The sequence below is a fragment of the Variovorax sp. dw_308 genome, from assembly GCF_019207085.1.
Lineage (GTDB): Bacteria > Pseudomonadota > Gammaproteobacteria > Burkholderiales > Burkholderiaceae_C > Variovorax.
Map to the genome: position 1 here is coordinate 1 of NZ_JAATOM010000005.1, position 227,635 is coordinate 227,635.

The 227,635-nt window shown below is 66.5% G+C and carries 197 protein-coding genes and 1 pseudogene (1 of these 198 cut by a window edge); 76 read left to right on the top strand and 122 right to left on the bottom strand.

Annotated elements, in window-relative coordinates; translation table 11 throughout:
- Positions 1 to 390: 390 nt before the first annotated feature.
- Both katE and HCU76_RS12055 read right to left on the bottom strand, forming a co-directional pair.
- Complete coding sequence (gene katE, locus HCU76_RS12050) at positions 391 to 2,583, bottom strand: catalase HPII (RefSeq protein ID WP_218509404.1); 2,193 nt, start codon at positions 2,581 to 2,583, stop codon at positions 391 to 393.
- A 58-nt stretch (positions 2,584 to 2,641) separates the two neighbouring features.
- Positions 2,642 to 2,794 (bottom strand): hypothetical protein, encoded by a 153-nt coding sequence (locus HCU76_RS12055; protein WP_213955994.1) that lies wholly within the window; start codon positions 2,792 to 2,794, stop codon positions 2,642 to 2,644.
- A gap of 313 nt (positions 2,795 to 3,107) precedes the next feature.
- On the opposite strand from HCU76_RS12055, the gene HCU76_RS12060 reads away from it, so the two are divergent.
- Entirely contained in the window at positions 3,108 to 3,938 is an 831-nt protein-coding gene (locus HCU76_RS12060) for a transglutaminase family protein (RefSeq protein WP_213955995.1), read from the top strand.
- Between the two features lie 59 nt (positions 3,939 to 3,997).
- Here HCU76_RS12060 and HCU76_RS12065 read toward each other — a convergent pair whose 3' ends face one another.
- Positions 3,998 to 4,564 carry a hypothetical protein gene (locus tag HCU76_RS12065; protein ID WP_213955996.1) on the bottom strand — a complete coding sequence of 189 codons (567 nt, stop codon included), beginning with the start codon at positions 4,562 to 4,564 and terminating at the stop codon, positions 3,998 to 4,000.
- 293 nt (positions 4,565 to 4,857) lie between these two features.
- Positions 4,858 to 5,838, bottom strand: coding sequence for a succinylglutamate desuccinylase/aspartoacylase family protein (locus tag HCU76_RS12070; RefSeq protein ID WP_213955997.1), 981 nt, complete (start codon positions 5,836 to 5,838; stop codon positions 4,858 to 4,860).
- Between the two features lie 89 nt (positions 5,839 to 5,927).
- Here HCU76_RS12070 and HCU76_RS12075 point away from each other — a divergent pair, with 89 nt between their 5' ends.
- Entirely contained in the window at positions 5,928 to 6,164 is a 237-nt protein-coding gene (locus HCU76_RS12075; RefSeq protein WP_256354149.1) for a hypothetical protein, read from the top strand.
- A gap of 25 nt (positions 6,165 to 6,189) precedes the next feature.
- On the opposite strand, the gene rpe is transcribed toward HCU76_RS12075, so the two are convergent.
- Positions 6,190 to 6,876: a ribulose-phosphate 3-epimerase gene (gene rpe, locus HCU76_RS12080; RefSeq protein ID WP_213955998.1), complete on the bottom strand. Its 687-nt coding sequence runs from the start codon at positions 6,874 to 6,876 to the stop codon at positions 6,190 to 6,192.
- Positions 6,877 to 7,001: 125 nt separating this feature from the next.
- On the opposite strand from rpe, the gene apaG reads away from it, so the two are divergent.
- The 4 genes from apaG to thiL all read left to right on the top strand — a co-directional run bounded on the left by apaG (position 7,002) and on the right by thiL (position 10,873).
- Positions 7,002 to 7,397, top strand: coding sequence for a Co2+/Mg2+ efflux protein ApaG (gene apaG, locus HCU76_RS12085; RefSeq protein WP_213955999.1), 396 nt, complete (start codon positions 7,002 to 7,004; stop codon positions 7,395 to 7,397).
- A 66-nt stretch (positions 7,398 to 7,463) separates the two neighbouring features.
- On the top strand, positions 7,464 to 8,729 hold the full coding sequence (locus HCU76_RS12090) for a cation:proton antiporter (RefSeq protein WP_218628241.1): 1,266 nt from the start codon (positions 7,464 to 7,466) through the stop codon (positions 8,727 to 8,729).
- Between the two features lie 44 nt (positions 8,730 to 8,773).
- Positions 8,774 to 9,895: a YbdK family carboxylate-amine ligase gene (locus HCU76_RS12095; protein WP_218509686.1), complete on the top strand. Its 1,122-nt coding sequence runs from the start codon at positions 8,774 to 8,776 to the stop codon at positions 9,893 to 9,895.
- 3 nt (positions 9,896 to 9,898) lie between these two features.
- Positions 9,899 to 10,873, top strand: a complete 975-nt coding sequence (gene thiL, locus HCU76_RS12100; protein ID WP_218509405.1) for a thiamine-phosphate kinase — start codon at positions 9,899 to 9,901, stop codon at positions 10,871 to 10,873.
- Between the two features lie 66 nt (positions 10,874 to 10,939).
- Here thiL and HCU76_RS12105 read toward each other — a convergent pair whose 3' ends face one another.
- The 3 genes from HCU76_RS12105 to HCU76_RS12115 all read right to left on the bottom strand — a co-directional run bounded on the left by HCU76_RS12105 (position 10,940) and on the right by HCU76_RS12115 (position 12,172).
- A complete protein-coding gene (locus tag HCU76_RS12105) occupies positions 10,940 to 11,377 on the bottom strand; it encodes a putative toxin-antitoxin system toxin component, PIN family (protein ID WP_213956001.1) in 438 nt (145 codons plus the stop codon).
- Positions 11,374 to 11,610 (bottom strand): DUF2281 domain-containing protein, encoded by a 237-nt coding sequence (locus HCU76_RS12110; RefSeq protein ID WP_213956002.1) that lies wholly within the window; start codon positions 11,608 to 11,610, stop codon positions 11,374 to 11,376. The genes HCU76_RS12105 and HCU76_RS12110 overlap by 4 nt, the downstream gene beginning before the upstream one ends.
- 133 nt (positions 11,611 to 11,743) lie before the next feature.
- The gene (locus HCU76_RS12115) at positions 11,744 to 12,172 is read right to left on the bottom strand and encodes a hypothetical protein (RefSeq protein WP_218509406.1); all 429 of its coding nucleotides are present in this window, start codon (positions 12,170 to 12,172) and stop codon (positions 11,744 to 11,746) included.
- A gap of 212 nt (positions 12,173 to 12,384) precedes the next feature.
- Here HCU76_RS12115 and HCU76_RS12120 point away from each other — a divergent pair, with 212 nt between their 5' ends.
- Genes HCU76_RS12120 through HCU76_RS12135 form a run of 4 tightly spaced genes read left to right on the top strand, consistent with a single transcriptional unit; the run spans position 12,385 to position 14,227 of the window.
- Complete coding sequence (locus HCU76_RS12120) at positions 12,385 to 12,897, top strand: phosphatidylglycerophosphatase A (RefSeq protein ID WP_218509687.1); 513 nt, start codon at positions 12,385 to 12,387, stop codon at positions 12,895 to 12,897.
- Entirely contained in the window at positions 12,891 to 13,382 is a 492-nt protein-coding gene (locus tag HCU76_RS12125) for a CinA family protein (RefSeq protein WP_218509407.1), read from the top strand. Before HCU76_RS12120 ends, HCU76_RS12125 begins: the two co-directional genes overlap by 7 nt.
- Before the next feature lie 22 nt (positions 13,383 to 13,404).
- A complete protein-coding gene (locus tag HCU76_RS12130; protein WP_218509408.1) occupies positions 13,405 to 13,893 on the top strand; it encodes a nuclear transport factor 2 family protein in 489 nt (162 codons plus the stop codon).
- Between the two features lie 25 nt (positions 13,894 to 13,918).
- Positions 13,919 to 14,227: a GNAT family N-acetyltransferase gene (locus tag HCU76_RS12135; RefSeq protein ID WP_371319803.1), complete on the top strand. Its 309-nt coding sequence runs from the start codon at positions 13,919 to 13,921 to the stop codon at positions 14,225 to 14,227.
- 175 nt (positions 14,228 to 14,402) lie between these two features.
- Here the strand turns inward: HCU76_RS12135 and HCU76_RS12140 are convergent, their stop codons facing one another.
- A complete protein-coding gene (locus HCU76_RS12140) occupies positions 14,403 to 14,813 on the bottom strand; it encodes a gamma-glutamylcyclotransferase family protein (protein ID WP_218509409.1) in 411 nt (136 codons plus the stop codon).
- Positions 14,814 to 14,831: 18 nt separating this feature from the next.
- Positions 14,832 to 15,614, bottom strand: a complete 783-nt coding sequence (locus HCU76_RS12145; RefSeq protein ID WP_218509410.1) for a YecA family protein — start codon at positions 15,612 to 15,614, stop codon at positions 14,832 to 14,834.
- A 69-nt stretch (positions 15,615 to 15,683) separates the two neighbouring features.
- Between HCU76_RS12145 and HCU76_RS12150 the strand changes: the two genes are divergently transcribed.
- Positions 15,684 to 17,360, top strand: a complete 1,677-nt coding sequence (locus HCU76_RS12150) for an FMN-binding glutamate synthase family protein (protein ID WP_218509411.1) — start codon at positions 15,684 to 15,686, stop codon at positions 17,358 to 17,360.
- 22 nt (positions 17,361 to 17,382) lie between these two features.
- Complete coding sequence (locus tag HCU76_RS12155; RefSeq protein WP_256354150.1) at positions 17,383 to 18,321, top strand: hypothetical protein; 939 nt, start codon at positions 17,383 to 17,385, stop codon at positions 18,319 to 18,321.
- 9 nt (positions 18,322 to 18,330) lie between these two features.
- Here the strand turns inward: HCU76_RS12155 and HCU76_RS12160 are convergent, their stop codons facing one another.
- Both HCU76_RS12160 and HCU76_RS12165 read right to left on the bottom strand, forming a co-directional pair.
- Complete coding sequence (locus tag HCU76_RS12160; protein ID WP_218509412.1) at positions 18,331 to 18,723, bottom strand: putative toxin-antitoxin system toxin component, PIN family; 393 nt, start codon at positions 18,721 to 18,723, stop codon at positions 18,331 to 18,333.
- Between the two features lie 25 nt (positions 18,724 to 18,748).
- Positions 18,749 to 19,975, bottom strand: a complete 1,227-nt coding sequence (locus tag HCU76_RS12165; protein WP_218509413.1) for a class I SAM-dependent RNA methyltransferase — start codon at positions 19,973 to 19,975, stop codon at positions 18,749 to 18,751.
- A gap of 99 nt (positions 19,976 to 20,074) precedes the next feature.
- On the opposite strand from HCU76_RS12165, the gene HCU76_RS12170 reads away from it, so the two are divergent.
- Positions 20,075 to 21,832, top strand: coding sequence for a hybrid sensor histidine kinase/response regulator (locus HCU76_RS12170; RefSeq protein WP_218509414.1), 1,758 nt, complete (start codon positions 20,075 to 20,077; stop codon positions 21,830 to 21,832).
- 4 nt (positions 21,833 to 21,836) lie between these two features.
- On the opposite strand, the gene HCU76_RS12175 is transcribed toward HCU76_RS12170, so the two are convergent.
- On the bottom strand, positions 21,837 to 23,057 hold the full coding sequence (locus HCU76_RS12175) for a type II toxin-antitoxin system HipA family toxin (protein ID WP_218509415.1): 1,221 nt from the start codon (positions 23,055 to 23,057) through the stop codon (positions 21,837 to 21,839).
- The gene (locus HCU76_RS12180) at positions 23,047 to 23,433 is read right to left on the bottom strand and encodes a helix-turn-helix transcriptional regulator (protein WP_256354151.1); all 387 of its coding nucleotides are present in this window, start codon (positions 23,431 to 23,433) and stop codon (positions 23,047 to 23,049) included. The genes HCU76_RS12175 and HCU76_RS12180 overlap by 11 nt, the downstream gene beginning before the upstream one ends.
- A 29-nt stretch (positions 23,434 to 23,462) precedes the next feature.
- Between HCU76_RS12180 and HCU76_RS12185 the strand changes: the two genes are divergently transcribed.
- Together HCU76_RS12185 and HCU76_RS12190 are read left to right on the top strand one after the other, a co-directional pair.
- Positions 23,463 to 23,702 (top strand): Arc family DNA-binding protein, encoded by a 240-nt coding sequence (locus HCU76_RS12185; protein WP_218509416.1) that lies wholly within the window; start codon positions 23,463 to 23,465, stop codon positions 23,700 to 23,702.
- Positions 23,699 to 24,115, top strand: coding sequence for a type II toxin-antitoxin system VapC family toxin (locus HCU76_RS12190; RefSeq protein ID WP_218509417.1), 417 nt, complete (start codon positions 23,699 to 23,701; stop codon positions 24,113 to 24,115). Before HCU76_RS12185 ends, HCU76_RS12190 begins: the two co-directional genes overlap by 4 nt.
- A 153-nt stretch (positions 24,116 to 24,268) precedes the next feature.
- On the opposite strand, the gene HCU76_RS12195 is transcribed toward HCU76_RS12190, so the two are convergent.
- From HCU76_RS12195 to argS, 26 genes are all read right to left on the bottom strand, one after another.
- Positions 24,269 to 26,560: a VanZ family protein gene (locus tag HCU76_RS12195; protein WP_218509418.1), complete on the bottom strand. Its 2,292-nt coding sequence runs from the start codon at positions 26,558 to 26,560 to the stop codon at positions 24,269 to 24,271.
- 169 nt (positions 26,561 to 26,729) lie between these two features.
- The gene (locus tag HCU76_RS12200; RefSeq protein ID WP_218509419.1) at positions 26,730 to 27,923 is read right to left on the bottom strand and encodes a DegT/DnrJ/EryC1/StrS aminotransferase family protein; all 1,194 of its coding nucleotides are present in this window, start codon (positions 27,921 to 27,923) and stop codon (positions 26,730 to 26,732) included.
- 3 nt (positions 27,924 to 27,926) lie between these two features.
- A complete protein-coding gene (locus HCU76_RS12205; protein WP_218509420.1) occupies positions 27,927 to 28,586 on the bottom strand; it encodes an acetyltransferase in 660 nt (219 codons plus the stop codon).
- A complete protein-coding gene (locus HCU76_RS12210) occupies positions 28,583 to 29,191 on the bottom strand; it encodes a sugar transferase (protein WP_218509421.1) in 609 nt (202 codons plus the stop codon). The genes HCU76_RS12205 and HCU76_RS12210 overlap by 4 nt, the downstream gene beginning before the upstream one ends.
- Positions 29,188 to 30,480, bottom strand: coding sequence for a glycosyltransferase family 4 protein (locus tag HCU76_RS12215; RefSeq protein WP_256354152.1), 1,293 nt, complete (start codon positions 30,478 to 30,480; stop codon positions 29,188 to 29,190). The genes HCU76_RS12210 and HCU76_RS12215 overlap by 4 nt, the downstream gene beginning before the upstream one ends.
- The gene (locus HCU76_RS12220; protein WP_218509422.1) at positions 30,468 to 32,303 is read right to left on the bottom strand and encodes a heparinase II/III-family protein; all 1,836 of its coding nucleotides are present in this window, start codon (positions 32,301 to 32,303) and stop codon (positions 30,468 to 30,470) included. The genes HCU76_RS12215 and HCU76_RS12220 overlap by 13 nt, the downstream gene beginning before the upstream one ends.
- Positions 32,300 to 34,459, bottom strand: coding sequence for a bi-domain-containing oxidoreductase (locus HCU76_RS12225; protein ID WP_218509423.1), 2,160 nt, complete (start codon positions 34,457 to 34,459; stop codon positions 32,300 to 32,302). The genes HCU76_RS12220 and HCU76_RS12225 overlap by 4 nt, the downstream gene beginning before the upstream one ends.
- Before the next feature lie 35 nt (positions 34,460 to 34,494).
- Positions 34,495 to 35,667, bottom strand: coding sequence for a hypothetical protein (locus tag HCU76_RS12230; RefSeq protein ID WP_218509424.1), 1,173 nt, complete (start codon positions 35,665 to 35,667; stop codon positions 34,495 to 34,497).
- Positions 35,668 to 35,780: 113 nt separating this feature from the next.
- Positions 35,781 to 36,866: a glycosyltransferase gene (locus HCU76_RS12235; protein WP_218509425.1), complete on the bottom strand. Its 1,086-nt coding sequence runs from the start codon at positions 36,864 to 36,866 to the stop codon at positions 35,781 to 35,783.
- Positions 36,853 to 37,986 (bottom strand): hypothetical protein, encoded by a 1,134-nt coding sequence (locus HCU76_RS12240; protein WP_218509426.1) that lies wholly within the window; start codon positions 37,984 to 37,986, stop codon positions 36,853 to 36,855. Before HCU76_RS12240 ends, HCU76_RS12235 begins: the two co-directional genes overlap by 14 nt.
- Positions 37,983 to 38,957 carry an AAC(3) family N-acetyltransferase gene (locus tag HCU76_RS12245; protein ID WP_218509427.1) on the bottom strand — a complete coding sequence of 325 codons (975 nt, stop codon included), beginning with the start codon at positions 38,955 to 38,957 and terminating at the stop codon, positions 37,983 to 37,985. The genes HCU76_RS12240 and HCU76_RS12245 overlap by 4 nt, the downstream gene beginning before the upstream one ends.
- Positions 38,954 to 40,201 (bottom strand): lipopolysaccharide biosynthesis protein, encoded by a 1,248-nt coding sequence (locus HCU76_RS12250; protein ID WP_371319804.1) that lies wholly within the window; start codon positions 40,199 to 40,201, stop codon positions 38,954 to 38,956. Before HCU76_RS12250 ends, HCU76_RS12245 begins: the two co-directional genes overlap by 4 nt.
- On the bottom strand, positions 40,201 to 40,749 hold the full coding sequence (locus HCU76_RS12255; protein ID WP_218509429.1) for a DapH/DapD/GlmU-related protein: 549 nt from the start codon (positions 40,747 to 40,749) through the stop codon (positions 40,201 to 40,203). The genes HCU76_RS12250 and HCU76_RS12255 overlap by 1 nt, the downstream gene beginning before the upstream one ends.
- A 205-nt stretch (positions 40,750 to 40,954) precedes the next feature.
- Entirely contained in the window at positions 40,955 to 42,214 is a 1,260-nt protein-coding gene (gene wecC, locus HCU76_RS12260; RefSeq protein WP_218509430.1) for a UDP-N-acetyl-D-mannosamine dehydrogenase, read from the bottom strand.
- Positions 42,215 to 42,221: 7 nt separating this feature from the next.
- Positions 42,222 to 43,364 carry a non-hydrolyzing UDP-N-acetylglucosamine 2-epimerase gene (gene wecB / locus HCU76_RS12265; RefSeq protein WP_218509431.1) on the bottom strand — a complete coding sequence of 381 codons (1,143 nt, stop codon included), beginning with the start codon at positions 43,362 to 43,364 and terminating at the stop codon, positions 42,222 to 42,224.
- A gap of 107 nt (positions 43,365 to 43,471) precedes the next feature.
- Positions 43,472 to 45,703 carry a polysaccharide biosynthesis tyrosine autokinase gene (locus HCU76_RS12270; protein WP_256354153.1) on the bottom strand — a complete coding sequence of 744 codons (2,232 nt, stop codon included), beginning with the start codon at positions 45,701 to 45,703 and terminating at the stop codon, positions 43,472 to 43,474.
- Positions 45,704 to 45,748: 45 nt separating this feature from the next.
- On the bottom strand, positions 45,749 to 46,186 hold the full coding sequence (locus tag HCU76_RS12275) for a low molecular weight protein-tyrosine-phosphatase (protein ID WP_371319823.1): 438 nt from the start codon (positions 46,184 to 46,186) through the stop codon (positions 45,749 to 45,751).
- Positions 46,183 to 47,358, bottom strand: a complete 1,176-nt coding sequence (locus HCU76_RS12280; protein ID WP_218509433.1) for a polysaccharide biosynthesis/export family protein — start codon at positions 47,356 to 47,358, stop codon at positions 46,183 to 46,185. Before HCU76_RS12280 ends, HCU76_RS12275 begins: the two co-directional genes overlap by 4 nt.
- 125 nt (positions 47,359 to 47,483) lie before the next feature.
- Positions 47,484 to 49,709, bottom strand: a complete 2,226-nt coding sequence (locus HCU76_RS12285) for a YjbH domain-containing protein (RefSeq protein WP_218509434.1) — start codon at positions 49,707 to 49,709, stop codon at positions 47,484 to 47,486.
- A gap of 131 nt (positions 49,710 to 49,840) precedes the next feature.
- Entirely contained in the window at positions 49,841 to 50,644 is an 804-nt protein-coding gene (locus HCU76_RS12290) for a hypothetical protein (RefSeq protein ID WP_218509435.1), read from the bottom strand.
- Between the two features lie 353 nt (positions 50,645 to 50,997).
- A complete protein-coding gene (rpoN, locus tag HCU76_RS12295; RefSeq protein ID WP_218509436.1) occupies positions 50,998 to 52,584 on the bottom strand; it encodes an RNA polymerase factor sigma-54 in 1,587 nt (528 codons plus the stop codon).
- Positions 52,585 to 52,596: 12 nt separating this feature from the next.
- Positions 52,597 to 53,418: an LPS export ABC transporter ATP-binding protein gene (gene lptB, locus HCU76_RS12300; RefSeq protein WP_218509692.1), complete on the bottom strand. Its 822-nt coding sequence runs from the start codon at positions 53,416 to 53,418 to the stop codon at positions 52,597 to 52,599.
- A 17-nt stretch (positions 53,419 to 53,435) separates the two neighbouring features.
- Complete coding sequence (gene lptA, locus HCU76_RS12305) at positions 53,436 to 54,143, bottom strand: lipopolysaccharide transport periplasmic protein LptA (RefSeq protein WP_218509437.1); 708 nt, start codon at positions 54,141 to 54,143, stop codon at positions 53,436 to 53,438.
- A gap of 105 nt (positions 54,144 to 54,248) precedes the next feature.
- Positions 54,249 to 54,896 (bottom strand): thiol:disulfide interchange protein DsbA/DsbL, encoded by a 648-nt coding sequence (locus HCU76_RS12310; RefSeq protein ID WP_218509438.1) that lies wholly within the window; start codon positions 54,894 to 54,896, stop codon positions 54,249 to 54,251.
- Positions 54,897 to 55,023: 127 nt separating this feature from the next.
- Positions 55,024 to 55,743 carry an SPOR domain-containing protein gene (locus HCU76_RS12315; RefSeq protein ID WP_218509439.1) on the bottom strand — a complete coding sequence of 240 codons (720 nt, stop codon included), beginning with the start codon at positions 55,741 to 55,743 and terminating at the stop codon, positions 55,024 to 55,026.
- Between the two features lie 5 nt (positions 55,744 to 55,748).
- Positions 55,749 to 57,446, bottom strand: coding sequence for an arginine--tRNA ligase (argS, locus tag HCU76_RS12320; RefSeq protein WP_218509440.1), 1,698 nt, complete (start codon positions 57,444 to 57,446; stop codon positions 55,749 to 55,751).
- 130 nt (positions 57,447 to 57,576) lie between these two features.
- Between argS and HCU76_RS12325 the strand changes: the two genes are divergently transcribed.
- On the top strand, positions 57,577 to 57,909 hold the full coding sequence (locus tag HCU76_RS12325; RefSeq protein ID WP_218509441.1) for a hypothetical protein: 333 nt from the start codon (positions 57,577 to 57,579) through the stop codon (positions 57,907 to 57,909).
- A gap of 70 nt (positions 57,910 to 57,979) precedes the next feature.
- Here HCU76_RS12325 and HCU76_RS12330 read toward each other — a convergent pair whose 3' ends face one another.
- From HCU76_RS12330 to HCU76_RS12355, 6 genes are all read right to left on the bottom strand, one after another.
- Positions 57,980 to 60,037 carry a spermidine synthase gene (locus tag HCU76_RS12330; RefSeq protein ID WP_371319805.1) on the bottom strand — a complete coding sequence of 686 codons (2,058 nt, stop codon included), beginning with the start codon at positions 60,035 to 60,037 and terminating at the stop codon, positions 57,980 to 57,982.
- 56 nt (positions 60,038 to 60,093) lie between these two features.
- Positions 60,094 to 60,546: a DUF2214 family protein gene (locus HCU76_RS12335; protein WP_218509443.1), complete on the bottom strand. Its 453-nt coding sequence runs from the start codon at positions 60,544 to 60,546 to the stop codon at positions 60,094 to 60,096.
- A 32-nt stretch (positions 60,547 to 60,578) separates the two neighbouring features.
- On the bottom strand, positions 60,579 to 61,514 hold the full coding sequence (locus HCU76_RS12340; RefSeq protein WP_218509444.1) for a LysR family transcriptional regulator: 936 nt from the start codon (positions 61,512 to 61,514) through the stop codon (positions 60,579 to 60,581).
- A gap of 104 nt (positions 61,515 to 61,618) precedes the next feature.
- The gene (locus tag HCU76_RS12345) at positions 61,619 to 61,900 is read right to left on the bottom strand and encodes a DUF1778 domain-containing protein (RefSeq protein WP_218509445.1); all 282 of its coding nucleotides are present in this window, start codon (positions 61,898 to 61,900) and stop codon (positions 61,619 to 61,621) included.
- Positions 61,901 to 61,994: 94 nt separating this feature from the next.
- On the bottom strand, positions 61,995 to 63,188 hold the full coding sequence (locus HCU76_RS12350) for a CaiB/BaiF CoA-transferase family protein (protein ID WP_218509446.1): 1,194 nt from the start codon (positions 63,186 to 63,188) through the stop codon (positions 61,995 to 61,997).
- Positions 63,181 to 64,119 (bottom strand): hydroxymethylglutaryl-CoA lyase, encoded by a 939-nt coding sequence (locus HCU76_RS12355; RefSeq protein WP_218509447.1) that lies wholly within the window; start codon positions 64,117 to 64,119, stop codon positions 63,181 to 63,183. The genes HCU76_RS12350 and HCU76_RS12355 overlap by 8 nt, the downstream gene beginning before the upstream one ends.
- A gap of 99 nt (positions 64,120 to 64,218) precedes the next feature.
- Here HCU76_RS12355 and HCU76_RS12360 point away from each other — a divergent pair, with 99 nt between their 5' ends.
- Together HCU76_RS12360 and HCU76_RS12365 are read left to right on the top strand one after the other, a co-directional pair.
- On the top strand, positions 64,219 to 64,956 hold the full coding sequence (locus tag HCU76_RS12360; protein WP_218509448.1) for an IclR family transcriptional regulator: 738 nt from the start codon (positions 64,219 to 64,221) through the stop codon (positions 64,954 to 64,956).
- Between the two features lie 132 nt (positions 64,957 to 65,088).
- Positions 65,089 to 67,263, top strand: coding sequence for a malate synthase G (locus HCU76_RS12365; RefSeq protein WP_218509449.1), 2,175 nt, complete (start codon positions 65,089 to 65,091; stop codon positions 67,261 to 67,263).
- Positions 67,264 to 67,608: 345 nt separating this feature from the next.
- Here HCU76_RS12365 and HCU76_RS12370 read toward each other — a convergent pair whose 3' ends face one another.
- A complete protein-coding gene (locus HCU76_RS12370; protein WP_218509450.1) occupies positions 67,609 to 68,295 on the bottom strand; it encodes a Fe2+-dependent dioxygenase in 687 nt (228 codons plus the stop codon).
- A 31-nt stretch (positions 68,296 to 68,326) separates the two neighbouring features.
- Positions 68,327 to 70,621: a TonB-dependent siderophore receptor gene (locus HCU76_RS12375; RefSeq protein ID WP_218509451.1), complete on the bottom strand. Its 2,295-nt coding sequence runs from the start codon at positions 70,619 to 70,621 to the stop codon at positions 68,327 to 68,329.
- Positions 70,622 to 70,971: 350 nt separating this feature from the next.
- Between HCU76_RS12375 and HCU76_RS12380 the strand changes: the two genes are divergently transcribed.
- Complete coding sequence (locus tag HCU76_RS12380; RefSeq protein WP_218509452.1) at positions 70,972 to 71,556, top strand: fasciclin domain-containing protein; 585 nt, start codon at positions 70,972 to 70,974, stop codon at positions 71,554 to 71,556.
- A gap of 25 nt (positions 71,557 to 71,581) precedes the next feature.
- Here HCU76_RS12380 and HCU76_RS12385 read toward each other — a convergent pair whose 3' ends face one another.
- A complete protein-coding gene (locus HCU76_RS12385; protein WP_256354154.1) occupies positions 71,582 to 72,949 on the bottom strand; it encodes an MATE family efflux transporter in 1,368 nt (455 codons plus the stop codon).
- Between the two features lie 117 nt (positions 72,950 to 73,066).
- On the opposite strand from HCU76_RS12385, the gene HCU76_RS12390 reads away from it, so the two are divergent.
- Together HCU76_RS12390 and HCU76_RS36585 are read left to right on the top strand one after the other, a co-directional pair.
- Positions 73,067 to 74,182: a histidine kinase gene (locus HCU76_RS12390; RefSeq protein ID WP_218509454.1), complete on the top strand. Its 1,116-nt coding sequence runs from the start codon at positions 73,067 to 73,069 to the stop codon at positions 74,180 to 74,182.
- Between the two features lie 190 nt (positions 74,183 to 74,372).
- Complete coding sequence (locus HCU76_RS36585; protein ID WP_256354155.1) at positions 74,373 to 75,293, top strand: hypothetical protein; 921 nt, start codon at positions 74,373 to 74,375, stop codon at positions 75,291 to 75,293.
- 6 nt (positions 75,294 to 75,299) lie between these two features.
- Here the strand turns inward: HCU76_RS36585 and HCU76_RS12400 are convergent, their stop codons facing one another.
- Entirely contained in the window at positions 75,300 to 75,437 is a 138-nt protein-coding gene (locus tag HCU76_RS12400; protein WP_218509455.1) for a hypothetical protein, read from the bottom strand.
- A gap of 181 nt (positions 75,438 to 75,618) precedes the next feature.
- Here HCU76_RS12400 and HCU76_RS12405 point away from each other — a divergent pair, with 181 nt between their 5' ends.
- Complete coding sequence (locus HCU76_RS12405; protein WP_218509456.1) at positions 75,619 to 79,212, top strand: patatin-like phospholipase family protein; 3,594 nt, start codon at positions 75,619 to 75,621, stop codon at positions 79,210 to 79,212.
- 45 nt (positions 79,213 to 79,257) lie between these two features.
- On the opposite strand, the gene HCU76_RS12410 is transcribed toward HCU76_RS12405, so the two are convergent.
- Positions 79,258 to 80,187 carry a LysR substrate-binding domain-containing protein gene (locus HCU76_RS12410; RefSeq protein WP_218509457.1) on the bottom strand — a complete coding sequence of 310 codons (930 nt, stop codon included), beginning with the start codon at positions 80,185 to 80,187 and terminating at the stop codon, positions 79,258 to 79,260.
- Between the two features lie 81 nt (positions 80,188 to 80,268).
- On the opposite strand from HCU76_RS12410, the gene HCU76_RS12415 reads away from it, so the two are divergent.
- Positions 80,269 to 80,619 (top strand): DUF2917 domain-containing protein, encoded by a 351-nt coding sequence (locus tag HCU76_RS12415; protein WP_218509458.1) that lies wholly within the window; start codon positions 80,269 to 80,271, stop codon positions 80,617 to 80,619.
- On the opposite strand, the gene HCU76_RS12420 is transcribed toward HCU76_RS12415, so the two are convergent.
- Positions 80,620 to 81,174: an ankyrin repeat domain-containing protein gene (locus HCU76_RS12420; protein ID WP_218509459.1), complete on the bottom strand. Its 555-nt coding sequence runs from the start codon at positions 81,172 to 81,174 to the stop codon at positions 80,620 to 80,622.
- Here HCU76_RS12420 and HCU76_RS37185 point away from each other — a divergent pair.
- Together HCU76_RS37185 and HCU76_RS12430 are read left to right on the top strand one after the other, a co-directional pair.
- Entirely contained in the window at positions 81,169 to 81,606 is a 438-nt protein-coding gene (locus HCU76_RS37185; RefSeq protein ID WP_218509460.1) for a hypothetical protein, read from the top strand. The genes HCU76_RS12420 and HCU76_RS37185 overlap by 6 nt on opposite strands.
- A gap of 3 nt (positions 81,607 to 81,609) precedes the next feature.
- Positions 81,610 to 82,404, top strand: a complete 795-nt coding sequence (locus tag HCU76_RS12430) for an enoyl-CoA hydratase-related protein (protein WP_218509461.1) — start codon at positions 81,610 to 81,612, stop codon at positions 82,402 to 82,404.
- 164 nt (positions 82,405 to 82,568) lie between these two features.
- On the opposite strand, the gene HCU76_RS12435 is transcribed toward HCU76_RS12430, so the two are convergent.
- The 3 genes from HCU76_RS12435 to HCU76_RS12445 form a co-directional block, all read right to left on the bottom strand.
- Positions 82,569 to 82,766: a hypothetical protein gene (locus tag HCU76_RS12435; RefSeq protein WP_218509714.1), complete on the bottom strand. Its 198-nt coding sequence runs from the start codon at positions 82,764 to 82,766 to the stop codon at positions 82,569 to 82,571.
- Complete coding sequence (gene rhuM, locus HCU76_RS36595) at positions 82,729 to 82,914, bottom strand: RhuM family protein (protein WP_371319806.1); 186 nt, start codon at positions 82,912 to 82,914, stop codon at positions 82,729 to 82,731. The genes HCU76_RS12435 and rhuM overlap by 38 nt, the downstream gene beginning before the upstream one ends.
- Positions 82,915 to 83,051: 137 nt before the next feature.
- Positions 83,052 to 83,420: a hypothetical protein gene (locus HCU76_RS12445; RefSeq protein WP_218509462.1), complete on the bottom strand. Its 369-nt coding sequence runs from the start codon at positions 83,418 to 83,420 to the stop codon at positions 83,052 to 83,054.
- A 56-nt stretch (positions 83,421 to 83,476) separates the two neighbouring features.
- Between HCU76_RS12445 and HCU76_RS12450 the strand changes: the two genes are divergently transcribed.
- Together HCU76_RS12450 and HCU76_RS12455 are read left to right on the top strand one after the other, a co-directional pair.
- Positions 83,477 to 83,956 (top strand): VOC family protein, encoded by a 480-nt coding sequence (locus tag HCU76_RS12450; RefSeq protein ID WP_218509463.1) that lies wholly within the window; start codon positions 83,477 to 83,479, stop codon positions 83,954 to 83,956.
- A gap of 265 nt (positions 83,957 to 84,221) precedes the next feature.
- Positions 84,222 to 85,025: a DUF899 domain-containing protein gene (locus HCU76_RS12455; RefSeq protein ID WP_371319807.1), complete on the top strand. Its 804-nt coding sequence runs from the start codon at positions 84,222 to 84,224 to the stop codon at positions 85,023 to 85,025.
- Between the two features lie 37 nt (positions 85,026 to 85,062).
- Here the strand turns inward: HCU76_RS12455 and HCU76_RS12460 are convergent, their stop codons facing one another.
- Positions 85,063 to 85,926 carry an aldo/keto reductase family oxidoreductase gene (locus tag HCU76_RS12460; RefSeq protein ID WP_218509464.1) on the bottom strand — a complete coding sequence of 288 codons (864 nt, stop codon included), beginning with the start codon at positions 85,924 to 85,926 and terminating at the stop codon, positions 85,063 to 85,065.
- 110 nt (positions 85,927 to 86,036) lie between these two features.
- Here HCU76_RS12460 and HCU76_RS12465 point away from each other — a divergent pair, with 110 nt between their 5' ends.
- From HCU76_RS12465 to HCU76_RS12475, 3 genes are all read left to right on the top strand, one after another.
- The gene (locus HCU76_RS12465; RefSeq protein ID WP_218509465.1) at positions 86,037 to 86,957 is read left to right on the top strand and encodes a LysR family transcriptional regulator; all 921 of its coding nucleotides are present in this window, start codon (positions 86,037 to 86,039) and stop codon (positions 86,955 to 86,957) included.
- A 140-nt stretch (positions 86,958 to 87,097) separates the two neighbouring features.
- Positions 87,098 to 87,349, top strand: coding sequence for a cysteine-rich CWC family protein (locus HCU76_RS12470; RefSeq protein ID WP_218509466.1), 252 nt, complete (start codon positions 87,098 to 87,100; stop codon positions 87,347 to 87,349).
- Positions 87,346 to 88,608 carry a 6-phosphofructokinase gene (locus HCU76_RS12475; protein ID WP_218509467.1) on the top strand — a complete coding sequence of 421 codons (1,263 nt, stop codon included), beginning with the start codon at positions 87,346 to 87,348 and terminating at the stop codon, positions 88,606 to 88,608. Before HCU76_RS12470 ends, HCU76_RS12475 begins: the two co-directional genes overlap by 4 nt.
- Here the strand turns inward: HCU76_RS12475 and HCU76_RS12480 are convergent.
- A complete protein-coding gene (locus HCU76_RS12480; protein WP_256354156.1) occupies positions 88,553 to 90,061 on the bottom strand; it encodes a putative zinc-binding metallopeptidase in 1,509 nt (502 codons plus the stop codon). The two genes, HCU76_RS12475 and HCU76_RS12480, sit on opposite strands and share 56 nt — an antisense overlap.
- Before the next feature lie 138 nt (positions 90,062 to 90,199).
- On the opposite strand from HCU76_RS12480, the gene HCU76_RS12485 reads away from it, so the two are divergent.
- From HCU76_RS12485 to HCU76_RS12510, 6 genes are all read left to right on the top strand, one after another.
- Complete coding sequence (locus tag HCU76_RS12485; protein WP_218509468.1) at positions 90,200 to 91,678, top strand: DHA2 family efflux MFS transporter permease subunit; 1,479 nt, start codon at positions 90,200 to 90,202, stop codon at positions 91,676 to 91,678.
- A gap of 52 nt (positions 91,679 to 91,730) precedes the next feature.
- Entirely contained in the window at positions 91,731 to 92,510 is a 780-nt protein-coding gene (locus tag HCU76_RS12490) for a class II glutamine amidotransferase (RefSeq protein WP_218509469.1), read from the top strand.
- 95 nt (positions 92,511 to 92,605) lie between these two features.
- On the top strand, positions 92,606 to 94,879 hold the full coding sequence (locus HCU76_RS12495) for a xanthine dehydrogenase family protein molybdopterin-binding subunit (protein WP_218509470.1): 2,274 nt from the start codon (positions 92,606 to 92,608) through the stop codon (positions 94,877 to 94,879).
- Positions 94,880 to 94,891: 12 nt separating this feature from the next.
- A complete protein-coding gene (locus HCU76_RS12500; protein WP_218509471.1) occupies positions 94,892 to 95,344 on the top strand; it encodes a (2Fe-2S)-binding protein in 453 nt (150 codons plus the stop codon).
- An 80-nt stretch (positions 95,345 to 95,424) separates the two neighbouring features.
- Positions 95,425 to 97,584 carry a TonB-dependent siderophore receptor gene (locus HCU76_RS12505; protein WP_218509472.1) on the top strand — a complete coding sequence of 720 codons (2,160 nt, stop codon included), beginning with the start codon at positions 95,425 to 95,427 and terminating at the stop codon, positions 97,582 to 97,584.
- A 16-nt stretch (positions 97,585 to 97,600) separates the two neighbouring features.
- Positions 97,601 to 98,905, top strand: a complete 1,305-nt coding sequence (locus HCU76_RS12510; protein WP_218509473.1) for a PepSY domain-containing protein — start codon at positions 97,601 to 97,603, stop codon at positions 98,903 to 98,905.
- Here HCU76_RS12510 and HCU76_RS12515 read toward each other — a convergent pair.
- From HCU76_RS12515 to HCU76_RS12545, 7 genes are all read right to left on the bottom strand, one after another.
- Entirely contained in the window at positions 98,851 to 100,224 is a 1,374-nt protein-coding gene (locus HCU76_RS12515; protein ID WP_213956074.1) for a TolC family protein, read from the bottom strand. The two genes, HCU76_RS12510 and HCU76_RS12515, sit on opposite strands and share 55 nt — an antisense overlap.
- Position 100,225: 1 nt before the next feature.
- Positions 100,226 to 101,515, bottom strand: coding sequence for an HlyD family type I secretion periplasmic adaptor subunit (locus HCU76_RS12520; RefSeq protein ID WP_256354157.1), 1,290 nt, complete (start codon positions 101,513 to 101,515; stop codon positions 100,226 to 100,228).
- Between the two features lie 23 nt (positions 101,516 to 101,538).
- Positions 101,539 to 103,749, bottom strand: coding sequence for a type I secretion system permease/ATPase (locus tag HCU76_RS12525; protein WP_218509475.1), 2,211 nt, complete (start codon positions 103,747 to 103,749; stop codon positions 101,539 to 101,541).
- A gap of 269 nt (positions 103,750 to 104,018) precedes the next feature.
- Entirely contained in the window at positions 104,019 to 105,119 is a 1,101-nt protein-coding gene (locus HCU76_RS12530) for a hypothetical protein (RefSeq protein ID WP_218509476.1), read from the bottom strand.
- Positions 105,116 to 107,491 carry an SdrD B-like domain-containing protein gene (locus tag HCU76_RS12535; protein WP_218509477.1) on the bottom strand — a complete coding sequence of 792 codons (2,376 nt, stop codon included), beginning with the start codon at positions 107,489 to 107,491 and terminating at the stop codon, positions 105,116 to 105,118. Before HCU76_RS12535 ends, HCU76_RS12530 begins: the two co-directional genes overlap by 4 nt.
- 412 nt (positions 107,492 to 107,903) lie before the next feature.
- Positions 107,904 to 108,860, bottom strand: a complete 957-nt coding sequence (gene gshB / locus HCU76_RS12540) for a glutathione synthase (RefSeq protein ID WP_218509478.1) — start codon at positions 108,858 to 108,860, stop codon at positions 107,904 to 107,906.
- The gene (locus tag HCU76_RS12545; protein ID WP_218509479.1) at positions 108,860 to 110,071 is read right to left on the bottom strand and encodes a benzoate/H(+) symporter BenE family transporter; all 1,212 of its coding nucleotides are present in this window, start codon (positions 110,069 to 110,071) and stop codon (positions 108,860 to 108,862) included. The genes gshB and HCU76_RS12545 overlap by 1 nt, the downstream gene beginning before the upstream one ends.
- A 304-nt stretch (positions 110,072 to 110,375) precedes the next feature.
- Between HCU76_RS12545 and HCU76_RS12550 the strand changes: the two genes are divergently transcribed.
- The gene (locus tag HCU76_RS12550; protein ID WP_218509480.1) at positions 110,376 to 111,314 is read left to right on the top strand and encodes a polysaccharide deacetylase family protein; all 939 of its coding nucleotides are present in this window, start codon (positions 110,376 to 110,378) and stop codon (positions 111,312 to 111,314) included.
- A 91-nt stretch (positions 111,315 to 111,405) separates the two neighbouring features.
- Here HCU76_RS12550 and HCU76_RS12555 read toward each other — a convergent pair whose 3' ends face one another.
- The 15 genes from HCU76_RS12555 to HCU76_RS12625 form a co-directional block, all read right to left on the bottom strand.
- A complete protein-coding gene (locus HCU76_RS12555; RefSeq protein ID WP_218509481.1) occupies positions 111,406 to 112,134 on the bottom strand; it encodes an SDR family oxidoreductase in 729 nt (242 codons plus the stop codon).
- A gap of 203 nt (positions 112,135 to 112,337) precedes the next feature.
- The gene (locus HCU76_RS12560) at positions 112,338 to 114,206 is read right to left on the bottom strand and encodes a potassium transporter Kup (protein ID WP_218509482.1); all 1,869 of its coding nucleotides are present in this window, start codon (positions 114,204 to 114,206) and stop codon (positions 112,338 to 112,340) included.
- A 189-nt stretch (positions 114,207 to 114,395) separates the two neighbouring features.
- Positions 114,396 to 115,682, bottom strand: coding sequence for a glutamate--cysteine ligase (gene gshA / locus HCU76_RS12565; protein WP_213956083.1), 1,287 nt, complete (start codon positions 115,680 to 115,682; stop codon positions 114,396 to 114,398).
- 97 nt (positions 115,683 to 115,779) lie between these two features.
- Positions 115,780 to 117,246, bottom strand: coding sequence for a TrkH family potassium uptake protein (locus HCU76_RS12570; RefSeq protein WP_213956084.1), 1,467 nt, complete (start codon positions 117,244 to 117,246; stop codon positions 115,780 to 115,782).
- Between the two features lie 4 nt (positions 117,247 to 117,250).
- A complete protein-coding gene (trkA, locus tag HCU76_RS12575; protein ID WP_213956085.1) occupies positions 117,251 to 118,711 on the bottom strand; it encodes a Trk system potassium transporter TrkA in 1,461 nt (486 codons plus the stop codon).
- Positions 118,712 to 118,755: 44 nt separating this feature from the next.
- Positions 118,756 to 120,033 (bottom strand): glutamate-5-semialdehyde dehydrogenase, encoded by a 1,278-nt coding sequence (locus HCU76_RS12580; protein WP_218509483.1) that lies wholly within the window; start codon positions 120,031 to 120,033, stop codon positions 118,756 to 118,758.
- Positions 120,030 to 121,103 carry a DNA polymerase III subunit delta gene (holA, locus tag HCU76_RS12585; protein WP_213956087.1) on the bottom strand — a complete coding sequence of 358 codons (1,074 nt, stop codon included), beginning with the start codon at positions 121,101 to 121,103 and terminating at the stop codon, positions 120,030 to 120,032. The genes HCU76_RS12580 and holA overlap by 4 nt, the downstream gene beginning before the upstream one ends.
- A 76-nt stretch (positions 121,104 to 121,179) precedes the next feature.
- Complete coding sequence (locus HCU76_RS12590; RefSeq protein ID WP_218509484.1) at positions 121,180 to 122,094, bottom strand: arginase; 915 nt, start codon at positions 122,092 to 122,094, stop codon at positions 121,180 to 121,182.
- A gap of 1 nt (position 122,095) precedes the next feature.
- Entirely contained in the window at positions 122,096 to 123,148 is a 1,053-nt protein-coding gene (locus tag HCU76_RS12595; RefSeq protein ID WP_213956089.1) for an ornithine cyclodeaminase, read from the bottom strand.
- Between the two features lie 192 nt (positions 123,149 to 123,340).
- Positions 123,341 to 124,213: a universal stress protein gene (locus HCU76_RS12600; RefSeq protein WP_218509485.1), complete on the bottom strand. Its 873-nt coding sequence runs from the start codon at positions 124,211 to 124,213 to the stop codon at positions 123,341 to 123,343.
- Positions 124,210 to 125,676, bottom strand: coding sequence for an APC family permease (locus tag HCU76_RS12605; RefSeq protein WP_218509486.1), 1,467 nt, complete (start codon positions 125,674 to 125,676; stop codon positions 124,210 to 124,212). The genes HCU76_RS12600 and HCU76_RS12605 overlap by 4 nt, the downstream gene beginning before the upstream one ends.
- Positions 125,677 to 125,800: 124 nt before the next feature.
- Positions 125,801 to 126,271: an Lrp/AsnC family transcriptional regulator gene (locus HCU76_RS12610; RefSeq protein ID WP_213956092.1), complete on the bottom strand. Its 471-nt coding sequence runs from the start codon at positions 126,269 to 126,271 to the stop codon at positions 125,801 to 125,803.
- Positions 126,271 to 126,756, bottom strand: a complete 486-nt coding sequence (gene lptE, locus HCU76_RS12615) for an LPS assembly lipoprotein LptE (protein WP_213956093.1) — start codon at positions 126,754 to 126,756, stop codon at positions 126,271 to 126,273. The genes HCU76_RS12610 and lptE overlap by 1 nt, the downstream gene beginning before the upstream one ends.
- 95 nt (positions 126,757 to 126,851) lie before the next feature.
- Positions 126,852 to 129,494, bottom strand: coding sequence for a leucine--tRNA ligase (gene leuS / locus HCU76_RS12620; RefSeq protein ID WP_218509487.1), 2,643 nt, complete (start codon positions 129,492 to 129,494; stop codon positions 126,852 to 126,854).
- Positions 129,495 to 129,661: 167 nt separating this feature from the next.
- Complete coding sequence (locus tag HCU76_RS12625) at positions 129,662 to 130,978, bottom strand: hypothetical protein (RefSeq protein ID WP_218509488.1); 1,317 nt, start codon at positions 130,976 to 130,978, stop codon at positions 129,662 to 129,664.
- 171 nt (positions 130,979 to 131,149) lie between these two features.
- On the opposite strand from HCU76_RS12625, the gene glgB reads away from it, so the two are divergent.
- The 5 genes from glgB (at position 131,150) to HCU76_RS12650 (ending at position 141,296) form a co-directional block, all read left to right on the top strand.
- Complete coding sequence (gene glgB / locus HCU76_RS12630) at positions 131,150 to 133,321, top strand: 1,4-alpha-glucan branching protein GlgB (protein ID WP_218509489.1); 2,172 nt, start codon at positions 131,150 to 131,152, stop codon at positions 133,319 to 133,321.
- A 561-nt stretch (positions 133,322 to 133,882) separates the two neighbouring features.
- Positions 133,883 to 135,922: a glycogen debranching protein GlgX gene (glgX, locus tag HCU76_RS12635; RefSeq protein WP_218509490.1), complete on the top strand. Its 2,040-nt coding sequence runs from the start codon at positions 133,883 to 133,885 to the stop codon at positions 135,920 to 135,922.
- A 72-nt stretch (positions 135,923 to 135,994) separates the two neighbouring features.
- A complete protein-coding gene (glgC, locus tag HCU76_RS12640) occupies positions 135,995 to 137,290 on the top strand; it encodes a glucose-1-phosphate adenylyltransferase (RefSeq protein ID WP_218509491.1) in 1,296 nt (431 codons plus the stop codon).
- 11 nt (positions 137,291 to 137,301) lie between these two features.
- The gene (glgA, locus tag HCU76_RS12645; RefSeq protein ID WP_218509492.1) at positions 137,302 to 138,762 is read left to right on the top strand and encodes a glycogen synthase GlgA; all 1,461 of its coding nucleotides are present in this window, start codon (positions 137,302 to 137,304) and stop codon (positions 138,760 to 138,762) included.
- Positions 138,763 to 138,821: 59 nt separating this feature from the next.
- Complete coding sequence (locus HCU76_RS12650; RefSeq protein ID WP_218509493.1) at positions 138,822 to 141,296, top strand: glycogen/starch/alpha-glucan phosphorylase; 2,475 nt, start codon at positions 138,822 to 138,824, stop codon at positions 141,294 to 141,296.
- A 208-nt stretch (positions 141,297 to 141,504) separates the two neighbouring features.
- Here HCU76_RS12650 and HCU76_RS12655 read toward each other — a convergent pair whose 3' ends face one another.
- The 4 genes from HCU76_RS12655 to HCU76_RS12670 all read right to left on the bottom strand — a co-directional run bounded on the left by HCU76_RS12655 (position 141,505) and on the right by HCU76_RS12670 (position 144,303).
- Positions 141,505 to 141,960, bottom strand: coding sequence for a biopolymer transporter ExbD (locus HCU76_RS12655; protein WP_213956101.1), 456 nt, complete (start codon positions 141,958 to 141,960; stop codon positions 141,505 to 141,507).
- A gap of 270 nt (positions 141,961 to 142,230) precedes the next feature.
- The gene (locus tag HCU76_RS12660) at positions 142,231 to 142,923 is read right to left on the bottom strand and encodes a MotA/TolQ/ExbB proton channel family protein (protein WP_218509494.1); all 693 of its coding nucleotides are present in this window, start codon (positions 142,921 to 142,923) and stop codon (positions 142,231 to 142,233) included.
- Positions 142,924 to 142,948: 25 nt separating this feature from the next.
- Positions 142,949 to 143,749 (bottom strand): 4-hydroxy-tetrahydrodipicolinate reductase, encoded by an 801-nt coding sequence (gene dapB, locus HCU76_RS12665; protein WP_218509495.1) that lies wholly within the window; start codon positions 143,747 to 143,749, stop codon positions 142,949 to 142,951.
- Positions 143,749 to 144,303 carry an outer membrane protein assembly factor BamE gene (locus HCU76_RS12670; protein WP_218509496.1) on the bottom strand — a complete coding sequence of 185 codons (555 nt, stop codon included), beginning with the start codon at positions 144,301 to 144,303 and terminating at the stop codon, positions 143,749 to 143,751. The genes dapB and HCU76_RS12670 overlap by 1 nt, the downstream gene beginning before the upstream one ends.
- 85 nt (positions 144,304 to 144,388) lie before the next feature.
- On the opposite strand from HCU76_RS12670, the gene fur reads away from it, so the two are divergent.
- Positions 144,389 to 144,808: a ferric iron uptake transcriptional regulator gene (gene fur / locus HCU76_RS12675; RefSeq protein WP_213956105.1), complete on the top strand. Its 420-nt coding sequence runs from the start codon at positions 144,389 to 144,391 to the stop codon at positions 144,806 to 144,808.
- Between the two features lie 20 nt (positions 144,809 to 144,828).
- Here the strand turns inward: fur and hprK are convergent, their stop codons facing one another.
- The 4 genes from hprK to HCU76_RS12695 form a co-directional block, all read right to left on the bottom strand.
- Positions 144,829 to 145,785 (bottom strand): HPr(Ser) kinase/phosphatase, encoded by a 957-nt coding sequence (hprK, locus tag HCU76_RS12680; RefSeq protein ID WP_213956106.1) that lies wholly within the window; start codon positions 145,783 to 145,785, stop codon positions 144,829 to 144,831.
- A 225-nt stretch (positions 145,786 to 146,010) separates the two neighbouring features.
- Positions 146,011 to 146,478: a PTS sugar transporter subunit IIA gene (locus HCU76_RS12685; RefSeq protein WP_213956107.1), complete on the bottom strand. Its 468-nt coding sequence runs from the start codon at positions 146,476 to 146,478 to the stop codon at positions 146,011 to 146,013.
- A 117-nt stretch (positions 146,479 to 146,595) separates the two neighbouring features.
- A complete protein-coding gene (gene hpf, locus HCU76_RS12690) occupies positions 146,596 to 146,925 on the bottom strand; it encodes a ribosome hibernation-promoting factor, HPF/YfiA family (protein ID WP_213956108.1) in 330 nt (109 codons plus the stop codon).
- A gap of 328 nt (positions 146,926 to 147,253) precedes the next feature.
- Positions 147,254 to 149,344 carry an ATP-dependent helicase gene (locus HCU76_RS12695; RefSeq protein ID WP_218509497.1) on the bottom strand — a complete coding sequence of 697 codons (2,091 nt, stop codon included), beginning with the start codon at positions 149,342 to 149,344 and terminating at the stop codon, positions 147,254 to 147,256.
- A gap of 148 nt (positions 149,345 to 149,492) precedes the next feature.
- On the opposite strand from HCU76_RS12695, the gene corA reads away from it, so the two are divergent.
- Together corA and HCU76_RS12705 are read left to right on the top strand one after the other, a co-directional pair.
- Positions 149,493 to 150,482: a magnesium/cobalt transporter CorA gene (gene corA / locus HCU76_RS12700; RefSeq protein ID WP_213956110.1), complete on the top strand. Its 990-nt coding sequence runs from the start codon at positions 149,493 to 149,495 to the stop codon at positions 150,480 to 150,482.
- A 139-nt stretch (positions 150,483 to 150,621) separates the two neighbouring features.
- Positions 150,622 to 151,281, top strand: coding sequence for a dihydrofolate reductase family protein (locus HCU76_RS12705; RefSeq protein ID WP_218509498.1), 660 nt, complete (start codon positions 150,622 to 150,624; stop codon positions 151,279 to 151,281).
- A gap of 123 nt (positions 151,282 to 151,404) precedes the next feature.
- On the opposite strand, the gene HCU76_RS12710 is transcribed toward HCU76_RS12705, so the two are convergent.
- The 13 genes from HCU76_RS12710 to HCU76_RS12770 all read right to left on the bottom strand — a co-directional run bounded on the left by HCU76_RS12710 (position 151,405) and on the right by HCU76_RS12770 (position 166,695).
- Positions 151,405 to 153,750, bottom strand: coding sequence for a xanthine dehydrogenase family protein molybdopterin-binding subunit (locus HCU76_RS12710; protein WP_218509499.1), 2,346 nt, complete (start codon positions 153,748 to 153,750; stop codon positions 151,405 to 151,407).
- Between the two features lie 114 nt (positions 153,751 to 153,864).
- Positions 153,865 to 154,392, bottom strand: coding sequence for a hypothetical protein (locus tag HCU76_RS12715; protein ID WP_218509500.1), 528 nt, complete (start codon positions 154,390 to 154,392; stop codon positions 153,865 to 153,867).
- The gene (locus HCU76_RS12720) at positions 154,376 to 154,921 is read right to left on the bottom strand and encodes an MOSC domain-containing protein (RefSeq protein ID WP_218509501.1); all 546 of its coding nucleotides are present in this window, start codon (positions 154,919 to 154,921) and stop codon (positions 154,376 to 154,378) included. Before HCU76_RS12720 ends, HCU76_RS12715 begins: the two co-directional genes overlap by 17 nt.
- Positions 154,918 to 155,673, bottom strand: coding sequence for a 5'-methylthioadenosine/adenosylhomocysteine nucleosidase (locus HCU76_RS12725; protein ID WP_218509502.1), 756 nt, complete (start codon positions 155,671 to 155,673; stop codon positions 154,918 to 154,920). The genes HCU76_RS12720 and HCU76_RS12725 overlap by 4 nt, the downstream gene beginning before the upstream one ends.
- A gap of 79 nt (positions 155,674 to 155,752) precedes the next feature.
- Positions 155,753 to 157,375: an ABC transporter substrate-binding protein gene (locus tag HCU76_RS12730; RefSeq protein ID WP_218509503.1), complete on the bottom strand. Its 1,623-nt coding sequence runs from the start codon at positions 157,373 to 157,375 to the stop codon at positions 155,753 to 155,755.
- A 211-nt stretch (positions 157,376 to 157,586) separates the two neighbouring features.
- A complete protein-coding gene (locus tag HCU76_RS12735; RefSeq protein WP_218509504.1) occupies positions 157,587 to 158,609 on the bottom strand; it encodes a peptide ABC transporter ATP-binding protein in 1,023 nt (340 codons plus the stop codon).
- 172 nt (positions 158,610 to 158,781) lie between these two features.
- A complete protein-coding gene (locus HCU76_RS12740) occupies positions 158,782 to 159,810 on the bottom strand; it encodes an ABC transporter ATP-binding protein (RefSeq protein WP_218509505.1) in 1,029 nt (342 codons plus the stop codon).
- 2 nt (positions 159,811 to 159,812) lie between these two features.
- On the bottom strand, positions 159,813 to 160,700 hold the full coding sequence (locus tag HCU76_RS12745; RefSeq protein ID WP_213956199.1) for an ABC transporter permease subunit: 888 nt from the start codon (positions 160,698 to 160,700) through the stop codon (positions 159,813 to 159,815).
- A gap of 14 nt (positions 160,701 to 160,714) precedes the next feature.
- Complete coding sequence (locus tag HCU76_RS12750; protein WP_218509506.1) at positions 160,715 to 161,719, bottom strand: ABC transporter permease subunit; 1,005 nt, start codon at positions 161,717 to 161,719, stop codon at positions 160,715 to 160,717.
- Positions 161,720 to 161,937: 218 nt separating this feature from the next.
- On the bottom strand, positions 161,938 to 163,605 hold the full coding sequence (locus tag HCU76_RS12755) for a long-chain-fatty-acid--CoA ligase (protein WP_218509507.1): 1,668 nt from the start codon (positions 163,603 to 163,605) through the stop codon (positions 161,938 to 161,940).
- A 138-nt stretch (positions 163,606 to 163,743) separates the two neighbouring features.
- Positions 163,744 to 165,231: an NAD(P)(+) transhydrogenase (Re/Si-specific) subunit beta gene (locus HCU76_RS12760; RefSeq protein WP_218509508.1), complete on the bottom strand. Its 1,488-nt coding sequence runs from the start codon at positions 165,229 to 165,231 to the stop codon at positions 163,744 to 163,746.
- Positions 165,228 to 165,548, bottom strand: coding sequence for an NAD(P) transhydrogenase subunit alpha (locus tag HCU76_RS12765; protein WP_213956121.1), 321 nt, complete (start codon positions 165,546 to 165,548; stop codon positions 165,228 to 165,230). Before HCU76_RS12765 ends, HCU76_RS12760 begins: the two co-directional genes overlap by 4 nt.
- Before the next feature lie 16 nt (positions 165,549 to 165,564).
- Positions 165,565 to 166,695 carry a Re/Si-specific NAD(P)(+) transhydrogenase subunit alpha gene (locus HCU76_RS12770; RefSeq protein ID WP_218509509.1) on the bottom strand — a complete coding sequence of 377 codons (1,131 nt, stop codon included), beginning with the start codon at positions 166,693 to 166,695 and terminating at the stop codon, positions 165,565 to 165,567.
- 308 nt (positions 166,696 to 167,003) lie between these two features.
- Here HCU76_RS12770 and HCU76_RS12775 point away from each other — a divergent pair, with 308 nt between their 5' ends.
- From HCU76_RS12775 to HCU76_RS12815, 9 genes are all read left to right on the top strand, one after another.
- Positions 167,004 to 167,744 (top strand): response regulator transcription factor, encoded by a 741-nt coding sequence (locus HCU76_RS12775; RefSeq protein ID WP_213956123.1) that lies wholly within the window; start codon positions 167,004 to 167,006, stop codon positions 167,742 to 167,744.
- 7 nt (positions 167,745 to 167,751) lie between these two features.
- Positions 167,752 to 169,455 carry a FecR domain-containing protein gene (locus tag HCU76_RS12780; RefSeq protein ID WP_218509510.1) on the top strand — a complete coding sequence of 568 codons (1,704 nt, stop codon included), beginning with the start codon at positions 167,752 to 167,754 and terminating at the stop codon, positions 169,453 to 169,455.
- A gap of 124 nt (positions 169,456 to 169,579) precedes the next feature.
- Positions 169,580 to 171,982 carry a CHASE2 domain-containing protein gene (locus tag HCU76_RS12785; protein ID WP_218509511.1) on the top strand — a complete coding sequence of 801 codons (2,403 nt, stop codon included), beginning with the start codon at positions 169,580 to 169,582 and terminating at the stop codon, positions 171,980 to 171,982.
- Positions 171,979 to 172,425 (top strand): DUF4019 domain-containing protein, encoded by a 447-nt coding sequence (locus HCU76_RS12790; RefSeq protein ID WP_213956126.1) that lies wholly within the window; start codon positions 171,979 to 171,981, stop codon positions 172,423 to 172,425. The genes HCU76_RS12785 and HCU76_RS12790 overlap by 4 nt, the downstream gene beginning before the upstream one ends.
- Before the next feature lie 2 nt (positions 172,426 to 172,427).
- Positions 172,428 to 172,943, top strand: a complete 516-nt coding sequence (locus tag HCU76_RS12795) for an NUDIX hydrolase (protein WP_213956127.1) — start codon at positions 172,428 to 172,430, stop codon at positions 172,941 to 172,943.
- Positions 172,944 to 173,023: 80 nt separating this feature from the next.
- On the top strand, positions 173,024 to 174,133 hold the full coding sequence (gene mnmA / locus HCU76_RS12800; protein WP_213956128.1) for a tRNA 2-thiouridine(34) synthase MnmA: 1,110 nt from the start codon (positions 173,024 to 173,026) through the stop codon (positions 174,131 to 174,133).
- Between the two features lie 224 nt (positions 174,134 to 174,357).
- Entirely contained in the window at positions 174,358 to 174,882 is a 525-nt protein-coding gene (locus tag HCU76_RS12805) for a hypothetical protein (RefSeq protein WP_213956129.1), read from the top strand.
- Between the two features lie 5 nt (positions 174,883 to 174,887).
- On the top strand, positions 174,888 to 175,979 hold the full coding sequence (locus tag HCU76_RS12810; RefSeq protein ID WP_213956130.1) for an alpha/beta hydrolase: 1,092 nt from the start codon (positions 174,888 to 174,890) through the stop codon (positions 175,977 to 175,979).
- On the top strand, positions 175,976 to 176,587 hold the full coding sequence (locus tag HCU76_RS12815) for a GNAT family N-acetyltransferase (protein ID WP_213956131.1): 612 nt from the start codon (positions 175,976 to 175,978) through the stop codon (positions 176,585 to 176,587). The genes HCU76_RS12810 and HCU76_RS12815 overlap by 4 nt, the downstream gene beginning before the upstream one ends.
- Before the next feature lie 297 nt (positions 176,588 to 176,884).
- Here the strand turns inward: HCU76_RS12815 and HCU76_RS12820 are convergent, their stop codons facing one another.
- The 7 genes from HCU76_RS12820 to HCU76_RS12850 form a co-directional block, all read right to left on the bottom strand.
- Positions 176,885 to 178,318 (bottom strand): heavy metal sensor histidine kinase, encoded by a 1,434-nt coding sequence (locus HCU76_RS12820; RefSeq protein ID WP_213956132.1) that lies wholly within the window; start codon positions 178,316 to 178,318, stop codon positions 176,885 to 176,887.
- Positions 178,319 to 178,336: 18 nt separating this feature from the next.
- Positions 178,337 to 179,026, bottom strand: a complete 690-nt coding sequence (locus HCU76_RS12825; protein ID WP_218509512.1) for a heavy metal response regulator transcription factor — start codon at positions 179,024 to 179,026, stop codon at positions 178,337 to 178,339.
- A gap of 19 nt (positions 179,027 to 179,045) precedes the next feature.
- Complete coding sequence (locus tag HCU76_RS12830) at positions 179,046 to 182,216, bottom strand: efflux RND transporter permease subunit (protein ID WP_218509513.1); 3,171 nt, start codon at positions 182,214 to 182,216, stop codon at positions 179,046 to 179,048.
- Positions 182,213 to 183,466: an efflux RND transporter periplasmic adaptor subunit gene (locus HCU76_RS12835; RefSeq protein ID WP_213956135.1), complete on the bottom strand. Its 1,254-nt coding sequence runs from the start codon at positions 183,464 to 183,466 to the stop codon at positions 182,213 to 182,215. Before HCU76_RS12835 ends, HCU76_RS12830 begins: the two co-directional genes overlap by 4 nt.
- Before the next feature lie 23 nt (positions 183,467 to 183,489).
- A complete protein-coding gene (locus HCU76_RS12840) occupies positions 183,490 to 184,971 on the bottom strand; it encodes an efflux transporter outer membrane subunit (protein ID WP_213956136.1) in 1,482 nt (493 codons plus the stop codon).
- Positions 184,972 to 185,085: 114 nt separating this feature from the next.
- Positions 185,086 to 186,084, bottom strand: a complete 999-nt coding sequence (locus HCU76_RS12845) for an LLM class flavin-dependent oxidoreductase (RefSeq protein WP_213956137.1) — start codon at positions 186,082 to 186,084, stop codon at positions 185,086 to 185,088.
- An 86-nt stretch (positions 186,085 to 186,170) separates the two neighbouring features.
- Positions 186,171 to 186,884 (bottom strand): TetR/AcrR family transcriptional regulator, encoded by a 714-nt coding sequence (locus HCU76_RS12850; RefSeq protein ID WP_213956138.1) that lies wholly within the window; start codon positions 186,882 to 186,884, stop codon positions 186,171 to 186,173.
- A 149-nt stretch (positions 186,885 to 187,033) separates the two neighbouring features.
- Here HCU76_RS12850 and HCU76_RS12855 point away from each other — a divergent pair, with 149 nt between their 5' ends.
- From HCU76_RS12855 to HCU76_RS12905, 11 genes and pseudogenes are all read left to right on the top strand, one after another.
- Positions 187,034 to 188,254, top strand: coding sequence for an acyl-CoA dehydrogenase family protein (locus tag HCU76_RS12855; protein ID WP_213956139.1), 1,221 nt, complete (start codon positions 187,034 to 187,036; stop codon positions 188,252 to 188,254).
- A 22-nt stretch (positions 188,255 to 188,276) separates the two neighbouring features.
- Complete coding sequence (locus tag HCU76_RS12860; RefSeq protein ID WP_213956140.1) at positions 188,277 to 188,792, top strand: flavin reductase family protein; 516 nt, start codon at positions 188,277 to 188,279, stop codon at positions 188,790 to 188,792.
- Positions 188,793 to 188,862: 70 nt separating this feature from the next.
- Positions 188,863 to 189,969, top strand: a complete 1,107-nt coding sequence (locus HCU76_RS12865; RefSeq protein ID WP_213956141.1) for an amidohydrolase family protein — start codon at positions 188,863 to 188,865, stop codon at positions 189,967 to 189,969.
- Between the two features lie 30 nt (positions 189,970 to 189,999).
- Positions 190,000 to 191,109 carry a porin gene (locus tag HCU76_RS12870; protein ID WP_213956142.1) on the top strand — a complete coding sequence of 370 codons (1,110 nt, stop codon included), beginning with the start codon at positions 190,000 to 190,002 and terminating at the stop codon, positions 191,107 to 191,109.
- A gap of 18 nt (positions 191,110 to 191,127) precedes the next feature.
- Complete coding sequence (locus HCU76_RS12875; RefSeq protein ID WP_213956143.1) at positions 191,128 to 192,312, top strand: MBL fold metallo-hydrolase; 1,185 nt, start codon at positions 191,128 to 191,130, stop codon at positions 192,310 to 192,312.
- Positions 192,313 to 192,350: 38 nt separating this feature from the next.
- Positions 192,351 to 193,163, top strand: coding sequence for an alpha/beta fold hydrolase (locus HCU76_RS12880; RefSeq protein WP_213956144.1), 813 nt, complete (start codon positions 192,351 to 192,353; stop codon positions 193,161 to 193,163).
- The gene (locus HCU76_RS12885) at positions 193,160 to 194,104 is read left to right on the top strand and encodes a VOC family protein (protein WP_213956145.1); all 945 of its coding nucleotides are present in this window, start codon (positions 193,160 to 193,162) and stop codon (positions 194,102 to 194,104) included. The genes HCU76_RS12880 and HCU76_RS12885 overlap by 4 nt, the downstream gene beginning before the upstream one ends.
- A 40-nt stretch (positions 194,105 to 194,144) precedes the next feature.
- The gene (locus HCU76_RS12890) at positions 194,145 to 195,020 is read left to right on the top strand and encodes a fumarylacetoacetate hydrolase family protein (RefSeq protein WP_213956146.1); all 876 of its coding nucleotides are present in this window, start codon (positions 194,145 to 194,147) and stop codon (positions 195,018 to 195,020) included.
- A gap of 3 nt (positions 195,021 to 195,023) precedes the next feature.
- Positions 195,024 to 195,956 carry a 3-keto-5-aminohexanoate cleavage protein gene (locus HCU76_RS12895; RefSeq protein WP_213956147.1) on the top strand — a complete coding sequence of 311 codons (933 nt, stop codon included), beginning with the start codon at positions 195,024 to 195,026 and terminating at the stop codon, positions 195,954 to 195,956.
- A gap of 186 nt (positions 195,957 to 196,142) precedes the next feature.
- A pseudogene (locus HCU76_RS36600) lies at positions 196,143 to 196,445 on the top strand (MBL fold metallo-hydrolase); the annotation flags it as partial.
- A 65-nt stretch (positions 196,446 to 196,510) separates the two neighbouring features.
- Positions 196,511 to 197,104: an MBL fold metallo-hydrolase gene (locus HCU76_RS12905; RefSeq protein WP_371319809.1), complete on the top strand. Its 594-nt coding sequence runs from the start codon at positions 196,511 to 196,513 to the stop codon at positions 197,102 to 197,104.
- A 76-nt stretch (positions 197,105 to 197,180) separates the two neighbouring features.
- Here the strand turns inward: HCU76_RS12905 and HCU76_RS12910 are convergent, their stop codons facing one another.
- The 3 genes from HCU76_RS12910 to HCU76_RS12920 are packed head-to-tail and all read right to left on the bottom strand — an operon-like array spanning position 197,181 to position 199,270.
- Positions 197,181 to 198,014, bottom strand: coding sequence for an IclR family transcriptional regulator (locus tag HCU76_RS12910; protein WP_213956149.1), 834 nt, complete (start codon positions 198,012 to 198,014; stop codon positions 197,181 to 197,183).
- 3 nt (positions 198,015 to 198,017) lie between these two features.
- Positions 198,018 to 198,737: an SDR family NAD(P)-dependent oxidoreductase gene (locus HCU76_RS12915; protein WP_218509514.1), complete on the bottom strand. Its 720-nt coding sequence runs from the start codon at positions 198,735 to 198,737 to the stop codon at positions 198,018 to 198,020.
- A gap of 5 nt (positions 198,738 to 198,742) precedes the next feature.
- Positions 198,743 to 199,270 (bottom strand): 2,4'-dihydroxyacetophenone dioxygenase family protein, encoded by a 528-nt coding sequence (locus tag HCU76_RS12920; RefSeq protein WP_213956151.1) that lies wholly within the window; start codon positions 199,268 to 199,270, stop codon positions 198,743 to 198,745.
- 211 nt (positions 199,271 to 199,481) lie between these two features.
- On the opposite strand from HCU76_RS12920, the gene HCU76_RS12925 reads away from it, so the two are divergent.
- Together HCU76_RS12925 and HCU76_RS12930 are read left to right on the top strand one after the other, a co-directional pair.
- Entirely contained in the window at positions 199,482 to 199,940 is a 459-nt protein-coding gene (locus HCU76_RS12925; RefSeq protein ID WP_213956152.1) for a GNAT family N-acetyltransferase, read from the top strand.
- A 104-nt stretch (positions 199,941 to 200,044) separates the two neighbouring features.
- The gene (locus HCU76_RS12930; RefSeq protein WP_213956153.1) at positions 200,045 to 200,566 is read left to right on the top strand and encodes a GNAT family N-acetyltransferase; all 522 of its coding nucleotides are present in this window, start codon (positions 200,045 to 200,047) and stop codon (positions 200,564 to 200,566) included.
- Between the two features lie 110 nt (positions 200,567 to 200,676).
- Here the strand turns inward: HCU76_RS12930 and HCU76_RS12935 are convergent, their stop codons facing one another.
- The 3 genes from HCU76_RS12935 to ssb form a co-directional block, all read right to left on the bottom strand.
- On the bottom strand, positions 200,677 to 201,570 hold the full coding sequence (locus HCU76_RS12935; RefSeq protein WP_213956154.1) for a dienelactone hydrolase family protein: 894 nt from the start codon (positions 201,568 to 201,570) through the stop codon (positions 200,677 to 200,679).
- A gap of 196 nt (positions 201,571 to 201,766) precedes the next feature.
- Positions 201,767 to 202,249 (bottom strand): ion channel, encoded by a 483-nt coding sequence (locus tag HCU76_RS12940; RefSeq protein ID WP_213956155.1) that lies wholly within the window; start codon positions 202,247 to 202,249, stop codon positions 201,767 to 201,769.
- A gap of 116 nt (positions 202,250 to 202,365) precedes the next feature.
- Positions 202,366 to 202,908: a single-stranded DNA-binding protein gene (gene ssb, locus HCU76_RS12945; RefSeq protein WP_213956156.1), complete on the bottom strand. Its 543-nt coding sequence runs from the start codon at positions 202,906 to 202,908 to the stop codon at positions 202,366 to 202,368.
- Between the two features lie 138 nt (positions 202,909 to 203,046).
- Here ssb and HCU76_RS12950 point away from each other — a divergent pair, with 138 nt between their 5' ends.
- The 3 genes from HCU76_RS12950 to HCU76_RS12960 are packed head-to-tail and all read left to right on the top strand — an operon-like array spanning position 203,047 to position 208,540.
- Positions 203,047 to 204,474, top strand: coding sequence for a chloride channel protein (locus HCU76_RS12950; RefSeq protein WP_213956157.1), 1,428 nt, complete (start codon positions 203,047 to 203,049; stop codon positions 204,472 to 204,474).
- A 48-nt stretch (positions 204,475 to 204,522) separates the two neighbouring features.
- A complete protein-coding gene (uvrA, locus tag HCU76_RS12955; RefSeq protein ID WP_371319810.1) occupies positions 204,523 to 207,567 on the top strand; it encodes an excinuclease ABC subunit UvrA in 3,045 nt (1,014 codons plus the stop codon).
- A gap of 49 nt (positions 207,568 to 207,616) precedes the next feature.
- Entirely contained in the window at positions 207,617 to 208,540 is a 924-nt protein-coding gene (locus HCU76_RS12960) for a LysR family transcriptional regulator (RefSeq protein WP_218509515.1), read from the top strand.
- A 199-nt stretch (positions 208,541 to 208,739) separates the two neighbouring features.
- Here HCU76_RS12960 and HCU76_RS12965 read toward each other — a convergent pair whose 3' ends face one another.
- The 6 genes from HCU76_RS12965 to HCU76_RS12990 all read right to left on the bottom strand — a co-directional run bounded on the left by HCU76_RS12965 (position 208,740) and on the right by HCU76_RS12990 (position 215,227).
- On the bottom strand, positions 208,740 to 209,174 hold the full coding sequence (locus tag HCU76_RS12965; RefSeq protein WP_218509516.1) for a MaoC family dehydratase: 435 nt from the start codon (positions 209,172 to 209,174) through the stop codon (positions 208,740 to 208,742).
- A 2-nt stretch (positions 209,175 to 209,176) separates the two neighbouring features.
- Positions 209,177 to 210,415: a CaiB/BaiF CoA-transferase family protein gene (locus HCU76_RS12970; RefSeq protein WP_218509517.1), complete on the bottom strand. Its 1,239-nt coding sequence runs from the start codon at positions 210,413 to 210,415 to the stop codon at positions 209,177 to 209,179.
- An 18-nt stretch (positions 210,416 to 210,433) separates the two neighbouring features.
- The gene (locus HCU76_RS12975) at positions 210,434 to 211,366 is read right to left on the bottom strand and encodes a tripartite tricarboxylate transporter substrate binding protein (protein WP_218509518.1); all 933 of its coding nucleotides are present in this window, start codon (positions 211,364 to 211,366) and stop codon (positions 210,434 to 210,436) included.
- Between the two features lie 35 nt (positions 211,367 to 211,401).
- Positions 211,402 to 212,286, bottom strand: a complete 885-nt coding sequence (locus tag HCU76_RS12980) for an alpha/beta fold hydrolase (RefSeq protein ID WP_213956162.1) — start codon at positions 212,284 to 212,286, stop codon at positions 211,402 to 211,404.
- A 125-nt stretch (positions 212,287 to 212,411) separates the two neighbouring features.
- On the bottom strand, positions 212,412 to 213,533 hold the full coding sequence (locus HCU76_RS12985) for an NADH:flavin oxidoreductase/NADH oxidase (RefSeq protein WP_213956163.1): 1,122 nt from the start codon (positions 213,531 to 213,533) through the stop codon (positions 212,412 to 212,414).
- A 158-nt stretch (positions 213,534 to 213,691) separates the two neighbouring features.
- Positions 213,692 to 215,227 carry a PLP-dependent aminotransferase family protein gene (locus HCU76_RS12990; protein WP_218509519.1) on the bottom strand — a complete coding sequence of 512 codons (1,536 nt, stop codon included), beginning with the start codon at positions 215,225 to 215,227 and terminating at the stop codon, positions 213,692 to 213,694.
- A gap of 125 nt (positions 215,228 to 215,352) precedes the next feature.
- Between HCU76_RS12990 and HCU76_RS12995 the strand changes: the two genes are divergently transcribed.
- From HCU76_RS12995 to HCU76_RS13010, 4 genes are all read left to right on the top strand, one after another.
- A complete protein-coding gene (locus tag HCU76_RS12995; protein WP_218509520.1) occupies positions 215,353 to 215,751 on the top strand; it encodes a nuclear transport factor 2 family protein in 399 nt (132 codons plus the stop codon).
- Positions 215,752 to 216,261: 510 nt separating this feature from the next.
- Positions 216,262 to 217,662: an FAD-binding oxidoreductase gene (locus tag HCU76_RS13000; RefSeq protein WP_218509521.1), complete on the top strand. Its 1,401-nt coding sequence runs from the start codon at positions 216,262 to 216,264 to the stop codon at positions 217,660 to 217,662.
- Positions 217,663 to 217,848: 186 nt separating this feature from the next.
- Positions 217,849 to 219,501 (top strand): amidohydrolase, encoded by a 1,653-nt coding sequence (locus HCU76_RS13005; protein ID WP_218509522.1) that lies wholly within the window; start codon positions 217,849 to 217,851, stop codon positions 219,499 to 219,501.
- A 412-nt stretch (positions 219,502 to 219,913) separates the two neighbouring features.
- Entirely contained in the window at positions 219,914 to 220,909 is a 996-nt protein-coding gene (locus HCU76_RS13010) for a GTP-binding protein (RefSeq protein ID WP_218509523.1), read from the top strand.
- 3 nt (positions 220,910 to 220,912) lie between these two features.
- Here HCU76_RS13010 and HCU76_RS13015 read toward each other — a convergent pair whose 3' ends face one another.
- From HCU76_RS13015 to HCU76_RS13025, 3 genes are all read right to left on the bottom strand, one after another.
- The gene (locus HCU76_RS13015; RefSeq protein ID WP_218509524.1) at positions 220,913 to 224,731 is read right to left on the bottom strand and encodes a WD40 repeat domain-containing protein; all 3,819 of its coding nucleotides are present in this window, start codon (positions 224,729 to 224,731) and stop codon (positions 220,913 to 220,915) included.
- On the bottom strand, positions 224,728 to 226,104 hold the full coding sequence (locus HCU76_RS13020) for a toll/interleukin-1 receptor domain-containing protein (RefSeq protein WP_371319811.1): 1,377 nt from the start codon (positions 226,102 to 226,104) through the stop codon (positions 224,728 to 224,730). Before HCU76_RS13020 ends, HCU76_RS13015 begins: the two co-directional genes overlap by 4 nt.
- A gap of 112 nt (positions 226,105 to 226,216) precedes the next feature.
- Positions 226,217 to 227,104, bottom strand: coding sequence for a hypothetical protein (locus HCU76_RS13025; RefSeq protein ID WP_218509525.1), 888 nt, complete (start codon positions 227,102 to 227,104; stop codon positions 226,217 to 226,219).
- A gap of 65 nt (positions 227,105 to 227,169) precedes the next feature.
- Here HCU76_RS13025 and atpE point away from each other — a divergent pair, with 65 nt between their 5' ends.
- Together atpE and HCU76_RS13035 are read left to right on the top strand one after the other, a co-directional pair.
- Positions 227,170 to 227,412: a F0F1 ATP synthase subunit C gene (gene atpE, locus HCU76_RS13030; protein ID WP_218509526.1), complete on the top strand. Its 243-nt coding sequence runs from the start codon at positions 227,170 to 227,172 to the stop codon at positions 227,410 to 227,412.
- 51 nt (positions 227,413 to 227,463) lie between these two features.
- On the top strand, positions 227,464 to 227,635 hold the beginning of the coding sequence (locus HCU76_RS13035) for a GNAT family N-acetyltransferase (RefSeq protein ID WP_218509527.1). It continues 674 nt past the right edge of the window; the window shows 172 of its 846 coding nt (coding positions 1-172); its start codon is at positions 227,464 to 227,466; the stop codon falls past the right edge of the window.

The following is a 227,635-nucleotide window of genomic DNA, read 5'->3' on the forward strand; positions in this document are numbered from 1 at the left end:
GAGGATGGTGTCGGTGTCGGCGAGGCGGGCCTTCTCCTGCTGGGCGGCGATGGCCTCGGCATCGCGCGTGGCCGGACGCGGGGTTTGCGCCGTGGCCCAGGGCATGCCGAGCAGTGCCGTGGCCACCATCGGTGCGGCCCACCAGGACCGGCGTTGTTCATGTTGTGTGCGATGCCGCGAATGTCTCGAGAACCAATTCATTGGACCCCCAGGCGCGATCTGCAGCCGCGCGCTCGCTACGCGCGCAGACGACGCCGCAGAAGTGCGCGCCTCTCAGACCTCGTCGGCAAAGTCTAGGAGGGGGTCGATGACACCGCTATTCGCAATAAGCCATACCGCATAAGGCTTAATCAATCGGGAGGAAATCACGGGTAACGCAGCCGGGAAGGGCTACGCCGGCACCGCATCCACGTTGGCCCGGTCCCAGTGCCGGTGCCTGGCAATCGCGGCGATGAAGGCCTGCCCCACTTCCTGCGCCGCCGTGTTGTCGCCGAGGTTGTTGACCGGCGTCGCGGCCACCACGACACCCGCAGGCGGCGCTTCCGTGTCGGGCCCGATGCCCAGCGAAGCCAGCAGCGCGACGCCTTCGCCCACCGTGCAGATCGCCTTGCAATGCTTGTAGGCCTCCAGCACGAAGTGCACCGCGTCGCCGTTGCGCGCCAGCGCGTCGGCGCCTTCCTTGCCGGCAGGTACCAGCACCGCGTCGAACATCACCGAGGGCATGTTGATGAAGGTCGCGTCGATGTCGATCTGCCGCTTCGATGCGCTCGTCACGCTGCCCAGCCGCGGGCCCACCACCTTGCATTGCGCGCCGGCATGCTCGATGGCTTCGCGGATCGGCTTCAGCGACGCGGAATCGACACCGTCGGCCACCAGGATCGCCACCTTGCGCGTGCGCACCGAGCCGTCGCCGGTGCCGGCCATGCTGAGTGCCGGCGATTCCTCGACGGCCATGTTGATCTTGAAGTCGCGATAGCCTGCGCGACCCGCCGCGGCCTTGGCGTCCGGGGCGCCGATGCCCAGCGGCTCGGCCACGCGACGTGCGAGCTTCTCGTCGACGTGCGCAAGGTTGTCCACCATGCGCTGGCGAATGGCCGGCACTTCCAGCTTGGAGAGCTCGAAGCGGAAGGCCGCGATGATGTGTTCCTTCTCGGGGGCGCTCTGGCTGTTGAAGAACAGGCGCGCCTGTGTGAAGTGGTCGTCGAATGACGGGCTGCGCCGGCGCACCTTGGGCGGGTCGATCTCTTCGGGGAAGGACTGGAAGCCCTTGCTGCCGCCATCGACACGGAACTCCTGGCCGTTGCCGAGCGAGTTGGGTTCGTACGCGACCTGCCCGCGCGCGATGGTCTGGCGGTGCATGCCGTCGCGCTGGAAGTTGTGGAAGGGGCACACGCCCTTGTTGATCGGCAGCTCGTGGAAGTTGGCGCCCCCCAGGCGCGAGATCTGCGTGTCGGTGTACGAGAACAGGCGGCCCTGCAGCAGCGGGTCGTTGGTGAAGTCGATGCCCGGCACCACGTGGCCCGGATGGAACGCGACCTGCTCGGTCTCCGCGAAGAAGTTGTCCGGGTTGCGGTTGAGCACCAGCTTGCCGATCTTCTGCACCGGCACCAGTTCCTCGGGGATGAGCTTGGTCGGGTCGAGCAGGTCGAAGCCGAGCGAATGTTCCTTGTCCTGCGGAATCATCTGCACGCCCAGTTCCCATTCGGGGAAGTCGCCGTTGTCGATGGCTTCCCACAGGTCGCGCCGATGGAAGTCCGCATCCTTGCCGGCGATCTTCTGCGCCTCGTCCCAGGCCAGGCCGTGGATGCCGAGCTTCGGCTTCCAGTGGAACTTGACGAAGTGCGACTCGCCGCTCGCATTGACGAAGCGGAAGGTGTGCACGCCAAAGCCTTCCATCATGCGCAGGCTGCGCGGGATGGCGCGGTCGCTCATGGCCCACATCAGCATGTGGGTGCTCTCCGGCATCAGTGAGGCGAAGTCCCAGAAGGTGTCGTGCGCGCTGGCGGCCTGCGGCATGGCATGGTGCGGCTCCGGCTTGACCGCATGGATCAGGTCGGGGAACTTCATCGCGTCCTGGATGAAGAACACCGGGATGTTGTTGCCCACCAGGTCGTAGTTGCCTTCGCGCGTGTAGAACTTGACCGAGAAGCCGCGCACGTCGCGCACCGTGTCGGCCGAACCTGCACCGCCGGCGACGGTCGAGAAACGCACGAAAACGGGCGTCTTCTGCTGCGGGTCCTGCAGGAAGTCGGCGCAGGTGAACTGCGACATCGACTTGTAGACCTGGAAGTAGCCATGCGCCGCCGAGCCGCGCGCATGCACCACGCGCTCCGGGATGCGCTCATGGTCGAAGTGCGTGATCTTCTCGCGCAGGATGAAGTCTTCCAGCAGCGTGGGGCCGCGCACGCCCGCTTTCAGCGAGTTGTGGTTGTCGGGGATCTGCAGGCCCTGGTTGGTGGTGAGCTGCGCCACGGGCTCTGCCGTATAGGCCGCGAGTTGCTCCTGCTTGCCATTGGCCGGATCGCTGGCGGAAGCGGAGGCCTTGGGGCGACGACCGCTGGCGGCCTTGTTTTGTGGCGTCATGAAGAACCTTCAGATTGGGAGAACGACGTGCCCCGCGGCACGAAGAAAAAAAAACGGATCAGCCGGCTTCGGCGTCGGAATCCAGGAACAGGTCGACGACGTTGACAAAGGCCACCGCGCCCACGAGTGCGGCCAGGAAGGCCACGACCCACACCAGCGCATCGTCCACCCACCCGCCACCCAGGCCATCCAGCAATGCAGAAAGCTCCATGAAATGCTCCCGTGGAGGTTGAACAATCGATCGGAAAGGATTCGCAAACCGCAGCAGCCCGGCGCGGTCTGCGAGCGAACAGCAATGTTCAAGGCAAGTGAGTCCATGCACCGTAGTGGGCCGGCGTCGCACCTTGTCAGCACGCCGAGGCGAAGCGGGTAGGAGAGGGCCGACGCGCACGCGCGGGCCGCCTACGCGAACTCGGGCGCAGTTGCCCCCGCACCGCGCCGCGCACCCGACTACGATGGGACGCATCCGGGGCCGGCATCAATCGTGCATGCGCCCTCCTGCACCACCTACACAGGGAAGCGTCATGCACATCCAGATCGGCTACGACATCGAGATCGGCGTCAGCGCGCCCACGGCATTGATCTACATGCTGCAGGTCCACCCCTCGCGCGAGGGCGACGTCATCGGCCACGAGAACATCACGCTCAGCCCGCCCCTGCGCACCGACCACTACCTCGACGCCTTCGACAACCACTGCGCGCGCGTGCAGGTGCCGCATGGCATCAACAGCGTGCGCCTGCGCAACCAGGCCGTGGTGTACGACACGGGCTGGGCCGATCCGGTCAACTATGGTGCGCAGCAGTGCGCTGAAGCGGATCTTCCGGTGCCCACGCTGATGTACGTGCTGCCCAGCCGTTATTGCGAGGTCGACAGCGAGTTGCTGCCTTTCGCCTGGAGCCAGTTCGGCAACACGATGCCCGGTTGGCACCGCGTGCAGGCCATCTGCGACTGGGTGCACAACCACCTGCAGTTCGACTACCAGCGCGCCCGCGCCACGCGCACGGCGCTGGACGGCTACCGCGAGGGCTACGGCGTGTGCCGCGACTTCACGCACCTCGCCATCACCCTGTGCCGCTGCATGAACATCCCGGCGCGCTACGTGACGGGCTACCTCGGCGACATCGGCGTGCCGCCGGTGCCCTATCCGATGGACTTCAGCGCCTGGTTCGAGGTGTGGCTCGGCGACCGCTGGTACACCTTCGACGCGCGCCACAACACGCCGCGCATCGGCCGCGTGGTGATCGCCCGCGGACGCGACGCGGCCGACGTGCCGATCACGATGGTGTTTGGGGCCAACACGCTGCAGCGCTTCGAGGTGACGACTGAGGAAGTGTTCCTGGAAATGGCTGCGTGACTCGGGCAGCAGCGTCGGCTTCTGCCGCACAAGCGACCAAGACCAGGAACATGCCGCATTCAGACGCTCGCGCTTGCATGAACGCGCGCGGGCAGTCCCGCGGCAAAGAGCTTTACGACGGACCTGGGCGTCAGGACATTGACTGACGCGCTGCCCGGAAGCGCCTGTGCCAGTGAATAACCCGTGAACGACCACTTGAACAGCCTTCCCCGGTTTTGCAGGAAGGCAACTCCGTCAACCTCGAAGATCGCTCCTTCGGGCAGATCACGCAGCGACGCTGTGTAGGTGACTTTTGCGCCACCTCGCGCAACGCGGTCCTCATGGAGACTTGCATCCACGTCCTTGATCGAAAAGGTCGTTGCCGCGTTCCCCGCGGCATGCGCCACGGACCATGCAGACTTGAAGGCATTGAATCGCTCGCGCTGACAGTAGGCGCATGGTCGGTGCCCCGCAGCGTAGGCGGTCGCTTCATCCAGGAAGAAAAGTTCCGAATACCGTCGGGGCTGGAACAGCGGCTTCCGGTCGATTGCCTTGAATGACGGATCACATGCAACCCAGGCTTTGCCTGTCCAGTGCTTGACGACCTTTCGTTCCGCGTCATGCAGGATGCCGCGGTTTCCCATCACGGTAGACACCCTCGCGGGGTGAACGTGCAACTGGCCCCAGGGATCAACACGGTTCTGAAGCGGCATATCCTGAACCCCAACAAGCAAGGCATGCGAACGCCGGACAGCGATCTGCTTGACCGCACGATCAGGCGCATTGCAATTTGCGCTCGCCAAGCCTGACCAGCACGGAACGGTTACGACAACAGTACACCGCGGGCATGCAAGACCGCAACCGTTTTCATCAACCAGCTACGCCAGCTCATTTCGCACGCCCCCCAATCCACAAGGCCCCGCCCCGTGGATTTCGTCCTCTACAGCCTGCGGTCGCTCGTCACTGCGAAGTAGAACCACTCGGTGCCGGCCGTGGCTTCCGGGTTCGGGAACACGATGAAGCCATCGCGGTCGGCCTTCAGCACGGCGCCGTCGGCGCGCATGCCGATGACTTCGCCGGCCGCCACCGGATCGAAAGTGGCCCATTCGCGGGCAAACTGGTCTTCATCGTCGAGGCGGTCGGTGACGCTGACCAGGCGCAGCAGCACCGGCGGCTCGCGCTCCGGCGCGGGCTCGGACACCATGCCAAGCAAGCGCAAGGCCGCGTGGATGGCCTGGTAGGCGACTTCGGGCGCGGCCGGGTCTTCATGCTGGCCGCATTCGAGCGTGACGCCGTAGCCGCCGCGGCTGCGCATGTATTCGTTGGTGCCCCAGCCGTAGGCCAGCGCCGCGACGTCGAGCGGCTCACCTGGGTTGCGCTGCTGCAGTCCGGCCGCGTAGATGTCGAGCCAGCCCTCGACCACGCGCGTCGTGCCCAGTTGCAATGCGAGCCGGCCTTCTTCCTCCGCGCGCGCGAAGGGCTCCAGCGTGCCGTCGTTGTTGCGCGGGCCGATCATCGCGAAGGCATCGCCCGCGCTCTGGAACGAATGCAGGTCGAGCAGCACGTCGTGCTGGTCCAGCAGGGGGCACAGCACGTCGGTGAGGCGGGCTTCGTAGTCGGCTGGCTCTTCGCCCTCGGGCGTGGGCTGGAAGAGGCGGTTGAGGTTGCGCTCGCCTTCGCGCCGCAGCAGCCGGCGCGCCAGCGGATTGGCCACCGGCACCATCGTCAGCGTGCCGCGCAGCAGTTGCACGCTGCCTTCATCCAGTTCCGCGCGCATGCGCTCGATGCCCACGGTGCCGCAGGTCTCGTCGCCATGCACGCCGCCCACCACGATGAGCCGCGGCCCCGGCTCGAGCGCGGCGAAGGCGTGGATGCGGATGGCGTCGGATTCGATAGTGGGTTCGGGCATGGGCGTGGACATCGCGAGGCATCCTACAACCGAGCGCCCGCGGCTCCTACCCCCCATTGCGGCGCGCCGTGGCACAAGCTCAATGCAACGAAGGAGCACACATGGCCACCCAGAGCAAGACAACCCGCGAACGCGGCAAGACGAAGATCGCGCAGGATGGCGAATCCGCCCCCAAGCTGCCGCATGAGCGCGACCAGTCGTCGGAGAGCCAGCAGAACGTCGACGGCGGCGCACCCGAGGTCGGGCGCCAGGCGCTGGAAGACATCGAGACCGGCAAGGTCGACACCGACCGCGGGCCGGTGACGGACCGGGTCTACAACGAGAAGGTCAAGCGGTAGGCAGGCGGCGCAACGACGGTCTGCATCAGCCTTTGGCCAACTCGCCCCGCATCGCCGCAATCACCCCTGCATAGTCCTTCGCCCCAAAGATCGCGCTGCCCGCCACGAAGGTGTCCGCACCCGCGCTGGCCACCCGCGCGATGTTGTCGGCCTTGATGCCGCCGTCGACTTCCAGCCGGATGTCGCGCCCCGCCTGGTCGATCAGCTTGCGCGCCTGCTCGATCTTGCGCAGCGCCGAATCGATGAAGCTCTGGCCGCCGAAGCCCGGGTTGACGCTCATGATCAGCACCAGGTCGATGTCGTCGATCGCGTATTCGAGGGCTTCCAGGCCCAGGCCCGGGTTGAACACCAGCCCGGCCTTGCAGCCGGCCGCCTTGATGGCCTGGATGCTGCGGTGCATGTGCGGCGACGCGTCGGGGTGGAAGCTGATGAAGTCAGCGCCCGCTTGCGCGAAGGCCGCGGCCAGCGCATCGACGGGCTGGATCATCAGGTGCACGTCGATGGGCACGGGCGTGCCGTCGGGCGTCATGGCGTGCGGCTTGAGCGCTTGGCAGACCATCGGGCCGAAGGTCAGGTTCGGCACGTAGTGGTTGTCCATCACGTCGAAATGGATCCAGTCGGCGCCGGCGGCCACGACGTTGCGGACTTCCTCGCCGAGCCGCGCGAAGTCGGCGGAGAGGATCGAGGGCGCGATGCGGTAGGTTTGGCTCATGGCCGCGATTGTCGCAAAGCCTTTTGCCTCCAGTCGATGGGGCTTTCGACTCGTCCCCACAAGGCACGGGTCGGGCGCAGCCCGGCGCCCTGGGCCCGGCAGCCTCGTCCGTTACCATGCGCCCCATGTCAACCCACCCGATCACCGTCGAGATCGAACCTCGCTACCTGTCCGAGCAGTCTTCGCCGGAAGAGAACATCTACACCTTCTCGTATGCCGTGACGGTCACCAACAACGGCCAGGTCGCCACGCAGCTGATCTCGCGGCACTGGTACTTCAGCGATTCCGCCGGCAACGTGCAGGAGGTGAAGGGCCTGGGGGTGATCGGCCAGCAACCGCTGATCGCGCCCGGCACCTCGTTCCGGTATTCCAGCGGTTGCCGGCTCAAGACGCCGAGTGGCACCATGCACGGCAGTTTTTTCATGGTGTCGGAACACGGCGACCGCTTCGATGCCCCGATCGCGATGGTCATGCTGGAAGCCGACTTCGGCGGCAGGCCTGTGTCGCGCGTGCTGCACTAGCAGGCCCGGTCTCTTTCCGCACCCGTCGCCTCGCGCGACTACATGGTTCCCGTTGTTGATTCACGCATGTCCTCCTTCATCAACGAATTGACGAATTTCTGGGCCGACTGGGTCCGACCTTCCGCCGGTTTGCCGACGGTGCTGTGGTCGCTGCTGATCGCGGTGACCGCGGCGGCGGGCCATCTGGTGCAGCGCTACATCGGCATGCCGAAGGTGGTGGGCTACTCGATGGTCGGCACGCTGGTCGGGCTGGCCGGCTTCGAGGGCGCGGTATGGCCGCTGCAGGGCGTGGGGCTGTTCATGGTCGAGCTGGGCGTGGCCATCGTGCTGTTCGAGGCCGGCGGCCGCCTGCCGCTGCGCTGGTTCCGCCACAACCCGATGGTGCTGGTGCAGAGCGTGATCGAGTCCACGTTGACCTATTTCGCCGTCTACTGGGTGCTGGTCTGGCTCGACGTGCCGGGCCCGGTGGCCAATGCGCTGGCGCTGATGGCCATCGTGGCCTCGCCCGCCGTGCTCTCGCGCGTTGTCATGGACACGCGCGCCTCCGGCCCGGTGACCGACCGCGCGCTGACGCTCTCCACGCTCAACACCTTCTATGCCGTCACGCTGGGCTATGCGCAGGCCGGGCTGATCGAGCGCGCCCCCAGCGCCATCACCGAGCGCATCTATCCGGTGCTGGTGGTGCTGGGCATGTCCTTCGCCATGGGCGCGGCCGTGGCGCTGGCCATGCGCACGGCCTTGCGCGTGATGAGCCCGACCAGCGAGAACACCTCGATCCTGATGCTGGCGCTGATCGCCGCCGGCACGGCCGTGTCGGCGCACATGGGCGGCTCCGCGCCGCTGGCCGCGCTCATCGGCGGCATCATGCTCAAGCAGCTCAATCCGCGCCCGTGGTCGTGGCCGAGCCAGCTGGGGACCGCAGCCTCGCTGCTGACGATGCTGATGTTCGTGCTGGTGTCGATCGTGGCGGCGCAAGCCGACTGGAACCTGCCGGTGGCCGGCCTGGTGCTGGCGCTGATCGCGGCGCGCGGCGTGGCCAAGGTGGTCGGCGTCTCGCTGGGCAATCCGGGCAGCGGCACGAACTGGAAGCAGGCCCTCTGGGTGGGCGGTGCGATGGCGCCGCTGTCGTCCATCGCGCTGCTGATTGCATCGAACTTCGTCACCGCATCGCCGCTGCTCGGCGTGCTGATCACGCAGACCGCGCTGCCGACGATTCTGCTCATGGAAGTCTCCGGCGCGGTGATCGTCACCATCGCCATCCACCTGGCCGGCGAAAGCTCCGTGCCCTGGACGCCCGAGGCCTTCAGCACCACGGAGGACAACCAGTCGTGAGCATCAAGCAGAACATGTCCACCGTGATGCCGATGTCGCGCGTCGTGCCGCTGGAACCGTTCAACAAGTCGGAGGCCTTGTCGCTGGGCGTCGAGCTCGAGTTGCAACTGGTCAACACCCACGACTACGACCTCGCGCCCTATGCCGAGGACATGCTGCGCCTGATGGCGCACACGCCGCTGCCCGGCAGCGTGGTGCCGGAGATGACCTCGAGCATGATCGAGATCTCGACCGACATCTGCCACTCGGCCAAGGACGTGATCGCGCAGCTCACGCCGATCCGCGATGCGCTGGTCAAGAGCGCCGACAAGCTCAACATTGCCGTGGTTGGCGGCGGTACGCATGCGTTCCAGCAGTGGCACGAGCGCCGCATCTACGACAAGCCGCGGTTTCGGGAGCTGTCCGAGCTGTACGGCTACCTGAGCAAGCAGTTCACCATCTTCGGCCAGCACGTCCACATCGGCTGCCCCGATGCCGATTCGGCGCTGCTGATGCTGCACCGCATGTCGCGCTACATACCGCATTTCATCGCGCTGTCGGCTTCCTCGCCCTTCGTGCAGGGGCAGGACACGCAGTTCGACTCGGCGCGGCTCAACTCGGTGTTCGCCTTTCCGCTGTCGGGCCGGGCTCCCTTCGCGCTGACCTGGAAGGAATTCGAGGCCTACTTCGAGCGCATGACGCGGACCGGCGTGGTGCGCAGCATGAAGGACTTCTACTGGGACATCCGGCCCAAGCCGGAATTCGGCACCATCGAGATCCGCGTGTTCGACACCCCGCTCACGGTGGAGCGCGCGGCCGACCTGGCGGGCTACGTGCAGTCGCTCGCGGCATGGTTCCTGCAGGAGCAACCCTTCACGCCGACCGAGGACGACTACCTCGTCTACACCTACAACCGCTTCCAGGCCTGCCGCTTCGGACTCGACGCGGTGTACGTGGACCCGGCCAGCGGCGAGCACATGCCGCTGCGCGAACATATCCTCATGACCATGACGCAGCTCGAATGGCACAGCGAGGCCCTGAACGCGACCGAATCGCTGGCGCGCCTGCGCCGCGACGTCGATGCCGGCCAGAACGATGCGCGCTGGTTGCGCGAGCGGCAGGGCAAGGAACGCCTGCTGGCCGAGGTGGTCCGGCAGGGCGCGTTGCGCTTCCGTGGCGCCGTGTGATACATGGGCGAATTCGACCTCATCGCCAAGTACTTCACCCGGCCGGTGAAGCGCGCGGCGCTGGGCGTCGGCGACGACTGCGCGCTGCTGGCGACCGCGCCCGGCATGCAACTGGCCGTGTCGTCCGACATGCTGGTGGAGGGCCGTCACTTCCTCTCGACCGTCGAGCCCGCGCGCCTGGGCCACAAGGCGCTGGCGGTGAACCTCAGCGACCTGGCCGCCTGCGGCGCGATGCCGCTGGCTTTCACGCTGGCGCTGTCGATGCCGACGGCGGACGAAGCCTGGCTGGCGGGCTTCTCGCGCGGGCTGCTGGCGCTGGCCGATGAACACGGTTGCGAACTCATCGGCGGCGATACCACGCGCGGGCCGCTCAACATCTGCATCACCGTGTTCGGCGAGGTGCCGGCCGGCGCGGCCTTGCTGCGCTCTGGCGCGCGGGCCGGCGACGACATCTGGGTCAGCGGCACGCTGGGCGATGCGCGGCTGGCGCTGGAGGCATTCCGCGGCACGCTGTCGCTGCCAGCGCCGATGCTCAAGCATGCGCGCCTGCGCATGGAACAGCCGACCCCGCGCGTGGCGCTGGGCCTGGCGCTGCGGGGCGTGGCCACGGCGGCGATCGACGTCAGCGACGGGCTGCTCGGCGACCTGGTTCATATCCTGCTGGCCAGCCGCGTCGGCGCCCGCATCGACGCCGATGCCGCCACGGACCTGGTCGCGGCCCGGCGCATGCCGTCCCACGCGGAATCCGGCCTCGCGCTGGAGACCCTGCGCACCTGCGCGCTCTCCGGCGGCGACGACTACGAACTGGCCTTCACCGCGCGGCCCGACGCACGCGACGCCGTCGAGCAGGCAGGCCGCGCGAGCCACACTGCCGTCACCCGCATCGGCACGGTGGAGCCCACGCCGGGCATCCGCGTGGTGGATGCCCATGGCGCGCCGTTGGCGCAGCGCTTCGCGGGCTTCGATCACTTCGGGTGAGTGGGCTGCGGGCTTCGCGATTCGCGCAGAGCTGCGCCAGGCGGGGAAGCGGCGACGCGCCCCGAATCAGGTCTGCAGTGCCAAGCGTTCCCACGCCTGACGGGCTGTGACGATCGGAATGCCTTCGTAGCTGACGAGCGGCAGCAGGTCGCGCTGATCGCCCGAGGCGATGAGGTCTGCGGCGCCGGCCAGCGCCGCGGCCAGCACCTGGTCGTCGTCCGGGTCGGTGGGCACCACGCGCGGTACGCTGATGGGGGCGACCACGTGGGCCAGCAGTCGCAGGTCGGCGATGATGCTCTCGGGCGTTTGGCCGGCCAGCCGATTGAAGAACTTTGCGCGCCCGAGCACGCGTTGCAGCTCGGCCAGCAGGGCTTCGCTGGTACATAGCTCGAACTCTCCCGCTCGCGCGGCATCCAGCAGTTGACGCGGCAGGCCGGAGGAGATGACGCCCGAGACAATCAGGTTGGTGTCGATGACAAAACGCATCGATGCGGCGCCGTTCAAGCGCCTTCGCGGCGGGTCTGGCGATCGGCCTGGACCTCGGCCTCGATCTCATCCTCGGACAGCGGCGGCAAGCCCAGGGCGTCTATCTTGGCGAAAGTGTCGCCCAGGCGTGCAGCAGCGGCAGTGCGTTCTTCGCGGGCGGCGAGGAACTCGACAAAGTCCACCACCTCGGCCACGCGGCCGGGCGGCAACTTCTTCAGGCGTTCGATCAAGCGGGATTCAAGGGCGGTCATGGTTCGTTCCTATATACGCACCAGCGCTGCTGGGTTGCTGCCGAGGTTGTACCGCAGGTTTGGTCAAACCCGCACAACCCTGTGACGCAGTCACCTTGGCGAAGCCCCGCAACGGGCTTGGCGCCGAGCCCTGTCACCCCTGCCGCGCAAACACCCCCCGCAGCGGCGACACGAGCCATATCGTGAGTTGCAACCCGAGCGCGAGGCTCGCCATGAAAGCCAGGATGCCGCCCATCGTATGGATCGGCTCCATCGGCGCCAGCGGCAGCACCCACATGCCGACCAGGCAGGACACCATCCAGGACATCAGTACCAACAGGCTGACGACGACGGAGAACGGCACCCCATCGAGGCCCAGCGCCACGAGGCCGTTGGCGAGCGAGCCGCTGTCGGGGTCCGCATCGCCGTCGCCATGCAGTTGCGTGGGAACACCCAGCCGTGCATCCCCGAACCCGACGATGCCGAGCATGCCCAATAGCCAGTAGATCAGCACGACACCGAGCAGCGCGGTGAAAATCGCGGTCGGATAGCTCCCCACGGCCGCCACGAAGCTGCCTTCCATACCCACTCCCTGTATTTGTTGTTCCGGACCCGGACTGACCCGTGACCCGCGCCGCGGATTGTGCAGGACGCATTGCCGCCTACATGGTCAAAATGCGCAACCCGAGTCTCATTGGACGCCCGCCGGACCGATCACCCTCCTTTCCAGAAATGACCGACCCCCATCCACCGGAAATCTCCCACGGCATGCGCGCACCGCCGCTTCGCATGGCGATGCGACGGCCGACCTTGCGCTTCATGGCGTCGCACCCGGCGCACTGGATCGCGCTCGGCTTCGGCTCCGGCCTGCCGCGCATCGCGCCCGGCACCTTCGGCACCTTGTGGGCCTGGGCCGTCTACCTGCTGATGCAGCGCTGGCTGGGCGAGGCCGCCATCGGCTGGGTCATCCTGGCCTCGCTGCCCATCGGCTGGTGGGCCTGCACCGTGACGGCCCGGCACATGAACATCGCCGACCCCGGCAGCATCGTGTGGGACGAGGTGGTCGCGTTCTGGATCATCCTGTGGGTGGTGATGCCCACCGGCTTCATCGGACAGCTCGTCGCCTTCGTGCTGTTCCGCGTCTTCGATGCAGCCAAGCCCGGCCCAGTGGCCTGGGCGGACGGTCTGTTCAAGCAGGGCGGCGCGGCCGAGCCCAACTGGTGGCGCGCCGGCTTCGGCATCATCCTGGACGACCTGGTGGCGGCCTTCTGCACCTTGCTGGTGATCGCGGCGGTGCGCGCATGGTGAGCCGCACCGAAGAACTGCTGCCGCGGCTGGCCGAGCTCATGGTGGCCCGGGGCCTGATGCTGGCCACTGCGGAAAGCTGCACCGGCGGCCTGATCGCCGGCGCCTGCACCGACCTCTCGGGCTCCTCCGCCTGGTTCGAGCGCGGCCTCGTCTGCTATTCCAACGACGCCAAGATCGAGTTGCTCGGCGTCGACCTGGCGCTCATCGTCGCGCATGGCGCGGTCAGCGAGCCGGTGGCCGGCGCGATGGCCGCCGGCGCGGTGGCGCGCTCCCATGCACAGGTGTCGGTCGCGGTCACCGGCGTCGCCGGGCCGACCGGTGGCACCGAGGCCAAGCCGGTGGGCACCGTCTGGTTCGGCTGGTCGGTGGACGGCATCGTGCGGACCGAACGGCGCCTGTTCGACGGCGGCCGCGCGGCGATCCGCGCAGCCACGGTGCAGCACGCCATCGAGACCCTGGTGGCGCTGCTGCAATCCCCACGTTGACCCTGTAAAGGAGCCCTGCCCCATGTCACGCAACGAGGAAACCATCCGCCGCTTCTACGACGCTTTCGCAAAGCTCGATGCCGACACCATGGCCGCCTGCTATGCGCCCGACGCCGTGTTCAACGACGAGGTGTTCTCGCTGAACGGCGCGCGCGAGATCGGCGGCATGTGGAAGATGCTGTGCAGCGCCACCCGGGCCAAGGGCGCGCAGGTGTGGCGCCTCACGTACCGCGACGTGGCCGCCGATGGCAACACCGGCCGCGCGCACTGGGACGCGCATTACCTGTTCAGCGCCACCGGCCGCACGGTGGACAACAGCATCGACGCCCGCATGAGCTTCACGCCCGACGGCAGGATCGCCACGCACACCGACAGCTTCGCGTTCTGGACCTGGGCGCGCCAGGCGCTCGGCTTGCCCGGCCTGCTGATGGGCTGGTCGCCGATGCTGCGCAACAAGGTGCGCGCGACCGCCGCGGCCAACCTCGCCCTGTTCCAGGCGCGCGGCGGCTGACCGATTCCACTCCAAAGGCATGACCATGACCGACATCGCGATCAAGAACGACACCGCCCAGCACCGCTACGAGGCCACGATCGAGGGCGCGCTGGCGGGCTACTGCGAATACAACCTGCTGCGCGAAGCCATCATGTTCACCCACACCGAGGTGCTGGAGGCTTTCGAGGGCAAGGGCGTGGGCTCGGCCATCGCGCGCCACGTGCTCGACGATGCGCGGGCGCAGGGCCTGCATGTGATCCCGGTGTGCCAGTTCATCGCCGGCTACATCCGCAAGCATCCCGACTATGCCGACCTGGTGCGCGCGGACATGCGCAGGGCTTTCAAGATCTGAATGCGAGATCGGGATCGGACTTGACCGTACGCGAAGGGCGCGAAGGTACGCGAAGGACGCGAAAAATTCAAAAAAAATCTCTTCGGGGTTTCTTTCGCGTCCTTCGCGAAACCTTCGCGTCCTTCGCGTACGGCCAAGTCCGAATTCGACGGCCGTTGATCCAATACCGCCCTGCTCAAGCCGCCGGGCGGCTGCGATAGAGGCTCGCATGCGCCAGCGAGTAGTCCTCCAGCGGCCCAAGCCGAATGTCCTCCGCCCGAGGCATCGTCGGCTGCAGGTACACGAACGCCTCGACAGATTCGCCGTCCTCGTCACCGCGCTTCACGACCCCGATGCGCAGCCGCCGATAGCCATCCGGCTCGGTGATGCGCTCAAGCGCATCCATGCGCGCCAGCGCGCCTTCATCCACCTCGAACAACTGCCCCGCCACCCGATGCCCCTGGCCCGGCAGATCGATCATCCAGGGCGAATGCCGCTCGCCCACCAGGTACAGCGGATAACTCTCCACCGTGACGAACTCGCCGGCAATGCGCCGACCCTCGTTGGTCGCGAAATTCGGGAATCCCTGCTTCAGCGTGCCGAACACGAAGACACGCGCCACGCCTCAACCCGCCCCGTGGCACTTCTTGTACTTCTTCCCACTCCCGCAGGGACACGGATCGTTGCGCCCCGGCGTCGGCTCCTTGCGGATGGTCTCCACGCGCGGGCCCATGCTTTTCCAGAGCTGGCGCAGGTCGTACACCGCCCAGATCGCGGCACCGAAATCGTCCAGGCGCTGCTGGCTCAGGCTGGGCGGGGCGGTCTCGCTGAACATCGAGATGGTGGGCGCGGCCTTGTCGTCCTCGGTGAGTTCGACGATGCAGTCCAGCGCGTCGTCGAGCATGCCGGCGGCTTCCTTGTCGCGCGGCGCGGCCCAGTCCTTGGGCCAGTTCTCGACCGCGTACATGAAGCCGAGCGCCCACACCTGCGCAAAGGAAGGGATCGCCTCGCCGGCCGATTCGGCGCGTTCCTCCTCGGGCAGCGAGGCCAGGGCGCCGCGCACATCCAGCACCTCGGGCTGGTAGGTGCGCTCGTCATCGAGCGATTCGACCGGCGCGTCCAGGCCTTGCTCGATCTCCTGCCAGCGCCGCTTCCAGTGCCAGACGAATTCCATGTACTTGGCCGGTTTGAATTCGTCGCCGAGCAGCACGGGCCAGTACTCATCGGGCGGAATCGGGCGGCGCGAGCAGATCAGCGCCGCCATGAAGCCCTCGCAGAATTCCCACTGCGGAACCTCGTCGTCGGCCTCGCGCATGAGGTCGAGTTCGCGGTCCAGCACGTCGAAATCGTCGGGGGTGAGCGGCGCCGCCGTGGCGCCGGTGGAGGGGGTGTCGTTGCTGGTAGTCATGGTGGCGCAAAAAAGAGCCCTCTATGATGCAACACGCGTCGACCGGCCGAGGCCATCATTGCAATTCCCATGACATCTCCGATACCGACCCGATACACCGCCTTCGCGCTGTGTGTCCTCGGCCTGCTGGCCAGCCTGGCATGCCTGCTGCTGTGGCCGTGGCTCTGGCGCGGCTGGATCGGAACGGCGGCCTTCGCCGCCCTCACCGCCACCGGCGTGCACGACGTGCGGCAGACGCGCCACGCCATCCTGCGCAATTACCCCGTCATCGGTCATTTGCGCTTCCTGTTCGAATACGTCCGGCCCGAGGTGCGGCAGTACTTCATCGAGAGCGACGCCGAGGCCATGCCTTTTTCGCGCGCGCAGCGCTCGCTGGTGTACCAGCGCGCCAAGGGCGACCCGGACAACAGGCCCTTCGGCACGCAGCTCAACGTGACCATCGCGGGCTACGAGTGGATCAACCATTCGATGCGGCCGACCAAACTCGCGAACCACGACTTCCGCATCACCATCGGCGCCGACTGCGCGCAGCCCTACAGCGCCAGCGTGTTCAACATCTCGGCGATGAGCTTCGGCGCGCTGTCGGCAAACGCGATCATGGCGCTGAACCAGGGCGCGAAGATGGGCGGCTTCGCCCACGACACCGGCGAAGGCTCCATCTCGCGGCACCATCGCGTGCACGGCGGCGACCTGATCTGGGAGATCGGCTCCGGCTACTTCGGCTGCCGCAACGAGGACGGCAGCTTCAGCGAGGAGCGCTTCATCAAGGCCGCCGCCGACCCGCAGGTGCGCATGATCGAGATCAAGCTCAGCCAGGGCGCCAAGCCGGGCCACGGCGGCGTGCTGCCCGGCCCCAAGGTCACGGCCGAGATCGCGGCGGCGCGCGGCGTGCCGATCGGCGTGGACTGCATCTCGCCTTCGTCGCACAGCGCCTTCACCACGCCGCTGGAAATGATGCGGTTCATCGCGCGGCTGCGCGAACTGTCGGGCGGCAAGCCGACCGGCTTCAAGTTCTGCCTGGGCCATCCGTGGGAATGGTTCGGCATCGTCAAGGCGATGCAGCAGAGCGGCATCACGCCGGACTTCATCGTGGTCGACGGGGCCGAGGGCGGCACCGGCGCCGCACCCGTGGAGTTCACCGACCACGTCGGCGCGCCGCTGCAGGAGGGCCTGCTGCTGGTGCACAACACGCTGGTGGGCGTGAACCTGCGCGAGCGCATCAAGCTCGGCTGCGCCGGCAAGGTGATCTCGGCCTTCGACGTGGCCCGCATGATGGCGCTCGGCGCCGACTGGTGCAACGCGGCGCGCGGCTTCATGATGTCGCTGGGCTGCATCCAGGCGCAGACCTGCCATACCGGCCATTGCCCGACCGGCGTCACCACGCAGGACCCGCAGCGGCAGAAGGCGCTGGTGGTGGACACCAAGGCCGACCGCGTGCGCAACTTCCATCGCAGCACGCTGCATGCGCTGCAGGAACTGGTGCAGGCCGCCGGGCTCGACCATCCGCAGCAGATCACCGCGCACCACATCGTGCGGCGCATCTCCGACACCGAGGTGCGACTGCTGTCGAACCTCATCATGCAGGTGCAGCCGGGCGCCCTGCTCGGCCCGCTGGACAACCAGCACAACGTCTTCCGCACCTATTGGCCGCTGGCCAGCGCCGACAGCTTCCAGCCGCGGATGAACACGGCCCGCCTGCCGGTCGTCGACAGCGCGCAGGAGATGGCGCCCGCCGCCGCGGCCTGAAAGTTGCCTGCGTCCTGATCCAATGATGAATCCGCTGCGAAGCCGCGCCAACCGAATCCAGGCCCGCAAGGGCAACGCCTCCGCGCCCGCGCCGCTCGACGCATTGGCGCCGCCGCCGGCCGGCGACTACGCCGCCTTCCTGGCGGCCACGCTGCCGCGGCAGGCCAGCGGCGTATCCCGGCACCGCTTCGGCACGCAGCGCGTGTGGCTGAAGAAGGCCGGCCCGCGCCATGCCATGTGGCGCTATCACCTGCTCGCCGCCGTCGCGAAGGCGTTCCGGCTCGACGTGCTCACGCCGGTGCCCAACCCGGGCGGCGAGGCGGCCATCGAGATCGAGGCGCGCCGACTGGGTGCGCTCGGTGAATTGGGCCTGCGCGTGCCCACCGTGCTGGCGCGCCAGGCCGGCGGCGTGCTGATCTCCGACCTGGGCGAGGGCAACCTGGCGCCCATCGTGCTGAACGAGCGGCTCGACCAGGCCGCCGCGGTGGGCCCCGTCGCGTTGCTGAAGGTGTGGCGCGAAGGGCTCGATGCCATCGCGCTGGTGCATGCGCGCGGCGCCTACCTGAGCCAAGCCTTTGCACGCAACCTGATGTACTGCCCCGACGGCACCATCGGCTACATCGACTTCGAGGACGACCCCGGCGAATCGCTGGCGCTGGCCGAATGCCAGGTGCGTGACTGGCTCAGCTACCTGCACTCCACGGCGGCGCTGCTGCATGCGGCCTCCCCGCACGGCGCCGGGGGCCAGTGGCATGCCGTACTGGCCGACGCCAGCGACGAAGTGCGCGAACGCCTCGCCATTGCCGCGCGACGCATGCGCTGGCTGCGCCACCTGCCCGCCAACCGGCGCTGGGGCCGCGACACCCAGCGCGTGCGCGCCGTGGCCCGTCTCATGTCGCGCTGGTATTCCCCCAACTTCGATCCGACCACCACGATGTCGGCGCCGCTGTCCAAGCGATAGCGGCAGCGGCTACGACACCTCCACGCCCAGCGCCGCCAGACGCTTGCGCAGCGCCAGCACCAGCCTGTCCTTGCTGCGCAGCGGCGCGCGGTGCGCCACGGCCAGGTCGATGAACATCTGGTCGTCCGGATCCTTGCAGACCACACTGGCACGCGGCGCGGGCTCCACGCGTTGCGCGAGGCGGTCGAAGTCGGCCAGGACGGCATCTGGCGTGCGCCGGTAGTACGCGAGCCGAGGCACGATCTGCGGATAGCCCAGCACCCGCGCCAGTTCGTCGCGCATCGCGGGCGTCGCGAGCCAGCGCAGTTCGCCGGCATCGAGCGCGGCCTGCAGCGGCTCGCTGGCCGGGTCGCCGAAGACCAGCAGATCGAGCGCGATGTTGGTGTCGATGACGATGGTCATTCGATGGGCTTGGCGCGAAGGACCTTCAGGCGGCCGGCTTGGCGCGCGCCGACCCGGCCACCATGCTGAACTTGAACAGCCGGCACTCGATCGGCCCATTCCACATCGGCACGCGGCGCGATTCCTTCAGCCGCATGCGCTGCGGCAGCTTGAGGTCGGGCGTCAGCACCCAGGCGGTCCAGCCGGCGTAGTTCTTCTTCCAGTGCGTGGCCAGTTGCGAGAAGAACTCGCCGCCATCCTCGGTCGCCGCCTGCTCGCGTGCGCCGATGCGCGCCACGCCACCGACTTCGATGCGCTCGCCATACGGCGGGTTGAGCACGATCACGCCACCCTCGGCCGGCGGCATGCGCTGCAATGCATCGCCGCCACGGAACTCGATCGCATCCGCCACCCCGGCGCGCTCCGCATTCCTCTCGGCGAAGTCGACCATCCGGTGCGACACGTCGCTGCCGAACACCGTCACGGCGCCCGCCCCATCCGGCGCGGCCACTTCGCTCCTGACAGAACTCCAGACGTGCGCCTGGAACGGCAGCAGCTTCTCGAAGCCGAAGCGCCGCAGCGACCCGGCCGGAATGCCGCGCGCGATCTGCGCCGCCTCGATGGCGATGGTTCCGCTGCCGCAGCACGGGTCGTACAGCGCTGCACCGGACACCGCCCCCGTCTCCGGGTTCCACCACCCGCTCGCGGCCAGCATGGCGGCGGCCAGCGTTTCCTTCAGCGGCGCGTCGCCCTTGTCCTGGCGCCAGCCGCGCTTGAACAGGGGCTCGCCGCTGGTGTCGATGTAGAGCGTGCAGGCATCGGTGGTGAGGTGGGCGAACACGCGCACGTCGGGCCACTGGGTCTCGATGCTCGGGCGCACGCCGTTGGCCTTGGCGCGGAAGCGGTCGGCGATCGCGTCCTTGATGCGCAGCGTCGCGAAGTTCAGGCTCTGGAGCGGACTGTGCTGCGCCGTGGTCTCGATCTTGAAGGTCTGCTTCGGCGTGAACCAGATCTCCCAGGCCACGCCGCTGGCGATGCCGTAGAGGTCGTTCTCGTTGCGGTACGGCGCATGGGCCAGTTCGACCAGCACGCGCTGCGCCAGGCGGCTGTGCAGGTTGAGCAGCATCGCGTCGCGCCAGCCGGCACGCACGCGCACGCCGCCGCGCAGGGTGAGCAGGTCTTCGCCGACGCGGCCGGTCAGCGCATGGACCTCCTGCGCCAGGAAGTCTTCCACGCCGGCGGCGCAGGGCAGGAATAGGGATAGATCGTTCACGCTGCCATTGTCGCCCCCGGCGCAAGTCAGACAGAAGGTGTAGCGCGCATGGGGGCCCGGGCCGGGGTGCGGGGCCCTCTATAGTCCCTGCTTTCTCCCATGAGTTCCACGTCCGCGCCCGACAACGCCGCGCCGCCGGCTTCACGCTTCGCCGTGCAGTGCGAGGTGCTGCGCCTGAGCGCGCAACCCACCGGTCCGGCGCTGGTCGTGCAGTTCCTGCTGGACTGCGGCGTGGCCATGCTGTTCGCCTGGCAATACGCATTCACGCCCGCGATGATGTGGCTGGCGCTGGTCGGCTTCACGACGGCGGTGCGTGGCTTCTTCCCGCAGCATCCGCCGACCCCGCTCACGCCGGAGAACCTGCCGGGCGCGCTGCGGGTCCACACCTGGCGCATCGCGATGCACGAGGCCGCGCACGGCGCCGCCGGCGTGCTGCTGTTCAACCCCAGGGAGCCGGTGGAGCAACTGTTGCTTGCCACCGTCATCATGGCCATGACGCTGTCGTCGGCGTTCTCGGTGTCGTACTACACGCCGGCGATGCGGCTGGCCATCACGCTGCTGCTGGCGCCCCTCATCGCGATGGGGCTGATCTTCGGCTCCCCGGTGATGCGCACGGCGTCATTGCTCGGCGTGGGCCTGATGGTGATGGTGTGGAAGCTGGTCACCGACCGCTCGCGCCACCTGGAAGAAAACATCATGCGGCGCCATGAGGAGAGCACGCTGCGCGAGCAGGCCCAGACCGGGCTGCGCGAATCGGAGCATGCGCAGGCCGAGCGGCTGCGCTTCTTCTCCGCCGCCAACCATGACCTGCGCCAGCCGGTCATGGCGATCGGCCTGCAGGCCGAGGTGCTGCGCCAGCAACTCGAGACCGACACGCCCAAGCACGTCGTGGCGCAGACCGTGATCGCCCTGTCCCAGGCGCAGCAGGCGCTGGAGGGACTGACCAACCAGCTCCTCGAGATCGGCCGCATCGAGGCCGCGGCCGACCCGCTCAAGCCCGGCCCGATCGCACTCGGCCCGATGCTGCGCGAACTGGCCCGCCACTCCACGCGCGTGCGGGTGCGCTGCCCCGCCAGCGCGCTGGCCTGGACCGACGCCGTGGCGCTGCGCCGCGTGCTCGGCAACCTGACCGACAACGCCCTCAAGTTCGCGCCGCAGGGCCGCGTGCTGCTGGCGGTGCGGCGCGGCCGCACTGCTGCGACGTGGCGCGTGGAAGTGCGCGACAACGGCATCGGCATCGCGCCGGACATGCAGCAGCGCGTGTTCGGCGACTTCGAGCAGATCGGCAACGTGGAGCGCAACCTGCAGCGCGGGCACGGGCTGGGCCTGGCCATCGTGCGCCGGCTGGCCGATCGGCTGGGCTTCGTGGTCACGCTGCGCTCGGCGCCGGGGCGTGGATCGGTTTTCGGCTTCGATCTGGAAGCGGCGCCGGCCGACCTGGTGCTGCCAGAGGCCATCGGCACCGAAACCAACGCCGCCCACATGCTGCCGCTGCGCCCCGGCATGGCGGTGCTGGTGGTGGAAGACAACACCGTGGTGGCCGACAGCATCGCGGCGCTGCTGCGCCACTGGAAAGCCGAGCCGCGCGTGTATGCCAATGCGTCCGAGGCGCTGGCGCTGGCCGACCTGGACGCGATCGACGTGGCGCTGTGCGACATCCGGCTGCCGGGGGACCTGGATGGGGTGGCCCTGGCGGACCTCCTGCAGACCCAGCGGCCGGATCTGACGATTGCGCTGGTGTCGGCGGATATCGAGCCGGTGACGCAGCGGTTGGCGCGGCAGCGGGGGTGGCATGCGTTGCGCAAGCCGGTGCAGGCGGGGGAGTTGCGGGCGGTGTTGGCGGCGGCGCAGGCGTGAGGGGCTACGGCGACTTGGCGTAGGTCATGCCGTCGGCCCATATGTCCCGGATCTTTTCTAGCAAGTCCTTCGGGATTCGCTGGTCGCTGGTCGCCTGATCCAGCGTCTTCTGCATCCCCTGGGCGACGCGCGCGAGAACGAGTTCGGGCTTCGCGACGCCGCAGACCTTGCTGCCGAAGCGCAGCAACTCCTCCGTCGTCGGGTAAGCCTTCGTGTGGCCCTTGCCGGCGAAGAGCTTGAGCGCCAGGGTACGGTCCTCGAGCTCGGGCCCGCCTGCATAGCGCGTGTAGCGGTAGATCGCGGTGGTCACCACGTCGAACATCGGCGCCAGGCGGCAATCCGACGTCGAGGTGTAGAGCAGGCCGTAGTTCTTGAGGTGGCCATCCCCGTTGCGCACCATGATGCTGAGCGCCACCTGCTCGAAGAAGCGCGCCAGGTTTTCACTGGGCAGCTGGAGGTACTGCATCAGCTCGGCGATGCGCTGGTAGCTCCCGTGGTACTTCCGGTCGGACTGGATGTCGCGCACCCGAAGATTCATCAGCGCGGCGATGTCCTCGAAACCGATCCGGGAGCCGTCCGCCGCGATGTCGAACCGGTCCACGAGCAGCAGTTGCCCGTCGTCCGAGAGGTCGAAGGTAGGCGTCTCGATCCCGGCGTGGCCCGCGGCCGACAGGCACATGAACTCGTTCGCCGCAAGGCCCGGATAGGACGGTGCGGCGGCCTTCACGATGATCGTGGGCACTGGAACGGTCACCCGATCCGGCACCATGACCTTCGGCTGCATGCCGGCAATGCCGGCGCCCGTGCGCAGGTAGGCCCGCACCAGTTCGTCGAACACCTCGGGCGTGTAGCGGGTGGCGAGCAGCGTCTTGCGGTCGATGACATGTGGCGCCGCTGGCGGCTCCATCCCCGCCAGCCGAAAGCCCAGCCGCCCGATGCCGTTGGACCCGATCACTGCGAGCAGGTGCATCGGCGTGAGTTGCTGCTTGGGAAACATCGCCCGCAGACGCAGGTACAGGTCACCCTCCGGAAGGTTCTGATCCATGACCGCGAAGAAGTCGCGGTCATGGTACGTCGGACGGGTCGGCGGCATGAGCAGCGCGACTGCGGGCTGCTCCGCCCGGATGTCGAGATAGCGGAACTCGTAGACCGAGTGCTTGAGCAACTGTCCGGCTGGAACGTCGGCGATCTCGACTTCGAGCTGCCTGATCTTTTCAGGAAGCATCGTCGTCATCCTCATGACCGAAGCGTTCGGTGACTTCCTCCAGCGTCGGCATGCCCAGGCGCTCCAGGCGGATCGTCAGGTCCATGGCGCGGAGGATGTCGAAGAGGGAGGCGAGGGTGATGTCTTCCCCTCGCTCCAGGCGGTAGATTACGTTGCGCGCGCGGCCGGAGCGCGATGCAATGTCGGTTGCTTTGAGGCGGCCCTCCTTGCGCGCACGGTGGATTGCCTGGCCTAGCTCGATCGGGAGTCGGATTTTGTCCTTCATGCGGCACATTTTCAAGACAAAGTGCCGGGCAAGTCCATCAAGAAGGACACCAAGGGCTACGATAACCGTCGCTGTTGCAAAATTGAATGCATTCCACAAAAATGACTTCATCGATTGCACCAATGAAAGGGTGAATGCAAATGCCTGTCATCACCGTACGAAACCTGCCCGACGAAGTGCACCGCGCGCTCCGCGTGCGCGCCGCCACGCACGGTCGTAGCACCGAAGCCGAAATCCGCGACATCCTCGAAGCGGCCGTCAAACCCGAAGGGCGAGTCAAGCTGGGCTCCTTGCTGGCCGATATTGGCCGCGAGCTTGGCGGAATCGATCTCGAGATCCAACGGGACAAGACGCCTGCGCAACCCCTGGCATTTGAATGATCCTGCTCGATACGAATGTCATTTCCGAGCCCATGCGCGTGCCTGACGGCAACGTCGTGGCCTGGATCGACGCGCAGCCAATCGAAACGCTCTACCTGGCTGCGATCACTGTCGCTGAGCTGCGCTTCGGCGTCGCAGCGATGCCTGCAGGGAAGAGGCGGGATGCCTTGCACGATCGCCTCGAAACGCGCGTGCTGCCTCTGTTCACGGGGCGCGTCCTCCCATTCGACTTGGCCGCGTCGCAGGCCTATGCCGAACTAATGGCGCGAGCGCGGGCCGCTGGCTTGGCAATTGGCGCGTCGGACGGTTACATCGCAGGGATTGCAAGCGCCAACGGATTTGCGGTAGCCACGCGCGACACCAGCCCCTTCGAGGCAGCGGGGTTGACGGTCATCAACCCCTGGGAAGGGTAGTCAGGGCGAACGCCGGGGCGCGCGAACTCTTGTCGGATTTCCTAGACGCCAGGTTCCAACTCCAAGCCTGTTTGTCGCAAAATTTCGAGCAACAGGGCCCTCTTGTCGTGAATTTCAGCATCGATGTGACGAGCGCCCAGTCCAGCTACCCCCTCAAGCCACCTTCGTCGCGTCCCGCTGTGCCACGTGCACCCAGTCCACCACGTCGCCATCGGGCCGGTAGCCGTCCACCATCTGCTTGAGCAGGACGCGGATCTGCGGCACGTCGTTCACGTTCATGGCCACTTCCAGCGCCTTCAGCCGCTCCTCCAACTCGTCCCAGGCCAGGAAGTCCTCGTGGGCTTTCATGATGCGGGAGTGATTGGTTGGCAAGGGGTTGTCGCCGATCAGCAGCTCCTCGTAGAGCTTCTCTCCGGGGCGCAGGCCGGTGATGCGGATGGCGATGTCGCCATCGGGGTTGGCCGTGTCGGCCACCGTCCGGCCCGACAGCTCGACCATGCGGCGGGCCAGGTCGACGATCTTCACCGGATCGCCCATGTCCAGTACGAACACGTCGCCGCCATGCGCCATGGCGCCGGCCTGGATCACCAGTTGGGCCGCTTCCGGAATCGTCATGAAGAACCGGGTGATCCCCGGATGCGTCAGCGTGATCGGGCCGCCTTCCGCGATCTGGCGGCGGAACAACGGCACCACCGAGCCCGACGAGCCCAGCACGTTGCCGAATCGCACCATGCAGAAGCGCGTGCTGCCCGCCGCACGTGACGTGCGCTGCGCCAGCGCCTGCAGCACCATCTCCGCCACGCGCTTGCTGGTGCCCATGACGTTGGTCGGGCGGACCGCCTTGTCGGTGCTCACCAGCACGAAGTCGTTGACGCCGGCGTCGATGGCCGCGCGCGCCGTCACCAGCGTGCCATACACGTTGTTCTTCACCCCCTCGGCGGCGTTATGCTCCACCAGCGGTACGTGCTTGTAGGCCGCGGCGTGGTAGACCGTATTCGGACGCCAGGTCTCCATGATCTCCCGCATGCGCGAGGCTTCGCCCACGGAGGCCAGCAGCGGCATGACGCGCACGGCGGTGGCTGGTTGCCTGGCCAGCAATTCGCGCAACTCGCCATCGATGGAATACAGCGCAAATTCGCTGCGCTCCACCAGCAGCAACACGTCGGGCGCGAGCTTGACGATCTGGCGGCACAGCTCGCTGCCGATCGACCCCCCGGCGCCGGTCACCAACACCACCTTGCCGCGGATGTTCTTGCCCAGCAGGATGTGGTTGGGCGGCACCGGGTCGCGGCCCAGCAAGTCGTCGATGTCGAGCTCGCGCAGGTCGCTGGTCTGCACGCGGCCGTGCGCCATGTCCGCCAGGCCAGGCAGCGTGCGCACTGCAACTTGCGCGTCGAGCGCAGTCGCCAGGATCTGGTTGCGGCGCTTGCGCGGCGCCGAGGGCATGGCCAGCAGCACGGTGCTGACCTTCAGGGTGCGAACGCGCTCGGCCAGGAAGCGCGGGCTGTGAACCGTCAAGCCCTGCACCATGCCACCTTGCAGGCGGCGGTCGTCATCCAGAAAGCCGACGACGTGCATGTCGGGGCTCTGCCGCATGGCTTCGGCAAGCTGTTGGCCCGCGGAGCCAGCGCCGTAGATCAACGCGGCCGGAAGCGTGTTGCGGGCGATCTGGCCTTGGTAAGCGCCTCCAAGCCAATAGCGCGCCACAGCGCGCGACGCGGTGATGGCCACCAGCAGCAGCGGCGGCTGCAGAAGGCCGATCGTGCGCGGCACGCCATCGATGCCGATTACTGTGAATGCCACTGCATACAGCAAGGCGTAGATCAGGCAGGCCTGCCACATCGCCGCTACGGCGGCATTGCCGCCGTAGCGAAAGATCGCCCGGTACAGCCCAAAGGTCACAAACAAGGGCAAGGCCAGCACCAGCGAGCCCAGCACCGCCACCCAGTGCATGGCAGAAAGGTGCACCCAGGTGTCAAGGCGGAGCGACAACGCCATCCACACCGTGAGCACGCATAGCGACGCGTCGGCAGCCAAGGCAACGACGCGCTTGGCGGCGCGCGGCAAACCCAACACGAAACCGGACGATCTTCGCAGCGGGCGCCAGTCCAGAACAGGCCCCACCAGGCCCACCAGCGAGATGCCCAGGCTGTCGGCAAACAGATCGGCCCACTCAGCCTCACGCGTGGGAGTGAACGACTGAAGAACCTCGATCAACCCGCCAAATGCAACCAGGCCGACCAGGACCCCGCGCCAGTTCCGGCGATACGCCAGGCGGCCGAGCAGCGCCAGCACCACGAAGGCGAGCATGTGATTGGACTTGTCCCACCCGGTCGTCGGAATCTCCGCCGGCACCACGGGCAGCAACGACAGCACCAGGACGACCAGGCCAGTCGCCCAGAACGCATAGCGCTTGAACTTGTCCGGAACCGCTCCCGCGCTCATGCGGCAGCCTCAGACTTGTCGGCGTCGGAGAGGGAGCAAGTGGGGGTTATGAGCGCGTGGGCCGAAGGCTCAGCCACGCTCGGGTGTTGGAAAAACATGACGAGCCGAAAGACAATAGTTCGCGATTGTAACGCAGAACATTGTTTGTAGGCCAAAAGTTCACTAACCGTTAACTGATAGCACTCGCCGCTTCAAAAACCGTTTGAATAGCGCGACAGGTCTGATCGATCTCGGCCTGCGTCAGCGTCGGGTGGACGAGGAACATCAAGCTTTCATCTCCAAGGCGGCGCGCCACCTCTAGGCGCTTCTCCGGCCGCCAGCCGGTGCCGTCGAACGCTTTTTCAAGATAAACCTCGGAGCACGAGCCTTGGTAGCACGGCACGCCCAACCCGTTGATGGCCTCGACGATGCGGTCGCGGCTCCAGCCCTCAGCGAGCTGGCCGGGGCGCACATAGACATAGCACTTGTAGTGAGCGTGTACGCTTTCCGCGCCCGCCAAGCCCGCGAAGTCCGGCACGCGAAGGGCCGCGAATGGCCGGCAGGCCGCCCAGATCGCCTCGGCGTTGCGGGTGCGCAGGGCTGTCCAATCCGACATGCGCTGCAATTGGATGCGGCCAATCACCGCTTGCATCTCCAGCATCCGCCAATTGGTGCCGAAGCTTTCGTGCAGCCAGCGGAAGCCCCGCGGGTGCTCGCGCTCGTACACCGCCTCCCAGCTCTTGCCGTGGTCCTTGTAAGACCACATGGCCGACCATAACGCCCGGTCGTTGGTGGTGACCATGCCACCCTCGCCGCCCGTGGTCATGATCTTGTCCTGGCAGAAGCTCCAAGCGCCGACATGGCCGATGGATCCGACCTTCCGGCCTTTGTACATCGCGCCGTGCGCTTGCGCGCAGTCCTCGATGACCTTGAAATCGTGCGCCTGTGCCAGCGCCATGATCCCGGCCATGTCGCAGGGCCAGCCCGCGAGGTGGACGCAGATGACGGCCTTGGTGCGGGGTGTGAGAACGCGTGCGATGGTGGCGGGCGAGATGTTGCCGCTGTGTTCATCGACGTCGGCGAACACAGGCATTGCGCCGGCGTTCACGACGCAGGAGATGCTGGCGATGAACGTCCGCGGCGTGACGATCACCTCGTCGCCCGGTCCGATGTTCAGGGCCTTGAGCGCGATGTCGAGCGCGAGAGTGCCGTTGGAAAGCGCAACCGCATAGTCGACACCGGCCCACGTGGCAAATTCTCTCTCGAAGGCGCGGCACTCGGGACCCGTCCAGTAGTTGACCTTGTTGGAGAGCAGGACCTGCTGGACGGCGGTGGCTTCTTCGGGCGTGAAGTTGGGCCAGGGGGAGAACGAAGTGTTTAGCACGAATCAGACTTTTTGGAATGGCTTGGCAGGATTGCCGACAACGGTGGTGCCGGCGGGAACATCGCGGGTGACTACAGCGCCCATTCCGACCACCGCGCCTCGACCGATGACCAGCGGCAGGCCAGGCTTGCCTTGCTTGATGACTGCGCCGGTTCCGATGTAGGCGTGGTCTTCGATGACCACGTTGCCGTTGCACTTGACGCCGGGGGCGAAGGTCACGAAGTCGCCGATGACGCAATCATGTTCGACATAGCTGTACAGGTTGGCATGGAAGTGCTTGCCGATGCGGATGTTGGACGTGAGCGTCACGAAGGGGCTCAAGGCAGCGCCCCCGCCGATGTCAACGTCGTCCATGATGACGATGTTCGCGTCGGCCACTGTCCAGGGCGCGACGCCATCCTCTAGGCAACGTTTGGCCAGCCTTTCGCGTATTTCACTGTTGGCGATTGCCAGAACAGCATGACGCAAGGGGGCCTCGGTTTGCAGGAACTCTGCATATCGCAGCACCTTGTGCCCATTCACGACCGACGCCGACGGGTTGTCGTCTATGAAAACGAGTTGAGAGGCTGCAATACCTTGACTCTGCAACTGCGCGCGCGCCAGAGGCATCAAACTGCGGCCACAACCACTTGCGCCGTACACGGCAAAGAGTGAAGTGCTCATTGATTCTTGCCCGCTTGTTGCGAGCCTGCGAATCGCGGCATCGTCGCCTCGCCCACAGCAGTGACGCCTTCGCGCAAGAGAACCTTCTTGACCGTGAGCCAAAGGATCTTGATGTCGAGCCACATGGAACGGTTGTCGACGTACCAGACGTCGAGCTTGAATTTTTCTTCCCAGCTCAGGGCATTGCGCCCATTGACTTGAGCCCAACCCGTGATGCCAGGACGAACTTCATGGCGACGAGCTTGTTCCGGCGAATACAACGGCAGGTAGTCGATCAAGAGGGGTCTGGGACCGACGAGGCTCATGTCTCCTTTGAGGACGTTCCAAAGCTCGGGTAGTTCATCCAGGCTCGTGGAACGCAAGAGCCGACCGAATGCTGTAAGGCGCGTGGCATCGGCCAGCAGTTGTCCATCGCGACCCCGCTCGTCAGTCATCGTGCGCAGCTTGATCATTTCGAATGGGTGACCGCCCAAGCCTGGACGGGTCTGATGAAACAGGACAGGCGAGCCAACTTTTCGCCTGACCTGCCAGGCGAGGAACGCCAGCGGGATGGACAGCACCAGCAATGCCGACGCGGCAATACCAAAGTCGAATAAACGCTTCATCTTTTTTTAAGTTCAGATCTCGAGCCTCGCCGCGTCGCAATTGCATCGGCATCGTGTGCTGCGGCGGGTTGGAGCCGTTCCAACCAATCCACCCACTTGTCGGCAAGCTGCGCACGATCGAAACTCTTTTCAGCAAGCGCGCGGGCGCGCGCGCCCATTGCCTTAAGCGCAAGCCGATCGCTGGCGGCTCGCTCCAATGCATCCGCCAGCGCGGCGGGGCTGTCTGGCGGAACGGCAAAGCCGCAGTTGTGCTCTTTAATCAGCTCTGCGAGCCAGCCCGGGTAGTTGTTCAACACCGGCAACCCGGCGGCGATGTAATCGAAGAACTTGTTAGGCGACGTGCCGTAATAAAAAGCTGGGACATTGTCCAGAATCTGCAATCCCACGTCTGTGGAAGCCATCAAGCCCGCGAGTCGCGCCTTGTTGACAGGGTCATGGAACAGAACGTTGTCCAGACCCTCGCGAGTGGCCCGGGCCTGAAGCGCGGACTTCAACTTACCTTGGCCAATAAGCAGCAGCTTGATGTCCTCGCGTCTGCGGCGCTTGAGCTCCGCAGCCCCATCCAATAGCGCGTCCAGCCCGTTCGCCATGCCGTGCGTTCCGGCGAACACGGCCAGCAAGTCGTCCGCGCGCACGTGCTCGGGGCGCCAAGGGGTTGCTTCACCCGCAAAGATGCCCAGGTCACAGCCATTGGGAATCAAATCCACACGCTCGCGCGAAACACCCCGACGAACAATGCCTTCGACAATGCCAGGCGACAGGCCAATCAAACGATGAGCCGATCTGTAACTGGCCCACTCCAACACACTCATTAAACCGAGCAAGAGCCGGTTTCGAATCACGCCCATGGCGCGCGGCAACTCTGGCCACAAGTCACGCACTTCAAACACAAAAGGCTTGCCCCGCAACCAGCGCGCGACGATACCGGGAATGCCAGCCGTCAAGGGCGTTGTGGTTGCGAAGACCACGTCATAGCGTTCCGTCATCACAAGCCCTACGCTGCGCATGGCGAACTTGAGAAAGGCTCCGGTGCGCTTGATCAAACCATCGCTGTTGGAATATGCAAGATTGAACTCTACGATCTCGATGCCATTGGCCATGCCCCGACGAGACCCGTCGACAAAAGGCGTGTCCAGGCCAGTTTCGCCGCCGCCATAGCTGCCGCACACCATCGTGACTTGATGGCCCCGCGCAACGAGGCGGCGCGCCATTTCATAGGAGCGAATGCCCACCGAGCCTTTTGGAGTCGAGAAATGTTGGTGGAAATAAAGAATCTTCATGCTGTCCATCGGTATTCCGTCGTCAGAGTTCCCGGTTTTTCGACTTCGATTTCAAGCACGGGAAGGGATGTTTTTTCGAGATAGTGGCGAGACTCCCAGCCCTCTACCAACTCACAGCGCACGATCGGCATGCTCGCGCTCACCTCCAAGACGTGGTGGCCGTTCGTCAATCGTTGGCCATCCAACCGCCAACTTCCTGGCGCCACGCGCCATCGCAAGACGGCCCGGCGCGAGAACCCTTTGACCTCGTCCACAACTCGAAGCCGGGTGTCGTAGAGGCTGGTGCGTCGTCGATGAATGGCTCGGTGGCCGTCGCGATAGCCGGCGGCAAACCGCGTCACCTGTGCATTCTCTGTCAGCGGCTCAATGAAAGACGTCTTGAGCCAGTCGCCGAATAGGAAGCGGCTGAGACGAGGCATCTGGTCGCGATCGTCAAATTGCACGGTGTTGTGGCTAGCCGTACCGCCGAAATAGTTCAGCCAACCCGGGTCGGTGTTGTAGCTGAATGAGCCAGCGTCGCGCAGGAGGTTGTCCCCACCTAGCCACAGATCGAGATGCAGTGCATCGGCCTGGCTGGGTCGGAAGCGAAATCGAGGGAAGCGCAGCATGGCCATCGCGGATCCCCGCCGCAACACGGCAAAGCCGCCGTCATTGGCTGCCAGGTTCGACGGTTGCGGTGCATTCGACTGCGGCAGGGTCACGCCGAGCCAAGGAAGAGCGTGGTTCCATGGGCCGTCTTCGGCGTAGGCACGCCCCCCCGCAAATAGCACCGTGGCCAACTGCACAGTCGGTCGATGGTCCCGATACGTTGTGTCCGCCAACTGCAGCAGCCGCGCTCCGTCATTGGCGCCGAGGTTGGGACCATCGCCATTGATCGGGTTGATCATGTGACGCAGCCAGAGCGAGGCCGCCTTGGCGCGCTGCTGCCAGCGCACGGAGAACTCGGGCAGTTCCATGTGCCGGCGCCACACTTCCACCATGCACACGGTGTCCACAACCATCCGGTGGTAGTTCAATGAATATTGGCTGAAACTGCCGTCCAATCCGATCAGCCGGGCCATTCGATTTTCCAACCACTTCCGTCCCTGCCGCTGCCAACGCACACCATCCCGTACACCCTGCGCCGCCAGCCAACTGCCGCCGATGAACAACGCCGCCGCTTCCGACGTCCCGTGGTTGTTGTCTTGTGCCACCGCATACTGAATCGTCGGCGCAATTCGTTGCAGATGAAGTTGAATCAGGTCGCGCAGTGACGGTACTGGATCTTTGACCTGCTGCAGCATCAGCGCCGCAATGGCCAGGTGCATGACACGAATGGATGCCTCCTGGCCGCACTTCCAGTTCGGGCCACGGTATGGCGGGTTCAGCTTGCACCAATCGGCCAACCAGTTGTTCAGTCGGCTTAACGCAGCCGCATCACCGCCACGCGCGTGCTGGGCCAAGGCCAGCACCCAATCCATGCGCGAGAGTTCCCAAATGAGCTTGATGTCGCCCACAGTTGGGTCGAAGTCAGGTATTTCCCACCATTCACGATCCACCCCATCTACGCGCCGGCCAGTCAGAGAATTGGCAAGCCAATCTGGCGCATCGTTCGCCACTGCGTATGGCCAACGGCTGAAGAGTTGTGCCGAAGTCCGCCACGAGGAGACCGAATGATGCGGCGGTGCCTCTCCAGAAACTGCCGCAAAGAATGGCCCGCATGGCCCCACAGCCCGCAGGCGGCGAACAGGATTCAGTCCCAACTTGACGCCAATGCGATAAGAGGCGGCGCGTGCAATGTTTCCTCCGCCGAGCGCGAGCGCGGTGGCTGCCTTGGTCGTGAAGGCGTTCATTGCTTTCGCAACTGCTCCGCGACATCGATCGTCGCCCGCGCCACCTCAAAGATCTCGTCCACTGGAATTGCCGACGTACCCTTTTCGATGGCTTGGAGGAATGCGGCGGCGCATGCGTTTTGCCCCTTGTCCTGCTTCCACAGATTGAGCTTGCTGAAGCCCGGCCAACCGTAACCCTTGAGCTTGCGGAAGTTGTCCAACTGCAGCACGCGCCCGCCGGCAAAGACCTCCACCCGCTCCTTCGGGAAACTAGCCGCTCCATTGGCGAGGTACAGGATGGTGCCAAACGATCCGTCTTGGAATCCGAGGGTGATCGAAGCCTTGTCTTCTGCGACGAGCAGCCCCGGCGAATCGCCCATGCGACGTGCCTGAATCGACACGATGGGGCTACCCGCCAGGAATCGCATCAAGTCGATGAAATGGCATGCCTCGCCAATGATACGGCCGCCCCCAATAGCGCTGTCCTGCGTCCAGTGGTTGGCGGGAATCGCACCGGCGTTCATGGTCATGATGAACGACTTCGGCTCCTTGACCGCCTGCAGCAACGCCTTCATCTTTTGCACCTGTGGCGAAAAGCGGCGATTGAAGCCCACCATTATTTGAGGACCACGTCTCGTCTGGCGGTCGTTGCCGACGCCAACTGCATGGGCCAAGGCATAGGCGGCCTCCACGTCTGCCAGTTCGACGTGTTGGATGGCAAGCGGCTTCTCCACAAATACATTCTTGCCCGCCTTAAGTGCTTCAGCCACAAAGCGGGCATGCGTGTCATGACGGGTGACGATGGCCACGGTATTGATCGCCTTGTTCGCCAACATCACTGCCATATCGGTAGAGGCCTCGGCGAAGCCAGCCTTCTCCCCATGAATCACGCCATTGATGCCACCCGTGGTCACGATGGTGTGAAATTGGGCGCCTGCCGCTTTGAAGGCTGGAATCAACATCCGGGAGGCATAGTTGCCTGCGCCGATAAAGCCCATTACTGGGCGCTGAGCATCAAAGTGCCTACGAGTCGCCAGTGACACGCTGCGCACAGTGCGCTCGCCCACTGGAGAGGTGTACTGCAGCAAGATGCCAAGGCCACTCTTGCCTTGTGTGAGTGCCTCGTAGGCCTTGGGAGCGTCTTCAAAAGCGAACCGATGCGTGATCAGCGGCTCCACGTCCAACTGACCGCTGGCCAACATATCTAGCACTGCCTCGAAGTTGCGCTGTTCCGTCCAGCGCACGAAGCCGAACGGATAGTCCTGCCCGAGGTCTTCATACGCAGAGTCGTATCGTCCCGGTCCATAAGAACAGGACACCTGAAAACTCAGTTCCTTCTCGTAGAAGTCGGCGCGGTTCAACTCAAGCCCGGCCACGCCCACCAACACGATGCGTCCGCGCTTGCGGCTCATGCGCGCCGCCTGAGTCACCGGGTCGGTGGACTTGGTGGACGCGGTGATGATTACCCCATCCACGCCATGCCCTCGGCTCAACGCCATGCCCGCAGCCACCGGGTCTTCCCCCGCGCCGGGGTTGCAGGTTTGTGCGCCAAACTGCCGCGCCAGCGCCAGCTTGGATTCGTCGAAGTCAATCGCCAAAACCCGGCAACCCTGCCCGCGCAGCAGTTGCACCGTCAGCAGACCGATCAGACCCGCGCCGGTGACCACAAATGCCTCGCCCAACGTGGGCTGCGCCAAACGAATGCCCTGCAGGCCAATGCTCGCCACCACCACAAAGGATGCGGCCTCGTTGCTAACACAATCCGGAACGCGTGCACACAGATTCTTCGACACCTTCACCACATCGGCATGCGGGCCGTTGGACACCACCCGGTCACCCTCCTGGAACCCGTCCACACCAGAACCCAGCTCAGCGACCACACCCACGTTGCAGTAGCCCAAGGGAAGCGGCTGCGCCAACTTGGACTGCACGGCCTCGATGGTCGTCATCAAGCCATCAGTGGCCACCTTCTCCAACACCATCTTGACCTTGTCCGGTTGCTGGCGAGCCTTCTCGAGATACGAGGCCTTGCCGAAATCGACAAGCATGCGCTCCGTACCGGCAGAGATCAAAGTGGTGGATGTATGGATGAGCAGGTGGGCCCTGCTGACTTGGGGGGCAGGAGCCTCTATGACGATCGTCCGGCCCCTGGCCATGTCTTGTAGTACTTGCTTCATTGATTAAAGTTGAATTCTATATTCTGCCGGCTGCTTCATTTTATATTCGACACATATTTAGCAAAGCCGAAATAAATAAATGCAAAAAAAGTCATCACAACTGGGGCATAAAGGGAGCCTCGCGCCATCATGATTCCTGACAATCCAAGCACAGTCCAAATGAGCACATAAAAAAGATGGGACTTTTGTCTATTAAGATATCGGGCGCTGAGAAAATGAAATAAATGAGTGAGCGGAATCCACGCGGGAAAAAAATAACCGGCATCAGCAAAAATTGAACCAAAATACGTTGGATGCATAGTCCCCTCATGCATAGGCACGTAGTGCTGAAACATTGCATATTCAAAGTCATCCGGCTTTATATTAAAAATATCCACCGGAGAAGGAAGCCAGAACAAGAGGGTTCTCAGCAAATATGAGAAGTCCCCGAATTCCGCTGCTTTGCTGAAAGTCTCAATGTAATAGTAAAACGCAAATCTAATCGCCGTATCGCTAGGGCGATCGTTGATTGCATTAAAAAATTCTATTGGATTGAAAAATAAATCAAGTCTGGCATCGATCGACGATTGATTTCTCAAGACAAGCAAGGCTGCAAGAAGAGTTAGCACAATTTGCACACTCAAAATCAGCACCCCAAGTTTCAGAAACTTGCGACGAGTCGTGAAGATATAATTTGCAAGAAATGGCAAGAAAACCGCAACAATTGGCTGTCTTGATCCACCCAAAAAAGCGAAAACAATCAAATAATATCCAATTGATAGATAAGCGATCGATTTCCTATTTTGAGAATATGCCCAATAAGCAAATCCGGTTGCGCACACTACGTTGTAGCTTAGAAGAAATTGGCCGAGATAAGTAAGCCCCTCCCTTCTATCGGTAAATCCAAAATTCAAAAAAAATAATGGTCCAAAGCTTTGTATTAGCTGAATTATTGGAACCAGAGTGAGCGCGATCAGAATGATCGGGAATATCAATTCAACTCTTTTCGTCTCTTGGAATTTAATTTCCACATGGGACGCAATTGGGAAAGCCTCGTGCAAGAGATAGAAAAACAATAGAGAAATAAATGTTATTATCTGTGCCCAGACCAACGTTTCAATATTTTCTTGAAACCAAATGGAAAATTCAGATCCTTTAAAAATTGAGATAAAAGGATCTGCCACTGAAGGCAGAATGAATAACAATAAAATCCCAATCCAAAAGAACATGTGCGGACTCTGCAGACGAACTGCCGCTCTTAGCAATACCCAGCAGATCACTAGGTTGCATATCCATATTGCGTAATAAATTGGAATCATGGCGATCGAGATCGTTCGCTTACTTATCGATCGCGATGAACATTAAATATCTCGCTCTTATGTGGGCGAATCCTCTTAGTGTACGCAAGGAAAAATTTTTCACTCTCTGAGTTTGATGATGATTGATGTGTTGCCTCCGATCTCAAGAGCGATGATCTTACTGCCGAGTCGAATTCGGCGTAGCAAAGAGGATTGACTATCTTTGCTCCCGTCGCTCGCTCACACACATTTGAAGCAATAGCAGGTACGCCAAGCGAAATCGCATCCGCTACAGCAATTCCCCAACTGTCAATATGGGTTGGCCGGAGATAGGCATCCGCCGTGGCCAGCGCTGCGAGAAAAACCGCTTCGGTCTGGTGAAAATAGATCGCAAACCGTTCAGGGTCAGTCATTTGCTGTTGGAGTTTGCTTAGGTAGGCTTGGTCCATGTGCTCGCCGTAAAAAAACAGCAGACCGGCACAGTCGGGGTTTTCGTTGACGAATCGGACAATGAATTCGAAGTTGTAGCTTCGGCTAACATGTCCGGAAGAAACAACGACGTATCGATGGCGCACTCTTATTCGGGCATGCCTGTCGTCCACGAAGCCAGGTGCAACGTTGGGCGCGGCAATTTGCGATTTCGTATGCACGATCCTGGCCTCCCCGATACCTAGCTCGCGGTAAAGCGAGACATGGTCGTCGCAGAGTGAGAAGACGCAGTCGATTTTCGATGCGGCCTTGCTGAGCAGTCGTCGTGCGAAAGTGCCCAGTGCTCGATGGATGGACAATTGGGAGCCGTTGTGAAGGGTCAGAAAAAACTGTCTTCCCAGCTTCGGAAGGACGGCGAGTGCAACCAAGGCGTGGCATCCTGAGTAGTTGAAATGCACGATGTCCCCCCGGAAGACGCATATGTGCCAGACTAGCCACAGTTGCTTAAAAAGGCGGTGGCGGGGAGCTACCTTGAGCGACTTAGCGAGTGTTGGTTCTTTCTCACCGGCATGAATGTCGAGGACATGAAAGTTCACCTCGTTTCCGATCTGATTGACCAGGCGCCCAAGAAATACAGTAACGCCACCACTGGGCCGGGGAAGGCCACCGATCAACAAGACGCTGGGCTTATGATTGTTCACGTGGGCTTTCTGTATCGAATTGACTGGACAGCAACACTGTGCAGCCGTCGATGTTTTTCAGCGCTGTGCCATAGGCGTGTAGCAAATCTGCCCTGGGACAGATGCCAGCCGGAAATTGCAGGCTACCGAACTGAAACAAGCGAAACGGCAGCGCATCCTTGGTCGCCTGAAAAATCGAGTGCACTTCGCCGTCGAGATGGCCAGCGTAGATGTGGGCATCGTCGGTGAGAATCCCCGCTCCACGGCGAGTTGAGAACAGTTCCAGATACTTGTTGCCGCGAACCCGGTCCGGCTCAACAGCTGTTGAAAAGACTAGCCGGGCGTGAGCGGTATCGGCCCGATAAATGGAACTGCCCGCAACGGGCTGCAGCGTTTGTATGGGCTCGAATCCGTGCGGGCCCAGCGGAACGCAGTTCAGGTGGTTGAGCTCCAGTTGGGTGTCTGTGGCATATATCAGGCGATCGGTGGTGACTTGCAGCCAGCAGGCGCGGCTGTTTTGGCCGGGAGAGCCGATGCGGGTGACGCGAGTGAATTGTTCGCGAGCCTCCCAGATAGCGGCTGCGTCGCCGAAATCGCCCGTGAGCACATACAAGCAATGACGATCCGGATCCTGCACGATGTTGTGCACATGATTAATTTCACCGTGCGGGAATGTGAAGGTCGTAGTCCATCGCCCGTTTTCATCGCGGTGGAATATGCGCGCCTCCCCCTTGCCAGGATTGCCAAAGTATTCGCCCAGGTAGATACCGGGGTGAAATCCGGCCACGTTCACCCTGGTGAATCGCAACGGTCGGCCGCCGTGAGGGAGCACGAACTCTTGAACGAGCGAGCCTTCTTCCACGTTGAGCCTGTAAATGGTGCCTTGGTGGCACAGCAAGCAGTGAATACCGTCACCAAGGTCGCACGCAGGGCCGACTTCCAGGCGCAGAAGTCTGCTGGTCGATCTCAGATGGCTGAGAAATCGCTTGAACTTGCGGGCGGGCAATCGCGCTACGTGTATGAACTGCGTCAGCGCCAAATCTGCCAACACGAGATCAAAACCACGTGAGAGCAGTAGTCGGTCCTTCCAGTACAGCAGCGGCTTGTAGCCCTGCAATGTCTTGAGCAGGGTACTTTTCATTGCGACATGGACCATAAGAAGTACGGATACCCCCTAGATCTTCTGTCGCCCAGAAAGCGTAGAAGCGCCCGCGACTCCAGCGAAATAATAGGGAGCGATTCCAACCGTGTTTCGCGCGCTACGCCCGAGTGCAGCAAGTCCGCGTTCAGCTTGCGTTCGCCGTAGTACATGGCCCACTTAGGATGTCGCTCGCGCACATTGACCAGCATTTCTGAGCCTTGGTATTTCACTAAGAACTGCCGTGATCGATACCAGCCTGCGATCGGCCAGTTGTCTTCCTGACAGTCCTCGGCCACGTGAATCATGGTCAGACTGTGAGCGAGATCAACCCCAAGCATGAGTATCTTTGCGTTGTGCTTGGCGCAGTAGGCCCAGGCCGAATTGGGGCCACAGGGCGTCGAGTCGGGAGTGCCAAGTTCGTGGGCCATCATGGCGCGGGCATGCTGACCGAATGCGACCACAGTGTTGAGTGGAAAGCGGCTGCGAACGGCTCCAGGCCTTTTCATCAGCTTGTGCGGCAGCGCGCCTGTCCATGGGGGCGTTCGCTGTACGTCATAGGTCCAGACGCTTTGAGACAGATCTTGGCTGATGCGTTCAGTGCCGATAGGCGCTTCGCGGTACTTGGGAATGGCCGGCATGACCAAGGTTCCATCGTCACCCACTACGTCCAGCAACAGATCGATGATCTCGCCAGGCGTAGCCCCAGTCGGAGCGAGACTTTGCATGCTGGAGTGGACGATCAGAATATCTCCCCGTGCGACGCCGTGTTCGCGAATCGCCTCTGATAGTGCCGGGAGTGTGATTGGTTTTTCTCTATCGACCAAGCACGCCGCCGTGACGGCGCCTTTTGCCGATTTTCGAGTGACACGCTTAATCAGGCTATTGACAGCTGGGTACTTCCAATAGAGCACACGAACCCCCACTTCCAGTTGGGGTACTTGCGAAAAAATCCACTTAACCGTCCTGATCATTGGCTATTCTGGGTTTGTTCCGGATTCACAGCAATCGTGGCGACGAGGACCAATAGGGCCACTGCGCAATAGGCGAACAGGAAACTGAGAGAAACGTCCTCGCTGTCTGAGGCAAAGAGATAGGTGCCAGTCAACGCCACAAGCGACCAACACACACTGATCGATAGCAAAACGCCAAAACGACGCCGCGCCATGAATTGCTGCAATGCGGGGGTAAGCGCAAAGGCAAGCGCCCCTGCGAGGATCAGGTTGCGTACGGTAGCAATGCCTTGTGGCGAGCTGGTCATGCCATACACCTGGAGCAGCCGCGGAGCGCTCAGGTAGATGCACAGCGTCAATGGAAGCGAAACGGCGGCGAACAGCAATGTCAATTGGAGACTTTGCTTTCGCACCGTGGCGGGTCCGCTCGCTGAAACAAAGTACGGAATCAGTACGCCTCCGAGTGTGGCTGGCACCAACAGCATCAGCGAGTACCACTGGAATCCGACGTTGTAGTACGCGAGATCGTTGATGGAGAATTTCGATGCATTTCGCAGGTTACAGAGATAAATAGCCAGCATCCAGATCCCCGTGTAGCCGGCGAAAGGCAGTTGGGAAAGGATCATGGGACGGAGTTCCGAAAGTGCGCGGGACACGCTGTTCTTCAACGAGCCTTTCATGTTGCTCAGCAGATTGGTGGCGGAACCCGCGCCGACCAGCAAGAACGCAGCAGAATAGGCGCCGCCAAGCAGTGCTGAGTTCGTGCGGATTGCCGACGCCAGCAAGAATGCGACCGCCACCACCATTGCCAGCGCACAACTCTGCAAAAAGAAGGCGCGATGCCGGTTCGTGCCCTGATAGGTTGACTGAGTCGTCTGGAGGAGGATCAAGGCGGGAGCAAGGATGGCGACCACTGCGAAGTCCCTGGAGTCGCTGATCGCCCTCAGACTCAGACGGGCACTGAGCATCCCCAGAGCCGCCGCGAATACGCAGATCATCGCGCTGATCAGAAATATGGCAGTGGTCTTGTCTTCAATATCAGCATCGTTGCGGTGGCCTCCCAGTGCGGTCAGGATGGCTGGCGCCAGCCCGAGTGCACTAAGTGCCGTGATGGTGTTGGCCGTATTGATCGAGAACGCAAAAGTTGCGAAGTTCTCTTGTCCAACGGTTCGAGCCACGTACAGCGAGGCCACGAACGGAATGGCCTTCTGGAGAATGCCTCCGGCCATACTGTAAAGCGCAGGGGAGCGTAGTCTCGCGAACATTAGGTACGAGCGCTTCGGATGCGCACAAGGTGTTCCGCCAGCTCACTTTCATCAAAGCGCGAACCGACCTTCTTGGCCGGCACACCCGCCGAAATTGAGTACGCCTGCGTGGACTTCGCTACAACAGCACCAGCACCGACGACCGACCCTTGGGCGATCGTAACACCTTCCAGAATTACTGCATTTGCGCCAATCCAAACGTCGTCCTCAATGGACACACCTTTATCGTCCCCACCAGACTTCTGATTGTCCTGCCACATGAGAATACCCGTATTCCGAATTCGATGATTACCTCCAAGGATCATTACCCCTGGCCCAAACATAACGTTAGAACCAATTCGGATTTTCCCGTGTGCGCAACTGAACCACGCACGGCCACCGATGAATACGTTGTCACCAAGTTCGATAGTCGCGTATGAGAAGTTCGAATTCAGCGGATCAAAGACAACATTTTTTCCGCTCCGGGCAAAAGATGGCCGGCAGATACGTTGACCGATCGCTCGGCTGGTCCGGTGGAGGAGTCGGAGTGTGCGGTGTATGTAATTCATAACTTACCGTTAAGTAGGAGGACAGTATTCTCGTGATAGAGCGCATCGGCGGGAGATCCTCGATAACACATCAATCTTTGCGAACGATATAGATTCGACAAAGCAGTTCACATCTGAATGACACGCATACGCCGTCCTGCGCAGGGTTAGTGATCCATAATTACTGAATGCTCGCGCTGATGGGTTGACTGTCGCATGCCCCAATTCAGCGCCAAAGCCCCCGCGTGTCAACCACCGCTCGTGTGCCGAAGTCGAACTGCTTAAGTGCCTTGAACTGTCTGTGGTCGACAAGCAGGAGGAGGATATCCGCGCCTTCAAATCCGGTGACAGTGTCAACTAGGGTAAAGGGCTCTTCATCGTCCAGTGAATCGATGTTCGGTTCTACCGCCCAGACGGGTCCGGGGTGGGTCTTACCTAGGTGGCGGGCAATTTCCAGCGAGGGGCTTTCGCGTAGGTCATCAATGTCCGGTTTAAAAGTTAACCCGAAGCATGAAATCTTAATTTCAGTGGCAGTTTTCTCCGGATGCTTCATCAGGCAATCTGCCACCGCAAGCTTAACCTTGTCAATCACCCATCCGGGTTTTCCGTCATTGACTTCCCGTGCAGTTCGAATTAGCCGTGATTCCTCCGGGGCAGCGGTCACAATGAACCACGGATCCACCGCTATGCAATGACCACCAACGCCGGGTCCCGGTTGTAGGATATTTACACGGGGGTGGCGGTTCGCCAGTTTTATGAGTTCCCAAACATTAATATCGAGCTTGTCGCAAATGAGAGAGAGTTCATTGGCAAAGGCTATACTCACGTCGCGAGCGCTGTTTTCCGTGAGTTTGCACATTTCCGCCGTGCGGACGTCCGTAATGACGCACTCGCCTCTTACAAAGATTTTGTAGAGCGTGGTCGCCGCTTCAGCACATTTAGGCGTCATGCCGCCGATAACACGGTCGTTTTGCACCAACTCACGCAGCACATGGCCGGGCAATACGCGCTCCGGACAGTGAGCCACCCGAATGTCCGAAGCCTCTCGATGGGTTTGGGGAAAACTCAGGTCCGGTCTCGCCTCCGCAAGCCAAGCGGCCATTTGCTCCGTTGCACCTACCGGCGATGTGGACTCCAGAATCACCAAGTCGCCCTTCTTCAGAACAGGCGCAATCGACATGCTTGCCGACTTGATATAGCTCATGTCAGGCTGATGGCCGTCCTTGAAAGGGGTCGGCACAGCAATCAGGAATGCATCAGCCGGCTCGGGCTTGGTGACAGCGCGCAAGTACCCCTCCGTGACTGCGGCATGCACAACCATGTCCAGATCGGGTTCTACGATGTGGATCTTTCCTTGATTGACTGTGTTCACCGCCTTCTGATTAACATCTACACCCACCACATTGAGCTTGCGTGAGGCCAATACCGCAGCGGTGGGCAGTCCTATGTAGCCAAGACCAATTACGGAAACGGTTTTAAAGTTCATGCGATCGTCAGGAAGAGGAAAAATCATTAGCAACCAAAGCTTGCGCGATGCGTCGGCACGCTTGCCCGTCGCCATAGGGGTTGTGCGCAAAGGACATGGCTTCGTAGGCCGTTGCGTCGGTTAAAAGGATGCGGACCTGCTCAACGATGCGATCTGCATCCGTGCCAACGAGCTTGACGGTGCCGGCATCAACGGCCTCGGGCCGTTCGGTGGTGTCGCGCATCACGAGCACGGGTTTACCAAGAGACGGCGCCTCCTCCTGGATTCCACCTGAATCCGTGAGGATCAGAGTGGCGCGATCCATCAAGTACACGAAGGGGAGATAGTCCAGAGGCTCGATCAAGTGAACGTTGCTGATATTCCCGAGCAGGCGTTTCACAGGCTCTTGCACTTGCGGGTTCAGGTGGACGGGGTACACCACCTGCACATCCGCGTGGCTCTGGGCGATGCGTGCCAGCGCTTGGCAAATGCGCTCAAAGCCATCACCAAAGTTCTCTCGGCGATGGCCGGTAACGAGCACGATTTGTTCTGCCGGGTCGATGAAGTGGAAGGTCTTGGCGAAGCTCCTCTGCAAGGCCGCATCTCCGTTGATCTTCTCGCGCACCTGCAGCAACGCATCAATGACCGTGTTGCCGGTCACATGAACGTTGTTGGCTGCAACACCTTCGGCCAAGAGGTTGTCACGTGACGTCGTGGTGGGCGAGAAGTGCCAACGTGTGAGCACGCTGGTCAGCTTGCGGTTGGCCTCCTCAGGCCAGGGCGAATAGAGATTGCGAGTGCGCAGTCCCGCTTCCACATGGCCAACATCAATACGCTGATAGAAGCCGGCCAGCGATGCCGCAAAAGTGGTCGAGGTGTCACCATGCACCAACATCACGTCCGGTCGCCAAACGTGCAGTACATCCCTTAGGCCTTGGAGCACGCCGCCCGTGATGTCCGTTAGGTCCTGACCCGGCTTCATGAGGTTGAGATCAAACTCCGGCACGATCTCGAACAGCGCGAGGACCTGGTCCAGCATCTGCCGGTGTTGGGCTGTGACGCAAACCTTGGCATCAAACTCCGGATGTGCCTGAAGGCACCTCACCAGCGGCGCCATCTTGATGGCTTCAGGGCGAGTTCCGAAAACTAGAAGAACTTTCTTGGCAGGCATGATGCGTAAGAATCCGAGGGGTTCAAGAAGGGGAGCGGGGGGCAATGAATTTCTACAGATGAGCAGGACCACGCTCGGCTTGAACACAGAACGATCACTGCCTTAACCTAGTACTTGTAGGTCGCATATCGATAGCCGCTGTACTTGTAGCCAACGCCATAGCCATAGCGCCGCTTGCTCGTGTTCAAGTCGTTGAAGATCACGCCCTTGGTCTTGACGCCGATGTCGATCAACCGTTTGTTCGACTCGTTGAGTTCGCCCAAGGTCGTGATCTCCGCGCGGGCGACAAGGAACACCGCACCGGCAAGCGATGCGAGGATGGCCGTGTCCGACGCTGCAAGTACGGGCGGCGTATCGATGATGACCATGTCGTATTGCTGCTCGGCTCGTCGGACCAGTTCCGCCGTTGCAGGGGACATCAGCAACTCGGCCGGGTTCGGCGGCAAGATGCCGGTGCTCAAGAAATCCACTCCCGGCGCCACTGCGCGATGCAGCGCGTCCTCCAACTTCACGCCTCCGCTCACGACCTCACTCAGCCCATTTTCCCGGCCCAGGCCAAAGTACTGACTCAGGTGGCCCTTGCGAAGGTCCGCGTCGATCAGCAGGACCTTCTTGCTCACGGCGCCCAGCACCGCAGCCAGGTTCACGCTGGTAAACGACTTACCGAGGCCGGGTGTAGGCCCGGTAATCAGAATGACGTTGTTGGCCGCATCCAGCATTGCAAACTGCAACGCCGTTCGCAAACTGCGGAGGCTTTCAACAGCAGGCTCTTGCGGCGCGACGACCGCCAAGACGTGGCTGCCCGGCACCTTGTTCCTCGCATCCTCCGCTAGCCTTACCTGCGCCTCGGAGTGCGGCACGCTGGCAAACACGTGCAGGCCGGAGTGCTGCTCTATGTCCGCAGGGTCCTTGATGCCCGGACGCAAGCTGTTGCGAAGGAATGCCAAGGCCAGTCCGCCGAGCAGGCCCAGCACTGCGGCCAGTGCAACCACCAGCGAGCGTTGCGGCTTCACAGGCTTTTTGGTCACTGCGGCCACGTCCACGATGCGCACGTTGCCCACCTTGCCCTCTTTCACCAGGCGCAATTGCTGCGCGCTGTTGAGCAGGTTCACGTACAGGTCGCCGTTGACCTTCACGTCCCGCGTCAGGCTCAGAAGCTCCTGCTCGATGTTGGGCAGTGTCTTCACCGTGCGATTGGCCTCGTCCAGCTTCGCATTGATGGCGCTAATCTGCGCATCGACGGTGCGGATGCTGAAGTGCTCCGGCGTGTACAGCGCAAGCAGTTCCTTGCGCTTTTGCTGCAGCGTCAGCAGGTTCACGCGCAACTGCACCGTCGCCTCCAACAAGGCCTTGCCTTCGGCATCGAGGTCGAAGGTGCTGTTGCGGTTGCGAAACTGGTTGAACTTGGTCTCCGACTCTTCCATCTGGTGCCGCAGTTGGGGCAGGAAGGTATCGAGAAAGCTCAAGGATTTTTCGGCTTCTGCTGCCTTTCGCTCCGTGTTCTGCCGCACGTAGAGCGTGCCGATCTCATTCAGAACGCGTGCGACTCCGCGGGGGTCCTTGCCTTCCAGTGTGGCGCGGATCACACCCGACTGCTTGCCCTGCTCCGCGATCTTGAGGTCCTTCTGCAGGTCCTCCGTGACGTTCAGCGGAAAGTAGCGCGTGATGTAGAACTCGGCGCCGGGTTTCCCACGGGCACCTGCCAGCACCAGCTTGCCTTTGCCGCCCTCGATCTCGTAGTTCAACGGCTGGCCCACAACGCCGGCGCCCACGACGTCGCTGTCTGGCGAAACGAGTTCGTAGCCCTGCACAGTCAAGCGCACTTTGAACCGCTGGCCTTCCAGTTCGTCAGGCACTTCGAACTGCTCCACCGTCAGCGATTCGTTGCCACTGACGTAGCCGCCCATGCCAAGGATGCCGGGGTTGGAAGGCGCTTTCGCACGGCGCGCAAGCCAGCGGCCAACCAGCGGCACATACTTGGGCGTCACCTCCACGTAGAGGCGCAGGTTCTCCACGGCCTGCTCCACAACCAAGCGCGATCGCAGGATCTCGATCTCGCCCGTTGCCGGCGAACGAATGTCGAATATCCCGGAGGCCGAGCCGAGCATGCTGCTCATCGGGTCGCCCTTGCTGTCCTCCACCTGGATCATGGTGTTGGCTTCGTAGATGGGCGTGCCTAGAAACGCATACGCAACGCCAAGCACGATCGCGAATGCCGTCACGGAGGCAATGAGCCAACGGTTATCGAGCACAACGTCCAGCAGTTCAAGAAGGTTGATGTCGTCTCTGTTGCTGGCCGGCCTCGGCATGCCGGGCGCGTTGATCTGAGGGGGATTCATTAGCTAAAAATCGGTAAAACGGTTGTTCTTTGTCGGAAGCGCTGCTCAACCCAACTGGCGGATGCGCGGCACCCAGCTGGCGACGCCTCGGGCTATGTCTGCAAAGGCGGCTTCGAACGCGGCCTTCGGCTGCCGATGCGGGTCGGCGATGTCGAGCCTTTGCGGCTCCCCCATCCTGAACACCCTGCCGCGGACAAGCGGATAGCGTTGTTCGATCTCGGTCCTGTGCGCTTGCTCCATCACAAAAATGACGTCGGCGCTCTCGCACATCCAACTCGCAACCTGCTGCGCGCGATGCTTCGACAAGTCCAGCCCATTCGCCGCCGCCACTTCAACCGAAAACGGGTCGGCCGGATCACCCACGAGCGCCCCCAGGCCTGCGGACCAGACCTTCTTCTCCGGGAACTCTCGGGCCAGCATGGCCTCGGCGATGGGGCTGCGGCAGATGTTGCCGACGCAGACCACAAGGATGTTCTGCATCAGCGGGTCACCGACAGCGCGTTGCCGACGCCAATCACTTGTGCGCTCGGCAGGATCATGCTGATCACGCGGTTCCAGCGCACCAGCGGCACAGGGTCCACATAGACCACGTCGCGCGGCTGCAACTCAAAGCCTTCGGCCATCGCGTAGGCCACAGGCGTGCTGGCATCCAGGTGGTAGATCTCCGGATTGCCGTCGGGCTTGGCGCGCACGACATAGATCTGGCGTGGATTGCCGCTGCTCACACTCACGCCGCCGGCCTCGCCGATCGCCTGGTTGAGCGTCAGGCGGCCATTGCGCAGAGGCTGAGCCACGGGGCGCGTCACTTCGCCCATCACGTACACCTTGGCATCGTCCTGGCTGAACACGCGCACCATGTCGCCGTTGCTGAGCAGGATGCTGGTCGGGTTGATGCCCAGCGACGGCAGTTGCTGCATGTTGATGAGCGTGGTGATGCCGCCGCGCTGAATGGTCACCATCGAGCGGTCGGCATCCGTCGCAAAGCCGCCGGCACGGTTGATGGCCTCGGGCAAGGTCATCGGGATGTCGTTCACGGCCTGCAGGCCGGGCAGCCGCACCGATCCGTCGACATACACCCGGCCATTGCGGAACGACTGGATACGCACCGTCACCTTCGGCTCGTTGAAATACCGGGCCAGGCGCTTGGTCAATTGGTCGCGCACTTCGTATTCCGTCAGGCCGCCTGCCTTGAAATCGCCGATGTACGGAAACTGGATCAGGCCTTCCGCGCTCACGTTGTAGCCGTTGCTCACCGGCGAGCCACTCGTTGCGTCGGTGGTGAGGGAGCCGGCCGGTGCGAGCACCAGGTCAGGGTGATCCCAAACCACGATGTTGAGGATGTCGCCATAGCCGATGCGGTAAGCCGATGGCTTGCCAAACAGCCGCTTCACCTCTTCGCCTACATCGGTAGCGCGCGCCGCGCGTTGCCGGCGGAGCAGGTCCGGCGTGATGTCCGTTATGGCACCGGGGGGCGGCACGTCGCCTGCGGCATCCATGACGTTGGCAGACGAGCGCGCGTCGTTGGGCGTCGTGTCGTCAAACGCAATGCCGGGCGCAAGTGCGCAACCCGCCAGCAGCGAGACGGTGGACGCCAGCGCCGGCCATCGGACAGACGGAATGAGCGATGCGACTCGCTCCAGGGAAGGTTTCAACATGGGAGAAATGACGAAAGGTGGCAGCCACCAAGGCCGCGAAACCGGGTCGACTGCACCGTCTCTGCAGACGGTTTGCACAGAGCGATGAACGTGATAGAACGTTTCCATGATTTTACACGGAGCGTCTATTTACCGGCCGCGCTGCGGAGGCGCGGCAGGTTTTCTTCGAGATAGACCAGCCCGGAACGGTCGGAGTTGAACGTTCCGTTCAGCACCGCGCCCACGGGCATGACGCCCATGTTCGTGGTGATGAGGTTGGAGTCTTCGCGAATAAGCGTTTCCACCGCATAGGTCCAGCGGGGGTTGCCCACCACTTGGATGTGATGGATCGGGCTCATGTCCTTGCGAGGCGTGAGCGGGATCTGGATCTCGATGCCGGCAAACATGTGCGACGTCGGCTGGTAGTCGAACTTGCTGCGGCGCACATATACGCTCACTGCGACGTCATGGAACCACTGCTTGATGCCGAGCTTGACGCCACGGTCGTTGTTCATGAACTGCCCGGCTGTCGCCTCCAGCCAGGTGTGTGTCGGCGTGTAGGCATAGCGGTAGCTGGCCAGCAAGGGGCGCGCGCGCTCGATCAGATAGCGGTCGTATTCGGTGGTGCGGTCAAACTGGCCGCCCTCGACGCCGAAGCGGTGATGACCATCGCCCGGTTCCCAGCGGAGTTCGCCGTATACACCGCGGTAGTTGGTGTCGAAGCGGCCCGCTGCGATGTGCGCGGTCAGGGCGTTGGCGCCCAAGCGCGTGGCCAGTTCCTGGTTGCCCTGGCCGAACAGCAGTTCGACGGGCAAGCGCACCACCTGATGCGCCAGCAATCGGTCAGTGGTGTCGACGATACGGCTGTTGCCGAACACGCCGCCCGCGCGAAAGTCGCTTGAATCGGTCACAGGAGACACGTGGCTGGCCTCGACATACGCGCCCTTCCACAAGGGCTGCTGCAGCGTGCCACGCACGCCCAGCGAATAGTCGAACACGCCGTATTCACTGCCGAGCGAGCTGCGCAGCACCGGCTGCAGCATCAGGCGCGCGGTCGACCAGCTCGGGGCATTGCCCCGCACCACCCAGGCTGCGCCGTCGAGCGATGCGTCCACGGCGGCGGTGCCCGGTGCGGAAAGGCGCACGGCCGGGCAACCTGGCTTTTCCAACGCGATCCACTGGGCAAGGCAATCGGTCTGGCCGCTCGCACCGACGATGGCAACCTGGCGCTGCGTCATCACCAAGCGGTAGGGCACGCGAGCGCGGCCCAACTCGCGCGCGACGACGCCCAGCGCCACGCCAAGGCCATCGACGGAGTTGACGTTGTAGGTGGCGTTGTTGAACTTGACGGCGATGGCGCCGTCCGACAGGCGGCCGACAGAGATGTCTTCGAAGCCCTTGCCGCCGAGTGCCTTGGCGAGTTGCGCCAGTTGGTCGTCCGTCACGCGAACCGGGCTGCCCATCGCCCCGGCTTGCGCGGCTTGCGGCAGGGGCGCCGGGTAGGCATCGATGGGCGGCGAGGCAGGCAGGCCGACGGACGAGAATTCGAGCGTGGCCGGTCGCGGCGCTGCGGATGGGGCCAGCGCCCCGGGGGCGACCGGCGGCGTATAGGCGGGGCGCTCGGTCGAGACCTTGTAGAGCGGCACGGTGAGGCCAACGCTGAACCAGTTGCGCGAGGTGTGCGCGTCACCCGACATGCGGGTGTTCGCGCCGATGTGCGCGGCCCAGCCGGCGGGCAGCCATTCGGCCGGCGCATACAGGCGCGCACCGGCAAATGAACTGCCGTCGGTGTATTCAAGTTGGCCTTGCAGCCAGGGAACCGGGCGCCAGGCCACGCTGGCAAACGGACCATTCAGCGGCGATGCGGCGCGAGCGGCCACGGCGGTGCGGTTGCTGCGGTACGCATAGCCGAGGCTGAAATCGAGGTTGCGTGCCTCCAGCGCCGTGTATGACGCCACGCCGTAGTAGGTGCGGAAGTTGGTGGCGGCGCCGCCCAGGTCGGTCGCGCCGACAGCAGCGTGCCAGCGGCGGCCGTTGTCGAGGTACGAGCCGGCCTTGAAGTTGAACGAGAGGTCGCGGATGCCGCAGTCCACGTTGAAGCAATTGGCGTTGAGCGTGTTCGCGGCCATGCGGCCGGATATCTCGAGGTTGGGCAGCAGGCCGAACCCGACCACGAGGTTGTGCCCGCTTGTTCCGTTCCCGCCGGTAAGCCGGGCGCCGACGACTTCGTTCTCGTAGGCAACACCCATCGCGCCCCAACGCAGGAGCGGCGCAGTCGGCGTCACCGACAGACCCGTGAACCCCGCACCACTGAGCATGAGCGTGTCCTGTTGCGCGAGTGCCGGCTGCGTGGCAAGTGCCAGCAACGCCATGCCTGCGCCTACGTCGAATACCCGTCCCATTGCTTTTCTGAATCTCTGAGTTGAAGCGGGGCCCTCACAAGGCAAAGGGCAGTCTTTCGACTGCCCTTTGATGAGAGTCCCGCTTGTAAGCGGCCTCGGGTTTAGTTGCCCGAAGCGCCGGTACCGGCGGTCGCGCCGGTCGGTCCGCTGACAGGCAACGGGAGCTTGTCGCCCGCAGCCTTGGCGGCCGCCAGCGCGGACGCCTTGACAGAGCCGTCCGCGTTCTGGGTCACGCTAGCGATGTTTTCAAGACACTTGTCGAGGTCTGAACCCAACACAAAGCTCACTACATCGAAGCCCAGGGTTCGCGCAGCTTGCAGGAACAGATTGGACTCGGCCTCCGTGTGGCCGTCCGCAATCAGCAGCGCCTTGACGACGTCCAGGACGGTCGCGCGATACGACGACGCCGCTGCGACGAGGCTGTCGGCGAAGGTACCATCCTTGGTGACCTTGTTGATGAGTTCAGCCATCGACAGCGACGTGGGGCCGACGCCAGCAGCGGCTTCCGTGACCTCGACGAGCAAATCAGTCAGCGGCGTGAAGTTGGCCACGGTGCCCGAAAACAAGATGCCGCGATACGTCAAATTGCCGAGCTTGGCAGACCCGATGCACGGGTAGGTGATTGCCGCTTTGCCCGTCGTATAGAACCCGAGCGCATTGGCCGTACCGGCAAGGGTTGCGCCATTGGCGCAGGTCATGTTGACGGTCGCACCGGCGAGCAACACGCCGCGGGCCACAGTGCCGGACACTTCCGTGCCGGTGCCGGTGCCGCTGCCACCACCGGTCACCGGTAGGAAGAGGTTACCTCCGCCACCGCCACCGCCGCCACCACAAGCGGCAACGGACACCAGCGCCACGGCGCATGCGAAGAGTTTGACCCAGTGGGTTTTCGCGATAGATTTCATCAAAGGTTTTCGGTTAGGGCTCTGGAGAATTGCGGATGGCGGTTGTCTCAGCGCATGGAAACACCTGCCCGGGAGCTTTCTGCACCCTGACTGCGATGGGACGCAGTCGTATACATTCTTGACCAACTGTAGTTTAGCAGGAACATATTGCGGCGCCGCAATTTAACGGAACGGCGCGATCGCAGACGTTTGGCCAACTACCAGCCTGTTAGCTTCCAAATTCGCCAAGATGACCACAATTGTCGGCGCTCATCTGCCGTTCATGGACAGCGGCACAAACACAACACATTTGCACAAATAGTTGAAGATGCCGTCTTGATGGCGACAAAAGCGCCTGAGCTTGCGGATTGCGGTCAGAGCGCCTTGCGCAGATTTGCAGGCGCGATCCGCAGCGCCTCGCGGTACTTCGCCACCGTGCGCCGCGCGCACTCGATCCCCTGCTCCTTCAGCATGTCCGAGATCTGGCTGTCCGACAGCGGCTTCTTGATGTTCTCGCTGGTCACGAACTGCTTGATCAGCGCCCGCACCGCCGTGCTTGACGCATTCCCGCCAGTTTCCGTACCCAGCGCCGACCCGAAGAAGTACTTGAGTTCCACCGTTCCGTAGGGCGTCGCCATGTACTTGGCGGTCGTCACACGGCTGATCGTCGACTCGTGCAGGCCGAGTTCGTCGGCAATCTCGCGCAGCACCAGCGGGCGCATCGCCAGTTCGCCGTGCACGAAGAAGTTCTTCTGCCGCTCGACGATGGCGTTACTTACGCGCAGGATCGTGTCGAATCGCTGCTGTATGTTCTTGATGAACCAGCGCGCCTCCTGCAGCCGCTGCGACAGCGCCTGACTGCCCTCGCCCCTGTGCGCCTTCAGCGCGCCGGCGTAGATGTCGTGCACGCGCAGGCGCGGCATCACGTCGGGGTTGAGCATGACGCGGAACTTGAGCGTGGCGCCGCGGCCGGTGCGCGTGACGATCACGTCGGGCACGACCACGTTGCGCTCCACGTCCACGAAGCGCCGGCCCGGCTTGGGCTCCAGCCGCGCGATGAGCTGCATCGCCGCGCGAACCAGTTCCTCGTTGCTCTTGGTGAGCGTGGCCAGGCGCTTGAAGTCGCGGCGGGCCAGCAGGTCCATCGGCAATTTGCAGATGGCGATGGCGACCTTGCGCACCTGCTCCTCGTCCTCGGATTCATCGGCATGCGCCAGCGCGCGCAGCTGGATCGCCAGGCATTCGCCCAGGTCGCGCGCGCCCACACCGACCGGCTCCAGGCTCTGCAGCAGGCCCAGCGCCATCTGGAAGCGATGCACCAGCTCGTCGAATTCGTCGTTGTCGTTGCCGGCCAGGCCCGAGGCCAGCGCGGGCAGCGAGTCCTCCAGGTAGCCGTCGTCGTTGAGCGACTCGATCAGGAAACTCAGCGCGGCGCGGTCGGTCTCGTCGAGGCGCAGGCCCAGCCCCTGGCGGTGCAGGAAGGCCTGCAAAGACTCCTGGCTGCGCGCCAGCTCGGTGGCGTCGGCGCGCTCGTCGCCGCCCAGGTTGTTGGCGCGCGCGGGGGCGTCGCCGCCCCATTCGCTGTCGTCGGGCACCATGTCGACGGTGCCGTCGCCGCCCCAGTCGGGCTCGCTGTCGGAGACGCCGTCCGCGGTCGCATCGGCGCTGGCGGCATCCGCTTCGCTCGACGCGGTGGCAGAGGCAGGGCCGTCTGCGCCGTTGGCGATGGGCGGAGTGGCGAACTCGTCGTCACGCGGCGGCGGCGCGTCGGCGGCTTCGAGGCCGAACTCCTCGCGCGCGGCCTCCTCGGCGGTGCGTTCGAGGAACGGGTTGTCGTCGAGCATCTGCTCGACTTCCTGGCTCAATTCCAGCGTCGACAGTTGCAGCAGCCGGATCGACTGCTGCAATTGGGGCGTCAGTGCCAGGTGCTGCGATACGCGCAGCGACAGGCCTTGCTTCATGCCGAAGGCCCCCTACATTCTGAAATGCTCGCCAAGGTACACCCTGCGTACCTCCGCGTTGTCGACGATCTCCGAAGGCGTGCCTTGTGCCAGCACTTGCCCGTCGCTGATGATGAAAGCGTGATCGCAGATGCCCAGCGTTTCCCGCACGTTGTGGTCCGTAATGAGCACGCCGATGCCGCGCCCCTTCAGGAAACTGATGATCCGCTGGATCTCGATCACGGCGATCGGGTCGATCCCCGCGAAGGGCTCGTCCAGCAGGATGAAGCGCGGCTGCGTGGCCAGGGCCCGCGCAATTTCCACGCGACGGCGCTCGCCGCCCGACAGTGACAGTGCCGGGGAATCACGCAGATGTTCGACGCGCAGGTCGGTCAGCAGCTCGGTCAGGCGCTCCTCGATGCGCTCCTTGCCGAGCGGCACCCGCTTGCCGTTGGCATGGGTCTCGAACTGCAACTCCAGCACGGCGCGCACGTTCTGCTCGACCGTGAGCTTGCGGAAGATCGAGGCCTCCTGCGGCAGGTAGCTCAAGCCCATGCGCGCGCGGCGGTGGATCGGCATGTGCGCGATCGGTTCGCCATCGATGGTGATGTCGCCGGCATCGGCCCGGACCAGCCCGACGATCATGTAGAAGGACGTGGTCTTGCCGGCGCCGTTGGGGCCGAGCAATCCGACCACTTCGCCCTTCTGCACGCCGAGCGACACGTCCTTGACGACCATCCGGCTGCCATAGGACTTCTGCAGGCCGCGCGCTTCGAGGCGGCTGCCGTTGACCGCGACTGCCGCGACGGCGCCGCCGCCTGCCCCGAGCGAAGTCTCGCCGCCGCTGTCGATCATGGCGTTGTCGTTGCGCATCACGGGGGCGCTTCCCCACCGAGCGTGGTGGTGGAGCGCAGGCCGGCGCCAGGCGCCGGCGCGGGGGCCGGAGGCACGGAACCAGCCCGGGGACTGCCCGGCAATGCATTGGCAGGCGGGCGCGGCGTGAGCACGGCGCGCACGCGCGCGCCTTGCGTGCCGGACGACACGGCGGCGTCTGGCGGCACGGTGGAGCCGTTGACGGTGAAAGTGTCGTTGCTCTGGTCGTACACGATCAGCGGGCCGCTGCTTTCGTCGTTGACCTTGCTGCCGATGAGGCGCCGCATCACGGCGTGGCCGATGAATTTGACGTTGTCGGCGCGGCTGTCGTATTCGATGCGGTCGGATTCGCCCTCGATCCACTCGTCGCCGCCGGGTGCGTCGCGCTTCTGCTTGTAGTAGGCCAGCTTGCCGGGCGCGGCGGTGACCACGCCGTACTGGTAGCCCTCCGGGTCCTGCCGCACGTCGATGCGCGCGCCGCGGATGATGATCGTGCCCTTGGTCACGACCACCGCGCCGGTGAACACGCTGGTCTGCTTCAGGTCGTCGTAGCGCATGGCGTCCGACTCGATGTTCATCGGCTTGGCGCGGTCGGCCTTTTCAGCATGCGCGAGCGGCGCGCCCGCCACGGCAGCCAGCGCGAGCAGCCCGAGGGTTGCCTTGCATGCGGATTGAAGCGGGGTGAGGAGGTTGGGGCGCGTATTCATAAAGGCACGAAACTTGCTGCGCCCATTGTATGCGGCAGTCTGGCACGACCTTGACGAAAGGCCCAGTGCCAGAGGTCGATATTTCTACGGGTTGACTTTGTTCGCTCAACCCTTGCGGGCTTCGACAACCAGGTAGTCGGTGATCTGCAGCGCACGTTCCATGCTGCGGGCCAGTTCGCCGTCCACATACCAGCGACCGGCCACGCCGAACGCGGGAACGCCGGTGACCTGGTACTCGTTCTGCAATTGCGTGGCGCGCTTGGCCTTGCCGGCGACCGAGAAGGACTTGAACATCTCGCCGAACTTCTTGGCATCGAGTTCCGGCTGCTTGGCCACCCAGGCCAGGATCGCATCGTCGCCCATGACGGGCTGGCGCTGGCGGTGGATGGCGTCGAAGATCTTCAGCTGCATTTCATCGACCTTGCCCATCGCCTCCAGCGCGTAGTACATGCGCTGCTTGCTTTCGACGTCGTTGCCGACGAAGGCCACCGGCACGCGCCGGAAAGCAACCTGCGGCGGCAGTTTCTTGATCCAGGTCTCGAGGTCCGGCTCGAAGGCGGCGCAGTGCGGGCAGTTGTACGAGAAGAACTCGACCACCTCGACCTTGCCGGCCGGCGAATCCACCGGCGCGGGCTTGCCGAGCTTGATGTAGTCCTTGCCGGCCGAGAACATGGGCGCCTGCGCATGCGAAGGGCTGGCCAGGGGAAGCAGCCCGAGCGAAGTGGCGGCGAGCGAAAAATCACGACGATTCATTGAACAATTTCTCCAGTGCGGCTGACAGAGCCTGCCATGCAGCGCGAAGTTCCTCGCGCGCAAGCCCGGCCCATTCTCCCTGCAAGTTTCATTTGGTGGCGCGGCGTGCGGAGGCCCGCGATGGCGCCTACTTCTGCACCCGGACCAGGGCGGTATCCAGGCCGCCGCTGTCGAGCCGCTCCTTCAAGCGGTCGGCGTCGTCCTTTTTGCCGTACGGACCTGCGCGCACGCGGTAGACCGTGCGTCCGGCCTGCTCGCGTTCGGTGACCTTGGTCTCCACACCCATCAGCGACAACTTGGCGCGTTGCGCCTCGGCATCCTCGGTCGAGCGAAACGCGCCGGCCTGCACGAAGTACATGAAGGGGTCCGCGCCGGAAGAAGGCGCCGCGGCGGCCACCTGCGTGTTGCCGCCAGCGGTCTTCGAGCGGGCCAGGTCGCCGATCGGGTCGCTGGAGGAAGGCGGCAGGGCGTTGGCTTCGGCCGGCGTCACCGGCTTGGTGGCCGGCTTGGTGGTGGGGGCGACCACCACAGGTACCGGCGGCGTGGCCGGCGGATTGAGCGGGCCCACCGTGGCGGGCTGGGTCGCTGTCGCAGGCGCCGCGGCGACCGGCACCGGTGCCGCGGGAGGCTTGGCGCCGGCCTTGCCGGCCAGCGGCGCGTTCGGGTCCCAGTCGCGGTTCTTGCGGGCCTCGGCCTCGTCCTGCTCGGCGCCGCCGCGCTGCGTCTTGGTCATGAAGGGGATCGGCACCTTGGTCACATAGACCGCGATGCCCAGGGCCACTCCCAGGCCGATGACGAGCCCGATGATCAGGCCGATGACTACATTGCCGCTTTGTCGTTTTTTCATGGATGTCACATTCTCTCCGGCGCGCTGACGCCGAGCACCGCCAGGCCATTGTGCAGCACCTGCGCGCATGCGGCGACCAGCGCCAGGCGGGCGTTCTTCAGCGTTTCGTCGTCGACGAGCACACGCTCGGCATCGTAGTAGCTGTGCAAATTGGCAGCCAGTTCACGGAGGTAAAAAGTGACATCGTGCGGGGCGAAATCGCGGGCCGCGGCCGTGAGCATTTCCGGGTACTTGGCAAGTTGCAGCATCAGCGTCTGTGCCTGCGGCGCCTGCAGCGGCGACAGGTCGACGTCTTGCAGCGAAGCGACGTCGCCGCCCCAGTCGCGCAGCATCTTGCAGATGCGGGCATGGGCGTACTGCACGTAGTAGACCGGGTTGTCGTTGTTCTGCGCGAGCGCCAGGTCGATGTCGAAGGTGTACTCGGTGTCGGGCTTGCGGCTGAGCAGGAAGAAGCGCACGGCGTCGGTGCTGGTCCACTCGATCAGGTCGCGCAGGGTGACGTAGCTGCCGGCGCGCTTGCTGATCTTGACTTCCTCGCCGCCGCGCACCACGCGCACCATGGTGTGGAGCACGTAGTCCGGGTAGCCCGTGGGGATGCCCTCGCCCGCCGCCTGCAGGCCGGCGCGCACGCGTGCGATGGTGCCGTGGTGGTCGGTGCCCTGGATGTTCACGACCTTGTGGAAGCCGCGCTCCCACTTGGCGATGTGGTACGCCACGTCGGGCACGAAGTAGGTGAAGGTGCCGTCTTGCTTCCGCATGACGCGGTCCTTGTCGTCGCCGTAGTCGGTGGACTTGAGCCACAGGGCGCCGTCCTGCTCGTAGGTCTTGCCGTTGGCGACCAGGCGCTTCACCGTCGCCTCGACCCGGCCGCTGGTGTACAGGCTCGATTCCAGGTAGTAGTGGTCGAACTGCACCTGGAAGGCCTTCAAGTCCAGGTCCTGCTCGCGGCGCAGGTAGGCCACGGCGAAGCCGCGGATCGAGTCGATGTCGTCCACGTCGCCGCTGGCGGTGAACTCCCGGTCGTCGGACTTGACGGTCTTCTTCGCGAGGAAGTCGGCGGCGATGTCCGCGATGTAGTCCCCGTTGTAGAAGGCCTTGCTGGCGGGGTTGTCGGGGTCGGTCGGCCAGCACGCGTCGCCGGGCTTGAAGCCCTTGGCCCGCAGTTGCGTGCTGTTGGCCAGCGTCTGGATCTGCACGCCGGCGTCGTTGTAATAGAACTCGCGCCAGACCTTGTCGCCCTGCGTGGCGAGCAGGTTGCAGATGGCGTCGCCGAGCGCAGCCTGGCGGCCGTGGCCGACGTGCAGCGGACCGGTCGGGTTGGCCGAGACGAACTCGACCAGCACGCGTTCTTCGTTGGCGGGTTGCTGGCCGAACGCGGCGCCGTCGTGCAGCACCTCGCGCACGACCTGCTGCTTGGCAGCCGTCTTCAGGCGGATGTTGAGGAAGCCGGGGCCGGCGATCTCGACCGCGTCGACCCACCGGGCGAAGGCCGGCGTGGCCATGAGGGCGGCGCTCAGTTGCTCGGCGAGTTCGCGCGGCTTGCGCTGCAGCGGCTTGGCGAGCTGCATGGCGGCAGTGCTGGCGAAGTCGCCATGCGCTGCCACCTTGGGCGATTCGAAGATGGCCTTGGCGCTGGCGCCGGGCAGGAGGGATTCGAGCGTGCTCGCGAGTGCTGCAAGCAGCTCTTGTTTGACCAATAGCATTTGTGAATTTTACCGGGGCGAATTCAGACGGCCGCGCCGGTCATCCCGCGGACAGGGTCGCCCGTTAGGATGGTCGGCCCCGGAGCGGGGCACCTGTCACAACCCCTACCTTGCAAGGACATACACCATCATGAAGAAGCTCCTTTCCCTGGTCGCCACCACTGTCGCACTGGGCGCATGCCTCTCCTTCGGCGCGGCGCAAGCCCAAGACAAGGCCGCGGCACCTGCGGCAGCCGCCCCTGCAGCCGCAGCGGCTGGTGCAAGCTGCGACATGCAGGCCGCCGACAAGAAGCTCGCCGGCGCCGCCAAGAACAGCTTCGTCAAGAAGTGCGAGAAGGACACCAAGGCCGCCGTCGCGCCCGCTTGCGAAGCCAAGGCTGTCGACAAGAACGGCAAGGCCCTGGCCGGCGCCGCCAAGAACAGCTTCATGAAGAAGTGCGAAGCGGACGCGGCGAAGGGCTGATGCCCCGCCGCTGCCAGCGTTGAACCAAGGCCCGCCGCGTGCGGGCCTTGTTGCTTGTGCGTATGGCGCCTTACTTCAGCACGCCGAACAGGTTGTTGAAGTCATCGGTCCAGGCTTGCAGGCCCTCGATGGGCGTCACCGGCACGCTGGCGTTGCGGATCGATTCGCGGTCGAGGCTGGCGGCATTGCGCGCGACCAGCACCCAGTCGGTCCGGCGCAGCGCATCGTTGTGCTCGGCTTCGTCGTGCACGAGCACCGCGTGCAGCCCCTGCGCCTTGGCAATCTCCACGACCACTGGCGCCAGTGCGAGGAACCTGTTGGTCACGTGGAAGGCAATCACCCCGTCGGGCTTGACGTGGCGCAGGTAGACCTCCATCGCCTCCTCGGTGATGAGATGGATCGGCACCGAGTCACCCGAGAAAGCATCGACGGCCAGCACGTCGAACTGCTGCGGCTCCTCGCGCTCCAGCGCCAGCCGGGCATCGCCGAGCACGCGCTCGATCCTGGCGAGGCTGTCGTGCAGGAAGGTGAACTCGGTGTCGGCCAGCTCGAACACCTGCGGATTGATCTCGTAGACGCGGTACACGTCACCGGCGCGGCCATAGACCGCGAGCGTGCCGGCGCCCAGCCCGATCAGGCCGACGCGGCGCGGACCCTGCGGCGCCTCCGAGATGGCCAACCCGACGCCTGAGCTGGCACCGTAGTAGGTGGTCGGCTCGCGGCGCCTTGCCGGTGCGAGAAACTGCTCGCCGTGCTTGATGGAGCCATGGAACAACTTGCGCACGTTGTCCTCGGGATCGTCGCGGTGCGTGTCGCTGGTGGCCAGCGAGCCGTAGAAATTGCGTGTCATCTCGCGTGCGCCGGTGCTGTCGCTGCGCACCTGCAGTGCCAGGAATCCGGCGCAGCACGCGGCCACCGCCATGCCACCGGCCCAGCCAAGACGCCGGCCTCGCAGCACTGCAGCGCCAGCCAGCGCGCTGAGGATCAGGCCGAGACCCAGTTCGTAGTAAGCCGGCAGCACGTGCGGTGCGACGAGCCCGACCGCGATGCCGCCGATCGCGCCACCCAGCGACAGCATCAGGTAGAAGCGCGTGAGGTAATGCGGCGCCGGCCGCATGCGCGCCATCTCGCCGTGGAAGAACATGCACAGCACGAAGAGGCCGATCACGTAGAGCGGCAATGCGGTCTTGACGTCGGAGCCCAGGCTGTCCTGCAGGCCGAAGGCGCACAGCACCAGCATCACCGCCGTGGCCGGCAGGAAGAAGCCCCTGCGGTACCAGCGGTCGCTTTCGAAGCACAGGACGAAGGTCAGCAGGTAGACCGACAACGGCAGCACCCAGAGGAAGGGGATGGCCGCGACGTTCTGCGTGATGTGGTTGGTGATGGCCAGCAACAGCCAGGATCCGAGCGCGGGCAGGCCGAGCCACAGCAGGTAGTCGGCGATGCCGGGCGCTTGAAGAGGTGTGGCCGACGCGGGCGTGGCCTCGGTGGCCTGGCCGGCCTCTGCGTTGGCCCCAGTCGACGCCGTGCCCTGCCGCGCCGCGTACAGCGTGGTGCCGATGCACAGCAGCACGAACGCCGCATAGGCCCACGACCAACCTTGCGCCTGCCGCAGTAGCGAGCTGTGGGGCTCGATCAGCACCGGGTAGCTCAGCAGCGAGGCCAGCGACGCGAGGTTCGACAGCGAGAAGTAGCGGTACACCTGCGCGCCCCAAGGCGTGCGCGAGAGCCAGGACTGCACCAGCGGCCCGGTGGTCGACAGCAGGAAATACGGCAGCCCGATGGTGCCCAGCAGCAGCCCGAGGATCCAGAGCGTCGGGTCTTCGGAGCCCGCGGGCTTCCAGCGGGCGCTGGTCACGATCGGCAGGAAGGCCAGGCTCACCAGCAGCAGCGCCACGTGCAGCCGCGCCTGCGCCTTCGCGCTGAGTCGCCGCGTCACCGCGTCGGAGTACGCATAGCCCGCCAGCAGCACGACCTGGAAGAACACCATGCAGATCGACCACACCGCGGCCGATCCGCCGAACCACGGCAGGATCTGCTTGGCGATCAGCGGCTGGACCAGGAACAGCAGGAAGGCACTCGTGAAGATCGTGCCGGCGAACAGAAGCTTGATGTACCCAGGACTCACGCGCCCTCCTCCCATGTGTTGTGTTTGTTGCGCGAGCCTGCGCCGGCCGCCACGGCCTACTTGCCGTAGCCCCGCGCCAGGAACACCGCGAACAGCGGGATGAGCGCGATCAGGTGGGCCTGGATCATCACGAGCTTGCGGGTCTTCTTCACTTCCGCCTCGGCGGGCAGCGCGCCGGTCGCCCGCAGCGTCTTGCGCCAGCGCATGTACGTGATCGTCGGGAAGGCGGAGACGATGCCCACGATGATGAACAGCGTGAGCTTGATGTGCAGCAAGGGGTTGGTCCAGTACCAGCCCGTGCCCTTGACGCCGAGCCAGGTGCGCAGCAAGCCGGTCAGCAGCACCAGCACGGCCGCGATGCCGTAGACCATGTCGACCCGCGCCAGCCGTTCCACGACTGCGGCGTTGAGCCACTCGATGCGGCACAACGCCGCTTCGCTCGCGATGAAGACCACCATCGTGAGGATGGCCAGCAGATGCAGGTAGGCAAGGATGGCTTCGAGGGTCATCGCCTCATTGTGCAAGCATCGTGCCCGGCCGGCTATGCGCGGCGGCCCCAGTACTCGGGCATGCCGTATTGCAGCTTGAGGAAGTCCAGCCACAGCCGCACGCGCAGGGGCAGGTGTTTGCGCTGCGGGAACACCGCATAGACGCCGTTCGGCGGCGCGGCGAAATCGTCGAGCAGGGGCACGAGCAGGCCGGCGTCGATCTCCGCCTCGACCTCCCAGTTGCTGCGCCATGCGATGCCGTGGCCGGCCAGGCACCAGTCGTGCAGGACCTGGCCGTCGGTGCAGTCGAGCGGGCCGCTGGGGCGCAGGTGGATCACCTCCTCGCCGCCTTCCGCGCCCGGCGCGGGTGGCAGCCGAAAGGCCCAGCCGCGGGTTTGCGAAGCGTCACTCGACAGCGTGAGGCAGGCAAAGCGCACGAGGTCCGCCGGATGTCGTGGCGCGCCATGTCGGCGGATGAACTCCGGCGTCGCGACACAGCGGCGGCGGTTGTCCGCGAGGCGCAGGCTCACGAGCGAGGAATCCGGCAGGTCGCCCACGCGCACGGCGCAGTCATAGCCTTCGCCGGCCACGTCGATCACGCGGTCGCTGAGGTTCAAGGAGATGCGCACTTCCGGATGCAGCGCATGGAAGCGCGGCACCAGCGGCGCGACATGGCGGCGGCCGAAGCCTGCCGGCGCCGTGACGCGCAAGTGGCCGCTGGCCTTGACGCCGCCGGCGCTCACGCTGGCCTCGGCATTGGCGAACTCGACCAGCAGGCGCTGGCAGTCTTCGAGGAAGGCGCTGCCCTCGTGCGTGAGCGTGATGCGCCGCGTGGTGCGCACGAGCAGCTTGACGCCGAGGCGCTCTTCGAGCGCATCGATGCGCCGGCCCATGATCGCGGGCGCCACGTTCTCCGCCTTGGCCGCGGCCGTCAGGCTGCCGCGGGTGGCGACGGAGACGAAGGATTCGAGTTGCTTGAGGCGGTCCATCGCGAGGGCTTCTGGTTCATTTCAACAACGCGCGCACCGTCGCCAACGGCAGGAACAGCGTCAACGGTCCGGATCCAGCGAAGCAACGCGAAACGATACCGACCTCACTTCGCGTTCAGCAGCTTGCGCCGTCGAGAAAAGGCGCGACGCAATGCCGCAGTGGGCTTGGGTGGGGCAAGCAGCGCTTGCGCCAGGGTCTCCTGATCTGCCATCGACAGGCGCTGGACTTCCCCCTCCTCTATTGCACGCTGCGCCGCGCACTGAACCGCTGACGCGATGAAATCGGTCATCAGGCGACCTTCGACTTCCGCAGCTCGTTTGAGCTTTGCGTGCAAGTCGGCGCTGATACGGGCTTCGAGGCGAGCGGTCTCGGCAGTCGATTGCATTTCAAATCTCCTTGCAGAAATTGTGCGGCAGTTTGCCGAATCCGCGATTCACTCGAGACGAAGCAGGGTCGTGCGGTCAAGCAAATGCTTGGGTTCAGTCTCCAGTCGTGATGTGTTGTGACTTCAGGGTTTCGATGTCCGCGTCGCTGTAGCCGACTTCCTTGAGCAACACATTCGTGTGCTCGCCGAGCAACGGCGGCTGCAGGCGGATGCCGGGGCGCTCGCCGCCGATCGTGAAAGGCATGAGCGGCACCTTCGACGTACTGCCGTCGTTCATGCGGATGGGCGCGAGGCCGCCGGTGGCGTTGAGGTGCGGGTCTTCGAACAGGTCTTGCGGCTTGGTGATCGGCGCGAAAGGCAGTTCGTTCTGCTCGAACACTTCGCTCAGTTCGGCGGCGCTGCGGCCGGCCAGGTGCGAGCGCAGGATCGGCATCATCCATTCGCGCGCGAGAACGCGGTCGTTGTTGGTCTTCAGGCGCGGGTCGGCCAGCATCTCCTCCAACCTGAAGGCCTTGCAGAAGATGGTCCACTGCTTGTCACTGACAGCCGCAAGGAAGATCTGCTCGCCGTCCTTCACGGTGAACACGTCGTACACGGCCCAGGCCGAGATGCGGCTGGGCATCGGGTCGGCCGCCTTGCCCGTGGCAGCGAACTGCATCATGTGCTGCGCGACAAGGAAGATGTTGTTCTCGAACAGCGCGGACTGCACCTCGCAGCCTTCGCCGGTCTGGTCGCGCTGGCGCAACGCGGCCATTGCGCCGATGGCGCCGAACATGCCGCCCATGATGTCGTTGACGCTGGTGCCCGCGCGCAGCGGGTCGCCGGAGCGGCCGGTCATGTAGGCCAAGCCTCCCATCATCTGGACGACTTCGTCCAGCGCGGTGCGGTGGTCGTACGGGCCGGGCAGGAAGCCCTTGTGGCTCACGTAGATGAGGCGCGGGTTGAGCTTCCTGAGACTCGCGTAATCGAGACCCAGCTTCTTCATCGTGCCGGGTTTGAAGTTCTCGCTGACGATGTCGGCGGTGGCGATCAGGCGCAGCGCGGCCTCGACGCCTTCGGGACGCTTGAGATCAAGCGCAATGCTCTTCTTGTTGCGGTTGAAGGTCGGGAAGAAGCCCGCGCCGGAGCCGAGCAGCCGGCGCGTGTTGTCGCCTTCGATCGGCTCGACCTTGACGACTTCGGCGCCGAGGTCGCCCAGCAGAAGTCCGCAGGTCGGGCCCATGACCATGTGGGTGAATTCGACGACGCGGATGCCGGCGTAGGGCAATGGCTTGGGGGCTTCAGACATTTGATGTGGTTCCTTGTTGCCTGAAGCCCTTCGGCAGGCCGGCTTCGGGGGTCATGCCGTAGACCGGCTCGCCGGGCAGGCCGGCGATCAGTGGTGCGCGTGCGGCCATCAGCTTGTCGAGGTCGATGCCGGTGCGCACACCCATCGCCTCGAACATGAAGACCAGGTCTTCGGTGACGACATTGCCCGATGCGCCCGGCGCATAGGGGCAGCCGCCAAGGCCGCCGAGCGACGAATCGAAGGTGCGAACGCCCTCTTCATACGCGGCAAGGCAGTTGGCCAGCCCGAGGCCGCGCGTGTTGTGCATGTGGGCCGCGCCGGCGTGCGCCCCCAGTTCGGCGCGCAGGCGCTTGAAGAGGCGGCGCACCTGCGCGGGGTTGGCATAGCCGACCGTGTCGGAGAGTCCCGATTCATCGGCGCCGGCGGCAATGCACTGCACGGCCAGCGCGATGACTTCGTCCTCCGGCACATCACCCTGCAGCGTGCAGCCGAAGGCGGTCGAGATGCCGGCCTCCAGCCGCACGTGCGGGGCCATGTCGCGGCGCAGCTCCGAAATGGCGCGCACCTCCTCGACCATTTGCTCGCGCGTCTTGCGCACGTTGGCCAGCGAATGCGCTGCGCTGGCCGACACCGGCATGGTGAGCTTGTGGACACCGGCCGCCAATGCGGCCTCGGCGCCGCGCCGATTGGGCACCAGCGCCATCACGGTCAGGCCGGGCAAGGTGATCGCATGGCGCACCACCTCGGCGGCGTCGGCCATCTGCGGCAGCAGCTTCGCGGGCACGAAGGACGCGACCTCGATCTCTCGCACGCCCGCCGCATGAAGCGCATCGATCCAGCGCAGCTTGTGAATCGTGGGCATCGTGGCCTTGACCGACTGCAGGCCGTCGCGCGGGCCGACCTCGCTGATCAGCACATCGGGGGATGTCATCTCTTTTCGTCTCCTTTGGCTTGACTGTTCCGTCTGATAGAACTATATTCCGTTAAACAGAATTAAATCGACGAATCACCCGCCTGTCAAGGAGACGCCATGCCACGCAAGCCCCAGACCGAATCCGTCTCCGACCTGAACGCCGCCCCCGGCGGCGCCGCCGCGGTCGACCGGGCACTGAGCCTGCTGGCAGCGTTCCAGCCGGGCGACGACGCCTTGTCGCTGGGCGATTTCGCGGCGCGTACGCAGCTCTACAAGAGCACTGTCCTGCGCCTGCTGGCCTCGCTGGAACATGCCGCGTTGATCCGGAGGCTGGACGACGGCCGCTATGCACTCGGCGCGGAGATTGCCCGCTTGCACGGCCTCTACGCCGCGGCCTTCTCCCTTGACCAGATCGTGCTGCCGGTGCTGCGCGACCTGGTCGCAGCCACCGGCGAGAGCGCGGCCTACCACGTCAGGCAAGGCCACGGCGCCGATGCCGTGCGCGTGTGCCTCTATCGCGTCGATTCGCCGCATCCCATTCGCGACCACATCAAGGCCGGCGACGTGCTCCCGCTGAACCAGGGCACCGGCGGCCGCGTACTCGGCGCCTTCGACACGGAAGCGCCCGCCCCCGCCGGCAAGGAAAAGACGCTCTACGCGAAGATCCGCAAGGACGGCTACTTCAGCAGTGTGGGCGACCGCCTTGCAGATGTCGCCGGCATCTCCGCGCCGGTGCTCGACGCACGGGGCGCCCTGGCCGCGGCCGTGACCCTCACGATGCCCGCGCATCGCTACGACCCCGCCTACATCGCGCCAGTTCTGGCTGCTGCAAAGCAACTCAATGGCCGCGTGTGAGCGGCGATTACCTGCGTTTACATCACAAATAACGGGATTCTTCGGCGATTAATCTTTGCCTCGGTATCCAATACAGTATCGACACGGGTTTTGCACCCACCCCTTTCATATACATCCCCCGAGGTTTTCCATATGACCGAACGCACCAACGTTCACGGCCTCCAGGTCGCGACCGAACTCCATCAATTCATCGAGCAGAAGGTCCTGCCCGCCACCGGCGTGGACAGCGCGAGCTTCTGGAAGGGTTTCGACGCGATCGTGGCCGACCTGGCGCCGAAGAACGCCGCCCTGCTGGCCGAGCGTGACCGCCTGCAGGCCGAGATGGATGCGTGGCACAAGGCCAACCCGGGCCAGATCAAGGACATGCCTGCGTATCGCGCCTTCCTCGAGAAGATCGGCTACCTTGTGCCGTCGCCGAAGGACGTGCAGACCACGACCTCGAACGTCGACGCCGAACTCGCGCAGCAAGCCGGCCCGCAACTGGTGGTGCCCATCCTCAATGCCCGCTACGCGCTGAACGCCGCCAACGCCCGTTGGGGCTCGCTGTACGACGCGCTCTACGGCACCGACGCCATCCCCGAGACCGACGGCGCCGAGAAAGGCAAGGGCTACAACCCGGTACGCGGCGCCAAGGTCATCGCTTTTGCGCGCAACGTGCTCGACCAAGCCGCGCCGCTGGCCAACGGCTCGCACAAGGACGCCACCGGCTACAGCGTCAAGGACGGCCAGCTGGTCATCGCGCTGCACAGCAGCAGCACGGCGCTCGCCGAACCGTCGCAGTTCATCGGCTACACGGGTGACGCGTCGGCGCCGAAGTCGGTACTGCTCAAGCACAACGGCATCCACCTCGACATCCAGATCGACCGCAGCACCGCCATCGGCAAGACCGACGCGGCCGGCATCAGCGACGTGGTGATGGAAGCCGCGCTCTCCACCATCCTCGACCTGGAAGACTCCGTGGCCGTGGTCGATGCGCAAGACAAGGTGGTCGCCTATGGCAACTGGCTCGGCATCCAGCTCGGCACGCTGACGGAAGAAGTGGCCAAGGGTGGCAAGACCTTCACGCGCGGCCTCAACCCCGATCGCGAATACACCGGTGCCGACGGCAAGCCCCTGAAGCTGCACGGCCGTTCGCTGATGTTCGTGCGCAATGTCGGCCACCTGATGACCAACCCGGCCATCCTGTACACCGGCGGCAAGGAAATCCCGGAAGGCATCCTGGACGCCGTCGTCACCACGACCATCGCCACCATCGACCTGAAGCGCAAGGGCAACTCGCGCACCGGCAGCATCTACATCGTGAAGCCGAAGATGCACGGCCCGGCCGAAGTCGCCTTCGCCAACGAGCTGTTCGGCCGCGTCGAGCAACTGCTGGGACTGCCGGCCAACACCGTGAAGCTCGGCATCATGGACGAGGAGCGCCGCACCAGCGTCAATCTCAAGGCCTGCATCGCCGCCGCTTCGGCGCGCGTGGCTTTCATCAACACCGGTTTCCTGGACCGCACCGGCGACGAGATGCACACCGGCATGCAGGCCGGCGCGATGCTGCGCAAGGGCGACATGAAGACCACGCCGTGGATCACCGCCTACGAGAAGAGCAACGTGCTGGTCGGCCTGGGCTGCGGCCTGCGCGGCAAGGCGCAGATCGGCAAGGGCATGTGGGCCATGCCCGACCTGATGGCCGACATGCTGAAGATCAAGATCGGCCACCCCAAGGCCGGCGCCAACACGGCCTGGGTGCCCTCGCCGACCGCCGCCACCCTGCATGCGCTGCACTACCACCAGGTCAACGTGGCCGAGGTGCAGAAGGAACTCGAGAAGATTGACGCCGACGCGCAACGCGATGCGATCCTCAACGACCTGCTGCAAGTGCCGGTATCGCCGACGACCAACTGGACTGCCGAAGAGAAGCAGCAGGAACTCGACAACAACGTGCAGGGCATCCTCGGCTACGTGGTGCGCTGGATCGACCAGGGCGTGGGCTGCTCGAAGGTGCCCGACATCCACAACGTCGGCCTGATGGAAGACCGCGCGACGCTGCGCATCAGCAGCCAGCACATCGCCAACTGGCTGCTGCATGGCATCGTGACGAAGGAGCAGGTGGATGCGACCTTCGAACGCATGGCCGCGGTGGTCGACAAGCAGAACGCGGGCGATCCGCTCTACAAGAACATGGCCGGCAACTTCAAGACCTCGGCCGCCTACATGGCTGCGCAAGACCTGGTGTTCAAGGGCATCGAGCAGCCGAGCGGCTACACCGAGCCGCTGCTGCATGCATGGCGGTTGAAGGTGAAGGGCGAGGCTTGATGGGCTGAGCGCCTCGCTGCGGCCGCACACGACGGCGCCTTCGGGCGCCGTTTTTGTGTTCACAGTGAGCACTCAAAAACTCGGTGCACAATCGATCTGTACATCTCTTGTCAACGAGGTACAGGATGCAAGAAACCCCCATTCCTCAAGCGCAAAACAACGATCAGGTGATATCTGCGCAGACCTTCGCAGCCAAGCTGGAAGAATGGCGCCGGGACTACTTCGGTGCGCCTGGCTGCCCTGACACAACGGATTGGGCAGACCCTTGGACTGAGGTTCGTGATGCCGCAGCAGGAAGGACGTCGCGGATCATGTGATCCGCTTCATCGCAGGGCGAGGGCGCCCTTAGGTATCACTCCACTTGCGCAACAGGTTGTGATACGCGCCGGTCAGCGTGCGCCGCGCCGACTCATCCGCGCCCGTCTGGTTCAGCCGCTGGATCGCGTTGTCCATGTCGAACAGCAAGGCGCGGTCGCCCACGTCGCGCACCAAGCTTTGGACCCAGAAGAAACAAGCGACTCGCACGCCGCGCGTGATCGGCGTCACGCGGTGCACGCTGGTGGCCGGATACAGCACCAGGTCGCCCGCCGCGAGCTTCACGGTCTGCATGCCATGCGTGTCCTCCATCTGCAGCTCGCCACCGTCATAGCTCGCAGGGTCCGACAGGAACAGCGTTGCCGAAAGATCGGTGCGCACCTTGCGGCCGTTGTACGGATGGATGCGCACGCCGCCGTCCACGTGCAGGCCGAAGGTCATGCCTTCGCTGTAGCGGTTGAACATCGGCGGGTAGAGGAAGTTCGGCAGCGCCGCGCTGATGAACGTCGGGTTGCGCTCCAGCGCGCTGGCGATGATGTCCTGGCAGGCCTGCGCCACCTCGGTGCGCTCGTCGATCTGCTGGTTGAACTTGACCGGCGCGCCCTGATGGCCGGCCGTGACGCGGCCATCGACCCAGGCGTCGCCGGCCGCATCGAGCCGCGCCCTCACCTGTGCGACGGCGTCGGCGTCGAGGACTTTCGGAATGCAGACCAGCATGGATGGAAGGACGGCGGCCAGCCGTCGCGGATCAGTAGAAGCGGTAGTTGAGCGACAGCGTGGCGGAGGTGCCGGAGCCCGGCACCGCGCGACCGCCGTCGGACGGGATCAGCGCGTCGTAATAGTACTTGTTGGTCAGGTTGTAGACGTTCAGCCGCACGTCGTACTTGGGCTGGTGGTAGGCGACCATCGCATCGAAGCGCGTGTAGCCCGGCACTTGGACCAGGTCGGTGTTGTTGGCATAGCGCTTCGAGCTGGCGGTAGCGCCGAGGCCGGCTTCCCATTCGGGGGTGAAGGCATAGGTGGTCCACAGGCTGGCCGCATTCTTCGGCGTGTTGGCCGGCGTCTTGCCCTGCGTGCCCGGCGCGATGCCGTCGATGATGGTGCCGTCGAGGTAGGTCCAGGCGCCGAACAGCTGGAGCTTGTCGGTGACGCGTCCGGCCACGCCGGCACGCGCGCCGTTCACGCGCACGGTGCCAGTGGCGGTGTAGGTGCCGTCGTTGTTCTGCGAGCGCGCATTGGTCTGCGTGATCTGGAACGCCGCTGCGCTCAGCGACACCTTGCCGTCGTTCAGGTCCCACTTGCCGCCGGCTTCGTACGACTTGTTTTCCTGCGGCGGCAGGGGTTGCGTGCCGCCCGTGGTCGCGACCAGCTGTTCGAGCGACGGGTTGAAGGAGGTGCTGTACGACACGTAGTACGACTGGGCGGGCGTAGGCTGCCAGATGGCGCCGGCGCGCACGCTGGTGAAGTCCACGGTCTGCTTTTCGTAGCCGAGCGTGGTGGCGGATGTGACCGTGTTCGCCACATCGGCCTTGAAGTGGTCCTGGCGCACGCCCGCGACCAGCTTCCATTGCGGGCTGAGTTCGATGGTGTCGTTGATGTAGGCGGCGACGGTATCGCCTGTCGCCGTCGCCAGGTTGCCGGGCAGGCTGGGCGCGTTGGCGGGCGAATCGATCTCGATCGGGTTGGCGAGCGGCGTGCAGGACGCATAGCCGCTGGTGCCGCCGGCCGGATTCAGGGCCGAGCGGCCGCAGGTGCCGTTGCGGTAGTAGGCCTGGTTGCGGTAGCTGTCGTGGCCCAGCTCGAGGCCAGCCAGCAGGCTGTGCTTGATCGAGCCGGTGTCGAACTTCGTGCTGAGCTCGGTCAGATTGAACAGCGACCTGTCGTTGATCACGCGGTCGTGACTCTGCTGGCGCACCCACAGCTGCTCGATCGGCAGCGCGCTGATCAATGGCAAGGGCACGGCAGTGGTGCCGGTGGTTCCGGCGACATACGCACCGTTGACGATGCGGCCGATGTTCTGCGGTGCGGTTTCGCGCGCATCGGTGGTGACGTCGTTGAACTGCGTCTGGTTGCGGATGCGTGTGTCCGCGGTGATCTTGTGATCGATCAGCGCCCCGAAGGCGCCGATGTCGGAGATGGTGCGGTCGTCGCCGAAGCCGTAGGCGTTGTTGCGATCGACCTTGGCAGGCCGGCCGTTGAGCGGCGGCACGCCGTAGTCGGGCATGTCGCGGTTGTGCTGCACCAGGGCAGACAGCGTGACCTGCGTCGGCGTGTTGATGCCGAATTTGAGGACGGGCGCGATGCCCCCGTCCTGCAGCTTGGTCTGGTCGCGGGTGGTGGCATCGCCGTACTGCGCCATGCCGGAGACGCGGAACGCCGAGGTCTCCGACAGCGGCTGGTTGACGTCGACGGTGGTGCGGACCAGTCCCGTGGTGCTGGCGGACACCGAAGCTTCTGCCGCCGCGGTGAGCGAAGGCCGCTTGGTGACCTGGTTGATCACGCCGCCCGTCGAGCCGCGCCCGAACAGCATCGACGACGGCCCCATCAGCACTTCGACGGCGTCCAGCGCGAACACGTCGCGGTAGTACTGGGCGCGGTCGCGCGCGCCGTCGAGATAGATGTCGGTGCGCGCCGAGAAGCCGTTGAGATTGATGTTGGTGCCGATCTGTCCGCCTTCGGCGCCGCCGATGGTGAGGCCCGGCACGTTGCGCAGGGCGCTGGCCAGCGAAGTGGAGCCCTGCGATTGCATCAGCGCCTGGTTGATCACGGTGATCGATTGCGGGATGTCGTGCGGATCGCCGCCAGCCCGGTCGATGGACAACGCGCTCGGTGGGCTGAAGCTGCCCTTGTCGTCGGTGACGGGCACCTGGATCTCGCGCAAGGTCGCCGGCTGGCTGGTGCCGGGGGCTGCGGTAGCGGGCGCCGCGGGCGGGGTCGGTGCTTGCTGGGCGGCGGCGCCGGAACAGGCGGCCACGGCGAACAGGCCGGTCAGGCCGAGAGCCAACGGCGTCCGTCGGGCGGCCGGGCGTTGCTTGCGATTCATGGGGTCTTCTCCTGGGGAAAGGCAGCGCCTGCAATGGCTCCTGCAGGCGCTGCGGACGCGCGAGCACGGCGCGCTGTCGCTGCAAATGGTAGCTGCGAATCACTCGTATTTGCGTTTGATTTGGCAAGCGTGCGATGGGCACGACAGATCTGAAAATCTTCGTCTCAAGTCAGCTTCCGCACAGGTTCATCCCTGCGTCCTCGCGAGCGATAGCGTTGAGCAGTGAAGCCCGCACGCCCTTGAATCCGGCGTGGATTCGCCCGCGTACTGGAAGCAAGCGCAATGCGCCCCCGCGCTGTTGGCGGTTTCCACAGATGCCTTGTCTCATCCAACCTTCCAGGAGCTTCCCAATGAAAAAACTCATGATTGCCGTCGGCGTTTCAGTCCTGCTCAGCGCTTGCGCGGGCGGCATGGGCGCGGGCAACACCGGCATGGCCGGCGCCACCGCCATGGCGAACCCGATGGTCGGCGGCGCAGCGATGTATCCGACCAAGGACATCGTCGACAACGCCGTCAACTCGAAGGACCACACGACGCTGGTCGCCGCCGTCAAGGCCGCCGGCCTCGTCGACACGCTCAAGAGCCCGGGCCCCTTCACCGTGTTTGCGCCCACCAACGAAGCCTTCGCCGCGTTGCCGCCGGGCACCGTCGACACGCTGCTCAAGCCCGAGAACAAGTCAACGCTGACCAAGGTGCTGACCTATCACGTGGTGCCCGGCAAGATGGACGGCCCCGCCCTGATGAGCGCCATCGCGGCAGGCGGTGGCAAGGCCATGCTGAAGACCGCCAGCGGCGGCACGCTCACCGCGACGATGAGCGGCAGCAAGGTGATGGTGACCGACGCCAAGGGCGGCACCGCCACGGTGAGCATTGCCAACGTCTACCAGTCGAACGGCGTGATCCACGTCGTCGACAAGGTGCTGCTGCCGGGTTGAGCGGAGCGGGGGTTGCGCAGCTTCGCTATGCGTCGTCCGCGTTGGGCGGCATCAGCGCCGCCAGCGCGGACGCACTGCCAGCCTCCGGCACCGGCGCCGCGTCCAGTGACGCACCCGCGTCCTGCGCCGGCCCGAGACGCGCCGCCAGTCGGAACGCGACCACCATCGCGAGCGTGCCGAAGATGGCCGCACCCGCCGCCTGCCCCACCAGCACGCCGGCCGGCCCGTAGTGCGAACCGATCCATGCGAAGGGAATGGTGCCGAGCGTGGCGCGTGCCCAGTTGAACCCGGTCGACAGCAGCGGCCGGCCGAGATTGTTGAACGCCGCGTTGGCCACGAACAGCGCGCCCACGAAGAAGAAGCCCGCGGCAATCCACGAGCAATACGCATGGATCAGCGCCGCCGCCGGGCCTTCGGCGGAGAAGGCCCACACGATCAGCGACTGCCCCAGCGCGAGCAACAGCCAGGCCGCGCCCACTGCAAAGACCATGAACAGCAAGCTGGCGCGCAACGCCACGCGCACGCGCCGGAATTGCCCCGCGCCAAGGTTCTGCGCAAGGATCGGCCCGACCGCGCCACTCAGCGAATACACCAGCCCGAAAGCGACCGGCGTCATGCGGTCGATGATGGCCTGCCCCGCGACCGCCGACGCGCCGAACTGCGCGATCGAGTGCGTCACGAAGGCCGCGCCGACGGGCGTTGCAAGGTTGGTCAGCACACCGGGGCCGGCCACGCCCATCAGCAACCGCGCATCGGCACGCAGCCGCCCGGGATCGAAGCGCGCCAGCAGATGGTGCCGCACGACCACACCGCGCATGCCGACCGCCGCCAGCATGCAGCGCGACACCACCGACGCGGTTGCCGCGCCCTCCACCCCCATGCCCAGGCCGAAGATCAGGATCGGATCGAGCACCGCGGTGGCGACTGCGGCACCGAGCGTCACCATCATCGCGCGCCGCGCATCGCCCACGGAGCGCAGCAGGGCTGCGCAGGCCATGCCGACGCCGAGCAGGGGCATCGACATCACGGTGATCGCAAGGTAGCGGGCCGCATACCGCTCGGTATCACCTGTGGCGCCGAGCGCACGCAGCAGCGGGTGCAGGAACATCAGCGTGACGATGCCTACGCAAGCCGTGACCGCGACCATCAGCACGAGGCTGGATGTCGCGATGCAGCGCGCATCGGCGCGACGGCCCGCACCGATCGCGCGCGCCACCACCGCCGTGATGCCGATGGTCACGCCGATGCACACCGATGTATGAAAGAAACCGACGACGCCTGCAAAGCCGACGGCAGCGGCTATTTCCTTTTCGCCGAGACGCGAGATGTAGAACAGGTTGATCAGGTCGACGACGAAGACCGCGATGAGCCCGACTGCCGCGGTGGTCGACATGACGCAAACATGCTTTATCAACGACCCTGTAACGAAACGTGGTTTGTCGGTGTCGTGTGTGGTCATGGGGCGAGCCATTTTGCGTGCGGGCGAGGTGCTCACTATCATCGCGCGCACATGTTCTTTCCCCTACTTTTGAAGCGGCTGCGCATCGTTCACCTCGAGCCATCGGAGACAGACCACCAGCAGATGTGCGACGCCCTCGGACTCAACCAATCGAGTCCGCTGATCGAGCGCGTGGAGACGCTGGAACGCTTCAGGCAACGGCTGATCGACGCGCCATGCGACGTGGTCGTGTCCGCCTATCGCCTCGATGGCTTCAGCGCGATGGATGCCTGGGAAGTCCTGCTGGGCACGCCCGGACGGCAGCCCGTGTTCATCGTGTTGTCGCGTTCGGCGAGCGAGGCCGAGGCCATCGACGCGGTGCGGCGCGGCGCCTGCGATTTCGTGCGCAAGAACGCGCTGCCGCAACTGGCCCGCGTGATGGTGCGCGCGCTGGACGCGAGCCGCATCCGCACCACGAAGGAAGATTCGCAAGCCGAGCTGGCGGGCTCCGTCGAGCGATCGACAGAACTCAACGACGACCTTCGCAGGTGCATCGAGGAGGAGCGCCAGGCGATCGCGCGCGAGGTGCAGGACGACATCGGCGGTTCGCTCGCGGCGCTGAAGTCCGACCTCGGCTGGATCGGCCGGCAAGCGAAAGAGCCGGGCGTGCTCGACCATGTCAATGCCGCCACCGAGATGCTGCAACACGCCATCGGCGCCAGCCAGCGCATCGTGCAGGACCTGCGTCCGCCGGTGCTGGAGCGCGGCATCGTGGCGGCAGTCGATTGGCTGGCGGATTCATTCGAGCGCCGCACCGGCGTCAAGACCGCGTTCACGAGCACGCATGAAGTCATCCATGCACCGGAGGATGTGCAGCTCGTGGCCTATCGCACCGCGCAGGCGGCGCTGACCACCATTGCCAGGCATGCCGCGTGCAGCGAGGTGCGCATCGAGCTGTCGGATGGCGAGAACATGCTGACCCTGGAGATCACCGACAACGGCCGCGGGCTGACGCGGGCTGAACTCGAGAAGCCGCGGGCCTTCCACGGGCTGGGCGCACGCGCCCGCACCGTCGACGGCCGGCTGGACATCAGCAACGACGGCGGCGGCGCGGGGACGTCCATCATCCTCTCGGTGCCGCTGGCGCCGGTGGAAGGCAGCCTGAAGACCGCACGGCTGCAGACCTGAGGGAGTCGTCCGGCAAATAGCCGCACACAGCCATTTGCCGGCCCCCACCCGGCCGAACGATCGACCCCGCGCATCGCCCCATCCCTCCCATCCGCGAGGGAGCAAAGCGGCGTGCACGGCCTGTCGCGGATGGACCGCGGCACTTCATTTGGCCGAGAATTCAATTTCTTACAAATGGAGTGCCGACAACATGAACCCGAGGACGATCCCTTTTCCCGCGCTGGCCTTGACGGCCGCCGTTGCGCTGCTTGCCGCGGGCTGCTCATCCACCGCCAACAAATCTGCGGATTCGGGCGCGCCAGCGCAAGCCACTGCAGCGCCGCCCGCGCCGCCTCCCAAGCCCATGATCGAGGGGATGGGCTACGACGAGTTGGCCGGCGTGCTGGGCGATGGCGCAGGCAAGGGCCTCAAGCAGGATCTCGTCGGCAAGACCGTCACGCTGTCGCTGTCGAAGCCCAGCGGGCGCGGCGCACCGGCGGGCACCTACGTGGTGAGCGATGGTGACTCGACCTACTTCCGCTGCCGCGCCGTCGGCGGAGGCTTCAGCGGCGGCGAGGTGGTGACAAAGATTCGCGACTACCGCTACGTCGCCAAGCCGCTGCAACGCATCGTCGACCTCGACCGATGCGCCGTGGCCGCCTCGGCCGAACCGGCGCGGCCGGCTGCGGCCGCGACAACTGCGGCTGCTGCACCCGCGGCATCCAGCGGCGGCGCAGGCACCGTCGGCGCCGGCAAGCCCGGCATGGATGCGCGCGGCAATGTCGTCGACTCCTCCAAGGTCGAGGCCGGCAGCGGCCGCACCGTGAAGGGCCTCAACGACTACGAGGGCGAGATCACCGGCAACCCCGGACCTGGCAGCAAGTTCACACGCTTGCAGATCGGCATGCCGACGCGGCAAGTGACTGACCTGATCGGCCCGCCCACGGACCAAGGCGTCTACGTGACCGGCAAGGCCTTCATCCCGTTCTACTTCGGCAGCGACCGCCACCGCTACGAGATGACCTACAAGGGCCAAGGTCGCCTGGTGTTCGCCGGCGGCGGCATGGGCGATTACTCGAGCGGCAACCTGATCTGGATCATCCATAACCCGAACGAAGCCGGGTACCGCTGAACAGGGTCAGTACGCGTTCTGGTAGCGCTCCACCTGGCAGTCGAAGGAGCCGGGGTTGGTCTGGCAGACCCCATAGCCGCCGGGCGGTGGGGTGCCGCAGCCGGCGAGCACGCACAGGAGCATTGCGCTTATCCACTTGACCATGAATCCTCCGCCGGCAAAGTTGCCTTGCGACTGTACCGGCAGTGCGATGCAAGTGCGGATGATTTCTTCTGGATGGCAAAGCCACATCGACCTGAGACGCCGGACCTCCACTGATTTGGGGATGGGCTCTTCCGCGCGGCGCCGATAGAGTCGATCGAGTCGTCGCAAAGGAATCTGGCCCATGACCACCGAAGCCGAATCCGCGCCCACCAAGGCAAGAGTCGCCGCAGCGGCAGCGCCACGCGAGACCGCCGATGCAGCACGGGCGGACCGGGAGGGCCGCGCGTTGCGGATGGCCGAGGCGCTGGACATCGAGAGACGCGTGCTCGATCGCGAGCATCCGGTGCACGCCACGGTGGCCTTCGAGCAAATGCGCAACGCGCTGCCGACGGGCGACGATGCACCGCCTCGGGCAAGGGGTACGGTCGGGCTCGCCTTGTCGGGTGGCGGCATTCGCAGCGCGACCTTCGGACTGGGCGTGCTGCAGGCGCTGGCCGCCCGCGGAAAGCTCGGTGCCTTCGACTACCTCTCCACCGTCTCCGGCGGCGGCTACATCGGCAGTTGGCTCAGCGCCTGGATCCATCGCGCCGGCCTGGCCGAGGTGCAGGCGCAACTCGGCGAATTCGGCAGCGTCAACAGCAAGGGATCGCCGACGTCGGCCGAGCCCGGCGAGGTGAGCTGGCTGCGCCGCTACAGCAACTACCTCGCGCCGCGCACGGGCCTCCTGTCGTACGACACGCTGACCTTGATCACGACCTGGTTGCGCAACGTCACACTGAACGCGGTGGTGCTGGTCGGCTTTCTCTGCGCGGTGCTGGCCCTGCCCTTCCTGCTGCTGGCGCTGATGCGCTTCGGCGAGGCCAACTACGTCAACTTCGGCTTCGCGGCGGCATGGTGGGGCATCGTCTTCTTCAGCATGATCGGCTACAACCTCTGGCAGCAGAGCATGCGGTCCAAGCGCAAGCGCAACTGGGTGATCTCCACGCCGGGCGTGGTGTCGACGGTGGTGCTGCCCGGCGTGATGACCTGTTGTTGCGCCGCGATCTGGCTGGGCGATCCGGCGCAACAGACGATGCCGATCAACCTCAATGCCGGCGCGATCGTCGCCAGCCTGCTGGCGCTCATGTTCCTGGGCTGGGCGCTGGCGGAAATCCTGCTCAAGCCGAAGACTGTCCAGCTGAGCCGGTCTGAATTCTGGGTGATGTCGGGCGCCGGCGTGGTGGGTTTCGCGGCCGGGGCGCTGGCGCTCGCGGGGCTCTATCTCGGCTGGCGCGCGCTGCTTGCCAACAACACGGTGAACCAGGCCGAGATCCTCTTGCTGCTGCTGGGCCCGCCCAGCCTGGTGTTCGCCTTCGCCGTGGCCACGACGGTCTTCACCGGCATGGTCGGCCGTGCGTACTTCGAGCGCAGCCGGGAATGGTGGAGCCGGCTCAATGCGTGGCTGCTGTCCTTCGGCACCGCCTGGGCCATATGGATCGGCCTGGCATTCTTCTCATTGCCGCTGCTCGTGTGGATGCATTCGCAGATCGGCAACTGGGTGGCGCTGCTGGGCACCGGCTGGATCGGCAGCCTGCTCGCGTCCGTCCTGTTCAAGAAGCCAGAGACCAAGTCGAAGCAGTTCGCACTGAAAGTCGACAGCATCCTCAACATCGCGGCCGGGATCTTCATCGTGGGATTGCTGGTGGTGCTTTCGGCGCTGGTGGCGCAAGGATTCCTGCTGCTGTCGGACCAGCAGCCCGACGTGTCCCGGCTGCCGTTCGAGGCCGCGAAGGCCGCCTATGAAGTCACGGATGCAGGGCAGCAACTGGCCTACACCGTGGTCGCGAAGCCCGAACCGAGTCACTCGCTCGCGGTGACGACGCAGGCCTACCTGGCGGCCTTCTACGACATCCGGAGGACCCCGCTGCGGCTGCCATTCATGGTCGATGGAGTGGATGTCGAACTGACCGTGCCGGCAGCCACGTTGCTGTGCCTGGTCTTGCTCGTCCTGCTGTTCGGATGGCGCGTGGACGTCAACAAGTTCTCGCTGCACAACATGTACAAGAACCGGCTCATCCGCTGCTACCTGGGCGCGAGCAACCAGAGCGTGCGCAACGAGCAGCCCTTCACCGGACTGGACGATGCGGACGACCTGCCGCTGTCGACGCTGGGCGGCGCGGTGGACAAGTTCGAGCCGATGACGACCACCGTGCCCGCCCAGCGCCCGATGCAGATCATCAATGCCACGCTGAACCTCACGCAGGGCAACAACCTCGCGTGGCAGGAGCGCAAGGCCGCGTCGTTCAGCTTCACGCCCGTCCTGTGCGGCTTCTCGCTGGAACGCACGCAAGGCGATTCCACGGCCATGGACAACCGGGCCAGCGGGGAGATCCCCGGCTACCGGCTCACGGTGGACTACGGCGTGCGCAAGCACGAGGATCCGGACGACGAGGAAAAGGGCTTCACCCTCGGCATGGCGCTGGCCACCTCCGGTGCGGCGCTGAGCCCGAACATGGGCCATGCCAGCCGGCCAGTCCGGGCCTTCGTGCTGACGCTGTTCAACGTGCGCCTGGGCCGCTGGAGCGCCAACCCGGCCGGCGACAAATGGCACAAGCCGAGCCCCGCCTTCGGCCTGGTGCCGCTGCTGCAGGAGCTGTTCGGCTACAGCAACGAGCGCAGCAACTTCGTCTACCTCTCGGACGGCGGGCACTTCGACAACCTCGGCATCTACGAGCTGGTGCGCCGCCGCTGCGGGACCATCTTCGCGGTGGACGCGGGCGCGGATCCGGAACGCAAGATGGACGACCTGGCGGAGACCATTCGCAAGTGCCGCATCGACCTCGGCGTCGAGATCGAGATGCCCGAACTGCCATGGCTGCAAGCCAACGAGAACGGGCTGGCGCAACAGGGCTACGCACGGGGCGTCATCCGCTATGACCTCGACGATCGAGACCAGGACGGCATGCTGATTCTTCTCAAGCCGACCCTGACGCGCGCACGCACCGAGCCCGTGGACGTCCTCAACTACGCGCGCCTGAATCCGCCCTTCCCGCAACAGACCACCGCGGACCAGTTCTTCGACGAGAGCCAGTTCGAGAGCTACCGGCGCCTGGGCCTCGGCATCGCCGAGGAATGCCTGACGCAGTACGGCGGACGGCTCCTGAATCTGACCGATGGCCTGCCCGCCGCCCCGCCGGAGCAGCTCGGCGAGGGGCCGGCCTGGTCAACCCGCTTCGTCGGGTTCCTGGCCACGCTCCTCGGGCGCCCGCGCAAGCCGTTCCCGCCACGGGATGGCGTGCTGGCGGACATGCATGTCGGCTTCCTGTTCATGATGTCCGCGGGGTTCATCCTGTTCTACGTGTTCGACGCGTACGTCCTGGGCATGTCCAGCCACGGGTGCCACACGCTCGCGGGATGCCAGGCCTCCCTGCAAGAGCTCGTTGCCGCCAGCCGGGCATCGCCAAAATGGTTCCTCGCCCGCGCCTTTGCCGACGATGTGTTCGTGCTGATCTACTCCGCCACGCTGATCAGCGGCTACCTGGTGGCGCTGGCGCATGCGCGCCGCACACGACTGTGGCTGGGCTTGCTGTTCCTGCTGGTGCTGCTGGGTGCCGGCGCCGACCTGACGGAGAACGCCGTGCAGATGAGCTGGACCCAGGAGACGACGCCCTCGGCTTTGTCACCCGACCTTGCGCCGGTGACCCTGGCCAAGTTCGTGCTGGTGTCGGTGGCATTGGTGATCCTGTTCGTCATGGAGCTCTGGATCGTGCCGGTGCTTCGGCGCAGATGGAGATAGCGCCCGCCGTTGCCATGCGCGTGGCGCGCGGATGGCGCAACAGGATCAGGCCGGCCCGGCCTCCGCCTCCGCCCGCAGCCACTGCACGAAGTCCTGCGCATCGCGATTGCCCGCGGCGCGCACCGACGTGTCGATGAAGTAGCCGCGCCGCGAGGCCGCACCCTCGCCGAAGGGCGCGACCAGGCGGCCGTCCTGCAGCAGTTCGCGCAGCAAGGGCATGCGGCCGATCACCACGCCCTGGCCCGCCACCGCGGCCGCCACCGCATCGGTGTAGTGCGAGAAGCGCAGCACGCTCTTCATGCGCAAGCCGGCCAGGCCCATCACCTGAAGCCAGGGCTCCCAGTCGACCGTGGGCGCCTCGTGGTGGTTGGGCGCATCGATGGTCAGCAGGGTCTGGTTGTCGAGGTCGGCTGGCGTGCGCAGCACGGCCGCCAGGGATGGCGCGCACACCGGCATCACCGACTCCTCGAACAGCGCCGCGCCGTTGCCGCGCGAAATCGGCACGAAGCGCACGGCCAGGTCGAGGCGGCTGCGATCCAGGTCCAGCACGTCCAGCGTGGCCGACACGCGCACGTCGACCTGCGGATGCGCCGCCGTGAAATGCGCCAGCCGCGGGATCAGCCAGAGCGAGGCGAAGCCCGGCGTGCAGGTGATCGCCACCTCGCGCGCCACGGGCGCGGAACGCACGCGCGCGGTGGCGTCGCGCAGCCGCTCCAGGCTGTCGACCACCGCGCGCTGCAGCACGACGCCGGCCTCGGTCAGCGCCAGCGCGCGATGCCTGCGCTCGAACAGCAGCACGCCGAGGCTGCCTTCGAGCTGCTGCACCTGCCGGCTGACGGCCGATTGCGTCAGCGAGACCTCTGCTGCGGCCTCGGTGAAGCTCAACCGGCGCGCGGCGGCCTCGAAGCTTCGCAGCAGTTCCAGCGGCGGCAGGTCGTCTTGGCGATTGGCGGGTTTCACATTCTCTGGATGCATGCAACGAGTTCCTATTCATCGTGTGCAATTGACAGGCACGCCCACTATATTCATTCTCACCACGAATGTGAAAGGGCCACCATGAACAAGCACTCCGCCAACCTCAGCGCCACGGTATCGTCCGCCTTCCAGATGGGGCTGCCGGCCCACGCGGTCTACAGCGTGGGCGACGCATCGGACGTGCGCATCAGCTGCCGCAGCGGCTCGGTGTGGATCACGCTCGACGACGATCCGGTGGACACCGTGCTGACGCCCGGCGAGCAGTTCACGACGACGCTGCACCGGCGTGCGCTGGTGTCTGCGCTGGAAGCCTCCTGCATCGCGGTCGCGCCCGCAACGGAGCGCAAGCTTGCGACACAGGCCGCGCCACATCGCACCCCGGCCTTGCACCTGCGCGACTTCCTGCCTGCGCGGTCCTGGCAAGGGGCTTGATCAGCGGCGCTTGAGCAGTGCGGCGATGTCGGCCCGGCCCGCGGCCTTGGCCAGGTCGTAGGGTGTCTCGCCGCGCGTGTCCGCAATGGCGGGATCGGCGCCGCTGGCCAACAGCACCTTCACGACCGCGGCATTGGACTTGCCCTGCACCGCGACATGCAGCGGCGTCCAGCCGAGGTAGTCGCCGCGTGCGTTGGGATTGGCGCCCTGCCGCGCCAGCAGTTCCACGATGACCGGCGAACCGGCCTGCACGGCCGTGTGGATCGGGTACCAGCCTTCGCCGCTCTTCAATCGCGGGTCCGCGCCGCAGCGGATCATGGCCTGCACTTGCGAGAAGTCCCTGGCTGCCACGGCGCGCGACAGCGGCGTGTCGCCGGTGGCTTCGCTGGCCTCGTTGGCTTGGCTGGCGATGCCCGCGCACGCTGGCATGGCGGGGGCGGCGGAGGCGGTGGATGCGGTGGCCGAGGCAACGGGCTCTGCCGCGCCGGCGGCTCCGGCTGCGCCGATGAGCAAGCCCGCGGCCAGCACGACGGCAGTCGCCTTGCATGAATGCATGTGCGTGTGGTGGTCTCCCTGACTGTTTCTTTTTCTGCAGTGGCCGCCTGCCCGGCATGCCCGCCTGCATCGCAGGTGGCGCCAGCAGGCGCCGCAAGCAGGTTACCAGCGCCGCCTCAGTCGCCGGACACGGGCGGCATCGGCATCGGCTTGCGCCGCACGGAATCCACAGATATCGCACGCCTCTGCCGATGGGCTTGCCCCGCGCCATGTCACCCGTGCGACGCGGGTTCATACCGAGTTGACCTCGCGCCTGCGCCGCCCAAGATCAAAGGCGGCGCCATCGCGCCCGGCCATCCGCCAGGCGCCTCCGGCATGAAGCGCATGACGACTCTCGTCAACGCCCTCGGCCGGCGCGCCAGGCCCCAAGCCCTGCAGACCATGCGCCAAGGTGGCAGCATGGCCAACGTGACCCTTTTGGAAAGACCCTGAACCATGTCATTCGTTTTGTATGAAGTCGAGAACAGCGTTGCGACGATCACGCTGAACCTGCCCTCCAAGCTCAATCCGATCGCGCGCGACTTGCAGCATGAATTGCGCGATGCGTTGGCCCACGTGAACGCGGACAAGGGCGTGCGAGCCGTGGTGCTGACCGGCGCCGGCAAGGCCTTCTGCGTCGGCGCCGACCTGAGCGCGATGAACCCGCCGGAGGAAGGCAAGACGCTCGGCGACCAGACCGCGGAGTGGATGCAGTCGCTGAGCAACAAGATCATCGCCGGGCTGCGCCAATTGGAGGTGCCGGTGGTCTGCGCGGTGAACGGCCCGGCGGCCGGCGCGGGTGTCGGCCTGGCATTGGCAGGCGACGTGGTGCTGGCGGCACGCAGCGCGTATTTCTATCTTTCGTTCCTGCCCAAGCTCGGCATCGTGCCGGACCTCGGCTGCACCTGGTTCCTGCCTCGCCTCGTCGGCCCGGCCCGCGCACTTGGCATGGCGCTGCTCGACGAGCGCCTGAGCGCCGAGAAGGCCGCGCAATGGGGGCTGATCTGGGCCTGCGTCGATGACGACCTGCTGCTGCTCGAAGCGCAGAAGACGGCGCGGCGCCTTGCGCAATTGCCCGCACACGCGATCCTCGAAGCGCGCAAGGCCTTTGCGGCGAGCGAACGGCACACGCTGGAGGAGCAACTGCACTACGAGAGCGAGCGGCAGCGGGAGTTGCTGATGAAGCCGAGCTTCCGCGAAGGGGTCAATGCGTTCTTGCAGAAGCGGGCGGCGGTGTTCGAGGGACGGTGAGACCGGGGCGCGCGTGCAGCACATCTACAGAGGCACTTAACGATCGCGGTCCATATGACAGCGATTCGGGGGCTACAAAGCGCAGTCTTCGAGAGGACGAATGAGACGGTATTGAACCAAGCCAGTCTGGAGCGCACGCACTACTTGTTGGATACGGCAGGTAGTCACTTTTCACCCTCGGTGCGCGAGACCTTTTTTTGGATCGCATCCAGTGTCGCAAGGTCCACGTCATCCGAAGCCACGGCTTCCGCTCGTCGACGTCGTGCGTCGAACTCGTCATACCGCTCCTGCGCAATGCCCTTCATCTGCTCCGCGCTGACGCGATCATTGAATTCTGGCCCACCGGCGGAACTGGGTGCCACGCGCGCCTTTCACGCGGTAGCCTACGGCCAGGATCATCTCGAGCCGGTAGAGCTTGATTCGGTAGCTCTTGCCGTCGGCGGCAGTTGTCAAGGATTCCTTGACAACTGAACCCGCTGACAGTTCGTCCTCCTGGAGGATGTTGCGCACGTGCAGGCTCACGTTCTGCTTGCTGGTGGCAAAAAGCTCGGCAATTTCGAGCTGAGCCAGTCAGACGCTGCCGCCCTCCGCGCGCAATTGCACGCGGGCCTGGCCGTCGTCGCTTTGATAGAGGATCAGGTCTCCACTCACGCCGTGACCTCCTTCAGCATCGCCGTGGTTTGCTGTTCCAGCGCAGTAATGTCGGCCTCGATGGCTTCCAGCGGGTGTGGCGGCTCGTATTCGTAGAAATGGCGGACGAACGGAATCTCGTACGGACCACGCAAAAGGTTGGCGATGTTCCAGTTGACATCGCCTTGCTGCCTGATGGATTCGGAAGATTTCATTGGGCTTCGATGAACGACGCGGCGGACGGAGGTGTAGCGAGTCATTTTGCTGCAGGCCCGATCGGACGCAGTGGCGGCCATCCCGGGAAACTCGGCGATGCGTGCTTGAGCATGCCTGTACAGGCGCCTGATGCGCCGCCAATGCAGATCGCACAGAGAGAACAGCAGCATTGGAGTTGCGGTGGCCTGCCAGATGCCGGATGCTCGCCCCTTTTCAGGAGACACCGATGATCCCCAAGAACACCGTCTGCGTCTGGTACGACAGCGAAGCCGTCGACGCCGCGAACTTCTACGCCAGGACATTCCCCGACAGCTCCGTCGGCCCCATCATGCGCGCGCCGGGGGACTATCCCAGCGGCAAGGAGGGCGATGTCCTCACGGTCGAATTCACCGTTGCCGGCATCCCCTGCATCGGGCTGAATGGCGGACCGCATTTCAAGCAGACCCAGGCCTTCTCGTTCCAGATCGCGACCGACGACCAGGCCGAGACCGACCGCTTGTGGAACGCGATCGTCGGCAATGGCGGCCAGGAGAGCGAATGCGGCTGGTGCCAGGACCGGTGGGGCGTGTCATGGCAGATCACCCCGCGCGTCCTCACCGAGGCGGTGGCAGGCCCTGATCGCGCAGCGGCCAAGCGTGCGTTCGAGGCAATGATGACCATGCGAAAGATCGACGTCGATGCGATCGAGGCTGCGCGGCGAGGTTGAGGCCGAGGTTGAGGCATCCCCGCGGTGCGAGCAAGGTGCGCAGCAGCGTGCCGACCAGGCACGCGGAATCCCGCCAGACTTGTTACTCCCGCTCCTCGCCCTCGCGGTGCCAGACTGCCTCGCAAGTCGATGTGGCTTTGCCGTTTCGATGGGATCCCCACGGGGGCGGGCGCGGCCCGGCCTGTGGGGCTCACGAGTCAACCGCGAACGATGCGCAGCGCACAGGCTCGCGTCGCGCCGTTCGCCCAACCAGGAGAGTCCAGCCATGACGACATCCACCCAGCCCGAATCGACGACCACCGCAAACCTCGCCATGCACATCCCCTTGGTCGTGTCCCCGCAGGCATGGGAGGCGGCCCGCCAACAGTTGCTCGTGAAGGAAAAAGCCAACACTCGCGCCCGCGATGCCTTGGCCGCCGAACGCAGGCGCATGCCGTGGATGGCCGTGGAGAAGGCCTACACATTCGAAGGGCCGGCCGGCACAGCCAGCCTGCCCGACCTGTTCGACGGCCGGCGCCAGTTGATCGTCTACCGCGCCTTCTTCGAGCCGGGCGTGTTCGGCTGGCCCGACCACGCTTGCCGGGGCTGCTCGATGGTGGCCGACCAGGTCGCCCACGTCGCGCACCTGAACGCGCGCGACACCACCCTGGTCTTCATCTCGCGTGCCCCGCAGGCGGACATCGCTCGGTTGAAGGCGCGCATGGGCTGGGAGGCGATCCCGTGGTTCACCGTCACCGACAGCTTCGATGCCGACTTCGGCGTGGACGAGTGGCACGGCACCAACGTGTTCTTCCGCGATGGCGATCGCATCTACCGCACCTACTTCCTCAACAACCGCGGCGACGAGCAGATGGGCGGCACCTGGAACTACCTCGACATCACGCCGCTCGGCCGGCAGGAGCTGTGGGAGGACTCGCCCGAAGGCTATCCGCAGACGCCGACCTACAAGTGGTGGAACTGGCACGACAACTACGAGGCGGAGAAAGCCGCGCCCGACAGGAAGTGGGTCGAAGTCACGGATGCGGGCGAGGCGGCGTTCCGGGCGCTGGAGACCGCGAGGAAGACCTGAAAACTGCAGGCGGCGTTGGGCGGCGAATCAGGCGCGCTCAGATATTGTCCAGCGCCGCCAGGTCTTCCGCGCCCAAGCCGATGCCCGAGCCGGCGATGTTCTCCCGCAAATGCGCCAAGGATGACGTCCCCGGAATGAGCAGCACGTTCGGCGAACGGTGCAGCAGCCAGGCCAGCGCAACCTGCATCGGCGTCGCGCCCCGTCGTGCCGCCACGCCATTCAACACGCCGGACTGCAGCGGCGTGAAGCCGCCCAGCGGGAAGAAGGGCACGTAGGCGATGCCGTCGGCGGCCAGCGCGTCGATCAGCGCATCGTCGGCGCGGTGCGCGAGGTTGTACTGGTTCTGCACACAGGCGATGGGCACGATCGCGCGGCCCTGGGCGATCTGTGCGGGGGTGACATTGCTCAAGCCGATGTGCTGGACCAGGCCACGCTCCCGCAGTTCCGCCAGCGCGCTCAGCGGCGCCTCGATGGACCCTTCGGCCGGGCCGTGCACATCGAACATCGCGCGCAGGTTCACGACCTCCAGCACGTCCAGGCCGAGGTTGCGCAGGTTGTCATGCACCGCGCGCTCCAGTTCGGCGGCGGAGAACGCCGGATTCCACGACCCATCGCTGCCGCGTACGGCGCCGATCTTGGTGACGATGACCAGGTCGTCGCGATACGGGCGCAGCGCCTCGCGGATGAGCTGGTTGGTCACGTGCGGGCCGTAGAAGTCGCTGGTATCCAGGTGGTTGACGCCGAGTTCGACCGCTTCGCGCAGGACGGCGAGCGCGGCCCCGCGATCCCTGGGTGGCCCGAAGACGCCAGGGCCCGCAAGCTGCATCGCGCCATAGCCGATGCGGCCCACGGTGCGATGGCCAAGGCGATAGGTGTCCGAGAGGAGGGTGCTGTCTGTCATGGGGCTTTCTTCTTCGAGATGATTGCGATGCCTCCAATCTATGCGCCAGGTCACTGCGCGACAATCCGTCGCAATCTGCACAGGCCGTGCGGAAATCCGGACAGCAGCGCATGGACGAATTCGCAGACCTCACCGCCTTCCTCTCGGTCACGCGCGAAGGCGGCTTTCGCGGCGCCGCGCGTGCGGGGAACACGAGCGCATCGCGCCTGAGCGATGCAGTGCGGCGGCTCGAGGCCCGCCTCGGCGTTCGCCTGCTCCACCGCACCACGCGCAGTGTGACGCCGACCGATGCCGGGGCGCGTCTGATCGAGCGGCTCGAACCGGCGCTCGGTGAAGTGCGTGCAGCGCTGGATGTGGTCAACGGCTTTCGCGACCGGCCGGCGGGCCGCCTGCGGCTCAACGTGCCGGTCAGTGCCGCGCGACTCGTGTTGCCGCGCGTGGTGTCGCCCTTCCTGGCCATGTACCCGGACATCGTGCTGGAGGTGGATGCGGAGGACCGCTTTGTCGATGTGCTGGCCGGTGGCTTCGACGCCGGCATCCGCTACGAGGAACGGCTGGAGCAGGACATGGTCGCGGTGCCGATCGGCCCGCGCGTGCAGCGCTTTGCGGCCGCGGCCTCGCCGGCCTACCTCGCGCGCTACGGACGGCCAGCGCATCCGCGCGAGCTGCTCACGCACGCCTGCCTGCGCGGACGCTTCGCAAGCGGCGCGATGCCCGCCTGGGATTTCGAGCGCGGCGGCAAGAAGGTCAAGGTCGAGCCGAAGGGGCCGTTGATCGTCGGCATCGGCGCCACGACCGAACTGGCGGTGGACGCGGCCATCGCCGGCAGCGGCGTGGTGTATCTCTTCGAGGACTGGCTGCGTCCCCACATCGAGCGCGGCGAACTGGAGCCGGTGCTCGAACCCTGGTGGCCCCGCTTCTCCGGGCCCTTCCTTTACTACGCCGGCCGCCAGCAGCTGCCGGCGCCGCTGCGCGCCTTCGTCGACTTCGTGAAGTCCATGCAGCCCTGGGATCGAGGCGAGCCTGGCTAACCCTTTTCCATGAGCCTGCGAGCCGCGCTGTCGTCCGTATCCTGGGGCGCGGCGCGGGCGCATCAAGGGCGACATCGCGGACAGTGCCGGCTTGCGCGCCCCCGATTGGCTGCAACCAGCGACTGCCGCAGAATGCAGCCATGACCGCCCCCGCTCCCGTCGACCCATCGCACTGCCCCCTTTGCGGGGCGGCCAACGCCTGCGCGATGGAAGTGGCGCGCGAGACGGGCGTTGCGCAGCCGCCGTGCTGGTGCATGTCGGCGACCTTCACAGCCGCGCTGATCCAGAGCGTGCCGCCCCAGGCGCGCGGCACCGCCTGCATCTGTGCCGCTTGCGCCGCCAAGGCCGCGGCCGCCTCATCACCCACCGAGACCACGACAGGGACCCCATGAGCCAACCCCGCACCAACGCCTTCTACGCCCAGTCCGGCGGCGTCACCGCCGTCATCAACGCCTCGGCCTGCGGCGTCATCGAGACCGCGCGCCGGCACGCCGATCGCATCGGCACCGTCTATGCCGGGCGCAACGGCATCCTCGGCGCGCTGGCCGAGGACCTGATCGACACCTCGCTCGAATCGGCCGAGGCCATCGCCGCGTTGCGCTCGACGCCCTCGGGCGCGTTCGGTTCCTGCCGCTACAAGCTCAAGTCGCTCGAGAAGAACCGGCGTGAATACGAGCGCCTCATCGAAGTCTTCAAGGCGCACGGCATCGGCTACTTCTTCTACAACGGCGGCGGCGATTCGGCCGACACCTGCTTCAAGGTCAGCCAGCTCTCGCAATCGATGGGCTATCCGCTGCAGGCGATCCATGTGCCGAAGACCATCGACAACGACCTGCCCATCACCGACTGCTGCCCCGGCTTCGGCTCGGTCGCGAAGTACGTGGCGCTCTCCACGCTCGAAGCCTCGCTCGACGTACGTTCGATGGCCGCCACCTCGACCAAGGTGTTTGTGATCGAGGTGATGGGCCGCCATGCGGGCTGGATCGCGGCGGCCGGCGGACTGGTGGAAGACCATGGCATCCCGGTCGTGATCCTGTTCCCCGAGATCGAGTTCGACCAGGCCAGGTTCCTCGCGCGCGTCGATGCGATGGTGCAGCAGCACGGCTATTGCAGCGTGGTGGTGTCGGAGGGCTGCCACCACCCCGATGGCACCTTCCTCGCCGAGCAGGGCACGCGCGACGCCTTCGGCCATGCGCAGCTCGGCGGCGCTGCGCCTGTTGTGGCCAACATGATCAAGACCGCGCTGGGCCACAAGTTCCATTGGGCCGTGGCTGACTACCTGCAGCGCGCCGCGCGCCACGTGGCCTCGGCCACCGACGTGAAGCAGGCCTATGAACTCGGCGCACGCGCCGTGGAACTCGCGCTCGAAGGCCGCAACTCGGTGATGCCGACGATCGAGCGCATCAGCGACGTGCCCTACGAATACCGCATCGGCGTCGCCACGCTCGACACCGTGGCCAACGTCGAGAAAATGATGCCGCGCGACTTCATCTCGGAAGACGGCTTCGGCATCACCGACAAGTGCCGCCGCTATCTCGCGCCGCTGATCGAGGGCGAGGACTACCCGGCCTACCGCAACGGCCTGCCGGTGTACGTCACGTTGAAAAACCAAACGGTGGCAAGGAAGCTGCCGGCTTTCGCGTCGGCCTGAAGCGGTTGGCCACGCTGCGCGTCACGCGCTGCACCTGGAACGCCGCCTCCATCGGAGACAGTTCGCGCGCCCGCGCGGGCGTTGCCGGTTGCTGCTGCTCCTGCTGCTGCATCGAGGCCTGCGCCGGTTGGGTCGCCTCGGTGGCCATCGCGGGTTCGGACTCCGGCGACGCCTCGTGACGCTGCCGATGCTGCGTGACCACCTGGTGCACGAACTGCAGCTTGCCGACCGCGGCACGCGGCAGCACGAAGGGGTAGTAGTCCGGCTGGCCCATGCTGCGCGACAACTCGTTCAGAACGTTGGTCAGGCGCACCCAGCCGTTGAGGAAGTCGAGGAACTTCATCGCATCCGGATGGTCCGGCTGCCACAGGTCGGCGGGCTCGAACAGGTCGCTGGCCAGCTCGGCGCGCGTGGCGTCGACGCCGAAGCTCAAGGCCGTGTCGGCGGTGTCCGCCATGTGCAGGTAGTGGGCCCAGGTCTCGGCCCAGTCTTCCCACGGATGCGAGCTGGCATAGCTGGTGACGTAGCGCACTGCCCAGTCGGAGGGCGGGCCCATCTCGTAATGGGTGCGCAGTGCGCTCGCATAGTCCAGGCGCTCGTCGCCGAAGAGCGCGCGGAAGTCGTCGATCCAGGGCGTCGGGAACACCAGCAGGTCCCAGTAGTAGTGACCGATCTCGTGGCGGAAGTGGCCAACCAGCGTGCGATAGGGCTCGCGCATCTCGGCACGGATGCGTTCGCGCACGGCGTCCTCGGCCTCTTCGGCGTTGAGCGTGATCACGCCGGTGTCGTGGCCGGTGAGCACATGCGGGCCGCCGGGCACGTTGCCGAGGAAGTCGAAGGCCAGGCCGTGCACTGCATCCGCATGCCGCGTGACCACAGGCAAGCCGAGTGCCAACAGTTGCGACATCAGGCGGCGCTTGCCCTGCTCCAGCTTGCGCCACAGCTCGCCATTGGCCGGCACCGAGAGGTCCGGAATGGTGCGCGTGGCGCTGCAGCACAGGCAGTAGCCGGGCGCCAGGCCCAGGGTGTCGGGCTCGTCCCCTTCGCGCAGCAGGGGCACCATCCAGTTGCAGCCCGCGGCAGTCGTGAAGTTGGCGCAGCGGTGGTATTGCCTGCCGTTGCCGTCGCCGAAGACGGTGTAGGTGTCGAGCGCGGGATCTGTGAGGTCGGTGGGCTCTGCAAGCTCGGCGCCGTTGGCATCGTTGCCATTGTCATTGCCGTTGCCGACACCCTGAGACGCCGGCGCCTGCACGGGCGCAAGGGGCACCACACCCAGGCTTTCGATGACGAAGCCCAGCGGCGTGTGGCAAGCCAGGCATTCGCTGTTGCCCAGGAAGATGGGGCGGCCGCACTGGCATTGGTACGCGCGCGTGACGGTGGGCGCGCTCAACTCCGACGCCAGCGAATGGGCGGCCGGGTCGACCTGGGTGGCGGGTTGCGCTTGGGTGTCCATGATGTTGTGTTGTTCTCTGGAACGGATGCTGCTCGGCGACAGCGTGTCGATTCTGCGAGCAACCCGCCGCACCCCAAACGCTGCAAACACCGATATCCTTGTAGGACGGCTTGCCCCTAACTGCCGCTCCTGCGCTCAATGACCGAAACTTCCCCACCCGCAGCCGCCGCTTCACCACCCTCGATAAACAAGCTGCGCGAGCGCTACGGGGACCGCTACCGCTGGCTGCTGCTGCTGTCGGTGATGGTCGGCACGATGGCCTCGATCATGTCCTCGACCATCGTCAACGTGGCGATTCCCGACATGAGCCGCCACTTCGCGCTGGGCCAGGAACGCGCGCAATGGGTGAGTTCCGGCTTCATGGTCGCGATGACCGTGTCGATGCTCACCACGCCCTGGCTGCTGGCGCGCTACGGCTACCGGCGCACCTATGTCGGCACCATGCTGCTGCTGCTGGCGGGTGGCGTCGCCGGGGGGCTGTCCAATGTGTTCTCGCTGGTGCTGGTGGCGCGCGTGGCCGAAGGGCTCGCGGCCGGGGTGGTGCAGCCGATCCCGGCCATCATCATCCTGCGCGTCTTCGAGCCGCACGAGCAGGGCCGCGCCAGCGGCGTCTTCGGCATGGGCGTGGTGCTGGCGCCCGCCATCGGGCCGAGCATCGGCGGCGTGCTGGTCGACCTGTTCGGCTGGCGCTCGATCTTCTTCATGGTCGTGCCGTTTTGCCTGGCATCGCTGTGGCTGGCCTACAAGTTCGTGCCGACCACCGCGCCCGGCGGCGTGGCGGCTTCACGGCAAGGCGGGCTCGACTGGCGCGGGCTGCTGCTCGGCACCGTCGGCACCCTGTGCCTGCTGAATGGCCTGGTCGAGTTGCGCGGCGACGCGCCGTTGCAAGCCGCGCTGCTGCTCGCGGGCGCGGTCGCGTCGCTCATCGTGTTCGTGTGGTGGCAAAAGCGCATGGAAGCCACGGGCCGCGCTCCCCTCATGAACATGGCGCTGTTCGGCTACCGGCAGTTCGCGATGGGCAGCGTGGTCGCCTTCATCTACGGCACCGCGCTGTTCGGCTCGACCTACCTGCTGCCGGTGTACATGCAGGTGGCGCTGCACCTGTCGGCCTCGCACGTGGGCACCATCATGCTGCCGGCGGGGATCGTGCTGGCCTTCACCATCGCGGGGGTCGGCCGTCTTGCCGACCGGCAGCCCACGTGGGTGCTGGTCAGCATCGGGCTGGTGCTGCTGGCGGTGTCGTTCTCGCTGATGCTGTTGCTGCACCTGCGCAGCCCTATCTGGCCGCTGGTGCTGTTCGTCGTCATCGGCCGCATCGGACTCGGCTTCATCCTGCCGTCGCTCAACCTGGGGTCGATGCGGCCGCTGGCCAGGCCGCTGATTCCGCAGGGCGCCAGCGCGATCAGCTTCGTGCGCATGCTGGGCGGGGCGACCGGGGTCAGCGTCTGCGCGATCGTGCTCGAATGGCGGCTGGCCGCGCATGGCGATTCGCTGGCCAGCAGCCTGACGAGCGACGCCCGCCTCGCGGCCTTCAACGAAGCATTCATGATGCTCGCCGGGCTCTGTGTGGTCGCCGTTTGCGCCGCCTCGCAATTGCGCGAGAAAAAGGCGCTCTAATCCTGAAATGAACCCACCCCCGAAGCGCCTGCGGCGCTGTTGAGCAACTGTCATGTGCCAATTACTAGGGATGAACTGCAACACGCCCACGGACGTGACCTTCAGCTTTGCCGGCTTCGCCCAGCGCGGCGGCCGCACCGACCACCATGCCGACGGCTGGGGCATCGCCTTCTTCGAGGACCGCGGCCTGCGCCACTTCGTGGACCATCAGCCGGCCTGCGACTCGCCGGTGGCCGAGTTGATCCGGCGCTACCCGATCAAGAGTCAGCACGTCGTCTCCCACATCCGCAAGGCGACGCAGGGCCAGGTCAATCTGCAGAACTGCCATCCCTTCGTGCGTGAGCTGTGGGGCCGCTACTGGGTGTTCGCGCACAACGGCGACCTGAAGGACTTCCGGCCGCGCCTGCACGGCAGCTTCCACCCGGTCGGCACGACCGACAGCGAGCATGCCTTCTGCTGGATCATGCAGGAGCTGGCCAAGTCGCATGCGGGCGTTCCGAGCATCGAGGAGCTGACGCTCACGCTGCGCGAACTGGCCCCGCAGATCGCCAGGCACGGCACCTTCAATTTCATGCTGTCCAACGGCCAGGCGCTGTGGGCGCACGCCTCGACCAACCTCTGCTACATCGAGCGCAAGCATCCCTTCAACCAGGCGCACCTGGCCGACGAGGACATGTCGATCGACTTCGCGCGGCACACCACGCCCACCGACCGGGTCGCCATGGTGGTGACCACGCCCCTGACCACCAACGAGACCTGGACGCCCTTCGCCAGCGGCGAACTCAAGGTATTTGTCGACGGTCGCGCGCTGGATTCCGCTCGCGGCCACTGAGTCGGCCTCGCCGTTCGAGCAGAATCGCGGTCGGCGCCGACGCCAACGGCATGGTCGGCTTCATGTTACGGTCGGCGCCTTCAGGGAGAGCGAACATGAGGAGACGGTATTTCCTGCTGGGCGGCGCTGCCGCGGCCGGCGCACTCGCGGTGGGCTGGGCGGTCCTCCCGCCCGACCAGCGATTGATGCCCGCCACCCCGCTGCCGGTGGCCGAGGGCCAGGTTGCCCTCAATGGCTGGGTTCGCATCGGTGCCGACAACACGGTCACCGTGACGATGACGCAGGCCGAGATGGGCCAGGGCATCCACACCGGCCTGGCCATGCTGCTGGCCGAGGAGATCGATGCCGACTGGTCGCAGATCCGCCTCGGCGCAGCGACAACCGACAAGATCTACAACAACACGACGAGCGTGGTCGACGGGTTGCCCTTTCATCCGGACGACGACAGCCGCACCCGACATGCCGCCGAGCGGATCGTCGGGAAGCTGATGCGCAAGTTGCCCGGCGGGGCCATCACCGGCGGCTCGTCCAGCATGAAGGACCAGTGGCTGCCGATGCGCGAGGCCGGCGCGTCGGCGCGAGCGCTGCTGATCGCCGCCGCGGCCGACACCTGGAAACTGCCCGCCGCCGAATGCCGTGCCGAGGCCGGCCGCATTCTCCACGCGTCCGGCAAGAGCGCCTCCTTCGGCGAACTGGCCGCGCAGGCCGCGAAGATGCCGCTGCCCGACCAGGTCGCGCTGAAGGATCCGGCGCACTTCAAGCTGGTCGGGCAACCGCTGCATCGCTTCGAGAGCGCGGCCAAGCGCGACGGCAGCGCGGTTTTCGGCCTCGATGTGAAGCTGCCCGGCATGCTCCACGCGACCGTGGCGTTGTGCCCGGTCATCGGCGGTACGCTGGCGCGTTTCGATGCGGCGGCTGCGAATGCATTGCCCGGCGTGCGCAAGGTGGTGTCGGTGGGCGGCGGCGTCATGGGCGCGCCGGCCGCGGTGGCGGTGATCGCGGACACCCCCTGGCACGCCATCAAGGCGCTGCGCGCGCTGCAGATCGAATGGGACGAAGGCAACCTTGCGGGGCTTTCCAGCAGCGTCGACATCGACCGCCTGGCCCAGACTCTGGACAGTGAACAAGGCAGCGCCTACGAAGAGCGTGGCGATGCCGTGGCGGCGCTCGCAGCGGCCAGCAAGCGCATCAGCGCCGAGTACCGCGCGCCCTACCTCGCCCACGCAACGATGGAACCCATGAACTGCACGGTGCAGTTCAAGGACGGCGCGGCCACGGTCTGGGCGCCGACGCAGGCGCCCGGCCTGGCGCGCATGGCCGCGGCGCGCGCGCTCGGCATCGACACCGACAAGGTGCAGGTCCACGAGACCTACCTGGGCGGCGGCTTCGGGCGCCGCACCGAATCGGACTTCGTCGCGCTGGCCGCGGCCATTGCACGAGAAGGCGACGGCGCGCCGGTGCAGACCTTCTGGCTGCGCGAGGAAGACATGCGCCATGACTTCTACCGCCCGGCCTGCGTGGCCCGCTTCGAGGCCGGGTTCGACGCGCAGGACCGGCTGCAGGCATGGCATGCGCGCTCGGCCGGCCAATCGGTCATGCACCAGGTCACGGAGCGGGTGTTCGGCATGCCCGGCATGGGGCCGGACAAGACCCTGGCCGAGGGCAGCTTCGACACCGCCTACGGCTTTCCGAACGTGCGTGTCGCGCATCAACTCGTGCGAAGCCCGGTGCCCGTGGGCTTCTGGCGTTCGGTAGGGCATTCGCACCAGGCCTTCTTCAAGGAGAGCTTCATCGACGAAGCCGCTGCTGCTGCAGGCAAGGACCCGCTCGCCTTCCGCCTCGACCTGCTCGCGCAACAGCCGGGCCACAAGCGGGTCTTGCAGCGTGCGGCCGACCAGGCCGGCTGGGGCCAGCCGCTCGCCCCCGCAGCCGACGGCGCGCGGAAGGCGCGCGGCCTGGCCCTGCATCGAAGCTTCGGCAGCATCGTGGCGCAGGTCGCCGAGGTCTCGGTCGGGCCCGACAAGGCGATCCGGGTGCACCGCGTGGTGTGCGTGATCGACTGCGGCTTTCCCGTCAATCCGAACCTGATCCGGCAGCAGATGGAGAGCAGCATCGTGTTCGGCCTCTCGGCGGCGCTGCAGGGCGAGATCACGTTCGAGAAGGGCCGCGTTGTCCAGAGCAATTTCCACGACTACCCGGTCATGCGGATGCAGGACGCACCCGTGATCGAAACCGACATCCTGCCGAGCACCCGGCATCCCGAGGGCATCGGCGAGCCAGGCACGCCGCCGATCGCGCCGGCCGTGGCCAATGCGCTTTTCACACTCACCGGGCAGCGCATCCGTACGCTGCCGCTCAAACTCGCCTGAAGAACCCGCACCATGCCCACCTCACTGAACATCAATGGAAAAGACATCGACGTGAAGGCCGAAGCCGACACCCCGCTGCTGTGGCTGCTGCGCGGCGAACTTGGCATGACCGGCACCAAGTTCGGCTGCGGCATGTCGCTGTGCGGCGCCTGCACGGTGCACCTGGACGGCGAAGCCGTGCGCAGTTGCGTTACGCCGCTCTCGGCGGCTGTCGGAAAGCATGTCACGACCATCGAGGGTCTGGCCGGCAAGGAGGCCGACGCCTTGCGCGCCGCGTGGACCGCGGTCGACGTGGTGCAGTGCGGCTACTGCCAGAGCGGCCAGCTCATGAGCGCCTGTGCCCTGTTGCGCAAGACGCCCCGGCCGACCGATGCGGAAATCGACCAGGCCATGAATGGAAACATTTGCCGCTGCGGCACTTATTCACGGATTCGAGCCGCAATTCACCAAGCGGCTGTTGCATAACGCAGGAAAACCATTATTTCGGAGCGTACGGAACGGCAATAATAACGGTTCTCATTAGTATTCGCATTGGAACCGCTTACATGCCCGCCCACGCCTTCCGCCCGCTCCCGCACGTCACCGCCACGCTGCTCGCCGTTTCGGCCTTCGCCGCGCATGCCCAGAACGCGGCGGCACCCGCGCAGGCGGGCGTGCTGCCGACGATCACCGTGGACGCCGCGGCCGACGCATCGGCCGAAGGCCTGACCAAGCCCTACGCAGGCGGCCAGGTGGCGCGCGGCGGCCGCATCGGCATCCTGGGCAACCAGGACAACATGAGTACGCCGTTCAGCATCAACAGCTTCACGCAGGAGTTGATCGCCAACCAGCAGGCGCAGAGCATCGGCGACGTGCTGTTGAACGACCCGGGCGTGCGCGTGGCACGCGGCTTCGGCAACTTCCAGCAGACCTACTTCGTGCGCGGCTTCCCGGTCGCCTCGGATGACGTGGCCTACAACGGGCTCTACGGCCTGGTGCCCCGGCAGTACATGGCGGCGGAACTGGTCGAGCGCGTGGAGGTGTTCCGCGGCGCGAGTGCCTTCCTGAACGGCGCCGGCTCGGGCGCGACTTCGGGCGGCGGTCTCGGCGGCCTGATCAACGTGGTGCCCAAGCGCGCCGCCAGCGAGTCGCTGACCGAGGTCACGGCCGGTGTCGAAAGCAGCCAGACCGGCTATGTGGCCGCCGACATCTCGCGCCGCTTCGGCCCCGACCAGGCGACGGGCATCCGGCTGAACGCGGCCGGCCGCGACGGCGGGACCGGCGCCGGCGACGAGCGGGCCCGGCTCGGCCTGGTCTCGGTCGGCCTCGACTGGCACAGCAGCAACGTGCGCCTGTCGGCCGACTTCGGCTACCAGAACTACGAACTCAAGCGTTCGCAACCCAGCCTGACGCTGGCCGCCGGCATTCCCGTGCCGAAGGCCCCGGACGCCTCCCAGGGCTTCTCGCAGCCGTGGACCTTCTCGAACGAACGCGACACCTTCGCCACCGTGCGCGGCGAAGTCGACATCACGCAAAACGTGACGGCGTGGGCCGCCGTCGGTGGCCGCCAGGGCCGCGAGTTCGCCGCCTTCGCACCGCCGACGCTGACCTCGATCGACGGCACCACCACGAGCTATCGCTTCGACAACCAGCGCGACGACAACATCGCCACCGGTGAGGTCGGCATCCGCGGCAAGTTCAGGACCGGGAGCGTCGGCCACGTGCTCACGGCGTCCGGCTCGATCTTCAGTTCGGACTCCAACGTGAACTACGGGCTGTCGAACAACTTCGCCAACAACCTGTACTTCCCCTACCCGGTTCCGCCCCAGACCACGCCGTTCACCGGCAGCTTCGGCGAATCGATCAAGAACAGCAGCTTCGCCTTGGGCGACACGATGTCGTTCTGGGATGACCGCGTGCTGCTCACGCTGGGCGCGCGCGACCAGAAGATCGACGACCAGACCTTCGGCCCGTTCGGCGCTGCCTACTCCGCGTCGAGGACGAGCCCGATGGGCGGCCTGCTCGTCAAGGCGACCAAGCAGATCTCGGTCTACGGCAACTACATCGAAGGCCTGGTCAAGGGCGACACCGCCCAGGGCGTCAACATCATCAACCAGGGCCAGGTGTTCGCACCGTACGTGGCCAAACAGAAGGAAGTCGGCGTCAAGTACGACGGCGGCAATTTCGGCGGCGCGCTCTCGTACTTCACCACCAACAAGCCCAGCGCCTATGTGCGGAACGGCGTCTACGGGGTGTTTGGCGAACAGCGCAACAAGGGCGTCGAGCTGACGGTGTACGGCGAGCCCGCCAAGGGCCTGCGCCTGCTCGGCGGCGCAACCTTCCTCGACGCGAAGCAGGTCAGCACGCCCGGCGGCCTGCTGGACGGCAACCGCGTGATCGGCGTGCCGAAGCAGCAAGCCAATTTCGGCGTGGACTGGGACGTGCCGGGCGTGCGCAACCTGTCGCTCAACGGCCGAGTCCTCTACACCTCCTCCGTGTACGCCGACGGCGCCAACCTGCAGCAGGTGCCGTCGTGGACCCGCTTCGACATCGGCGCGCGCTACCTGGTCGACATCGGCAACAACCGCCTGCTCACGCTGCGTGCCCGCATCGACAACCTGACCAACAAGAACTATTGGGCCTCGGCCGGCGGCTATCCCGGCGCCGGCTACCTGACGCTGGGCACGCCGCGCACCTTCTCGCTGACCGGGACCATCAACTTCTGAATCTGATCGGGCGCCGATGCGTTCCTTCTGGACGCTCATCCATCGCTGGGCCGGGCTCGCCGTCGCGCTGTTCCTGATCGTCGCCGGGCTGACCGGCGCGGTGACGTCGTGGGACCACGAGATCGACGAGTGGCTCAACAGCGCGCTCTACGACACCGACAGCCGCGGCGAGTTTCGCGATCCGATCGCGCTCGCCACGTCGGTCGAGGCCGCGGACCCACGCGCAAAGGTGAGCTACATCCCGCTGAACTTCGAGATCGGGCATACGGCGGGTTTTTTCGTCGAGCCGCGCACCAATCCGGCGACGCAGCAACCGTTTGTGCTGGGCTACAACCAGGTCTTCGTCGACCCGGTCACGGCGAGGATGATCGGCCGGCGCGATTCCACCGCCGTGTCGCTCTCGCGCGAGAGCCTGATGCCCTTCCTGCGTACGGTGCACTACAGCCTGCACATTCCCGCGATGTGGGGCACCGACCGCATCGGCTACTGGATCATGGGCAGCGTGGCGCTGGTCTGGCTGCTCGACAGCTTCGTGGCGCTCTACCTGACGACGCCGCGGCGCCTGCGGCCTTCCGTGCATCCTGACCATCGCACGCCCAAGGGCTGGCTGTCGCGCTGGATGCCGGCGTGGGCCGTGCGCTGGCGCGCCGGCGGCTACAAGCTCAACTTCGACCTGCATCGCGCGGGCGGGCTGTGGGTGTGGGTCTTCATCATCGTCATCGCCTTCACCTCGTTCTCGCTGAACCTGTACCGCGAGGTGTTCTATCCGGTGCTGTCGCTGGTCTCGAAGACCACGCCCGGGCCGTATGAGACGCGCCCGATGGCGCCGCTGGGCACGACCATCGCGCCGACGCTGGGGTTTGCCGAGGTCGTCGAGCGCGCCAAGGCCGAGGCGCTACGGCGCGGCTTCGACCTGCCGCCGGGCGGCATCTACTACGAGGCGCGCTACGGCTTCTACAACGTGTCCTTCTTCCACCCCGGCGCCGAAAGCGGCCAGGGCGGCATGGGCCTGGCCAACCTCTACATCGACGCGCATGACGGCCGCGTGCTGAGCCAGAACGTACCCTGGAAGGGCACTGCCGCCGACGTGTTCGTGCAGCTCCAGTTCCCGCTCCACTCCGGCCGCATCCTCGGCATGCCGGGCCGCATCATGATGTCGCTGATGGGCTTGATGGTGGCGATGCTGTCGGTCACGGGCATCGTGATCTGGGAGCGCAAGCGGCGGTCGCGCCGCCTGCAGGCCCTGCGCGAGGCCGAGGCCGAGGCTCAGCGCGGCGCCAGGTCCATCGCCGCGAGGAAGTCGCCTCTCAACGCCAGGTAGCGGAAGCGCGAGGTCAGCAACTTGAGCCGCTCTTCGGCGCGGCGTTGCTGCGCCACGAAACGGCTGTCGAGCAGTTGCACCAGTTGCGTCAGGCTGCGGCGGCCGGCCTGGAACTGAATGTCGCCCGCGCGCACCAGCTCGTCGTATTGGGCGATCTGGAGGTCGAGCTGGGCGATGGCCTCTTCACTGTGCGCAATGCGCGGCGGCAGGGTCGCAAGCTCGGCCTGCACGGTGCGCAGCACGCGATCCGCCTCGGCCTTGGCCGCCGTGGCGCGCAGCACGCCTTCTGCACGCCGCGCCTGGTTCTCGCCGCCCAGCGGCAAGTCCCATCGCGCAGTTACTTGCCAGCCGCGCAATTGCGTCGGGTCGGAAGCGGGCACGGTGTTGTTGCTCAGCAGCTTGTTGTATTCCACGTCCACGCGCGGCGAAAAGCTCGACAGCCATGGCAGCACGCGCTGCTGGGCCGCGTCGGCGCGCAGCTCGGCCGCGGCCACGACGCCGGCGGATCCGGTCGGCGCATCGTTGGCCAGCAATTGGGCAGGCAGCTTCACCGGCTTGGTCGGATTCAACTCGCTGCCCGTGATGATGATCATGCGGTCGCGGGCCGAACGCAGGTCGGCCAGCAATTGGCCTTGCGCCACTTCGGCGTCGAGATAGGCCGCCTGGGCCTGGCGCGCATCGACATCGGCCAGCTTGCCCAACTCGTTGGACCGCTGCACCTGGGCCAGCAGGCGCCTGGCTTCCTTCATGCGCTCGTGCGAAAACGGCAGGAGCTCCTCGTGCCGCAGGATCTCGGCGTAGGCATCCGCGATGCGTTCGCCGATTTCCTCGCGCGCACGACGCACGTCCTGCTGCGCCGCCGCAACGTCTTGCGTGGAGCCCTTGAACTCGACCAGGTCGTTGCCACTATTGAAGACGTTCCACCGCAGCGCAACGTTGGACTGGTCGGTCGTTCCCTGCACCACGCGCCCGAAATTGCGATCGTCCGATCGGCCGCGCGAACCCTGCACGCTGAGCACCGGGCCAAGGCGCGAGCGAGCCTGCGCGCGGCGCTCCTCGGTGACGCCCAGCAATGCGCTGGACACCTGCAGTTGCGGGTCTTGCTCCAGCGCGCGGGCCAACAGTTCCTGCAAGGATTCGGCGGGCCCGCTCGGAGCCGGCAGGCCCTGCGACGCACGGACGCCGCCCGGCAGGACGTCACCGGCCGCCACGGTGCGTTGCTGCGCGATCACGGTCGAGGATGCGGCCAGCATGCAGCATGCAAGGAGGACCGCGGCGGACAGGCGCGAGGGCCTGGTGGAATCAAATGGGTTGTACATATCAACGTTCCTGCAATGCGCCCTGCACACCGCGCAACACAGGCTTGAGCAGGTACTGCATGACGCTGCGCTGACCCGTCAGGATGCTCACGTCGAGGGGCATGCCGGGGCTGATCGCCAGGGGCTTGCCGTGCTCCTTGAGTTGGTCGCGCGCGGCCGTCAGCTGCACTTCGAAATAGGACTCGCCCTTTTCGTCGGTGATCGCATCGGCGCCGACGCGCTCAACCGTTGCATCCATCTGTCCGTAGGTCGAGGAGTCGTAGGCCAGCACGCGGGCGTGTGCGGCCTGGCCGGGATGCAGGAAGCCGATGTCGCTCGGCAGCACGCGCGCCGTCATCTGCAGCAAGGCCTCGTCGGGCACGATGTCGACGATCGGCTTGCCGGGCAGCGCCACGCCGCCCTTGGTCGGCACCAGCACGCGGTTGACGACACCATCCACCGGCGATGACAGCTCGCGCCGCGCCACGCGGTCTTCATGGCCTTCGAGCGTCGATGCCAGGCTGGTGACCTTGGTTTCGAACTCGGAGCGTTCCGCGCCCCACTGCGCCCGCAGTCGCGACGAGCTCTGCGTGGCCGCGGCGTCGGCTTCGGCCAGGCCAGCCTTGAGCCGCGGGATCGATTGGCGCAGCGCATCGAGCTCGGCCTTTTGGGCCAGCAGCTTCTGTTGCGCGCCCAAGTAGTCGGCACGCGCGCCCGCGCCTTCCTTGAACAGGCGCTCCTCGATGGCGAAGCTCTCTTCGGCCACCTTCACGGAGGGCGCGAGCGATTGCATGCGGGCTTGCGCTTCGCGCAGTTCGCCGCTGTGACGCGCAGTGCCTTCACGTGCGGCATCGATGCCCGCGTTGTATTCGCGCAGGGCGTCGCGCCACAGCTGCGTTTCCTTTTCGATCAGCTCGGGCGCTTCCGTGCGCCAGGCCGGATCGAACTTCGGCGAGCCGCCGTTGAGCAACGCGTCGGTGCGCGCACGACCGGCCAATGCAGCGAGGTAGCGCTGGCGGTTCTCACCGAGACCCGCGGTGTACTGGGCGGTGTCCAGCCGAACCAGCAACTGGCCCTTCCTGACCTTCTGGCCGGCGGACACCAGCATTTCCTGCACGATGCCGCCTTCCAGGCTCTGCACTTCCTGCAGCTTGCTCGGGGCGGTGACAACGGCCTTGGCCTGCACCGCGACGTCGAGGCTGGCGAAGGTGGCCCAGACCAGGGACACCACGATGAACACGGCGACCACCGCCACCATGGCGAGGATGGTTCGGCGCGGCCCGTGGTCGGGATCGGGATGGGATGCCGGCATCGGCCGGGCTTTCAGTTCTTCACTCACGATGCAACTCGCATTTCGTTGGATGGGGCCTGGGGTGCGGCAGGCCTGGCGTCGTTGCCCTGCGGGCGTTGCGCCAAGGCCTTCAGCACTTCGTCGCGCGGACCGTCGGCCACGACGCGGCCCCGGTCCATGACGACGAGACGGTCGATCAGCGCCAGCATTGCCATGCGGTGCGTCACGAGGACCACGGTAGTGCGCGGCAGCGCGCGCAGCCGGGCGATCAACTTCTGTTCGGTGGCCGGGTCGACCATGCTGCTGGGCTCGTCGAGCAGGAGCAGTGGCGGTCGCATCAGCAGTGCGCGTGCGATGGCGACCAGTTGGCGTTGCCCGCCGGAGAGGCGTTCGCCGCGCTCACCCACGGCCGTGGCCACGCCTTGCGGCAACTGGGTGACGATCTCGTCGAGGCATGAATTGCGCATCGCCGCGAGCAAGGTCTCGTCGTCGGCCTGCACGCGGCCCATCTCGATGTTCTCGCGCATGGTGCCGTGGAAGAGCGTGACGTCCTGCGGCACGTAGCCGATCTGGCGCCGCAGAGAGAGCGGCTCCAGTTGCGTGCTCATGATGTCGTCGACCAGCACCGCGCCGGTGGCGGGTGCGTACTGGTTGAGGATGAGCTTGAGCAGGGTGCTCTTGCCCGAGCCCAGCTTGCCAATGATGCCGACGCGCTCGCCAGGACGAATGCGCAGGTTCAGGCGCTCGATCGTCGGCGGCTGCTTCGGATAGCCGAAGCTCATGTCGCGGAACTCGAGCATGCCGCTCAGCGGCGGCGCCTGCAGGCTGGCGGCGGCCTCGTCGGTCGGCGCGGCCATGATCTTGTTGAGCGCGGTGTAGCTCAGCTTGGTCTGCTCCCAGCGCAGCACGAGCCCGGCGATCTGGCTCACCGGCGACAGTGCGCGCGAGGTGAGCATGCTCACGGCGATGATCTGGCCCAGGCTCAACGCATGCTCGCTCATCAGGAGCGCGCCGAAGGCCACCACCGCGACGCTCGACAGGCCAAGCACCGCGGTGTTGGCGTAGTTCATGCGCGACGTGATTTCGCGCGTCTCGAGGCTGTTGTGGGCAATGGCCTGCGTCAGCGATTCCCACTTGCGGCGGCTCCAGGCTTCGGCGCCCAGGGCCTTCACCGTGTCGAGCCCGTTCATGGTCTCGAACAGGTGCGCGGTGCGCTGCGAGCTTTCCTGCATCGAGTCGTTGACCTTGCGCGCCAGCGGCTTGCGCGAGGCGAACGAGATGCCGAGCAGGATAGGGATGCAGATGAGCGGGACGAGCACCAGCTTGCCGCCCACCAGCCCGATCACGCCAAGGTACAGCAGCATGAATGGCAAGTCGCCCAGCACGGTCAGCGTGCCGGTGGCGAAGAACTCGCGCACCGATTCGAAGTCGCGCACGGTGTTGGCCAGCACGCCGCCCGAGGCCGGCCGGTCGGCCGCGCGCATGCGCAGGCACTGGGCGAACACCTTGGAAGACAGCGACACGTCCATGCGGCGCGCTGCCGTTTCCAGCAGGTTGCTGCGCAGCAGGCGCATCACGAATTCAAAGCCGGTCAGCAACACCACCGCCGTCGTCAGCACGCCCAGGCTGCCGAGCGCGTTGTGCGGGATCACGCGGTCGTACACCGCCATGCTGTAGAACGGGATCAGCGCGCCGAAGATGTTCAGCGCGACGGTGCCCAGCAGGGCCCAGGCGAACATCCAGCGGTTTCGCTCGAAGGTGTCCCAGAACCAGCGGCCGACCTGCGGCAAGGTGTAGAGCAGGCTGCGCTGGTCGAAGTGGAGTTGCGGCCTCGCGGCGAGCCACCGGGCGTTCGGCGCCTCGCGCTCGATCGCCTCAGGGTCCAGCCAGCTCACGCCTTCGATGCCTGGCACGTGGCATTCCATCTGCCCGTCCTTGAGCGAGAGCACAACCACGCAGCGGCCGTTGTCGCCCAGCACGAGCGCGGGCAGTTCGGTATGCCGGCGGCGCTTGCCGGCGCCCAGCGGCGTGCCGGTCAGGCCGCCGTGCCCCAGCAACTGAGCGAGGGCTTCCGTGCCGGGAACCTGGCGATGGTCCTGTTCATGCGCGGCAAGGCTGTCGCGCAGGCGCTCGACCTGGATCGGTGTGCCGAAGAAACGGGCCAGGAAAACAATGCTTTCCTGCAACGGGGATTGGGGCAGCAGCGTTGCGGTGCTCGGGTCTGGCGGGGAGTGAGAAGAGATTTGTTCGGTCATTGGGAGCCCGGTCAGAAGGGGACATGACGAAAGCCATGCAGTGCCCGAGGGAGCTCCGGCGTTGATGTCCACAGCGATCGGTCCCGGCAAAAACGGGCCACCGCCAGACAAGGCTTCACTCCCTTTCAGACTGCCCAAATCATCGCGACTGGGCCGTCGGGCGGCTACGCGAAACGTCTGCGGCCGATGCGGAATCGGCCTGCAAGCACGTAAGAAAAAAAACGGTGACCGGGCCACCCGGGCCCGGTCACCGTCCATTCAGCGTTCGATCAGGCCGCGGTGGCGTGCGACTGTTCGCTGTTCATGGCTGCCACCAGCTTGCGCAGCACATCGGCCGCGTCGCTGACGTCCATCGTCGCATCCGCATCGTTGGAAGCCACTGCGGTGGTCGGCGCAACCGTGCCCAGCACGCCGTCGAGCGAGTCGCTGCCGAGCAACTGGGACAGCGTCGGGGCCGCCTCGGTCGTGCCTGCGAAAAACACGTCTTCGGTCATCAGCGTGCTGCCGTCGGTACGCGTTGCCGTGGACTCGATGTGCAGTTTGCCCTGAGCGTCGTAGGTCAACGACGCTTCAATGCCGATGGCGTCGATGCCATGCTGCGCCAGCGTCTGGATTTCACCCGACTGCACCACCGCGTCGCCGTTGTCGACCCACAGCTCGATGCCCTTGAGTTCGCCACCCGAGAGCTTGCCGTCGTGGTTGATGTCCAACGCTGCAAGCTTGTAGTAGCCGTTGCCGTAGGCACCGCCCTGGTCGCCGAACAAGCGTGCGCCGTTCATGTCGTGCGCGGCGTTGCCATCGCGGTTGTCGATCAGAATGCCGTCGCCGGAACCGTCGAACCACTCGGTGGTTTCCTTGGTGCCGTTGCCGTCCATGTCGAACTGCACCGTATGGCCCAGCGCGGCATGCGCGTCCTTGTCGTAGGAAGACGTGGCGCCGGTGACGCCGATCTTGCCGTCGCCGTTGAGGTCCAGCGCGATGGGCGTGCTGATGACGGTCATGCCCGTGTTCGACAGGATGGAGCCGTCGTAGCAGTACGGGTTGGCGACGGTGCCGGTGTCCTGCATCTGCCACGCCAGGTTGTAGACCTGGTATGCAACATGGAAGTCGAGGTCCAGCTTTCCGGCATTGATGTCAGCCACGGAGATCGTGTAGGTCTGCCCCTGGCTGAAGTCCAGCACCTGTCCGTTGTAAACGATATCGGCATAGGCCGCCGTCGCACCCTTCAACCCGGAGACCACCACCGCCGCGAGCGTGTCTGCGTCGTTGGCAACACCGGTGTTGTACGTCCCGAACTGCTGCAACTGGTCGGCCGTGTCGCTGTAAGTTCCGAAATCCGCCAACGTATAGCCGTGGACCCAGTGGGTCACGCCTCCTGCCACATAGGTGTTTTCCCAGCCGCCGGGATGGTATCGACCCACACCTTGTCGCCGATGCTGTCCAGCCACACGGTGTCGCCGATGCTGCCGCCCTTGGTGAAGCCGGCGTCGACGCTGTTGTTGGTCTGGCCTTCGGTGAGCGTGTAGCAGCCCGTGAAGCCGTTGCTGCCGGCGTCCGAATCGAGCGTGTCGTTGCCCACGTTGGCGGTGCTCAGGATCGTGCCATCGGTGGAGATGAACTTGACCATGTAGTCGCCGGGCTTCAGGCCGCTGAAGCTGTAGTTGCCGTTGGCGTCGGTGGTCTTGGTGCCCACCAGCGTGCCGGGCTGGTCATTGACGCCGCAGGTGTACAGCTCGACCTTCACGCCGGCCTTGCCGGTCTCGCCCGCGTCCTGCACGCCGTTGCCGTTGGTGTCGTTCCAGACGCGGTCACCGAGGGTGGCGGGCTTGTAGAAGCCGGCGTCGACGGTGGTGTTGGTCTGGCCCGAGGTGAGCGTGTAGCAGCCGGTGAAGCCGTTGCTGCCCGCGTCGGAGTCGAGCGCATCGTTGCCGACGTTGGCGGTGCTGAGCACCGAGCCGTCCGCGGCGATGAACTTGACCATGTAGTCGCCGGGCTTCAGGCCGCTGAAGCTGTAGTTGCCGTTGGCGTCCGTGGTCTGCGTAGACACCAGCACGCCGGGCTGGTCGTTGACGCCGCAGGTGTAGAGCTCGACCTTGACGCCGGCCTTGCCGGTTTCGCCAGCGTCCTGCACGCCGTTGCCGTTGCTGTCGTTCCAGACCTTGTCGCCGAGGGTGGCGGTCTTGTAGAAGCCGGCATCGACGGTGTTGTTGGTCTCGCCGACGCCCAGCGTGTAGCAGCCGGTGAAGCCGCCTGCGCCTGCATCGGAATCCGCTGCATCGTTCACGCCGACGTTGGACGTGCTCAGGACCGAGCCATCGAAGCTCGTGAACTGGACGATGTACATGCCCGCGGGCAGGTTGTTGAAGTGGTAGTTGCCGTTGGCGTCGGTGACGGTGCTGCCGATCAGGGCCGAGGGCACGCCGTCCTGGCAGACGAACAGGTTGACGATGACGCCCGCCTTGCCGGTCTCGCCGGCGTCCTGTACGCCGTTGGCGTTGGTGTCGTTCCAGACGCGGTCGCCGATGCTGGCCGTGCTGGGTTGCTTGAAGCCGGCGTCGACGGTGGTGTTGGTCTCGCCGGAGCTGAGCGTGTAGCAGCCGGTGAAGCCGTTGCCGCCTGCATCGGAGTCGAGCGCATCGTTGCCGACATTGGCCGTGCTCAGCACGGTGCCGTCGGTGGCGATGAACTTGACCATATAGTCGCCGGGCTTCAGGCCGCTGAAGCTGTAGTTGCCGTTGGCATCGGTGGTTTGCGTGGACACCAGGGTGCCGGGCTGGTCGTTGACGCCGCAGGTGTAGAGCTCCACCCTGACGCCGGACTTGCCGGTCTCACCCGTGTCCTGGATGCCGTTGCCGTTGGTGTCGTTCCAGACCTTGTCGCCGATGGTGGCGTACTTGTAGAAGCCGGAGTCGACGGTGGCGTTGTACTCGCCGGGGGCAAGGAAGATGACGTTCGACAGCTTGCCGTCGCTGTTGGTGCCGGACGTGGCGCTGCCGTCGGACTGGCGCGGGCTGGCCGCGTCGTAGCCTGCCGGGTCGGTGAACCGGACCTGGTAGCTCAGGCCCGGCGTGAGGCCCTTGAAGCTGTAGTTGCCGTTGGCGTCGGTGGAGGTGGTCGCGAGGATTTCGCTGGCGCCGCTGATGATGCCGTCGCCGTTGGCGTCGCGCACCAGCTGGACGGTGGCGTCAGCGATGCCGGCCTCGCCTGCGTCCTGGACGCCGTCCGCATCGGCGTCATGCCAGACGCGGTCGCCGAGCTTGGCGGCCTTGGTCTCGACGATGAGATTCTGGTCGTGGCGTTGCTCCGCAGTCACGGGATCGATCACCACGGCCATCACGTCCCCGACATCAGGGACGAAGTCGTTGTGGCTCAACGCGAGCTGCGTCAGCCCGCTGGTGTCGCCGAAGTCTTCAGCCACGAGGTGCCAGATGCTGTTCTGGACATCCATGGCCGTATAGCCGGAGGTGCCGCTGCGGTAATAGTTGAGCAGCCAGTTGATGGCGCCGCTCGCAGTGAAGTTGTTGTCGGCTGCCACCTCGAAGGCCGGATAGCCATAACCGGAGTAGCTGTACCCGTTGTTGTAGTCGAGGCTGACGAACGGCTGGATGCACCAACCGTCGAGGACCGTGCCGGTCGGGCCCAGCGGCGAGACGGCGTTGAAGAGCACGTCGTAGTAGCTGTCGTTGCCGGGCTCCGCCGGCTTGACGACCACGATCGGAGTGGAGAAATAGGGGGTGGCCATATGAGCGGTCCTTGGCTAAAAATAATTACCCCGCTCACCCGGCGGTCGACACGAAGGCGCGACTGCACAGGAAACCGGGAACAGCAAAAGGAAGAGAGAGGCCTGCGACCGCCGGACCGAATTCAGCGGCACGTCGAACTGGAATTCCCAGGCCACGCGCGCATCTCAGCCAACTTGGTTGCGTCCGCCGGTCGCACGCTTAGGTGCTCCGCCGGTGTTGTTCATGCATCCCCCTACCAATCGAGCCCATCTACCGAAACAAATGGACCCGGCTCGGATACTAAACACAAAGTGCTATTTAGCCGACCGCCGATTGCACTAGTACGCTCGGAGACGGGAACCTTTACACGAATCGAACGGCTGCAATGTCGACGCTTTGTCACCGACAACGAGCGTCGGCTTGGCAGGTCTTTTAGCGAGGTGCACTGTCCACGCTTGCTTCCAACGCGTCGACGAAACGCCTGGGCACGTCGAAGCCGGTCTGGTCCGTGATTTCCTGGAAGCAGGTCGGACTGGTCACGTTGATCTCGGTCACGTAGTCGCCGATCACGTCGAGCCCGATCAGCAGCAGGCCACGGGGTGCGAGCGCACTGCCGACCGCTTCGGCGATCTTGCGGTTGCTGTCGCTGAGCGGTTGTGCCACGCCCTTGCCGCCGGCCGCGAGGTTGCCGCGTACCTCGGTGCCTTGCGGGATGCGCGCCAGCACGAAGGGCACCGGCTCGCCGGCGATGATGAGGATGCGCTTGTCGCCCAATGAGATCTCCGGCACGAAGCGCTGGACCATGATGGTCTCGGCGCCGTTCTTGTTCAGCGTCTCGGTGATCGAGCCGAGGTTCAGCGCGTCCTCGCGCACGCGGAAGATGCCCATGCCGCCCATGCCGTCGAGCGGCTTCAGGATGATGTCCTTGTGCTCGGCATGGAAGGCGCGCACGGCGGCCGGGTCGCGCGTGACGAGCGTGGGGCTGGTGAACTGCTGGAATTCCATCACCGCGAGCTTCTCGGGATGGTCGCGCAAGGCTGCCGGCTTGTTGAACACCTTGGCGCCTTCGCGTTCGGCCTGGCCGAGCAGGTGCGTGGCGTAGATGTACTCGGCGTCGAAGGGCGGGTCCTTGCGCATGAGGATGGCGTCGAAGGTGTGCAGCGGCGTGACGCGCGCCGGCGTCTCCGTGAACCACTGGTCGGCATGGCCGGTGAGGGTGATGTCGCGCACCCTGGCCGTCACGGGCTGGCCGGTCTGCCAGCCGAGATCGGTCGGCTCGCAGGCCGAGATGCCGTGCCCGCGCCGCTGCGCCTCGCGCATCATCGAGAAGGTGGTGTCCTTGTAGATCTTGAAATGTTCGAGCGGATCGGCAACGAAGAGGATGTTCATCAGGAGGCCTTTTCGGCGTTCGAGGGAGAGGATTCGGGTGCGGCGCGGCGGCGGCCCAATTGCTGGATGCCCAGCGCGATGGCGCCGGCCACCACGCCCCAGAAGGCGGAGCCGATGCCGGCGAGCGTGACGCCCGAGAGCGTGACCAGGAAGGTGATGAGCGCTGCCTCGCGATGCGATTCGTCGCGCACCGCCGCGGCCAGTCCGCCGCCGATCGTGCCGAGCAACGCGAAGCCGGCAATGGCCGCGACCAGTTCTTTCGGGAACGCGGTGAGCAAACCCGTGACGGCGGCGCCGAACAGGCCGATGACGACATAGATCGCGCCGCAACTGACGGCCGCCGTGTAGCGCCGCGCCGGATCGTCGTGCGCCTCGCGGCCCATGCAGATGGCAGCGGTGATGGCGCTGAGGTTGAGCGCGAAGCCGCCGAAGGGCGCGAGCACGAGCGTGGCCAGGCCGCTGATGGTGATGAGCTTGCTGATCGGCATGTCGTAGCCGGCCGCCCGGATCGCAGCAACGCCGGGCAGGTTCTGCGAGGCCATCGTCACCACGAACAGCGGCAACGCCAGGCTCACGGCCGCCTGGAGCGTGAACACGGGCATCGTGAAGACCGGCATGGCGAGCTTGAAGTGCACGCCGCTCCAGGCCAACTGGCCGCGCGACGCGACGAAGACGATCGCCACCAGCAGCGTCAGCGGCACGGCATAGCGCGGCATGAAGCGCTTGGCCAGCAGGTAGGCGGCCAGCATCAGCAGCACCAATGGCAGGGCGGTCTGCGCGGCGATGAAGGCCTGCAGGCCGAACCGGGCGAGCACGCCTGCCAGCAATGCCGAGGCAATGGCCATCGGGATCCTGTTCATCACTCGCTCGAACCAGCCGGTGGCGCCCGCGATGGTGATGAGCACCGCGCAGACGATGAAGGCGCCGACCGCCTCGTTCATCGAATAGCCCGCGCCGGCCACGGCCAGCACTGCCGCGCCCGGCGTGCTCCACGCGATCATCACGGGCATGCGCCACCACAGCGAAGGCAATGCCGAGGCCAGGCCCATGCCAATGCCCAATGCCCACATCCACGAACTGATGACTTCAGGCGTGGCGCCGAAGGCCAGCGCGGCCTGGAACACGATGGCCACCGAGCTCGTGAAACCCACGAGCACGGCGACGAAGCCCGCGGTGAATGCCGAAAGGCTGAGGTCCTTGAAAAAACGCATCGGGCGATTGTGCCGGCTGGGCGGCGACGTCGCCCGACGAGGGGCTCAATGCCAGTCGGCAGCGGCGACCGGGTCCAGGCTGAAGCAGTTGGCCAGCAACAATGGTCATTGCAGGCTACGCGGCCGTCGGGCTCTTCGTCGTTGGCGGAAAGCCGCAGTCGGCGGACACGCAGTCGCTCGCCATTGCTGTGCCAGCATCGACACGATTCACGCATCCTGTCGACAATCCGTCGCAGATCGTGTGAGCAACCGGTACAGGACTTGCTCGCGATCCCGCCATGGAAATGCACTCCCGGAGACCTTGATGGACAGCCCTTCCGCCACTCTGCGCTGGCCCGACCTGCTCCCCGCGCACGATCGCTTCGACTACCGGCCGATCACGCGTCGACCCGACTACGCGTGGCCGAACGGTGCGCGGCTGGCCGTGTACATCGGCTTCAACATCGAGCACTTCGCGTTCGGCGACGGCCTCGGCGCCAGCATCGGACCAGTCTCGCCGCACCCCGACGTGCTGAACCACGGCTGGCGCGAGTACGGCAACCGGGTCGGTGCGTGGCGCTGCCTCGATCTGTTCGATTCGCTGTCACTGCCGACCGGCACGCTGATCAACACCGCGCTCTACGACCATTGCCCGGAACTGGTGCAGGCCTTCGCGGCGCGCGGCGACGAGTTGATCGGCCACGGCCACAGCAATGCCGAGCGGCAAGGGACGCTCTGCGAAGAAGCCGAGCGCGCCTTGCTGCTGCGCTGCCGCGAAAGCATCGCGCGCGAGAGCGGGCAGCACGCGGCGGGCTGGCTGTCTCCATGGATCTCGGAGAGCGCGATCACGCCCGACCTGCTGGCCGAAACCGGCTATCGCTACACGCTCAACTGGTGCCATGACGACCAGCCGATGCGCATGCGCACGCGCGGAGGCGGCTCGATCTGGTCGGTGCCCTATCCGCAGGAACTCAACGACATCCCGATGATCGTGGCGCGCCAGATGGACATGAGGGACTTCGGCGCGATGGTGGTGGACAACTTCGAGGAGATGCGGCAGCAGTCGCGCCGGCAACCGCTCGTGATGGGCCTCGCGCTGCATCCGTACATCGTCGGCCAGCCGTACCGCCTGCGCCACCTGCGTCCGGTACTGGAACACCTGGCAGCTGCGCGGGACCGCGGCGAGATCTGGTTCACCACGCCGGGCGCCATTGCCAGCCACATGGACACGCTCGCGGCCGAACGGCCTGGCGACTTCGCATGAGCACGTCCTGGCGCTGCGGCTGAACCGCGGTCATTGCGGCCATCGCGGCCAGGCCTTCGCCCGGGCGCACACGCGCGATCTTCGCGACTCCCTACAAGTCGAAGTTGGTCGGCATCATGACCACGTCGCGGATCGTCATGCCGCGCGGCCGCGTCAGCATGAACTTCACCACCTCCGCCACTTCGCTAGCCTCCAGCAGGCTGCCGGACTCCCTCGCCTCCTGCAGCTTCTCCGGCGGCCAGTCGGCCAGCAGCGCACTGATGACCGGGCCCGGTGAAATCGAGCCGACCCGGATGCCGTGCCTGAACACCTGGCGACGCACCGTCTGCACGAAGCAGTTGATCGCCCACTTCGACGACGCATAGACGGGCTCCCACGGCGTCGGGAAGTGCGCCGCCAGCGAGCTCGTGACGATGATGTCGCCGGTCTTGCGCGCGATCATGTGCGGCAGCACGTCGTGCACGTTCTTCATCACGACGTTGACGTTGAGATTCAGCATCCGGTCGATCGCGTCGGTATCGGCGTCGACCAGGTCGCCGCCGACGTAGCTGCCGGCATTGGCATGCAGGATGTCGAGCTGGCCGGCTTTCTCCAGCACCCGCGGCAGGAGGGTCGCGCAGTCCCTGGCGTCGAGCAGGTTGATGACCAGCGGGATCACCGCATCGCCGTGTGTCTTGCAATGGGCCTGCAACGCTGCCTCGTCGCGGTCCACCATCACCACGCGTGCGCCTGCGGCCACCATCGCCTCGGTGCTCGCCAGGCCGATACCCGACGCCGCGCCGGTGACGGCCGCGACCTTGCCTTCCAGTTCTCTTGCCATGCCGTGTCTCCAGTGCTGTCGTCCCGACAGCAACGATAGACGCCGTCGACGCTCGCAGGGATATCGCAAGGGTTTCGCGCCGATACTTTCTCGCGCCTGCGCCCGAGGGACTTCCCTGAGACACGAGCGCCTTCACCCGGCAGATTCACCGGCGCGCTCGCATGACACGTTCGACGTGGCGCGCGGCGCCGCGCCGGCTGCCGCTAGATCTCGATCTTCGACCCCAGCTCTACCACCGCGTTGTTCGGCAGCCCCAGGAAGTCCGCCGCCCCGCTCGCGTTGTGGTGCATCTGCGCGAACAGCTTCTCGCGCCACGGCGCCATGCCGCTGCCGATCGTCGGGATGACGACGTCGCGCGAGAGGAAGTAGCTGGTCGTCATCGGCTCCAGCTGGCAGCCGCGCATGCGCGCGTTCTCCAATGCGCGCGGCAGGTCGATGTCGTTCTTGAAGCCGTAGTGCACCGTGATCTGCCAGCAGTGATGGCCGAGCGCCTCGATCTCGATGCGCTTGTCCATCGGCACCCAGGGCACCTCGTGGTTGCGCACGGTGACGAACATGTTCTGGTCGTGCAGCACCTTGTTGTGCTTGAGGTTGTGCAGCAGCGCGTTCGGCACCACGCCGGGCTCCGCGGTCAGGAACACGGCCGTGCCTTCGACGCGCGTGGGCGGACTCACGAACACCGAATCCAGGAAGCTCTGCAGGTCGATGGAATCGGCACGCTGCACCTCGCCCATGAGCCGGCGGCCTTCCTTCCAGGTGATCATCAGGGTGAACACCGCGCCGCCGATCATCAGCGGGAACCAGCCGCCCTTGTGCAGCTTGAGCAGGTTCGACGCGAAGAACATGAAGTCGACGACGAAGAACCAGGCGGTCGACGCGATGCACAGCGCCAGCGGCAGCTTCCACGCGTAGCGGATCACGAAGAAGGTCAGCACCGTGGTGATCAGCATGTCGGTGGTCACGGCTATGCCGTAGGCCGCGGCCAGGTTGTCCGACGAGCGGAACATGACCACCGCCAGCACGATGGCCACGAACAGTCCCCAGTTGACGACCGGGATGTAGATCTGCCCGGCGGTCCGCACGCTGGTGTGCTCGATGTTCAGCCGCGGCAGGTAGCCGAGCTGGATCACCTGTCGCGTGACGCTGAAGGCGCCTGTGATCAGAGCCTGCGACGCGATCACCGTGGCGGCCGTCGCCAGCACCACCAGCGGAATCAGGGCCCAGTCCGGTGCCATGTTGAAGAAGGGGTTCTTCACCGCCTCGGGGTTCTCCAGCAGCAGCGCGCCCTGGCCGAAGTAGTTGAGCGTGAGCGCCGGCATGACCACCGAGAACCACGCGATGCGGATCGGGCCCTTGCCGAAGTGGCCCAGGTCGGCATAGAGCGCCTCGGCGCCCGTCACGCACAGCACCGTGGCGCCGAGGATGATGAAGCTGGTGACCGGGTTCTCCCACATGAACTTGAGCGCGTAGTACGGGCTCAGCGCCTTGAGGATCTCCGGGTGGGTGAGGATCTGATTCACGCCCAGCACCGCGATGACCGCGAACCAGGTCAGGGTGACCGGCCCGAAGAACTTGCCGATGCCGGCCGTGCCGCTCTTCTGCACGAAGAACAGGCAGAACAGCACTACCAGCGTGACCGGGATCACGAATTCGGTGAAGTGCGGCGACACCACTTCCAGGCCCTCGACGGCCGACAGCACCGAGATGGCCGGCGTGATGACGCCGTCGCCGTAGAAAAGCGAGGTGCCGAAGATGCCCACCAACAGCAGCACCTGGCGCAGCTTGGGCTTGTCGTGCACCGCGCGCGAGGCCAGCGCCAGCATGGCGACCAGGCCGCCCTCGCCCTCGTTGTCGGCGCGCAGCACCAGCACGACGTACTTGAGGGAAACGATGACCGTCAGGGTCCAGAAGAACATCGACAGGATGCCGTAGACGTTGTCGATGGTGAATTCGACGTGGCCATGCGCGAACACTTCCTTCATCGCATAGAGCACGCTCGTGCCGATGTCGCCGTAGACGACGCCGATGGCCGCGATGATCAGCGCGGCGGATGAGGATTTGGGGGCTGACACGAGGGTCGCTGAAGAGCGGGTCGGCGAAGGATGCCGGGCACCGCGGGCCGCCTGCGCTGCCTCGCTCACCCTCCCGCCCTCTTTTTGTCCGATTGCTGTGGGGCTGCTATTTTGACGCTGCGGCCGAGGGCCGCAAGGGGCGTTGTGGCCGGTTGGCGTCAATCGGCGGGGGCGCCGGGCGGCCGCCCCTCATTCGTAGACCTCGGCGTCCGGATTGGTCGCCTCGAGTTCGTAGCTGGCCGCCACCATGGCCAGCCGGGCCACCACGCCGTACATGTAGAAGCGGTTCGGCGCGCTGGCGCCGGGTTTGGCGCCGGGCTGAGGTAAGTGCGCACTCTCCGAAAAAGCCAATGGCACGAAGCTCGCGCCCGGGGAGACCAGGCTTTCATCGGGGCTGCGGCCGGCATGCACGCGGTAGAAGCCGCCGACCACGTAGCGGTCCATCATGTAGACCACCGGCTCGGCCACGCCATCGTGCACGCGCTCGTTGGTCAGCACGCCTTCCTGCACGATCAACGGCTCGAACTCGGCGGTCGGGCTCATCATGCTGCGCGTCTTGGGGTCGAGCGAATCCAGGTCCTTCACGTCGCGCACCGTCAGCACGCCGACGCCGGCGGCGCCGTTGTCGGGCTTGATGATGGCGAAGGGCTTCTCGTTGATGCCGTATTCCTTGTACTTGCGGCGCACCTTGGTCAGCACCGTATCGACATGGCTGGCCAGCACGTCCATGCCGGTCTTCGAGCCGAAGTTGACGCCTTCGGCGCGCGCATACATCGGGTTGATGAGCCACGGGTCGATGCCCAGCAGCTTACCGAAGCGCTTGGACAACTCCTCGTAGCTGTGGAAATGGTTGCTCATCCGCCGCGACGGCCAGGCCGCATGCAGCGGCGGCAGCAGGTACTGCTCGTGCAGGTCTTCCAGGATGCCCGGGATGCCGGCCGACAGGTCGTTGTTCAGCAGGATGGTGCAGGGGTCGAAGTTCTTCAGGCCCAGGCGGCGCTTGGTGCGCACCACGGGCTCCAGGCAGACCGTCTCGCCGTTCGGCAGCGCGATCTTCTTGGGCGACTTGATGGCCGGGTCGATGGAGCCGACCCGCACATTGAGCCCGGCCATCTGGAAGATGTGCACCAGCTGGGCGACGTTGGCCAGGTAGAAGGTGTTGCGCGAGTGGTTTTCGGGGATGACCAGCAGGTTGCGCGCTTCCGGGCAGATCTTCTCGATCGCGGCCTGGGCGGCCTGCACCGCCAGCGGAAGCATTTCCCGGGTCAGGTTGTTCCAGCCGCGCGGGAACATGTTGGTGTCCACGGGCGCGAGCTTGAAGCCGGCGTTGCGCACGTCGACCGAGGTGTAGAACGGCGGCGTGTGCTCCATCCATTCCAGCCGGAACCAGCGCTCGATGGCCGGCATGGAGTCGAGCACGCGCTGCTCGAGCTCGTTGATGGGGCCGGTCAGGGCGGTGACGAGGTGGGGGACCATGGACGGGGGACCTTCGGAAAACCGGAGTGCGATTGTAGGGAATTGGGGCTGACCCCCGGCTTTTGCAACCGCGCGATGGCGGCGACTTGGCGGCTTGCTACTTGCGCCAGAAGGAAGGCGTCAGCAGCGCCAGGAAACTCAGCAGCTCCAGCCGTCCCAGCACCATCGCGAAGGTGCAGATCCACACCTGGAAGTTCGTCAGCACGCCGAAATGCGACGACGGCCCGATGTCCCCGAGCCCCGGCCCTGTGCAGTTGACGCTGGCGAGCACGGCGCTGAAGGCGGTGATGGGGTCGAGGTCGGTCAGCACCATCAGCATGCTCAGCGAAATGATGGTCACGCCATAGACGAGCATGAAGGCCAGCACCGAGAAGATCACCCGGTTGTCGATCACCGTGTTCCCCAGCGTCACCGGCTGCACGGCGCGCGGATGCACCAGCCGCGTCATCTCGCGCAGTGCCTGCTTCACCAGGATCAGCACGCGCACCATCTTGATGCCGCAGCCGGCCGAACCGGCGCTGGTGGCCAGCCCCGAGAGCAGCAGCATGAGCATGGGCGCGAAGGCCGGCCATTTCAGGTAGTCGACGGTGGCGTAGCCGGTCGTGCTGCCCACCGAGATAGTGTGGAAGATGCCGTAGCGCAACGCGTCGAGCGGGCCGTAGACGCCCTTGATCCACAGCACGGCCGAAACCACCAGGCCGCCGCCAACCAACGCGATGAGCGTCGCGCGCATCTCGGGATCGCGCCAGAAGCCGCGCAGGCTGCGCTTGCGCACGGCGATGAAATACAGCGCGAAGTTGCAACTCGCGGCCAGCATGAACAGGACGGCGATCGCTTCCAGCCAAGGCGAATTGAAGTGCGCAAAGCTCGCGTCATGCGAGGACAACCCGCCCAGGCTCACCGTGCTGAACATGTGCATGAGCGCGTCCATCGGCGTCATGCCGGCGGCCCAGTAGGCCAGTCCGCAGACCACGGAGAAGGTCGAGTAGATGCCCCACAGCCCCTTGGCGGTTTCCTTCACGCGCGGCGTGAGCTTGCTGTCCTTGATCGGCCCGGCGATCTCGGCCTTGAAGAGCTGGCTGCCGCCCACGCCCAGCAGCGGCAGGACCGCCACCGCCAGCACCAGGATGCCCATGCCGCCGAGCCACTGCAGGAAGGTGCGCCAGAAGTTGATCGACAGCGGCAGATCGTCGAGCTTGGTCAGCACCGTGGCGCCGGTCGTGGTCAGCCCCGACACGGCCTCGAAGTAGGCGTGCGTGAAATTGACAGGCCGGCCGATCTGCTGGAGCGCCCACATCAGCGGCACGCTGGCGAAGACGGGCAGCAGCACCCAGGTCAGCGACACCAGGAAGATGCCGTGGCGCGGCTGCAGCTCGCGCTTGAACTTGCGCAAGCCGCCCCACAGGAGGAAGCCGACGACGAACGTCACCCCGGCCGAAGTGCACCAGACGTGCAGCAGGCCGTCCTTCTGCACCCAGGACACCACGCCGGGCAGCAGCATGCCCAGCGAGAAGAAGCCCAGCAGCGCACCCAGCACGCGCAGGACAGGAAAGAAGTCGCTCATGACTTCAGAAGAAAGTCGCGCCCACGCGGAACAGCTTCTCCACGTCCCGGATCTGCCGCTTGCGCGGGATGAAGATGACGATGTGGTCGTTGCTCTCGATGACGGTGTTGCCGTGCGGGATGATCACCTGTGGCGGCAGCGGCGGCTCCTTGGCGGGCGGCGCGCCCTCGCCGATCTCGGGCAGGCCGCGCATGATGAGCCCGACCTGCGCGCCCTTGGGCAGCTTGAGGTCGTCGATGCTGCGCCCGACCACGCGCGAGGTCCTGCGGTCGCCGCGCGCCACGATCTCCATCGCCTCGGCCACGCCCCGCCGCAGGCTGTGCACCGCCTGCACGTCGCCCTGCCGCACATAGGCCAGCAACTCGCCCAGCATGGTCTGCGAGGGCGACAAGGCGATGTCGATCTGCGTGCCGTGCATCAGTTCGGCATAGGTGCGGCGGTTGACCAGCGCCAGCACGCGCGTCGCGCCCATGCGCTTGGCCAGCAGGCTGGCCATGATGTTGTCCTCGTCGTCGCTGGTGAGCGACATGAAGAGGTCGATCGTCTCGATGCCTTCTTCCTCCAGCATGTCCTCGTCGGTGCCGTCGCCGTGCAGGACCAGCACGCCGGGCAGTTCGGAGGCCAGCTGCACGCAGCGGTCGTGGTCGCGCTCGAGCACCTTGAGCTGGTAGTCGCGTCCCGTGGCCAGCAGCTGCTTGGCCAGCCGCAGCCCGACCCGGCCACCGCCGGCGATCATGATGCGCTCCACCTCCCGCTTGGCCGACTGGTCGTAGCGGTGCAGTGCCCCGAGCACGGCCGGCAGGTGCTCGCGCGCCGACAGCACGAACACCTCGTCGCCCGGCTCGATGCGCGTGATGCCCTCGCACGTGATGAACACGTCGGGCTTGTCTTCCAGGCGGCGGTAGATCGCGACGATGCGCATGTCGGCATTCGGCACGCACTCGCTCAGTTCCGCGATGCTGTGCATCACCAGCGGCGCGCCGGCCACGGCCCGCACCGACACCAGGCAAGCCAGCCCGCCGGCAAACTCGCGCACCTGCAAGGCCTCCGGATACTCCACCAGCTTGCCGATGTAGCGGGTGAGCGATTCCTCGGGGCAGATGATGCGGTCGACCGCGAAGCCTTCCTTGCCGGTGAGCGGGCTGTCGTCCGTGTAGGCGCTGGAGCGCACGCGCGCGATGCGCGTGGGAATGCCGAAGACCTGGTAGGCCACCTTGCAGGCCACGAGGTTGGTTTCGTCGAGCGCGGCGCAGGCAATCAGCATGTCGGCGTCGCGCGCGCCGGCCTCGGCCAGCACCTCGGGCTCGATGCCGCTGCCGACCACGCCGCGCAGTTCGAAGCGGTCTTCCAGCTCGCGCAGGCGCCGGGCGTCCGTGTCGATGACGGTGATGTCATTGCGCTCGGACACGAGCGTGCCCGCGACGCTCTCGCCGATCCGGCCTGCGCCGAGGATGATGATTTTCAAGTGGTGCTCCCCCGGGGCGCTTTATACGCCTGAAGGAGCCCGCATCAACCGCGAACTTCGCCTTGCCCGAGGACCACGTACTTGAGCGAGGTCAGCCCCTCGATGCCGACCGGGCCGCGCGCATGGAACTTGTCGGTGCTGATGCCGATTTCCGCGCCGAGGCCGAATTCGAAGCCGTCTGCGAAGCGGGTGCTCGTATTGACCATCACGCTGGCCGAATCCACCTCGCGCAGGAAGCGTTGGGCATGGACGTGGTCGCGCGTGACGATGGCGTCGGTGTGGTGGCTCGAATAGCGGTTGATGTGGGCGATGGCCTCGTCCACGTCCTTCACCACCTTGATGCTGATCACGGCGGCGAGGTATTCCTCCGACCAGTCGGATTCGACTGCATCCACCGCCGCCAGCCCTGCGCCGCGCACGATGGCGCCGGCGGCCGCGTCGCAGCGCATCTCCACGCCCTTGGCAGCGAACACCTCACCGATCAGCGGCAGGAACTTCGGCGCCGCGCCCTCCGTGACCAGCAGGCCCTCGGCGGCATTGCAGGGGCTGTACTTCTGCGTCTTGGCGTTGTCGACGATCTTCAGCGCCATGTCGATCTCGGCCGTGTCATCGACGAAGACGTGGCAGTTGCCGTCCAGGTGCTTGATGACCGGCACCTTGGCCTCGCGGCTGATGCGCTCGATCAGGCCCTTGCCGCCGCGCGGGATGATCACGTCGACGTATTCGGGCATGGCGATGAGGCGGCCGACGGCTTCGCGGTCGGTGGTCTGCACCAGTTGCACCGCATCGACCGGCAGGCCGACCTCGGCCAGCGATTCGGAGACCAGCAGCGCCAGCGCCTTGTTCGATTCGATCGCCTCCGAGCCGCCGCGCAGGATGGCCGCGTTGCCGCTCTTGATCGCCAGGCTGGCGGCCTCGATGGTCACGTTGGGGCGGCTCTCGAAGATCATGCCGAACACGCCGAGCGGTACGCGCATCTGGCCGACGCGGATGCCGCTGGGCATCTGCTTCATGCCGATGATCTCGCCGATCACGTCGGGCATGGCGGCGAGCTGTTCGCAGCCCTCGGCCACGGTGGCGAGCACCTTGGGGGTGAGCTTGAGGCGGTCGACCATCGGTGCCGACAGGCCGGCCGCGACGGCGCGGTCGATGTCGCGGGCGTTGGCTTCGGCCAGTTCCGGCCCGGCTTCGCGCAGGCGGCGTGCGAGCGCCCTGAGCGCCTTGTTCTTGATGGCGGCATCCGCACGCGCCATCTGTGCGGCGGCGGCCTTGGCTTGCAGGCCGAGCGCCTGCATGTGTTCGTTGACGTTGAACGCGTTCATGCCGGGATTTTCCCACCGCTTGCGCCCGCGCAGGCGCGGCAGGTCATTTGCGCCAGCCGGTGCAGCGCCTGCCAGCCATTGGCGGGCCAGTCGGGCTGCTTGAGGCCCTTGACGATGCCGTCGACCACGTGGGCAGAACGCAAGAGCTGGTTCAGCCGGCGCTCGTCGATACGCGGCAGCACGCGCTCGAAAGCGCGCTCCTTGTTGCCCCAGATGCGGTTCTCGCGCAAGGCCATCGGCAGCGGGCGGCCCGCGGCCATCGCGTCCTTCACTCGCTTGAGCGCGCGGATGTCCTCGGCCAGCGTGTAGTGCACCAGCACCTCGGCCTCGCCCTCGGCCTGCAGGCCGTCGAGCATGCGGGCCACGCGCTGCGAATTGCCCGCCAGCACCGCCTCGCCGAGCTTGAACACGTCATAGCGCGCCACGTTGTGCACGGCGCTCTCGACCTGTTCCCAGCCCAGTTCGCCGGGCGGATGCAGCAGCGCGAGCTTCTGGATTTCCTGGTGGGCGGCCAGCAGGTTGCCTTCGACGCGGTCGGCGAAGAACTGCAGGGTGCGCTGGCCCTCCTCGCCGGCCTTCACCCGCTGGCCCTGCAGCCCCAGCCGCTGGGCGATCCACTGCGGCAGGGCGGCACGCTCGATCGGGTCGATCTGCAGCGTCACGCCGTTCGATTCGAGCGCGCCGAACCAGGCGCCGGTGCGCGTGGCCTTGTCGAGCCGGGGCAGCACCACCAGCGTGAGCGTGCTGTCGTTGCCGATGGCCGACTGGCCGAGCTGTTGCAGCGCCACGCTGCCGTCCTTGCCGGGCTTGCCGGAGGGAATGCGGATCTCGACGATCTGCTTGTCGGCGAACAGGCTCAGCGAGCCGCCGGCCGCGAGCACGGCGCTCCAGTCGAAATGGGCGCCGGCCACGGTGTACGAACTGCGCTCGGTGTAGCCCTGGGTGCGCGCGGCCGTGCGGATCGCGTCGGCCGCTTCCTGCGCGAGCAGGGGCTCGTCGCCATGCAGGGTGTAGAGGGGGCGCAGCCCATCCTTGAGGTGCGCCGCGAGCCGGCCCAGGGGGAGTTCCATGGGGCCGGAGTTTAGGAGACTCTGGTCCGGACCGCGGAGGACCGGGCCGCAGCCTCCGTTGGCAGGCTGTTGATGCTCAGGCGGCCAGCGCTTGCTCCTGCAACTCGGCCCGCGCGAAAGCCGACAGCAGCGCGAACGCGGACGCCGCCGTGCGCCCGCCGATGTCGCGCCAAGGGTTGTACTCGGTCAGCTCTATGGCCACGCAGGCCGGGTCGGCGGCATGGCCGTGGAGGGCCTGCAGTGCGTCGACCAGCGCGATGCCCGCCTCGACCGGCGTGCCGGTGCCGGGTGCATCGGCGGGGTCGAGCGCGTCGAGGTCGAAGCTCAGGCCCCAGGCCGCGGTGTGCCGGCGCACCAGCGCGAGCCCCTCCGCAAGGCAGGCGCCGAAGCCGCGGCGATCGACTTCCGGCATGTACATCACGCGCACGCCCAGCGATTCCAGCAAGGCGCGCTCGCCCACCTCGTAGCTGCGCGCCCCGATGATGACCAGGTTGCCCGGCTTGACCTTGCCCTTCCAGCCGTAGAGCGAGGTGAGTCCCGGCGTGCCATGGCCAAGCAGCGCGGCCACCGGCATGCCGTGCGGCGCCAGGCTGTCGGAAGATTCAGGCGTGTGCGCATCGAGGTGCGCGTCGATCCAGATGAGGCCGATGTCGCCCTTCTCGCGCCACGCGTCGGCGACGGCGCTCCAGGTGCCGACCGCGCAGGAATGGTCGCCGCCGACGACCACCGGCATCGCGCCCTGCTGCAACTGCCGGCGCACGGCAGCGGCCAGCCTGACGCTGAACTCCTCGACCGAGTCCAGCCGCGCCTGGGGTTGATCTTCCGGACGCGCTTGCACCATGTCGACCCATCGGGCGTCGCGATGCGGCCCGGCCAGGTGCTGCGCGAGACCGCGCTCGCGCAGCGCCCGCGCGCCCAGCTTGCAGCCGCTGTCGCTGGCGCCCTCGCCGACCTCGGCGCCGATCAGGGCCAGGGGTTTGTACTTCAGCATTTCAAGCCGCCTTTCGCACGGTGTCGGCGCCTTGCAGGGAGTAGCCGAACAGGTCCTTTGGATCGTCCATGGTCGGCACCAGGTCAATCTCGCGGCCCACGTCGTGCGCGAGGGCCAGTCGATGCACGTAGCGCAGGGCGGACAGGTCTTCGAGCGCGAAGCCGACCGAATCGAACAGCGTGACCTGCTCTGCGTTGTCCCGCCCGGCGACCCGGCCGGCCAGCACTTCCCACAGCGCGGTGACGGCGAAATCGGCCGGCATCTGCTGCAGCTCGCCCTCGACGCGGGTCTGCGGCTCGTACTCGACGAACACCTTGGCGCGATTGAGGATCTCCGCCTCCAGCTCGGTCTTGCCCGGGCAGTCGCCGCCGACCGCGTTCAGGTGCATGCCGGGCTCCAGCAGGTCGGCCGTGAGGATGGTCGCGTAGGCCTTGTCGGCTGTCACGGTCGTCACGATGTCCGCGCCCTGCACCGCATCGCGCACGCTGGTGGCGCGGCGCACCTGCAGCGCACCGCTGCGAATCTGCGGCGCGAGGTTGGCGAGCAGCTTGCTGGTGGCCCGCGGATCGACGTCGTACACGCGCAGTTCGCGGATGCCGAGCCGGTCCATGAAGGCCAGCGCCTGGAACTCCGATTGCGCGCCGTTGCCGATCAGCGCCATCGAGCGCGAACCGGGCCGGGCCAGCGCGGCGGCGGCCATGACGGACGTGGCCGCGGTGCGCAGCGCGGTGGTCATGGTCAGCTCGCTCAGCAGCATCGGGTAGCCGGTGGCCACGTCGGCCAGCACGCCGAAGGCCATCACGGTGGACATCTGCACGCGCGGGTTGCCGGGATGGCCGTTGACGTACTTGAAGGCGTAGAGCTGCTGGTCCGACACCGGCATCAGCTCGATGACGCCGCCCTTCGAATGGTTGGCGGTGCGGGCGCTCTTCTGGAAGTCTTCCCAGCGCAGGAAGTCCTCGCGGATGCAGGCTTCCATCTCCCGGCTCATGCGCTGCGCACCGAGTTGCCGGATCAGGTGCCGCATGTCGTGGATGTCGACGTAGCGTGTCATTTGTCTTCCTTGAAGGCCACCGCGGCCGATAAGGAAGTCTAGGTTCGCAGCCCTCTCTGCAAAGGACGTTGTACGTCGTGCCGAGGCCTTTTCAGGCAGTCTTGAGGCTCAATCACTTCCGATTCGGAAGTCCCGCCTTCCACGCAGGTCCCGCCATGAGACAGCTTCGGCGAACCCCACGGGGAGCAAGTGTCAGGTCCTTGGCACGATGATCACCGGCACGCGCGACGCGCGAACCATCTTGGCGGCGTTCGAACCCAGGAACACGCGCTGCAGCGCGCCGAGCCGGCTGGAGCCGAGCAGCATCAGCTCGCCCTCCAGCCAATCGACGGCCGCGAGCGCTTCTTCCCAGTTCGCACCAACGCCGATCGCCGTTTCCACCGGATAGCCCGTCACCGCGATCTGCGCCCGCACCGCATCGAGCGCGGCTTGCGCCTGCGCCGTCCACCGTTCGAGGATGGCGAACTCGAGTTCCGGCCCGAAGCGCGACGGAAAGGCCAGCCGGTCGCGCACCGCGAAGCTGGCGATGCGCAGCGGGACCGTCAGTGCGCCGGCCAGGCCCAGCGCATGCAGCACCGTGCTGCTGGCGCCTTCGGTGCCGGAGAAGCCGATCGTCACGCGGGTCGGCGGCGCGGTCGACGCAAAGCCTTGCGGCGCCACGGCCACCGGTCGCGACGACATGTGCAGCAATTCATCTGTCACGTCGCCCAGCAGCAGGCGCCCGACCGCGTTGCCGCTCGCCGAGCCGAGCACGATGAGGTCGGCGGCCTCGCGCTCGGCCGCCTGCGTGAGGCCGACCGTCGCGGACTTGGCGGCGATGCGCTCGTAGCGCACGTTCGGCGCATCGCGCAGGATGGCGCGGGCGCTGTCGAGCAACGCGGTCGCATGCTCGTCGACGAAGCGGTTGTAGTCCTGGTCGACGCCAAGGGACGAAGGGCCCCAGCTCTCGGGCGCCACCACGCACACCACGAGCGTGGTGCCGCCGTGCGCGGCGATCGACCGGGCCAGGGCCAGGGCGTCCTGGCCGCCCGTGTCCTGGGTGTAGCCGACGATGACGGTCTTCACGCCTGCTCCCTTCGTGTCGCCGCGCGCGCCAGGTTCGAATGCCGCATGCCGTAGCCGAAGTACGCCACCAGCGCCACCGTGATCCAGCTGAAGAACACCACGTAGGTCGCGTGCGACAGGTCCTTCAGGATGTAGCAGCAGGCCGCGATGCTCAACCCGGGGATCAGGTAGGGCCCCAACGGCAGGCGGAAGCCCTGCACCGTCGATGCGGCCTTGAGCCGCGCGCGCACCACCGGCACGCTCGCCGACACCGCCATGAACGCGACCAGCGTGCCCATGCTGACCATGTCCCAGAGGTAGCTGGAGTCCACCGTCCCGGCCACGATCGCCACGCCGATGCAGACGTAGACGATGTTGTTGACCGGGGCGAGGGTGCGCGGGTTGACCTGCTGGAAGGTCCTGGGGATCAGCCCGTCGCGGGCGATCGCGAACAGGATCCGGGTCTGGCCGTAGATGGCGACCAGCGTCACGCTGAACACCGAGATGACGGCGCCGGCGGACAGCACGACAGAAGGCCAGCCGTGGCCGGTGACCTTCTGCAGGATCACCGCGAGGCCGGCTTCCTGGTGGGCGAACTCCGATGCCGGTTGCGCACCCAGCGCCGCCATCGCCACGATCACGTAGCCGGTCATCACGATGATCAGCGCCAGCACGATGCCCAGCGGCACGTTGCGCTTGGGATTGCGCACCTCGGCGCCGGCGGTCGAGATCGCGTCCAGGCCGATGAACGAGAAGAACACCGTGCCCGCCGCGGCGGTCACGCCCTTCATGCCCGCCTCGTTGAAGAAGGGCGTGAAGTTGTCGGCCTTGAAGGCGGTCAGGGCGACTACCGAGAAGAAGATCAGCACGGCCAGCTTGAGCATCACCATGATCGCGTTGGCGGTGGCCGATTCCCTGGCGCCGCGCAGCAGCAGCAGGCCGCAGAGCCCGACCAGGATCACCGGCGGCAGGTTGAACTGGTCGGTATGGATCTCGAGCCCCTGCTCACCCAGCACCAGCATCGGGCTGCGCAGGGCCTCCGGGATCGGCACGCCGACCAGGTTGACGAGGAAATTGTTGAGGTACCCCGACCAGCCGATGGCCGTGGCGCTGGCCGACAACGCGTACTCGAGCATCAGGCAGGCGGCGACGATGAAGGCGGCGAACTCGCCCAGCCCCACGTAGGCATAGGAATACGAGGAGCCCGAGGCGGGAATGGACGCGGCCAGTTCGGCATAGCAGAGCGCCGTCAGCCCCGCCGTGAAGCCGGCCAGCAGGAAGGCCAGCAGCACGGCCGGCCCCGCCTTGGGCACGGCCTCGGCCATGACGAAGAAGATACCGGTGCCGATGGTGGCGCCGACGCCCAGCATCGTGAGCGAGAACAGCCCGAAGGAGGGCGCGAGGCCGGCGCCGCCGTGCGCGCCCTGCTCACCCGCATCGCCATCGATCCCCTTGGTCCGGAGCAAATTCTGGATCAAACCCATGATGTGTCTCCCAATCGTTTTTCTGGTGTCGTCTGCAATGTGAAAGGCCCCGAATGCAGGGGCCGATGGTACGAAAGCGCGGGGCGCATGCCGACCCGCACGCGCGATGCGTTCCAGCCGGGGATCACTGCACGACCGGGAAGCCGGTGAATTCCTTGACCGTCTGCAGTTCGGTGCTGGTCACGATCCGGTCGATGCCCAGGCCGACTTCATCCAGCCACGCATTGGTGAGGTTGCGGTAGTGCGTGAGGTCGCGGCAGCCCAGGCGCAGCAGGTAGTCGTAGCGGCCGCTGACCAGCCAGCAGCCCACCACCTCCCGGCAGGCGCCGATGTGCCGTTCGAAACGCTGCACCGTGGCCTGGCGCTGGTCCTTCAGCGTGACTTCGGCGAACACGGCGACGTGCTCCCCGAGCGCCGCCCGGTTGATCTGCGCGCGGTAGCCTTCGATGATGCCTTCCGCCTCCAGCCGGCGCACCCGGTTCAGCGTGGCGCGGGCCGACAGGTGTACCGCCTCCGAGAGCGCCTGCATGCTCTGCCGGCCGTCGGCCTGGAGCAATTCGATCAGGAGCCGGTCGACGCGGTCGAAAGACGCCATCAGAGTGTCTTCACGGCTCCGAGTTGCCGCACGATCTGCTGCGCGATGTCGTTCTGCATGTCGCGGTAGAGCAGGTTCTGCTCGGTTTCTTTCGCGAGCGCATTGGTTTCGTTGTACGTGATGTCGCGCGATTGCCGGATCTCGCCGGCGCTGATCAGTTCCTTGCCGGCCGGCGTGCGCAGGCGGAAACGCACTGTCAGACGCAGCGTCAGTTCGCGCACCTGGCCGGCCGAGGTGGTGGACAGCACCAGCGACTCGCGCGGTTCGGCCAGGATGTCGAAGATCACGTCGGCCGTCTTCGCGTCGGCCTCGGGCACGACGACGACATTGCCGGCGGCCTGCAGGTTGCGCCGCAAGCGGATCGCCACCCACGAGGTGCCCATGACCGCGATGGTCTTGAACGCGAAGTTGGGCGCCTTGCGCAATTCGAAACCGCAGCCCGCCAGCGCGAAGGTGGCGCCCAGCAAGAGGCTGCGGCGGTTCATGCCGGCAACACCACCAGAGCGGCCTAGCCCTGTCGTCGGCGTTGCCCCATCGAAGCAGGTTGGCGTAGCGGCACGAAGCTTGGGGGCGCTCGCCATCACACGACCACGTTGACGAGCCGGCCCGGCACAACGATCACGCGCTTGACCGCCGCGCCCGGCGCGAACTTGACGAAGTCGTCGCTGGTCACGGCCAGCTTCTCGATGTCCTGCTTCGAGGCCGCCGAGGGAACGCGCACCGCGCCGCGCAGCTTGCCGTTGACCTGCAGCATCAGCTCGATCTCGTCCTGCTCCAGCGCGCCGGCATCGACCTTGGGCCAGGCCGTGTCGAGCAGGTCGCCGTGGCCGTCGCGGTAGCCCAGTTCCTTCCAGAGTTGCTGTGCGATGTGCGGCGTCGCCGGGTAGAGGCAGCGCAGCAGGATGCCGAAGCCCTCGCGTACGGCTGCTGTGTCGCCCACGTTGCCGGGTTGCGGCTTGAAGCCTTCCAGCGCGTTGAGCAGCTTCATCGCGCCCGACACCACCGTGTTGTATTGCATGCGCTGGTAGTCGTAGTCGATCTGGCGCAGCACGGTGTGCACCTCGCGGCGCAGCTTCTTCGCCTCGGCGCTGTAGCCCGTCGCGGCCTTCGCGCCCATGACGTCGGCGGCCATGTCATGCAGGCCCACGCCGAAGTTCCACACCCGGCGCAGGAAGCGGTAGCTGCCTTCGACGGCGGCATCGTTCCATTCGAGCGTGGCCTCGGGCGGCGCGGTGAACATGGTGTAGAGGCGCGCGGTGTCGGCGCCGTACTTCTCGATCAGGTCCTGCGGGTCGACGCCGTTGCGCTCGGTCTTGCCCATCTTGCCGACGCCGCCGTATTCGACAACCGTGCCGTCGGCCAGCGTGCCGCCGGTGATGCGGCCCTGCGCGTCGACCACCGGCGTCACATCGGCCGGCGGGTAGTAGTCCTTGCCGCCCTTCTCGCCGCGGGTGTAGTAGATGTGGTTGAGCACCATGCCCTGCGTGAGCAACTTGCTGAAGGGCTCGTCGACCGTGACCAGCTTCAGGTCGCGCATCACCTTGGTCCAGAAGCGCGCATAGAGCAAATGCAGGATCGCGTGCTCGATGCCGCCGATGTACTGGTCCATCGCCATCCAGTACTTGGCGCCGCCGTCGACCATGGCGTTGTCGCTGTGCGGGTCGCAATAGCGCATGAAGTACCAGGACGAGTCGACGAAGGTATCCATCGTGTCGGTCTCGCGCCGCGCGGGCTTGCCGCAGACGGGGCAGGTCACGCCGGCATGGAAGCCCTCGTGCTTGTTCAGCGGGTTGCCGCTGCCGTCGGGCACGCAGTCGGTGGGCAGCACCACCGGCAGGTCCTTCTCGGGCACGGGCACCGCGCCGTGCTCTTCGCAATGGATGATCGGGATCGGCGTGCCCCAGTAGCGCTGGCGGCTCACGCCCCAGTCCCGCAGGCGCCAGGTGGTCTGCTTGTCGCCCAGGCGCTTGAGTTGCAGCGCGTGCGCCACGGCGTTGACCGCCTCTTCGTGGCGCATGCCGCTGAAGACGTCGGAGTTGATGGTCACGCCGTTGGTCTTGTCGGCGTACCAGTCCTGCCACTTCCTGTAGTTGAAGTGGGGTGCGTCGTCGTCGATGATCACCTGCAGGATCTCGAGGCCGTACTTGTTGGCGAAGGCGAAGTCGCGCTCGTCGTGCGCAGGCACGCCCATCACGGCGCCGTCGCCGTAGCTCATGAGCACGTAGTTGCCCACCCACACCGGGATCGGTTCCTCGGTGATCGGGTGGTGCACGAAGAGGCCGGTGGCCACGCCCTTCTTCTCCTGCGTGGCGAGCTCGGCCTCGGTCGTGCCGCCACTCTTGCATTCCTCGATGAAGGCAGCGACCTTGGGGTTGGTCTTTGCAGCATGCAAGGCCAGCGGATGCTCCGGCGCGACGGCGCAGAAGGTCACGCCCATGATCGTGTCGGCACGCGTGGTGAACACGTACATGCGGCCGTCCTGGATCAGCTTGCCGCCGGCATCCTTGATGTCGTGCGGGAAGGCGAAGCGCACGCCGCTGGACTTGCCGATCCAGTTCTCCTGCATCAGCTTGACGCGCTCGGGCCAGCCGGGCAGCTTGTTCTGCGTGTGCTCGAGCAACTCCTCGGCGTAGTCGCTGATCTTCAGGTAGTAGCCGGGGATCTCGCGGCGCTCGACCGTGGCGCCGGTGCGCCAGCCCTTGCCGTCGATGACCTGCTCGTTGGCCAGCACGGTCTGGTCCACCGGGTCCCAGTTGACGACCTGCGTCTTGCGGTAGGCGATGCCCTTCTCCAGCATCTTCAGGAACAGCCACTGGTTCCACTTGTAGTAGGCCGGGTCACAGGTGGCGATCTCGCGGCTCCAGTCGATGGCCAGGCCCATCGCCTGCAGCTGCTCCTTCATGGACGCGATGTTCTCGTAGGTCCATTGGGCCGGCGGCACGCCGTTCTTCAGCGCCGCGTTCTCGGCGGGCAGGCCGAAGGCGTCCCAGCCCATCGGCATCAGCACGTTGTAGCCGCTCATGCGCAGGTAGCGCGTGAGCATGTCGTTGATGGTGTAGTTGCGCACGTGGCCCATGTGCAGCCGCCCGCTGGGGTACGGCAGCATCGAGCAGGCGTAGTACTTCTTCTTTTTGGTGTCTTCGGTGACGCGGTAGGCGTCTGCGGCACGCCAGTCGGCCTGGGCGGCAGACTCGACGTCGCTGGGGGTGTAGCTGGGGTTCATGGCATTCGCTGGAACCCGGCGCCAGGCGGCCGGGGAAGGCGATTATCGCGGCTGGAGGGGTGCCAGGGCCGAGGCTCGGGCCTTTTGAGGGAAAGCGCGACCTTCAGGGAGGGGTTGACACGCCTTTTGCGCCTTCGCGACAAGGGCCGGCGCAAGGATAAGTGCCGCTACCGTTCCACTTCGAAGCGCACGATCCGCACGCTGCCGGGACCTGACGATTCGTTGCGGCTGCCCAGGCTGATGACCAGGCCCAGGCCTTCCAGGAACGCGCGTTCCTCGGTGTCGGCGCCAGCGTCGCCTGACCGGCAAGTCAGCCCGATGGCCCGGCCCGGGATCGAGGAAAGGATCGCGCTCGCCTCGTACGCCGCCTTCACCTTGCAGGTGGTGGTCGTCTTCTGGCGCGCATCGGCAAAGGATCGCGCTGGAACGTCGCGCTGTTCGGTGGAGAGCAGGATGTCCTCGCCCGGCGGCAGGCTGGCCGGCAGGGAGGCCGCAAGCCCGCCGACGAGCAGCACGCGGCCGTCGGAAAGGCCGTTCATCCGCGTCTTGAGCGGCACAAGGCCCGCCAGGCCGAGCCGCTGCACGTTGAACGAAGGGTCGTAGGTTTCCCGCGTGCGCAGCAGGCCGTCCGGCTGCGCTTCCACCTCGACGGTGTACGTGGTCTCCGAGTCATGCTTCGACGGCTTGGCCGCCACGGTGTAGCGCAGCTTCCTGAACTTCGGCGTCCAGAGGTCCTTGCCGGCGCGCGCGGCATCGAGGCTCGCGCGCACCCCGGGCGGCACCTCCACTTCATCGAACAGCGCGGGCCTCAGTTGCACGGGGTAGTCAGCCGGGTCGATGTCGGGGCGAACCTCCTGCAGCAGTTCCGCATTGACGCCGCCCTGCAAGCGGCAACTCACGCGCGTCAGGTTCCTGCGCCTGCCATCAGGTTCGATCAGCAATGCGCGCTCGGTCCTGGCGTAGCCGGGCGGGGTGCGGGCCGGCACGTCCACCGGCAGCCAGCGAAAGCCCAGCACCTTGATCTCGGTGCGCGCATAGCCGCCCGCATCGCTGGGGCGCAAGCGACCGCCCTGGTAGGCCAGCGGGCCGAGCCTGTTGTAGACCGCATCGACGTCACCCTCGACCAGGAAGCCCCAGCGGTAGGACAGGCCCGCGCTGCCGAGGTCCGCGGCTTCGTCGAAGTACGAGACCGCCTTCATCCCGCCGATGTCCGCAGGCGTGCGGAACGCCACCTCGTTGAGCCCGGCCGGCTTGCGGTCGGGCGCCCTCGGCCAGCTTCGGTCGCCGCGGGCTTCGAGCGGAACGATGTGGCTCCAGGCCGCGGCGTCGCGGTTCAGCGTGCGAAAGAAGCCCGCATCGCACACGCTGAAGTCGGTGAAGCCGTCCTCGATCGCATCGGCTTGCGCAAGCGGGGCCCACGCAAGGCAAACGAATGCGGCGCCCCACGCAACACCCGCACGCGTCACCGCCCTGATGGCATTCACGATCACTTCCACTCCCTGGCCAGCCGGCTCGTTGCTCGAAAGGACGCCATTCTGCGGGATCGCGCAATGCGGCCATGGAATGAATTCACGACTGCGGGGACGGAAGCGAGGTCCCGTGCCATCATGCTGTGCCTTCGCCCGACTGCGGATTTTTCTGCCGAGAGCCTGCCCATGCCCACGCTGCCCGAATCCGAGATCCGCGCGCTGATGCGCGCCGAACATGGCGACCCCTTCGCCGTCCTGGGGCCGCACGAGACGGGCGAGGGCCTCGCGGTGCGGGTGCTGCTGCCCGGCGCACAAGCCGTGGCGGTGATGCATGCGAGTTCCGGCTGGCCGCTGGCCACGCTGGAACGGGCGGCGGACAGCGACCTCTTCCAGGGCCTCGTTCCGGCCGACCCGGGCCGCAGCGGCTACAGCCTGCGGGTGACCTGGGCCGATCACACCTCCGACATCGAGGACCCTTACCGCTTCGGCCAGGTGCTCGGCGATATGGATGTGTGGCTGCTGGCCGAGGGCACCCACCTGCGGCCCTACGAGAAGATGGGCGCGCACATCCGCGAGATGGACGGCGTCAAGGGCGTGGCCTTCACCGTGTGGGCGCCGAATGCGCGGCGCGTGTCGGTGGTCGGCAACTTCAACAACTGGGACGGCCGCCGCCACATGATGCGGCTGCGCAGCGAATGCGGCGTGTGGGAGATCTTCGCGCCGGGCCTGGCGCCGGGCGATGTCTACGAGTACGAGATCCTGTCCTCCAGGGGCGAGGTGTTGCGCAAGGCCGATCCCTTCGGCTTCTCCGCCCAGCTGCGGCCCGACACGGCCAGCGTCGTGCAGCCCTTGCCCGGCGTGGCCGAGGTGCCGGCCGAACGCGCCGCCGCCAACGAGCGACACGCGCCCATCAGCATCTACGAGGTGCACCTGGGCTCCTGGCGCCGCAAGAACAACGGCATCGACTGGCTGGACTACCGCGAACTGGCCGACTCGCTGGTGCCCTATGCGCGCGACATGGGCTTCACGCACATCGAGCTGCTGCCGGTCAGCGAGCATCCCTTCGACGGCTCCTGGGGCTACCAGCCGATCGGCCTCTATGCGCCCACATCGCGCTTCGGCACACCGGGCGACTTTCGCTACTTCGTGGAGACGGCGCATGCGGCCGGCCTGGGCGTCATCCTCGACTGGGTACCCGCGCACTTCCCCACCGACGCGCACGGCCTCGGCCAGTTCGACGGCACCGCGCTCTACGAATACGCCGATCCGCGCGAGGGCTTCCACAACGACTGGCAGACGCTGATCTTCAACTACTCGCGCATCGAGGTGCGCAACTACCTGGTCGGCAATGCGTTGTACTGGCTGGAGCGCTATGGCGTGGACGGCCTGCGCGTCGATGCTGTCGCGTCGATGCTGTACCGCGACTACAGCCGCGAGCAGGGCCAGTGGGTGCCGAACGCCTATGGCGGCCGCGAGAACCTGGAAGCCATCGCCTTCCTGCGCCGCATGAACCATGTGGTGGGCGTCGAGCGGCCCGGCACGATGACGCTTGCGGAAGAGTCCACCAGCTTCCCCGGGGTGACGCGCCCGCCCGAGGACGGCGGCCTGGGCTTTCACTACAAGTGGAACATGGGCTGGATGAACGACACGCTGTCGTATGCCGGGATCGACCCGGTGCATCGCAAGCACCATCACCGCAAGGTGACCTTCGGCCTGATGTACGCACACAGCGAGAACTTCGTGCTGCCTTTCTCGCACGACGAGGTGGTGCACGGCAAGGGCTCGATGATCGGTCGCATGCCAGGCGACGAATGGCAGAAGTTCGCGGGCTTGCGCAATCTCTACGGCTACCTGTGGGCCTACCCCGGCAAGAAGCTGCTGTTCATGGGCTGCGAGTTCGCCCAGCAAGCCGAGTGGAATGCGGACAAGAGCCTCGACTGGCACCTGCTGCAGCACAACGCGCCGAACCAGGGCGTGCATCGCCTGGTGCGCGACCTCAACAACGTCTACCGCCACTTCCCGGCGCTGCATGAGCTGGACTGCGATGGCGCCGGCTTCGACTGGATCGTGCACGACGACGTCGACCAGTCGATCTTCGCGTTCATCCGCAAGGCCAGCGACGGGGCCTTCGTGATCGCGGTGTGCAACTTCACGCCGGTGGTGCGGCATGGCTATCGGCTCGGCGTGCCTGAAGCGGGGTCGTATCGGGAACTTGTCAATACCGACAACGGCGTTTATGGGGGCAGCGGCGTCGGCAATGGGGTGCTGGCTTCCGAAGCTGTTTCGCACCATGGGCGTTCGCAGTCGTTGGTGATGAGCGTGCCGCCGCTGGCCACGGTGATGTGGGTGCTGGAGTGAAGGGGGCAGCTGCATTGAGATTGCCGGTGCGATTGCAGAGCCGGTTGTCTGCGGGGGTGCGGCGGCGGGCGGCATGCGCCGGGCCGGCCGACGTCACCGGCCCCTGCGGGGCTTCCCTGCGCTGCTCGCGGCAGGCGGGGTCCGCGCAAACTCGCCTTCGGCTCAAACAGCGCGCGGCCCTGATCCGCCTGCCGCTGTGCTGCTCGGCGGTGCCTCAACGGCCGGCCCGGCGCATGCCGCCCACCGCCGTGGACGCGATCGTTGAGCATTGCAAGTCTCCGCATCCGCATTTCCGCAAAGAGGGCGCGCGCTTCGATCGCCCCAAGCCCGGTGCGTGGTGTGGGTCGGGCGATCCCTTCTGCGCCGCCGAGCAGCGCAGTGTTTTGCGGATCAGGGCCACGTGCTGTTTGAGCGAAGCGAGTTCACGTGGACCCCGCGAAACGCGAGCAGCGCAGGGCAGCCCCGAAGGGGCCGGTGCAGTAGGGTCGCCCGGCCCGCACCACGCACCGGGCGCTCCGTCCAAAGGGCACTTCCAATAACCGTCAGAGAAGGCACAAAGACATGACGCTACGCATCGGCTGGCCCACCCCGCTGGGCTCGATCCCGTACACCGACGGCGTCAACTTCGCACTCGTCGCGCCCAACGCCACCGCCGTCGAACTCTGCCTCTTCGACAGCACCGGCACGCACGAACAGCAGCGCCTGCAACTCCCCGCCTGCACCGACGGCGTCTGGCATGGACGGCTGCCGCAGGGGCAGGCCGGCCTCGTCTATGGCTACCGCGTCCACGGCCCGTGGGCGCCGCACGACGGCCATCGCTACAACCCCGCCAAGCTCGTGCTCGACCCCTACGCCCGGGAGATCGTCGGCAGCTACGACGGCAGCGACATCTTCTGGGGCCACGACCCCGCGAACCCCCAACAGCCCGATCCACGCGACAACGGTGCGGTCGCCCTCAAGGCTCGCGTGGCATTGCCGCTCGCACCGGCGGCGCCTTCGCGCCCGCGCGTCGAAGCCGGCCAGCGCGTCATCTACGAACTGCACGTGCGCGGCCAGACCCGGCTGCATCCGGAGGTGCCTACCGAATTGCAAGGAACCTACGCCGGCCTCGCCGAACCCGCCGTGCTCGACCACCTGCAGCGCCTGGGCGTCACCACGCTGAGCCTGTTGCCCGTCCAGCATCGCGCCGACGAACAGCGCCTGCTCGGCATGGGCCTCAGCAACTACTGGGGCTATAGCACCATCGGCTGGTTCGCGCCGGAAGCGCGCTACTGGAGCGGCCGCGCCGGCACCACGCCCGCCAGCGAGTTCCGCGCCATGGCCGACGCGATCCACGCGCGCGGCATGGAACTGGTCATCGACGTCGTCTACAACCACAGCGCCGAGACCGACGAACTCGGCCCGACCCTGCAGATGCGCGGCATCGACAACGCCCTCTACTACCACCTGCGCCGCGACGACCGCGCGCTCTACGAGAACTGGACCGGCTGCGGCAACTGCCTCGACTTCAGCCAGCCGCGCGTGGTCCAGCTCTGCATGGACAGCCTGCGCCACTGGGTCATCCAGCTCGGCGTCGACGGCTTCCGTTTCGACCTGGCCACCGTGCTCGCGCGCGGCGCCGACGGCGAATTCGATCCACGCGCCCCCTTCCTCGCCGCCGCCCGGCAAGACCCCGTGCTGGCCGACGCGCTGTGGATCGCCGAACCCTGGGACATCGGCATGGGCGGCTACCGCGTCGGCGAATTCCCGCCCGGCTGGCTCGAATGGAACGACCGCTTCCGCGACACGCAGCGCGCGTTCTGGCTGCAAGGCGGGGTCTCCCGCGGTGAGTTCGCCCAGCGCTTCACCGCCTCCAGCGACCGCTTCCACCACGACGGCCGAGCACCCGGCGCGAGCATCAACTTCGTGGTCGCGCATGACGGCTTCACGCTGCGCGACCTGGTCAGCTACAACGAGCGCCACAACGAAGCCAATGGCGAGCAAGGCCGCGACGGCAGCAGCCAGAACCACAGCAACAACTGCGGTGTCGAAGGCGAGACCGACGATGCCGCCGTGCTGGCCCAGCGCGCCAGGCTGCAACGCGCACTGCTCGCCTCGCTGCTGCTTTCGCAAGGCACGCCCATGATGCTGGCCGGCAGCGAACTCGGCCAGACACAGCAGGGCAACAACAACGCCTATTGCCAGGACGGCCCGCTGACCTGGCTCGACTGGCAGCAGGACGATGGCGGCCTCACCGACTTCGTGGCGCGCGTGCTGGCGCTGCGCCGCGAGGCCGAGCCGCTTCGGCACGCCGGCTGGTGGCCCGGCACGCCGTTCGATGGCGAGCCGGCCTTGCGCTGGCGCACTCCCGAGGGCAGCGACCTGACCCCTGGCGACTGGCAACGCCCCGACACGCCCGCGCTGGCCATCCTGTTCGAAACGCCTGCACCCGCGCCGCAGTGGCTGGTGCTGGTCAACGCCGGAACACAAGCCATCGACTTCGCCCTGCCCCCCGGCAACTGGACCCTGCAACTCGCCAGCGACAACCCGCAAGACACGCCACGCCTACTGGCGGCAGGCGCCAACCTGCCGCCATCGAGCCTTTGGGTCGCAAGAACGTAGCAGCCATTTGGCACGGCCGGTGCTACGCTGACCGCACCTCCAACGCGCATCACAACAACCGGGAGACAACCCATGGACTCGAACATTGCCCAACCGACCCAGCAAGCCCATCAACTGGTCCGCCGCACCATCGCACTGGTGCTGGCTGGCGGACGCGGCTCCCGCCTCAAGCAACTGACCGACCGACGCGCCAAGCCGGCCGTGTACTTCGGCGGCAAGTTCCGCATCATCGACTTCGCGCTGTCCAACTGCCTCAACTCCGGCATCCGGCGCATGGCGGTGGTCACGCAGTACAAGTCGCATTCGCTGATGCGGCACCTGCAGCGCGGCTGGAGCTTCCTGCGGGCGGAGCTCAACGAGATGGTCGACGTGCTGCCCGCGCAGCAGCGCGTCGGCGACGAGCACTGGTACCGCGGCACGGCCGATGCGGTGTTCCAGAACCTCGACATCATCCAGACCCGCTCCACGCCGCATGACTACGTGGTGGTGCTGGCCGGCGACCACATCTACAAGATGGACTACTCGATCATGCTGGCCGACCACGTGCAGAGCGGCCTGGGCTGCACGGTCGGCTGCATCGAGGTGCCGCGCATGGAAGCCGTCGCCTTCGGCGTGATGCACATCACCGACGACCGCAAGGTCACGGCCTTCCTGGAGAAGCCGGCCGACCCGCCCGCCATGCCCGGCAAGCCCGACATCGCGCTGGCCAGCATGGGCATCTACATCTTCGACTCCGAGTACCTCTACAAGCTGCTCGAGGACGACAGCAACAACCCAAATTCCGACCACGACTTCGGCAAGGACATCATCCCCCGCGCAGTCGCCGAGGGCCGGGCACTGGCCCACCCGTTCGGCATGTCCTGCGTGACCCGCGCCACGCGCGGCGGCGACAGCCCGGCCTACTGGCGCGATGTCGGCACCATCGACGCGTTCTGGGCCGCCAACCTCGACCTCGCCTCGATCACGCCCGAACTGGACATCTACGACACCAACTGGCCGATCTGGACCTACCAGCGCCAGCTGCCGCCGGCCAAGTTCGTGTTCGGCGCCGATGGCAAGCCGGGCATCACCTACAACACCATCGTCTCGGGCGGCTGCATCGTCTCGGGCTCGTCGGTGAGCGACTCGGTGCTGTTCTCCGGCGTGCGCGTGCATTCGTTCTGCACCATCACGCAGGCCGTGCTGCTGCCGGACGTGGAAGTCGGCCGCAACTGCCGCCTCAGCAAGGTAGTCATCGACCGCGGCTGCGTGCTGCCGGACGACACCGTGATCGGCGAGGACGCCGCCGCCGATGCCGCCCGCTTCGAACGCACCGAGGCCGGCGTGACTCTCGTCACGCGCGAGATGCTCGCCCGCTTGGCAACGTAAGCCCGTTGCCGATGCGAATCCTCCAGGTCAGCGCCGAGATATTTCCCCTCCTCAAGACCGGCGGACTGGCCGACATCGCCGGTGCGCTGCCGCTGGCGCTGGCGGCAGCCGGCCAGGAGGTACGCGCCTTGCTGCCGGGCTTCCCGGCCATCCTTTCGGGCGTGAAGGGCCTCGCGCCCGTCGCCGACTTCCAGGCGCCCTGGGGCGAGGCGGTCCGCCTGCTCAAGGGCCACATCGGCACCGCCGGCGCACCCGACCTGCCCACCTACGTCATCGAGGCGCCCAGCCTCTACGACCGCCCCGGCAACCCCTACGAAGACGGCAACCGGCAGCCCTATGCCGACAACCACCGGCGCTTCGCCCTGCTCGGCTGGGCCGCCGCACGCATCGCGCAAGGGCTCGACCCAAGCTGGCAACCCGAACTGGTGCACGCACACGATTGGCACGCCGCGCTGGCGCCCGCCTACCTCGCCTTCGCCGACTGGACCGGCCGACCGCGCGTGCGCAGCCTCTACACGATCCATAACCTGGCCTACCAGGGCGTGTTCCCGCCGTGGACCTTCACCGAACTCGGCCTGCCGCACCAGGCCTTCCATCTCAACGGCCTTGAATACCACGGCCAGGTCTCGTTCATGAAAGCCGGCCTCTTCTACGCCGATCGCCTCAGCACGGTAAGCCCGACCTACGCCGGCGAGATCCAGACGCCCGAGCAGGGTTTCGGCCTCGACGGCCTGCTGCGCAGCCGCAGCTACACCCTGCACGGCATCCTCAACGCGGTCGACGACGCCATCTGGAACCCCGCCAGCGACCCGCTGCTCGCCGCGCCCTTCGACGTGCGCCGCCCCGGCGGCAAGGCCGCCTGCAAGGCCGCCCTGCAACAGAAGCTCGGCCTGGCCGCAGCGTCCGACGCCCCCCTCTTCGTCATCGTGAGCCGCCTGACGGAACAGAAGGGCCTGCCGCTGGTGCTCGACGGCCTGGACGCCCTGCTCGCCCAGGGCGGCCAGCTGGCCCTGCTCGGCAGCGGCGACGGGTGGCTCGAAGACGCTTTCCGCCAGCGCGCAGCCGCCGCGCCTGACTCGGTGAGCGTCACCATAGGCTACGACGAGCCGCTTGCGCACCAGTTGTTCGGCGGCAGCGACGTGACGCTGGTGCCCTCGCTGTTCGAGCCCTGCGGCCTGACCCAGATGTACGGCCTGCGCTACGGCAGCCTCCCCTTGGTGCATCGCGTGGGCGGGCTGGCCGACACCGTGGTCGACACCACGCTGGAAGACATGGCCGCCGGCACCGCGACCGGCTTCACCTTCGACGAGTTCAGCGGCGAGGGCTACCAGCGTGCCATGCGCCGCGCCTTCGCCCTGTATGCCCGCCCGTCAGACTGGCGCCGCGTGCGTGCCACCGCCATGCGCCGCCCCGCCGACTGGGGCACGGCCGCCGCGCGCTACATCGAGGTCTACAAATGGGCGTTGAGTTGAAAAAAAGCCAACCCGGCCCCGCTCTTGCTTACAAGAAAGACGACTCTAGGGATACGCGCATGACGATCGAAGAATTTGCCTACGACCACCCCGACCGCGACGTCGCGGCCTTCAAGCGGGCCGTCGCCAACAAGCTGATCTACACGGTCGGCAAGGATCCCGTCGCCGCCAGCCAGGACGACTGGCTGCACGCCACGGCGGCGGCGGTGCGAGACCAACTCGTCGAGCGCTGGATGGCGACCACCCGCGCCAACTACAAGCAGGACCTGAAGCGCGTCTACTACCTCTCGATGGAGTTCCTCATCGGGCGCACCTTCACCAACGCGCTGCTCGCGCTGGAGCTGTACGGCACGGTGAAGCAGGCACTGACCGACTTCGGGGTCGACATCGAGGCGCTGACCGAGCGCGAGCCCGACGCGGCGCTGGGCAACGGCGGCCTCGGTCGGCTGGCGGCCTGCTTCCTGGATTCCATGGCCACGCTCGGCGTGCCCGGCATGGGTTACGGCATCCGCTACGAATACGGCATGTTCCGCCAGCGCATCGTCGACGGCCAGCAGGTCGAGACGCCCGACTACTGGCTCACGCGCGGCAACCCCTGGGAATTCCAGCGCCCCGAGGTCAACTACCGCGTGCGCTTCGGCGGCCACGTGCAGAAGCGCGTCGGCCATGACGAGCCCTACGGCGCCGCCCACTGGGTCGACACGCACGACGTGCTGGCCGTGGCCTACGACACCATCATTCCCGGCTACGGCACGCCGGCCACCAACACCCTGCGGCTCTGGTCGGCGCGCGCTACGGAGGAGATCGACCTCTCGGCCTTCAACCGCGGCAACTACATGGCAGCGGTGGAGAGCAAGAACCACTCCGAGAACGTCTCGCGCGTGCTCTATCCCGACGACTCCACGCCGTCCGGCCGCGAGCTTCGCCTGCACCAGGAATATTTCTTCTGCAGCGCCAGCGTGCAGGACCTGCTGCGCCGCTACCTGCGCACCCACACCAACTTCGACAAGCTCGCCGAAAAGGTCAGCATCCACCTGAACGACACGCACCCCGTGCTGGCCGTGCCCGAGCTGATGCGCTTGCTGCTGGACGAGCACAACCTGCCGTGGGACGCCGCCTGGGAGCAGGTCCAGAAGGTGTTCAGCTACACCAACCACACGCTGATGCACGAGGCGCTGGAGACCTGGCCGGTCGAGATGATGGGCCGCATCCTGCCGCGCCACCTGCAAATCATCTATGACCTGAACGCGCGATTCCTCGGCTCGGTGGCGCTGAAGTTCGGTGGCGACCACGAACTGATGCGGCGCCTGTCGCTGGTCGACGAATCGGGCGAGCGCCGCGTGCGCATGGCCTACGTGGCGGTGCTCGCGAGCCACTCGATCAACGGGGTCTCGGGCCTGCATTCGGAGCTGATGAAGCAGTCGATCTTTGCCGACTTCAACAAGATCTTCCCCGAGCGCTTCAACAACAAGACCAACGGCGTCACGCCGCGCCGCTGGCTGGCACAAGCCAACCCGCCGCTGGCCAGCCTGCTGGACGCCCGGATCGGCCGCGGCTGGCGGCGCGACCTCAACCAGCTGCAGGCGTTGCGGCCGATGGCCGCGCAGGCGCCCTTCGTTCGTGCCTTCCGCCATGCCAAGCGCGAGAACAAGCTGCGCCTGGCCAACTGGATCGAGCAGCACATGGGCATCGTCGTCGACACCGACGCCATGTTCGACGTGCAGGTCAAGCGCATGCACGAATACAAGCGCCAGCTGCTCAACGTGCTGCACGTCATCACGCGCTACCACCGCATCCTCGACGAGCCCGATGCGCCCCATGTGCCGCGCGTGGTGGTGTTCGCCGGCAAGGCCGCGTCGGCCTATGCCATGGCCAAGATGGTGATCCGCCTCATCAACGACGTCGGCACGGTCATCAACAACGACGAGCGCGTGGGCAAGCTGCTGAAGGTGGTGTTCCTGCCCAACTACAGCGTGAGCCTGGCCGAATGCATCATCCCGGCCGCCGACCTCAGCGAGCAGATCTCCACCGCCGGCACCGAGGCCTCCGGCACCGGCAACATGAAGTTCGCGCTCAACGGCGCGCTTACCATCGGCACGCTGGACGGCGCCAATGTCGAGATGCAGCAGAACGTCGGCGCCGAGAACATCTTCATCTTCGGCCACACCACGCCGGAGGTTGCCGACATCCGCGCCAAGGGCTACCAGCCGCGCGACTACTACGACAACGACCTCGAACTCAAGCGGGTGCTCGACGCGATCCGCGACGGCATGTTCTCGCACGGCGAGCCTTCGCGCTACCAGCAGGTCTTCGACACGCTGGTGAACTGGGGCGACAACTACCTGCTGCTGGCCGACTACGCGAGCTACGTCGAAATGCAGGAGAAGGTCGACGCGCTCTACCGCGACAGCGACGCATGGACCCGCATGGCGATCCTCAACGTCGCCGGCATGGGCGCGTTCTCGTCAGACCGCACGATCGCCGAGTATTCGTACGATATCTGGAAGACCAAGCCGGTGCACTTGGAGAGCTGAGGTCGGGCCCTGGGGCCGAGGCTGCGGAAAGCGGACTTGGCCGTACGCGAAGGACGCGAAGGAACGCGAAGGAACGCGAAGGACGCAAAAAAAGACAGAAAGAAGGTAAGAAGGCCGTTTGTCTTCCTTTCGCGTCCTTCGCGTAACCTTCGCGTCCTCTGCGTCCGGCTACCCGCGTTCGGCAGCCTCGCATCGCAAGACCAGCAATTCAGCGCGCAGGCGCTTCCGTCACGAAGCCGATCCGGCTCAACCCCGCCGTGTTCGCGATCCCCATGATCTGGACCACCTTGCCGTAGGGCACGGTGATGTCCGCGCGCAGTTGCACCTCGGTATCGCGATTTTCGAGCGCTGCCTGCTTCAGGCGCGCGGCGAGTTGCGCATCGTCCATGGGCACGTCGTTGAGATAGACGATCCCCTTGGCATCCACCACCAGGCTCACGAAGCGCGGCTCGTCGTTCGGCTTGCCCGCATCGGTCTGCGGCAGGTCGAGCCGGATCGAACTGGCCAGCAACGGCGCCGTGATGATGAAGATCACCAGCAGCACCAGCATCACGTCCACCAGCGGCGTCACGTTGATGTCCGACAGCGGCCGCTGCCCGCCCGCGCCCGTGGCCCGACCGCCGCTGCCGCTGCTGCTTCCCAGGGCTGAGCGACCGAAGGGCATGATCAGGCCGGCGCCGGGCCGCTCCCAAGGCGGCCTGCCGCCCCCTTGGGGGGCAGCGAGCACACGAAGTGAGCGAGCGTGGGGGTCATGTCCAGGCCGGCGCCGGGCCGCTCCCAAGGCGGGCTGCAACCCCCTCGGGGGCAGAGAGCACACGAAGTGAACGAGGGTGGGGGTCGTCATGTCCAGGCCGACGCCGGGCCGCTCCCAAGGCGGCCTGCAGCCCTCTCGGGGGCAGCGAGCACACGAAGTGAGCAAGCGTGGGGGTCATGTTCAGATCAACATCGTCCCGGCCGTCGGCAAGCCCGCTTCGGGCCGCTCGCCGAACACCGCCAGCAGGTCGTGCGCAAAGCCTTCCAGTTCCGCCTCGATCCGCCCGATCACGCGGCCGAACCAGTTGTAGGCCAGCACGGCAGGAATGGCGACCGCCAGCCCGGCGGCCGTCATGATCAGCGCCTCGCCGACGGGACCGGCCACCTTGTCGATGGTGAAGGCGCCGGACTGCGCGATGCCCGTCAGCGCGTGGTAGATGCCCCAGACCGTGCCCAGCAAGCCGACGAAGGGTGCGGTCGCGCCCACGGTGGCCAGCAGGATCTGCCCGGCCGACACGCGCCGCATGGTCCCGTGCAATGCCACGCGGAGCACCCGCGTCAGGTGCGCGTCGCGCCCGCCCGTGGCGCCGAGGCTGCCCTTCGTCGCCGGTGAACTTGCCAAGCCCTGCAATGCCAGCACCGAGGGCAGCACCAGCATGCCGCGGTCGAAGGACTTGACGTGGTGCAGCGCCTCGGTGAGCGTGTGCGCCTGCCAGAAGGCCGCGACGCTGCGCAGCAGGTCGCGCGTGCCGCCGCGCAGGAACCAGGTCTTCCAGAGAATGACGACCCAACTCCCGATCGACATCGCCAGCAACAGCGCCGCCACGCCGCGGCTGACACCGTCGCCCTGGGTCAGCTGCTCGAGGACGGTCATCCGGTGACAGCGGGCCCGAAGTCCGTCACTTCAGGCCGAGCACGTCGAACATGTCGAACAGGCCGGCCTTCTTGTCGGCCAGGAAACGCACCGCCCGCAGGCTGCCCTGGACGTAGTGCGCCCGGTTGCCCGACTTGTGCGTGATCTCGATGCGCTCGCCGGTGCCGGCGAACAGCACGGTGTGTTCGCCCACGATGTCGCCGCCGCGTATCGCGGAAAAGCCGATGGTGGACGGGTCGCGCTCGCCAGTGATGCCGTCGCGGGCGTACACGGCGCAATCCTTCAGGTCGCGGCCCAGCGCGTCCGCGATGACCTCGCCCATCTTGAGCGCGGTGCCCGAAGGCGCATCGACCTTGTGCCGGTGATGCGCCTCGATGATCTCGATGTCGTAGCCCGTCGAGAGCGCCTTGGCGGCCATTTCGAGCAGCTTGAAGGTGACGTTCACGCCGACGCTGAAGTTCGGCGCCAGCACGATCGCGATGTCCTTGGCGAACGCGGCGATCTCCACCTTCTGCGCATCGCTGAAGCCGGTGGTGCCGATGACCGCCTGCACACCAAGCTCGCGGCATGCCGCGAGATGCGCCAGCGTGCCTTCAGGTCGCGTGAAGTCGATCAGCACCTGTGCGTTCTGGAGGCCCTGGCGCAGGTCGGCGACGATCGGGACGCCCGAGTTGAATCCGAGAAAGGCGCCGGCATCGCTACCGATGGCGGGGCTTGCGGCGATATCGAGCGCACCGGCGAGCTGGCAGTCGTCTGCGTCGCGAACACCCTCGATCAGCATGCGCCCCATGCGGCCGGACGCGCCGGCAATGGCAATGCGATGCATCAGCGACCCGTCGATTCGAGGGGGGGATAGCTCGCCGGCAGCGGCGCGCGCGCGGCGGTCTCTTCAACGGGCTTTTCCGGCTCGGCCGGCGCGATCTTCTTGAGCTTGTCTTCCGGAACCTCGAGCTCGGGCACCTTGCCGCTCTTGCGACGCGTGTCGAGCGTGGCAACGAATTCTTCCTCGCTCGGCATCTCGTCGCCTTCGAAGCGCTGCAGCAATTCGCCGTCGAAGTACAGCGTCAGGCGACGCTGCTGCGGCTCCACGCCCTGGCGCCGAATCGTGAACACGTAGTCCCAGCGACTGGCATGGAACACATCGCTCAGCAAGGAGGTGCCGAGGATGTCACGTACCTGCTGGCGGGACATGCCGGTGCGAAGCGCGCCGACCTGTTCCTTGGAAACGAAATTGCCCTGCACCACTTCGATCTTGTAGGGCGTGACCGCCGTGAGCGCGCCGCGCGTGCTGTCCGCAACGCTGCTGCAAGCCGCCAGGCTCAAGCACGTCAGCAGTGCGGCGGCCAGCGCGCCCGATCGGCAATGGGGGATGACGGGCATGGGGAGAAAGGGTAGCGATATGATCGAACCATTGTAGCGGCTGGCCCCCGGCGGACCCGGTCCGCGGGCCATCACTGAAACCACCATGGCCAACATCGAAGAACTCAAGAACACCGGCCTGAAGGCCACGCTCCCGCGCCTGAAGATCCTCGAGATCTTCCAGACCGGCGGGCAGCGGCACATGACGGCGGAAGACGTTTTCCGCGTACTGCTCAACGAGCATTCCGACATCGGCCTGGCCACCGTCTACCGGGTGCTGACGCAGTTCGAGCAGGCCGGCATCCTGGAGCGCAGCCACTTCGAGAGCGGCAAGGCGGTCTACGAACTCAACGAAGGCAAGCACCACGATCACCTGATCTGCACCGGATGCGGCAAGGTCGAGGAGTTCTACGACCCCGAGATCGAGCGCCGACAGCAGATGATCGCCCAGGACAAGGGCTGGATCCTGCAGGATCACGCGATGTCCCTCTACGGCCTCTGCGCCAGCTGCACCAGTCGAAGGTAAAGCCGGGTAAAGACGGCCGGTCACTCCGCCAGGCCGCTCTCCATCGCCTTGTGGTGGCGCGCGACGAAATCGGCGTACGTGTCGATGCCGCGCAACTGCAGGATCGAATTGCGCACCGCCGCCTCCACCAGCACGGCGATGTTGCGGCCGGCCACCACCTGGATGATGACCTTGCGCACCGGCACCCCCAGCACATCCTGCGTCAGCGGCGCCGAAGGCATGCGCTCGTAGTCACGCTCGAAGCTGTCGCGCCGCACCAGGTGCACGATCAGCTTGAGCCGCATGCGGCGGCGCACCGCCGTCTCGCCGAAGATCGCGCGGATGTCGAGCAGGCCGATGCCGCGCACCTCCAGCAGGTTCTGCAGCAGTTCGGGGCAACGGCCTTCGATGGTGTTCTGGTTGATGCGGAACACGTCCACCGCGTCGTCGGCCACCAGCCCGTTGCCGCGGGAGATGAGCTCCAGCCCCAGTTCGCTCTTGCCCAGCCCCGATTCCCCGGTGATCAGCACGCCCATGCCCAGGATGTCCATGAACACGCCGTGCATCGAGGTGCGCTCGGCGAAGTGCTTGGACAGGTAGGCGCGCAGCAGGTCGATCACGAAGGCCGAGGACTCGCGCGTGGCGAACAGCGGCAATTGCGCGCGTTCGCAGATTGACAGCAGTTCGTCCGGCGCGGTCTGCGCGTCGGCCAGCACCAGCATCGGCGGCTCCAGCGTGACGATGCGCGCAATGCGCCGGGCGCAGTCTTCCTTGGTGCCGCGCGTGAGGTAGGCCACCTCGCGTGCGCCAAGGATCTGCACGCGATAAGGATGGATGTAGTTGAGGTAGCCGACCAGGTCCGCCGCCGACTGGGCGCGGCTGATGACGTCCGATTCGAACTGCCGCTCCGATGCGCCCAGCCCGGCCAGCCACTCCCAGCGAAGCGATCCGCGAAATTCCTCGAACATCGCGTCCGCGCTGATGACTGTGTGCTTCATGGGTGATGGGAAAGGACGAATGCTCTGGGGTATTCAGTCCAAGAATAACGTGGAACCGGCATTGCGGGGCCACTGGCATGGCCTCGCTGGCAGGGCACGCGATGGCGCGGCGCCTGAGGGCGAGCGGCGATTGCGCCGGGGAACCGGCGTCTGCGATGCATGGGAAGAGGCCGCAGCAGCGGCTGGGAAAGCGCACGAAATGCGCCATTCAAAGGCGAGCGGAAGTTACGCGACTTGCGCGGACTGCCAGCCCGCGATCAGCGCATGGAGGGCGCGCGCATCGGTGCTGGACTTGATCTTTTCGCGCAGGCCGGAATCGCTGAGCAATTCGGCAATCTCGGAGAGGATTTCGAGGTGCTTCTGCGTGGCCGCCTCCGGCACCAGCAGGAAGATCAGCAGCACGACCGGTTGCTCGTCGGGCGCGTCGAAGCCGATCGGATCGGCCAACTGGAACACGGCCGCCATCGGCGCCTTGAGGCCCTTGATGCGACCGTGTGGTATCGCCACGCCGTGACCAAGCCCGGTCGATCCGAGCCGTTCGCGCGCGAACAGGCTGTCGGTGATCAAGGCGCGACCGAGGCCGTGGAGGTTTTCAAACAGCAAGCCGGCCTCTTCGAAGGCACGTTTCTTGCTTGTAGCGTCGACGCTCACAAGGACTTGAGCGGGCGGCAGGATGGACGCGAGGCGATTCATGTTTGGGGCAGGGCGATGGCGATTATGCACCGACCTCGCGAAAAGCAAAGGGCCGCCAAAAGGCGGCCCGCAAGAGTGTTTGCCCTGAGCCACGTCAGCGGCTCGAAACAGTCCGTATTACATGATGCGCTTGGGCGCGGCGTGATGATGGTCCTGCAGACGGTCCTTGTGGCGCACCACCTGGCGGTCCAGCTTGTCGACCAGCTCGTCGACAGCGGCGTAAAGATCAGCATGGCTCGACTCGGCGAACATGTCATTGCCCTTCACGTGGATGTTGCACTCGGCCCGTTGCCTGCGCTCCTTTTCCTTCTGCTTTTCAACCGTTAGCAGCACCTTGACATCGACCACCTGGTCGAAGTGGCGGGTGATCCGATCAAGCTTGCTAGTGACATAGCTGCGCAATGCTGGAGTGACGTCGAGGTGATGACCGCTGATCGTCAGATTCATGAATGACCTCCTGGGATAGACCGTTGATAGACCGTTGGTGAAAAGGACCTCCCCTCGACTGAGGGAGGGGCCACGGGGACAACATGGATAGGGAGTGGAAGGGACGGGAAGGGAGCGGAAAAAGAGGTGTGGAAGGGAAGGGAAAGAGAGGTGGTTGCAGAAAACCCGCTGGGGGTCCGGTTCACTATGCCCCCCGTGTCATCGAATTGCAATCCCCGAATGGCAGGGAAAACCGTGATGCATTGCACACGTTGCAGGTAGTTACCGTCGGTTTCAAAAACGCTGTAGTGAGTTTTTATTCACTTCGTCCAGCGAGCGCGCGACGGCGCTATTTCCAGGCGTTGCGCAGGCGATTTCGAAGGTCGATGGCGGCCGCCGGCGGCGGCACGAAGACAGGGCGCTCGGGTGGCGGCGGCCAGGTGACGTGCTCGAAGCGCGCGGCGTCGGCCGCATCGATGAAGCGAGTGCGGCCGGCGTACACATGGCGGTCGCCCCGCGCGGCCTGCTGCGTTACATAGAAGCGCTGCGGCACGACCAGGTGCAAATGGTCGCGCGCACGCGTCATTGCGACGTACAGCAGCCGGCGCTCCTCCTCCAGTTCGGCCGCGCCCTGGGCCACGTCGGCCGGCATGCAGCCGTCCACCACGTTGAGCACATGCACCGAGCGCCACTGCTGCCCCTTGGCCGAATGGATGGTCGACAGGATCAGGTAATCCTCATCGAGCAGCGGCGGGCCGGCGCGGTCGCTGGTGGCCGACGGCGGGTCGAGCGTAAGTTCCGTAAGAAAACTTTCACGCGATGAATATCCCGACGCAAGCCGGGCCAATTGTTCGAGGTCGCCGCGGCGCACGCCGGCATCGTCATGCAGTCGTTCGAGATGCGGCAGGTACCAGCGCAGCGCCGCTTCCATGTCGGCAGGCCAGGGCGAAGCCGCTGCTCGCAACTCCCCGTAGATATCGGCAAAACGTTGCCATTCTTCGCGAGCCCCCGGCGGCGGCTGGAAGTCCCGCACCACGGCGCCCGGATCGGCCGCCTCGCCCATGGCGTCGAGCAACCGCGACGAGGTGGCCGGGCCGACGCCCGGAATGAGCTGCGTCACCCGAAAGCCGGCCATGCGCCCGCGCGGGTTCTGCACGAATCGCAGCACCGCCAGCAGGTCCTTGACGTGGGCCGCCTCCAGGAACTTGAGGCCGCCGTACTTGACGAAGGGAATGTTGCGGCGCGCCAGTTCGAGTTCCAGTGCGGCGCTGTGGCTGGAGGTGCGGAACAGCACGGCTTGCGACTTCAACGCGAGGCCGCCCTCGCGGTGCGCCAGGATGCGGTCGCACACCCAGGTGGCCTGCTGCGCCTCGTCGGGCACCAGCACCAGTTGGGGAAGGCCGGCGGACGGCTTGTCGGTCCAGAGGGTCTTGGCATGGCGCTCGGCGGCATGCGCAATGACGGCGTTGGACACATCGAGGATCGGCTGCGTGGAGCGGTAGTTGCGCTCCAGCGTAACGATGCGTGCCGCCTGCGAGAACTGGCCGGGGAAGTCGAGGATGTTGCGCACGGTGGCGCCACGGAACGAGTAGATCGATTGCGCGTCGTCCCCCACCACGGTCAGGCCGCGGCCATCGGGCTTGAGCGCAATCAGGATCGCGGCCTGCAGGCGGTTGGTGTCCTGGTATTCGTCGACCAGCACATGGTCGAAGCGCGAGCCGACGAGTTCGGCCAGGGACGGCTCGCTCATCATCTCGGCCCAGCAAAGCAGCAGGTCGTCGTAGTCGAGCAGGTTCTGCTGCTGCTTGGCCTCGACGTAGCCGCCGAACAGCCGCTTGAGTTCGGCAGCCCATTCCGCGCACCAGGGGAAGGTGTGCTTGAGCACGCTTTCGAGCGGCTCGCGAGTGTTGACGCAGCGCGAATAGATCGCGAGGCAGGTGCCCTTGCGCGGGAAGCGCCGCGTGGTGGCGGACAGCCCGATCTCATGCCGCACCAGGCCCATGAGGTCCTCGGCATCACCGCGGTCGTGGATAGTGAAGTTCTCGTCGAGGCCGATCTGCGTGGCGTGCTCGCGCAAGATGCGTGCACCGACGCCGTGAAAGGTGCCGGCCCAGGGCAGGGCCGGCGGCGCTTCGGAGCGCAGGCCCAGCACGCGCGCCACCACCTGTCCGGCGCGCCTCTCCATTTCCTGCGCTGCCCGGCGCGAGAAGGTCAGCAACAGGATGCGCTGGGGATCTGCGCCCTGGGCGATCAGGTGCGCGACACGATGCGCCAGCGTGCTGGTCTTGCCCGAGCCGGCGCCGGCAATCACGAGCAGCGGCTCGGGCCCTGGATGCATGACGGCCGCACGCTGCTCGTCGTTGAGCGCGGCGAGGACCGACGCCAGACGTTGCGCGGGTGTTTCGGCGGCTTGGGAGGGAGCTTCGGCTGTCAGCGACATGGGAAAGTGAACTGTACATTCATCCAGCGCGTAGAGCTCGCCGAGACGCGGGTGCCGCCCTCACCCCGGCCCTCTCCCCGAGTGGAGAGGGAGGCACCCCGGCACGATGCAACGCGCACGTCACAGGCGGCAACAGATAATCCGCGCCATGCTGAATATCTTCACGCTCGCCAACGGCCGACTCGTCCAGGAAGAAATCGAGTCGCTGGAAGAGCTGTCCAAGTTCCAGCCGATCTGGGTCGACCTGGAGTCGCCGTCGGTCGAGGAAAAGCGTTGGGTCAAGCAGTACTACGGGCTGTCGATTCCTGAAGACGCGATGGACGAGGACATCGAGGAATCGGCCCGGTTCTACGAGGAAGACAACGGCGAGCTGCACATTCGCAGCGACTTCCTGATCGATGACAGCGAGGACCCGCGCTCGGTGCGGGTCGCCTTCATCCTGAACCAGCACAACGCCGAGTTGCGCAGCCGCGGCGTGCTGTTCTCGATCCACGACGAGGACGTGCCGGTGTTCCGTCTGGTGCGCATGCGCGCGCGCCGGGCGCCGGGGCTGATCGAGGACGCCAAGGAAGTGCTCCTGAAGCTGTTCGACGCCGACGCCGAATATTCCGCCGACACGCTGGAGAACATCTACGACGACCTGAAGAAGGTCAGCGAGAAGGTGCTGCGCGGCAACATGACCGACGCGCTGGCCAGCGAGGTGCTCGGCGAGATCGCGCGCCACGAAGACCTGAACAGCCGCATCCGCCGCAACGTGATGGACACGCGCCGCGCGGTGAGCTTCATGATGCGCAGCAAGATGCTCAGCGCCGAGCAGTTCGAGGAGGCGCGGCAGATCCTGCGCGACATCGAGTCGCTGGACAACCACACGGCCTTCCTGTTCGACAAGATCAACTTCCTGATGGATGCGACCGTCGGTTTCATCAACATCAACCAGAACAAGATCATCAAGATCTTCTCGGTGGCCAGCGTGGCGCTGCTTCCGCCGACGCTGGTGGCGAGCATCTACGGCATGAACATGCAGTTTCCGGAACTGCAGGCCTTGGGGAGCCTGTCGTATCCGTACGTGGTGATCATGATGGCGGCGAGTGCGCTGGTGCCGATGTGGTACTTCGGGCGGAAGGGCTGGTTGAGCTAGGCTCGCCCCCAGGTCGCCGCGTCGCGGCTCTCACCCCCTACCGGGGGCAACACCGGCGGCCCGGCAAAGCCGGTTCCGCGGTGTTTCGCGAACAGCGATATCCTTTCGGCGCCGTTTGGCGGATTCCAGGAAACACGACATGTCGAAACTCAGGGTCGCAAGCTTTTCAATCTCGCTGGACGGCTACGGGGCGGGGCCGGATCAGTCCATCGACAACCCGCTGGGACGCAACGGCGGCGAACTGCACGGCTGGGTTTTCCCCACGCGCACCTTCCAGCGAACGCTTTTCGGACGCGATGAGGGAAGCACCGGCGTCGATGACGACTTCGCCGCCAGGGGCTTCGCGAACCTCGGCGCCTGGATCCTTGGCAGGAACATGTTCGGCCCGGTTCGGGGACCGTGGCCCGATCTCGAATGGAAAGGGTGGTGGGGCGCCAACCCGCCGTATCACGTGCCGGTCTTCGTGCTGACGCACCATCCGCGCCCCCCGCTGGAGATGGAGGGCGGGACGACCTTTCACTTCATCACGGGCGGAATTCATGAAGCGTTGACGAGGGCTCGGGAAGCTGCCGGTGGCAAGGACATCCGGGTGGGCGGCGGGGTGAGCGTCATCCGCGCCTATCTAGAGGCAGGGCTCATCGACGAGATGCACCTGGCGGTGGCGCCAGTGCTGCTCGGCCAGGGGGAACACCTCTTCCACGGCCTCGACCTGCGCGACCTGGGCTACAGCTGCAGCGAGCGCGCCGCTTCGGAGAAAGCAATGCATCTGGTCCTGACGCGGAACGCGAAAGGCGCCTGACGAGGCCTGCGCGTTCCGGCGCAGACCAGGGGCGCAAGGCCGCCATGGCACGGCACGGCGCACCCATGCATTGGAAGGCGAACCGTATGAACCGTATCGGGCGCGCCGCAGGGCGGCCTCATATCAGCCGTGCATCTGGTCCCAGAGCCGCGTCGGGCTCAAGGGCATCTGCAACTGCGTCGTCCTGGCCCCGAAGCCGTTGCGCGCCAGCGCATCCGCCACCGCGTTGACCACCGACGGCGTGGCCCCGATGGTGCCCAGTTCGCCCACGCCCTTCACGCCCAACGGGTTGTTCTTGCAGGGCGTGGACTGGTCCATCTCGGTCTTGAAGTCGGGCGAGGTGCGGGCCACCGGCATGGCGTAGTCCATGAAGCTGCCGGTCAGGGGCTGGCCGGTCTCGGCGTCATAGACGATCTGCTCGAGCAGCGCCTGGCCGATGCCCTGCACCGCGCCGCCGTCGAGCTGGCCGCGCACGATCATCGGGTTCACCACGTTGCCCACGTCGTTGACCGAGGCATAGGCCACCACTTCGACATCCGCCGTCAACGGGTCGACCTCGACTTCGCTGATGTGGCAGCCGTTGGGCCAGGTCGGGCCGGCCACGGTGCTGGTGGAGTCCATGAAGATGCGGTGGTCGGGCTGCTTGCCGGCCAGCTCGAACAGGCCGATCTTCAGGTCGGTGCCGGCCACCGTGAAGCTGCCTTCGGCGTACTTCACGTCTTCCGGCGCGGCTTCGAGCTCTTTCGCGGCCAGGCCGCGGGCGTGGTCGATGGTGCGCTCCGATCCCACGCGCACGGCCGAGCCGCCGGTGAAGATCGAGCGCGAACCGGCGCTGCCGAAGCCGTCGCCGCGGTCGGTGTCGCCGAGCACCACGCGCACCTGCTCGGGCAGCACGCCGAAGGCATCGACCACGAGTTGCATCAGCGAGGTGGCGATCCCCTGGCCCATCGCGTTGACGGCAGAGAACACCTCGATGATGCCGTCCGCCAGCACCGACACGGTCACGCGTTCCTCGAACACGTTGCCGCCGGTCCATTCGAGGAAGGTCGCGATACCGAGGCCGCGCAGCTTGCCGCGCTGCTTCGACTCGGCGGCGCGCGCTTCGAAGCCGCTCCAGTCGGCCAGCGCCAGGCCCTGGTTCATCACGTGCTCGAAGCGGCCGGTGTCGTAGACCTGGCCCATCGGGTTGGTGTAGGGCATCTGCTCCGGCTGGATGAAGTTGCGGCGGCGCAGCGCGATGCGGTCCATGCCGGTCTGGCGGGCCGCCTCGTCCATCAGGCGCTCCATGTTGTGGATCGCCTCGGGCCGGCCGGCGCCGCGGTAGGCGCCGGTGGGCGCGGTGTTCGTCATCACCGCCTTGAAATGGAAATCGATGGTCTGGATGTCGTAGATGCTGGTCTGCACCCACGGTCCGATCAGCAGCTGGATCGCCACGCCCACGCCGGTGCCATAGGCGCCCACGTTGGCCAGCGAATGCACGCGCAGCGCGAGGATCTTGCCGTCGACGGCCAGCGCCAGTTCGGCGTCCACGTGCACGTCGCGGCCGTGCGTGGTGGAGGTGAATTCCTCGCTGCGGTCGGCGATCCACTTGACCGGCGTCTTGAGCGCGCGGGCGGCGAACACGACCACCGCATCCTCCGGGTACATGCCGGTCTTCATGCCGAAGCCACCGCCGACGTCGGGCACGCGCACGCGGATCTGGTCGCGCGGGATCTTGAGCACCGCATCGCACAGCGTGTCGCGCACGCCGGAGGGCATCTGCGTGCTCATGTGGACCGTGGTGCGGCCGCTGGCCTTGTCGAAGTCGGCGACGATCGAGCGCGGCTCCAGCGTGACGGCGGCTAGGCGCTGGTTGACGATGTGCAGCTTGACCACGTGCGCGGCCTTGGCAAAGGCGGCGTCCGCGGCCTCGGCGCTGCCGTGGCGCATTTCGCAGGAGATGTTGTCGGGCGCGTCATCGCACAGCACCGGCGCGCCGGGCGCGATGGCCAGCTCGGGGTCGATCACCATGGGCAGCGCTTCATAGTCGATGGACACCGCCTCGGCCGCGTCGCGCGCCTGCTGCAGGGTCCGGGCCACCACCGCGACCACGGGTTCGCCGACAAAGCGCACGCGCTCATGCGCCAGCGGGCGGCGCGGCGCGGTCGCGGCGGCAGTGCCGTCGGCGCGCACGAAGCCGGCCACGCCCGGCAGGGGCTCCACGCCGGCGGCGACCAGGTCCGCACCCGTGATGACCCGGAGTACGCCAGGCATCGCGGCCGCGGCGGAGGTGTCGATGGAGACGATGCGCGCATGCGGATAGGGCGATCGCGAGAAGCTGAGCTGGGCCTGCTCGGCAAAGGAAATGTCGTCGGTGTAGCGGCCGAGGCCCGCCACCAGCGTGTCGTCTTCGACGCGGCGGACTTCCTTGCCGCTGCCGAAGCGGCCGGCTGCAGGGACGGGGGTGGGGGTGGAGACGGAAGCGTTCAAGTGTCGACCTCATCAATCAATGGCCCCAGCGGCCAGCGCATGGACTTTGCCATGAAACGCAATGTCGCGGCGGCGCTCGCTGCAACGGCGGGGCGAATGCGCGACGCGCGTTTTTCAGGATTGCTCCGCGGGCGCCGGGCGCACCCATTTCCACGTGACTTCCACCGCCTGCACGCCCGCGACAAGCGCCTGCGGATCCGGGAAAGCCTGCCCTTCCACGACGTAGGCCGTGCGATTCCAGACATTGAAGGTGCGCGCCTGCGGATGACGGGCGTCAACGCTGCCGATCCACTCGCCGGTGCCGGGGCACACGTCGGTGCCGTTGCAGACGCGCAGGTGCCGCTTTTCGGTCTCGGGCGTCTGTGCCTGGATGCCTGCGATGGCCAGGCTGGCGAGCAGCCCGATGCCGGCGCCCGCCAGTGTGAAGACGAGCGTGGCCAGCGCGCCGATGACGGCGCTGAGACCCACGCCGCCGCGTTCGCTCAGGTAGTAGCCGAGCATCGCCCCGGCCAGCGGAAACAGCAGCAGCTTCATTCCGCCGCCCTCTTCGCGGCCCAGGCGCCTCTTCAGGGCGCTGCATGCCGCCCGCGCTTTCTCAAGCCAGGTCGAGTGCAGAGGATGCGCGTCAGGAAGGGGTTTCATCGGGTCTCAGGGAATGCGTGACCGTCACCGCGTCGCCGCAGCGAAGCGTGCCGCCCGCCAGTATGCGTGCCGTGATGCCACCGTGCCCGCGCATGGCGTTGTAGCCGCCTGGACCCAGGGCTTCTTCCATGCGCGAGCAAGGTTCGCAGGGACCGCTGACTTCCAGCACGACCTCCGCGCCGATGCGCAGTTGCAAGGGCTGGTCGCGGAACAGCGCACGCGCGGCCAGCAGGTTCAGGCCAGAGACGACCAGGTTGCGACGCAGCCATTCGACGCTCACCACCTCGCGGCGCGACAACGCAGCGATGACCGGCAGATGCTCGGCCTGGATCAGCGTGACCTGTCGCCTGCCCCCGCCGGCTGCGGAGGGCATCCGTGCCGCGATGCGATCACCGGCCAGGCCGCGCCCGGCCAGCGCCATGACCTGCGCGACGGGCTGCACGGGCGCGCCTCGCGCCGGTCGCAGCAGGATCGCGTCGAGCCGGCCCGCGTGCGCGAATCGGCTCGTGAGTTCGCGCAGGCCGTTCATGGCGGCAGCGTCGGCAACAGCGCGGCGATGAGCGCGCGGGCCTGCCGCCCGGCCACCTGCGTGAGATAGGCCGGAAAGTCCACATGCGCCTGGTCGTCCGCACGGTCCGAGATGTTGCGCACGGCGGCAAAGGGCACGCCGTGGTCGTGGCAGACCTGCGCGACCGCGGCGGCCTCCATTTCGACGGCCATCGCATCAGGGAGCGCCGCGCGCAGTGCGCGCGCTTCATCGGCGCGCGCAACGAAGCGGTCGCCGCTGATCAGCAAGCCTTGATGAACATGCGGCGTGTCGATGCCGAAGCGCGCCAGCGTCTGTGCATCGAAGAGCGACTTCGCATTCACCGACGGAGCGCGCGCCGCCGCCAGCAGCAGCGCGGCCAGCGCCGCATCCGCCACGAAGCGCGACCGCCCATACAAGGGCACCTCGAAGCGCGGGAACAGCGGCGAGGCATCCATGTCGTGCTGCAGGAATTCGGCGCCGACGACCGTGTCGCCCACCCGCACATCGGGATGCAGCCCGCCCGCCACACCCGTGAACACGATGCGCCGCGTGTTGAAGCGCTCGATGAGCGCCGCCGCCGTCGTGGCCGCAGCCACCTTGCCGATGCCCGACAGCGCGAACACCACGGGCCGCCCGAGCCACTCACCCGCATGGAAGTCGCGCCCCGCATGGCGCACGACGCGCAACCCTTCAAGCTGAACGGCCAGGCCTTCCTGCTCTTCGGGCAGCGCACTGAGGATCGCAGTGGTCATGACGCTTCTGCATTTGCCAGAAGGCAAGGTGTTGGATCCGCCTCACGAAGCGACGCGGATCCTGTGGACGAGCAACAAGCTACTTGATATCCACGCCATAGAAGGTGTGGCGGCCGAACGGGCTCAGCTTGAAGTCGACCACTTCCTTGCGCACAGGCTTCAGCTGCACCGCATGCGCGATGGTGAACCACGGCGCCTGTTCCTTGAAGACGACCTGCGCCTTCTTGTAGAGCGCATCGCGGTCGGCCTGCTTGGCCACGGTCTTGGCCTTGAGCACCAGTTCTTCATAAGGCTGGTAGCAGAACTTGGCGACGTTCGAGCCGTTGGACTGCGCCGATGCGCAGCCGAGCAGCGTATAGAAGAAGTTGTCCGGATCGCCGTTGTCGCCGGTCCAGCCCAGCATGCCCATCTGGTGCTCGCCGTTCTGCATGCGCTTGCGGTATTCACCCCATTCGAAGGTCTTGATCTCGGCCTTGATGCCGACCTTGGCCAGGTCGGCCTGCATCAGTTCGGCGATGCGCTTGGCGTTCGGGTTGTAGGGGCGCTGCACCGGCATGGCCCACAAGTCGGTGGTGAAGCCGTCGGCGTGGCCGGCGGCGGCCAGCAGCTTCTTGGCGCCTTCGGGATCGTACGGGTCGTCCTTGACCGCATCGTTGTACGACCACATCGTCGGCGGGATCGGGTTCTTGGCGGCCACGCCGGTGCTCAGGTAGACGCCGTCGATGATGGCCTTCTTGTTGATGGCCATGTTGACGGCCTTGCGCACGCGCACGTCGTCGAAGGGCTTCTTGGTGGTGTTGTAGGCGAGGTAGCCGATGTTGAGCCCGGGCTGTTCCAGCACCTGCACGTTCGGGTCCTTGCGGATCGCGTCGAGGTCGGCCGGGTTCGGGTAGGGCATGACGTGGCACTCGCCCTTCTGCAGCTTGGCCCAGCGCACCGAGGCGTCGGGCGTGATCGAGAAGATCAGGTCGTCGATCTTGGCCTTGCCATCCCAGTATTGCGGGAAGGCCTTGAAGCGGACGATCGCGTCCTTCTGGTACTGCACGAGGTAGTACGGGCCGGTGCCGATCGGGTCCTGGTCGATCTTCTCGGGCGTGCCCGCCTTCAGCATCGCGATGGCGTATTCCTTGGACTGCACGCCGGCATAGGGCATGGCCAGGTTGGCCAGGAAGGGCGCCTCGGGCTTGTTGAGCACCATCTTGATCGTGTAGTCGTCGATGCGATCGACGGACTTCAGCAGCTTGGGCATGCCCATGTCGTTGAAGTACGAATGGTTGGGGCTGGTGACCTTGAAGTAGGGGTCGTTTTCCTTCCACTGGCGCTCGATCATGAAGATCACGTCATCGGCGTTGAGGTCGCGCGTGGGCTTGAAGCTCTTGCTCGTGTTGTGCCACTTCACGCCCTTGCGCAGGTGGAAGGTGTACTCGGTGCCGTCGGCGTTGATGTCCCACTTCTCGGCCAGGCCCGGCACGACCTTGGTGCCGCCGCGCTCGAACTGCACGAGGTTGTCGTAGACCTGCGTGGTCACGTCGAAGGAGGTGCCGGTGGTGTTGATCGCCGCATAGAAGTTCTCGGGGCTGCCTTCGGAGCAGAACACCAGCGTCTTCGCGGCGGCAGCGCCGCAGGCGAGCGCCAGCGCGGTCGGGATGATCAGGGCGGCGGCGGCACGCAGGCGGCGCGCAACAGGGGACTTGGCTTTCATTGCGGAAACTCCTTCGGACGGGAAACGGGAAAAGGTCTGCACGCCGGCTTGGTACCCCGTTTCATAAGTACGGGCACAAATGAAATCGATGCGTTTCGTGTCAGGGCAAGGCGCAAACCGCAGCGATACCCGAAGGTATCGCGAGGATTTGCAACGCCGCCATGGCGCGAAAGGCGCGGTTTCATGTGCTCGTACTTATGAAATGGGGTACCTAGGCCGGCGCAAGCTGCGGATTATGGGCACCGGCAGGGGCGGCGCCATCGAGGAACTTCTCGGCGTGGTGGCAGGACACCATGCGCTCGTCGAGCGCGCGCAGCACCGGACGCTCGACGCGGCAACGCTCGGTTGCATGGGAACAGCGCGTGTTGAACACGCAGCCCGGGGGCGGATTCAGCGGCGAAGGCAGTTCGCCCTGCAGCACGATGCGCTGGCTGGTGGCCAGGCCGGGCGTCGAGGCCAGCAGCGCCTGCGTGTACGGATGCAGCGGCCGCGCGAAGATGCGCGACTTGGCGCCCTGCTCGACCACGTGGCCGAGGTACATCACCATCAGGTCGTGCGCGATGTGGCGCACCACGCCGAGGTCGTGCGAGATGAAAAGGTAGGCCAGGCCCAGTTCCTTCTGCAGGTCGGCCAGCAGGTTCAGCACCTGCGCCTGGATCGACACGTCCAGCGCGGAGACCGGCTCGTCCGCCACCAGCAAGCGCGGCGACAGCATGAGCGCGCGCGCGATGGCGATGCGCTGGCGTTGCCCGCCGGAGAACATGTGCGGATAGCGGTTGGCATGCTCCGGCCGGAGGCCGACGCGCGACAGCATCTCGCGCGCCTTGGCGGCGCGCTCGGTCTTGCCGAGGCTGGTGTTGATGGCCAGCGGGTCTTCCAGCACGGCCGCGATCTTCTTGCGCGGGTTGAGCGAGCCGTAGGGGTTCTGGAAGACCAACTGCACCGCCTGCCGCAGCTCGCGCTTGCGTTCCGCCGGCGGGTGGACCGCGTCCATGCCCACGATGCTGAGCTGGCCCGCGGTCGGCTTCTCGATCAGCGTGACCATGCGCGCGAGCGTCGACTTGCCGCAGCCCGATTCGCCGACCACGGCCAGCGTGCGGCCCCGCTCGAGCCTGAACGAGACCTCGCCCACGGCCTGCAACTGCGCAGGCGCCTTGAACATGCCGCGCTTGATGTCGTAGACCTTGCGCAGGCCCTTGGCTTCGGCGACGACTTCGCTGGATGTCGTGGTCATAGCTGAGGCTGCGAAATGCGGGAGCGGACTTCCGGACGCAGAGGACGCGAAGGTTTCGCGAAGGACGCGAAAGGAATACCAAGAAAGATTCCTTCCTTTTGAATCTTTCGCGTCCTTTGCGTTTCTTCGCGTCCTTCGCGTACGGTCAAGTCCGCATTCATCGGCCGTGGGTTCATGGCAAGGCCTCTACAGGCTGTGGGCCGTCGCGCTGGATCAGCACTTCGCGGTTCGGGTCGCCGAGCGCGTAGTGGCAGCGCACCTCGCCGCCCTCGCCGGCGGCGATCGGGCGCAACTCCGGGCGCACGGCGCGCGAGTGGGCGGTGGCGTAGCTGCAGCGTGGCGCGAACAGGCAGCCGGCGGGGCGATCGTGCACGCCGGGCACGACGCCGGCGATGGTGGCCAGGCGGCCTTCCGGCGCGGCGCGTTCGGGCAGGGCCGCGAGCAGTGCCTCGGTGTAGGGATGCTGCGGCTGGGCGAACAGGCGGTCGACGCGCTGCTGCTCCACCACCTGGCCGGCATACATCACGGCCACGCGCTGCGCCATGTCAGCCACCACGCCCATGTTGTGCGTGATGAGCACCAGCGCCATGCCGCGCTCCTTCTGCAGGCTGCGCAGAAGGTCGAGGATCTGCGCCTGGATGGTGACGTCGAGCGCGGTGGTCGGCTCGTCGGCGATCAACAGCCGCGGGTTGCAGGCGATGGCCATGGCGATCATCACGCGCTGGTTCATGCCGCCGGAGAGCTGGTGCGGGAAGGAGTTGATGCGCGTCGCGGGCGCGGGGATGCCGACCTGTTCCAGCAACTCGATCGCGCGCTTGTGCGCAGCACGCTTGTCGAGCTTGAGGTGCAGGCGCAGCGTCTCGACGATCTGGAAGCCGACCGTGAAGCACGGATTCAGGCTCGTGGTCGGTTCCTGGAAGATCATCGCCACGTCCTTGCCGACCAGCGTGCGGCGCGCGCGATCGGACAGGCCGAGCAGGTCCTGCCCGGCAAAGCGCAAGTGCGTGGCGCGCACCTTGCCAGGCGAGCCGATGAGCCCCATCAACGCCATCATCGTGACGCTCTTGCCGGAGCCCGATTCACCGACGATGCCGAGCACCTCCCCCTCGTCGACCTGCAGGCTCACGCCGTCGACGGCATGCATGATGCCGCCCTGCGTGGGGAACTCGACCTGGAGGTCCTGGATTTGGAGAAGTGCCATGGTCAACGCTTCAATTTCGGATCGAGCGCATCGCGCAGGCCGTCACCGACGAGGTTGAACGCCAGCACCGCGGCCAGGATCGCGAGGCCCGGGAAGGTCACGACCCACCAGGCGCGCAGCACGAACTCGCGGGCATCCGCGAGCATCGTGCCCCACTCGGGCGAAGGCGGCTGCGCGCCGAGGCCGAGGAAGCCCAGCGCGGCGGCATCCAGGATCGCGGTCGACACGCCGAGCGAAGCCTGCACGATCAATGGTGCGGCGCAGTTCGGCAGCACTTCGCGGAACATCAGGCGCAACAGGCCCGCGCCGCTCAGGCGCGCGGCCGTGACGTAATCGCGCGAGACCTCCGAGATCACCGCCGCGCGCGTGATCCGCACGTAGTGCGGCAGCACGACCACCGCCACCGCGAGCATCGCGTTGATGAGCCCGGGCCCGAGGATCGCCACGATCACGATGGCCAGCAGCAGGCTCGGCAGCGTGAGCACGATGTCCATCAGCCGCATGATCGCGATCTCGACGATGCCGCGGAAGAAGCCGGCGATCAGGCCCAGTGAGATGCCGACCGCCATCGACAACGCCACCACCGCGATGCCGATGGACAGCGACAGCCGCGAACCCCACATCAGGCGCGAAAGGATGTCGCGGCCGATGGCGTCGGTGCCCAGCAGGAACTGCGTCGATCCGCCCTCCTGCCAGGCCGGTGGCCGCAGGAAGGCGGCGCTGTCGGTCTCGTTGGGCGCATGCGGGGCGATCCACGGCGCCAGCAGCGCGACGACCAGCAGCACCACGATCACGGCCAGGCCCATGACGGCGCCCTTGTTGGCCGAGAACGATGTCCAGAATTCGCGCCACGGCCCGGGCGGGGTGGACGCGGTGGTGCCGACAGGCATGGTTGCGGGCGCGCTCACTTCCTGATCCTCGGATTGATGACGCCGTAGGCGACGTCGACGAGCAGGTTGACCACCATCACGATCACGCCCAGCAACAACATGCCGCCCTGCAGCACCGGATAGTCGCGCCGTCCGATCGCCTCGATCAGCCACTTGCCCACGCCAGGCCACGAAAAGATGGTCTCGGTGAGGATGGCGCCGGTGAAAAGCACGCCCACCTGCAGCCCGATCACGGTCACCACCGGGATCAGCGCATTGCGCAGCGCATGGAGCGCCACCACGCGGAACTTGGACAGGCCCTTGGCGCGCGCCGTGCGAATGTAGTCTTCGCCGAGCACTTCTAGCATCGCCGAGCGCGTCATGCGCGCGATCACCGCCAGCGGATTGGTGCCCAGCACGATTGCCGGCAGGATCAGGTGCCTGAGCGCCGACCAGAAGGCGCCGGGCTCGTCGGCCTTGAGCGAATCGATCAGCAGGAAGCCGGTGGTCGGCTCGATGAAGTACTGCACCGCGATGCGGCCCGACACCGGCGTCCAGCCCAGCTGTACCGAGAAGAACAGGATCAGCAGCAGGCCCCACCAGAAGATCGGCATCGAATAGCCGGTCAGCGACACAGCCATCACGCCATGGTCGAACACCGAGTTGCGCCGCACCGCCGCGATGATGCCGGCCGGAATACCGAGCAGCAGCGCGAACAGGATGGCGCACACCGCCAGCTCGACCGTTGCCGGGAACAGCGACAGGAACTCGCTCATCACCGGCTCCTGCGTGATCATCGACTTGCCCAGGTCGCCATGCAGCACACGCCAGACGTAGATGCCGTATTGCGTGATCAAGGGCTTGTCGAGCCCGTAGGCCGTGAGCAATTCGGCATGGCGCGCCGCATCGATGCCGCGCTCGCCGGCGAGCGTCTCGATCGGATCGCCCGGCACCAGCCGGATCAGGAAAAAGGCCAGCATCGTCATGCCGATGAAGGTCGGCACGAGCAGGCTCAGGCGCGTGAAGATGAAACGAAGCATCGCCGCTGACTATGCAAGTCCAATGCCGGCCTTGACCTCCGGCTGAACCCTTACGACCTTTGTACAAAAACAGCGTGCGCGACCTTGGGCCGGGCACCCGACACGCGGTGAGCGCAGCGAGGCCTGTTCGTGGGCATCCGCAGAACCGGCTTCGTCGGCCCGCTGGATTGCGCCCCGGCAGGGGTTGGAGGAGCGCACGCAGTGCGCGGACCCTGGGGTTACCTGAGTTCGCGACGCAGGATCTTGCCGACCGGCGTCTTCGGCAGGTCGGTACGGAACTCGATCACGCGCGGCTGCTTGTAGCCCGTGAGATTGGCGCGGCAGAAGTCGCGCACCTGCTGCTCGGTGAGCTCCGGCGCCTTCTTCACGATGACCAGCTTGACGGCCTCGCCGGTCTTGTCGTCGGGCACGCCGACCACCGCGCATTCGAGCACGCCGGGCATCATCGCGACCACTTCCTCGACCTCGTTCGGGAACACGTTGAAGCCGCTGACGATCACCATGTCCTTCTTGCGATCGACCACCTTGAAGTAGCCGCGCTCATCGACGGTGCCGATGTCGCCGGTCTTGAAGTAGCCGTCGGGCGTCATGACCTTGGCCGTCTCGTCGGGGCGCTGCCAGTAGCCGGCCATGACCTGCGGACCCTTGATGGCGATCTCGCCTCGCTCGCCGTGCGGGACTTCGATCCCGTCGTCGTCGAGCAGCTTCACCCAGGTGCTAGGCAGCGGCAGCCCGATGGTGCCGGAGAACGACTTGCTGGTGACCGGGTTGCAGGTGACCGATGGCGAGGTTTCCGACAGACCGTAGCCCTCGACGATCGGGCAGCCGGTCTTCTCGAGCCACAGCTTGGCCACCGCGCCCTGCACCGCCGTGCCGCCGCCGACCGACACCTTCAGGTTGCGCCAGTTGACCAGGCCGAAATCCGGATGGTTGGCGAGGCCGTTGAACAGGGTGTTGACCGCCGGAAAGCTGTGGAAGGTGTGCTTGGCCAGTTCCTTCAGCACCGCCGGCAGGTCGCGCGGGTTCGGGATGAGGATGGTCTTTCCGCCGGTGCGCATGCCCAGCATCATGTTCACCGTGAAGGCGAAGATGTGATAGAGCGGCAGGGCGCACACGCTGGTCGGTTGTTCACCTGCGGGAATCGCGCGCATGACCGGCTCGTTCCAGGCCTCGGACTGCAGCACGTTGGCAATCACGTTGCGATGCAGCAGCACCGCGCCCTTCGACACGCCGGTGGTGCCGCCGGTGTACTGCAGCAGGGCCACGTCGTCCGGGCCGATGGCATGCTTGTCGAGCTTGCGCGCGCTGCCCTTCTCGACCGCGTCGTTGAAGCGCACGGCGCCCGGCAGGCTGAACGCGGGCACCATCTTCTTCACGTTGCGCACCACGTAGTTGACGATGAGGCCCTTCGGGAAGCCGAGCTGGTCGCCCATGGCGCACAGGACGACGTGCTTGACCTGCGTGGCCGCGATGCACTTCTGCAGCGTGGCCGCGAAGTTCTCGATGATGACGATCGCCTTGGCCCCGGAATCCTTCAACTGGTGCTCGAGTTCGCGCGGCGTGTACAGCGGATTCACGTTCACGATCACCAGGCCCGCGCGCAGCACGGCGGCCACCGCGATCGGGTACTGCGGGATGTTCGGCATCATCAGCGCGACGCGGTCGCCCTTGACCAGGCCGAGGTTCTGGAAATACGCCGCGAGCGCCGCGCTCATCTTGTCGGTCTGGGCGTAGCTCAGGTCCTTGCCCATGAAGCTATAGGCCACGCGCTCCGAGTAGCGCGAGAAGCTTTCCTCCATCAGCCCCACCAGCGAGATGTATTGCGAGGCATCGACGTCGGCAGGCACGCCTTCCGGATAGCCCGCGAGCCAGGGACGATCGGTCATTTCTTGAGTCTCCAAAACGGGAAAGTGCATGCGCCGCCGCAAGGCGTGCGCATGCCTGTATTAGATCAAAGCCGTGAGGGGGTCGAGCGGGCGCTGTCGGCCCGGCGACAGAACCGAGGGCGACGGTCGGTCGCCCGGCTACTCGATCGCCTTGCCCATGTCCTCGACCACCTTCTTGGCGTCGCCGAAGACCATCATGGTCTTGTCCATGTAGAACAGCTCGTTGTCCAGGCCGGCGTAGCCCGCGGCCATGGAGCGCTTGTTCACGATCACCGTCTTGGCCTTGTAGGCCTCCAGGATCGGCATGCCGTAGATCGGCGTGCCCTTCGTGAGCGCGGCAGGGTTCACCACGTCGTTGGCGCCCAGGATGATGGCGACGTCGGCCTGGCCGAACTCGCCGTTGATGTCTTCCATCTCGAAGACCTGGTCGTAAGGCACTTCGGCCTCGGCCAGCAGCACGTTCATGTGCCCGGGCATGCGGCCGGCCACCGGGTGGATCGCGTACTTCACAGTCACCCCGTGCTCGGTGAGCTTCTGCGCCAGCTCCTTCACCGCGTGCTGCGCGCGGGCCACGGCCAGGCCATAGCCCGGCACGATGATCACGGTCTCGGCGTTCGACAGCACGAAGGCCGCATCGTCAGCGCTGCCGCTCTTGACCGGACGCTGCTCCTTGGCGCCGCCGCCAGCGGTGACCGCCTCGCCGCCGAAGCCCCCCAGGATCACGCTGAAGAAGGAGCGGTTCATCGCCTTGCACATGATGTAGCTCAGGATCGCACCCGAGGATCCCACCAGCGAGCCGGCCACGATCAGCATCGCGTTGTTGAGCGAGAAGCCGATGCCCGCCGCCGCCCAGCCCGAATAGCTGTTGAGCATCGACACCACCACCGGCATGTCGGCGCCACCGATCGGGATGATGATCAGCACGCCCATCACGAAGGACAGCAGCACCATCAGGAAGAAGGCCGTCCAGCTCTCGGTGACAACGAACACCAGGCCCAGGCCGATGGTGATCAGGCCCAGCACCAGGTTGACCATGTGCTGGCCCTTGAACTGCACCGGCGCGCCCTGGAACAGGCGGAACTTGTACTTGCCCGACAGCTTGCCGAAAGCGATCACCGAACCGCTGAAGGTGATCGCACCGATGGCCGCGCCCAGGAACAGTTCGAAGCGGTTGCCCGCCGGAATGGCATAGCGCAGGAAGCCGTCGACGATCATCGCGCCTTCGGGCGTGTTGACCGTGCCGGCCGCCGCAACCGGCAGCGGCGTGATGCCGAAGGCCCAGGGCTCGACCACCGCGGCGATGGCGATGAACACCGCCGCCATGCCGATCATGCTGTGGAAGAACGCGACCAGCTCGGGCATGGCCGTCATCTCGACAGTCTTGGCGCGGTAGGCGCCATAGCCGCCGCCAACCACGAGGCCGAGCAACACCCAGCCCATGCCGATCAGACTGCCCGACGAGATCTGCACGATCAGCGCGGCGGTGGTGAGGATGGCGATGGCCATGCCGGCCATCCCGAAGACGTTGCCGCGGATCGAGGTGGTCGGATGGCTCAGGCCCTTCAAGGCCTGGATGAAGAAGACGCTGGCAACGAGGTACAGCAGCGTGACGACATTCATGCTCATGACTTGTCTCCCGCCGGCGTCGTCTTCTTGTCCTTCTTCTTGAACATCTCCAGCATTCGCCGCGTGACGAGAAAGCCGCCGAAGACGTTCACCGCGGCCAGCGCCACGGCGAGCACGCCCATGGTCTTGCCGAAGACGGAGCTGGTCATCGCCGCGGCCAGCATCGCGCCGACAATGACGATCGCCGAGATCGCATTGGTCACCGCCATGAGCGGCGTGTGCAGCGCGGGCGTGACGGTCCAGACCACGTGGTAGCCCACGTAGATGGCCAGCACGAAGATGATCAGGTTGATGACTGTGTGGGAAACGGGATCCATGGCTTCTTCCTCCTCGTTATTTGCGCGTGACCTGGCCGTCCTGCGTCATGCGGCAGGCGGCGACGATGTCGTCCTCGAGGTCGATCTTGAGTGCGCCCTCCTTGGTGATGACCAGCTTCAGGAAGTCGAGCACGTTGCGCGCATAGAGGGCCGATGCGTCGGCCGCCACGAGCGCGGCGAGATTGGTCTCGCCCACCAGGGTCACGCCATGCTTGATCACCGTCTTGTCCGCTTCCGACAGCGGGCAGTTGCCACCGATGCCATCCGGCCCCTTGCCGGCCGCGATGTCCACGATGACCGAGCCGGCCTTCATCGACTTGACCATGTCCTCGGAGATGAGCGTGGGCGCCGCACGGCCCGGGATCAGCGCGGTGCTGATCACGATGTCGGCCAGCGCCACGCGCTTGGCCACCTCGACCTGCTGGCGCGCCAGCCAGCTCGGCGGCATCGGCTTGGCATAACCCCCGACGCCGACGGCGGCTTCCTTCTCTTCGTCGGTGTCGTAGGAGACCTCGATGAACTTGGCGCCCAGCGATTCGATCTGCTCCTTGACGCTGGGCCGCACGTCGCTGGCCTCGATCACCGCGCCCAGGCGCTTGGCGGTGGCAATGGCCTGCAGGCCGGCCACGCCCACGCCGAGGATCACGACACGCGCGGCCTTCACCGTGCCGGCCGCCGTCATCAGCATCGGGAAGAAGCGCTGGTATTTGTCGGCCGCAATCATCACGGCCTTGTAGCCGGCGATGTTGGCTTGCGAAGAGAGCACGTCCATGCTCTGGGCCCGGGTGGTGCGGGGCGCGGCTTCGAGCGCGAAGCTGGTCAGGCCGGCGCTGGCCAGGCGCTGCAGGCCTGCGGCGTCGAAGGGGTTGAGCATGCCGATGACGACGGTGCCGGGCTTCATGCGCGCGGCTTCGGCATCGTTGGGGGTGCGCACCTTCAGCACGATGTCCGCGGCATAGGCGCCATCGGCGTCGGTGATCTCGGCGCCTGCCGCCTGGTAGGCCGCGTCGGTGACGCTGGCGGCCACGCCGGCACCGGACTGGACCCGGACGGTGTGGCCTTGCGCCGTGAGTTTTTTAGCCGTTTCGGGCGTGACCGCCACTCGGGTTTCGCCCTCGGCGGTTTCGCCGGGCACACCAATCAGCATAGTTTTTCTCCTCGGGCCAAGCGCCTCGGTTCCTCGATGACATTCGGCGCAGACTTTAACTGAAGGGCCCCTCCTGTCACTCTTTGTGCTGCATTTGAACGGTCGGCTACATATTTGATAGTCAATGTGCCGGTTGCGGTTTAATGCAGTTGGGGGTGGAAATTGGTACTTTTGACTAATTCTGACCGTAGTTGACGTTTGACGCCGCGCTTCGTGCGGAAGTTGACAGTTGAAATCGGTCGGGAGTCTGTCGCGTCACAAAGACAACCCCTAGACTCGGAAGTTCTAATAAAACGCAAGGGATTGGAATGCGAATCGCAGCGCTCGATGACGAGCCGTCTCAGCTCGAGCTGATACGGCACACGATGGAAGGCATCGGACACGAATGCCATGGATACACCGAAGGGAAGACACTGCTGCGCGATCTACGCCAGCAAAGCTTCGACCTGCTGATCCTTGACTGGACGCTGCCGGAAGTCTCCGGCCCGACGATCGTCAAGTGGATTCGCCAGGACCTCGCCAGCCGACTGCCCATCCTGTTCGTGACCAACCGTCGCGAAGAAGCCGACATGGTCGAAGGCCTCACGGCCGGCGCCGACGACTTCATGGTCAAGCCGATCCGCGTGGGCGAACTCGAGGCGCGCGTCAAGGCGCTGCTGCGCCGCGCATACCCCAGCCAGCACGAGGCCGAGGTGCTGTTCGGGCCTTACCACTTTCATCTCAATTCGCGCACGCTGCACGTCAACGGCGCACCGATCGAACTGAAACACCGCGAATACGAACTCGCGCTGTTCCTGTTCCAGAACATCGGCCGCCTGCTGTCGCGCGAGCATCTGCGCGAGGCGGTGTGGGGCATGGGTCCGGACGCGCCGTCGCGCTCGCTCGACACGCACATGTCGCGCCTGCGCACCAAGCTCGACCTGCGCCCGTCGAACGGCTTCCTGCTGTCGGCTGTCTATGGCCTTGGCTATCGCCTCGAAGCCATCGACGTCGATTCGCTCGGCGCCATGCCGGCGAGCCAACCGGGCTCCCTCAGCGCAATCGCCTGAGCTGTCCATGTCCACGCCAGGCTGGTCACGCGCGGCTGCCGCGTTCGCGCTGACGATGGTGCTGGGAGGCACCGGCGCGTGGGCAGCCCCCCCGGGTTTCGTTCAGCACCGCGTGACCGCGGGCGAAACCCTCGCGTCCATCGGCGAGCGCTACCTGCGCACGCCCACCCTGTGGCGCGATCTGCAATCGATCAACAACATTGCCGATCCGCAGAAGCTCGTTCCCGGCAGCATCGTGAAGTTGCCGCGCCGCCTGGTGCGTCCGGCCGGCATGGCCGTGGCGCAGGTCGAGTTTGTGCAGGGCGCGACCACCGGCACCATGCACGCGGGCAAGGAAGCGGCTGCACCTGCGCCAGCGCCGACACCCCTTGCCGCAGGCGACGCAGTCACCGAGGGCACCAGGCTCAGCGTCCCCGAGGACGGCTATCTCCGGCTCAAGCTGGCGGATGGCTCGGTGGTGCGGGTGCTGGCCGATTCCGACGTGGAACTCAAGCGCCTGCGCGGCAAGCGCCCCGGGGCTTCGTACCAGTCGGTGATCGAGGTGCAGAAGGGCAAGGTCGAATCCGAAGTGGCGCCGCAACCCCGGGGCCGGACCTTCGAGGTGCAGGCGCCCGGCGCGGTTGCCAGCGTGCGCGGCACGCGCTTCGATGTCGCCGTCGGCCATGAAGGGCAGATGTGCGCCGCGGTCACCGAAGGCACGGTGCTGATGAAGCCGCGCAAGGCGCGCAGGAACGGCAAGACGGCCATGGTGGCGGCCGGGCAAGGGGCCGTGTTCGACGGCAAGGGCCAACTGAGTTCGCGCCAGTCGCTGCCCGGTGCGCCCGACCTCACGCCCTTGCCGCAGGAATTCCAGGATCCCGACGCGCTCACGCTGGCCATGGCGCCCCTGACCGTGACGGGCAGCGGCTACGAAGTGCGCATCGCACGCGACGAGCGCCTGCACGAGGTGGTGCGCAATGGCGTCTTCCAGAGCGAGAAGGTGAAGTTCGCGGCGCTCGAGGATGGCGACTACACGGTCGGCGTCCGGACGATCAATCCCGACGGCCTGGCCGGACCGGAGTCGCACCGTGCGATCCGCGTGCATGCCAACCCGGTGCCGCCGCTCTACCAGAGTCCCGCGCCGGGCGGCCGGGTCATCAGCGAAGCCGGGCAACTGGTCTGTTCGGAGGTGGCGGGCAGTGGCGGGGTGCTGTTCGAGGTGGCGAGCGATGCCGACTTCCGCAACGTCCGTCTGCATGAGGTGCGCGCGGGCGATTGCCGCATCGGCATCGCGGGGCTGCCCGCCGGCGACTACTGGTGGCGCGTGGCTTCGCTGCCGAGAGGCGGCGGGGAAGCGCAACGCGGGCCCTTCGCAGCAGGGCAGGCGTTTACTGTTGCCGTGGCGCCCTCCACCGGCGTCGTGGACATCGACGACAGCGGCGAGAGCCCGACCCTGCACTGGCAAGCAGGCTCCGCCGACAAATTCCGCGGCCAGTTGGCGCGGGACGAGGCCTTTACCCAACTGGTGGCGGATGTCGAACTGGCATCACCCGCCTGGACCTTGAGCGGCCAACCGCGCGGCCAATACTTCGTGCGCTTGCAGGCACGCGATGCAGACGGGCTGGCCGGGCCGTTCTCGCCGGCACGCCGGGTCCGCATCGGCGCGGTGGTGCGCAGCGGCTTTGGCGACGGACTGACGACGAGCGACGGCGCGCCCATCGAGCGGCCGTAGCAGGCGACCTGTCACAGGCAATCGCCGGTGCCGCGAGCCGCTTTCACAGGCTGTTGAACGGGACGCGCTGCAAATGAGGGACTTGTCCGGCTTGACCTAAGATCGCGCGCAGTGCCAACCCTCCATGCCCTACCAGCCGCCTGCATCCCCTGAGGCCAGTCGCCGCCAACGCTGGTGGCGCAGTTTGCGCAAGCGCGTTCCATGGTTGTTGCTGTCGGTCGGCATGCTCGCCTTCGTCGCGATCCTGGTGCTCTTGCAACCGCTGCCGCGCGTCGACCGCATGCTGCAGGACAACGCGCGTGCAGAGATCAGCCAGGCCCCCACGAATGAAATCGTGATCGTCGCGATCGACGAGAAAAGCATCGAGGCGATCGGCCGCTGGCCCTGGCGCCGCGCACTGCACGCCGAGTTGCTGCGCCGCATCGCGGCCGACGCGCCCCGCTGCATCGGCCTCGACCTGCTGATGACCGAACCCGACACCGAGCACCCCGGCGACGACAGGGTGCTCGCCAACGGCATTTCAGACAGCGGCTGCGTCGTGCTGCCGATGGCGCTGCAGGTGCGCGGCGGCAAGACGCAATCCGAACTGCTGCCACTGCCGGCACTGGCCGACGCGGCGACGTCCATCGGCCACAGCCATGTGTCCATCGACGAAGACGGCGTGGCCCGCACCATCTACCTGCAGGAGGGCTTTGCGGGCCGGACCTGGCCTCACTTCACCAAGGCGATCGAAGACGCAGCCGAGGCCTATGCCAGGGGCACGCCATTGCCGCCCGCACCCAACCCGCACACCGTCGCGCGCGAACCGACCGGCCCATGGCTGCGCAGGGATCACCAGGTCGTCGTGTTCACCCGGGGCGATCCGCCCTTCAAGACCGTCTCGTACGTCGACGTCATCCGCGGGTTGGTGCCCAAGGGCACCTTCACGAACCACTACGTGCTGGTGGGCACCACGGCCGCCGGGTTGGGCGACCTGTATGCCACCTCGGCCACGTCGACCACCGGGCTGACGCCGGGCGTCACGATCTTCGGCAGCGTGCTGCAAGGCCTGATCACCGACAGGCAGGTGATCCTGGCGACCCCGCTGCAGGACCTCGCGTTCAACCTCGGCCCGTTGGTGGTGGCGCTGCTGGGCCTGCTGTGGCTGCGCCCGGTCGGCGTGGTGATCCTGATCTGCGCGATGCTTGCGCTGCGCCTGGGGCTGCATGCGTCGCGGCCGCTGATCGGTGTGCAGTTCGCGCCGGCAGCGGGCTTCTTCGGGCTGCTGCTGGTGTACCCGCTGTGGAGCCTGATGCGCCTCACCGCCGCCATCCGCTACCTGCGCTGGGGCACCGAGCAACTCAACGAGGCGATGGCCGGCCTGCCGCCGATGCCGCTGCGCCCGCTGAGCGGCGACTTCCTGGACCGCGAGATGGCCGTGACCTCGCAGGCCGGCCTGCGCATGCGCGACCTGCAGCGTTTCATCCGCGACGGCATCGACCACCTGCCCGACGCGACCATGATCCTGAGCCGAGTCGGGGTGGTCTTCCTCGGCAACATCGCGGCGTCGCGGCACTGGCAGGCCGGGGCGAACGGGCTGGTCGGCCGCGACGCGCACGAGTTGCTGGCCGACCTGCGCTGGCGGACCACCGAGGCGCCGATGATGCCGCCGAGCTTGCTGGTGGGGCCCGACCCGAAGCCACTGCTCGGCGAGGGGCAGGATTCGCAGGGACGCTCCTTGCTGCTGCGTTGCGTGCCCTTCTACAACGCCGGCAATTCGCACGCGGGCTGGATGGTGGCGCTGGTCGACATCACGCGCATGCGCCAGATCCAGAGCCAGCGCGACGAGGCGCTGCGCTTCATCTCGCATGACATCCGCGAGCCGAGCGCCGCCATCCTCACCATCCTGGAACTGCTGCGCGCCAGTCCGGGGGCTTTGAGCGACGAGCAGATCCAGCAGCGCATCCGGCGCCATGCCGAGACCGGGCTGGAACTGGCCGACGGCTTCGTCAACCTGGCGCGTGCCGAGGCGCAGCCTTTCCGCCCCGAGATGCTCGACGTCGCGAGCCTGCTGGAACAGACCATTGACGACGCCTGGGCGCAGGCCCGCAAGCGCAACGTGCGGATCGTGCTGGTGAACAGCGTCGACGAGGCCCTGTGCCTGGTCGACCGCAGCCTGCTCATGCGCGCGCTGAAGAATGTGCTGAGCAACGCCCTGAAGTATTCGCCGGCCGGCGCGGACCTGCGCTGCCACGTCATCGAGCGGCCCGGGCATTGGGCGCTGGCCATCCAGGACCAGGGGCCGGGCATTCCGGTGGCCATGCAGTCGCAGCTGTTCCAGCCCTTCCATCGCCTGCATAGCGAGTCGCACCCCGAGGTGCACGGCGTCGGCCTGGGCCTGTTGCTGGTGCGCACCGTGGTGCAGCGCCACGGCGGAAGCGTCGAGATCGACAGCGTGGAGAATGCGGGCTGCACCGTGACGCTGGTGCTGCCCAAACCCACCGCTGCGGAGCTTGCCGCACTCGGTGACGACAAGGAAGACCTATGAATCGGCCCCTGACGATCCCCATGCTGCTCGGCCTGTCGCTGCTCCTCGGCTGGCTGGCCCCGGCCGCCGCGCAGGAGGTGGAAGCCAGCGACATGGTGCGCGGCGGCATGCAGGTGATCCAGATGGTCGACCAGGGCAAGACCGGCGAACTGTGGGACGGTGCCACGGCGGCGGCAAAGAAGCAGGTGGCCCGCAGCGAATTCATGGCGCAGATCTCCAAGGCGCGCGGCCCGCTGGGGGCGGCGGTGCAGCGCACCTGGGTCGCCGTCAACCGGCAGGTGGTGGCCGACAGCAATGCCGACGTGGCCGGGCAATACGTGAGCATCGAGTACGAAACCCGCTTCACCAACACGGCGGCCAACCGCAACTCGATGCGCGAGCTGGTGAGCTTTCACCTGGACCGCGACAAGATCTGGCGGTTCAGCGGTTACCTGCTGAGGTAGCGATGCACAAGCCCGAAGGCGCCATCAGCCAGGTGCGCTGGAAACCCAACGTGACCGTCGCGGCGGTGATCGAGCGCGACGGGCGCTTCCTGCTGGTGGAAGAGCACACGGGCGGTGGGCTGAAGCTCAATACGCCCGCCGGGCACCTGGACCCGGGCGAATCGCCGGCCGAAGGCTGCGCGCGCGAGACGCTGGAAGAGACGGCTCACCACTTCGCGCCGACGGCGCTGGTCGGCGTGTACATGGCGCGATTCCAGAAGCAGGCGGACGGCGAAGACATCACCTACATGCGCTTCGCCTTTGCCGGAGAACTCGGTGCCTTCGAGCCCGACCGCCCGCTCGACACCGGCATCGTGCGCACGCTGTGGCTCACCATCGACGAACTCCGCGCCAGCACCAAGCGGCACCGCAGCCCGCTGCTGCTGCAATGCATCGAGGATTACCTGCGCGGCCAGCGCTATCCGCTCGGCCTGATCCACGTCGATCCATCGGTGACGCAAGGCACCGCCCTCCGCTGAAGCGCGCAGCGACCTGGGGGAGAGCCAAATTTCCCGCACGCGGGCACCGCCTTGGCCCGGGCTGGGACAATCCACGCCTCATGAAAAAGCAACGCGTCGTGGTGGGTCTGAGTGGCGGGGTGGACTCCGCGGTCACGGCGCACCTGCTCAAGCAGCAGGGCCACGAGGTCATCGGCATCTTCATGAAGAACTGGGAGGACGATGACGACAGCGAATACTGCTCGTCGAACATCGACTTCATCGATGCGGCCAGCGTGGCCGACGTGCTGGGCATCGAGATCGAGCACGTCAACTTCGCGGCCGACTACAAGGACCGCGTCTTCGCCGAGTTCCTGCGCGAGTACCAGGCCGGCCGCACGCCCAATCCCGACGTGCTGTGCAATGCCGAGATCAAGTTCAAGGCCTTCCTCGACCATGCGATGCGCCTGGGCGCCGGGAAGATCGCGACCGGCCACTACGCCCGGGTGCGCCTGAACGAAGGCACGGGGCGGCACGAGCTCCTGAAGGGACTGGACCCGTCCAAGGACCAGAGCTACTTCCTGCACCGCCTGAACCAGGCGCAGCTGGCGAAGACGCTGTTCCCGGTCGGCGAGCTGCACAAGACCGAGGTGCGCCGCATCGCCGACGAGATCGGGCTGCCGAATGCGAAGAAGAAGGATTCGACGGGCATCTGCTTCATCGGCGAGCGGCCCTTCCGGGAGTTCCTCAACCGCTACATCAGCAAGGCTCCGGGGCCGATCAAGGATGCCCGCGGACGGACCATCGGCGAGCACCAAGGGCTGAGCTTCTACACGCTGGGCCAACGGCAGGGCCTGGGCATCGGCGGCGTGAAGGAGAAGGGCGCGCAGCGCGGCGGCGGCGACCATTCGCCGTGGTTCGTCGCGCGCAAGGACATCGAGAAGAACACGCTGTGGGTGGTGCAGGGCCATGACCACCCGTGGCTCCTGAGCCATTCGCTGGAAGCCGATGACACGAGCTGGGTCGCCGGGCCTGCGCCTGTCGCCGGTGAATACGCGGCCAAGTCGCGCTACCGCCAGGCCGACGCGGGATGCGCACTCGCCGACGGGGCCAACGGCCGCATCCGGCTCGACTTTCAGCAGGCGCAATGGGCCGTCACGCCGGGGCAGTCGGCGGTGCTGTACGACGGCGAGGTATGCCTGGGCGGCGGCGTGATCGCACAGGCGAAATAGCCCACCCCCGAATGCGCCTGCGGCGCTCCCCCTCAAGGGGGCGCACCCAGCGGCCCGGCGAAGCCGGTTCCGCGGGTGCCCCCGAACATGCATCGCCGTGCTCGCCCTGGCTCATTGAGCACCAACACCCTGCGCGGGCGTGGCGACCCGCACAAAAGCCCTGCGCAAGCGTTGGTCCTGCGAGTAGCATCGCCCGACGAGGCAACATTGAAGGAGAAGGCAACATGGCCAAGAGCGGACTATCCATACTCGACCCGTTGGAGATGTGGCGCGATGCGCTCGCGCAATGGGAAGGAACGGCCAACAAGGTGGCCGGCAAGCAGTTGAAGACGGAAGAGTTTTCGAAGGTGCTGCACACGGTCTCGGGCGCGACGCTCGGCATGCAGCAGGCCCTGGCCAAGGCCAACAAGTCGATGCTCAAGGAAATGAACCTCGCAAGCCGCGACGACCTCACCGAGATCGGCGAGCGCCTGCACCGCATCGAGGACATGCTGGAGTTCCTGTGCCGACAGGTCAGCGGCAAGGCACCCTCGTCCATGCCGGCGCCGATGCCGCCGCGCACCCGCGTGCCACCCACCCCCGCCGACGCGCCGGTTGCCGCGGCGCCGGCGGCGGAAGCGGCCACCACCCCCAAGGCCGCCGCCAGTGTCGCGCCCAAGGCTGCTGCCAAGCCTGCGGTCAAGGCCGCCGCCAAGCGTCCGGCCAAGGCGGCGCCTGCGAGCAAGCGTCCAGCGCGCAAGAAGGCCTGACCGCCATGTCAAGCAGCCCCAGGGCGGAAGCCGCGCCGGACCCCTCCTGGGTCTCGCGCGTGCGCGATGAGATCGACCGGGCCGTCAAGCGCAGCATCAAGGGCGTGGAATACCTGGCCGCCGAGCCGGCGGAGGTCGGCCCCACGCCCAAGGATGTGATCTACAGCCGCGGCACGCTCAGCCTCTACCACTACCGGCCGATGGCCGACGAGATCTACCGGATCCCCTTGCTGCTGGTGATGGCCACGACCAACAAGGCCTACATCTTCGACCTGGCGCCGGGGCAGAGCCTGGTGGAGTTCCTGCTCAAGGCCGGCTACGACGTCTACGTGATGGACTGGAACCCGCCGCGCCCCGACGAGGCCGGCCTGCGCTTCGAGGACTACACGCAGCGCTTCATTCCCGAGTGCGTGCGCCGGGTGCAGGAAGACTCCGGCGTGCAGGACGTCAACATGATCGGCTACTGCATGGGCGGCGTGCTGGCGACCATGTACGCGGCCACGCATGCGGATGGCCCGGTGAAGAACCTGGTGTGCTTCACCACGCCGATCGACTTCAGCAAGATGACCGAGTTCCAGGCCTGGTCGAACAGGCGGCACTTCAAGGTCGACAAGATGGCTGACGCCTTCGGCATCGTGCCGGCGCCGATCATCACCAGCGGCTTCGACGCACTGCGGCCCACCGGCCGCCTCACCGGCAACATCCGCCTGTGGGACAACCTCTGGAACGACGCCTACGTCAAGCAGTACCGCATGATGGATCGCTGGGGCGCGGAGACCCTGCCGCTGGCGGGTGCGTACTTCAAGCAGACCATCAAGACGCTGATGTGGGACAACGCGCTGTTCAACGGCACGCTGAAGATCGGCGGCAAGACGGTGGACCTCGGCAACATCAAGCTGCCGCTGCTGTCGATCGTGGCGGAGCACGACCACATCGTGCCCTACGACGCCGCGCATCCACTGATGGAGAAGGTCGGCTCGACCGACAAGGAAGAAGTGATTCTGAAGGGGGGACACGTGAGCCTGGTGGCGGGACCGAACGCCGTCAAGCGCATGTGGCCAAAGCTGGACCAATGGCTCGGAGGACGATCGATATGAAGCAGGCGACTGCCACAAAGAAGGAAGATACGGCGCACACCTACCCGCGCAGCGTGGACTGCAATGGCACCGAGGTGCAGATCGACCTGCTGCGTGCCGGCGACGAGGCCGAGTTGCTGGCGTTCGCGCAATCGCTGCCGGAGCACGACCTGCTGTTCATGTCGCGCGACATCGGCCAGCCGCGCGTGGTGAAGGCCTGGATCCGCGAGTCCGTCGAACTGCGGCGCATGCCGAGCCTGCTGGCGCGCGCGAACGGCAGGGTGATCGGCTGTACCGCGCTGATGCACGACGACCATTCGTGGTCGCCACACGTGGGCGAGTTGCGCGCGGTGGTCGGCGCCGAGGCGCGCGGTCTCGGGCTGGGGCGGCAGCTCATCCAGGAGGCCTTCACGCAGGCGCTGGCCTCGGGCCTCGACAAGCTCATGGCCCAGATGACGACCGATCAGCGCGGCGCCATCGCCCTGTTCGAAAGCATGGGCTTCCGCCCCGAAGCCCTGCTCGCCGGCCACGTGCGCGACCGCAGCGGCCGCAAGCACGACATCGTGGTGCTGAGCCACGACGTGGCGGCGGTGCAGGGGCGGATGGCGGTGATGGGGTTGGGGGAGTAGGGATGCTTTCGGCGGAATGGTGAGGCACGTTCTGTTGACCGCGGCGCTCCTTGCTGCGGCGTCCCTCGATGCTTTCGCGGATGGACGCTGCACGCGTGCCCTTCGAGGACCGGCAGCAAGGCGAAGGCGATGGCGCAGGCCGTGGGCGAGCTCAGCGAGGATCGATGCGGGCATGCCGCAAAGTTATGCCAGATCGGGCCGTGGTGCGAGCGGCTTCCGGCGGCCGGGCGGCACTCATTGGGTAACCTCCGCGCTGCGCGCTTTGGTGCGAGCGCCTTCGGAGCAGCCGGGCGGCGCTCATGCCTGTGCGGCCACGGGCGAAGTCTTGCCCCGCTCCGCCGGCAGTTCACCAAGCTGGCTGTGCACACGGTCGTCGATGGCGGTCGAGACGCTGAAGCCCACGGTCGTCGTGCCGTCCTCCGAGTGCGCGAACACCTGGCCGTTGTGCATCACCGCCACCGCCTTTACGATCGACAGGCCCAACCCATGGTTCTCGCCGCTGTTGCGGCGCGAGGTGTCGACGCGGTAGAAGCGGTCGAACAGGCGCAGCAACGAGTCCGGCGCAATCGTCTCGCTCGGGTTGGTGAAGCTGACCTCCGCAGACCGTTCGCCCTGCGCGATGTGCACGTCCACGCGCGCGCCGGGCCGCGAATGCTGGATCGCGTTCTGCAGCAGGTTGGTGAGCGCGCGGCGGAACAGCGAGGTCTGGATCGGCGCGACCGCGTCGCCCTCCACGTGCACCGTCATGCCGGCCTCGTCGAGCAGCAGGTCGAGAAATTCCACCGTCTTGCCGACCTCCTGCGCAATCGACGACGCGACCAGGTCGCGCGCCCGCACGCCCTGCTCGGCGCGCGCGAGGAAGAGCATGTCGGCGACGATGGCGCGCAGCCGCTCCAGCTCCTCCAGGTCGGACTGCAGCACCTCGCGCAAGGCGTCCGCCGTGCGGGCACGAGCCAGCGCGACCTGCGTCTGGCCGATCATGTTGGCCAGCGGCGTGCGCAGCTCGTGCGCCACGTCGTCGCTGAAGGTCGCGAGCTGGCGATAGGCCGCATCGAGCCGGTCGAGCGCGGCGTTGAAGGAGGCGCCCAGGTCGGCCAGCTCACCCGGCAGCGCGGGCAACTGCAGGCGCTGCTCGCGGTTGTCCGGCCCGATGCGTTGCGCATCCGCCGACAGGCGCTGCACCGGCGCGAGGCCGATGCGCGCGATCCAGTAGCCGAGCGCGGCCGACAGCGCCGTGCCCAGCAGCGTGAGCATCAGCACCGCGGTGCGGAACTTGCGCAACGTCACGCGGAACGGTTCGGAGTCGACGCCGACCACGAAGCGCACCGCCGGCCGCCTGTCGCTGGCCACCAGCGACAGCGTGCGCAAGCGCATGCGCTGGGGCGGCGAACCCACTTCCATCACCACGTCGCCCTGCTGGTCGGGCGCGATCACCGGCAGGTCGCCACCGAAGCGGTAGGACGGGTTCTCGCTCCACATCCACGAGTGCGTGTGCGAATCGGCAGCGTCGAGCGTGTCGAGCTTTTCCTGGATGCGCTCGCCGAGGTCGGCGGAACGACCGTGCTGCAGCATGTAGACCATGTCCTCGAGACGCGCGCTGATCTGCTCCTGCTGGTGCCGCACCAGTTCGTTGGACAGCACATGGTGCAGCGCGCCGCCGATCATCGCGAAGGCCAGCAGCGCGGCCGCCGCGAACATCAGCGCGAGGCGCACGGCGATGGACTTCCTCATGGCCGGTCTCGCTGGGGCCTAGTCCGTGGTGACGACGTCGCCCCGGTCTTCCAGGACGTAGCCCATGCCGCGGATGGTGTGCAGCAGGCTGCGCTCGAAGGGCGCGTCGATCTTGGTGCGCAGGCGCTTGATCGCGACCTCGACCACGTTGGTATTGCTGTCGAAGTTCATGTCCCAGACGAGTTCGGCAATCACCGTCTTCGAGAGGATCTCGCCCTGGCGGCGTGCCAGCACCGCCAGCAGCGCGAATTCCTTGGCCGTGAGGTCGATGCGCTGGCCCTGTCGCATCGCCTTGCGGCCGATCAGGTCGATGTGCAGGTCGCTCACCCGCAGCAGCGTCGATTCATGGGTGCGCCCCCGCCGCGTCAAGGCCTGCAGCCGCGCGAGCAGCTCGATGAAGGAGAAGGGCTTGACCAGGTAGTCGTCCGCGCCGTCCTGCAGGCCGCGCACGCGGTCGGCCACGCCGTCGCGCGCGGTGAGCATGATCACCGGCGTGTTCTTCACGCTGCGCAGCGACTTGAGGATCGAGAAGCCGTCGAGCCCCGGCAGCATCACGTCGAGCACGATCACGTCGAAGTCGTAGTGCAGCGCCATGTGCTGCCCGTCGATGCCGTCGAAGGCGAGGTCGACCGTGCAGCCCTGCTCGGTCAGGCCCTGGTGCAGGTACTCGGCCGTCTTGCGCTCGTCCTCGACGATCAGGACTTTCATCGGATGCTGCCCGCGGTTGTCATTCGATGCCGGCTCCCGCGGCCGCCAGCGGCGGAAGGCCCTGGCGTTGCCGGCGCGCATCCTTGCGGCGCACGTACCAGTGGTGCGCGCGGTCGAGGTAGAGATAGATGATCGGCGTAGTGAAGAGCGTCAGCATCTGCGAGAGGATCAGGCCGCCCACCATTGCATAGCCCAGCGGCCGGCGCAGTTCGGAGCCGGCGCCGTGGCCCAGCATCAGGGGCAGGCCGCTCAGCAGGGCGCACATGGTGGTCATCATGATCGGGCGGAAGCGCAGCACGCAGGCCTCATAGATCGCGTCCTGCGGCGACATGCCCTTGTCGCGCTCGGCGTGCAGTGCGAAGTCAACCATCATGATGCCGTTCTTCTTGACGATCCCGATCAGCAAGATGATGCCGATGAGCGCGATCACGCTCAGATCGTACCCGCCGGCCATGAGGATCAGCAATGCGCCCACGCCGGCCGAGGGCAGCGTCGAGAGAATGGTCAATGGATGGATGTAGCTCTCGTAGAGCAGGCCCAGCACGATGTAGACCGAGATCAGCGCCGCCGCGATCAGGTAGGGCTGCGTGCGCAACGAGTCCCCGAAGGCCTGCGCCGTGCCCTGGAAGGTGCCGCTCAAGGTGGCGGGCACGCCCATCCTCGCCTGCGCCTTGTTGATCGAGTCCACTGCCTGGCCCAGCGAGGTGCCGGGCTTCAGGTTGAACGACAGCGTCACCGCGGGGAACTGGCCCTGGTGCGCGATGGCGAGGTAGCCGGTCTTGCTGGTGTCCACGCTCACGAAGGTCGACAGCGGTATCTGCTGGCCGTTGATCGGCGAGGTCAGGTAGAGCCGGCTGAACAGCGACGGGTCCTTCTGCAGTTCGGGCGTGACTTCGAGCACCACGTTGTAGCTGTTGAGCTGGGTGAAGTACTGCGCGACCTGCCGCTGGCCGATGGCGTCGTAGATGGTCGCATCGACCATCGCGGGCGAGATGCCGAAGCTGGACGCGCGCTGGCGGTCGACCGTGACCATCGCGGTCGGTGCGCGGTTCTGCTGGTCGGAGGTGACGTCGGTCAGCTCAGGCAGCTTCTTGAGGGTGTCGAGCACCTTCGGCGACCACTCGTTGAGCTCGGCCAGGTTCGGGTCGGTCAGCGTGTACTGGTACTGCGTGCGCGACTGCCGGCCGCCCACCGTGATGTCCTGCCCCGCCTGCATGAACAGCGTGACGCCCTGCACCGCCGCGAGCTTGGGCCGCAGGCGCGCGATGACCTCGTCGGCATTGGCCGTGCGGCCTTCGTCCTTGGGCCGCAGGCCGATGAAGAAGTTGCCCGAGTTGAAGGTGCTGGCGCCGGCCTGCAGCCCGAAAGTCGACACGTCCGGGTCCTGGCGGACGATGTCGGCCATCTGCAGCATGCGCCCATGCATGATCTCGGAGGACGAGTCCTGCGCCGAGTCGGCCGAGCCGAAGATGAAGCCGGTGTCCTGCTGCGGGAAGAAGCCCTTGGGAATCACGATGAACAGCACCACCGTGGCCATCACCGTCGCGATGAAGCTCATCAGCGTGATGAACGGATGGCGCAGCACCACGTGCAGGCCGCGCTTGTAGCCGTTGAGCATGCCCTCGAAGAAGCGCTCGAACATCTGGTACATGCGCCCGTGCTTCTGGTTGTGGTCCACCGGCTTGAGGAACTTCGCGCACATCATCGGCGTGAGCGTGAGCGAGATGATCACCGACACCGCGATGGTCAGCGTCACCGTCACCGCGAACTCGCGGAACAGCCGCCCGACGATGCCGCCCATCAGCAGCAGCGGGATGAACACCGCCACCAGCGACACCGAGATCGAGATGATGGTGAAGCCGATCTCGCCCGCGCCCTGGAGCGCCGCCTCCATCGGCGCCATGCCGTCCTCGATGTGGCGGTAGATGTTCTCCAGCATCACGATCGCATCGTCCACCACGAAGCCGACCGCGATGGTCAGCGCCATCAGCGAGAGGTTGTCGAGGCTGTAGCCGACCACGTACATCACGGCGGCGGTGCCCAGCAGCGCGAGCGGGACGGTGACGCTCGGGATCAGCGTGACGGTCACGTTGCGCAGGAACACGAAGATCACCATCACCACCAGCGAGATCGACAGGATCAGCGTGAACTCCACGTCCTTGACCGACGCGCGGATGGTCTGCGTGCGGTCGATCAGCGTGTCGACCGTGATGCTCGGCGGTATCGCGCCGCGCAGCCTGGGCAGCGCGGCCTGGATGCGGTCGACCGTCTCGATCACGTTCGCGCCCGGCTGCTTGGTGATGGCGAGCAGGATCGCGCGGCCGTTGTTGATGTCGGTGTCCTTGTCGGCTGCCGCGCCGGCGTAGCCCCATGCGGCCACCTTGGCGTTCTCGGGGCCGTCGACGGCCACGCCGACGTCGCGCACGCGCACGGGCGCGCCGTTGCGCCAGGCCAGCACCATGTCGTTCCAGGGCGCCGCCTTCAGGAGCTGGTCGTTGGTGTAGACGTTGAGCGCCTGGGTCTCGCCGTCGAGCGTGCCGGTGGGCTGGCTCACCGTGGTCTGCGCGATCACGCCGCGCACGTCTTCCAGGCTCATGCCGATGGCCTTGATCTTGGCCGGGTCGATCTGCACGCGCACGGCGGGCTTCTGCTGGCCGAAGATGTTGACCAGGCCCACGCCCGCGATGCGCGAGATCTGCTGCGCGAGCACGTTGTCGGCGTAGTCGTTGACCTGGATCAGCGGCAGCACCTTCGACTGCGCGCCGAGGATGAGCACCGCCGAATCGGCCGGGTTGATCTTGCGGTAGCTCGGCGGGCTCGGCAGGTTGTTGGGCAACTGCCCGCCCGCCGCGTTGATGGCCGTCTGCACGTCGAGCGCCGCGGCGTCGATGTTGCGGTCGAGGTCGAACTGCAGCGTGATCTGCGTGAGGCCGAGCGAACTGTTCGACGTCATCTGGCTCAGGCCCGCGATCAGCGAGAACTGGCGCTCCAGCGGCTGCGCGACGTTGGAGGCCATGGTCTCCGGGCTCGCACCCGGCAGCCTTCCCGTGACCTGGATGGTCGGGAAGTCGACCTGCGGCAGCGGCGCGACCGGCAGCAGTGGCCAGGAGACGAGGCCGATCAGCAGGATCGCGAGCGCCAGCAGAGAGGTGCCGATGGGCCGCTTGATGAAACCGGCGGAAATGCTCATGGCTTTGCTCCCGCGACGGTGGCCGCGCCGCTGGACGGCGATGCGGGCGATGCGGACGATGCTTCGGCCGGCGCCGTCCCGGGCGCCGCGCTGCCCTTGTTCGATTCCGTGATGCGCGCACCCGGCGTGAGCTTGTACTGGCCGTCAACCACCACGCGCTCACCGGCGTTCAGGCCCTTGTCGATGGTGGCCTTGCCGTTGACCGTGTCGGCCACGCCGATCGGCTGCACGCGCACCTTGTCGTCGTCGCCGACCACATAGGCGAAGAAGCCGTCGGGGCCGCGCTGCACGACGGCGGCAGGCACGGTGAGCGCATCGGCGCGCTGGCCAAGCACCACGCGCGCATCGACCGACTGGCCGGGCCACAGCTTGTGCTCGCCGTTCGGGAACTGCGCCTTCAGCGCAATGGTGCCGGTGGCGACGTCGATCTGGTTGTTCAGCAGCACCAGCTTGCCGGCCGCCAGCGTCTCGTGCGTGTCGCGGTCGCTGGCCTGCACCTGCAGCGGCTCCTGCGTGCCGCGCAGCGCCTTGTTCACGGCCTGGAAGCTGCTCTCGGGCAGCGTGAACTGCACGGCGATCGGGTCGATCTGGTTGATGACCAGCAGGCCGTTGGCATCGGTCGCGTGCACGATGTTGCCGGGGTCGACCAGGCGTGCGCCGATGCGGCCGCTGATGGGCGCGGTGATGGTCGTGAAGTCGAGCTGCACCTGAGCGAAGTGGACCTGCGCATCGTCGCTCTTGAGCGCGGCCTGCAGCTGGTTGACCAGCGCCTTCTGCGTGTCGAGCGTCTGCTGGCTGGTCGCGTCTTCCTTGATGAGGTCGCCGTAGCGCTTGAGGTCGGCCTGTGCGTTGGCCAGCGTGGCCTGGTCCTTGGCCTTCTGCGCCTGCGCCTGCTCGAGCTGCGCCTGGTAGGTGCGCGGGTCGATGCGCGCCAGCACCTGGCCGGCCTTCACGTCCTGGCCTTCCTTGAAGTCGACGCGGTCGAGCTGTCCATCGACGCGCGAGCGCACTGTGACGGTCGCCACGGTCATCACCGTGCCGACGTTGCTGCGGGTGACAGGCACGGTCTCGGTCGCGACCTTCGTCGTGGTCACGGGCACCGACGGCGCAGCCGCGGCCTTGGGTGCCTCGTGCGTGAACAGCTTGCGGCCGAAGAAGAGCAGCAGCGCGACGACGACGAGCACCGCCAGCACGGTCGGCCAGGTCTTGCGTCGGTGGGGAGGAAGGTTGGGAGGGGTGGTCGAATCCATGGCGTTCATTTGCAGTCGTTTGGTCACCTGGCGGCGGATGCCACGGGGCCGGAAGTTGTGGGGCTGGCCGCGGTGCCGGCCTGGATCTGGCTGGCGTCCCAGCCGCCGCCGACGGCCTTGACCAGCGCGACGCTGGCGGCGTACTGGCGACCCTGCAACTGCAGCGCGGTGCGCTCGTTGTTGAGGGCCAGCGTCTGCGCGGTGATCACCGCGAGGTAGGTGGCAGTGCCGGCGCGATATTGCGCCAGCGACACGCGCTCCGCCACGCGCGCCGACTGCACGGCGGCGTCCTGCACGGTCCGCTCCTGTGCCAGCAGGTCGAGCGCGGCCAGGTTGTCCTCGACGTCCTGGAAGCCGGCCAGCACGGTCTGGCGGTATTGCGCGGCCGAGGCGTCGAAGGTGGCACGCGCCTGCGCCACTTGCGCGCTGCGCAAGCCACCGTCGAACAGCGTGCCCGCCAACGCGGCACCGAGCGACCAGACCTTGTCCGGTGCATTCAGCCAGTTGCCAAGCCCGACGCCCGCGAAGCCGGCCGCGGCCGACAGCGTGAGGTTCGGGTAGTACGCCGCCTGCGCATAGCCGATGCCGGCGTTGGCCGAGGCGGCGCGGCGCTCGGCGCCAGCGATGTCGGGCCGTCTTTCGAGCAGTTCCGAGGGCACGCCGACGGGCGTTTGCGGCAGCGTGAGCGCGAGCGCATCGGGCGGCAGCGAGAACTCGGAAGGCGTCTTGCCGAGCAGCACCGCGATCGCGTGCTCGAGTTGGCGGCGCGCGATCTCGATGTCGATCGCCTGCGCCTGGGCGGCCTGCAAGGTGGTGTTGGCCAGCTCCACGTCGGCGCGCGTGACGATGCCGGCGCGGTACTGGCTCTGCGTGATCTGCGCCGACTTCTTGAAGGCCTCGACCGTGCGCCCATAGAGCGCCTGCTGCGCGTCGGCGACGCGCAGCGCGATGTAGTCGGTGGCCATCGAGGCCTGCACCGCGAGGCGGGCCGCGGCAAGGTCGGCCTCGCTCGCCTGCGCCGTGTCGCTCGCGCCTTCGACGGCGCGGCGGACGCGGCCCCAGAGGTCCGGCTCCCAGCTCGCCTGCACTGACCACGCATGCGAGTCGCCGACCGTGGAGATGCCTTGCGCATTCTTCGCCCGCGCACGGCCCGCGCCGCCGCTCGCGCCCACGGTGGGATACCAGGCGGACTCGGCGCCTTGCACCAGCGCCTGGGCCTGCCGATAGCGGGCCTCGGCCAGCCGGATGTCCTGGTTGGCCGTATCGGCCTGCTCGACGAGCGCGTTGAGCCGGGTGTCGCCGTAGGCGGTCCACCACGGCTGGGTGGCATCGACGCTGCCCGGCGTGGCCGCCTTCCATTGGCCGCCGCCCTTTGCGTTGTCGCCGATTTCCTTGAAGGTCGGGGCGGTGACGCCCCCGGTCAGCGCGGGGCGCTGGTAGTCAGGGCCGACGGCACAGCCCGCCAGTGAAGCGGCTGCCAGGGCCAGACACAGTATTCGAAACATCGGCCCACTCTAGGAAGCCGGCACGAACGCCAGCCTGACAGCTACATGACAAATCTGTCAGGTGGGGAGCGCTGGCGCGGCGAGCCATGCGAGGCGGGCGCGCGGCTTCCCGGCTTAGACCTTCGACACGGCGCCTTCGCGCACCTCCGCGAGCAAGCCGTAGGAATGCAGCCGCGCCTGGTGGTCGAACACCTGCGAGGTGATCATCAATTCGTCGGCGCCGGTGCGCGCGATGAAGGCGTTGACCTGTTCGCGCACGGTGTCGGGCGAGCCCACCGCCGAGCATGACAGCACCGAGTCGAGCAGCGCCCGCTCGGCCGGCCCCGCGCGTTCGTAGTAGCCCTCCACCGGCGCCGGCAGCCGGCCCGGCCGGCCGCTGCGCAGGTTCACGAAGGCCTGCTGCCAGGACGTCGCATGGAAGCGCGCCTGCGCGTCGGTGTCGGCCACGAACACGTTGAACCCGAGCATCACATGCGGCTTCTGCAGCTGCGCCGAGGGCTTGAAGGTCTTCCGGTAGATCTCGATGGCCTGCATCATCTGCTGCGGCGCGAAGTGCGAGGCGAAGGCGTAGGGCAGGCCCAGGTGGGCAGCCAGTTGCGCGCCGAAGGTGCTGGAGCCGAGGATCCACACCGGCACTTCGAGTCCCATGCCCGGCACGGCGCGCACGGCCTGGCGCGGCGCCTTCGACATGAAGTCCATGAGCTCGACCACGTCCTGCGGGAACTGGTCCGAGTCGGAGTCGAGGTTGCGCCGCAGCGCCTGCGCGGTGCGCTGGTCGGAGCCCGGCGCGCGGCCAAGGCCCAGGTCGATGCGGCCGGGGTAGAGCGATTCGAGCGTGCCGAACTGCTCGGCGATCACCAGCGGCGAATGGTTCGGCAGCATCACGCCGCCGGCGCCGATGCGGATCGTCGAGGTGCCCGCGCCGACGTAGGCCAGCAGCACGGCGGTGGCCGCGCTGGCAATGCCGGGCATGCCATGGTGCTCGGCCAGCCAGTAGCGGCGGTAGCCGAGCTTTTCGCCATGCTGCGCGAGCGCGAGCGAGTTGCGGAAGGAGTGCGAGGCGTCGCCGCCTTCGCAGATGGGGGAGAGGTCGAGGATGGAGAGGGGAGCCATGGGCGCGATCTTGGCCCGAATGGGGCAAGCCGGGAGGGTGCAGGGATATTGCGGAGACTGCCAGGCACCCGACGGCGCATCCCATTTCAGGCGACCGGCGCGCGCGCGAGCAGGGTGTGGCCGTCGCCTCGCGCCTTGCTCGCCCAGCCCTCGAGGTAGTCGCGCGAGAACTTCACGCCGCGCTCGCAATGCCGGCTCGAGCAGCCCAGCGCGGCCAGCGCCATCCGCACGCTGCCGTCCATGTACGAATCCGGGTCGGCAACGCCATGGCCGAGCGCGGCGATGCCCGCGGCCGACGCGCCCATCATGAAGTCGACGGCGCTGTCGAGGTCCGTGAACGAGAACTGCCCGAGGTGGCGCCCGAGTTGCAGGTCCGCCGTCATGTAGTCGCGTGCCAGCAGCTTGTTCGCCTCGGAGCTGGAGCGCGTGACGAACCGCGCCCATGCGGGGTCGGCGACGGCGCGTTGCAGGAAGCCCCGGAAGCCGGTCGCGAAGCGCTGCCACGGCTCCTTCAACAGATCGTAGAAGGGCATGGCGTCGCGCGTCATCTGGTCGCTCAATGCCGCGGCCAGCGCCTGCAAGGCCTCGTCGAGCGACAGGAAGTGCAGGTAGAAGGTGCCGCGCGACACGCCTGCCTCGCGCACCACGTCCTCTATCGCCGGCGCGCGGTCGCCGGTCCTGGCGAAGACCTTCATGGTGGCTTCGAGCAGGCGCGAGCGCATCTGTGCGCGCTTGCGGGCGGCCACCTCGACGCGATGGTCTGGCGGCGCCGGCGCCTTGTCCTGTGCTGCATCGCGCATGGCTCTTCCTTCTTGCAATGACGATCCGTCAGTCTGATGGATCGGTGTTCTGACGTGGGGAATGTCCCGCTGGAATGCGGGGAGGTCGCTGTCTAAAGTGAACTCACTCGTCATTCTGACATTTCTATCAACCCAAGGAGACACACGCCATGCTGACCGCCACCCGCCCCGCCGCAACGCCCATTCACCTCAGCGACGCCCAGGCGCGCGCCATGCTCGTCGAGCGTGCGCGCGGCCTGCACGGCGTGCTCTCGAAGAACGCGCTGCAGACCGAGACCGACCGCCGCGTCGTCGAGGAGAACATCCAGGCCATGGCCGAGGCCGGCCTGTTTCGCACGATGGTGCCCAGGCGCTACGACGGCTTCGAAGGCTCGATCCGCACGCACCTCGAAGTGACGGCCGCCGTGGCCGAGGCCTGCGGCTCGTCGGCCTGGGTGCTGGCATTGACCAACGTGTGCAACTGGTTCGCGAGCCTGTACGGCCAGCAGGCGCAGGACGAGATCTTCGGCGCCAACCCGAACGCCCGCGTGGCCGGCGTGCTATCGCCATCGACGCAGGTGCAGCGCGTCGAAGGCGGGCTGAAGGTCTCGGGCAAGTGGTTCTGGTCGTCGGGCTGCATGCACGCCGACTGGGGCATGCTGGGCGTGCTCGAACTGGACAAGAACGGCGCGCCGCTGAACCAGTACATGGCCGTGATCCCGATGAGCGAACTGAGCATCGAGAACACCTGGTTCACCGCCGGCATGAAGGGCACCGGCAGCAACTGCGTGGTGGCCAACGATGTGTTCGTGCCGACACATCGCCTGCTGTCGACGATGCCGGCGGTGCACGGCGACTACCCCACGCCGTTCAAGGACGAGGCGGCCTACCGGGCCGCGTTCATCCCGGTGGCTGCGCTGGTGCTGGTGGGCGCGCAACTCGGCATGGCGCGGGCCGCGCTCAACTACGTGATCGAGAAGGCCTCGCAGCGCGCGATTGCCTACACCTCTTTCAAGAAGCAGTCGGACTCGGTCGCGTTCCAGATGCAGATCGCCAAGGCCGCGCTGAAGATCGACACCGCGCACCTGCATGCCTTCCGTGCGGCGGACGACATCGATTCCGCGGCGCAGCGCGGCGAGTACCTCGACTACAAGACGCGTGCCCGCGTGCGTGCCGACACCGGCTATGTCGCGCAGTACGCCACCGACGCGATCAACATGCTGATGACCGCGCACGGCGCCGGCAGCTTTGCCGATGCCAGCCCGATGCAGCGCATCTGGCGCGATGCCAATACCGCCGCGCGCCATGCCATCGTGCTGCAGCCCGTGGGCGACGAGATCTACGGCAAGGCGCTGCTCGACGCCGAGAACACCGTCACGCCGCTGGTCTGACCCACGACGCGCAGGCACCCCGATGGCCACGAGTTTCGACCCCAAGCTGTTCCGCGACGTGATGGGGCACTTCGCCACCGGCGTCACGGTGGTGAGCTACCTGCACGAAGGCGATCCGTGCGGCATGACGGCCAATGCGTTCATGTCGGTGTCGCTGGACCCGCCGCTCGCCGTGATCTCGGTGCGGCGCGCGGCGCGCTTCGCCGCGGTGGTCAAGGAAGGCGACCGCTTCGGCGTCAACTTCCTGCTGGAAAGCCAGCAGGACCTGAGCACGCATTTCGGCGGCCGCCCGGTGGCCGGCAGGCCCTCGCCTTTCGAGACGCACGACGGCACGCCGCTGCTGCGCGACAGCCTCGCGCAACTGGTGCTGAAAACCGTCGACGTGCACGAGGCCGGCGACCACCTGCTCTACATCGGCCAGGTCGAGCACATGGCGCTCGGCGTGGAGCGCAAGCCGCTGGTCTTCTACAGCGGCGCCTACAAGCAAGTGAACATCCACGCGCCCCAGGTCTTCTGGGCCAGCAACGACGGCTGGTGACCTGACGCACCGCGCCGGATCGTGCCGCATCGCGCCGGCCAGAACACAACAACCACAACGGAGAGAGACCATGGATTCGAAACACGCACAGGGCCGTCGCGGCTTCCTGGCGAGCAGCGCTGCGCTCATCGCCGGCACGGCGGGCGCCCAGCCTGCGCCCGCACCCGCACCCGCAGCCACCGCACCCGGACCGCAGCGCCGCATCGACGTGCACGCGCATTTCCTGCCCGAGAAGTACCGCAGCGCACTGGCCGCGGCGGGCCACGCGAAGCCGTCGGGCATGCCCGGCATCCCGAAGTGGAGCGTCGAGCAGCACATCGAGATGATGGACCGCAACGACATCGCGTCGTCCGTCCTCTCCATCTCGGCGCCGGGCCTTCACTTCGGCGATGACGCGGCAGCGCGCGGACTGGCACGCCACGTCAACGAGGAGGGCGCGAAGGCGATGCAGGCGCATCCGAAGCGCTTCGGCCTGTTCGCATCGCTGCCGCTGCCCGACGTCGACGGCGCGCTGAAGGAGATCGACCATGCCTTCGACGTGCTGAAAGCGGATGGCGTGGCGCTGGAGAGCAACTTCCACGGCGTGTATCTGGGCGACCGCCGGCTCGAACCGGTGTTCGCGGAACTGAACCGCCGCAATGCCAAGGTCTTCATCCATCCGACCAACCCGCATTGCCCGTGCTGCCAGGTGCAGCCCAAGGGCGAGGACGCGGCGTCGCTGCCGCCGATCGGCTACCCGTATCCCATGATCGAGTTCATGTTCGAGACCACGCGCGCGGTCTTCAACCTGATCCTCTCCGGCACGCTGACGCGCAACCCGAACCTGCAGGTCATCGTGCCGCACGCGGGCGCCACCCTCCCGGTGCTGGCCGACCGCGTGGCCGGCATCGCGCCTGCGCTGGGCCTGGCCGAGAAGCTCGACCCGAAGCATGTCTTCGACCTGCTGCGCGGCATGCACTACGACCTGGCGGGCTTCCCCTTGCCGCGGCAGTTGAAGGCGCTGCTCGAGATCGCCGATCCGCAACGCATCCTGTACGGCAGCGACTACCCGTTCACGCCGGAGCCGCTGGTCGCCGCGCTCGCGGCACAGCTCGATGGCAGCCCGCAGATCTCGAACCAGCTGCGGCAGGACTTCATGCGCAACAACGCGCTCGCACTGTTCCCCAAGTTCGCCTGACACGTCTGCGCACGAGAACAACACAAAGCAATGAACAAGAACATATTCGCAGCGACGGTCGCGGCATTCGCGGGCGTCGCATCAGCCCAGAGCACGGTCACCCTGTTCGGCGTGGTCGACGTGGACATCGACCACTTCAGCCAGAACGGCGTCAGCAGGACGATGCTGTCCCACAGCGGCAACGCGCCCAGCCAGATCGGATTTCGCGGGACGGAAGACCTTGGGGATGGCCTGTCCGCCAACTTCTGGCTGGCGAGCAGCACCTCGCCCGACGACGGCGGCACGCGCCCGATGGACTTCGCATTTCGCAGCACGGTCAGCCTGGCGGGCCCGTTCGGCGAGGTCCGACTGGGCCGCGACTACCCGCCCGGCTCTCTGAACCAGGGCGTGTTCGACCCCTTCCGCAACATGGGGCCCGCCTCGGGCGCCAACATCACCTTGCCGGTACTGCCGGGCGTGCTGGGCACCGGCTCCAACCCGACGACTTCGATTCGCGTCAGCAACTCGATCCAGTACCTCTGGGGCTTCGCGGCCAACGCCCAAGCCGTCGTCGGGACCGGGTTCTATGGCAGCGTGATGGTTGCACTGCCCGAGAACGTGACCGGCAAGCCGCCGATCGGGCGCTACGCGGGTGGCCGTGCCGGCTACGCCGTCGGCCCGTGGAATGTCGCTGTGGCCTACGCCGAATCAAAGGGTCCCTTCGGTACGCTGGGCCCCCGCTACGGCACGCCGACGACGTTCAAGGAAAGCAATCTGGGCGCCTGGTACCAGTTCGACAACGTCAAGTTGATGGGCCATGTCGGCGCCAACGATTCCGACGTGCCCAACACGCGCTTCACCCATTGGGCCGTGGGCACCGAGATCACGATCGGCGCCGGCTACATCCCGCTCTCGTACATCGCGGCCAGGCAGAACAACGCGGCGAACAGCAGCGTGGAGCAGATCGCCGCAGGCTATGTCTACTTCCTCTCGCGACGCACTTCGCTGTACACGTCCATCGCCCACATCAAGAACAAGAACGGCGCCACCTTCAGCTTCGTCGGTGGCAATGGCGGCTCGTTCCCGGCGCTGACGCCGGGCCTGATTACGTCGAAGGGCAATGGCACGGGCTACGACTTCGGCATGCGCCATTACTTTTGATCGACCGGGCGCTTGCAAATGAAAAAGCAGTTCATCGTTGCCTGCACCGCGGCCCTCGTGGCCGTGCTGGCCGGCGGCTTGGCGCAAGCGCAGCCCGCTGCATCGCAATCGGTCGCGCAGGAAGCCGCAAGGGAAGCGGCGCAGCGGCCCGCCCGTTCGCGCCCTCGCACCAACCTCGTGCTGCTGGGCACGGCAGGGGGCCGCACGTCGTGGAACGGCACGCCGCTCGCGGGCATCGCGTCGGCGCTGGAAGTCGATGGCGACGTGTACCTGGTCGACTTCGGCGAAGGCTGGGCGCGACGCTACTTCCAGGCCCGGCTGGGCGCGCGCTTCGGCAACCAGGGCATGGCCGCCCTGCGCGCCGCCTTCATCACGCACATGCATGCGGACCACGTCATCGGCTACCCGTCGCTGTTCACCTTCGGCATGACCGATGGCCTGGCGAATCGCAAGGTGCCGATGAAGGTCTTCGGGCCCGGTCGCCGCGGCGCGCCGATCCCCATCCCCGGCCCGGACCAGACGGCGGCCGGCACGCTGGTCGCACCGGGCAATCCGAATCCGGGCACGGTCGACATGACCGAACTGGTGATTCAGACCTTCGCCAGCGACATCAACACCGGCATGCGGGAAGGCCGCAAGCCCGACCCGCATTCGCTGGTGCAGGCCTTCGACATCCGGCTTCCGGACGGCCTCGCGGTCGACCCGAACGCCGAGACGGCGCCGTCGATGGAACCGGTGCTGGTCTACGAGGACGAGAAGGTCCGGGTCACCGCCGTCCTCGTGAGCCATGCGCCGGAGTTCCTGTGCTTCGCCTACCGCTTCGACACGGCCGATGGGGCGGTGGTGTTCTCGGGCGACACGGGGCCGGACAAGAACCTGGTCCGTCTCGCGCGCGGGGCGGACGTGCTGGTGCACGAAGTCATCGACACGGCCTGGATCGACTCCTTCCTGCCCAAGCCGCGCAACGCAGGCGCCGAGGCCGTGGCGCGTCACCTGGTCCATTCGCACACCGCGGCGGAAGACGTGGGCGGCGTTGCGCAGGCCGCCGGTGTCAAGACACTGGTGCTCAACCATTTCGGACCGGCCGACGCGAGCCCCCAGCGCTGGGCGCGCGCGCAGGACGGCTTCACGGGTCGACTGATCGTGGGCAACGACCTGATGCGCATCGGTGTCGGCGCGCCGATCGACGGCCGCCTGCCCTGACCTTCAACCACCCATCACTGACAAGAAAAGGAAACACCATGATCGAATCCAGAACCGTGCACACCGAAGGCGCCGACATCGCCTTCGACATCGAGGGCCAGGGCCCGCTGCTCCTGCTGGTGGTCGGCGGCAACGGCGACAGCCGGCTCTTCACGCAGCTCTCGGCGCATCTGGCCGACCGCTACACCGTCGTCAAGTACGACCGCCGCGCCAACTCGCGCAGCACCGGCGACTTCGAAGGCGAAATGGACATGGCGCAAGCCGGCCGCGATGCGGCCGCAGTCATCCGGGCGCTCGACCGCGGACAAGCCTTCGTGTTCGGCAACAGCGCCGGCGCCAACATCGCGCTGAAGCTGACCGCCGACCACCCGCAACTCGTGCGCGGCCTGGTCGACCATGAGCCGCCCATCACCGACTTCCTGCCGGAGCCCGATGCCGGCAAGTGGCGCGCATTCTTCGACAAGGTCAGCGAGACCTTTCGCACCAAAGGCGCGGGGCCGGCGATGGGCCTGTTCGCCTCGTCCTTCGTCGGCTTCGACCAGACCGTGACGGTGCCTGGCGACCAGCCTGGCGGCAATCACGACCGATTCCTGGCGCATGAGTTCCAGCACATCAACAGTTACGTGCCGGACCTCGATGCGCTGAGGCGCGGCGGCGTTCCCATGGTCACGGCTGTGGGACGTGCCAGTGGCGACGCCTTCTACGCACAGACGGCGCGCGAGCTTGCGCGGCAGTTGCCGTGCCCGTGCGTGGACATCGTGGGCAATCACCTGGGCTACCGCTTCGAGGCGGAAGCCTTCGCCAACGAGCTGGACCGCATCATCCAGGCCTTGCCCGCGAGGTCCGCATGAACGAACACCGCAGGCGCGATCGGCTGGGCATCCACTCGATCGGCGAATTCCTGATGACCGTGCCCTCGCTGGACGATGCACGGCGCTTCTACGGCACCTTCGGGCTCGACGTCAGCGACGAGCACGGCGGCCTGGCGTTGCGCACCCATGGCAATGACCATGTCTGGGGCCGGCTGCGCGCGGGGCCGCACAAGAAGTTCGAGCAGCTCACCTTCCACTGCTTCGAAGACGAGCTGGATGCGATGCGCCGGCACATCGAGGCGCAAGGCGTCGCGCTGCTGCCCACGCCCGAGGGTGCGCCCGCAGGCGGCCTGTGGCTGCGCAGCCCCGACGGGATGCTGCTGCAGGTTCGCGCGGGTGCCAAGACCGCCCCCGATGCTGTCACGCATCAGAGTTCGCCATTGCCTTTGGACGGCACGCGCTGCGCGCCCTATCGGCGGCACGCAAGCCTGGTGCAACCACAGCGGCTGTCGCACATCGCGCTCACCACGTCGAGCGTGCCGGCCCAGATGGACTTCTACACGCGCGTACTCGGCCTGCGCCTGTCCGACCATTCGGGCGAGGGCGTCGCCTTCCTGCATGGCGCGCATGGCAGCGACCACCACCTGGTTGCGTTGGCGGCCAGCGCCGGGCCGGGGCTGCATCACCTGAGCTGGGACGTGCCGACCATCGACCAGGTCGGCCTCGGCGCGATCACGATGCAGGCGGCGGGCTACACCGACGGCTGGGGCGTGGGCCGTCATGTGCTGGGCTCCAACTACTTCTACTACGCGCAGGACCCGTGGGGCAGCTTCTGCGAGTACAGCGCCACCATCGACTACATCCCCGCGGCAGTCGACTGGCAAGGCCTGGACCACCCGCCCGAGGACTCGTTCTACCTGTGGGGGCCGGACGTACCGCCCGCGATGTTCGCGTACTCCGAGGCGGGCGCCTGGGCATGACCTCCATAACTTCTCCTTCCCATTTTCTCGAAGCGAAACCATGAGACTCGTCACATTCAACTGCCGCGGCCACCAGTCGATCGGCAAGGTCATCGGCCAGCAGGTCATCGACCTGCCCGCGAGCGATGCATCGCTGCCGCGCACCATGCGCGAACTGCTGCAGGCGGGCCCCGCCGCGATGGCGCGTGCGCGCGCCGTCGATGCCAGCGTCGGCGTCAGCTACCCGCTGGCCGACGTGCGGCTCGATGCGCCGGTGCCCAACCCGTCGAAGTACCTCGCCATCGGCATGAACTACCGCAAGCACGTGGCCGAGGCCATCGCCGCCGGCATCAAGGTGCCGGACAGCCAGGTCTGGTTCAACAAGCAGGTCTCGTGCGTGCATGGGCCGTATGAGCCGGTGCAGATGCCGCGTGCCTCCGACAAGCTCGACTACGAGGCCGAACTCGGCGTGATCATCGGCCGCCGCTGCCGGCACGTGTCGGTGGAAGACGCGCCTTCGGTGGTCGCGGGCTACGTGGTCTGCAACGACGTGTCGGTGCGCGACTGGCAGATGCGCTCGCCCACGATGATGCTCGGCAAGTCCTTCAACACGCATGGTCCCTTCGGCCCGTGGATCGTCACAGCCGACGAGGTGCCCGACCCGCATGCGCTGCAACTGCGCATGAAGCTCAACGGCGAGGTGCGCCAGGAGATCTCGACCGGCGAGATGATCTACGACATCTGGGCCCAGATCGCCTACCTCTCGACCGTGATGACGCTGGAGCCGGGCGACGTGCTCGCCACCGGCACGCCCTCGGGCGTCGGCGTGGGCATGACGCCGCCGTCGTTCGTCAAGGTGGGCGACGTGATGCGCGTGGAGATCGATGGCATCGGCCACATCGAGAGCGTCGTCGTGGCCGAGCCGGCTGGGGGTTGAACCATGGCACGCAAGGTCATCATCTCCTGCGCGGTCACGGGCTCGATCCACACGCCGAGCATGTCGCCGCATCTGCCGGTCACGCCCGACGAGATCGCCGAACAGGCCATCGCTGCGGCCGAGGCCGGCGCGTCCATCCTGCACCTGCACGCGCGCGATCCGGTCGACGGCCGCCCCGCGTTCGACCCCGTCATCTACCGCCAGTTCCTGCCGCGCATCCATGCGGCCACCGACGCGGTGATCAACATCACCACCGGCGGCTCGATCACGATGACGCTGGACCAGCGCATGGCCGGCGCGCTCGACATCTCGGCCGAGATGGCGTCGTGCAACATGGGCTCGATGAACTTCGCGATCTTTCCGGTGCTGGACAAGATGAAGGAGTTCAAGCACGACTGGGAGCGCGACTACATCGAGGGCACGCGGCGCAACATCTTCCGCAACACCTTCGCCGACATCGAGGAGGTGCTGCAGCGCCTGGGCCAGGCGCATGGCACGCGCTTCGAGTTCGAGTGCTACGAGGTCGGCCATCTCTACAACCTCAAACACTTCGTCGATCGCGGCCTGGTGCATGGGCCGATCTTCCTGCAGTTCGTGCTGGGCGTGCTCGGCGGCATGGGGCCGGACCCGGAGAACCTGGTGCACATGAAGTGCATCGCGGACAAGCTGTTCGGCGAGAGCTACCAATGGTCGGTGCTCGGCGCCGGCCGGCACCAGATGCCGCTGGTGACGCAGGCCGCGCTGATGGGCGGCAACGTGCGCGTGGGGCTGGAGGATTCGCTGTCGATCGGCGCCGGGAAGCTGGCGACGTCGAATGCGCAGCAGGTGACGTTGATCCGCGATGTGCTGGAGCGGTTGGGGATGGAGATCGCCTCGCCTGACGAGGCGCGCCAGATGCTGGGGCTGAAGGGGCGGGAGACGGTTCGGCTGCCTTGAAATGCCGCTCGTTGCGACCCCTTCACATCGCCGTCAACCCACTCACAGAGACACTCCATGAACACTCTTGATCGCCATCCTTCGTCCAACGCCATCCTTGCGAAGGCTTCGGCACGCGAGCAGCCCGAGGCCACGCGCCGTGGTGTGCTCCGCTTCGCCGCCAACGCAGCCCTGCTGCTCGGTGCAATGCCCATCGTGGGCTGCGCTTCGGGTGATCGCACCGGATCGACGGCCAACACGTCGCCCGCGTCGAATGCAGGCAAGGATCCTGCCAATCGCCTGGTGCTGCTCGGCACGGCGGGCGGGCCGCCGCCGCGCCTGGACCGCGCGCAGCCTGCCAACGTGCTGGTCGTGAACGGCGAGCCCTATCTGGTCGACTGCGGAGAAGGCACGCTGAACCAGCTGGAGCGTGCCGGGATCCGGCATTCCGCGGTCAACAGGATCTTCATCACCCACCACCACGACGACCACAACGCGGGCGTGTCGCCGCTGCTGGGGGTCGCCTGGAGCAATGGCAAGCGGGCGCGACCGACGTGTACGGCCCGGTCGGCACCGTGGGACTGGTCCGCTCGGCGATCGACTACGGCCGGGCGAACGCAACCATCCGCCGCGTGGACGAAGGCCGCAAGCAGCTGCCGCAGACGCTCTGGAAGGGCCACGACGTCAGGCCCGGCGCGGTGTACCAGGATGCCAACGTGCGCGTGACCTGCGTGGAGAACACGCACTTCGAGGTGCCGGATGAGCAGTCGCTGTCGTACCGCTTCGACACCGCCAGCCGCTCGGTGGTTTTCTCGGGCGACACCGGCTACAGCGAGAACGTGATCGCGCTGGCCAAAGGCGCCGACGTGCTGGTGCACGAGGCCATGCACCTGGAGGCTACGCGCGCCATCCTCCGGGGCATGTTCCAGCAGCAGGGACGGCCACCGGCCGAGGTCGAGTCCCTGATCACCCATGTGCTGACGAAGCACACCTCGACCGAGGACGTCGGCCGCGTCGCCGCCGCCGCCGGCGTCAAGCTGCTGGTGCTGAACCACCTGATCCCGGGTGGCCTGGAGAAGCAGCCGCTCAGCGACGACGACTACATCGCGGGTGTTCGCAAGTTCTACAGCGGGCCGGTGATCGTGGGACGCGACCTGCAGGCGATCTGAGTCCATTGCAGGGCGGCGCGTGTAGGCGATGCCCGAGACCACGCGTTGTGCGGCAGGGCGCTCTTTGCCGGCTGCGCTACCGCACGTCCCTCCCCTGCAGCGACGGCGTCTGAGCGATGCGCTCGGAGATCACGCGGCAGGCTTCCAGCAAGGGCGCGACATAGGCTTGCTCGGGGTTCTCCTTCTGGCGGAACAGCAGGGTGCTCACGCTGATAGCGGCCACAGGCTGGCCCGCGGCGTTGCGGATGGCCGCGCCGAAGCAGAAGATGCCCGCCTCGTTCTCCTCGTCGTCCACCGACCAGCCGCGTTCGCGCACCTGTTCGATCTGCGCGCGCAGGACGGCGGCATCGGTCACTGTGTTCGCGGCATGGCGGGGCATCGGCAACCCCTTGACCAGCGCCTTGAAGCGCTTGTCATCGAGCGCGGCCATGTAGGCCTTGCCGACGGCCGTCGAATGCAGCGACACGCTGGTGCCGATGCGCGAGGCCATGCGCACGGCGCTGGGGCTTTCGAGCTTCTCGATGTAGACCATGCTGGCGCCGTTGGGCACGGCGAGGTGCACGGTCTCGCCGGTCAGGTCGCGCAGGCGCTTGAGTTCCTCGACGGCGGCCAGTCGAAGCTCGGAGCGGCCCCAGCTGCGGTTCGCAAGCTGGATCAGGCGAGGGCCCAGGGCCAAGGTCGCGGCGCCGGGGTTTTCCACCAGCATTCGCTCGGCAACCAGCGCCGCCACGATGCGATGCACCGTGGGCCGCGGATAGCCGCTGGCGCGCATCAGGGCGCCGACGTTCACCGGCTCCTCGGCATCGGCCACCAGCTGCAGCACGCGCATGAACTTGGAGAAGGATGCGGTGCCCGCGACCTGGGCCTGGAGGGGCGATTCGGCGGAGGACGAAGCAACGGGAGCGGGCATCGGTCAGGACACCATGTAGCCGCCATCGACCGGCAGGATCACGCCCGTCATGAACGACGCGGCGGGCGTGCACAGGAACATCGCAGCCCGCGCCACGTCGTCCGGCGTACCCCAGCGCGCCAATGGCGTGCGGGCGAGGATCGGACCGGCGCGCGCGGGGTCGTCCTGCAGGGCCCTGGTGAGGGGCGTCGCGATCCAGCCCGGGGCCACCGCGTTGACGCGGATGCCATCCGCGGCATAGGCGATGGCCAGCGACTTGGTGAGCTGCGCCACCCCGCCCTTGCTGGCCGAATACCCCGGCACCAGCCCGCCGCCGAAGAAGCTGAGCATCGAGGCGGTGTTGACGATGCAGCCGCCGCTCGCCTTGAGGCGCTCGCGCGTCATGGCGCAGACGCGCATGGTCCCGGTGAGGTTCACGGCCAGCACTTTCTCGAAGACGGCGAGCTCATGCTCCGCGCCACGCTGGATGATGCCCGCGCAGTTGAAGACGATGTCGAGCGTGGCGATTTCGCCCAGTGCCGCTCCCAGGCTGGCCTCCGATGTCACGTCGGCCTGCCGCACCTCGACCGCGGCGTCGAGCGTGCCGTCGCCCGGGCCCAGTCCGATGGCCGTCACGGTCGCGCCAAGCGCCGCGAGGTGGTTGGCGATGACCGCGCCGATGCCTTGCGTCGCGCCGGAGACGAGCGCCCTCTTGCCCTTGAAAAGTCCTGCCGCGTACGTCATGGCGCCTACCGGATGAACTGCTTGGTGTAGTCGGCGCCGAGGCCGACCGCCTCGAAGTGCTTGCGGCACATGTCGATCTTGGTGAACACGTCCTCGTAGCCCATGCCCTTGCCCCACGGGTCGGTGTAGTACATGACACCGTTGACCTGGAAGTAGGTGATCATTTCCTCGACGTCCTCCGGCACGTAGAGGGTGTGCGTCTCGCCCGGCGGCTCGAAGACGTAGCTGCCTTCGGTGGCTTCCCAGTCGTGTTCCAGGTAGCGCCAGCGGCCCTTGAGCACGAAGCCGTGCACCGCCTGCGGATGCCGGTGGCGGCTCAACACGCCCGACTTGCGCACGCGCAGCAGGTTCATCCAGTAGCCCTGGCTCGCGTTGAGGCAGAGCGGCCGGAACCACACGTTCTCCGCCTGCGGCACCCAGAGCCGCTCGTCCGTCGGGATGGCGTGCTGCACCACGATCTCGGGCAGCGCGTCCGGCGGGTTCGGGTACTGGTACGGGGTCTTGGGGTTGGGATCCGCGTCATCGATGGGCATTTAGCTCGTCCATATTGTGGATAATGGTCCATATTGTAGACAGCGAGGACGCTTTGGCGATGTGCGTAAACCCTTGGGTCGGGATTCATGCGGGCGCGGACCGAGGGCTGTCCGACGCAGGGGCCCGGGCGCAGCCACGGGTCGAACGCGCCCGAAGCACGATGTCGTATCTTCATGCCCCAGGCATTGCGAAACAGGTCGAGGCTGATCGATGAAAACCACCGAAGTGAAGGTTCGCGCGGCGCGCGAGAACGATGCGGATGCGGCGGCGGCCTGCGTCCGTGCGGCATTCGAGCGCTATGTGCCGCGCATCGGCCGGCCGCCCGCGCCGATGCTGCTGGTCTACCCGGCCGTCATCGCCCGGGGCCAGGCCTGGGTCGCGGAACTGAAAGGCCAGGTGGTCGGGGTGCTGGTGCAGTACGAGACCGAGGACGGCTTCTACATCGATACCGTGGCGGCCTCGCCGCAAAGTCAGGGCACCGGCGTGGGCCGGGCATTGCTGGTGTTCGCGGAGGCCGAGGCCCGTGCGCGAGGCTACGAATCCCTCTACCTCTGCACCAACTCGATGATGACGGAGAACCAGGTGTTCTATCCCCGGATCGGCTACGTCGAATACGACCGCCGGGCGCAGGATGGGTATGACCGGGTGTTCTACCGGAAGAGCGTGTGAAGGCGCCGGCTTGAACGAAGGCCGCCTTGCGCCGCGGCCGGACAGCGACTCGAACTTTTCTTCCGAGTCGCCGGTGGCTAGCATCGACCCACTGGAGTCCCACCATGCAGTTCGTCACCTGTACCTACGAGTCCCATGCCGCCGAGATCCTGGAGATCTTCAACGAGGCCATCGTCAGTTCCGCGGCGCTGTACGACTACAAGCCTCGCACGCCGGAAAGCATGGTCGGCTGGTTCAAGGCGAAGGAAGCCGGGCGCTTTCCCGTGATCGGCGCAACCGGGCCGGACGGGCGGCTGCGGGGCTTCGCGAGCTACGGCACCTTTCGCGCCTGGCCGGCGTACAAGTACACGGTCGAGCATTCGGTCTACGTGCACCGGGACCATCGTGGCGAGGGCATCGGCATCGCGCTGATGAAGGAACTCATCTCGGCGGCCCGCAAGCAGGAGGTCCACGTGATGGTCGGCGCCATCGACGTCGCCAATACCGGCAGCATCGCGCTGCATGAGAAGCTGGGCTTCTCGAATGCAGGGACGATCGTGCAAGCCGCGTTCAAGTTCGGTCGATGGCTGGACCTGGGCTTCTATCAACTGGTGCTGGACACGCCGGCCCAGCCGGTGGACGGCTGATCCGACTTCGCAATCAAGCGCATAACTGCGTTGGACCGCCTTGCCATGCTACGGCCTGTCTGCGGCGCTCCGCCTTGTCCCGCGCTTGATTGCAAAGTCGTATGAACGCATCAGTCCAGGTTGGCCTTCAGGAAGGCCACCGTCCGCTCCCACGCCAGCTTGGCCGCGGCCGGGTCGTAGCGAGGTGTGGTGTCGTTGTTGAAGCCGTGTTGCGTGCCGGGGTAGCGCCAGGCCGTGTATTTCACGCCCGCGGCTTTCAACGCCGCTTCGTACCCGGGCCAGGCCGCGTTGATGCGCTCGTCGATCGCAGCCTGCTGCACCAGCAGCGGCGCCTTGACCTTGGCCGCCTCCGAGGGCGCCGGCGTGTTGCCGTAGAAGGGCACGCCGGCATTCAGGTCGGGCAGGCGCGTGGACAGCCAGTGCACCATGCCGCCGCCCCAGCAGAAGCCCACCGCGCCCATCTTGCCGTTGCCATCGGCGCGGCCGCGCAGCCAGTTGGCCGAGGCCAGGAAGTCCTCGCGCGTCTTCGCCTGGTCGAGCTTGCCGAAGGCGTCGCGCGCCTTGTCCTCGTCGCCGGGATAGCCGCCCGAGGACGTCAACGCGTCGGGCGCGAAGGCCATGAAGCCGTCGAGTGCGAGGCGGCGCGTGATGTCCTCGATGTGCGGGTTCAGGCCGCGGTTTTCGTGGATGACCAGCACGGCAGGCAGCTTCGACATGCCCGCCGACGCCGGTCGCACCAGGTAGCCGCGGATGGTGCCGCTGCCGGCGGGCGACGGCACGTTGATCCGTTCGGCCTGGAGCCGCGCATCGTCGGGCTTGACCTGCTGGCCTGCCGCGAAGTCCGGGCTCAGCGCGGCCAGCAGTCCGGCTGCCGTCATGCCGGCCTTGGCGAAGCGGCGAGCCTTGTCAAGGAAGCCGCGGCGGTCGACGTCGCCATGGACGTAGGCGTCGAAGAGGGTCAGCAGGTCCTGGTCGAACTTCTCGTGGGGCAGGGTGGGGGGCATCGGGGTCTCCGCGCGTCGATACGAAGTGGGGCTACGCCGGCACGATAGCTGCATCGCAGGAATGCCGTAGCGCGCGGGGCTGTTCGATGGCATCCGACCCACTTTGTTCCGATGCGCGCCATGCCGACGGCACGGGGGACGACCAAGGCACGGTGATGCAGGTACTGGTCCCCTTCACCACGCGGCAGCGATCACGTCACGGCTTCTCATGCCTGGCGTGCTGCACCTGGGTGCGGGCTGCGCGCGACTGCCAGAGCTGCTCCATCTTCAGGTAGGTGAAGGAGGCCGACCAGCCGATCATCATGAGGCCGGTCAAGGCCTCGGTCACGGCGATCGCGCGGATGCTGCCCATTGGATAGACCTCGCCGTAGCCCAGCGACGTGTAATTGACGGCCGACAGGTACAGGAAGTCGCCGACCTTGCCCTCGAACGTTCCTCCGATGCCGCCGAATGCCGGGATCGCCGACATCACGCGAAGCGTCAACGCGAACAGCCAGATCTCGGCGATGTGCCCCAGCATGAGGGCCATCATCGCCAGGATGATGGTGCGCCGCCCCTGCAACCGCCGCAGCCCCCACGGCACGAGTCGGTCGGAGATGAGCGTCATCGTCTCGAAATGCACCATGACCGAGATGACAACCATGACGGCTGCAATGGCCCATGCCAAAAGATCGAACATGGCGGTCTCCGATGTGATGCGAGGGACATTATGGGGATGCCGGTGCGCACAAAGTAAAAGGCCCGCAGCGGCGAAGCTGCGGGCCTCTTCAGTCAGGAAGACCGAAGAACTTGCGATCAGAACGGAATGTCGTCGTCCATGTCGTCGAAGCCCGACGGCGACTTGGACGGCGCCGGGCGCGGTGCGGGCGCTGGTGCGCGCGGTGCGGCTGCCGGGGCGCGCGACGCGTAGCCGCCACCACCACCGCCACCTTGCGAGTAGCCGCCACCCTGGCCGTATTCGTCGTCACCGCCGCCGCCACCCGCGGCAGGACCGCCCTGGCCTTGCCGGCTGCCCAGCATCTGCATCTGGTCGACACGGATGTCGGTGGCGTACTTCTCGACGCCGTCCTTGTCCTGGTACTTGCGGGTGCGGATCGAGCCTTCGACGTAGATCTGCGAGCCCTTGCGCAGGTATTGCGCGGCGATCTCGGCCAGGCGGCCGTTGAAGACGAGGCGGTGCCACTCGGTGGCCTCGCGCATTTCGCCGCTTTGCTTGTCCTTCCACTTGTCGGTGGTCGCGATCGTCACGTTGCAGATCGAATCGCCGCTTGGAAAGGTACGGGTTTCCGGGTCGCGCCCGAGATTGCCGACGAGGATGACTTTGTTGACGGATGCCATGTGCACTGCCCCTGATGAATGGATGAAAGAGGAGGTTTTAACGAGAAAAACGCGAGGCGAGATTGTGCCCGATCGGCGGGGGCGTGATTTCCGGGGGTGGGCACAACTATTGCGCACCGTCAGAATGGCCCCCGCTGCATGAACCACCACGAGCCCGACTTCTTCGAGCACCTGCGCACAGAGTTGCGCGGCGGGCGGATGTGGCTGGACCGGGCCATCGTGTTGGCTTATGCGGTGGCGGCAGGGCTTTCGGTGGTCGCGCTCACGATGGCGGTCGACTGGATATTCACCGGCTTCCAGCGCGTCTTCGCATGGCAGCCGTGGCTGCCGCTGGTCACCATGCCGCTGATCACAGTGGGCGTCGTCTGGGCCACACGGCGATTCTTCCCGGCCGCTGGCGGCTCGGGCATCCCGCAGGTCAAGGCGGCGCTGAGTCCCGCCTTGCCGCCCGAGCGGCGGTCCATGTTCGTGTCGCTGCGGCTCGCGGTCGGCAAGATGGTGCTCACCACCGCAGGCTTCGCAGCGGGGCTCTCCATCGGGCGCGAAGGGCCTTCGGTGCAGATCGCGGCGGGCGTGATGCAGCATGCACGCCGCTGGCTGTCGCCCAACACCACCATCGACTCGCGCGCCCTGCTCATGGCCGGCGGCGCGGCGGGCATCGCGGCCGCATTCAATGCACCGCTGGCGGGCGTGCTGTTCGCCATCGAGGAACTGTCGGGCCGCATCGAGTCGCGCGCAAGTGGGCTGATCATCACGGCCATCGTGCTGGCCGGCCTCGTGGCGGTCTCGGCTTTCGGCAATACCAGCTATTTCGGCGTGCTCAAGGTGCCGCCTTTCGGCTGGGAGGCGCTGCTGCCCGGCCTGCTGGTGGCGCTGCTCTGCGGCGCGGCGGGCGGGCTGTTCGGGCGGCTGTTCATCGCCTCGCTCACCGGGGCGCCGGGGCGCTTCAACGCATGGCGCGCGCGCTACCCGTACCGCTTTGCCGCGGGTTGCGGGCTGGCGATCGCGGTGATCGGGCTGGCGACGGGCGGCGTGACCTTCGGCGCGGGCTCGGAGGCGGTGAAGGACATGCTCAAGGGCCACGACCGCCTGCCGGCCATCGACACGCTGCTCAAGTTCGTGGCCACCTGGCTCAGCGCCTGGAGCGGCGCGCCGGGCGGCATCTTCGCGCCCTCGCTGTCCATCGGCGCGGGCATCGGCGAGGTGGTGGCGCAGATCGCCAATGCGAACCTCGGGCCCGCGCTCATCGCCATCGGCATGGCCGCCTTCCTGGCCGCGGTGACGCAGGCGCCGCTGACCTCCTTCATCATCGTCATGGAGATGGTCGACGGTCACGCGATGGTGCTGAGCCTGATGGCGGGCGCGATGCTGGCGAGCCTGGTGTCGCGCATGATCAGCCGGCCGCTGTACGACACGCTGGCCGAGCACATGGTGGCGGCGGCGATCGGGTCGCCGTCGCCGGTCAGCGCCGAGCCGTCCGCCTCGCCAGAACATGGCCCCGACGCCACCCCGCCCCGGACCGATACCCTTTCCCCGCCGGAGCCCGAATCCGCCCCGCCCCGCTGAAAAGCCCCGGGGATTTATGATGTCCGGTTGCCCAGAACCGACCCCCAAGTGAATTCCCCCACCCCGGACAACGTCGATCACATCGATCGCGCCTACCTAGGCGCCCTGCTCGCGCAGCAGCGCATCAGCATCCGCGGCGCACGCACGCACAACCTGAAGAACATCGACCTCGACATCCCGCGCAACAAGCTGGTGGTGATCACCGGCCTGTCGGGCTCGGGCAAGTCGAGCCTGGCCTTCGACACGCTGTATGCCGAAGGCCAGCGGCGCTATGTGGAAAGCCTGTCGGCCTATGCGCGGCAGTTCCTGCAGTTGATGGACAAGCCCGATGTCGACGTGATCGAAGGGCTTTCGCCCGCGATCAGCATCGAGCAGAAGGCCACCAGCCACAACCCGCGCTCCACCGTGGGCACGGTGACCGAGATCCACGACTACCTGCGCCTGCTGTATGCCCGCGCCGGTACGCCCTTCTGCCCCGACCACGACCTGCCGCTGCAGGCGCAGACGGTGTCGCAGATGGTCGATGCGGTGCTTGCCATGCCCGACGAGCCGCGCCTGATGATCCTGGCGCCGGTGGCGCGCGAGAAGAAGGGCGAGTTCCTGGAACTCTTCGCCGAGATGCAGGCGCAAGGCTATGTGCGCTTCCGCGTCGACGGACAGACCTACGAATACAACGACCTGCCCAAGCTCAAGAAGACCGAGAAGCACGACATCGACGTGGTGATCGACCGGCTGCGCGCGCGCCCCGACGTGCAGCAGCGCCTGGCCGAGAGCTTCGAGACCGCCTTGCGCCTGGCCGATGGCCGCGCGATCGCCCTGCAACTCGGCGTGGAAGGCGCGCCCGACAAGGAGCACCTCTACAACGCCAAGTTCGCCTGCCCCATCTGCCACTACTCGCTGGCCGAACTGGAGCCGCGCCTGTTCTCGTTCAACTCGCCGGTGGGCGCCTGCCCGAGCTGCGACGGCCTGGGCAACCGCGAGGTGTTCGACTGGACGCGCGTGGTCGCCTTCCCGACGCTGTCGCTCGCGAGCGGGGCGGTCAAGGGCTGGGACCGGCGCAACGGCTATTACTTCAGCATGCTGGAGTGCGTGGCCAAGCATTACGGCGTGGACATCGACAAGGCCTTCGAGGACCTGCCGGAGAACGCGCGCAACGCGATCCTGCACGGCTCTGGCGAGGAAGAGATCAAGTTCAGCTATGTGATGGAGTCCGGGGCGAGTGCCGGCCGCAAGCTCGTGCGCAAGCATCCCTTCGAAGGGATCATCCCGAACATGGAGCGGCGCTATCGCGAGACGGATTCCATCGCCGTGCGGGAGGAACTGGCCCGCTACCGCAACAACCAGCCCTGCCCGGATTGCCACGGCACGCGACTGCGGCGCGAGGCGCGGCATGTGTTCCTCGTCGACGACTCCGGCAGCGAGTCGAAGCGCATGAGCATCTTCGCGATCAGCCATGTCACGCTGCGCGACAGCCTGGCCTACTTCCAGACGCTGAAGCTGCGCGGCGCCAAGGCCGAGATCGCCGACAAGGTGATCCGCGAGATCGGCCTGCGGCTCAAGTTCCTGAACGACGTGGGGCTCAACTACCTGAGCCTGGACCGTAGCGCAGAGACCTTGTCCGGCGGCGAGGCGCAGCGCATCCGCCTGGCCTCGCAGATCGGCTCGGGCCTGACCGGTGTGATGTACGTGCTCGACGAGCCCAGCATCGGCCTGCACCAGCGCGACAACGACCGCCTGATCGGCACGCTGAAGCACCTGCGCGACATCGGCAACAGCGTGCTCGTGGTCGAGCATGACGAGGACATGATCCATGCCGCCGACCATGTGATCGACATGGGCCCGGGCGCTGGCGTTCACGGCGGGCGCGTGATGGCGCAAGGCACCTTCGAGCAGGTGCGCGACAACCCCGAGTCGCTGACCGGCCAGTACCTGCTCGGCACCCGGAAGATCGAGGTTCCGAAGCGCCGCACGCCCTGGCTGCCGGTGCTGCGCAAGCCTGAAGAGGACAAGAAGCCGATCAAGCCGAAGTTCCCGCCCAGCCCCGCCGCGTTGAAGCGGCAGGCCCGCGAAGCGGCGCATCTCGCCTCGCAGACCGACCTGCAGGAGATCCGCGTCATCGGCGCGACCGGCAACAACCTGAAGGACGTCAGTGTCGCCTTCCCGGTCGGCTTGCTGACCTGCGTGACGGGCGTGTCTGGCTCGGGCAAGTCGACGCTGGTGAACGACACGCTCTACACCGCTGTCGCGCGCACGCTGTATCGCGCGCACGAGGAGCCTGCGGCGCACGAGTCGGTCGAAGGCATCGAGTACTTCGACAAGGTCATCAACGTCGACCAGTCGCCGATCGGCCGCACGCCGCGCAGCAACCCCGCCACCTACACCGGACTGTTCACGCCGATCCGCGAGCTGATGGCCGAGACCAACACCGCGCGCGAACGCGGCTACGGCCCGGGCCGCTTCAGCTTCAACGTGGCGGGTGGCCGCTGCGAGGCCTGCCAGGGCGACGGCGTGGTGAAGGTCGAGATGCATTTCCTGCCCGACGTCTACGTGCCCTGCGAGGTCTGCCACGGCCAGCGCTACAACCGCGAGACGCTGGAGGTGCAGTACAAGGGCCGGAACATCGCGCAGATCCTCGAGATGACGGTCGAGACGGCCTACGAATTCCTCAAGGCCGTGCCGACCATCGAGCGCAAGCTGCACACGCTGCTGGACGTGGGCCTCAGCTACATCAAGCTCGGGCAGGCGGCGACCACGCTCTCTGGCGGCGAGGCGCAGCGCGTGAAGCTCGCGCTGGAACTGAGCAAGCGCGACACCGGTCGCACCCTCTACATCCTCGACGAGCCGACCACCGGCCTGCACTTCGCGGACATCGAGCTGCTGCTGAAGGTGCTGCACCAGTTGCGCGATGCGGGCAACACCATCGTCGTGATCGAGCACAACCTCGACGTTATCAAGACGGCCGACTGGCTCATCGACATGGGCCCCGAGGGCGGCGCCGGCGGCGGCACGGTGGTGGGCGAAGGCACGCCGGAGGACATCGCGGCGAACGAGGCGAGCCACACGGGCAAATACCTCAAACGGCTGCTGGCGTAGGCCGGCCGGCGACTATAGGATCGTGTCCCTCTCAACGACCTGTCGATGAATGGACCTCCTGGGCAGCCTGAAGGCGCTTTGCGCCGTCGCCGAGCATGGCAGCCTGACGCGCGGCTCGGTGGCGCTGGGGGTGACCCAGTCCATCCTGAGCCGGCAGATCGCCGCACTGGAAACCCACGTCGGCGCCAAGCTGCTGCACCGAACCGGGCGCGGCGTGGCACCCACCGAACTGGGCCTGCGCATCCTGCCGCAGGCCGCCCTGCTGCTGCAGGGCCTCGACGATCTGGTCGCGGAAATGGCCGGTGAGCGCAGCGGCCCCTCGGGAACGGTGGAACTCGCGATGGTGCCCTCCGTCCGGCCGCTGGCGGTGCAGGTGTTCAAGTCGCTGCAGGAGGCCTATCCCCGGATCAAGCTGCGCACGCGCGAGGCCTACAGCGGGCAGGTCGAGGAGTGGATTGCCAACGGCAAGGTCGACATCGGCCTGTTCAATCGCTACAGCTCCGCCCCCGTCAAGAACGCTGAGGCGGTGCTGCGTGCGCCGCTGGTGGTGCTGGGATTGCGCGAGACGGCGAAGGAGGCGCCCACGGTGGCTTTCCGCAAGCTGGATGGCGTACCGCTGGCCATGGCGACCAAGCCGAATGCCCTCGTGACCATGCTCGAAGCCACGGCGAAGCGCTGCAAGATCTCGCTGGACATTGCGTTCGAGAGCACATCGGACACGATCATCCGCGCGGCCGTGGGCAACGGCGCCCTCTTCACCATCGTGCCGCTGCATGTGGCGTTCCGGGACTATGGGCCCGAGCGCTATGCCTGGTCGCAGATCGTCGAGCCCAGCCTGGTGCAGCACACCTGGCTGGCCACCACCAGCGCGCATCCCATCGATGCGGCCGCGCGTGTCGTCCAGCGCCTGCTCGTGGAACTGGCGCCCAGCGCGGCACAGCATGGCGCGCAGGTGCCGTCATCCAGGCGGTAGTTCCGGGGCTTGAACCATGGCACCACTCTTCGCATGAAGCATGAAGCTTGAACCGGGTGGTGCGCGGGCCGAGGACGGCAGGTATCCCCCTCCGCGAATGTCCCCCGCCTTCGGCTCCTCCTTTATTTCGCTGCGGGGGACACCCACCGCCCTCGACCCAGGACACGCCGCGTCGTGCCGGCAGCGGACCTGGCTCGCTTCAGTCTCCCGCCGGTGGCATTTCGCTGAGTTGAATGCGCGCCGACAACTCCGCCGCGGTCTCGTCGCCGACCAGTTGGCACAGCCCGACATATTCGACGGTGCGGCGCCCCGAGCGCAGTGGCGAGGTCTCGGCCGGCGTCCAGGTCACGCGCACTTCCGCGTCCACCGCGATGGGCGCCCGGAATCGCGCCTGCACGTCGACCAGCGCCATCGGCTGGCCGCTGAAATGCCGGCCCAGCACGGCGACGGCCGCGCCGGTGACAAGCACGCCGGGCACCGGCACGGCGCGCAGCCCCGCGCGCTGTGCGAGCGCCTGCGAGCTGTGCACCGGATGGCCGCCGCCGACCATCGCGAGGTAGGTCGCGATGTCGTCCTCGCCGAACAGGAAGGCGCCGCGGACATAGGTGACCGGCGCAAGTACAGCTTCCATCATGATCAGATCACTCCCTTTTCGCGCAGCTCCTGGAGGACGCTGTCGGACATCCCCATCTCTGCGCCATAGACATCGGCGTTGTGCTGCCCCGCCTCGGGCCCGCTGGCCCAGACCCGGCCCGGGGTCTTCGAGAAGCGCGGCACCACGCCCTGCATCCGGACCCAGCCCAGCTGGTCGTCCTTGACGGAGACGATCGCCTTGCGGGCCTCGAAGTGCGGGTCGTTGAAGATGTCCCGGATGTCGAAGATGGGGCTGAAGCTGACGTCGTGCGCCAGCAGCACCGAACTTGCCTCGACCAGCGTCCGCTCGCCGAACCAGGCCTGCGCGATGGCCTCGATCGCCTCGCGGTGGCTCAGGCGGTCGGCATTCGACACGAAGCGCGGGTCGGCCAGCAGGTCCGGCCGCTGCCAGGCCGTGGCCAGCCGGCGGAACACGGCCGGCGCGCTGACGGCGAGCGCCACCCACTTGCCGTCACGTGTACGGTAGACGTCGCCGGGCGCCGAGTAGGCATTGAGGTTGCCGGTGCGCCCGCGGATCTTGCCGAGCTGGTCGTACTCGATGGCCATGAAGTCCATGACCCTGAACATCGCCTCGGTGGCCGACAGGTCGATCTCCTGGCCTTCGCCCTCCGGGTCCGCGTTGCGCCGCACCAGCGCGGCGCAGACCGAGAAGGCCGTGAACACGCCGGTGAGCACGTCGGCCACCGGCACGCCGGGAAAGGTGGGCGGCGAACCAGGTTCGCCGCACAGGTTCACGAAGCCGGACAGGGCCTCGAAGATGCGGGCGAAACCCGGTCGGTTGGCATACGGGCCGGTCTGCCCGAACCCCGTGACCCGCGTGACGATGAGCCGCGGGTTCAGCTTGCGCAGCCGGTCGGCGTCGAGCCCCCACGCGGCCAGCGTGCCCGGCCGGAAGTTCTCGACCAGCACGTCGTAGGACGGCAGCATGCGCTCCAGCACGGCGCGGCCACGCGGGTCGCGCAGGTCCAGCGTCACGCCGCGCTTGTTGCGGTTGGTGACCTTGGACCACAGCGAGATCCCGTCCTTGTGGGGCGGCAGCTGCCGGATGTGGTCGCCCTCGCCGGGCATCTCCACCTTGAGCACCTCGGCGCCCAGGTCGGCCAGCAGCGCGGCGCCGAGCGGGCCCGCGACGATGGTCGAAAGATCGAGCACACGGATGCCGGCCAGCGGGCCGGCCGGGGCATCGGATGGCGCGGAGTCGTCGTCGGATGGAAGGATCATCGCCGTGCCGGTGCCCGTTCAATCCGCCTTGAAGCCGGAGGCCCTGACGATCGCGCCCCAGCGCTGCCGCTCCTCCGGGAGCTGCTGGCTGAACTGTTCGCGCGTCATGTTCGGGTATTCCATGCCCAGCGCATCGATCGCCTTGCGCACCTCCGGGTCGGCGGATGCGGCCTGCATGGCCGCCTCCAGCCGCGCCAGCGTCTCCGGGCGTGTCCGCGCGGGCGCGAACAGCGCGAGCCAGCTGCTGCCGTGCACCGTCGGGAAGCCGGCCTCGGCGAAGGTGGGCACATCGGGTGTCTGCTCGGAGCGCCGGTCGCCGCTGGTCGCCAGCATCCGCACGCGTCCGGCCTTGTGCAGCTGGACGAACTCCGAAGCGGCGCTGAACGCCGCCGGCACCCGGCCGGCCATCAGGTCCAGGTTCATGGGCGCGCCGCCCTTGTACGGCACGTGCGACAGCTCGACGCCAGCCGCTTTGCCCAGCAACAGGCCGAAGAAATGCGGAAGGCTGCCGGCCGCCGGCGAAGCGAAAAAAGCAGCGTGCTGCGGATCGGCCTTCGCCGCCGCCAGGTAGTCGGCGACGGTCCTGGCCGCCGAGTCGGGCGGCACCGCCAGCGCGATCTCGAGCCGCGCCGCCTGGCCCACGGCCACGAAATCGGCCTTGGGGTCGTACGGGAGCTTGTTGTAGGTGAACTCGCTGAGCACGTTCACCACGATGTTGCCCAGCAGGAGCACCGATCCGTCGGCCGGCGCGCCCTTGACCGCGACCGCCGCCATCGTGCCGCCGGCACCGGGCTTGTTCTCGACGATCACCGGACGCTCCAGCGACTTGCTCATCGCCTGCGCATAGGCGCGAGCCAGGCCATCCGCGCCGCCACCGGCCGGGTATCCCACGACGATGCGTGTCGCGGCAGGCTCGTCGGCAGCGAGGGCTTGGAGCGGGAGCGCGAACACGGCAGTCACGACAAGTAGAAGCAGTGGATTGAACTTCAACCCTGTAATGCGTCCTGGTAGTGAGCCAGGCGCATGGCGCGATGGAGGAACATGCCGATCGGCCCGATTGTCCGCTCGTCGACGAAAAGCGGTGCATGGCCCGTACCGGGAATCTCGAGCCAGCGCGCGTCGGCATGCTCCTCCTGCATGCGCATGCAGACCTCCCTGCTCAGGAGCCTGGAATGCTCGCCGCGAAGTATCAGGACCGGGCAGTTCACGACATTCCACACCGGCCACAGGTAGACCCGGCTGGTCACCGGCTCCAGCGGAACCGCGCGCACATCGAAGCGGCTGCGCAGCCCGCCCTGCTTGTCGGCGATCACGCTGGACTTCGCCAGCGCCTCCCAGCGGGCGACGTCCAGCTGGCCGAAGCCCCCGAGCGTGGCCCGGAAGTAGACCGCGGCTTCCCTGAGGTCCCGGAACTCCACCGGCGTGGCTGCCTGGTCGCGCAGCCGCTGCAGCTCCGCGCCGTCCAGCTCGGCGCCGACGTCGTTGAGCACCAGCGAACGAACCAGTTGGGGGTGGCGCGCCGCCATCTGCAAGCCGAGCAGGCCGCCCATCGACGTGCCGACCCAATGCACCGTGCGCACCGCCAGGTGCCTGACGAGCTCTTCCAGCACTGTCAGGTAGGTGCGGCTGTTGTAGAGGCTGGCGTCGGCCAGCCAGTCGCTCTGCCCGCGGCCGGGCAAGTCGACGCACACGACGCAGTACTGGCCAGCCAGTGCCTGCGCCAGTTCATCGAAATCGCTGGAGTTGCGGCTCAGGCCATGCACGCAGAGCACCAGCGGGTGCGACGACTCGCCCCACAGCTTGTACGCAATGCGCGAGGAAACGGTGCTTTCACCGAGGGAAACGCGGAGGTGGCGCGTGACAGCATTCATGCCTGCAAGTCTAGGCAGTCGCCTCGGAGACACAATCGCGCAACACTCATTTCAGATTTGCAAATGGCGCATGACTACGAAAGTGGTCAGTTGCCACCGCGCGATCGCGCGAGCCGCGAGTTCCTTCAGCGCTGGCCGATGCGCGCGCCGTCCCCGAACAGGCCCTTCAGTTCCCGCGGCTGCGAGCGCCAGTACTGCTTCGGCGCATCCACCTGCGCGCCAAGCTCGGCGGCGGCGCGCCAGGGCCAGTGCGGCTCGAACAGGATCGCGCGGGCGATCGCCACGAAGTCGGCCTGTCCGTTGCCGACGATGGCCTCGGCCTGTTGCGGATGGGTGATGAGGCCCACCGCGATCGTCGGCAGCCCGGACTCGGCCCGGATGCGTTCGGCGAAGGGCACCTGGTAACCGTCGACCAGCGGGATCTTCTGCTTCTGCGAGACGCCGCCCGACGACACATGGATGAAGCTGCCGCCACGCGCGGCCAGGGCCTTCGCGAACTGCACGCTCTGGTCGACCGTCCAGCTCTCGCCTTCGTCGACCCAGTCGCTGGCCGAGAGGCGCATGCCCACGGCGATGTGCGCCGCCACCGCCCCGCGCACCGCATCGAACACCTCCAGCGGAAAGCGCATGCGATTGGCCAGCGAACCGCCGTATTCGTCCGTGCGCTGGTTGGCGATGGGCGAGAGGAACTGGTGCAGCAGGTAGCCATGCGCCGCGTGCAGCTCGATTGAGTCGAGCCCGAGCGCCTCTGCGCGTTGCGCAGCACGCGCGAAGGCGGCCTTGACGCGCGCCAGCCCTGCAGCGTCGAGCGCGATGGGCGGCGGCTCCCCGGGCGCATGCGGCAGCGCGGAGGGTGCTTCGGTCTGCCACGCGCCTTCGTCCGGCTTCAGGCTCTGCCCGCCGTTCCACGGCACGTGGCTCGACGCCTTGCGGCCCGCATGGGCGAGCTGGATGCCGACCGGCATCTTCGAATAAGCCCGGACCGCATCCAGCACGCGCTTCAGCGCCGCCTCGTTGTCGTCCGAATACAGGCCGAGGCAGCCGGGCGTGATGCGGCCCTGGCGCTCCACCGCGGTCGCCTCGATGATCAGCAGCCCCGCCCCCGACAGCGACAACTGCCCCAGGTGCATGAGATGCCAGTCGGTGGCATTGCCGTCCTGCGCCGAGTACTGGCACATCGGCGCGATGACGATGCGGTTGCGCAGTTCGATCGGGCCGAGCGTGCCGGCGGAGAAGAGTGAACTCATGGGATTCCTGTCGCGAAGGGGCGGGTGATGGCAACGCCGGACAAATCCCTCGTGCGACGCGCGCGGCGAACCGGGATATTGGCCAGCGTTGACTTATATCGGGGCCGCTGCGCGCGTGCTCGGCGCGGGGCATTCCGCGGGCACCCGGCCCGAGCCGGTCAACCCTCGCGCGCCATCGCCCGCACCGCGTCGCGCAAGGCGAGGATGCCGGGCTCGATCTTCTCCACGTCGATCGACGACAGGCGCAGTCGGAAGTAGGGACAAGGCCGCGGCGGTTGCGCGAAGAACACGTCGCCTGGCTCGATCAGCACGCCATGCTCTCGCGCGCGCAGCGACAGTGCGGCGCCATCGAGCCCCTCGGGCATCTTGACCCACACCGAGGCGCCGCCGTTCGGCACCGTGGCCTCGAACTCCGGAATGTGCCGCGCCAGCGCAGCCATCGCCGCGTCCATGCGCTGCCGCAGCACCTGGTTCACGCGGCGCGCATGCGAGTCGTGGTGGCCGAGCGAGAGGAACAGCGCATAGGCATGCTGCAGGAAGGCGCTCGGATGCCGCACCATCGCATGCCGAAGCAGGCGCAGCTCGCCGATCAGTTCCTTCGAGGCCACGATGTAGCCGAGCCGCATCGCCGGCGCGAGGCTCTTGGACAGCGAGCCGATGTAGATCACGCGCCCGGTCCGGTCCAGGCTCTTGAGGGCGGGCGTGGGCTCGCCGGCATAGAGGTTCTCGGCTTCGTAGTCGTCCTCGATGACGACGAAGTCCTGCAAGGCAGCCTTGCGCAGCAGCCATTGGCGACGCTCCAGGCTCAGCGTGCGCGTGGTCGGGCTCTGGTGCGAAGGGGTGACGAAGACATAGTCGAGCGCGGGCAGCGCATCGACGACCAGGCCCTCGTCGTCGACCGGAATGCCCACCAGCTGCGAGGTCCGCAGCGAGAACGCGTTGCGCGCATGCGGATAGCCCGGCTCCTCGAAGCCGACGCGCGTGCCGCGATCGAACAAGGCCTCGGCCACCAGGTAGAGCGCGTGCTGCGCGCCCACCGTCACGAGGATTTCCTCGGGCCGCGCGAACACGCCGCGCTTGGGCAGCAGCCGGATGCGGATCTGCTCGATCAGGTCGGGCATGTCGTCGGTCTCGAAGTCCGGCGTCCAGTTCGGCAGTTGCGAGCGGGCCAGGCTGCGCACGCAGCATTCGCGGAAGTCTTCGGTCGGAAAGAGCTGCGCGTCGTGCGTGCCGTAGACGAAGGGATAGGCGAACTTGCGCCATTGAGCGGGCTTGGAGAGCGTCGGTTGCTCGCGTAAGGAGCGCAGCACCCGCTCGTTCCATTGCGGTGGCGCACCGGCGCTGGCGCCGTCGGCGCTGAAGGGGTCGATGACGATGCGGGCCTCGCCGATCGATGACGGCAGCGCACCCGCATGGACGAACACGCCGGAGCGCGGGCGCGACTCCAGGTAGCCCTCGTCCACCAGTTGCTGATAGACGGCGGTGACGGTGTTGCGGCTCAGCCCCAGCGCCTGCGCGAGGTCGCGCGACGATGGCAGCGCCGCGCCGGCGGCGAGCCGGCCGTCGAGGATCACCTGCACCACCTTCAGGCGCAGGCGCGATTGCAAGGGCAGCCCGGTGTGGTCGTCCAGCGCAAAGAGCTGCGCCCACAGCGGCGTCGTCGATGGAAGCTTCGTGGTCACGGCGGGGGTCATCTACGCTCTTCAAAAGTGCATCGGGCGATGCATCTGGCTTTCACGATAAGGCTGGACTGGCTCTATGAGTCGGGACAAGCGGAGCTTAACCTTTGCTCAAGATTTGATCACCCGCAGGAGCCGTCTTGAACGCCGTTGCCACCCCCGTCACCGCAGCCACCCTCGAAGCTTTTTCCGACGCATGGAACCGCCACGACCTGCCGGCGCTGATGTCCTTCATGCATCCTGATTGCGTGTTCGAGACTGCCGCCGGCCCCGATGCCTGGGGTGCGCGGCACACCGGCCACGAAGCGGTGGCCAAGGCCTTCGTCGCCGCGTGGACGAACTTCCCGGACGCGCAGTGGCGGAATGGAAAACATCTGGTGCTGGGCGACCGCGGCATGTCGGAATGGACCTTCACGGGCACCGCATTGGACGGCCAGCGCAGCGAGTCCGACGGCGTGGACCTGTTCACCTTCAAGGACGGCAAGATCCTCGTGAAGAACGTGTTCCGCAAGGCGCGCCCATTGCTGCCTGCGGCTTGAAGCGAGGCCGGATCATGTGTGCAACGACCAGCCGTGGAGACGGCCGGGAACGGGATCACGCCGACGGCGTACTCTGCTCCGCGAATGTCCCCCGCCGTCAGCCTGCGGCTGCCGGCTCCCGCAGCTCCTCCTTTGTTTCGCTGCGCAGAGCACACCATCGACGTGATCCAGACGCGCTGTCGTTGATCGGCCGGCACGACACGGCGTGCCCTGGGCCAAGGGCATCGGGTGTTCCCCGCAGCGAAATGACCCTGGAACCACGGTCGCGTGCATCCGAGCGTGCCGTGATCGGCGTGCCAGGCAAGGCGCGACGACGCGGTGGGCTCCTGCCCACAAGGAGGAGCAACGCCGCATGGCGCGTCGAGCGCGGTGCGATCGGGTGCATGGGGCCGTGGGCTCCAGGGTCCCAGGAGGAGGCCGAAGGCCGGGGGACATTCGCGGAGGGGAATACCCGGTGTCCTCGGCCCGCACCCGTCCCGCTTCGGGTTTCATGCGCATTGGAAAACTGACATGAGCATCGCCACCCCGCGCGAACTCTTCGCGCCCTACGACCCGGCCTACGACCCGCTGGTCTCCGACGGGCCCGGCCGCAACCGCGACTACGCACCCACCTACTGGGCCGCCACTGCCGGCCCCGCCCCCGACGACGACGGGCCGGTGCACGGCGACTTCGACGCCGACGTGGTCATCATCGGCTCGGGCTTCACCGGCCTCGCCACCGCGCTCTTCCTCGCGAAGGAACACGGCATCAAGGCCGTGGTGCTCGAAGCCAATCGTGTCGCCTGGGGCTGCACCAGCCGCAATGGCGGCCAGGGCCAGAACGCAAGCGGCCGCCTCTACCGCTCGCAGTGGATCGAGCGCTGGGGCCTGGCCACCGCGCGGCGGCTCGACGCCGAGATCCGTTTCGGCTTCGACACCTTCAAGGAACTGGTCGCCGATGCGAATTGCGACCCGCAGCCCGGCGGCCATCTCTACATCGCGCACCGCGAGAAGAAGATGGCCTTCCTGCGCAACGAGGCGCGCGTGATGGCCGACCAGTTCGGCTATGCCACGCGCATGCTCAGCACCGAGGAAGTGCGCAGCGAATACTGCAACGACCAGGACGCGGCCGGCGCCATGCATGAGGCCGAGGGCATCTGCGTGCATCCGCTCAAGCTGGCCTACAGCTACCTGCGACGCGCTCGCGACGGCGGCGCACGCGTGCACACATCGAGCCCGGTGATCGGCTGGGAAACGAAGAACGGCGTGCACCACCTGAAGACGCCCGGCGGCATCGTGCGCGCGAAGACGGTGGGCATCGCCACCGGCGCCTACACCGCGCCCGGCCTGCACCCGACGCTGACCAATCGCTACTTTCCGGTGCTGTCGAATTCCATCGTTACGCGACCGCTGACCGATGCGGAACTCAAGGCCACCAACTTCCTCACGCACGAAGCCATTACCGACACGCGCACGCTGCGCTTCTACTACCGCCTGCTGCCCGACAAGCGCGTGCAGATCGGCAGCCGCAGCGCCATCACCGGCGCCGACGCGAGCCGCGACGCGCACTACAAGCTGCTGGTCGACGGCCTCGCGCGCAAGTTCCCGCCGCTCAAGGGCATACAAGTCGACTACTCGTGGTGGGGCTGGGTCGACGTCGCGCACGACATGATGCCGCGCGTGGTGCGGCCCGATCCGAAGCAGAGCGTGTTCTACGCGCTGGGCTATGGCGGCAACGGCGTGTCGTTCTCCGCGCATGCGGGCCGGCGCATGGCGCAGCGCATCGCAGGCGAGGGCGATGCGGCCTTCGACCTGCCGATCTACAACAGTCCATTGCAATTCCCCGCACAAGGCGAATGGGCTGCACGCTTCCGTCGCTTCGGACAGAGCATGCTGTACCGCTGGTACTACCTGCGCGACGAGCTCCTCTGAAGCGCGACCTGCAGCGTGAGAAGGGCATCGCCATCCTGTTCATCACGCACGGCCTGATCGGTGCGATGCCGCCGCGTGGAAATCATCGACGGCAAGCCGGTAGCGCCCCGTCCCTCCCTTCGCCACAATCGCCGTCGTCATTGCAGGCCATGGCCGCATGACCCTCATTCCCTCACCGCTCGATACATGACCGACATCACCGTCTTCCAGGCCCGCAAGATCCTCACGATGAACCCGATGCAGCCCGAGGCCACGCACGTCGCCGTGCGCGACGGCAAGGTGCTCGCGGTGGGCGACTTGGCGCGCATGCAGTCCTGGGGCGAGTTCACGCTCGACACGCGCTTTGCCGACCAGGTGCTGATGCCGGGCCTCGTCGAAGGCCACTGCCACCTGATGGCCGGCGGACTCTGGCAATTCCCCTTCGTCGGCTTCCATGCCCGCACGGCGCCCGACGGCAAGGTCTGGACCGGCTCCACCGATTTCGAGGCAGTGATCGAACGCCTGCGCGCCATCGAAGCCACGATGAGCGACCCGGCCAAGCCGTTGCTGGCTTGGGGCTTCGACCCGATCTTCTTCGGCAAGGAGCGCATGACCACGCGCCACCTCGACCAGGTCTCGACCACGCGCCCGGTGGTGATCCTGCATGCGAGCCAGCACCTGATGAACGTCAACACGCCGGCGTTGGTGCAATCCGGCATCACGCGCGACACCGAGGTCGAAGGCGTCGCGCGCTACGACGATGGCGAGCCGAGCGGCGAGTTGCAGGAGTTCGCGGCGATGTTCCCTGTGACGCGACTCACCGGCAACATCTTCCGCGTGGCCGGGGCGGACCCGGCCAGCCTGCGCCTGTTCGGCCAGATGGCGCAGCTCGCCGGCGTGACGACGGCGACCGACCTGGTCAACGACCTCTCCGACTACAACGCCGCCGGCTTGTCGACGGTCACATCGGAGCCCGACTTCCCCGTGCGCATCGTGCCGGCCTTCCTCAGCATGATGGAAGCGCTGGGCATCGACGCGAGCGCCGCGCGCATCCGCGACCGCCAGGCCAATGGCAGCAACGACAAGCTGCACTACGGCCTGGTGAAGATCGTGATCGACGGCTCGATCCAGGGCTTCACCGCGCGCGTACGCTGGCCCGGCTACTTCAACGGCGCGCCCAATGGCATCTGGATCCATCCGCCGGCGCAGCTCAAGGCCATGATCGCGCAGTTCCATGCGGCCGGCTTCCAGCTGCACCTGCACACCAACGGCGACGAGGCCACCGAACTCGCGCTCGACGCGATCGAGGCCGCGCTCGAAGCCCATCCGCGCAGCGACCATCGCCACACGCTGCAGCACTGCCAGATGGCCGACGCCGCGCAGTTCGCGCGCATGGCGCGGCTGGGCATGTGCGTGAACCTGTTCGCCAACCACATCTACTACTGGGGCGACGCGCACCGCGAACTCACGATGGGCCCCGACCGCGCGATGCGCATGGACGCCTGCGCCACCGCGCTCGCGCATGGCGTTCCAATGGCCATCCACTCCGACGCGCCGATCACACCGCTGGGCCCGCTGTTCACCGCGTGGTGCGCGGTCAATCGACTCACATCCACCGGCAGGAAGCTCGGCGATGCGGAATGCATCCCGGTGCCCGATGCGCTCTACGCCATCACCATGGGCGCGGCCTTCACGCTGTCGATGGACCACCTGGTCGGCTCCATCGAGATCGGCAAGTACGCCGACTTCTGCGTGCTCGCCGAAGACCCACTCGCGATGGCGCCGGAGAAACTCAAGGACGTGCCGGTGCTGGGCACCGTGATCGGCGGTCGCGTGATCGCGTTGCCGCGGGCGGCGTGAGTGAGAGGCGCTGGCGGTTCTCTTCGCCCTTCGCGGGCAGCAAGGATGCGCAGTTCAACGCATGAGGCGGACATGAAACAGCGCCGACGTTCGCTGCCGGACGAGGCCGCGAACGAGTGGCGTTGGGAGCGAGATCACGCCGACGGCGTACTCTGCTCCGCGAATGTCCCCCGCCCTTCGGCCTCCTCCTCTATTTCGCTGCGCAGAGCACACCATCGACGTGATCCGGACGCGCAATGGTTGATCCGCCCGCACAACGCGGCGTACCCCGTGCCGAGGGTGCTGGGTATCCCCCGCAGCGAAATAAAGGAGGAGCCGAAGGCGGGGGACATTCGCGGAGGGGGATACCCAGCGCCCTCGGCACGCGCCCCGTCAGCAACTCATGCGGCCTCCAACGCGATGGAACACTGAAATGACCGACACCTTCCACGCCGGCCGCATCCCATTGACCGTGATCGGCGGCTTCCTCGGCAGCGGCAAGACCACCCTTCTCAACCACATGCTGCAAGGCAACGACGGCCGGCGGCTGGCGGTGCTGGTCAACGACTTCGGCGCCATCAACATCGACGCCTCGCTGGTCAGTGCGCGCGGCGCCGACATGATCAGCCTCGCCAACGGCTGCGTCTGCTGCCAGATCGGCGGCGACCTCACCGATGCGCTGATCCGCGTCATCGACAGCACGCCCCGGCCCGACGCGATCGTGATCGAAGCCAGCGGCGTGTCGGACCCCTGGCGCATCGCGCAGGTGAGCCTCGCGGACCCGGCGCTCGCACTCGACGGCGTGGTGGTGCTGGTCGACGTCACGAGCGTGCTGGCGCAAGCCGCCGACCCCCTGCTCGCCGACACGGTGGACCGACAGCTCCGCGCCGCCGACCTGCTCGTGCTCAATCAGTGCGACCGCGCGGACGCGGGGACCCTGGCTGCCGTGCGCGCGAGGTTCGATGCGCAGTTGCCCGATACGCCTCGCTTCGAAACCCGGTTCGGCGAGGTACCCGTGGCGCTGCTCGGCGGGGCGCTACCGCTTGCGACGCGCGACACATCGCACGGCCCGCATTGCGCCGCCGGCTGTTCGCATACCGCTCATGACCACGATCACGCACCCGATCACGGCGCCGAGTTCGACACGTGGTCGCTGACCGCTCCCGGTGTGTTCCGCGCCGATGCGCTACGAGCCCTGCTGCGCGCCATGCCTCCCGGCGTGATCCGGCTCAAGGGCGTGGTTCACACCGATGCCCAAGGCCTGGCCGTATTGCAATTCGCCGGCCGCCACGGCTCACTGCGCGCATGGCCGGCCGGAACGCCCCAGCCCGCTACCACCGACAACACCCTCGTCGCGATCGGCCTGCGCGGCCGCTTGCACGCTGCGGCGCTGGAGCAATCGCTCCGCGGTAGCCTCACCGCGCGCTAGGGCCTACTGGCAGGAATCCTCCGGCGGTGGCGACGCCGGACAGATCAGATGGTATTTGGCATCGTGCAGGTATTGCCGCCATTCGCCACAAGTCAGGTTGCGACCGGCAATGCGACACGCGTCCTCCAGCATGGTCTGCTGGTCCCAGTTCTGGATCGAGACCGACGCATCGTACTGCAGAATCGCCACGCGCCGACCGGCCGGGCTGATGTCCACGCTTTTCACCCGCCCGCCCAGGTCGCTCAATCGGGCGAGTTGCCATCGTTTTCGCAGATCCCAGACTTCGCGTCCGCCCTTTGAGTTGCCGCTGACCAACGCATCGCCGCCTTCGATGAATACCAACCGGTCAACCACCAGATCGGCCGCCCGATTGGCAACCCAATCGCCGTCCCGATCGCCGGCCTGATCGTCGTTCCGGCGGTCCTTCGAGTTGTCTTTCCGAGCCACGTTCGGGTCACCCCCTGTTTCCTGCGGTCCGAAGGTGGCCACGACCTGTCCATCGGCAATGTTCTGCACGACGGTCAAGCCGTCCTTCCGGCCCAGCACGATCTGCTTCCCGTCGGGACTGAATGTCAGCTTCAGCACCCCCTGACCGACGGCGCGACGCTCGGCTTCCCCGTCGTTCTCCGCGCCCCGTCTGCTCTCGCCCTCCTGCACCTTGGGCAGGACGTCGACCGTCGTCTTCGCACCGAGCCGATAGAGCTGGACACTGCCTTTGTCCCCGCCCACGGCAAGCGTCTTGTCGTCCGGGCTGAACGCGATGGCATTCGTGCCCGGCGCCGAAGGCAGCGTGGTGGTGGCGCCGTCCTGACGGATCTCGCGCAACCAGATCGAGCCGTCCGTCGCAGCAACACCGAGCAACTTGTTGTCGCCGCTGATCGCGAAATGCCTGACCTTGTGGGACGCGTCCGCGGGTGCGGGCAGCGACAGGATCGGTTTGCCGACCGTCAGGACATCGACAACGTCAACCTTGCCGCCGGGTCGCTCGATGGCGACCCGCGTCCCGTCGGGGCTGAACTCCGCGAGCACCAGATCCTCGTCGGCCTTCAGCAGGCGACCGTCGCTCGCGTTCCAGAAATTCGCGCTGTACATGGACGTTCCCAGGACGGTCCCTGCGCTGTTGAATTCGATTTCCTCCGCACGATGGACCTTGCCGGCGGAAGCCAGCACCGGGCCCTGTTCAAGCGACCACACCTTGTGCACCGTCTGGTGGGATTGCCAGGTCGGCTTGAAACTGGCCATTGACTTTCCGTCCGGCGAAAACAGGAATGCCGTCACTTGTGCCGGTCGCTCCTGGCTGTTCACCACCGTGACGTTGTCGGCAATCGACTGGACCAGGGCCTCGCCGCTGCGCATTCCGATCGCAAGCCACCGCCCGTCAGGGCTGACCGCTGAAGCGACTATTTCCTCGTCGTGATTCACGGATCCGAGCGGCTCGAACGGCTTCGTGCGCCAGACCCGGGTGGTCCCGCCCTGACGGATCGTGAGGAAACGGTCGTCGGGCCCGAACTCCGCTTCTTCCTCCTCGTCATCTACGGCATCCCCCAGGAATCCGACGGTCGAACCGGTCATGGCATCGCGCAATTCGAGGCCGGCCTTGCCTTCCGGGTTCACGGTCCGCAACACGGCAAGGCGGCAATCACTGGAGCGCCGCAAGACGGTCCCGGACGTTTGCGGCATCTGCACCGTTTCCCCGCTCGCGAGCCGGGTGGCAACGATGCCGGTGCTGGGGCGGCCGTTGTCCTCGAGGCGTTCCTCCGTGCTGTACAGCAATGTGTCGCCGTCGTCTCCGAAGGTGATGCAGCGGCCATCCGTCTCGCCAACCTGCACGGCGGTTTTCGAGTCGGCCATGCTCCACACCGTGGCCTTGCCCCCGTAAGTCCAGGCCAGATGCCGGCCGCCCCGGTCGAAGGTCAACCGCCTGACACGGCCGGGCTCGCCGGGAAACCAGGCGCCCACCCTTGCGATGGGGACGCCATCGTCCGCCTTCCAGACGACCACCGAGTTGCCGCCGGCCGACGCCCACCGGGTGCCATCCGGGCTGTACGCCAGCGTGCGGATGGAGCCCCTGTGCGCGTTCTCCAGGTGCCGCACGACGTCCCAGTTGGCGAAGTCGATTTCGAAGATGTCACCGTCTTCCATGCCGAGCAAACCGCGCTTGCCGTCGGGGCTCACCGCCGAGACGTTCACCTGGCCTTGGGCGGGAAGGAGCCTGCGAACGCCATGGTAGGCAATCAGCCGTGCCAGCTGCGACAGTTGCGCATCGATGCGCTCCGGATAGATCAGGCTCGCTTGCGTACCGAGCAGCAGCGCGAGATCGGGCTTCAGTACCTGGGCACGATCCGCGTTGGTGAGGAGATCCGTCGCGACCGCATCCACCGACAGCTTCTCGGCCCGGTCGGTCGCGTTCCAGGCCCGGAACATCGAAACGCCCGCGATCAGGAACAGGACGAGCGCGCTTGCGATGACGATGGAACTCGTCAGGTTCTTGACCTTGTTGCGCTTCTGCGCCGCCAACGCTTCCCGTTCGCGCGCCTTGGCCGCCTCTTCCGCTTCACGTGCCACCCGGGCGTCGCGACTGTCCTTGACGACGCGCGTGAGCACGTCGTGCGTCAGTTCCAGGCGCCGGACGCCGAAGCGATCGTCCACGCGCAGCAGGCGCCCGGCCACCAGTTGGTCGATCGCCGCGCGCGTGACGCCGGACAGCGCGAGTGCATCGTCGTAGGCGTGGCTGTCGCGAAAGCCCGCTTCGGTGATCAGTTCGTCCTCGACGAAGACGCGCACGCGCGGGTCGAGGTCGCGCAGCGAGCGAAGGTAGAAGTCGACGAGGATCTCGCGTTCCGCCCCGGCGAGCAGTTCGGCGCCGATGCGGTCGCTGCCTTCGGCGATGCGGCGCAGGTTCAGTTCACTGCAGATCACGCTCAACAGCGCGGGGTCGACCTCCATGCGCTCGTAGTCCTCGGCCGCCGGCGCCTCGGCGTGGTTGCGCCACGCCAGGCCGATGATGCGGTCCGCGACGCCGTCTGCCACCAACGCTGAACCGCTGGCGACGACTTCGCGGGCCTGGTACCCGTTCATCGGCAGCAGGCGATAGCGATTGCGCATGAGGGATGGAATGCGCTGGCGCAGGCCCTCCATCTCCGCCAGGAAGTCTTCGCGGAAGCTCAACACCACCTTGCAACCCCTGCGCCGGAAATCGAATTGCGTGGTCAGCGAGAGATCGTCTTCGAGTGCGCGACGCAATGCCTCGGGCGGACGGTCCTCGATCAGGTCGGACAGTTCAGAGATGAATGCCTCGGTGCTGCGGCGCGTCTCGTCATCTGCCTGCCCGTGCGTGAAGATCTCCTCGAACTGGTCGAAGACCAGCACCGGCGTCAGTGCCTTGTTGCGGCGGCTCCAGACGCCTGCATCGCTTCGGTGGAAATGCTCCCACAGCGTTGCGCCCGCCAGAGGCGCGGTGGCTTCGGCCGCGACCTCGGTACAGGCCGCATCCAGCGCCTGCAGGACCTGCTCGCGCATCGGCAGGGCGGCGCCGTGGGCCAGGCGGATGAGCACCGGCAGGTGAAGGTCCCCTCGCAAACGCGGAAAGAGGCCCGCTCCGATGAGCGAGGTCTTGCCGAGTCCCGAGCGTCCGAACAGTATCGTCAGTGCCTCGCGCCGCACCAGGCGAGCGAGCTCGTCGGATTCGCGCTCACGGCCACGGAAGAAGGCGCGGTCGGCCTCGGTAAAGGAGGCGAGTCCGGGCCAGGGGTGCACCGACGACAGCCGCGCGGTGTCCGGGTCACCGTCAGACGCAGGGGTTGCAGAAGCTTCCATCTTCATTGGCGCCTGGCGCGCGCCGAGATCGACCGGTACATCTCGCGCATGCGATCGATGAAGGCGGCGGAGGCCTCGCCATCCTGCAGCACGGTCCACTGTGCCTTTCGAAAGCGGTCGGGCACGACGCTGGTGTAGGGCGGCGTGTCATCGATGACCACGGGAACGATGAACGGCTCGTCCGGCGCCATGCCGCTGGCCCGATCGTCAGCGGCATTCCACTCGCTCCAGAAGTAGTCGCGCCTTCGCGTCTCGTCCTGGGTGGCGCGGGAGATCACCGGGATGAACAGGATGCTGGCGTCGACGCCGCGCCGGATGCGTCGGTCCCATTCGGCGCCCGCCTGGAGCTGCTCCCGGTCGAACCAGACGTCGATGCCGGCCGCGTCCAGCGACTGGGCGAGGCGGCGCACGGCCACCGCATCCTGGCTGGAATAGCTCAGGAACACGGCGCCGTCGGCACCGGCCTTCGGGGGTGGCACTTCGTCAAGGCGCACCGGGTTGCCCTCGGGGTGCCGCTCGCCCCAGCGCTTGCGCAGCTCCGCGCAGAAAACCGAAGGATCGAGCGCGACCAGGCGCGTGTTGGGGCTGAAGTCCGCGAGGAATGTCGCGAGTTCGGCATCGCCCGTTGCCATGGGCTCGACCAGATACTCCAGCGTCACGCGTCGTGACGACAGGGGTGCGTTCTTGGCGGCTCGCAGGAAGAATCGGGCAAGCCAGTCGGGGAGGCGGCAGCCCAGCAGCAGCAGGTGGCTGTCGCGCAGTGCGTCGAACAGGAGCTTGGGCTTGCGCGCATCGTCCTGCAGCGCATGCAGGAATTCCAGCCTGTCTTCGTCACAGATCACCCATTCAGGCGCAGAAGACTGACGGCCCAGCAGGTGGAACACAGTGGGGGCGGCAAGACGTTCGAGCGGCGTCGGCAAGTCGGTCGCGCGGTTGGGCGCGAAGGTCACCACCTCCGTGCGGGCATCCCCGCCGTGGCGAACCAGATCGATCGCGCGCTCCAGCATCGCATCGAACGAGAGCGTCACGAAAAGGTTCAACGGGCTCACCGCGGCGAGGTCGAGCATGGCCTGCGGGGGTTCGACTTGCAGGTCCTTGATGACTTGCGCGATGCGCACGTAGAGGTCTTCCTTGCGCGACCTCGGCAGCATCAGGTAGCGGCTGATCACATCCACCAGGCGCGGCGCGTGGCCGGCGCCGTTCAGGTCGATGCGCAGCTTCGCGGCCAGGCGTGACGCCACCAGTGCGTCGAAGGTTTGCGTTTGCCCATCGCAAGCCACGGGAAGCAGCCCGCTGTCGATGACCACCACGACCCTGCGATCGTCGATGTAGTCGAGCAGGTCGTTCCAAAAGAACTCGTCAAACAGGTCGTCGCTCACCGCGCAAGCATCAGGCTGCGGCTGCTTTTTATCAAGCGCCGCGTGCCACTTTCTCCGCCGGATGGGGGAGGCGCGGCATCGCAGGCGCACCGTGCCTCCATATCGATGCCTGCTACGGCAAATTGATCACCGCCGCCCCCTTCGCCCCGAACCAGATCACTCCGCTTCCCATCATCGCCTGCCCGTTCGCAACGGACATGTCGTGCGGCAGCGCCACCTTCAGCGCCTCGATGAAAGGTTTGGTGAAGACCTGGTCCCATGCGGCGACCAGTTGCTCGGTGCTCGCGATCTGGCGCGTCTTGCCGCCCTGCTTGACCTTCAGCGGATAGTCGACGAAGCGCGCAGCCTCGGCACGCTCGCTTGCCAGCACGGCCTTGTAGAAGTCCTGCACGCGCGCCTCGAAGGCCGCATCGGGCTCGCTGGTGACTTTCTCGTAGCGTCGCGCGCTGCTCTCGCGCTTGCCGGTGTTGCCAAGGGTCACGTCCAGGCGCCGCTTCGCCAGCGTCCACGTCCCGGTCGCGCCGATGCTGTTGGCCAGCTCCGGCGGCTTGCCATCGCCATTGCCCGCGCCCACCAGCTCGAGGTCGAAAACGCCGCCGCCCGCTTCGAGGAGCAGCAGCCGCCCGTTTTGCTGGCTGCCGGTCAACGGAATGTCCGCCAGCGCCTTGCCGAGGAAGTAGTGCCCCGTCAGCTGCCCTTCCGCACCCTTGACCGGCGCCAGCGTCATGCCGATGGCGTCGGTGCCCAGCGCGCCTTCGTAGATGAATTCGATGGTCGGGGCAACCGGTGGCGCCGCCGGCCCCCGTGCCCAGCCGCTGGCGGCGCAACCGAGCGCGGCAGCGGCGAGCGCGAGGCGCGAAGCGAACATCCGGCGCGTCGCAGGCGAAGGGAAAGGGAAAGGGAACGACAGCGGCAGCTTTGAAATCATTGCAGAAAGTTTCCGGCGTTGCCGCGACCTTACACCGACTGGTGTGCTGTCCCGCATGACCTGCGGCGTCATCGACCCGACGCAGCCAGGGCACGACAGTGAGGGCACGACTCACAACCCGCACAAGGAACCAGTCCATGAACGGCTTCGACCTCCTCCCCCTCGGCGTCTCGCTGCTCATCGGCGTCGCCGCCTTCGGCTCCTGCATCGGCATCGGCATCGTCGGCTCGAAGTTCCTCGAAGGCACCGCGCGGCAGCCGGAACTGGTCGACACGTTGCAGACCAAGTTCTTCCTGATCGCGGGCGTGACCGATGGCGCCTTCATCATCGCCACCGGCATCGGTCTCTGGTTTGCGACCTCGAATCCGTTCCGGGGGTGAGTTGGCGGCGGATGGCAGACACAAGCCCGTGTTTGGCGTCCAATCGGGTCCATGGACCTGCACATCCGCACCTTGCGCCCGAACGAAATGCGCCTGGCCATCGACTTCGCCGCGCTCGAGGGCTGGAACCCGGGCCTGCACGATGCCGCCTGCTTCCATGCGGCCGACCCCGAGGGCTTCCTGATCGGCGAACACGAGGGCAAGCCCGTGGGCTGCATCGCCG

What these genes read in the sequence shown, in the direction of transcription:
- HCU76_RS12815 (WP_213956131.1), top strand. Translation starts at nt 175,976, where the DNA reads ATGAAGCAGGCGACTGCCACAAAGAAGGAAGATACGGCGCACACCTAC.
- HCU76_RS12070 (WP_213955997.1), bottom strand. Translation starts at nt 5,838, where the DNA reads ATGTCCACGCCCATGCCCGAACCCACTATCGAATCCGACGCCATCCGC.
- HCU76_RS12485 (WP_218509468.1), top strand. Translation starts at nt 90,200, where the DNA reads ATGACCGAAACTTCCCCACCCGCAGCCGCCGCTTCACCACCCTCGATA.
- HCU76_RS12385 (WP_256354154.1), bottom strand. Translation starts at nt 72,949, where the DNA reads ATGTCGACCACCGCGGCAGTCGGGCTCATCGCGGTCTTCGTCGTCGAC.
- HCU76_RS12125 (WP_218509407.1), top strand. Translation starts at nt 12,891, where the DNA reads ATGGTGAGCCGCACCGAAGAACTGCTGCCGCGGCTGGCCGAGCTCATG.
- HCU76_RS12110 (WP_213956002.1), bottom strand. Translation starts at nt 11,610, where the DNA reads ATGACCGCCCTTGAATCCCGCTTGATCGAACGCCTGAAGAAGTTGCCG.
- HCU76_RS12810 (WP_213956130.1), top strand. Translation starts at nt 174,888, where the DNA reads ATGTCAAGCAGCCCCAGGGCGGAAGCCGCGCCGGACCCCTCCTGGGTC.
- HCU76_RS12535 (WP_218509477.1), bottom strand. Translation starts at nt 107,491, where the DNA reads ATGGCCACCCCCTATTTCTCCACTCCGATCGTGGTCGTCAAGCCGGCG.
- HCU76_RS12830 (WP_218509513.1), bottom strand. Translation starts at nt 182,216, where the DNA reads ATGAGCATTTCCGCCGGTTTCATCAAGCGGCCCATCGGCACCTCTCTG.
- thiL (WP_218509405.1), top strand. Translation starts at nt 9,899, where the DNA reads ATGGGCGAATTCGACCTCATCGCCAAGTACTTCACCCGGCCGGTGAAG.
- lptA (WP_218509437.1), bottom strand. Translation starts at nt 54,143, where the DNA reads ATGAATACGCGCCCCAACCTCCTCACCCCGCTTCAATCCGCATGCAAG.
- HCU76_RS12230 (WP_218509424.1), bottom strand. Translation starts at nt 35,667, where the DNA reads ATGTTCTTTTGGATTGGGATTTTATTGTTATTCATTCTGCCTTCAGTG.
- HCU76_RS12470 (WP_218509466.1), top strand. Translation starts at nt 87,098, where the DNA reads ATGACCGCCCCCGCTCCCGTCGACCCATCGCACTGCCCCCTTTGCGGG.
- HCU76_RS12210 (WP_218509421.1), bottom strand. Translation starts at nt 29,191, where the DNA reads ATGAAGCGTTTATTCGACTTTGGTATTGCCGCGTCGGCATTGCTGGTG.
- HCU76_RS12325 (WP_218509441.1), top strand. Translation starts at nt 57,577, where the DNA reads ATGAAGAAGCTCCTTTCCCTGGTCGCCACCACTGTCGCACTGGGCGCA.
- HCU76_RS12310 (WP_218509438.1), bottom strand. Translation starts at nt 54,896, where the DNA reads ATGAATCGTCGTGATTTTTCGCTCGCCGCCACTTCGCTCGGGCTGCTT.
- HCU76_RS12370 (WP_218509450.1), bottom strand. Translation starts at nt 68,295, where the DNA reads ATGCTGGTCTGCATTCCGAAAGTCCTCGACGCCGACGCCGTCGCACAG.
- HCU76_RS12280 (WP_218509433.1), bottom strand. Translation starts at nt 47,358, where the DNA reads ATGTTGAAACCTTCCCTGGAGCGAGTCGCATCGCTCATTCCGTCTGTC.
- lptB (WP_218509692.1), bottom strand. Translation starts at nt 53,418, where the DNA reads ATGATCGACAGCGGCGGCGAGACTTCGCTCGGGGCAGGCGGCGGCGCC.
- HCU76_RS12400 (WP_218509455.1), bottom strand. Translation starts at nt 75,437, where the DNA reads ATGGTCAAGTGGATAAGCGCAATGCTCCTGTGCGTGCTCGCCGGCTGC.
- HCU76_RS12525 (WP_218509475.1), bottom strand. Translation starts at nt 103,749, where the DNA reads ATGACCGAACAAATCTCTTCTCACTCCCCGCCAGACCCGAGCACCGCA.
- hprK (WP_213956106.1), bottom strand. Translation starts at nt 145,785, where the DNA reads ATGAAGCACACAGTCATCAGCGCGGACGCGATGTTCGAGGAATTTCGC.
- HCU76_RS12980 (WP_213956162.1), bottom strand. Translation starts at nt 212,286, where the DNA reads ATGAATGCTGTCACGCGCCACCTCCGCGTTTCCCTCGGTGAAAGCACC.
- HCU76_RS12510 (WP_218509473.1), top strand. Translation starts at nt 97,601, where the DNA reads ATGCGTTCCTTCTGGACGCTCATCCATCGCTGGGCCGGGCTCGCCGTC.
- HCU76_RS12885 (WP_213956145.1), top strand. Translation starts at nt 193,160, where the DNA reads ATGAACGAACACCGCAGGCGCGATCGGCTGGGCATCCACTCGATCGGC.
- glgA (WP_218509492.1), top strand. Translation starts at nt 137,302, where the DNA reads ATGCGAATCCTCCAGGTCAGCGCCGAGATATTTCCCCTCCTCAAGACC.
- HCU76_RS12870 (WP_213956142.1), top strand. Translation starts at nt 190,000, where the DNA reads ATGAACAAGAACATATTCGCAGCGACGGTCGCGGCATTCGCGGGCGTC.
- HCU76_RS36585 (WP_256354155.1), top strand. Translation starts at nt 74,373, where the DNA reads ATGAACCCGAGGACGATCCCTTTTCCCGCGCTGGCCTTGACGGCCGCC.
- HCU76_RS12170 (WP_218509414.1), top strand. Translation starts at nt 20,075, where the DNA reads ATGAGTTCCACGTCCGCGCCCGACAACGCCGCGCCGCCGGCTTCACGC.
- HCU76_RS12445 (WP_218509462.1), bottom strand. Translation starts at nt 83,420, where the DNA reads ATGCTGCTGTTCTCTCTGTGCGATCTGCATTGGCGGCGCATCAGGCGC.
- HCU76_RS37185 (WP_218509460.1), top strand. Translation starts at nt 81,169, where the DNA reads ATGCATGTGCGTGTGGTGGTCTCCCTGACTGTTTCTTTTTCTGCAGTG.
- gshA (WP_213956083.1), bottom strand. Translation starts at nt 115,682, where the DNA reads ATGGTCCCCCACCTCGTCACCGCCCTGACCGGCCCCATCAACGAGCTC.
- HCU76_RS12250 (WP_371319804.1), bottom strand. Translation starts at nt 40,201, where the DNA reads ATGTTCGCGAGACTACGCTCCCCTGCGCTTTACAGTATGGCCGGAGGC.
- HCU76_RS12240 (WP_218509426.1), bottom strand. Translation starts at nt 37,986, where the DNA reads ATGAAAAGTACCCTGCTCAAGACATTGCAGGGCTACAAGCCGCTGCTG.
- HCU76_RS13015 (WP_218509524.1), bottom strand. Translation starts at nt 224,731, where the DNA reads ATGAAGATGGAAGCTTCTGCAACCCCTGCGTCTGACGGTGACCCGGAC.
- HCU76_RS12115 (WP_218509406.1), bottom strand. Translation starts at nt 12,172, where the DNA reads ATGGAAGGCAGCTTCGTGGCGGCCGTGGGGAGCTATCCGACCGCGATT.
- HCU76_RS13025 (WP_218509525.1), bottom strand. Translation starts at nt 227,104, where the DNA reads ATGACGCCGCAGGTCATGCGGGACAGCACACCAGTCGGTGTAAGGTCG.
- HCU76_RS12455 (WP_371319807.1), top strand. Translation starts at nt 84,222, where the DNA reads ATGACGACATCCACCCAGCCCGAATCGACGACCACCGCAAACCTCGCC.
- leuS (WP_218509487.1), bottom strand. Translation starts at nt 129,494, where the DNA reads ATGAACCCCAGCTACACCCCCAGCGACGTCGAGTCTGCCGCCCAGGCC.
- HCU76_RS12205 (WP_218509420.1), bottom strand. Translation starts at nt 28,586, where the DNA reads ATGAGCACTTCACTCTTTGCCGTGTACGGCGCAAGTGGTTGTGGCCGC.
- HCU76_RS12185 (WP_218509416.1), top strand. Translation starts at nt 23,463, where the DNA reads ATGCCTGTCATCACCGTACGAAACCTGCCCGACGAAGTGCACCGCGCG.
- HCU76_RS12935 (WP_213956154.1), bottom strand. Translation starts at nt 201,570, where the DNA reads ATGCCCCCCACCCTGCCCCACGAGAAGTTCGACCAGGACCTGCTGACC.
- HCU76_RS12735 (WP_218509504.1), bottom strand. Translation starts at nt 158,609, where the DNA reads ATGACCACGACATCCAGCGAAGTCGTCGCCGAAGCCAAGGGCCTGCGC.
- HCU76_RS13005 (WP_218509522.1), top strand. Translation starts at nt 217,849, where the DNA reads ATGACCGACATCACCGTCTTCCAGGCCCGCAAGATCCTCACGATGAAC.
- HCU76_RS12850 (WP_213956138.1), bottom strand. Translation starts at nt 186,884, where the DNA reads ATGCGCGATGCAGCACAGGACAAGGCGCCGGCGCCGCCAGACCATCGC.
- HCU76_RS12695 (WP_218509497.1), bottom strand. Translation starts at nt 149,344, where the DNA reads ATGTCGCTGACAGCCGAAGCTCCCTCCCAAGCCGCCGAAACACCCGCG.
- HCU76_RS12790 (WP_213956126.1), top strand. Translation starts at nt 171,979, where the DNA reads ATGAATCGGCCCCTGACGATCCCCATGCTGCTCGGCCTGTCGCTGCTC.
- HCU76_RS12505 (WP_218509472.1), top strand. Translation starts at nt 95,425, where the DNA reads ATGCCCGCCCACGCCTTCCGCCCGCTCCCGCACGTCACCGCCACGCTG.
- HCU76_RS12590 (WP_218509484.1), bottom strand. Translation starts at nt 122,094, where the DNA reads ATGCTGAAGTACAAACCCCTGGCCCTGATCGGCGCCGAGGTCGGCGAG.
- HCU76_RS12290 (WP_218509435.1), bottom strand. Translation starts at nt 50,644, where the DNA reads ATGAAATCTATCGCGAAAACCCACTGGGTCAAACTCTTCGCATGCGCC.
- HCU76_RS12910 (WP_213956149.1), bottom strand. Translation starts at nt 198,014, where the DNA reads ATGCCCGCTCCCGTTGCTTCGTCCTCCGCCGAATCGCCCCTCCAGGCC.
- HCU76_RS12475 (WP_218509467.1), top strand. Translation starts at nt 87,346, where the DNA reads ATGAGCCAACCCCGCACCAACGCCTTCTACGCCCAGTCCGGCGGCGTC.
- HCU76_RS12655 (WP_213956101.1), bottom strand. Translation starts at nt 141,960, where the DNA reads ATGCCCTTCGGTCGCTCAGCCCTGGGAAGCAGCAGCGGCAGCGGCGGT.
- HCU76_RS12740 (WP_218509505.1), bottom strand. Translation starts at nt 159,810, where the DNA reads ATGGCACTTCTCCAAATCCAGGACCTCCAGGTCGAGTTCCCCACGCAG.
- HCU76_RS12825 (WP_218509512.1), bottom strand. Translation starts at nt 179,026, where the DNA reads ATGAAAGTCCTGATCGTCGAGGACGAGCGCAAGACGGCCGAGTACCTG.
- HCU76_RS12450 (WP_218509463.1), top strand. Translation starts at nt 83,477, where the DNA reads ATGATCCCCAAGAACACCGTCTGCGTCTGGTACGACAGCGAAGCCGTC.
- HCU76_RS12155 (WP_256354150.1), top strand. Translation starts at nt 17,383, where the DNA reads ATGATGAATCCGCTGCGAAGCCGCGCCAACCGAATCCAGGCCCGCAAG.
- corA (WP_213956110.1), top strand. Translation starts at nt 149,493, where the DNA reads ATGCTGAATATCTTCACGCTCGCCAACGGCCGACTCGTCCAGGAAGAA.
- HCU76_RS12340 (WP_218509444.1), bottom strand. Translation starts at nt 61,514, where the DNA reads ATGGACCGCCTCAAGCAACTCGAATCCTTCGTCTCCGTCGCCACCCGC.
- HCU76_RS12970 (WP_218509517.1), bottom strand. Translation starts at nt 210,415, where the DNA reads ATGATCCTTCCATCCGACGACGACTCCGCGCCATCCGATGCCCCGGCC.
- HCU76_RS12160 (WP_218509412.1), bottom strand. Translation starts at nt 18,723, where the DNA reads ATGACCATCGTCATCGACACCAACATCGCGCTCGATCTGCTGGTCTTC.
- apaG (WP_213955999.1), top strand. Translation starts at nt 7,002, where the DNA reads ATGTCAACCCACCCGATCACCGTCGAGATCGAACCTCGCTACCTGTCC.
- HCU76_RS12375 (WP_218509451.1), bottom strand. Translation starts at nt 70,621, where the DNA reads ATGAATCGCAAGCAACGCCCGGCCGCCCGACGGACGCCGTTGGCTCTC.
- HCU76_RS12795 (WP_213956127.1), top strand. Translation starts at nt 172,428, where the DNA reads ATGCACAAGCCCGAAGGCGCCATCAGCCAGGTGCGCTGGAAACCCAAC.
- HCU76_RS12355 (WP_218509447.1), bottom strand. Translation starts at nt 64,119, where the DNA reads ATGACATCCCCCGATGTGCTGATCAGCGAGGTCGGCCCGCGCGACGGC.
- HCU76_RS12755 (WP_218509507.1), bottom strand. Translation starts at nt 163,605, where the DNA reads ATGACCGATCGTCCCTGGCTCGCGGGCTATCCGGAAGGCGTGCCTGCC.
- glgC (WP_218509491.1), top strand. Translation starts at nt 135,995, where the DNA reads ATGGACTCGAACATTGCCCAACCGACCCAGCAAGCCCATCAACTGGTC.
- HCU76_RS12925 (WP_213956152.1), top strand. Translation starts at nt 199,482, where the DNA reads ATGAAAACCACCGAAGTGAAGGTTCGCGCGGCGCGCGAGAACGATGCG.
- wecC (WP_218509430.1), bottom strand. Translation starts at nt 42,214, where the DNA reads ATGAACTTTAAAACCGTTTCCGTAATTGGTCTTGGCTACATAGGACTG.
- HCU76_RS12405 (WP_218509456.1), top strand. Translation starts at nt 75,619, where the DNA reads ATGACCACCGAAGCCGAATCCGCGCCCACCAAGGCAAGAGTCGCCGCA.
- HCU76_RS12840 (WP_213956136.1), bottom strand. Translation starts at nt 184,971, where the DNA reads ATGTTTCGAATACTGTGTCTGGCCCTGGCAGCCGCTTCACTGGCGGGC.
- wecB (WP_218509431.1), bottom strand. Translation starts at nt 43,364, where the DNA reads ATGCCTGCCAAGAAAGTTCTTCTAGTTTTCGGAACTCGCCCTGAAGCC.
- HCU76_RS12490 (WP_218509469.1), top strand. Translation starts at nt 91,731, where the DNA reads ATGTGCCAATTACTAGGGATGAACTGCAACACGCCCACGGACGTGACC.
- HCU76_RS12760 (WP_218509508.1), bottom strand. Translation starts at nt 165,231, where the DNA reads ATGAGCATGAATGTCGTCACGCTGCTGTACCTCGTTGCCAGCGTCTTC.
- HCU76_RS12985 (WP_213956163.1), bottom strand. Translation starts at nt 213,533, where the DNA reads ATGAGTTCACTCTTCTCCGCCGGCACGCTCGGCCCGATCGAACTGCGC.
- HCU76_RS12175 (WP_218509415.1), bottom strand. Translation starts at nt 23,057, where the DNA reads ATGCTTCCTGAAAAGATCAGGCAGCTCGAAGTCGAGATCGCCGACGTT.
- HCU76_RS12415 (WP_218509458.1), top strand. Translation starts at nt 80,269, where the DNA reads ATGAACAAGCACTCCGCCAACCTCAGCGCCACGGTATCGTCCGCCTTC.
- HCU76_RS12145 (WP_218509410.1), bottom strand. Translation starts at nt 15,614, where the DNA reads ATGACTACCAGCAACGACACCCCCTCCACCGGCGCCACGGCGGCGCCG.
- HCU76_RS12595 (WP_213956089.1), bottom strand. Translation starts at nt 123,148, where the DNA reads ATGACACGCTACGTCGACATCCACGACATGCGGCACCTGATCCGGCAA.
- HCU76_RS12770 (WP_218509509.1), bottom strand. Translation starts at nt 166,695, where the DNA reads ATGCTGATTGGTGTGCCCGGCGAAACCGCCGAGGGCGAAACCCGAGTG.
- glgB (WP_218509489.1), top strand. Translation starts at nt 131,150, where the DNA reads ATGCCCACGCTGCCCGAATCCGAGATCCGCGCGCTGATGCGCGCCGAA.
- gshB (WP_218509478.1), bottom strand. Translation starts at nt 108,860, where the DNA reads ATGAACATCCTCTTCGTTGCCGATCCGCTCGAACATTTCAAGATCTAC.
- glgX (WP_218509490.1), top strand. Translation starts at nt 133,883, where the DNA reads ATGACGCTACGCATCGGCTGGCCCACCCCGCTGGGCTCGATCCCGTAC.
- argS (WP_218509440.1), bottom strand. Translation starts at nt 57,446, where the DNA reads ATGCTATTGGTCAAACAAGAGCTGCTTGCAGCACTCGCGAGCACGCTC.
- HCU76_RS13000 (WP_218509521.1), top strand. Translation starts at nt 216,262, where the DNA reads ATGAGCATCGCCACCCCGCGCGAACTCTTCGCGCCCTACGACCCGGCC.
- HCU76_RS12775 (WP_213956123.1), top strand. Translation starts at nt 167,004, where the DNA reads ATGCGAATCGCAGCGCTCGATGACGAGCCGTCTCAGCTCGAGCTGATA.
- HCU76_RS12460 (WP_218509464.1), bottom strand. Translation starts at nt 85,926, where the DNA reads ATGACAGACAGCACCCTCCTCTCGGACACCTATCGCCTTGGCCATCGC.
- HCU76_RS12715 (WP_218509500.1), bottom strand. Translation starts at nt 154,392, where the DNA reads ATGAAACCCCTTCCTGACGCGCATCCTCTGCACTCGACCTGGCTTGAG.
- HCU76_RS12480 (WP_256354156.1), bottom strand. Translation starts at nt 90,061, where the DNA reads ATGGACACCCAAGCGCAACCCGCCACCCAGGTCGACCCGGCCGCCCAT.
- HCU76_RS12500 (WP_218509471.1), top strand. Translation starts at nt 94,892, where the DNA reads ATGCCCACCTCACTGAACATCAATGGAAAAGACATCGACGTGAAGGCC.
- HCU76_RS12090 (WP_218628241.1), top strand. Translation starts at nt 7,464, where the DNA reads ATGTCCTCCTTCATCAACGAATTGACGAATTTCTGGGCCGACTGGGTC.
- hpf (WP_213956108.1), bottom strand. Translation starts at nt 146,925, where the DNA reads ATGAATCTGACGATCAGCGGTCATCACCTCGACGTCACTCCAGCATTG.
- HCU76_RS12860 (WP_213956140.1), top strand. Translation starts at nt 188,277, where the DNA reads ATGGCCACGAGTTTCGACCCCAAGCTGTTCCGCGACGTGATGGGGCAC.
- katE (WP_218509404.1), bottom strand. Translation starts at nt 2,583, where the DNA reads ATGACGCCACAAAACAAGGCCGCCAGCGGTCGTCGCCCCAAGGCCTCC.
- HCU76_RS12650 (WP_218509493.1), top strand. Translation starts at nt 138,822, where the DNA reads ATGACGATCGAAGAATTTGCCTACGACCACCCCGACCGCGACGTCGCG.
- HCU76_RS12670 (WP_218509496.1), bottom strand. Translation starts at nt 144,303, where the DNA reads ATGCCCGTCATCCCCCATTGCCGATCGGGCGCGCTGGCCGCCGCACTG.
- HCU76_RS12150 (WP_218509411.1), top strand. Translation starts at nt 15,684, where the DNA reads ATGACATCTCCGATACCGACCCGATACACCGCCTTCGCGCTGTGTGTC.
- HCU76_RS12875 (WP_213956143.1), top strand. Translation starts at nt 191,128, where the DNA reads ATGAAAAAGCAGTTCATCGTTGCCTGCACCGCGGCCCTCGTGGCCGTG.
- HCU76_RS12890 (WP_213956146.1), top strand. Translation starts at nt 194,145, where the DNA reads ATGAGACTCGTCACATTCAACTGCCGCGGCCACCAGTCGATCGGCAAG.
- HCU76_RS12195 (WP_218509418.1), bottom strand. Translation starts at nt 26,560, where the DNA reads ATGAGCGCGGGAGCGGTTCCGGACAAGTTCAAGCGCTATGCGTTCTGG.
- HCU76_RS12835 (WP_213956135.1), bottom strand. Translation starts at nt 183,466, where the DNA reads ATGGATTCGACCACCCCTCCCAACCTTCCTCCCCACCGACGCAAGACC.
- HCU76_RS12920 (WP_213956151.1), bottom strand. Translation starts at nt 199,270, where the DNA reads ATGCCCATCGATGACGCGGATCCCAACCCCAAGACCCCGTACCAGTAC.
- HCU76_RS12965 (WP_218509516.1), bottom strand. Translation starts at nt 209,174, where the DNA reads ATGATGGAAGCTGTACTTGCGCCGGTCACCTATGTCCGCGGCGCCTTC.
- HCU76_RS13010 (WP_218509523.1), top strand. Translation starts at nt 219,914, where the DNA reads ATGACCGACACCTTCCACGCCGGCCGCATCCCATTGACCGTGATCGGC.
- atpE (WP_218509526.1), top strand. Translation starts at nt 227,170, where the DNA reads ATGAACGGCTTCGACCTCCTCCCCCTCGGCGTCTCGCTGCTCATCGGC.
- HCU76_RS12725 (WP_218509502.1), bottom strand. Translation starts at nt 155,673, where the DNA reads ATGACCACTGCGATCCTCAGTGCGCTGCCCGAAGAGCAGGAAGGCCTG.
- HCU76_RS12580 (WP_218509483.1), bottom strand. Translation starts at nt 120,033, where the DNA reads ATGAACGCGTTCAACGTCAACGAACACATGCAGGCGCTCGGCCTGCAA.
- HCU76_RS12550 (WP_218509480.1), top strand. Translation starts at nt 110,376, where the DNA reads ATGGACAGCCCTTCCGCCACTCTGCGCTGGCCCGACCTGCTCCCCGCG.
- HCU76_RS12730 (WP_218509503.1), bottom strand. Translation starts at nt 157,375, where the DNA reads ATGAAAGCCAAGTCCCCTGTTGCGCGCCGCCTGCGTGCCGCCGCCGCC.
- HCU76_RS12390 (WP_218509454.1), top strand. Translation starts at nt 73,067, where the DNA reads ATGTTCTTTCCCCTACTTTTGAAGCGGCTGCGCATCGTTCACCTCGAG.
- HCU76_RS12820 (WP_213956132.1), bottom strand. Translation starts at nt 178,318, where the DNA reads ATGAGGAAGTCCATCGCCGTGCGCCTCGCGCTGATGTTCGCGGCGGCC.
- HCU76_RS12345 (WP_218509445.1), bottom strand. Translation starts at nt 61,900, where the DNA reads ATGCAATCGACTGCCGAGACCGCTCGCCTCGAAGCCCGTATCAGCGCC.
- HCU76_RS12805 (WP_213956129.1), top strand. Translation starts at nt 174,358, where the DNA reads ATGGCCAAGAGCGGACTATCCATACTCGACCCGTTGGAGATGTGGCGC.
- HCU76_RS12865 (WP_213956141.1), top strand. Translation starts at nt 188,863, where the DNA reads ATGGATTCGAAACACGCACAGGGCCGTCGCGGCTTCCTGGCGAGCAGC.
- fur (WP_213956105.1), top strand. Translation starts at nt 144,389, where the DNA reads ATGGCCAACATCGAAGAACTCAAGAACACCGGCCTGAAGGCCACGCTC.
- HCU76_RS12515 (WP_213956074.1), bottom strand. Translation starts at nt 100,224, where the DNA reads ATGTACAACCCATTTGATTCCACCAGGCCCTCGCGCCTGTCCGCCGCG.
- HCU76_RS12745 (WP_213956199.1), bottom strand. Translation starts at nt 160,700, where the DNA reads ATGCCTGTCGGCACCACCGCGTCCACCCCGCCCGGGCCGTGGCGCGAA.
- HCU76_RS12255 (WP_218509429.1), bottom strand. Translation starts at nt 40,749, where the DNA reads ATGAATTACATACACCGCACACTCCGACTCCTCCACCGGACCAGCCGA.
- HCU76_RS12380 (WP_218509452.1), top strand. Translation starts at nt 70,972, where the DNA reads ATGAAAAAACTCATGATTGCCGTCGGCGTTTCAGTCCTGCTCAGCGCT.
- HCU76_RS12410 (WP_218509457.1), bottom strand. Translation starts at nt 80,187, where the DNA reads ATGCATCCAGAGAATGTGAAACCCGCCAATCGCCAAGACGACCTGCCG.
- HCU76_RS12055 (WP_213955994.1), bottom strand. Translation starts at nt 2,794, where the DNA reads ATGGAGCTTTCTGCATTGCTGGATGGCCTGGGTGGCGGGTGGGTGGAC.
- HCU76_RS12940 (WP_213956155.1), bottom strand. Translation starts at nt 202,249, where the DNA reads ATGTTCGATCTTTTGGCATGGGCCATTGCAGCCGTCATGGTTGTCATC.
- HCU76_RS12270 (WP_256354153.1), bottom strand. Translation starts at nt 45,703, where the DNA reads ATGAATCCCCCTCAGATCAACGCGCCCGGCATGCCGAGGCCGGCCAGC.
- HCU76_RS12930 (WP_213956153.1), top strand. Translation starts at nt 200,045, where the DNA reads ATGCAGTTCGTCACCTGTACCTACGAGTCCCATGCCGCCGAGATCCTG.
- HCU76_RS12845 (WP_213956137.1), bottom strand. Translation starts at nt 186,084, where the DNA reads ATGGCTCCCCTCTCCATCCTCGACCTCTCCCCCATCTGCGAAGGCGGC.
- HCU76_RS12765 (WP_213956121.1), bottom strand. Translation starts at nt 165,548, where the DNA reads ATGGATCCCGTTTCCCACACAGTCATCAACCTGATCATCTTCGTGCTG.
- rpe (WP_213955998.1), bottom strand. Translation starts at nt 6,876, where the DNA reads ATGAGCCAAACCTACCGCATCGCGCCCTCGATCCTCTCCGCCGACTTC.
- HCU76_RS12750 (WP_218509506.1), bottom strand. Translation starts at nt 161,719, where the DNA reads ATGCTTCGTTTCATCTTCACGCGCCTGAGCCTGCTCGTGCCGACCTTC.
- HCU76_RS12350 (WP_218509446.1), bottom strand. Translation starts at nt 63,188, where the DNA reads ATGTCTGAAGCCCCCAAGCCATTGCCCTACGCCGGCATCCGCGTCGTC.
- HCU76_RS12315 (WP_218509439.1), bottom strand. Translation starts at nt 55,743, where the DNA reads ATGAAAAAACGACAAAGCGGCAATGTAGTCATCGGCCTGATCATCGGG.
- HCU76_RS12780 (WP_218509510.1), top strand. Translation starts at nt 167,752, where the DNA reads ATGTCCACGCCAGGCTGGTCACGCGCGGCTGCCGCGTTCGCGCTGACG.
- HCU76_RS12705 (WP_218509498.1), top strand. Translation starts at nt 150,622, where the DNA reads ATGTCGAAACTCAGGGTCGCAAGCTTTTCAATCTCGCTGGACGGCTAC.
- HCU76_RS12610 (WP_213956092.1), bottom strand. Translation starts at nt 126,271, where the DNA reads ATGGCGTCTTTCGACCGCGTCGACCGGCTCCTGATCGAATTGCTCCAG.
- HCU76_RS12545 (WP_218509479.1), bottom strand. Translation starts at nt 110,071, where the DNA reads ATGCGTTTTTTCAAGGACCTCAGCCTTTCGGCATTCACCGCGGGCTTC.
- mnmA (WP_213956128.1), top strand. Translation starts at nt 173,024, where the DNA reads ATGAAAAAGCAACGCGTCGTGGTGGGTCTGAGTGGCGGGGTGGACTCC.
- HCU76_RS12135 (WP_371319803.1), top strand. Translation starts at nt 13,919, where the DNA reads ATGACCGACATCGCGATCAAGAACGACACCGCCCAGCACCGCTACGAG.
- HCU76_RS12685 (WP_213956107.1), bottom strand. Translation starts at nt 146,478, where the DNA reads ATGAATCGCCTCGCGTCCATCCTGCCGCCCGCTCAAGTCCTTGTGAGC.
- HCU76_RS12420 (WP_218509459.1), bottom strand. Translation starts at nt 81,174, where the DNA reads ATGCATTCATGCAAGGCGACTGCCGTCGTGCTGGCCGCGGGCTTGCTC.
- ssb (WP_213956156.1), bottom strand. Translation starts at nt 202,908, where the DNA reads ATGGCATCCGTCAACAAAGTCATCCTCGTCGGCAATCTCGGGCGCGAC.
- HCU76_RS12570 (WP_213956084.1), bottom strand. Translation starts at nt 117,246, where the DNA reads ATGAGCGACTTCTTTCCTGTCCTGCGCGTGCTGGGTGCGCTGCTGGGC.
- lptE (WP_213956093.1), bottom strand. Translation starts at nt 126,756, where the DNA reads ATGAACCGCCGCAGCCTCTTGCTGGGCGCCACCTTCGCGCTGGCGGGC.
- HCU76_RS12960 (WP_218509515.1), top strand. Translation starts at nt 207,617, where the DNA reads ATGGACCTCCTGGGCAGCCTGAAGGCGCTTTGCGCCGTCGCCGAGCAT.
- HCU76_RS12495 (WP_218509470.1), top strand. Translation starts at nt 92,606, where the DNA reads ATGAGGAGACGGTATTTCCTGCTGGGCGGCGCTGCCGCGGCCGGCGCA.
- HCU76_RS12785 (WP_218509511.1), top strand. Translation starts at nt 169,580, where the DNA reads ATGCCCTACCAGCCGCCTGCATCCCCTGAGGCCAGTCGCCGCCAACGC.
- HCU76_RS12365 (WP_218509449.1), top strand. Translation starts at nt 65,089, where the DNA reads ATGACCGAACGCACCAACGTTCACGGCCTCCAGGTCGCGACCGAACTC.
- HCU76_RS12950 (WP_213956157.1), top strand. Translation starts at nt 203,047, where the DNA reads ATGAACCACCACGAGCCCGACTTCTTCGAGCACCTGCGCACAGAGTTG.
- HCU76_RS12605 (WP_218509486.1), bottom strand. Translation starts at nt 125,676, where the DNA reads ATGGGTTTGATCCAGAATTTGCTCCGGACCAAGGGGATCGATGGCGAT.
- HCU76_RS12360 (WP_218509448.1), top strand. Translation starts at nt 64,219, where the DNA reads ATGCCACGCAAGCCCCAGACCGAATCCGTCTCCGACCTGAACGCCGCC.
- HCU76_RS12335 (WP_218509443.1), bottom strand. Translation starts at nt 60,546, where the DNA reads ATGACCCTCGAAGCCATCCTTGCCTACCTGCATCTGCTGGCCATCCTC.
- holA (WP_213956087.1), bottom strand. Translation starts at nt 121,103, where the DNA reads ATGGAACTCCCCCTGGGCCGGCTCGCGGCGCACCTCAAGGATGGGCTG.
- HCU76_RS12285 (WP_218509434.1), bottom strand. Translation starts at nt 49,709, where the DNA reads ATGGCGTTGCTGGCACTTGCCACGCAGCCGGCACTCGCGCAACAGGAC.
- HCU76_RS12060 (WP_213955995.1), top strand. Translation starts at nt 3,108, where the DNA reads ATGCACATCCAGATCGGCTACGACATCGAGATCGGCGTCAGCGCGCCC.
- HCU76_RS12430 (WP_218509461.1), top strand. Translation starts at nt 81,610, where the DNA reads ATGTCATTCGTTTTGTATGAAGTCGAGAACAGCGTTGCGACGATCACG.
- HCU76_RS12190 (WP_218509417.1), top strand. Translation starts at nt 23,699, where the DNA reads ATGATCCTGCTCGATACGAATGTCATTTCCGAGCCCATGCGCGTGCCT.
- HCU76_RS12720 (WP_218509501.1), bottom strand. Translation starts at nt 154,921, where the DNA reads ATGAACGGCCTGCGCGAACTCACGAGCCGATTCGCGCACGCGGGCCGG.
- HCU76_RS12660 (WP_218509494.1), bottom strand. Translation starts at nt 142,923, where the DNA reads ATGACCGTCCTCGAGCAGCTGACCCAGGGCGACGGTGTCAGCCGCGGC.
- HCU76_RS12120 (WP_218509687.1), top strand. Translation starts at nt 12,385, where the DNA reads ATGCGACGGCCGACCTTGCGCTTCATGGCGTCGCACCCGGCGCACTGG.
- HCU76_RS12555 (WP_218509481.1), bottom strand. Translation starts at nt 112,134, where the DNA reads ATGGCAAGAGAACTGGAAGGCAAGGTCGCGGCCGTCACCGGCGCGGCG.
- HCU76_RS12520 (WP_256354157.1), bottom strand. Translation starts at nt 101,515, where the DNA reads ATGCCGGCATCCCATCCCGATCCCGACCACGGGCCGCGCCGAACCATC.
- HCU76_RS12245 (WP_218509427.1), bottom strand. Translation starts at nt 38,957, where the DNA reads ATGATCAGGACGGTTAAGTGGATTTTTTCGCAAGTACCCCAACTGGAA.
- HCU76_RS12075 (WP_256354149.1), top strand. Translation starts at nt 5,928, where the DNA reads ATGGCCACCCAGAGCAAGACAACCCGCGAACGCGGCAAGACGAAGATC.
- HCU76_RS12215 (WP_256354152.1), bottom strand. Translation starts at nt 30,480, where the DNA reads ATGGACAGCATGAAGATTCTTTATTTCCACCAACATTTCTCGACTCCA.
- HCU76_RS12180 (WP_256354151.1), bottom strand. Translation starts at nt 23,433, where the DNA reads ATGAAGTCATTTTTGTGGAATGCATTCAATTTTGCAACAGCGACGGTT.
- dapB (WP_218509495.1), bottom strand. Translation starts at nt 143,749, where the DNA reads ATGCATCGCATTGCCATTGCCGGCGCGTCCGGCCGCATGGGGCGCATG.
- HCU76_RS12130 (WP_218509408.1), top strand. Translation starts at nt 13,405, where the DNA reads ATGTCACGCAACGAGGAAACCATCCGCCGCTTCTACGACGCTTTCGCA.
- HCU76_RS12915 (WP_218509514.1), bottom strand. Translation starts at nt 198,737, where the DNA reads ATGACGTACGCGGCAGGACTTTTCAAGGGCAAGAGGGCGCTCGTCTCC.
- HCU76_RS12990 (WP_218509519.1), bottom strand. Translation starts at nt 215,227, where the DNA reads ATGACCCCCGCCGTGACCACGAAGCTTCCATCGACGACGCCGCTGTGG.
- rpoN (WP_218509436.1), bottom strand. Translation starts at nt 52,584, where the DNA reads ATGAAGCAAGGCCTGTCGCTGCGCGTATCGCAGCACCTGGCACTGACG.
- HCU76_RS12880 (WP_213956144.1), top strand. Translation starts at nt 192,351, where the DNA reads ATGATCGAATCCAGAACCGTGCACACCGAAGGCGCCGACATCGCCTTC.
- HCU76_RS12220 (WP_218509422.1), bottom strand. Translation starts at nt 32,303, where the DNA reads ATGAACGCCTTCACGACCAAGGCAGCCACCGCGCTCGCGCTCGGCGGA.
- HCU76_RS12895 (WP_213956147.1), top strand. Translation starts at nt 195,024, where the DNA reads ATGGCACGCAAGGTCATCATCTCCTGCGCGGTCACGGGCTCGATCCAC.
- HCU76_RS12225 (WP_218509423.1), bottom strand. Translation starts at nt 34,459, where the DNA reads ATGAAGCAAGTACTACAAGACATGGCCAGGGGCCGGACGATCGTCATA.
- HCU76_RS12465 (WP_218509465.1), top strand. Translation starts at nt 86,037, where the DNA reads ATGGACGAATTCGCAGACCTCACCGCCTTCCTCTCGGTCACGCGCGAA.
- HCU76_RS12855 (WP_213956139.1), top strand. Translation starts at nt 187,034, where the DNA reads ATGCTGACCGCCACCCGCCCCGCCGCAACGCCCATTCACCTCAGCGAC.